The organism is Chthoniobacter flavus Ellin428, assembly GCF_000173075.1.
Taxonomy (GTDB): domain Bacteria; phylum Verrucomicrobiota; class Verrucomicrobiia; order Chthoniobacterales; family Chthoniobacteraceae; genus Chthoniobacter; species Chthoniobacter flavus.
Genome location: NZ_ABVL01000001.1, coordinates 169562 through 400247, shown reverse-complemented (window position 1 = coordinate 400247; position 230686 = coordinate 169562). Strand labels below are relative to the sequence as shown.

Sequence of the window (230686 nt, the reverse complement as noted above, 5' to 3'; positions counted from 1 at the left end):
TCACGTCGCCCACCACCACGAAGAACATATTGTTCGGCACGTAGCGGCTCTTGTAATAGGCCATCACCTCGTCGCGCTGCAGGGCATTGAAGACATCGAGGTAGCCGATGATCGGATGCCGGCAGGGATGCTCGTAGAAGGCCGTGGCGAAGAGCGCCTGGCTGCTCATGCGGTCGGGATCGTCCATCCCCATGGCGAATTCGCGCCGGATGACTTCCTGCTCCTTGATGTATTCTTCCACGGGCAGGGTGGAATTCATCACCGCATCGGACAGCAGATCGAGCGCGACCGGAACGCCTTTGGCCGGGATATCGATCCAGTAGACGGTCCGCTCAAACGAGGTGTAGGCATTGATGTAACCACCCGCATCCTGGATGCTCTGGGCAAAAGCGCTGGCCCCGCGCGTCGGGGTGCCCTTGAAGAGCATGTGCTCGAGCAAATGCGAGAGCCCGGCGCCGAGATGCTGACCTTCATGGATGCTCCCCGTCTCAATCCACGCCTGCACGCTGGCGACCGGCGCGCTGTGGTCTTCCTGGACGATGAGCCCCAGGCCATTCGGCAGGGTCCACGTTCGGGCGTTAACGGCGGGATAGCTGATCGCTTTCGGTGCGGCCGGACCGGTGGCAGGAGATGGTGGCATCATTAGTAGAAGAACCCACCGTCCGCCCTTAATCGGCTGCGATCAATGCAGTTCTTCCGCAATTTCGCTACTCGGACGGCGCGCGGGCGTCTTTTCCGGCAGGAACGGGAGGACAAAGGCCTCGTGGAAGTCGTAACCGTCCCGGAAATGCTCGATGGAATCGGTATCGGTCTTCCCGAAAATGCCTTCGCGAATGAAATTGTAGACCATCTCGCCGAAATCTTCGCAGCGGCGCACGCCCCAATAACTGAGAACGGTCGGCACCATGGGGCCGAATTCCTTCAGGGCGTAGAGACGGATGCCTTCGAGCAATTGCTGACCGGTGACGTGGTCGCCGCTCTCCTTGGCTTTCTTCCGTTGCTTGACTGTGAAGTCCAAAGCGTCGCGGAGGAAGTGATAAGCCTCACGATCGTATCGCGAGTCCTGCTCCACGATCAGGTCGAGTTTTTCTCCGAAGTCGAGTTTCTGCATAGATGGGGTTGAGCCGTCCGGAAGCTTTACAGCCAAATGCGTGCTGGCGCCGGGTAAACCCGCGCTTACACTGCATTCAGTCGGTGAAAAGAATTCACACTTCCAAACTGCGGGCCGAAAGTAAGCATGTTGCCCATAGGCGTCAACTGCTGGTGCTGGCTGGTTTTTTTCTATTGGAAACTGCGCATTTGCACGCAGTTCCGCCGTCCCCTCCCCCACCCGCGACGCCCTTGGGTGATTTGCACGCCGCGCAACTGATGGCGGCAACGCTGATCGCCCGGCAGGCGGGCCCGGAGGAAATGAAAAAGATGGAGCACATCTTCGCGGATCTCGACGCAAAGTATCCGCGCGATGCGGCGATCTGGAATGGGCACGCGGAATTTCTGTGGGAGACAGGCGATCACAATCGCGCGGTGAAGACGTGGCAGGAAGCGGAGAAGATCGATCCGAACAACGGCGTGGTGCTCGATCATCTCGGTGGCAATGCCGTCGCCGTCGGTGAGGTGAAGCAGGCGGCGGAGTATTATGCGCGGGCGATTCACAGCGCGCCGGACAAAGCGGACTACCATTTCAGCTACGCGAATGTCGTGTTCCTCTTCCGTCACGATCTGCACGATGCAGCGCACCCGGATTCCGATTCCCGCATTGCCGAAGCGCTCCAGCACTTCGCCGAAGCGGTGCGTCTGCAACCATTGAACGCGGAATATGCGCGGGCGTTTGCGGAGACATTCTATTCGCTACCGCAGCCGGATTGGCAGGCGGCGTTGAAGGCGTGGCAGCATCTTTGCGAGATCTCGACGCAGAAGGATTTCGCGCTGGTGAATATCGCGCGGGTGCACATGAAGCTGGGGAACAAACCGGAGGCGCGAGCGGCGCTGGCTCAAGTGCAGGATCCGAAATTTGCCCGGATGAAAGGGCGGCTGAGCGAGCGGATCGAGGCAGAATAATTAATTTATAAATCTCGCAGGAACGTCCGCATCCAGAGTAAATGCCTCCTTCTCTGCGTCATTTCGACCCAGTCGACCTCTTTAAAAGAGATATTTCCCTGCATTTTTGCGGCGGATATCGGAACAAATGGGCAAAGATTGCCGTTTTCAGAGAGAGCGGCCCGGCATCCGAAAAATCCCGGAAACCACCATTGACGACGGAGCCTTCCCCTCCTAGTCTGGCAGCCCGCTTACCAAATTTTACTAACCACTAGCCCAAGGGAAACCTACAATGCCTGAAGTCATCGTTCGCAAAGGAGAGCCTATCGACCGCGCTCTCAAACGCCTCAAGAGCAAACTCGACGCCGAGGGAATCATGGACGAAGTCCGTCGCCTCCGCGCCTTTGAAACGCCGACGCAGAAATCCCGCCGCAAGGCGAAGGCCAACGCCAAGCGCGCGAAGGCGAAGTTCCGTTTCCACACGGCCAACTAAGTTGGGTCCGCTGCGAGAGCGCAGCTTTCATTTCAGTTTTCGAAACAGCCAGCCTCACGAGGGCTGGCTGTTTTGCTTTTGCTGCAGTGTGAGGAGTTCCTCTATGCTTCCCATCTGTCCTCTTGGATCGGAGAGGAGAGTTCGGAAATGGACACTCCAGAAACCTACTCCGTGCACTCGCACAACACGCGGAAGCCAACATCATTTGACGAGTAGTCCGGCAGGTTGTGATTGCGAGCGGTGGTGCGCAGGTTGGTCGCCCGCGATTTCCAACTCCCGCCGCGATAGATGCGCTTCGTTCCATTGCTCGGACCGCGCGGGTTCACGCGATCCTTGCCTCGGTAAACTTCAAAATAGTCGAGGCACCACTCGAAGACGTTGCCCGCCATGTCCTCGATGCCAAACGGGCTGGCGCCCCGCGGGAAACTACCCACCGGTGCCGACTCGGGGAAGCCATCGTCGATGTTCGGATCGCGCCAGGCAAAACTGGTTTGCTTGTCGGCGAAGTTGGCGAGGTTGCCGGCGTCGAGCCGCTCTCCCCACGGGAAGGTGCGCCCATCCATGCCGCGCGCCGCGTATTCCCACTCCGGCTCCGTAGGCAGGCGATACTTCCGGCCCTCCTTGGTCGACAGCCATTGGCAGAATTTCTCCGCCTCCCGGCTGTTCACGTAGACGACCGGATGATTGTCGCCCGCGTTGAGCGCCCGCTTCATCTTGTGCGCGGGGTCGAACTTCTCGTACTGCGCGTTCGTGATCGGAAAGCGGGAGAGGAAAAAGCAACTGAGCGTCACCTGCGTTATCGGCTGCTCGTGCGGCGAGGCATCGCGCGCGGTGCTGCCCATGAGCAACACGCCCGACGTCACGAGCAACATCTCGACGCCGGCGTGGTTGGTGAAATTCGGATACTTCTGCCGCTCCTGGGGCGCGGGCCAGCGGAGAGGTATTGACCTCCTTGGCCACCGGTGGCTTCGCCGCGGGCGTCGGCGGATCGGACTTCTTCGGCGGCGGGACGGCCGCATATTTTCCCGAGGCCGCTTTCGCCGGCGGAATCGGCGCCGCGGCGGCAGGAGCCCGAGCCGGAGTCGGCGCCACGGGGGTCACCGGCATTCCGCTCATCTCTTCGAGATATTCGTCGATCAAATCTTCCGCCTGTCCGCCGGTGAGTCCGAGGCTCTCGCCCATGTTGCACATGGCGTCGCGCTGGTCGTCGGTCATCTCCTCGCCATCGAGGCAGAGCCGCGAGAGGCGCAGCATGCGGCGAAACTCGGAAAAAGGATCCTGGCCCTCCAGCCCGGCCGGCATGGCCATGGGAACACCGGCGGCTCGTGTCGGCGCCGCGACGGGAGCCACCATGATGGCCAGGGCGACGCGCTCACCTCCGACCCGCTCGAGTTCGGCGTTGATCGCCGCCATCATATCATCCTTCGTCAGGCCGAGGCCGCGCCCGCGCTCGTAGAGACGATTCTCGTCTTCCTCGCGCAGCTTGTTTTCATGCAGAGCAAACGCGAGCAGCTTCCTAAACTCGCCCATCGCCTCCTGGACGATCTGCGAATGCAATTACTGGTCGAAAACCGACCGCAATTCCGCATCGAGCAGCTTGGTGCGCGCTTCCGCGAGAAAAGCCGGCGCTTCATCGAGTCCGCCACGCAACATCTGCGAGAGCGGGTTGCTCGGCTGGTTTTTCAGCGGCAGCTTTTTCTGCCACCAGACGAGGAGCTGACGGCAGTTTTCCTCGATCTGATCCGGGCTCGGATTGGACTCGTAGGAGAGGCACAACCGCGCATACAGGTCGTCAGAATTGTAGTTCTTCCAACCGTCCCAGCGCAGCGGATTGTCGGGAATCGGGTTCGGTAACGCCACAAGCCGAGAATGAAATTAAATCATCGGCTCAGACAACCTTGATCTGGAGCAAATCTGCGGTGGCGGTTTCGATCTCGCTGTCCGAGAGACCGGTGTTGCGCGCGATCTGCACGCGGTTCTGGCGCCCATAGGCGTCGACAATGACCTCGAGCACCTGGTTCTCGTTGTAGCTATAGGTGAGCTCCACCGGCGAGCCTTTGGGCAGGAAGGGCGGCAACTCGATGTCGCAGATGCCGAGTGGCGTACATTCGCCGGGCACCGTGCTCTCGCCTTCCACCACCCGCACGATCGCGTTCTTCATGTTCGCCTTGGCGGTGCCGAAGGAATTCTTCGTCTCCACCGGGACGGGCGTCATCTTCCGGATCATCGGGAAGACGTATTCCTCGACCTTGCCATCGTCCCACAGCACGACGCCGAGGGTGTGAGTGGTGATGTTCGTGACTTTGATGAGCGAGCCATCCTCGCTGGAAAACTGGTCGCGCACTTCCTGCGGCAACACGCGCTCGCCGAGCTTGTCCTCTTCGCTGAGCAGCGAGAGCACGCCCTGCACGGCCGCACCGATCGCCACCGCTTCGTCGGGGCTCACGTCGTCGGCCACGGGCACATTGGAGATCGCCTTGATCATGTCGCGCACCGAAGGCATGCGCGTCATACCACCCGTGAGCAGAATGCGGTCGATCTGGCTCCACTGCAGACCGGCTTCCTGCATGACGATTTCGCAGATGGTCTTGCACTTCTCCAGCAGGTGACGGCAGCGGTTCTCGTACTCGTCACGCGTGAGGTCGAGCTTCACGCTCTTGCCGTTGTAGCTGTGGACGATCGTGGTGCGCGTGCGGCTGGAAAGCTGGATCTTCGCGGTGAGCGCGCGATTGTAGAGATCCTGGTAGCTCTGCAGATCGAGCAGCGGATTCTCCCCATGGATCTTGTCGAATTCATCGGCCACCCAGTTGACGATAATGTCGTCCCAGTCCTTGCCCCCCAGCCGATGGTCGCCATTGCTTGGCCATCATGCGAATGTGGTGGTTCTCGATCTTCATGATCGTGACGTCGAAGGTGCCGCCGCCAAGGTCGAAGACGAAAACCGTCTGGTCGGAATCGAGCTTGTCGAGACCGTAGGCCAGCGCGGCCGCCGTCGGTTCATTGATGACCTGAAGGACATTCAAGCCGGCCAGCTGGCCCGCGTGCAGGGTGGCCGTGCGTTCCGCATCATTGAAGTAAGCCGGGACTGTGATCACCGCGTCGGTGACTGGTTCGCCGAGATACCTCTCCGCGTCGTTCTTCAGCTTCTTGATGATCAGCGCCGAAAGCTCCTCGGCGGAATAAATCTTCCCGTTGAACTCGCGATGAAACTGCGCCTTGCTCTTGCCCATCTCGCGCTTCACGAAATCCACGATCTTCTCCGGCTCGGCCACGGCATTTTGCTTGGCCAGCGTACCGACGATGGCATTGGTGCCATCGAAGAGAATCACCGAGGGTGTGATGCGCTCGCTTTCGGAATTGGGGATAATCTGGGGCTTCCCGTACGCATCGATGTGGGCGATGGCACAAAAGGTCGTGCCGAGGTCGATGCCCACTGCTTTGCGGGAGGAGGTAGCTTTATCGGGGACGCTCATTTTTGCGGGGTCAAAGTCGGTGTCCGGTAGGGTTTTGCCGCAGGATACGTGCCTTTAGTGGAAAAGCACCTATTTTTGCTGAGGTAAAGGGGTGGCGAGGGCCACAAGAAAACCTTCTTTCCATTTCTTGATGACCACTTCCTCCGCGCGGAGGACGCGATCCTTCCAAAAGAACCCGCGCTTCACCACGCGCACGATGTCGCCGTCGTTGTCGGGATCTTCCGCCATCTCCACCGCCACCGCGCGCTGGGTTTGCTTGTCGAGCTTGCCGCTGCCCACAGGGAGCATCGTCACTTCCAGGCGGGCGAGCACTTCCACGATGAATTCGCAGTTGTGCTCCACATTCGTGTCCATCGTCTTGAGCCGCTCGAACAGCTTGTCTCCCATCTCCGAGGAAAGTTTGGCCGAATCCCCAGCCGCCTCCTGCAGCTGGCGATGGGTCAGGCGCAGGTCATCATACAGCGTGATCAGGTCACGAATGATCGGCTTGTGAACGGACTCCAGCAGGAAGCCGTCCTTGTAGCCCTTCAACTCCTGGTGCAAGGCGTCGAACATCCGCTGATTCAAGCCGCTCTTCTGGTCGACCATCGCCTGCAGTTCGCGGACGAGCGTCGGCAGGCCCCCCTGCGCCGTGGCGGACGCATCGGTGGTCTTGTCCAGCTTCTGCAAAATCGTCGTATTCTCGCCGGTCGCCCGGGTCACGGCCAGAAGCCCCTGCATGAGCGGGCGCAACATGTCCGGCACGGTGACGTAGGATTTGGCCATCCGCTCCTCCACCCGGCGGGTGATCTCCTGCTCCTTGTTTTCTTCTCCCTTGCGGGCAGCGGTCTCCCGTTCCTCGATATTCTGAGTTGCCTCTTGGAATAACCCACGCAGCTGGGTGTCGAAATCGGCGTCCAGGTTTTGTTCTTGTTGAGGCATACGCAGGAATGACCTAGCCAAATTCGGGCCAACCCCTGTAATTTTGAGAATAAACGCCCCTCGGTGGGTGAGAAGATGCAGATTTTACGTTTCTAGTGAGGAATACGTACCCTATAAAGAGGGCCGACGAGACAGGATGGCTTCTGGAATCCACCGCCGAATTCTCGTTTTTGACGCATTAGCTCGGACGCCGCACCAGCCTGTCCTGCAATCGTTGGAATCGGCGGAAACCTCGGATTCGCCCCGACATGTTTCCACCAGGCAGCCACGAGCCATTCCCATGAATCCGCTCGATCCAACCGCTGCGCGATCTAAGCCCCGTAGAATCCGCGGATGGCTTTTACCAAACCGGGGATATCGTACTGGCTGGCTTCCACATCGACCTTCAAGCCGTTGTCTCGCATCGTTTTCGAGGTGATCGGACCGATCGACGCAGCCTTCAGACCAGTCGGCCACGGAAGCTTGAGGGCGAGGAAATTCTCGACGGTCGAAGAGCTGGTGAAGGTGATGAGGTCCGCACCTTCTTCCCGGAAACGCGCCAGCGCGCCACTCACGTCTTCGGTCTCCGGCACGGTCCGGTAGGCGATCGCGACGTCGACGATCGCGCCGAGCTTGGTCAATTCCTTCGGCAGGACGTCGCGCGATTGCTCCGCCCGTGCGAGGAGGATTCTCTGGTTCTCGACCGAGCCGTCTTTTTGGAAAGCGCGCACGACGCCTTCCGCGACGAATTCCTCCGGTTGCAGGTCGACGTGAAGACGGAAATCACGCACGCGCGCGGTCGTGGCCGGTCCGATGGCCGCGATGCGCACCCCGCCGATCTCGCGGGCGTCGTTGAAGATCTTGTAAAACATCTCGAAGAACGCATCCACGCCATTCGGGCTGGTGAAAACAATCCAGTCGTAAGAGTGCGCGTCCTGCACCAGCTGGCCGAACTCGAGGAGTTCCTTCGGCGGCTCGATGCGAATGGTCGGCAGTTCGAAGACATCGGCGCCGAGGCGGCGCAGCGTGCTGCTCAGACCGCCGGCCTGCTTGCGCGTGCGGGTGACGACGATGCGCTTGCCCCACAGCGGGCGGGTCTCAAACCAGTTCAGCGTGTCGCGCAGGTTGACGACGGTGCCAATGACACACACCGCCGGCGCCTTGAAGCCGGTGACTTCCACCTTGCCGGCGATGTCCGCCAATGTGCCACGCAGAGTTTGCTGGCGACCGGTGGTCCCCCAGCGCACCAGCGCGACCGGAGTTTCCGGCGCCGCGCCATTTTCGATCAAGCGCGCGGTGATGACGCCGATCCGCTCCACGCCCATGAGCATGACTTTCGTGCCCGGCGTCGACGCCAGTTGCTTGAAATCCAGCGAGCTTTCGGTCTTGGCCGGGTCTTCGTGTCCGGTGAAAATGGTGAGTTGCGCGGCGTGATCGCGATGGGTCACCGGGATGCCCGCATACGCCGGGGCGGAAATAGCCGAGGTGACCCCGGGAATGATTTCAAAGCGCAGACCCGCCGCAGCGAGCGCTTCCGCTTCTTCACCTCCGCGTCCAAACAAAAACGGATCGCCGCCCTTCAATCGCACCACGCGTTTGCCCGCCTTGGTCTTCTCGACCAGCAGCGCATCGATCTCCTCCTGCTTCAACGTGTGCGCCCCGGCCTTTTTACCGGCATAGATGATTTCCACGCCCGCCGGCGCCCACGAAAGAATCTCCGGATTGCAGAGGTAATCGTAAACGATGACTTCCGCCTCCTGAACGACTTCCTTCACCTTCAGCGTGACGAGTCCAAGATCGCCCGGTCCCGCACCAGCGAGATAACAGATTCCTTCAGCACGGGATGCGGCAGATTTCATAAAAGGGCGGGCAACGTAAAGCGCCCTCGCCCTTCCGCCAAGCGGACTTTTTAGCGACCGCTCTATTGCGTCTTCGCCACCGGGGCCGGCGGCGGCGGGAACATGCCGATCAGGAGGTTCGCCGCGACGGTCGCCTTGTTGGCATCATCCTTCGCCTTTTCGTCGAGGGCCGAGGTGATCACCCCGCGCCAGACGAGCGCATTTCGTCCGCTTTCGATCATATCGAGGATGAGCGTTCCCGGATGGGCCTGATCCAGGATCCGATAGGTCTCCGGATTATTCGGCCAGCCCTGATAGTAGCCGGCGCCCGCCGCGGTCGCCACGTTCAAACTCCAATCGGTGTAGTGATGCGCATCCGGCCTCTCTCCGGTCACATGGTAAGTGACATAGAAGCCCGGCGTCGTTCCGTCTGCTTTTTTGAAACCGTGCGCGGCCAGACCTTTGTCGACGGCCGCACGAATCGCCTGATCCACCGCCGGAGAGGTGGCTTGGGTCTTCGCCGCCACCCAAGCGTAGGTTTTGTATCTCGTAAAATCGGCGTTGCGATCGTAGTCCCGCTTGGTCGTGGTATTCGTCGCAATCGTGGCACAAGCCGCCAACAGGACGACCGGCCCAATCAACAGCAGTCTCTGAAACGTGTTCATACGTAAGAAGTTAATTCCCGACAGTCAGTGCGCGCAAGCCTGCTTCCGGTTTCCCGCTTGGCGTGCGCAGACCGGTGGCCGCAAAAAATGGATGTTGGATGTTGAGCGTTGGATGTTGGATGTTCTGCCTTTCCCTCCCTCTCCCCGTCCCCATGAAACTCGACTCGCACCAACATTTCTGGAGCTACGACGCCAGGCAATACCCGTGGATCGCTCCCGGCTCACCGCTGCAGCGCGACTGGCTGCCGCCGGATCTCGCGCCACTCCTCTCCGCGGCGGGCCTCGAGGGATGCATCGCCGTGCAGGCCCGGCAGACGATCGATGAAAGCCACTGGCTGCTGGAGCTGGCCGAGCATCACTCCATCATCAAGGGGGTGGTCGGCTGGGTGGACCTGCGCTCACCGGATGTGGAACGCGATCTCGCCGCGCTCGCGCCGCATCCCAAATTCTGCGGCGTGCGCCATGTGGTGCAGGATGAGCCCGATGTGAACTTCATGCTCGGCGAAGAGTTCCAGCGCGGCATCGGCAAACTGCGCGCCTTCAAGCTCACCTACGACATCCTCGTTTACCCGCGGCAATTGCCCGCCGCCATTACGCTGGCGAAGCGTTTCCCCGAGCAGCCGTTCGTGCTCGATCACATCGCCAAGCCACCGATCATGGACGGCACGCTCTCCCCGTGGCGGGAGCAGATTCGCGAGCTGGCCAAGGCGCCGAACGTCCTTTGCAAAGTGAGCGGCATGGTTACCGAGGCCGATCTCGCCGCGTGGAAACCGGCTGACTTCAAGCCATTCCTCGATGTCGTCTTCGAAGCCTTCGGCGAAGACCGCGTGATGTACGGCTCCGACTGGCCAGTGTGCCTGCGCGCCGCGAGCTATGCCCAGGTGCACACGCTGGTCGACGATTACACGCGCCAGATGGGCGCCACCGCACGGGAGCAATTCTTCGGCGGCAACGCGACGAAGTTCTACCACGCGAAGTAACTTACTTGATCAACTGCTCCAGCGCGCTGTCGCGCTCGGCGCCGAGCTCGGTCGCACGCTGATAGTACTTGCGGGCGCTTTCCTTGTTCGGCGGCGTCTGCGTGGCGAAGACCACGGCGAGGTTGAAGTTGGCGTCGGCGTAGTTCGGGTCAAGCGCGGTGGCGGTCTCGAGCTCCTTCTGCGCGGCCTCCTGCCAGCCCTTCTGGCTGGCGGTGATGCCGAGGTAATTGTGCGCGGTGGCGTTCTTCGGATCGACGGCGAGAGCCTTGGTCAATTCGTTGACCGCCTCATCATACTTGCCCTCGCTGTAAAAAACGATCCCCAGCGTGCAGTGCGAGAAGCCATCCTCGGGCGCGATCGCGATCGCCTTCTTGAAGGATTCCTCCGCGAGCTTGAACTTGTTCGCGCGGAAAAGCACCACGCCGAGATTGGACAGCGTGTAGAGGTTGTTCGGGGCCTTCGCCAGGATCTTGCGATAGGTCTTCTCGGCATCGAGATAGTTGCCACGCTCGAATTCCTCCTTGCCCTGGCGCGCCAGCGGCAACAGTTCCGCCGGAACGTTCGGCCCGGCGGCAGCCGGTTTGGCTCCGCCATCCGCCGTCGCCGTGGCGAGCGTGCTGTCGCCGGACGAACCTGCGGGCGGCGGCTCGGGAGTCACCGGCGTGGGCACGGCGGACGGGGCCGGAGCGGGAGCGGGAGCCGGGGCCTTTTCCAAAGTATTTGGCAGGCTGCTGAACGGCTTCGACATCGCGAGTTGCGTCGGCTGCTGGCCCTGCTGCAGGGAGAGCGCGGGAGAATCCTGGGCGGGCAGCGCGGGCTGCTCCATCGTCCGGCTCTTGTCGGCCTTCTTCGAGTTGTCGGCTACCTTCGGCGTGTCGCTATTCCTCGACTTTGAAGGCGTCGCCGTGGCCTTGGCCGCCTGCGGGACAGGCGCGGGCGCGGGAATCGGCGTGCTCACCGGAGCAGCGGCAGGCGCTGGTTGTTGCGGAACCGCGGGAGCGGCTTGCGGGGCGGGCACGGTCGGAGCGGCCGGCGCTACGTCGGGCGTAGCTGGCGCGGGAGCGGAAGCAGGAGCCGGAGCCGACGTCGTGTCGGATCCCGTTCCACCAATGGCGATTTCCGATTCGCTGATCTGCAATTCCGGCTTCTTGAAAAGTGAACGCTCCTTCTCGGTGAGCTTCACCACCGGCTGGCTGAGAAAATCAATCTGCTTGAGCAGCGACTTCGAGTGCATCTCGAGATCGGCCAGCTCGCCCAGCACCACCTTGCGGGTCTTGGCGCGGACCGCTTCTTCCTTCTGCTGACGCAGCACGATGCCGCGCAGGATGGTGTTTTCCTCCACCATCTTTTTCTTCTCCGCGGCGTTCGCAGTGTTCTCGGCCTTGGCCTCGGCAAGTTGCTTGCCGGAGTCTTCGAGCTTGGCCTGCAGATCGGCCATCTGCCGCTGGTAATCCGCGCTCTCCTTCTTCGCCGCCGCGAGTTGCTCCTTCACCGAACCCACTTCCTTCTTCAACGAAGCGATCTCCTGGTCCTTCGCCGCGCCGTCGAGCTTGAATTGATTGATCGTCTTCTCCGCCGAGGAGAGCTTGGCCATGAGTGAAGCATTGTCGGCCACGAGTTTGTCCACCTGCTTCTGCGCTTCCTGCAGCTTGGCTACCTGCGCCAGCGCGTCGTCGCGCTCGCTGGTCACCTTGCTGAGTTGCGTCTCGGCCTTCTGCAATTTCGTCGAGAGGTCATCCTTCTCTTTCTTGACCTGGTCGAGCTGCTTTTGAATGGCGTCGATCTTGCCCGGCGTGGCCTTGACCGCGTCGTTGGCCGCATTGCGCTGCTCGGTCAATGAAGCGATCTTCTCGAGCGCCTTCTTGTAGCGGTCGTCGAGCTGCTTGCGGAATTCCGCGTCCGCCTCGGCATCGATGCGCAGGTCGCGCAGCGCCTTCTTGCTCGCGGTCACTTCCGTCTGCAGGCCCTTGATTCTCTCCGAGTCGGTCTTGCCATCGGCTACCGCCTTCATCAGCGCCTGCTCGGCATTGTCGGCGCGCTTCTGCAGAACCGACTGCTTGTCCTCGGAATCCTTGCGGGCTTTCGCGGCGGCATCGAGCTGAACCGCAATCTGCGACTTTTCGTTCTGCAACCGCGCCGCTTCGTCCTTCGCTTTTTGCAGATCGTCCTGCAGTTTCTTCATCCGCGCCTCGGCTTCGGCAAAAAGATCGGTGTCGCTGCTGTGCGCCACGGAGCCCTTGCCGTGCGAACTGGTGCGCGGCGCGGCGCTCACTGGGGCCGTCCGCGGCGCAGGCGCGCTAAACGCGTCCGGCTGAAAATTCAGCGGGCGATCGGTGTTGTCCGCCTCCGGCAATGCAGGCGCCGGCTCGGGAGCGGGCAGCGCCTCGGCTTTGCCGCCGCCGAAGTGGGCGATCTTTTCCTGCACGCGCGTGATGGAGTCCGCGGTGCGGGTCTTGCGATAGTCGACGATTTGCGGCTGCCAGTTCGGGAACTGGCTGGCGATCTGATCCAGCACGTTGGCGGCGGAGCGCAACTTCGTCAGCGCGAGCTTGAAGTTGCCGCTTTGCTCCGCTTTTTCGCCCTGCTGGACGGCCATGTAGGCATTGACGAACAAATCACCTGGGTCAGCGTTCGACGCTGCGCGCATGGGAGCGGTCGAGACGGCGAGGGCCGCGAAGATGATGAGAGCAGATTTGCGCATAGAGAAAAGGCTCGGGGTTCGGGAAAATTGGCCGCGAATCTACTTGATAAATAATGATCGCGCAAAGGATTCTCGCACCTACTTTGAGTCGTCCCACCGCCCGCCCTCACCTGCGTATTTCCTCGAAAGCGTGGCTTTCGGGTGCCCATTTGGCCGCTTTTAACGCCGCCGGGACCAACGCCCACCGTCTCTTTACCAGCCCGGATGGCTGGGTCGAACGCTTCGGCGAGGATGTGCTGATTTCTTATAAATCCGACGCTGCGCGGGAGGAATTGCGCAGTGGTCTGGCTGCTTGGTGCAATGATAATAAGTACCCGCCGCAGCGGGTTTTCGGAAAGTTTCTCCCCCGTCAAAATGCGGAACGAATCTCTCCTGTTTTGCTCGACGGAGACGCCACGCTGCCTCTGACGACGGTCGTGGAGGAAAATAGCATGCGTTTCGGTCTGGACTTCGGCGCGGGCTATTCGGCGGGATTGTTCATCGATCAGCGCGCCAACCGCGCTCTCGTCCATCGCGAAGAACCGAAACGGCTGCTCAATACTTTCGCCTACACGTGCTCCTTCTCCGTCACCGCCGCTCTCGTCGGTGCGGAAACGGTGAGCGTCGATCTCTCCAAAAAATCCCTCGACCGCGGACGCGAGAATTTTGCCCTAAACGGCCTCGACGATTCGAAACACCGCTTTTTCGCCGATGACGTCCTCGATGTGCTGCCGCGACTCGCGCGCAAGAACGAGAAGTTCGATATCATCATTCTCGATCCGCCGACCTTTTCCCGCGGCAACAAGGGGCGGCGCTTCCAGGTTGAGCAGGATCTCGAGGCGCTGCTTCTCGCCGCATTCGAACTTACCGCCCCATGTGCCAGGATCCTCGTCTCCACCAATTGCACCCGCCTCAACCGCCGCGCGCTGGAAAGCATCGCGCGCTTTGCCCTCAAGGCCACGCGTCGCGCCGCGGAGTTTCACGCGGAACCGCCGTTGCCGGACATTCCGCCCGACGCCGCGGCGCAGACGCTGTGGCTGGGGATGAAGAGTTGAGAGTCGGTAGTTGAGAGTTGAGAGCCACGCTTCGACTGCGGGCGCGTTTCCAGAAAGCGCGGCTCTCAACCCTCAACCCTCAACTCTCAACAAATCCTTACTGCACCTTCAGTAGCTCGACTTCGAAGATGAGCGTTTCGTTCGGGCCGATTGGGCCGCCGGGCGTACCGCGCTCACCATAGGCGAGATTCGACGGGATGTAGAGGATCGCCTTACCGCCTTCTTTCAAGAGCTGCAGACCTTCGGTCCAGCCGGGAATCACGCGATTCAGCGGGAAGGAAATCGGCTCGTTGCGCTTGTAGGAGCTGTCGAATTCCGTGCCGTCGAGCAACGTGCCGCGATAGTGCACGAGCACCGTGTCGGCGGCCGCCGGGCTCTTGCCCGTGCCTTCCTTCACGATTTTGTATTCAAGTCCGCTGGGAGTCGTTTTCACGCCTTCCTTGGTCGCGTTCTCCTTGAGAAATGCTTTGCCTTTTTCGAGTGCGGAATCAGCCATGGTGGTAAGAGGCGCGAGGGTAAACGCGGCGCCAAGCGCGATGCAGCCGAGGCTGCGGATGATGGAGGGTTTCATTTGGAGGCCGAAACGCTAGGACGACCCGCCCGAGAATACAAGGCCGGCTAAGAGGGAAAGGCGGTCCGGTTTCTTAATCTTAATCGTAATCATAATCTTACTCTCCTCCGAACGACGGCGAAGAGGATTAAGATTAAGATTAAGAATCCACCACCGTCCCCGGTTCACCGCCGACGATCTTCCCGCCCTCCATCTCCCATCGGTAAACCGGCCCAAGCGATCCCTTGCGCATGGCTTTGAAAAGGTTCGGGGCATCGCGTTTCTGCAGGACAAATTCCGCCACGCCCTCGGCCTGGCAGCTCAAGACCTTCGCATGACCCTTGGCCTCGCGCGGCTCGCCGATGACGCGCGAGAATCCCGCCTCCATGGCCGGCGTCCGCGCCAGCACGAGGAAGCTATAAGGCACGCTGCGCAGGTCGATCCCGATCTCCTTGGCAAATTCCGCCCAGCGGGCGTCCTGGAAAATGGCCGAGGGCGGCCGCGCAAAATGATGGCACCAATGCGCAGCATTCTCCGCGGTGAGCATCCCGCAGCGGGCCGTGTGCGTGCAGGGAGCGACGGGCGTGTAGACATCGCGCAAGCGCTCGCGCACCTCGATCAAGCGCCGGCTATCCACATGCGTGCCGGCTTCGACCCAAATCACCTCTCTCGCTGCGCGTGCCAGTTCGAGCAGACGAGCCAACTCGGCCTCGGGGAGTTCATTGATCACATGACTGACGAGCAAAAGCGTGTCGGACGTCACCGACGGCGCACCCCATGTCACGTCGACCTCGGGAAATTCCCGGCGCGCTTTCTCCGCGGCAAACATCCGCGCATGCGGCGAGCGATCATGCAACGCGAGCATTGGGAATTGCGGCCACGTCGTCAGGACCCGCCGATGCGCGATGCCCGTGCCACAACCCCAATCGAGCACCCGCGTACAGCGCGACTGCCATCCACGCCGACGCAATTCATCCAGCACCGCATCCCATTTCCAGCCGATGCGCTCGGCATAGGTACTATCGTACAGCGCGAGATGCTCAGGCGATTGCCAGTAGTCCGCCGAGCCAGCCGTACCGGCGAGGAAGCGCTCACGAATGGCGCGGAGCGTCCCGAGATCGTGGGGCGAAAAGTGTTTGATCATGCGACGGTCACTCCCGGGCTTCCCACTGCACCGCTCTCCCCCAACAACTTCGCCAGCCGCTGCTCACGTAGCCCGTAGAAATCCATCAGCGCCCGCCACTGCGTGCGCAGAGGCGCCACATCCACCGGTTGCTGACGCCGTTGCGCCGCGATCATCAAGTTCTTGCTCGTCTCCTCCGGCGAGATGAACTCGAAAACGGTCGCGCGATAGCCATGCATCTCGAGCAGCAAGGCGCGCAATCCATCGGTCACGATCTCGGCTTCGCGCTCCGCGAGAATGCCGTGCCGCAACACGTCGCGCAGCACCGCCGGCGGCTGCAATTGCCCGCGCACCTCCTTGTGGCAACACGGCGCAACGAGCACGAACGCCGCCCCGGCGCGCACCGCCTGGGCGAGCGCATCATCCGTCGCCGTGTCGCAGGCGTGCAGGGCAATGAGGATGTCCGGCGGATCGGACGGGGTGAAATCCGCGATTGTCCCCTGCACGAATTTCAAATCGGGAAAGCCATGCTCACGCGCCGCGCGATTAGTCAACTCGACCAGCTCCGCGCGCGCTTCCACGCCGGTGATCTCCGCCTTCACCTCACGCGACCGGAAATATTCCGCGACCGCAAAAGTCAGGTATCCCTTCCCCGCTCCCATATCCACGATCCGCACCGGCGCATGCTCGGGCAGCATCGCCTCCTTGAGCAGATGTCCGAACAACTCCACGAAACGTTGGATCTGCCGCAGCTTTGGCGCCATCCCAGGACGCGCGTCGCCATTGGCATTCGTCACCCCGAGGGCCTGCAACCAACTCGCCTCGGCCACCGCCACCGGCACGACTTTTTCGCGATCGTGTTCCGGCGCGGGCACTTCGACGAAAGCCGGCCGGCTGGCCTTGAGCGTGCCGTGACCGGCTTCATCGCAGCGAAGCTGCCAGTCGCCCGAGGTGGTGAAAAGATGCGCGCGCGCCCATTCACTCCCGAGCGACTTGCCTAGCAGGCCGAGCACTTCGTCGAGCGGCAAATTCTTCGTCACGTCGCGAGTGGCGTAGCGCCAAACCAATGACAATCGCCGCCCCTCGCGCAAATCGACCATGCGTCCATAGACGTTGCGCAGACCGATTTCCGCGCCCAACGGCTGGCTGAGGGTGAGCTTCACCAATGTCTGTGCACGCCACGCTGCTTCGATTTTCTGCAGAAAGCGGGTTCGGGCGTCGTCGGTCATCTGCACAATGAAAAACCTAAACCTGAATCGCTGAAAAGCTTCGTCGCGGATTTGTTAAAGCGGAGGGACGCGTTTGGGAGCGTTCCCCAACCTTCGCGGGCGCAGGCGAAATGAAGAGAGGGACGCGCAGGAGTGCATCCGTCCGTGGTCGTTTCACGCGCCTTCCGCAATGAACGCCCTACCTTTTTCCGTTCGGCGGCGGATCGATCATCAACCACACGATCGCCTCCCAGCCCCACTTGCCGTCCTGCTTCGTGAAGAAAAGCTTCTCCATCGAGACGGACTTCACCGCCTTGCCGTGTTTGACCAGCAAGGCATTGCAATCCGCGACAAACGGTGACCGCAGCAAGCCCTGCTCGACCAGCACCCGAAGCTTCGCGCTGTTTTTGAACTCCCAACGACCGAAGCCCGTTGGCGGCGGATGCTTTTGGAACTCGGGTTGCGCGGACACATAATCCATCACCGCCGCCTGGAATCCTGGACGACGGATCAGATCGCCGAGGAAAATATGGGCGATGGACGTGTTCGGCTGGTGAGAGATCGCCTCGAGAATCGCGCCGAGTTCCTGCGGATCGGTACTCTCCCGCGCCGGCGGCGCGATTACCCACGCATCATAAGCCGACGCCTCGGCTCGCGTGTAATGTTCCAAGCGGTGATCCCAGCGCAGCTCCGCGACACTTTGCGCACGCACCGTGGAGAGCACGCTGCAAAACAGCAACGCAAAGAAACCGGGCAAAAGCGGCTTCATGCGTCGGAAGGTGCGCGACGCGAGATGGTAAACCCGCGATGCTCCGGCTCGGTGCGCGGTTCGAATTCCTTCCACACCAGGCGCAGATGGCGCGCGTCGCGCACCTGCCATGCGGCGCGTTCGGGCTCAGTGGTGCCGGGACGCCCCTTCTCGAATTTCGAGTCACTGATACTCGTCCCCGGCCAGACCAATCGCGAAGCGGTCAGCCCATCGCGCAGCGTCACGTCGGCCTGCAATCGCCCGATCGTCCCCTTCCACGCACCACCCGTTTCGGTAGTGTAGTGGAAGTAGCGCACGCTCGGCATCGTCCAGCCGTTCTCGACGGTATAGAAGCGCTCGACGACCACGTCGCGCCCCACCGGAAATTTCACCTCCAGCGTGTACCAGGCGCTGATGCCGTGCTGATGATGCGCATCCCAAAACGCGAAGTGTCCCCCCTCCTCACCCGGCGCGACCTCCACCACGTGCAGTTGCGATTTCACCGGCCGGCGATTCACCGCCGTGCGCATGCGGATGATCGGCGAGAGCGTCGGATCCATGAGCGGCCAACCGCGCCGGCGAGCGCCATCAATCGCGGCGCCCTCGTCGGGAAAGCCGAGGAGTTGGGTCACCGGCGCGTCGGTCTGGGTGTTGCGAAAATGAAAGGTGCAATGCACCGTGCTGCGCTTCGCCCCAAATTGCACTTCGATGTGCTCGGAAACCATGCGCACCGGGCTCTCGGTTTTCTCCAGCGGTTCCGGCCCGCGCGAGCCATCGTGCATGGCGCCGTCGTTGGCGATGACCGGGAGAGCGGCAAGCAGCACCAGACACGTAATGGGCGGGAAGCGATTCATGGTTTGGGAGAGAATACGGCGGGGGCAGACCCGATCTTGCGGAAATGTGTGTCGGCGGGGATTTTCCTACTCGCTGAAGCGGCACGCCGGATAGGAATGAGAGGAAGAATAGGACTGATGCGAGGGCCACCCAGCCGCCAAAGAAAAACGCCGCCCGCGACTACGCGCGAGCGGCGCTGAATTTCATCCGCAGTGAGCGACCGCGATCTTAGAGACTGTGAAATAAAGCGGCAGCGAGATTATTTGGCCCGCGAATCACACAGATGACGCCAATGAAAAATACGCCCATTTGTGTCATTCGCGTAATTCGCGGGCACTTTTTCACAGTCTCTTAGATCGCCTTGTATTTGCCGATCGTCGGCAACTTGTACGTGCCATCCGCCTCGGGCAGGATGGGCGGCTGTCCATTCAGATCCTGGAACTCCTTGCCAAACGGCACCTCGCTGGCAATCGCTTCATCCCACTTCATCAGTTGTCCACTCCAGCCGGCCATGCGGCCCATGATCGCCGTCATCGTGCTCTTCGCGCCGCGCTCGGCTTCCATATAGGGCTCGTTGTGGGTGATCGCCTTGAACAGGTCATTGTGCTCCTGCTGGTAGGGATCGATGATTGGGTTTTCCTTTTGGTAGTGCCACTCGTTCGGACCCGTAATGTTGAAGATCGTGCGGTCGTTGATGCACTCCAGCGAACCCTTCGTGCCGTGCGCATTTTCCGCGACGTAGTTCCAGCAATCCGGAATCTGCCGGTTCTGGTGAAAGAGCCGCGAGCCGTCGGCGTATTCGAACTCGATGGCGAAGTGATCCATGAGCCAGCCGGCATTCTCGCCGCGACGCACTTCCGCCCCGCACACACCCTTGGCCGTGATGGGATAGGCACCCTTGATCCAGTTAAAGACGTCGATGTTGTGCAAGCCCTGGTCGACGATGATGTCGCCGCACAGCCAGGCGAAGTAGAACTGGTTGTGCAATTGGAACTCGAGTTCGTTCCACTCCGGCTTGCGCTTCACGAAGGCGCGCGCCGCGCCCATGTCCCAGAACGTGCGGCCATACATGACGTCGCCGATCGCGCCATCCTGCACACGCTTCACCGCTTCGAGATAGCCGGGCTTGTGCCGGCGCTGCAGGCCCACGCCCACCTTGAGATTCTTCTTCTTCGCTTCCTCGGCAGCCTTGAGCACGCGACGGATGCCGATGGCATCGACGGCCACCGGCTTTTCGAGGAAGGCGTGTTTGCCCTGGCGGACCGCCTCTTCAAACATCATCGGACGATAGGTCGGCGGCGTGGCAAGGACGACAACGTCGCACGCCGCGATCACCTTCTTGTAAGCATCGAAACCGAGAAAAAGGTGATCGGGCGCCACATCGACTTTCGTCGAGTTCATCGCCGAGAGATTGCTGATCGCCTTGTCCGCGATGTCCTTGAACAACTCGCCGACGGCGACGAGTTGGATGTTTTCCATGGAATGCAGCGCCTGGTTCGTGGCGCCGGTGCCACGGCCACCGCAACCCACCATGCCGAGCTTCAGCGGCCCGCCTTCCGCGGCATGCGCGAAACGTTCAACGGAAAGTGCGCCGAGGGCAGCGGCAGCGCCGGTGGTGGTGCGAAGAAAACTGCGACGATTGATGGAGGAGTTGTCTAGGGGTGAGTTCATGGTGAGAGGCTGTGAAACATCAGAAAAAGCCCGCGCCCGGTCAATGCGGGAGAGAGGACGCATGGCATCGCTTCCACTCTTCCCGGCCCCACCGCGCCAGTGATCTTTGGCGGCTACCGCTAGCTTTCCTCGGGCAATAACTTGAGCTGCCTGGCCACTTCCACCGGCTTCGTCCCTCGCGACCGCTCGGAAAATGTCCGCGCCCACCTCAGCACGCACCGCTCGAGCAGGAACCAACTGGCCGCCCCCGCCAGAATCGACAAGATTGCCGACGCGCCAAGGAATGCCATGAATCCAAGGCGCTGCACCTTCGCGAGCGCGAGGCACTGCTGAATGGGGAACGCGTAAATGTAGATGCCGTAGGAAAAGTCGCCCCACTTTTCCACCCGCTCGAAGGGCAGCCGATGAGCCAGATACAGCACCAGGTACGGCCAGGCGATGGGCCACGCGAAATCGAAACCGCCCACCCAGCAGGTGATGAGCAATGCCGCACCAGCCACAGCCGCCAGCCAGCCCTTCCAGCGGAGAGCCTCCCGAAATTGGTAACAAGCCATCCCGGCGAGGAAGGCGAGAAACACCGAACGATAAAGCGGCTGGTGGAGTCCGAAAATGAAACCGTTTTCCATCACCCGCGCGACTGCGACCCCCGTTTCCGGGCGAATCAGAGCGAGCTGATGGAAACCGTAGAAGAGGAGAAAACAGAGTGGACCGGTGTATTTCCACCGCAGTGTCCCGAAGAAAGTCGCCAGGCCAAGACAAACGTAACAGGTCACCTCCGGTCCCAGTGACCACAGGGAGCCATTGACCGCGCCCGCCAATGGATTGTGCGCAAAGAGATTCGTGATCGGGTACTGCACGATCCGAAAAGCAGCGTTGCGCCACAGGTAGTCCCAGGCCGAATTGGGGCCGACGAGAATGCTTCCCCAGTAATCCAGGAAATGGCCGTATCTCGCGAGCGTGATCGCCGGGGCGAGGACGAAAACGGTCAGCAGTTGCACCGCCCAGAAACCGGGCGCGATGCGCGCGGCGCGATTGAGCGCGAATTGTCGAATCGACGGCTGACGCAAAGCGGACGCGGTGATGAGAAACCCGCTAATGACAAAAAATCCCAGGACCGCCAGCTCACCGATTTGCATTTGACCGTGCGAAAACGCGAGTAACGGGTCGACGCCAAAGCCCCCCAACCCAAAGGAATGGGAAAACAAAACGGCCAGCGCGAACGCAAGCCGAAGAAAGGTGAAGCTATTGCCACGTGGCATCCGCGCGGATTCGTAGCTAAAGCTGTGCCCCTTCCATCGCCCCCGCTGTCACTTCGACGATCGAATACATCAGGAGCCCAGGCTGTGTTTACGCATTGAGGCTTCTAATGCGTCACGCGCAGGCGGACGAATCGCTGGCTCCGACCGCCGTCGGGCAGCGTCGCTTGCACCTGCTGGACCGTGCCATTGTCGGAAAGAATCGTTTCGGAGACGCCGACGCTGCTCCAGCTATTGGACGAGAGCGAATCGCTCCACTCGACAATGAAGCTGATACCATCAGCCATCGCCCCATCGGCGCGCGGGTAGGTGAAGACGAGATTGCTGCCGTTGTGGGTGATATGGCCCGGCGCCGCAGTGGCATGCGTCGGGTCGCTGCCAATGGCAAACTCGAGGAGATTCGGCACGCCATCGCCATCGAAATCCGCAGTATCAGCGGCATTGCCCGTGGCCGAGGTGGTGCCAAACCAGGTCAGGCGCCAATTCTGCAGTTGCGTCAGCCCAGTGCCGGTCAGGCTGATATTGAAAGGATTGTTGCTGGCGGCATTGCTCGCCACATGCAGCGCGGCACTGCGCGGGCCGGCCGCGCCGGGAATGAATTGCACCGCAAAGGTCGCACTCTCGCCAGCGCTGAGGACGGAAGCCGGCGCGTAGGTAACGACAAAGTCAGTCGCATTCAAACCATCGATGGTAATGGCAAGATTGGTGAGATCGGCATTGCCGGTATTGAACACGGTGAAGGTCTGGGCGGCGTTCGCACCGGGAAGAAGCGCACCAAAATCGACCGTGCTGCCACCGGAGGTGAGCACGACGCCCGCGGGTTGCTGCACGCTGATTTGCGGCGCCACCGGATCGGAAAGCGGATAGGAAAAATCCTGCTCGAGAATGCCCGAGCTGCCGCCTTGTTTCCCGCCCCTCGCCCAACCGCGGGCGCGAATCAATCCGCTGGAAGGCAGGCTCAACCCGACGAGTTGCCAGCCGCCGCTGATTCGCACGCCATTCCCAAGCGCGTTCCAAGTTGCCCCGCCGTCGTTGGAGAGATCGAAAGTCACCCCGGCGATCTCCGGCCCTGCACCACTCCGGTTCCACTCGATCTGCGTGAGATCAGGGACGGACAACATCTGTAGAGCAGGATCACTTTCCAACAGCGCCAAACCCTCATGCGCCTCCCCGAACATCGTGTTGAAGGCCCCGCCCGCGAGCACCTCTCCATTGGCTTGGAACGCCACGGAATAGACCATTGCGTTGGCATCCGGATCGAAGGCGGTATCCAGCGTCCCATCGGTATTGAAACGGGCGATGTTATTGCGCCCGGTCGTTCCGACGTTGCTGAAAAAACCGCCGATTACGACTTTGCCGTCTGTCTGGAGGGCGGCAGTGAAAACCCGCCCATCCGTATTGGGGTCGAAATTCGCATCGAGCGTTCCATCGGAAGCCACGCGAGCGGCATGGTTGCGCGTAATGCCGTTCACCGCAGTGAATTGCCCCGTGAGGACGACACTGCCATCTGGCTGCACCACTACGCTGTCGACCGCGTTATTCGTGGTAGCGGTAAAAGTGCTGTCCGTGGTGCCATTGGCATTCAGGCGAGCGATCCCTTTTTGGGCCACACCGTTCACCTTGGAAAAGAAACCGCCAATGACGATCCGGCCGTCGTCTTGAAGGGCGGCACTCTCGACCCAAACATCGACCGAGGGCGCAAAGCTTGTGTCGAGAGAACCATCGCCATTGAGGCGGGCGAGGTATTTCTGGAAGGTCGTTCCCACAGTGGAAAAAAAACCACCGATCAAGATTTTGCCATCGGGCTGGAAGGCGATCGAGCTGACGCTGTCATCCACTGCGACGGCAAAACTGGTATCGAGCGACCCGTCGGGATTGAGCCGCGCAAAATTTTTCACGGCTACGCCGTTCACATGAAAGAAAGAACCGCCGATGAGGATTTTCCCGTCACTCTGCACGGCCACGCAGTTCACGATCGAGTCCGCCGCGGCACTGAAGCTCGTGTCGAAAGAACCGTCCCGATTGAGCCGGGCGATATTGTTGAATGCTTTTCCCTGAACCTGACCAAAAAAGCCACCGACCACGATGCGGCCATCCGGTTGTATGGCCGTAGCCTGGATGGTGGTCACATTGGGATTAAAACTATCGTCGATACTGCCCGGTGGTAGCGTCAGGGCCGTGGTGAAAACGCCATCATTACTCGTCACGGTACCCTGGCTGTTGGTTATAGTGACCTGGTAGTGGTAAGTGGTACCTGGCAAAAGGCCGGTGACCTTGAGTCCTCGAATCTGGGTGAAGCCGCTGCCAATGATAGGTCCGGCAACGGTGGTCCCGTAGTTCGTATCGAGCCCATACTGGAAGGTGACGGATGCGCTGGTATCCATGGCGTCAACGGAGGCCTTCAACACGGCGTAAGTATCCGCGACATCGGGGTGGCCGGTGGCAGCTGTTGGTAGAGTCGGGACGGTTAGGAGGATGGGGTAAGTATTCTGCGTGATCCCGTTTTGAGCAGTAACGACCAGTGGGATGGTCGTATTTCCGGGGGCCACGGCGACCACGGCGCCCGTGGTTCCGCTCGGCAAGGCAATTCCGTTGACGCTGGCCGAGGCATTTGGATCTGAAAGAGTGAAGTTGATCGTCGCCGTCGTCGCATTCGTCGGAAGCACGGCATTGTAGGTCCCGGCTCCCGCGAATTGATTGAAAGGCGGGGTCAGGGAAACGCCGGTGACTCCCAAGGTCGTCAAAGTGGCGTTTTGGTTCAGCGCGATAAAAGTGAGATCATTACCGTAGGTGGTGCCCGTGGAACTCACCGCCACCACACGATAGTGATAGGTAAAATTGGCGATCAGATTGCTGATCGGAGCACTAACCGCCGAGAAATTGCTGCCACTGACGGGGGATGCCGTCGCCGCGACACTGGCGCCGTAGCTGTCGCTGAACCCATACTGGAACGTGACGGTAGTACTGTTCCCCAGCGCATTCACGCTGGCATTGAGCACCGCACCGTCCACAACGGAGGAAGTGGTCCCGCTGGCCGTAAGCTTCGCCGGTAGGGTATTCGCTACTGGCGCTTGGGAAGCACCGCCGAACGGGACCACCTGCTCAATTAGACTGACCGCCCCATCCCCCGCTCCGGTGGTCTCGTATCCTCGAGCGCGGAGATAACCGCTCGCGGGAAGGCTCGGACCGGTCCATTGCCAGCCGCCGCTGATCCGGGAACCACTGCCCAAGGAACTCCAAGTATTGCCGTTGTCGGTGGAGAGTTCGAAAGTCGCGGTCGAGATCTCTCCGCAGGCCCCGCTGCGCATCCACTGAGCGAGAGTGGGATTCGATGTGGTCAGCGAGGCCGTGGCCGTGCTGTTCAACAAACGGACGACCAAATTATCGAAGGAAACTGCAAAGCTGCCGCCCAGGAGAATCTTCCCGTCCCCTTGGAGTGCGATGCTGTAAATGGTCCCACTTACTCCCGCGCTGAAGGCAGCCGCACTTTCCAAGGTGCCGTCACTCCCGAGCCGCACCAGATTGGAGCGCGGCGAACCATTGAAGGTAGAGAAACCGCCACCGCAGAGGATCTTGCCGTCGGTTTGCAGAGCCAGGTTGTTAATGGTGCCACCCGGGCCGGTACCGGGATTGAAGGTGGTGGCGTTCTCCAAGGTGCCATCGCTATTCAGCCGCGCGATTCCGCTGCGCGAAGTTCCATTGATGGTGGCAAATGACCCGCCCAGGAGAATCTTGCCATCCGGTTGCAAGGCGATGCTGACCACGCTGCTATTCGCGCCCGTTCCGGGATTGAATGAACTATCGGAAAGTCCCGTGGACGTGAGCCGGGCGATCCGATTCGTCGGGGCGCCGTTGACGGTCGTAAACAATCCGCCGATGACGATCCTTCCATCTGGCTGCAGCGCGACGCAGTTGATCTGGCCGTTCGCGCCGACCGTGGGCGAAAAGGTTGGGTCGAGCGCTCCATCGGCATTCAAACGGGTGATGTGGGTTTGGCTGGAGCCATTGACGACGCCGAAACCACCGACGGCGATAATCTTGCCATCGGGTTGCAGCGCAATGCCCAGCACCTCACTACCTACAATGCCGGTCGTGAATCCGGAATCGAGACTACCGTCGGCATTGAAGCGACATAAAAAGCTCGCCGCCTGACCATTCATGGTGGTGAAAAGACCACCCGCGAGGATTTTGCCGTCCGGCTGAATGGCGAGACAATCCACGGTGCCATTTGCCCCGGTGCCAGGATTAAAGCCGGCATCCAGGCTGCCGTCGGCATTGAGCCGTGCGATGTTGTTTCGAGTGGTGGTGGGAAAGAAAGTTCCGACAGTGGGTAAATCCACCGGCGACAACGATCTTGCCGTCGGGGCTGGACGACAGCGGCGCGGGACGACGTTCTGCCCGCCCGTCACTGTCGCTCGGAATGTCGTATCCACGCTTCCCGCGGTCTGGGGCGTGGACCTCCAAGGCGAGGACACCGATCAATAAAGCCAAAGCAAGGAACACCTGGCGAGCCACACGGGAGGCCCATTCGATCATCTTCGAAATATCCATCGCGCGGGAAGGGTTAGGACAGCTTGAAAGGAGGGGAACGAGACCGCGTTGTCTCGCACAAAGCTGCCCCTCTGGCAATGGGTAAAACCGCGGCAGATGAGCCGCGGATTTTTAGACTACGGATACGGCCAATCGAGGCCGCCGCCCACCGGCTTACGCCGGAATTTCTGCGTCGAGCGCGGTGAGCAACTCGGTGATGGTCTCGCGGGTCTCGTCGCCCATGTTCGACAGGCGGAAGGTCTTGCCCTTCAGCTTGCCGTAGCCGCCATCAATGATGAAGCCGTGCTTGCTCTTGAGCGCGGCGAGCAGGGCGGGCACGTCGATGTTGCGATTGTTGGCCACGCAGGTCAGCGACTTCGAGCGGTAGCCCTCGGGCGCGAAGAATTCGAAGCCCTTCTTTTTCACCCACTCGTGGACCATGGCATTGAGCTGGGCATGGCGGGCGTGGCGGGCGGCGACGCCCTCGGTAAAGATGTCGTCGAGCTTCGACTGCAGCGCGTAGATGTGCGAAATGCTCGGCGTGCTCGGGGTCATGTCGTCGGCCTGGTTCTTGGCAAACTCGAGGAAGTCAAAATAGTAGCCGCGGCCCTTCACCGTGCCGGCACGCTCCATCGCCTTCTTGCTGGCCGAGAAGAGCGCGAGGCCGGGAGGCAGGGCGAGCGCCTTCTGCGAGCCGGTGAGGAGGACGTCGATGCCGAGTTCATCCATCGGGATCGGCATGGTGCTGAACGACGACACCGTATCGACGATGAGCATCGTTTCCGGAAATTCACGGACGGCCTCGGCGATTTCGCGGATGTCGCTCATCACGCCGGTCGAGGTTTCGTTGTGAATGACGGTCACGGCATCAAAGCCGCCCTGCTTGAGCTGCTCGCGAATCTGCTCGCCGCGAATGGGCTGGCCCCACTCGACCTGCAGCGCCACGGCTTCCTTGCCGCACTTCTTCGAAACGTCGAACCATTTGTCCGAAAATGCGCCGCACATGCAGTTCAGCACCTTGCCGGTGCCGACGAGGTTGCGGAGCGCGCCTTCCATGACGCCCCATGCCGACGACGTGGACAGGAACACCGGCTGCTGCGTGCCGAAGAGCTCCTGCAGGCGCGGATGAATCGAGGCGTAAAGCTTTTTGAAGTCGCCGCTGCGGTGACCGATCATCGGCTGGCAAAAAGCGCGGAACGTTTTCTCAGAAACCTGAACGGGGCCGGGAATGAAAAGCTTGGGCATTTGGAAGTGATGGTGATTGGTGAAGTGCCTCTCCGCAAAGTCGCAGGACGGAAAGGGGCGGTGTTTCTACATCCGAATTTCGAAATTCGAAATCGAAAAGTTCACGTCACTCCCAAATGAACTTTTCCAACCGGAGCTGATTGAGCCGGGCGCGGGCATCCGCGGCGCGGGGGCCTTCGAGCTTTGCCATCTTCTGGTAGATGCCGATGGCGGCCTTCCAATTTTCCTTTTGCTCGAAGAGATGTGCGGCGTCGAAACCCGCCTTGTAGAACCAGAAAAACTCACGCCCCTCGGCCACGGTCTTGTCGAGCACGTCGTAATACGCGGTGAGCGCCTCGGGCTCGCGGTTGAGTTGCACCAAGGTGAGGCCTTTCTTGTAAAGGGCCTGGTTGCGCCACGTCGGCGTGACTCCCGGGAGCGCGGCCAGTTCATCGAAGACGGTCACGGCCGCTTCCAGTTGCGCCGGTTCTTTGCGTCCCATCGCGCGGAGATTGTCGCCCTTGCTGCACATCGCGGCGTAGCGCAATTCCGGGTCCGGCGCCGGTTGGGCGGAAAGAATCAGGTCGTAGATCGTCACGGCTTCACCCTCCTTGCCGAGCCGGCTTTGCACGATGGCCTGCTGTTGCCGGGCGTAGAGCTTGAGCGGGCCGTCGAGTTTCACGACTTCATCAAAGAGGCGCAGGGCGCGATCCACCGCGCCGCTATCCAGCCATTGCGTCGCCGCCTGCCCCGCGAGGTAGAGCGCGGTCTCCGTATACGGGCCGTTGGGATTTTCGCGCGCGATCAAGGTGAATTGCGTCTCCGCATTCGCATGGTCACCGGTGCTGAAATACGTCTGCCCGAGCTTCATTCGCACTTCAGGCAGATAGGCAGAACGCGGAAAGTCGTGCAGGAATTTGCGCGCGCGCTCGATGACTTTCGCCGGGTTTGGCGGCGTTTCGGCATCGGCGAGAAACACCGCGAGGCAGGCTGCCCGCGCCGCAGTGTCGGTGTCAGGTGAAGAGCTGTCAACGACCTGCAAATACCGCCCAGCGCCCAGCTTATCGCCATCCGCGAACGCCAGCTCGGCCAGCGCCACCTGCGCTTCGTTCTGGCGCCGATGCTTTGGAAAATTGTGCAGGTAAAGCTCGATGGTGTCTCCCGCGTGCGGATCACCGGCCCGCGCCTGAGCGAAGCCTTCCTCCAGCAGGAGATCGCTGCGCAGTGCGCTGTTCGGCGCCAGGTTGCTGAGGTCCCGGTAATCCTTGAAAAAGCTCTCGTAATTGCGGCGGTTGAGTGCCGACAACGCGGCGTCGAAGGTGGCATTCACCCGCAGCTTTTCCGAGCCCTGGGCGGCGCGGTGAAAGAAGATTTCCGCGAGCAACGATTCACCCTGGCGATAGTGCACCAGCGCAGTGCGCATCTCGATCTCCGCTCGCTCCGCCTCATTCTGCGCCCGGCGTCCGGCTTCATCGAGCGCGTGCAATGCCGCGGGGAGATTGTCTTTGTCCAGATACAGATCGGCCTGCAAAAGATAGACCGAATTGAGCAGCGGGCTCGTTGGGTTGCCCAGGATGAAACTATCGAGCGTGGAGAGCGCCTTGTCGGTCTTGTGCAGGCGCCGGTACATCCGCGCGAGATAGTATTTCGCCAGGGCCGCGCGGCGCGGCGGCGTCTTTGCCGCCCACTTCCGCAGTTCGGTGTCCGAAGGGCGCTCCTCCTGCGCGTACAATTCGTCGAGCCGGTCAAACGCTTCCTCGAGATACGCGCTGTCGTCATGATGTGCGATGAACCGCTCCAGCACGTTGTCGCCAGCCTCGAAGCCATTCAGCACCGCGCGCGCCTCGGCACTGCCGAGCACCGCGCCGAAGAAGAGGCTCTGCGTGAGTTCCGCGGGATTTTGCTGCAGTTCATCGAAAACCAGCAGGGCAGGCGCTGCCTGATCCTGCGCGAGCAGCAAACGCGCTTCGAGATACTGTTTCCATTTCGCCTCCGTGCCGCTGACCGCCGTCGCGTTCTTCACGATTTCATCCGCCTGCGAGACCTTCTTCAGATCGATCATGAGACTCGCCAGACGGAGACGCGCGCCGACGTTCGCCGGATGCTCCGCGGTAAATTTTTCCAGCATCTTCGCCGCGTCGTTGATCCGCCCGAGCGCCTGCAAGCATTCCACCGCACCGAGTTGCGCGGCCTCGCCGACGTCGGCCGAATCGGCCAGCGACTGGTAAACCGGCAGCGCTTCCGGCCAGCGTCCATCACCCGCGAAAATGTTCGCCTGGAGCAACCGCGCCGCGGGATCGCCTGCGTCCGCCAACGGCTGCACGACGGATTCCGCTTCCTCGAGTTCATCCGCGGCCAGCAGCGCAGCCGCCAATTCGTAATTGGCCGCCCGTTGGGTGTCCGCCGGCAAATCGTTCGACTTCAGCAGCACGCGCAGCTTTTGCACGGCCACTTCGGGGATGGCTTCCGCACGAGCCTGCCGCGCCTCCACGAGCAGCGCCGGGTCGTCGGCGTACAGTGGGGCGGTCGCGAGACAAAAAAGGAAAGGCAACAGGCGGCGCGTCATAGCATCCGCTGCAAATAGCGGCCCGTGTGGCTCTCGACAACCCCGGCAATTTTTTCCGGCGGTCCTTGCGCGACAATCTGTCCGCCGCCCGAGCCCCCTTCCGGGCCCATGTCGAGCACCCAGTCGGCGCACTTTATCACCTCGAGATTGTGCTCGATGATGATGAGCGTATTGCCCGAGTCACGCAGCTTCATCAGCACCTCGAGCAGCTTGTGGATGTCCGCAAAGTGCAGGCCGGTCGTCGGCTCATCCAGGATGTAAACCGTCCGCCCCGTGGCCTTCTTCGCCAGTTCGGTCGCGAGTTTGATGCGTTGGGCCTCACCGCCGCTCAGGGTGGTGCCGCTCTGCCCGAGATGCACGTAGCCGAGCCCCACGTCTTCCAGCGCGAGCAACTTGTCGGAGATTTGCGTGACGTTGCGGAAAAAGCGCGCGGCTTCGTCCACGGTCATGTCGAGAACGTCGGCGATGTTCTTGCCTTTATAGGTGATCTCCAGCGTCTCACGATTGTAGCGGCGCCCGCGGCAGACCTCGCATTCGACATACACATCCGCGAGGAAGTGCATCTCGATCTTCTTCATGCCGTCACCTTCGCAGGCTTCGCAGCGGCCGCCCTTCACGTTGAAGCTGAAGCGCCCGCCATCGTAGCCGCGAATGCGCGAGGCCGGCAGATTGGCGAAGAGTTCGCGAATCGGCCCAAACGCACCGGTGTACGTCGCGGGATTCGAACGCGGGGTGCGGCCGATCGGCGTCTGGTCGATGACGATCGCTTTATCGATCTGCTCCAAGCCGTGCAGCTTGGTGTGTTTTCCGGGACGTTCTTTCGAACGATAGAAATGGCGAAACAACGCGCGCCGCAGGATATCGTCGACCAGCGTCGACTTTCCACTGCCGCTCACCCCCGTGACACACGTGAGGCAGCCCAGCGGAAACGCCGCGGTCACTTCGCGCAGGTTATTCTCCGTCGCGCCGCGCAAGGTCAGCCATCCGGGCGAATCCGGCGTGCGCCATGTCCCTTGCGGCGCCTTGCGATGCCGCGGCACGGGAATGCGCGTCCTGCCGCCGAGATATTGGCCGGTCAGCGAATTCTCAACTGCGAGAATCTGTTCGAGATTGCCCTGCGCCACGATCTGCCCGCCGCGCGCACCAGCGCCGGGCCCAAGATCGAGAATGTGATCCGCCGCGCGAATGGTGTCCTCATCGTGCTCGACGACGATCACCGAGTTCCCCAGATCGCGCAGTCGCCGCAGCGTGCCGATCAATCGGTCATTGTCGCGCTGGTGCAGACCGATGCTCGGCTCATCGAGCACATAAAGACAGCCCGCCAATCCAGAGCCAATCTGCGTTGCCAGCCGAATACGCTGCGCCTCGCCACCGCTGAGCGTGCCGCTCTCGCGATCGAGCGAAAGATAGCCCAGCCCCACCTCGACGAGAAAGGCCAGCCGCGCCGCGATCTCCCGCCGCACTTCACTCGTGATGAAGCGCTGCTGCTCATTCATCGAAAGCTCTTCGATAAATCGTCCCGCATCCGCAATCGTCAGTTGGCAGAAGCCGTGAATATTCCGCTCTCCAAGCAACCCCGCATCCCCCAGCGCATCGCTGCGAATCGTCACCGCGAGGATCTCCGGCTTCAATCGCGCCCCCTGGCACGCCGAGCAGGTCCGCCGGCTCATGTATTGCCGGATGCGTTGCCGCGTGAATTCGCTCTCCGTCGTGTCGTAAAGATTCTGCAACGACGCCACCAACCCGTCGAAAGGCTTCTCCACCTTCGTGCGCTTGCCATTCTCGCCCCAGTTCAGCGTCACCACGCGCTCACCCGTGCCGAAACAGAGCGCCTGCTGAAATTTCTCCGGCAACTCCCGATAAGGCGCCTCCATCGAGACGCGATATTCCTTGGCCAGCGATTCCAGCACGCCGCTGTAGTAGCCCTGCATGCGCTTGCCCGCCTTCGCCCATGGCGCCACCGCACCTTCGGTCAGCGATTTATCCTGATCCGGGATCATCAACTCCGCGTCGCACACCAGTTCCGTGCCCAAACCATGGCACATCGGACACGCTCCAAAGTGGCTGTTGAACGAAAAATGTTTCGGCGTGAGCTGCGGTAACGTGAATCCGGTATTCGGATTGCTGTAATCAATCGAATACTTCAACTCATCCCAGACTTCCGGCAACGCCTCGCCCACCCGGCGCAGCACCGCCAGCCGATTCCCGCCCCACTTCAAAGCCGTATCCACCGAATCCGCCAACCGCGTCCGCACTCCCTCCCGAATTACCAAACGATCCACGACCACCTCGATCCGATGCTTGCTCCCTTTTTCCAGTCGAATGGGCTCCGGGCGCCCCAGTTCGATGATCTCCCCATCGACTCGCACCCGCACAAAGCCCTCCCGCTTCAGCTTCTCAATGACGTCCCGAAACTCCCCGACCTCGTCCTGCACCAGCGGCGCGAGCAGCACGATGCGGCTCTCCGCGGGGTAAGCCACGATCTGATCCACGATCTGCTGGGGCGTCAGCTTGCTGATCGGCGCGCCCGTCGACGGGTCGTGCGGCTGACCGATCGAGGAATAAAGCAGCCGCAGGTAGTCGTAAATCTCGGTGGTCGTCGCAATCGTCGAGCGCGGGTTGCCCCCGCTGCTGCGTTGCTCGATGGCAATCGCCGGCGACAGCCCCTCGATGAAGTCCACGTCCGGCTTCTGCATCTGGTCGAGAAACTGGCGCGCGTAGGCGCTCAGGCTTTCCACGTAACGCCGTTGGCCCTCCGCGTAAAGCGTATCAAAGGCCAGCGACGACTTGCCGGACCCGCTCATACCAGTGATAACGACCAGCTTTTCCCGCGGAATCTCGAGTGTGAGATTCCGGAGATTATGCTGGCGTGCTCCGGTGATTCTGATTACTTCTGCTGGCATTTCCGCCGATGGGTTGAATCGGCAAATCAAGCACAATCACTATCCCGTCTCCAGAGGTAATTGCGATGTCCACCCCTTTTGAAATGACAAGAGAAGAGCTGCAAGCGATCCATGAGAAGTATCGCGAGGTAAAGCACGACATCAACAATACTCTGGCCGTAATCATGGCCCTCTCGGAATTGGCCCAGCGGAATCCCGCGCATTACGAGAAGCTGGCCAAGGCCGTTCTCACCCGCGGCCCCGACGTCGTCCAGAAGCTCCAGGACTTCCAAAACCTCCTCGGCGCCAGGCTCAAAGACGGTGGCGGCGCCCCGCCGACGAGCCATCCGACTTCGGGCGTTTTCTAGGCTGAATCGCGCCAAAGAGGCGCACTGTTCTCAACCAAAACGCGGAAGCAAATCTCCGGGGAGCGCACTCGTCCCGAGTGCTGGTTTCGGCGTCTCGCCGAAACGAACTTGGTGTGATGCCGGATTAAAACGCGGAGTTTCGCTTTTTGAAACTGCACTCCAAAGCCCACAAAGGCGGGAAGCTTTTGCAGCTCTATCACTCGGCCAGCGGTTTTACTAGAAACGGACTGTCCTACTCCTCCGCCTTCGGCTCTTCCGCCGGCGCCGGCTGCTCCGGCACTTCGGCGATCAGTTCAGACAACGTCTCCATCAGTTTCTTCACGCCCTTTTTCTCGTCTGCTCCGACCGGAATCACCGTCAGCTTCCGATAGCGGGTCTTGAAGAACTTCAGCTTCTCCGCCGCATCGGGCAGATCCATCTTGTTCGCCACCACGATCCACGGGCGTTCGCTCAGCTTCGGATCATAGAGATCCAGTTCCTTACGCAGCTTCTGCAAATCCTCCAGCGGCTCGCGCCCTTCGCTCCCCGCCATATCCAGCACGAAGACCAGCAGCTTGCAGCGCACGATGTGCCGCAGGAAATCATGACCGAGGCCCACATTCTCGTGCGCCCCTTCGATCAGCCCCGGAATATCCGCCACTGTCAGCCGCCGGTACCCCGGCAGTTCTACCACGCCAATGTGCGGCGTGAGCGTCGTGAAAGGATACGGCGCCACCTTCGGATGCGCCGCTGAGATTCGCCCCAGCAGCGTCGACTTTCCGGCATTCGGATAACCCACCAAGCCCGCATCGGCGATCTTGCGCAGCTCAAAGTAAAAATACCCCTGTTCCCCCGGCGTCCCCTCGGTGTAGCGCGTCGGCGCCTGGTTCCGCGAACTCTTGAAATGCACATTGCCGATGCCGCCCTTGCCGCCCTTGCAGAGCACGAACTCCTGCCCCGGCTTCGTCAGGTCGGCGATCAACTCCAACTCATTCGGGTCGATCGGCGCCTTGCGATCCCGCTTCGGCCGATCTTCGCCTTCCGGCGTCTTGGTGAAATCGACAAACATCGCCCCGTCGCCGTGGGTCACCATCGGGTCCGGGCCTTCCGGCTCTTCGCTTGGCAGGCGGTAGACCATCGTGCCGATCGGCACCGGCACGATCTTATCCGGCGCACTCTTGCCGAAGCATTGCCGGCTCTGCCCACGCTCCCCGTGCTTCGCCTTGACGATTGGCTCGTAGAAAAAGGGCGTCAGGTTATCCGTGTGCGTATCCGCCCGGAGCACGACCGACCCACCGCGACCGCCATCGCCACCATCCGGGCCGCCCATCGGCACAAACGACTCCCGGCGAAACGTGGCAGCGCCATCCCCGCCGTCCCCGGCTTGGGCAAAAATGCGGATATGGTCGACAAACATGGCGGGTAAAAGAAAAGGGTGAGAGCTGAAAGATGAAGGATGAAGAGCGCGCCAGCAACCCGGCACTGCAGAAAGGAGCGGAGCTAAATTCTCCTCCTTCCCGCCTTCATCCTTCGGATTTTGCGGGCGCGCACTGTGGCAGAGAATCGCCGGAATGCAAATCCCAGCCCATTAAAACCAATCTCGGTGGATCGCGATCTCCGAGCGCGACGACAAAAACAACGCGCGAAGCGCCCGACCCTTCCTGCCTTCTCCCGCAAATTCAGACGCCTCCGGCGTGTTTGCTTTTCCCATGTCGCCCGGAGGTCGACATCCACCTAAGCTCGATTCCACCCGCATTCTCATTCGTTCCCGAAGGATCATTCGTCATTCCCTCTCCCGCTCACCTATATCATCGCGGAGCGATCCAAATTCGCGGCCCAACGGTGGACTCTCAACTCTCAACCCTCAACTCTCAACTTCCCCCGCCCCCATGCCCGACCAGCGCCAACATCGCGGCCCCAACCCACACGACGCCGAAGCCTTCGCTCCCGAAATGCTTCCCCGTCTGCGCGCCGCGTGCGCGGATCTCTGCTGGCTCCTTTCCCGGGGCTACGCCGAAAAATCCGCCGGCACTCTCGTCGGTGATCGCTACGCCCTCACTGAGCGCCAGAGGATCGCCGTCCGCCGTTGCGCCTGCTCCGACGAACAACTCATCGACCGCCAGGGCCGCCAGGTCACCGACCCCTGTCGCACTCACCGGCGCCATCCTCGAAATCGACGGTTACAACGTCCTGACCACTGTCGAAGCCGCCCTCGCCAGCGCCGTCATGCTGATCGGCCGCGATGGCTCTTACCGCGACATGGCCAGCATGCACGGCAACTTCAAGAAAGTCGCCGAAACGCCCAAAGCCATCACCCTGATTGGCCAAACCCTCGCGCGCTATTCTCTGCAATCGGCCCTTTGGTATCTCGACGCCCCCGTCTCCAATAGCGCCCGCCTCAAACAACTCCTCCTCGAAATCGCCGCCGCCCAACATTGGCTCTGGCAAGTCGAACTCGTCCCCGACCCTGACCGCATCCTCGCCGTCTCCCCAGCCATCATCGCCTCCGCCGACAGCGCCATCCTCGACCGCTGCCCGCGCTGGCTCAGCCTCGCTCGCGAAGTCGTGGAAGAGCATCTCCCGCTCGCGACCACGGTGGAATTTCACATCCTCTCGCCAACAAAGCGAGGCTTTGGTAAGCCTACAGCAACCTCAAGGAATCCCCGACAACCTAAGTTCGGGTGAATAACAACGTTGGAGCTTCGCGAGCATGAATGGAATTCCCGAGCCCTGCGTCACTCATTTCAGCTATGAAAAAATTAACTCTCCTTGGATTGGTTTTCGGCACACTTCTCTTCATTCCGACCGGAGCTTTCGCGCGGGATAAACATGATCACAAAGATCGCGATCACCATCATCGTGATCATCATGATTGGTCCCATGATCGCGGTCATTGGTATCGTCGGCATGATGACCGGGATTACTGGCACCACCGCCGCGATATCGAAGACTATTACCGCTACGGAACTCCAGGTTACCAATTCTACTACTACGGACGGTAACCGCTGGTAACGACTGGAAAAATCCTCGATTCTTGGCGACCTGCCTTGGCGGGGTCGCCAACGTTATTCAAGAAAGTCTCCCTTCGTTACCGAAGTGGCAATTCCGTTGCGCGGTTGCGTCCGGCAGCGGCCAGTCGCCGACGCGGAACAAAGCATTCAGCGCGAATTGGCTCAGCAATTAATTAACCGCCTCCAGCCCACAACAAACGCGATGATGAGCGCGCCAATCCAGCCCAGGAACATGCCCAGCGCCACGATCACCACACGCGCCACACAGTCCCGAACTACCTCGAGCCAACCGCTTCCACGTTGCGGTTGGATGGGCTTATTCACCGGCACTGGGGAGGAAATAGCGTCAGCGGAATTCGCGTTCATGGCAGAGCGGCATCAGCGTGAGTATTACGGCGTGCGATACGTTGCGCAATCTCCTCTTTCAAGTCGTCGGCGGAAAATCCAGCATCCCTGACCATCTCGAGAATAGCCGCGGCATCCGGGCCATTCGCCCGTGAGGCCTGGACCAGCGCATAAAGCCGCACCGCGCGGCGTCCCGTCCGACAATAGAGGCAGGCCGGCATGGCTTTCGGCGTCAACGCCTTGTCGAGCGCCTCCACTGCTTCCGGCGGGATGCTTTCGTGAGGCACCGGGATGTAGCGGAAGATGATGTCATAGGCAAAGGCCACCTCTACCATTTCCGAAGAGGATGGTTGATGCGGCGCCTCTCCATCCGGCCGTATATCGACGACGGTTTTGATGTGATATCTCGGCAACCCGGCAATTTGTTTCGGCCTCAATTGCGACGTGAAGTAAACATCCTCCTGTCCGAGTCGCGTGAGCTTGGGGACCCGTCCATACGGGCCGCCATCCCGCGCGAGATAGAGGGCGGTCAGCATCACCGTCATGGTGAGCAATAACGAACCGATGAAGAGCCAGCGTTTCTTGACATGGAGGAAAAACATGAGGCGTGGGCGCGGAATGAATGATCGGGAACAAGCGATGCGTTGCGAAGGATGCTCTTATATCAGTCCCGCGTCCACACGCTGAAATTGACGCCCTTCCCGCGGGACGCGTCTGCGCTATCTTGGGCCTCGTCTCTCATCCGATCCATATATATCTTCTTTGTCGCCTCGCGAATGACTTCCTCTTTTCTCCTGCCTGCCGACTACCGACGGATCAAAGTCGTCCATTATTTCGATGAACTGGTAGCGACGCCCTTTACAGACGGGATGAATGCGCTGTGCTGGCCGCGGGCGCTGGACGGCGATTTTGGCGAAGTCGTGCGGAGACTTGAGGTGGAAAACGGTGAAGGTATCGTGACGCTCGAGGAAGAGCGGCTGCGGAGTCTCGAAGTGAGCGCGGCCGGGCGAATGGCGGTCGGGCAGATGCTCGCCGATCTGCAGCGGCTGCGAGACCTGGATCGGGAGCCGGTGCTCAATTGCATTTACGGTTACCCGCGCGATGAAGAGCCGGGGCCGGTCGCCACGGATGTCTTTTCCTTCCACGCCGACAGCGCGCCGGTGGAAGCGGATACCTGGCTATGCACTTATTACGGACCACCGAGCGAAGGGCTGCGCAACGAAGAGGCGCTTCGGCGGGTGGATATTCCGGAGACGCGTGCGGAGTTACTGCGACTTTTCGGCGGCGAAGAGGACGAGGCCTTTGCCGAGTGGTTGAGTGAGCATTGCTACGACCTCCACTACGCCCCGCTCCCGAATGCGCGACCATTTTCTTTTGGCCATGGCAATCTGTGGCGGATTGCCGTGGATTGGCCCGGCAGTGCGGTGCCGCCCTGCGTGCACCGGGCACCCGCGCATTCTCCGGACGAACCGCCGCGGTTGTTATTGATCAGCTAGCGGTCACGGTTTCTCAATCCGTCTCGACTCCAGGTCGTCCCGCGTGCACTCTCCCGCCCATTCATGAGCCAGACGCGCCGGAGATTCATTCGCACGTCCGTATCGGCTGGGGCCGCGCTTTTTGCCAAAGCGTTGGGTGTTCCGCCGAAACGTCCCGCTTCAACACCCACGCCGGAACCGCCGCGGCAGACGGAGGACGTTCTCTTTCTTCGTCCGGATGATTCCGGCTACGCCGCGGCACGGCAGGTTTACAACGCGGGCATTCTGCTGCGGCCGAATGTCATTGCCTCGTGCGCCACGGAAGCTGGCGTGCAAAAAGCCCTGGAGCGTGCGCGGACAGAAAACTGGCCGGTGGCGGTGAAATCCGGCGGGCATTCTTTCGAAGGCTTCTCGCTGAATGACGACGGACTGGTGGTCAATGTCGCCCCGATGCGCGACCTGCATCTTGACCCGAAAAGCGGATTACTCACTGCCGGCGCGGGCTGCCGCTTGCGCGAGGTGAACCAATATCTGCTCCCAAAGGGACGCTTTCTGCCTTCGGGTTCGTGTGCCACCGTGGGACTCGCCGGGCTCACCCTCGGCGGCGGCTACGGGATGTTTGCCCGCAAATGGGGGCTGACCTGCGATCATCTGCGCAGCTTCCGCATGGTGGATGGCACGGGTGCGATCCGCGATTCGGCCGAGGATCCCGAGTTGCTCTGGGCCGCGCGCGGCGGCGGCAACGGACACTTCGGCGCAGTGACGCAACTCACCCTGCAAACCCGCCCGGTGCCCCGCGCTTTTTCGTCGTGGAAATTCCGCGCCTATCATCTCGACGAAGCACGCGCGACCGCGCTCCTCGCCGCGTGGTTCGAGGCTACAACCGCATTGCCGGACGATGCTTTCTCCGCCTGGATCATGAACGGCAGCCAGGTCACGGTGCTGCTCACCACCATCGGTTCGAGCGAAGACAAAGGGATCGTAGCCTTCCGCCGTGCGCTCACCGCGCAGACGAACAAGGCGACTGCCGCTCCGGTAGTGCCGCTGACGAAATCCATGCCCTGGTATTACGGCGGCCCGGGCCCGGAATATTTCAAGAACACCAGTGCGGGCTTCTATCGCGGCATGGATGATCTTCGCAGTGCGCTGCCGGGCATCTTCTTCGAGGTCTTCACCAAGCCGGGACTCGTCTTCCAGATCAATACCATGGGCGGCGCCATTACCCACGGAGCCGATGGCGCCTATCCGCATCGCGCGTGGTCCTATCTCGGCGAAGCCCAGGCCTATTGGGACAACCCCTTTCACGCCTCCGCTTTGCGCGCGGCCATTGGACGCATTCGCGATCACATCGCCAAGGCGGGCGTCACGAGCCATTACGCAAATTATCCCGACCTCGCTTTCACCGACTGGCCAACGGCTTATTACGGCGCGGAGAATTATCGGCGTCTTCAAGCGCTGAAGAAACGCTACGATCCGGATGACCACATCCGGCATCCACAAAGCGTGCGGTTGCCCAGCTAAGATCCGCCTCAGCGGCGGATATTGATGACCATCCAACATTCCCGCTCTCATGTTCGCTCCCTTTTCTAAAATCGCTCTCCGCAAATCGACGTCCGGTCTCACTCTGGCAGTCCTGATGACCGTGGCTGGCGTGGATATTCCGCGTCCCGCGACCGCGGCGGAAACAGCGGAGACTACGGTGGATAACAAGAGCACGTGGCACGGGTTCGATCGCTATGATTTCGTGATGGATGAAGAGACGCTGGCCATCACACCCTTCAAGGCGCCGCCGGGCGAAGGCGATGGCATCAAGGAACCGGCGAAAGGTCAGCGGCGCTGCGTGCTCGTGGTGCCGAAGGAAGAAGCGCCGGGGCACCCATGGTCATGGCGCGGATGTTACTGGAACCACGAACCGCAGACCGAAATCGAATTGCTGAAGCATGGCTTCTGTATCGCCTATACTTCCGCCAATGCCACGCTCAAGCCGGGCAAGGAATGGGATGCCTGGTATGCATGGCTCACGGAAAAGCGCGGTCTTTCCCCGAAGCCTTGTTTCATCGGCATGAGCCGCGGCGGACAATACTCCTATCTTTGGGCGACCACGCATCCGGACAAAGTCACGTGCATCTATGCGGACAATCCCGCCTGCGACCGGGAGAGCCTCGGGCGACTGGGCGATCTCGCGGCGAATGACGTGCCGCTCTTTCATGTCTGCGGCAGCATCGATCCGCTTTTTCCCGATTGCACGGCGGCGATCGAGAGCATCTATCCCGCGTTCGGCGGACGCATTTCCGTGATGGTGAAGGAAGGCTTCGGCCATCATCCCCACAGCTTGCGCGATCCGAAGCCAATCGTGGATTTCATCCTGGCGAGCGTCGCGGAGAAGAGCGCCCCGGCGCCGAGTTATCTCGGGGACAAAGTTCGTAAGTCCACCTTCTACGGCACCGAGGAAGCTTATGAACATTTCGCGAATGACGAGGCGGATATTACTTATCGCGGACCGTTCTTCACGGGATCATATGATCGCTACCAGTTTGCGGTTGCGGGCATGGATCCGTTTGTCACCGTGCTGGCGCCGCAGAAGGCAGCGCCGGGCATGCCGTGGGTGTATCGCGTCGGCGCGGCGAAGCGGACGGACAAAGTCGATCTCGCCCTGCTGGCGCGCGGCTTTCACATCGTCACCGGCCCCGTTCCGTACAACGCCAATGGCCCGCAACTCGCGCAATGGAACGCGGTCTACAAGCACTTCGTGGAGCACGGCTTTTCGCCAAAGCCCGCGATGGAAGGCAGCGACGCCGCAGCCGGCGAAGCCTACGCCTGGGCCATCGCCAATCCGGACAAAGTTTCCTGTATCTACGCCGAGAACCCGATCCTGCGCAGCCTCATGTCGAATGATCCCCTGCTCGATCACCTCGAACCACTCGCCAAAGCGGGCGTGCCACTATTCCACATTTGCGGCAGCCTCGATCCGTGGCTGAAGGACAACACTCTCGCATTGGAGAAACACTATCGTGAGCTGGGTGGAAAGATCACCGTCGTGCTCGAGGACGGCATCGGACATTCCCCGCTGGTCGTAAAAGATCCGCAGGCCGCCGTGGATTTCATCGTGAGCCACACCGCGAAATGAGATTCTGCCGTGTCAGGTCACACTGAGCGAAGCATTACGCGACAGCGTTTTGGAGTGCGCCTGTCCTCTGGCGCTTTGGGTTCCGGTTCCCGAAAGCGGTAGAGGACTCTAAGCATTACCCACATCTTTGGTCGATTTAGAGACAGTGGGAAATTCGGCAGCGGCTCACTGGGAGGGGCGACTTTCCAGTCGCCCTGCGTCGCGGAGCGACGCCCCAAAAGATGGCGCACCGCGCGTTTGTTTCGGTCGGCGACTGGAAAGTCGCCGCTCCCAAGGCGCTATCTGTATCGACGTCCAAACACCGAGCAAAGATGTGGGTAATGCTTAGAGAGGACTACCGCACTCCAAGAACGCAAGAGCCCTTGGCGCGTCTTCAGATTCTCAAACTCTGCCTAGCTCGCCTTCCAGGTCTTGCTCCAGAGCGTGTAAATCTCATGCATCGCCCGACGCTCGAGCGGCGTCCACTCGGCGATGCGTTCCTCGAGGGTCTTGAATTCGCCAAAGCGTGGGTCGCGTTCGACCGCAAGCTGGTAATTCTCCAGCGCGAGTTTGGTCTGCCCCGTCGCCCAGTAGCCGAGCACCAGGGAATAGTAATCGGAATGCGACGAGTAATTGCTCTCTTTCGCGGAGGTCTCGAAAGCGCGCACCGCCCTCGGTATAGTCGCCGTTGTTGAAATAGGCCCAACCCACGCGGTTCTGCATCGGCGCGTTGTTCTTGAGCGAGATCGCCTTTTTCAGATCCGCGCGCGCGTCATCCTTGCGGCCCAGCAACGCGTAGGTGTAGGCGCGGTTCACATAGGCCTGTGCGTCCTCCGCGTTCATTTCGATCTGCTTGTTGAGTATCTCGAGCTTCGGTGTCGTATCGACCGGTTGCAGCGGCTTCAGCTCCTCACCACGCGCGGCCATCAACGCCATGCTGAGACACACGCAGAAGCGAACAAAGTGCGGGGGAATCTTCATCCGGCCATCATCGCCGAGCCCGTCGCGGAGTGAAGTCTTTTTGAAAATCGTTCGTTCCGTTCCAAAGAGGATCGACCAAAAACGATTTTCTCTTCGTCATCCACACACGGATGACCACAATCCCGCGCCTCCCTTTTTCACTTTCACCCCCTAAAAACACCATGAAAGTCGCTGCTCTCTTCGCACTCGCCTTCCTGCCCGTCGCTCTCCTTCAGGCCGACGACCCCAAGCCACCGGAAGGCTTCCGCGCCATCTTCAATGGCAAAGACCTCACCGGCTGGTACGGCCTGAATCCGCACGCGTCCGCCAAGCTCACTGGCGAAAAAAAGGACGCGAATCTCAAGCAGCAGCGCGAGGAATTTCCCAGCCATTGGCGGGTGGAAAATGGCGAACTCGTCAACGATGGCACCGGCCCGTACGCAACGAGCGACGAGCAATTCGGTGACATGGAGCTGACACTCGAATACAAGACGGTCCCGCATGCCGACAGCGGCGTCTACCTGCGCGGCAATCCGCAGGTGCAGATCTGGGACGACACCCAGGTGTGGGACCCGAAGAACCCCGATCGCAACCCCGACCGCGGTTCCGGCGGGCTCTTCAACAACACGCCCAAAACCCTCGGCCGCGATCCGATTGAGAAAGCGGACAAACCGTTCGGCCAATGGAATACGCTGCGCATTCGCCAGATCGGCGCGCGCACCTGGGTATGGCTGAACACCCGCGCCGTGGTCCAGGGCGCGCCGATGGAGAACTATTGGGACAAAGGCCAGCCCTTTCCCGCCAAAGGCCCGATCATGCTCCAGACGCATGGCGGCGAGATTCGCTGGCGCAACGTTTTCGTTCACCAGATCAACGCCGAGGAAGGAAAGAAATTTCTCGCCGCAAATCCCGAGCTCCCAACCCCCACCGCTTACGACGTCGCCTACGGCCCGCATCGCAAGCAAGTGATGCACTTCTGGAAAGCCGAATCCGACAAGCCGACCCCGCTGCTTTTCTTCATCCACGGCGGTGGCTGGATGGGCGGTGGTCGCCTGAGCGGGCTCAGCGGCATGCTCCCCCAGATGCTCAAGGCCGGAATCTCCGTCGTCTCCGTCGAATACCGCTTTATCCCCGAAGCCACCGCCGACGGCGAAGTGCCTCCGGTGAATGGTCCGCTGCACGACGCCGCACGCGCCCTGCAGTTCGTCCGCAGCAAGGCCGCGGAGTGGAACATTGACAAGGAACGCATCGGTGCGAGCGGTGGTTCAGCCGGCGCCTGCACTTCGCTGTGGCTGGCCTTCCATCCGGATATGGCCGATCCGAAGAGCGCCGACCCCGTGGCCCACGAATCCACCCGCCTCTGGTGCGCCGCGGTGAGCGCGCCGCAGACGACGCTCGATCCGAAGCAGATGAAAGAATGGACGCCGAACAGCACCTACGGCGGGCATGCCTTCTTCTTCGTCGCCGATCCGGCAAAGAAGATCACGCAATTCGACGCCTTCCTCGCCGGCCGGGACACGATCCTGCCGTGGATCCAGGAGTATTCCCCCTACGCGCTGGTCTCGTCGGATGATCCGCCGATTTACATGAACTTCGGCGCGCCACCGGCGCTCGGCCAACCGCAGAAGGACCCGACGCACACCGCCAACTTCGGCGTGAAGCTGCAGGAACATTGCCAGGAATTCGGTGTCCCGTGCGAACTCGTCTACCCCGGCGCACCCGGCGTGAAACACGCCACGATCCAGGACTATCTCATCGACAAACTGAAGGCCCCCTCGGCGAAATAAGCGCCGGATCTTACTTCAGCCCGCTGTATTTCTTCAGCGTGAACTTGTAGGTCAGGCCGTCGACCTTCGTTTCCTCCTGCACATTGCCGACATCCGGCGCCTGCCAGTAGGTACCGCTCAATTTCCCATCATCCGATTTGTAGCTGATCTTCATGCAATCATCGTAGGTCTTGTCTCCAATCTTCAGTGACTCCTTCGCCTCCACCGTGCTGACGATGAGCTGACCAAAGATGTTCGTCTTCCACGTCGCGCCGACACTGAGCGGGATCGCCTCTTCCATGTGCTCCTGCTTGGTCTTGTCCAGCGCGCTGAAGGCGTAAATTCCATTCGCCGCTTTGCGCCGATACATCGTGAATTCCTTCATCTTTTCGATGCCGGTGAAGCTCGTGGTGACGACGAAATAAGTGTGTCCCTCGATCTTATCCGTGCCAGTGATCTCGCGCACCGCAGTCCCCTGGACTTTCTGGCCACCCGGCGTCGTCATCTCCACGTCCACATCCCAGCGCAACCCGACGGCCAGCGGATTATAAAGATCCCGTTCAGCACGCGCCACGATCACGCCGCAAAGCAGGAGTAGGAGAGGAAGGAAGAAACGTCGCATCATAGGGGCGGCGAGACTAGCACGCGTCCGACCTGTTCGAAGCGAATTTTTTCGAAACCGGGCGCGGGCAAAATGAGCGGCTGATCCATCCGCCGCCACGGACCATTCGGTGCATCCGCCACGGCCACGCCGACCCGCTGGTTATTGCGCTGGATGCAATGTGTTAGGCAAATAGCGAAGCGCTGGCCCGAAGCTCTACTTCGACTTCTGCTTTTCCAAGGCGGCGGAGATCGACTTCGTCACCGAGTCAGTGAGCAAGGCCACGCCCGCCGGCTTCCAGTGAAACATATCGCCCGCCGCGAGCGGCAGATTCTTCGCCATCAAGCCGGCGAGATCATCGATCTCCACGCCCGCGGATTTCATCACTTCCAGCGCCATGCGATTGTGCTCTTCGATGGTCGGCTGGATGTCCGGGTTCAACTTATCCGGCTCACCCTTCACGGTCACCGGCGTGATCGTCGCCCAGATGAGCGTGGCTTGCGGGGCATCCTTGCGCAGGTTCTCCACGAGTTGCCGCGTGAGCGGCTCATATTGCCCTTCGGGAATGCGGCCCTTTTGCCAGCCATGCAGGCCGAGATTGAAATGGACGACCGCATACTTCTGCCACGCGAGGATGGCCGCGAGGGTCTTCGGCAGGGACTTGTCGGCCTGCGTGGTCGGCGTAATCCACGCGTCGATATTGGCTTTACCCGCCAGCGCTTTCCGCGTCGGTTCGAGGTAACTATTCGTGATCGAATCGCCAATGAGAAGCACCCGCGGCAGGCTGGGATCGGTGACCGTGGCCTCGCGCAAACTCCAGCTGCCGCCCTTCGGTGGAAGATTGGGATCGGACTCCTTTTGCTGCGGAATCGCCGGAGCCTCAGCATGGAGGCAGGTGCCGGAACCAAGAGCGAGCACGGCGATGGCCAGACAACGGAAAAGAGATCGGGAGAACATAAGGCCGCAGAGCATCGGATGCGACCGCACGAAATGGAAGACTGTCTTGCCGAAACCGCGAGCAGTCTTATTCAAACCGCGCCTCGATGATCGAAAAATCGTCATCGAGTTGCGAGGATCCGCGCAGTTCCCGGGCGCGCTCGAACAAGCCATCCATAATATTCACATCGCGTTGTCCCAACTCAGCCACGTAGGTGACGCACTCAGGCAAGTTCCACACCGTTTTCTTCTCCCGGCGAATTTCAAAAATGCCATCACTGAAAATGAGCAGACGCGCGCCTGCGGGAACGGGGTGCGACGATGCCGGAAACTCGAACCCACGGGCCACGCCCATCACCGTGCCAGTTGCCGGCAGGAGCAGCGGTTCGCCCACACCGGGTAGGAGGACCACCGCAGCCGGATGCCCGCCCGCCGCGTAGGCGAGCTGGCGGGCGGAGACTTGATACACGCCGTACCAGATCGTGAAGAACTTGTACCCATGCTGCGCCCCCTGGAAGGTCTCGTTGAGCTTCGCCAACACCTGCTCAGGTCGTTTCATATCCGCACCACGCAATGAACCGGCGCGAATCACATTGTGCATCGTGACCGAGAGCATCGCCGAGTCGAGGCCATGTCCCGTGACGTCGATGAGATAGAGCGCGAGATGATCCGGATCGAGCCAGTGGAAGCCCAGCGTGTCGCCGCCGAGCGTGGACGACGGGATGTAGCGCCAGTCTACCGAGACCGCTCCCCGCAGCGGCGGAGGAATGCAGCCGAGCACATATTTAACACCTCCCTCCAATTCCGCCCGCATCCGTTCGTTGCCCAACTCCTTGAGCAGCGCCGCGGCGTCGACCATATCAGGCATCTCAAAGCCCTCGGTAAACCCGCTAAAAAGAGCAGTGAGCGCGCGGAAGGCTTCCTCACTGCGGCCCTGCCGCTGACGCAACCGGGCAAGACTCATTCTGGCCCGGAGTTCCCACGCACGACTTCGCTGGGCGCGCGCGATTTCGATGGCCCGGCGGAAACAGCGCTCCGCCGGCGCCTGGTCATCCGCCTCGGCCAGCAGCAATTCGCCCTGCAGCCGATGCAACTCGGCCTCCTGAAAACGCTCGTCATTTTTCTCCACCAACGCAAGGGCCTCCTGCAGCGCCTGCTGCGCTTCCGAAAAGCGACTCGCACGCGTCAACGCCTCGCCGAGAATGCCAAGATAGTAGGAAAGCCCCAGCCCTGCACCGGTGGCGCGGTAAGCGTCGAGACCTTCACGAAATTGACGCAGCCCCACCTCGGTGCGTCCCAGGAGCAGCAGCCCTGCCGCGGAGTAAAGCGTGCCCGAGGCCTGCCAGAAAAGGAAACCCTGCTCGATCGCGATGCGCCGCTGCTCCTCACCGGCATCATGCGTTTTCCCTCCGAGGCGGCAGTGCTGATGCAACCAACCGGTGTGGTGCCAGGCATATTCGACGCTAAAGGGCTGATTCAGCGTGGCCGCGAGATCGCGCGCCTCCCGGTTCATGCGCAACGCCTGCTCCGCCTCGCCGAGATGCCACATGGCGAGCGCCAGGTAGCAGCGATGAATCACGCCGCCATCTTCCCCCGTGAGCGCCGCCCAAAACGCCGTGCGCTCACGATCATCGTACTTATCGAGCGCCTGCGCACAGCAATCCCGCGCCCCGGCAAAATCCCCACGATAGAGCAGGGTGAGCCCGCGCAGAAAAAGCGCCTCCATCAGCAATCCGGGATCGCCGATCCGCTCCGCAAACGCCACCGCATCAGCCGCGAGCTGGGTGCACAGCCGAAAATCGCCCCGCACGAGGTGAAAGGCAAAATGCCCGCGCAGCATGGTAAAAATCTGCGGCGTATCCCCCACCAGCTCGCATAACTCGCGCGCCCGATGAAAGACCGGTCCCACCTCCGGCGCCGCATACCCGCGAGCGGCAATGTAAGCGGTGCCAAGTGGCCCCAGCAGCGCCAGCTCCAGCGCGTCGCGCCGCGGCGCAGGCTCCAGCGTGGCCAGCAGTTCCCGGCCGCGTGTGAAATGCGCGATCGCTTCCACATTGGCAAACTGCTCGCGCGCCCGGAGACCCGCTTTCAGCCAGTAGTTAACCGCCTTCTCCATCAATCCCGCCTCGGTGAAATGCAGCGCGATCAATTCCGGCTGCTCCTCGGCGGATCGCGGAAACTGGCTCTCCATGACCTCGGCCACCTGGCGGTGAAATTGCTGGCGCTTCGTCTCGTCGAGCGCGGAGCGCAGGGCTTCCTCCAGTAGCGCGTGTTTGAATTGATACGCGCAGCGCGGCGGCTGCCCCTTCACGTAGAGAATTTCCGCGCCCGCCAGTTTGTCCAATTCCGCCTGGAGCGTGAGCTCATCCACCGAACTGACCGCGGCGAGCATTTCGTAATGAAACTCCCGGCCCAAGGTCGCCGCCAGTTGGGCGACCTCGCAGTTGCTCGACATCAGATCCAGCCGCCCCATGACGAGCTCCTGCAAAGTCGCGGGCATTTCACGCGCGCCGGCCGCGCCGCGGTTTGTTTTTCCGTCCGGAGATGCCGTCTGCGCAGACTCGCGAATCATGCGGCTGAATTCCTCGACCAACAGCGGCACGCCGCCGGTGCGCTCGTAGACTTGAGTCACCAGCGACTCCGGCACCGGCCGGCCGGCCTCGTTGCGCACCAAAGCCGCTACCTGTCGCCGGGTGAGGCGATTCAGCGCGAGGCTGGTCTGGTGCGCCATCGCCGGCCAGGGCGTCTTGAATTCGGGACGAAACGTCAGCAACGTCAGGATGCGATCATGCAACCCTTCGGCGATGAATTCGCCGAGAAACTCGAGCGTGGAAGCATCGATCCAGTGCAGGTCCTCGATCACAAACAGGATCGGCTGCCGTGCCGCGCAAGCGCGCAGCCAGTGCCGCAAAGCGCGAAACATTTCCTCCCGTTCGCGAATGGCGGGCAAACCTGGGGAGGGATAGCGCTCGTCCGCGGGCAGGAAAAGCAGCTTGGCAAAAAGCGCGACGATTTCCGGACGGACGAGGTCGTACTCCTCGAGATACCGCGCCAGGCGATCAAATCGCGCCGATGTCGATTCATCCCGCGCAAACCCCAGCGCCCGGGCGAAATACTGGGCCGCCGGGTACAAGCCGGTGTTTTGAAAACGTTGCTCGCAACGCCACTCGACGACGCTCGAGGCCGAACTCGCGGCGGCACTTTCCGCCGCTGAACTCCGGGCAATGTCTTCGACGGTGCGCACGAGACGCGACTTACCCAATCCCGCTTCGCCCACCAGGAGCACCACCTGGCCCATCCCCTCCTCGGCCTGTTCCCAGCGGTCGCGCAGCAGGCTCACTTCGGTATCCCGGCCGGTGAGCGGCGTGAGCGCCGGGGGCGGATCGAAGGCGTGCGTGGGACGAGGCTCAAAGGTATCAAGTTCCCTGACCCGTTGCTGCGGGCTGCTCGGTTCGGCGACATCGTCCGATTTCATGGGTTCCGCTGTGCCAGCGTGCACTCTGGATGTGACTTTGCAACATCCATATCCGCGCGAGAGCGTCAGGGGATGCCGCGCGCCTTTGGCGTGACAGTGGCGCTGGCTGGCCGTATGCAGGTGGCGACAACCGCATGACCGAGCCCACCCTGAAAGTCCGCGTCCGCATCATGAATGACGAGCAGATCGCCTTCGGACCTGGCAAAGCGCAGTTACTGGAATCGCTGCTCGCGACCGGCAGCCTTAACCGCACGGCCTCCCTGATGAAGATGTCCTACGTCAAGGCTCTGTCGCTGGCGCGGACCATGAACGAACAATTCGCGCAGCCGCTCGTGGAGCTGGCCCGCGGCGGCAAGCAGGGCGGCGGCACGCACGTCACCGAACTCGGCCGCAAAGTGCTGGCGGAATATCAAGCCATGGCCGACGCAACGGAAAAAGCCGCGCGCCCCTCATGGCTGCGCCTGCGGAAGCTGCTGCGCGCCTAGCGTGGGCGGACGGGAAAAAGTAATCAGTGATCAGTATTTAGTAATCAGTAAGGAAGAAGCCCCGCGCCACTGATTACTGATTACTGATCCCCTTCACACCCTCTTCCTCACCCGGCACGTGAATGGGGTGATACAGCGGAATGCCACCGGGCGCTTTGCGTCCATAATCGAGGAGAAATTTCTGCCCAGGATCACCAGTCAGCCAATCGGCCAGAACTCGCGCTCCAGCGGCGTTCGCCTGCGGGAACTTCTGCGGATTGACCTCGACGACCACATAAGTCCGGCGCATTTCGGGATCGCCCTGCACGAGCACTTCCATCTTGCCCAGCGCCATTTTGCCATAGGTGATCGGAAGGCGCCCGACGACCACGTAGGCCTGCTTCTTTTCCGCAAAGGCCACGATGTTTTCCGGCAAATCACTTTCATCTTTCAGCAGCCAGTCGCCCTCGGGCTTGAGTCCCGCGCGCTGCCAAAGTTTGTGGGTGATCTCCCGGCTGCCCGGCCCGTAGAAATCGACGAACGGTGCATGGGCCGCGGCGATTTTCTTTAACGCGGCCGCGCCATCCTTCATCCCGCGGATTCCGGCCGGATCGCTCGGCGGCCCGACGATCGTGTGTTCGTTGCGCGCCCACGGGCGCAGATTCACGCCATAGCCATCGGCCACCAGATCCGTCGTCTTGTCTGCGCTGTGCATGGTGAGCAGATCGATCTCCCCGCGCTTGAACGGGGCGGAAAGCACATCCTTCGGTCCCGTGATCACGAGCAGCGTTTTCCAGCCCGTGTCCGCTTCAAATTTGGTGGCAAGCTCCTGCCACATCCCGGTCATGGTCATCCCCCCGATCGCCGCCACCCGAATGGGCGGGCGCTCTTCGGCAAACAACAACGGAGTCCATATCGAAGCCGCCGAAGTGAGGAGCACGGAACCGAGAAAAGCGCGTCGAGAAGCAATCATGGGATGTTGTGTTGGATGTTCGTTCTTAATACTGCCCCGCCTGCGCGTCGCTTGCCGTGCCAGTGAGCCAGGAAATATCCGGCCGGTGGGGATCCCCTTTATTGACGCCGATATAGGTCGCGGAATACGCGCTGACGTGGCCATCGAGGAACAGGATGTTGCCTTGGTTGCGATAGGGCGCCTGGCAGCTGTAAGCCCGCTTCGAGGGATAAGTGCTCGCATACTGACCGGGGGTCTCCGCGAGAAAAACGACCAGCGAAGGCTGCGAGACCAGGTTCAGCTTCGTCGCCTGCGTCAAATCCCAAGGCGAGAGATTCATGTTCATCCCGTAACTCAGGAAGGCTGTGCCGCCGGGATCCTTCGCCCCGGGTCGCACGAAGATCGAGTTGTCACCCGCGTGCGGACGCTTCCCGGCGGCGACCAGATCGCCGTAGGCCTGCAGGCCGAGATACGGCGGCAGCGCGTTGAACCAATCCTCCGGCCGGTTGAGCTGCATGACCGGCTGCACGCCCTGCCCACGCCGCGGGATGTAGCCGTCGTTGTCATTCGCGTAGGCGGCGAGCGCCACGCCCCACTGGCGCATATTCGAAGCGCTGCGCGTTTGATCACGCGCGGCGCTCACCGGACCGAGCACACCCATCACGATGCCCGCCAGGATGGCGATGATCGCGATGACAATCAGCAACTCGATCAACGTAAAAGCGGTGATGGCTCGGTTTTGCCAGGCAATCAGCGCGCGGTGCGGCGAAGAGTTTCCATCCGTGCCGGAAAAAAAGCACGGGCCGCCGCCGTTGTTGTTGTCCGGATTCCCTTTCACGATCGAGGCATCCTTGCTCGCCGGCAGGGTGATGACATCCGCCCGGGCAGAGACCGCGCAAACGACGGCCAGGAGGAGCAGCAACTCGAACTTCACGGGTTTCACGGTCTCCCAATGAACTCTCCGGAGTAGCATGCCGAGCGGAATCATGGCCGGCGGCGCGATCGACGTGCAGACACCATTCCAAGCAGGGCAAAGGTCATTAGCGCTCCGGTCGTCGGTTCGGGCACGGTGAAGGTCACTTGCAACGAGGGCAATTCGCCGGACGTGGCGCCTGCTTCCGCTGCTTCGCGAGTGTAAAATGCGTCGAAAGTCGTTCCGTCCTTTTCATCGGCGTTGATGAGTTCCCAGCCGTCGTTCGTCGATGGGGTATCGAGCCAGCCCTGCACGTCGGAGACGAGTTGCGAAGTCGAAAGCCACGTGAAGCTCAGGCCCGGCTGAGCGTTGGTCAACGTCAACGAGGCGCTCGCCGTGCTCACGAAATCGCCGCCGGGGTTCGTCCACGATGTCTGGCCAAAAGCGGATTGGTTCCAAGTCGCATCGCCGTTCGCCGCCGCAGCGCCTTGTCCCGTGCCTCCCATCGAGGTCGCACCGCTCTCCGCGGTTCCTTCTCCCCACGGGCGCGTGATTTCAAAGAGGCCGATGGTTTCCGTGCTCATGCCGCCACTGCCACCCGACCCGGCGATCTGGCCGACGGTCAGCGTCAATTGCACATTGGTAATCGTCGCGCCCGCCGGGATGCTGCTCAGGTCAAACGACATGAGTCCCCGCCGTGGCGAAATCGCTCCATTGGTGCCGGCAAAAATGCCTGGGCCACCGCCCGCGGCGTTGTTCACATTGTTTTGAAAAATCGTAGTGTCATGCGCTGCGCCGATCGTCACGACATCAGCACGCACGGAGGCCGCGCAAAAGGCAACAAGAGCAAGCAAGGGCGTCCATTTCATTCGTTATATCCGATTGGATATAACGCTCAATCGCAAGCACGAAATACCCAGGTTGGCTCCTGGCGGTACATTAAGGACGCGCCGCGACCGCGCGCCGGCGCCGCGCCAGGGCGGTCATCGCACCGATCGCCAGAAAGCCGATGGCTGCCGGCTCCGGCACGGACTGGGCGGTCACCGTCAACACCGGACGGCTGGCGGGCGTCGAAAAGTTTTCGGAGTTCGTGGTATAGGACACGACGGAACCGGATGGCAGGCCGAGCAGACTCACCACATTGCCCGCGGTGGCATCGGCCAAAAATTGGTTCGTCAATCCGAGCGTCCACGTGTTGTTGCCCGTGGTGGCGCCGTTGAAAGAATACGTGCCGAGCGATTCATCCGCCCCGCTGCGAAAACTCGGCAGCGTGCTGTAGGTGATGCCATCCGTCGTCGGCGTGGCCGGCGTACCCGTGCCCTCCTGCCAGGAATCGTTTTGCATCCAATTGAGTGTGAATTGTCCGGCGGCTGCGCTGTTGAAAAGCCCGTTATTCGGGTTGGTGTTAAAAAGCTGGAGCGTGATCGACGAGATCGTCCATTGCCCAGCGCCGAAGGTGACGTCGAAAGAAGACCTGGCACTGGAAAGGTCGAATTGGAGCAACGAATCGAACTCCCCCTTCGGCAATCCGCTGGCGTCGATCAACAGCGCTCCGGCGGCGCCGTAGTTGGACGACGCATTAGCCGAGGAAACGAACGTGTCGTGAATCGGATTTAGCGTCACGGAAGCCGCGGCAGCCACGCGCACCAATGCAGCAACCGATAGGGCGATGCCGGGAAAAGCGCGAAAAGAATTCATGCGTTATATGAGAGCACATATAACGCAGCGTGAAATTTGTCGTCAATGCCAACCGCGGGTGAAAATCAGCGCGCGCGCCGGCTTGCGCTTGCCACGGACGCGACCTAATCAATACGGCGAAGAGCTGCCCCCGGCCGATTCTCATGAACCCGCAGCCAGATCCATTACCCTTCGACGTCCTTGAGCGGAGCCGCGCAGACTGGAACCAGGAATCGCGCGGTAGCACCAGTCGTTGGTGCATGCCAGTTGATCGCGAGACCATCCAACGCGCGCGCTCCGGCGATTGGTCAGTCATCCTCACCCCGAATATCCCGGTACCGCGTGACTGGTTGGGTGAACTGCGCGAGCGTGACGTGCTTTGCCTAGCCTCCGGCGGTGGCCAGCAATCTCCCGTCCTCGCGGCCGCGGGCGCTCGCGTGACGAGCTTCGATCTCTCTGACGAACAGTTGGCCAAAGACCGGATCGTGGCCGAGCGCGATGGCCTGCCAATTACCTGCATTCGCGGCAACATGGCGGACTTATCGCCCCTGATCGACGCCAGCTTCGACCTCATCTTTCATCCCGTGTCGAATGTTTTTGCCGAAGACGTGCGACCGGTGTGGCGCGAATGTTTTCGCGTCCTTCGCCGAGGCGGTGTCCTTCTCGCCGGCTTCATGAACCCGATTTTTCACCTCTTCGACCACGACGAGGCACGAGCCACTGGTCAGTTGGTCGTGAAATACCCGCTGCCCTTTTCCGACCTCACGAATCCTGATCCAATGGCCCGCGAAAGGTGGCTCAAAAGCGGAATGGCCACTGAGTTCAGCCATTCACTCGATGCGCAGATCGGCGGGCAACTGGCCGCCGGTTTTACCCTCACGGGATTCTACGAGGACAAATGGGATGACGACGCCACTCCGCTCAATCGCTATGCGCCGACTTATATCGCCACCCGCGCGCTCAAGCCCGGTCTATAGATTCGCACGGTCAAGCCAGCGGTCCCAGCAACACACAATCAACCAGCGCACCCCTTTTCGCGCCGGTGGTTCCGGGCGCGATTGGCACGAGCGCATTCGCTCCCAGCAATCCGCGCAGATCGCCGGAACTCTGCCAGGCCAGCGGTGTGGCGCGCAACGCGCCGTCCTGCACGCCGACATGCACCGGCCATAATGTCTCGCGCTCGTTGGGCTTGGCGAGCAGGTCGGCCGCCAACTCGATCTTCGCCGATTTCCACGCCGACAGCGCCCCTTCGATTCGCTCCAGGGCCAGGCGAATGGCGCTTTGAAAGGTGACGAAATGCGAGACGGGATTGCCGGGAATGACGAACGCAATCTGCCGTTCACGCGTGGCGAAGATGAGCGGTTTTCCCGGGCGGATATTCATCTGCGGGAAGTGGATGGTGAAGCCAAGTTCTCGCAACGCCCGCGCGCCGAAGTCGTAGTCCCCCACGCTTGCACCACCGGAGATGAGCAGGCAATCCCAACTCTCCGCCGTGTGCTGCCGGATGGCGCCGACGAGATCGTCGAGATCATCGCCGCAACGGTTTTGGGCCATCAATTGTACACCGGCATCGGCCAACAAGGCAGCGATGAGCGTGGAATTGGAATCGCGAATTTGCCCATGGGCAGGCGTCAGCGACGGGTCGACGATCTCGTTACCCGTCGCAAAATGGAGGACCCGCGGTGCGCGACCGACGCGCGGTCGCACCATGCCGAGTTGGGCAAGCAGGGAAAGTTCCCCCGCCTGCAAGCGCGCTCCGGCGGCGAGGAGTAGTTCACCTTTGCGCGCGTCTTCGCCGCGATAGCGAATCCACATTTTCGTGTCCCGTTCGCGCACGGTCATCCATTCGCCATCACGCTCCACGTCTTCCTGCATGATGACTTGTGAGGCACCTTCGGGAATCGGCGCACCGGTAAAAATGCGCGCGCATTCGCCGGGATGAAGACGCCGCGTCGGTACCTGGCCGGCCTGAACTTCCATGACCACGCGAAACTTCGGCGACGCGTCCTTCGCATCGATCGCATAGCCATCCATCGCCGAACGGTCGAAGGCCGGCAGATCATCCGGCGCGAGCGCATCCTCGCGCAGCACCCGGCCACGCGCCGCGGCGAGCGGGACCGCCTGTGGCTCGAGCGGTTGGACGTGTTGCTCGATGATGGAACGGGCTTCGGCGAGAGAGAGCATGGCGGGTGAAAGGACGGGCGGCAGGCTCTTAATCGTAATCTTACTCTTAATCTTAATCCCTCCGCGCAAGGGAAAGAGTAAGATTAAGATTAAGACTGAGAGCGCGCTGGCGCTTGCCGAGAGTTCTCCGTTACATCCCATCCATGCAAGTCAAACTCCTCGCCTTTGCCCAAGCCCGCGACCAACTCGGCTGGCCCGAGCGCATGGTGGATTGCGAGCCGGGAGAAACCCCGCGCGCCATCCTCGCCCGCGTGCTACCCGGTGCACGTCTCGAGACGTGGCGGGTGGCGGTCGATGAGGAATATCATTCGTGGGATGGCCCGATCGGCAACGCCCGGGAGATCGCGCTCATTCCACCGGTCAGCGGAGGTTAGCCATGGAAAAGCAAATCACCTTTACCCACACCCCGATTGTCATCCCCCCGCCCGTCCTGCCCTCGCGGGAGATCGGGGCGTGCGTCGAATTTCAAGGCCTGGTGCGCGAACTCGAGCAAGGCGCGGCGCTGGCCGGTCTCCACTACGAGGCGCATGAATCGATGGCGCGGAAACACCTCGAACGCATCTTCGACCAACTCTGCGCGGCGCACCCTTGTGCCGCGGTGGTGTTCATTCATCGACTCGGCTGGGTGCCAGTCGGCGAGGCGTCGCTCTTCGTTCGGGTGCTTTCCTCTCACCGCGGCGAGGCGTTGCGCTTTCTCGCCGACGCGATCGACCGGATGAAAGCCGACGTGCCGATCTGGAAATGTGCGAAGGGAGTAGCCGCAAAAAGGCGCAAAAGACGCAAAAAAGGGAGTCGCGGAATGGGAACTCTTTTTGTGCCTTTTGCGCCTTTTTGCGGCTACTCCCTCTTTCAGTTACCGGGCAGATCGGCGGGCGCGTTGACGTTGCGGAAGAGTGACCGTTCGTCCTCGGGCAGCGGGTCGACGATCATGAGGTCGAGGTCGACCGCGCGCTGGATGAGACGTTGCATCGAATGATCGCCGCGACGCAGATGTGCGTCGACCAAACTCAAAATTCCGCGCGGGTAGACGGCGGCGAGCGGTTCGAAGTAATCGCCATTTCGTGGGACGATGCCGCGGCCATCCAGCGTGGCTATTTTGACCAGTCGCTCGAGAAACGCTGTCGTCATCCATGGCAGGTCGATCGCCAACACACAGAGCAGCGGTGTTTGCGTCCGCCAGCAGGCGGACTCGAGGCCACTCAGCGGTCCGCAGCCGGGATGCAAATCGGCGATCACCTCGGTTCCGTGATCGATGTAGGGACCATCCGGCCTGCCCGAGATGAAAAGCTCACGCGGTTGCAACGCAGCAAGGGTCGCCAGTTGTCGCTCCCAGAGCGGCCGGCCTTCGAAGATGACGGCGGCCTTGTCGCGCCCCATACGGGTGGATTTGCCGCCGGCCAGCAGCACCGCGCTGAAGGCCGGATTTCCTGTTGGCGACGACGATGAATTGGCAGCATCTTGCAACACAGCACCGAATGACAGACGAGCCCGCCATCACCATCCAGCATCTTTTCATTTCGCCGGGGCACAATTTTTTCGGTCATCACGGCAAGCCGCCGGGGGAAAATCCGATGATCGAAGTGCCGGAAGTGCGCTGCCTCGCCGGACGCGGAATCGAGGGCGACCGGTTTCTCGATTACAAACCCGACTACAAGGGCCAGATCACCTTTTTCCCCGGGGAAATGTATGATGATCTCTGCGCGCGCTTCGGCGTGTGGGACAAGGCGCCGTCGGTTTTTCGCCGCAACGTCATCACGCGCGGTGTCGATTTGTACGCGCTGGTCGGGCGCGAATTCGCCATTCAGGGCGTGCGCTTTTTGGCCACGAGTGAATGTTCGCCGTGCTACTGGCAGGATGGCGCTTTCACCGCGGGCACCGAGGAAGCGTTGCGCGGCCGGGGTGGTTTGCGCGCGAAGATCCTGACCGACGGCGTGCTACGGGTGAGTGGCAGCGGCAAGGCGGCGGCGGTTTCTTAATCGTAATCTTACTCTTCCCTTGGCGTGAGGATTTGGGATTAAGATTATGATTACGATTAAGATTAAGATAAGGAACTCCCGCAGAACCACCTACCCCTCAATGAAACGTTTCTTCCTCCCCCTGCTCGCCCTCGCCGTCACCGCCCAAGCCGCGGAAATCGATCTGCAAGGCGACTTCAAAGGCCCGCTCGGCCTTCAGCTCTACAGCCTGCGCGACACTTTCAAGAAAGACCCGATCGCAGCCTTCGATGAAACCAAGGCGCTCGGGTTCAAATACGCCGAAGTCTACGCGGCCATCCCGCTGCCGCCGGAGAAGGTAAAGGAAGAGCTGGCCTCGCGTGGCATCACGCCGATTGGCATGCACTTCGGCTACGACGACTTGAAGAAGGACCTGCCCGGCGCGGTGAAGAAAGCGCAGGCCCTGGGTTTGAAATACGCGGGCGTCGCGTGGATTCCGCACAAGGAAGCGGAATTCGGCGAGGCCGATGTGAAGCGGGCGGCGGCCGATTTCAATACCTTCGGCGAGGCGTTCAAGGCCGCGGGCATTCAGTTTTTCTATCACACGCACGGGTATGAATTCAAACCGGTGAGCGAAGGTGCGAGCGACACGTTCTTTGACATGCTGGTGAAAGAGACCAAGCCCGACCTCGTGTCTTACGAGATGGACGTGTTCTGGGTTTTCCTGCCGGGCGTCGATCCGGCGAAGTTGCTCGAGAAGTATCCGGGCCGCTGGGCGCTGATGCACCTCAAGGATATGCGCAAAGGAGCGATGCGTGGCGTTTACACCGGCCATGCCCCGCTGACCGACGACGTGCCGATTGGCACGGGCCAGATCGATTGGCCGACGATCCTCAAAGCCGCTGCCAAGGTGGGCGTGAAGTATTATTTCATCGAGGACGAGTCCCCGACCGTGCATGACGCTCTGCCGCAGAGCCTCAAATATCTCGAGACGGTAAAGTGAGCGCCGCTGAGAGTTGGCGGGCAAAGCGCTGCCTATAACCGCTCGCGCCGGGGCGGTTTCGGGCAGTTTCTGCTGTGCCGCGATTAGCGAGAGCGTCGTCTGCCAAAGCAGACTGGAAAGTCCACGGCTTCCTGCATGGCATCGCTCCGCGATGCACCTTATTCGCCAGTTTGAGTGTCGATAAAACCTAGCGGCCCCCGGTCTGCGGGAGGCTCGCGCCGGCGTCGAGTGCGCTAATCGGAGGGAGAGCCGCCGGCGGGCCTTTGGGCCTGGCGGCAGGTTGCGCTACCGGTGCCACAGGCAGCGCACGTTGCACCGGTTGCGCGACCGGCACAGGTGCTTCGGCGACCGGCGGTTCCGCAGCGGGCGGCTCAGCGGCGGGCGCATCCGCGATCGGAGCCTCCGCGGGCGCGTCGAGAACCGGAGCCGGTCCGGTCGTGAGGGGGCTGCCTCCACGGCTCCAACCCTCGCGCTTGGCGAGAAGCTCGGCGAGCTCGATCGGCCATTCGGGATTGGAGAAAAAATTGTCGCTCCCCGCTTCGCGAAGCTGCTTGTAAGTCGAAACGAACATCGCATTCTCGAGCGAATCCTTCAAGGCCAGCGCTGGGTAGCGGCGCATCGCCTCCTGCTGGGCGCTGCGAGTGATCTCCGCCAGCTCCGCATCGTCCGCGCCACCGGCCTTCGCTTTCGCCGCGGCCTTGGGCGCTGCGGGAGCGGACGCCGCGGAAGTCAGCGGATTCGCCGCGGTCGCCGGCACTTCCTTGGCCACGGCTTTCGGGTCGACGACTTCGACCACACTGGAGGGCAGCGACACATTCAGGTCGCGCACGCCAAAGGCCGTCTCGTCACCCTTCGTCCCGACGAACAGAAACCGGTCGCCCGCCTTGATCTCGAACGGCTTGCCGGCAATCACCACCCGCGAATCGCGCAGGACCCGCACCTGTTTGGCGTCCGCCGACGGCTGCGCCAGTGCGAAGGACTGCGTGAGCAACGGCGCCGGCTCATCCACGCGAAACGCCGCCGACGAGCCCGTGGTGCGAACGGAAACGAACGTCTTCGCCGCCGTAAACGCGCTCTCGAGCAGCGGAACCGCCGCACCGATCAGGCAGACCAGGCCCACCGCAAGGAAACCACCATTGCGCTGGCGGAAAACGTGCATGCGGGTGAGAACGAAAAGCGCGGTGAAAGTGAGCAGGCACGTGGCCACCGAAATCATGGCCTTCGAGCCCACGAGGAGAATCGCGACCACGAGCATGACCGACGCGACAATCAGCAGGCCAACACCCCAGAAAAGATTCCGCGGTCCCATGCCGTAGTCACGCAGGGCCGGCGCATGGACGTAGCGAGGAACGATTTTTTCGTCACGCTTCTTCTCTTTCTCGTCGCGGCCCTTCTCGTCGCGGGTCTTGTCCTCACGCGTTTTCTCCTCACGGATTTCCACTGGCTGAGCTTCAGCCGAAGAGACGGGGAAGGCAGAAAGGAAACGGGGGGGCTCAGGGGTTTTCACGGGTGGGAGAATGCCACAGGTTTTTCGCCTGAAAAGGGAAAGGTTGGGGAAAGTGCCGGGGCGCGGGGCGGAAAGTGCTTAGTGCTTAGTGCCAAAAGTGTTTAGTGGCCGGGCTCACGCCAGATTCTGCCGGCACCTGGCACTGAGCACTTTGCCCTCCCCTACCGGAAGTATTCCGTCATCCCGTCGTAGCCGTGGGTCACATACATTTCATGGCCCATCCGTTCGAAGATCTGGCGGGTCAACTGGAGCTTCGTATCCAGGAAAGCGTCGTCGTGCATGGGGTCGTGGTGGGTCACGACCCAGTTCCGGACGCCGGCCAACTTCATGAGGGCACAGGCATTTGAGACCGAGGAGTGCCCCCAGCGGACCTTCTTGGGATACTCCTCACAGGTGTATTGCGCCTCATGAATCACCACATCGGCGTCGGAAAGGAAATCGATCATTCGGCCGTACGGCACCACCAGCGGGTGGTCGCGGGTCAAATCCTCTGGCGACCCAGTATAGCCCTGGAGGAATTCATTATCGGGCACCCAGACGATCTTCTTCCCATCGATCTCGATCTTGTAGCCCACCGTGGCGCCCGGGTGCTGCGCGAACTCCCACGAAATCCGCGCCGATCCAATGGTCATCGGATTCACGGCGAGCTGCCGGAACTGCAGGTAGGACTGCATATCCTCCATCTGCACCGGGAAATACTCCCGGTCGAGCTGGCCGCGAAAGACGGATTTGAGGTCTTTGCCAAAGCCTTCGGCCCCATAGATCGTGATCTCAAATCCAGGCACATAAGCCGGGGCAAAAAATGGGAATCCCTGAATGTGATCCCAGTGCGTGTGCGTAACGAACAGATGCAGCTTGCGCCGCTGGCTCTGGAGCACGTCGAAGCCGAGATCACGAATACCCGAACCCGCGTCGAAGACGAATTGCTCATCCCCCAGCACCACCGACATGCAGGAAGTATTGCCGCCGTGACGCAGAAAGCGCGCCCCCGGCGTGGGGGTGGAACCGCGCGAACCCCAGAGCGTGTAGCCCAGCCGCGTGGTATCGAGCACCGGGGTGAAGGTCGACGTTGGCAAATCTTCCGTGACGATGGGGCTCGGATATTCCGGCACGCCCCGGTCACCACCGCGGCGCGCAAAGAACGCCTCCACCTTTTTCACCAGCACCGCCGGCTCAAATGGCTTGGTGAGATAATCGAAAACGCCGAGCCGTGCGGCTTCGTCGTGCTCGGTTTTGAAATCCTTGGCCGTGCAGACAATCACGCCCGTGCGCGCAGTGCGATGCTCGTCGCGCAAGGTCTTGAGCACTTCGATGCCGTGCATCCGCGGCATCATGATATCCAGCACCACGAGATCGGGCAGCATTTGCCGCGCTTTGTTCAGGCATTCTTCGCCGTCCGCCGCCGTCTCCACGGTGTAACCTGCGACCTGCAGGGCCTGGGTAATTTTAAAGGCGATCACCCGGACATCTTCGGCGACCAGGATGCGGCCTTTTGTCGGTGAGGGAGTGCTCATACTGGGGATTATTAACATCCAACATCCAACGTCCAACACCCAACATGGGGAGAACATCCAACCTCCAACACCCAACCTCCAACATCCAATGGCGCAAGCGAACTGCGAGAGCGTCCGGCGGATCGGCTGTTCTTCATTGGATGTTGGGTGTTGGATGTTGGGCGTTGGATGTTCTACCTTTCCCCCCTTCTTCTTCCGCGAGAAACTCCCGCAACGCCACGGCCAACCGGTCAAACTCCTCCATCAAAGCCTGCGCGTAGCCGGGGATTGATTCGGATTCGTGCCCACGGGCCGCGTCCTCGAGTTCCTTGGCCGCGGCATAGGCCACGCGTGCCCGAAATTCACCGACCAGCCCCTTGATGCCGTGGGCGGCATTTTCAATCGCGGCGATATCGCGAATAGCCAGGCCTTCCCGCAGATCATTCATCAGCCGCGGCGCGTCTGCGTCGAGGCCGAGATGGATCATTTTCACCGCCAGGGCGCGGTTGCCGCTGAGGTTTTTGAGGAAGGCGGCGGAGTCGAAGGGAGCGGTCTCTTCAATAGAGGTTTCTCCAACATTGGAGGCGGCTGGCACAGCCGCCTCTACATCGATGTCCTCGACCGCAGCGGGCACGGGTTCGCTGCCGAGGATGAAACCCGGCACCACCGCCGCGATCTCCTTGATCAACTCATGCCGCCGCATCGGCTTGGCCACATAGCCATCCATCCCGGCGCCCAGGCACTCTTCGCGGGAACCCTTCATCACATTCGCCGTCATCGCGACGATCGGCACATGCGCGCCGCTGCCCGCCTCGCGCCGGCGAATCTCTGCCGTCGCCTCAAATCCTCCCATGCGTGGCATCTGCGAATCCATGAGGATGAGATCGAACGGCTGCGCGGTAAACAACTCGACCGCCTCGCGTCCATTGTGCGCCACGGTCACCGTGTGGCCCCACGATTCCAGATTGACCACGGCCAGGCGCTGGTTCACCGCATTGTCCTCGGCGAGCAGAATGCGCAAGGGACGCTGGCGCGGCACGTCTGTCTCGACCGGCTTTTCCCGGCGGCGCGACGACCGGCCCATCACGGTGACGATGGAATCCATGAGTCGCGATTGTTTGATCGGCTTCACAAGATGCGCCCCGATCCCCATCTGCTGGCAACGCGCCATATCCTCCGGACGATTCGACGACGTGAGCATGATGACCTGCGTATCGCGCAGCAGCGGGCTCGCACGCATCCGCTCCACGAGGCCAAAGCCGTCGACGTCCGGCATCATCATATCCGTCACCACGAGGGCGATTGGTTGACCGTCGCGTCCCGCACGATCCAGCGCCGCCAGCGCCGCCGGCGCGGAATCCGCAATCACCACTTCCATGCGCCAGCTTGTGAAGAGCTCGCGCAGGATGAGGCGGTTCGTCGCGTTGTCATCCACGGCAAGCACGCGCAGGTGTTCGAGTTCCGGCAGGGTAATCGGTGGCCGGTCCGGCTGGCGGTCAAAGGCCGCGGTGAAGGTAAACGTGCTCCCTTGCCCCACCTGGCTTTCCACATTGATCTGGCCACCCATCATGCCCACGAGCTGGCTGGTGATCGCCAGCCCCAGCCCGCTGCCACCAAAGCGCCGCGTGGTCGAGCTATCCGCCTGCGAGAAGGCATTGAAGATGCGCGCCTGCGCTTCGGGCGGAATGCCGATGCCCGTATCGCGCACGACGAAGCGCAACCGAACTTTTTCATCACCGGACGGGTCGTTCTCCACCAGCACGGTCACCTCGCCCCGCTCGGTGAATTTCAGCGCGTTGCCCACGAGATTCACCACCACCTGGCGCAGGCGGTGCGGATCGCCGGTGAGCGCGTCGGGCACATCGGGGCGAATTTGCAGCGCCAGTTCCAGGCCGTGCGCATGCGCCCGCACCCCGAGCGCCTGCATGGTGTCGCCGAGCAAATCGCGCAGGTCGAAATCGATGTGTTCCAGCTCCAGCCGCCCCGCTTCGATCTTGGAGAAATCGAGAATATCGTTCAGCAGCTCGAGCAGCGTCTCCGCCGAACTGCGGACCATCTCCAGATATTCCTGCTGGATGGGTGTGACCCCGGAGTTCAGCGCCAGCTCGGTCATGCCGATGATGCCATTCATCGGCGTGCGGATTTCGTGGCTCATCACCGCGAGAAAGTCACGCTTGGCCCGATTCGCCGCCGTGGCCTCCACGGCGAGGTGCTCCGCTTCGGCGGTCTTGGCCTGGAGCTTTTCATTTGCCGCCAGCATTTCCAGGTTATTCTCCACCAGCTTTTGCCGGCTCTGCCGCTGCGCGATGATCATGCGACGCAAGGCATCGGCCAGCCGCCCGATTTCGTCGCGCCGATGCCGCACTGTCACCGGCGCATCGAGTTCCCCCTCCTCGATCGCTTGCGCGGTGGTCGAGAGCTCACCCAGCGGCTGCGTGATGTCGCGAATGAGCGACCAGCCGAGCGCGGAAACGATGAGCAGCCCGAGCACGCCGATGACCAGGGAGAGAATGACGCGCCGCTGCAAACGATCGATACGCTGATGAAGCAAGTCGACGAGGACGAAGCTCACCTTGTCCGCAAGCTGGTAATCCGCATCGAGCCGTGCCGTCAGGGCCGTAGCCAGCGTCGATGGTTCCAGTCGCCAGGTATTCGAGGAAAGGGCCCGTTCGATCGAATCCGAGACTGGCTTGGGAATTTGCAGATGCCCGGCCGCCTGGGGAGCGGCCGTTTGCGCCTTGGCCAGCGCTTCGCTGGCCTGGGTATGGAGATAGTCGATCACCCCGGTGATGCGGCGCAGATCGTAGCGCGTGGTGGTATCGAGCGGCTGCCCCGGCGCACCGGCGGTGAGACGACTCCAGGCCTGCGAAACCAACTCCGCGTGCTCCGGCAATTTCAGCAGGCCCAGGTCCATGAAGTAGTAGCTGCCGGGTTCGGGATCGAGGGTGAGCTCGGAGTGGTCGGCCACCTCCTGGATCAAACCGAGGCCGCTGCGAGCAATGCGGGCCAGTTCATCCTGCGTGCCCGCGGAAGGCGGGGCCTCGAGGATCTTCCGGCAGCGCTCGGCCAGCGCCGCCCATTTCTGGGAAAGCCGCAGATTGGCACGCAGACGGGCATCGACGGCATCGAGCTGGGCCATGTCGTGCTGCAGATCCGCCCGGTGCCGGGCGCGGTCCCCTTCTGCAGCCGTGGCGTCGGAAGCGCGGAGCAGTTGCACATCGTGCAGCACCGGCAGAAGGGCCCGCGCATATTCGATTCCCTGCAACTCATGCCGAGCCGAAGCCACACCTAGGCTGTGCACGGAGGAAATGAGCGCGTACGTCACCACGACCAGCGGAACCAAAAAGACCGCACCCAGCAGGGCGAGCTTTTGCCAGACGAGCAGGTTCTTCATGGAGGGTTGTTAAACAGGTAACGCCTGTTCTGGCACGAGGCGATGGGAAACGAGAGGGCGTTGACCGCCCCTTTATATTAATCGGTGAAGGTTGGCAGCGTTGACCTCCGAGGAATCGGGCGGGCGTGGGTCCATGGATCGATGACTTCAACGAGGATGCGAGCCAAGCCGACCAATCAGAATCGAAAAGAACCTTGGGTCTTCCTTTGCGTGACGGGGTTCCTCCGAGTATGCTGGTCCCTTGGCAAATTCCATGATCGACATCAAAGAGAAGGAGAAAATGGTGGAGCGCGCGCTCCTCGTGGGCGCTTATACCGACACGAATGGGCGCCCCGAAGCGACGAGTCTGCTCGAGGAACTCGAAGAGCTCGTCAAGACACTCGGCATCCCGATCATGGATCGGCTGCTCGTCTATCATCGCGAGCAGCACGCCCGTCTCTTGATCGGCACCGGCAAGGCGGATGAATCGTCAAACGCGTGAAGGATCAGGGCCTCGACGTCATCATCTTCGACACGAACTGACCCCCAGCCAGCAGCGCAACTGGGAAAATCTCGCCGGCATCACGGTCATCGACCGCCAGGAAGTGATTCTCGATATCTTCGCCCGGCGCGCGCAGACCCGCGAAGCGCGGCTCCAAGTGGAACTGGCCCAGCTCGAATACTCCCTGCCCCGCTTGACCCGGGCTTGGGGACACTTAGTCCGCCAGGGCGGCGGCATCGGCGCCCGTGGTGAAGGTGAAACCCCAGCTTGAACAAGACAAGCGCCGCGTTCGCACCGCCATCGACCGCTGCAAGCGCGAGCTCGAACAGGTGCGCCTGTCCCGCGCCACTCAACGCAAGGACCGCAAACGCGCTCCCGTGCCGAATGCCGCGATCGTGGGCTACACGAATGCCGGCAAATCCTCGCTGCTCCGCCGATTAACCGGCGCGGACGTTCTCATTGAGGATAAACTTTTCGCAACTTTGGATACAACAACTCGCAAAATTGCGCTACCGAACAAGCAGCCACTGCTGCTCACCGACACGGTCGGGTTCGTCCGCAAATTGCCGCATCGGCTCGTTGAGGCTTTCAATGCGACGCTGGAAGAAGCCGCGCTCTCCGACTTCCTGATCCACCTGCTCGACGCCAGCCAGCCGGAAGTGATGGAGTACTATAATACGACGATGAAGGTGCTTGCCGAGTTGGGCGCGGACGCCAAGCGGACCTTAATCGCCTTCAACAAGATCGACAAAGTCGGGGATTCCGCGGCCTTGGCCGGCCTGCGACGCCACTTCCCTGATGCCGTCTTTCTCTCTGTGCATACCGGCGAAGGCATCGAAGAACTGGTCGAACGGATGGCCGAGTTCGTGGCCACCGGGATGGTCACCCGGGAATTCCTGATTCCCCAAAGTGCGGGAAGCCTGCTCGCCCAATTGCACCGCCAGGCGCGGATCCTGGAAACCCATTATGAAGGAGAGTTCGTCCGGATCGTGGCGGTCCTGCCCGGGCGGCTGGCCGAGGCTTGCGAGAACCTACTCAAGGAAGCAGCTGCAAAAAATTTAATCGACCCCACGTTTTTCACAGACAAATTGATTGCAACCGGGTAACAACTTGCCGCGCCTAGGGACTAGAACGTGCTAACATTTTCAAAAACAAAGTCGGCTCATGTCATTCCTCGATCGTTTCAAACGAAAAGCGTCTGAAGAAAAGACGCCGGAGAATGCGACTCAGGCCAGGCCCGAAGCAGTTCCCGAAACCAAAGGGGAGCCAGCACCGTCCCGCAAACCTGATCCCGCAGTCCAGATCGCAGCCACCACGGTGGCGGCTGGCTACAATGCTGATTTGAAAGCGCCGACGAAGAAGGACGCGCCCTCCACGATTTCCGCCGCGGGGCTCGCGGCGGCGCTCGGCCCCCAGTACGAGATCACTCTCGAACTCGGCGATTTTCTCCCGCGCATTCCCGCGCACCTGCTCGGCGATCAAAAGCCAGATCCGGCCACGTCCCTGGCCTTCGAAGTAGGTGATCTGGCGGATCGCATTGCCCGCGGCCAGACGACCGTTCCCGTCTCGGAGATCTATCGGCGCTGCCCGAACATTTTCCGTGGAGAGATTCTCCCTTCCGACAATGTGGAAGTGCGCTTCCCCTGGCAGAAGGTGATGAAGATGCTGCTGGCGCACCGCAATCCGCAGAGCGGTCCGGCGCCCGCCGGCCTCACCGCCGCCGCCGCGGATTCACTGGCGGAGAAACTGCGTTCGCGCCGTGCTGTCCGCAATATTATCCCGGGCAGTCCGGCGGATACCGCGACGCAGGCGCCACCCCAGGCACCGCAAACGCAACTGCAGCCGCAGACGGCCGCACCACCGCCTCCGGTGGCCGGAGCCCCGCTGCCCAGGCCGGCCGAGATTCCGATTCCCACTCCGAATGCCGAGGAAGACGAGAAGATGACGAAGGACGACGCGATCAAGGCGCGCGACGTCATGCGCGGCCTCGTGGCGCGGCTCAAGGGCGAATACGAACGTCAACTCGCGGCGGCCGACCAACAGCGCAAGGCATTGCTCGAAGAACGCGAAAAGGTCATTGTCGAACTCGTTCGCGCGAAAAAGGAGTCGGACGACAAGAACGAGCAGGTCGAATTTGAGAAGAGCGTCGCGGCCAAGAGCGCGGAGAATCTTGCCAAGGTTCAGCAGGAGCGCGATGCGTATAAACTCGAACTTTCCAACGCCAGGGTGGAATTGAGCAAGGCGGCGCAGGGCACCGATCATCGGATCAAGGACCTCATCGCGGAACGCGACGCCCTGGCGCAGCAGCAGGCCAATCTTTCCAAGCAGATCACCGAATTTCAAAAGCGCGGCAAGATCGGTGCGGTCGCCGGCGAGGTGGCTGCAGGAGCGGCGGGTGGCGCGATCGCCGCGGCAGCGGCCCAGAAGCAGGTTGACGAATTGCAACGCCGGATCTCGGTGCTTGAGACCGCCCAGCGCGATAACGCACAGGAACTGGTGCGCGAGCGTGAAGCGAAGGCAAAAGTCGAGCGTCAGCTCGCGGCCGCCGATCGCACCCAACAGGAGAGCGTCGCGAAACTGCAGGAATTGCAAAGTTCGCTCCAGCGCGAACACGAAGGCACCTTGCGCAAGCGTGAGACGGAATCCTCGCGGAATATTAAAGAGCTGCAGGACATGTCGTCGGGGTTGCAGACGGTCAATGCGAAGCTCACCGCGGATCTCGAGGACGCGCGCCGGAAGCTGGCCAATGCCGAGGATCGTTCGGGGGCCGGCGTGGCCGCCATGGCGCAATTCGAGGCGGACATCGAGTCCTACCGCACCCGCATCAAAGCGCTGCTCCAGGAAAAGGAAGCGCTCAAGGGCGAGCAGAAGAAGCTCGCCGCCAAGGTCGCGGAGCACGAAAAATCGCTCGCGGATCAAGGCCCGCAGAAGCAGCTCTCCGCGAAGGTGGAGGCGGACCAAAAACAATCTCAGGAAGAAGTCACCAAGCTTCGTGCGGAGAACGAAAAACTCCAGGGCCAGCTCAAGTCGCTGCAGGCTGAACACGAAGGCCTCGCCGCGAAGGTGACGGCCTTGCAAGGCGTCGAAGCCGAGCACAACAAGGCCAGGGGTGACGCGGCACAGGGCCGGACCGAAAACGAGAAGCTGCAGGCACAACTCAAGTCCGTGCAAGCCGAGCGCGAGGATCTCGCGGCGAAGCTGCAAGCGCTGCAGGGCGTGGAGACCGAGCACAACAAGACGAAGGATGACGTTTCGCAGGTCCGCGCGGAGAACGAGAAGTTGCAGGCGCAGCTCAAGTCTCTCACCACCGAACGCGAAGATCTCACCGCCAGGCTCAATTCGTTGCAGACCCAGGCGGGCGCGGTGCCGAAGATCACCACCCGCGCGCAGAAGCTCGCCGCGGAAAACGAGAGTCTCACCCAGGAACTGGCTTCGGCCCGTACCGAACATGCCCGGGCGATCGAGCAACATCAGGAAGAACTCGCGAAACTGAAGCAGCAGCACACGGCGTCGCTCGCCGAGAAGGATTCTTCGCTGCAACAGCTCAACGCGACGATTCCCACCCAGCAGTCGGAACTCGCCCAGCAGCGCGAGGAGAAGGAACGCCTGACCCGCGAACTCGCGACGGCGACCGCGGCAGTGGCGGCAGCCGCGGTGGCGGCCAAGGCCCACGAAGCACTTTCCAAGGAACACGCCCGCGTCACCGGCGAACTCGAAGCCGCGCGCAAGAGTGGCGACGCCAACGCTTCCAGCCTGCAGGATCAGAACAAAAAGACGCTGGCCGAGCGCGATGCGCTACAGAAGGAGCACGAGACGCTGAAGGCCGAGATCGAGAAAGTCCGGGCGGCGCAGCAGCAGGAAAAGCAGAAGCTCGAAGGCGATCTGGCCGGCTTGCGCGCCGCGCAGGACAAGCTCGCGGCCGAAAAGAAGGCGCTGACCGACGAATTGACCAGGCTGCGCGCTTCGCAGGAAGCGGCTTCCTCCAATGTGGGCGCGGCGAAAGAAGCGCACGACAAGGCGCTTACCGAACTCACGGCGGATCGCGACAAGTTGCGCGACCAACTCGAGACGGTGACGAAGGAACTCGTCGGCCTCCGCAATCAACATCAGGAAGTGAGTGCCGGCCGCGAGACGCAATCCGCGGCGCGCACCGCGCTGGAAAAGACGCTTACCGACGTGACGAAGAATCGCGACGAACTGGTCGCGAAGATCGAGACGATGGCCGGCGAATTGGCCGCCGCCAAGCAGGAGCATGGTCTCGCCTTTGCCGCGCTCGATCGGGATCGCGATTCCCTGCGCGCCTCGAAGGAAGCGCTCTCGACGGAATTTGCCGCCGCACGCGCCACTTACGACAAGACGATCGCGGATCTGCACGCCAATTTCCAAAAGATGGAGGCCATCAAGGTCGCCGTGGAATCGCAGCTGGCCGAAGCGCGCAAGTCGATCGAAGAACTTCAGGCCAGGTTGCGGAGCACGGAGAATGCTCTTTCGGACAGCCGCACGGAACTCACCGCTCGCATGGAAGCAGCCGCCAAACAATTGCCCGAACATCAGGCCGCCATCTCGGCGCTCACCAGCAAGCACGAGCGGGCGCTCAACGCTCTTAAGGCCGAGAAGGATGCGGCGGTGGCGAAGATCGCCGCGGAAAAGCTGCGATCGCCTCCGAGGTGGACGAGCGGATTGCCAGGCTGCAGGAGAGTCACGTGAAAGCGGTGCACAGTCTGCGCGACGAGAAGTCCGATGCCGTCGCCGCGCTCGCCGAGCAGATGAACGCTACGGTGACCGCCTTGACCGCCGAGCGTGACAAGGTGCGCGCCGCGCTGGCCGAAGCCGAACGCAAGTATCCCGCAGAGATTGCGTCGCTGCTCGCCGCACGCGACAGCGCCCAGCATGACAGCGCGAGCGTGGCCGAACGGCTCGCCGCCGTGTCCGTCGAAGCCGAGCAAAAGCATGTCGCTCTCACGCAGGAGCGCGATACGGTGCGGGCCGAAAAAGAAAAGGTCACCGCCGAGCTCGAGCAGGCCCGCGAGACGCACAAGGCGCAAGCCGGGGTTTTTGCCAGCGAGTTCAAGACGGTGGTGAAGCAGCGCGACGACGCGCTCTCCCAGCTCGACGCCGAGCGCGCCAGGCTCGCCGACAAGCTGAACGAATTTGAGAAGGAACGCGCCGCGTTTGCCGTGGCCGACAACGAGACCAAGACGCGCGCCGAGCGTGACCTTGTCCGGTTGCGCCGCGAGCGCGACAGCATCGCCCAGCAGCGTGACGCCTTGCGCGAACGCATCGAGAAGCTCGTAGACGATCAGCGTCAATTGCTCGAGGAGATGGACACCAAGGTGGCGTTCACCGCGATGAAGCACGATGTCTCCGCCGGCACGATGAAACCCGAGCCAGCCGTCGCGGAACCTGAGCCGGAGCCAGTCCCCGTCGCAAAAGCTCGCGAGAAGAAGAAGGAATCCAACGTCATCGACATCACCGCCGCCGAGATTGTCACCCCGGCTTTGCAGGATGAAGAAGGCCGCCTGAAGATTCCGCGGGTTCGTCCGGTGGTCATTCCGCCGCCGCAGGTTCGCGTTCTTTGAGCAAAGCGGCTCGCGGAGCAAGCCCGCGCTGGTGGCGCTGGGTCCTCATCCTCATCCTCATCCTGGCGGTGATCCCCGTCATCGAGGTCGCTGCAGTGCGCTTCGTCGATCCGCCGATCACACCGCTGATGCTGCTACGTCCGGTGGAAGCTCGGTTTGCCGGACATCCTTCGCCTCCGCGTCAATACACCTGGCTGCCCATGGCCCGCGTCCCACATGACTTCCTCAAGTTCGCGCTCATCGCCGAAGACCAGCGCTTCTTTCGTCATCACGGTTTCGACTGGCGGGAAATCCACGCCGCCGAGAAGCACGCGGAGCGCACTGGCCAGGAAGTGCGCGGCGCCTCGACGATCACCATGCAATGCGCCCGGTCACTCTTCCTCTGGCAGGAGCGTTCGTGGATCCGCAAGGGACTCGAAGCGTATTACACCTTTTGGATGGAGGTGCTGCTCTCCAAGCGCCGTATCCTCGAGCTCTACGCCAACGTGATCGAGATGGGCGACGGCGTCTACGGCATCGAAGCCGCGGCCCACGCACACTATGGCGTCAACGCCCACGATCTCAATCGCGATCAATGCCTCGCACTCGCCGCCATCCTGCCCAACCCACGCGGCTGGGATCCGCGCTCCCCCACTCCACGGCTCGCCGCGCGCATCTCACACATCCAGCAACAGGAAAAACAGGTCAACTTCCCGCAGCTGTCGGCGCGTTAACTTCCGAATCGAAGCTGGAGGGAAGCGCGCCGTCGCTTCCTCGCTCACGGCACCGACGGAGCGGTGCCCTCCAGCCGCGCTCTCGTAGGTGAACACGCGGCTCTCAACTCTCAACTCTCAACTCTCAACCCCTCTAAAACGGCCAGTACCAATGCTTCTTCTTCTTCGGTTCCACCGGGGCCGCGCCGCGCGGCACATTGGCGTCGGAAGTCTGCCACTCGATCTTGCCAGTCGAGGCGTTGTAGACGCCGGTCTCGTGATCGGGACGCGGCGGAGGCGGAGGCGGGGCTTGCGGAGCGGGCGCAGTGGCCGTGGCGCCCGCGGGCGCCGGAGTCGGCTTGACCTTCGGCGACGTCGGCGTCCGCGGCTGATCCGTCTGCACCCACTGATTGCGCTGCGGGTCCCAGTAGCGCGTATCGTTGAAACTCTGCGGCGATGGCGTCGCTGTCGCGGCAGCCGTCTTCTTCTGTCGCTTGTCCGGCGGGTATTCCCATTGTCCGGTCTGCGAGTTGTAGACCCGGGAATCATTGCCCGCACCGTGGAACAGATTGGAGATCGGGTTATCGAGCGAATTGCAACCGGCGAGCAGCACTGCCCCAGTGGCGGAAATGAGGATGGAAGAAAGCTTCATGAAATCGGGATTGCGGCGTTGCCGACGGTGAACGCATCCGATACCAAACTGCGCGTCCACAACCTTCAATCTATTTTAATCAATTCCCCAGTTTATGTTTTCCCACGTCGTTATTTTCTGGACGAAGCCTGAAATTCCCGGTGCGACCGACGCGCTGATCGCCGGCGCGGAACAATATCTCCGCCCCATCCCCGGCGTGCGCAGCTTCCACATCGGCCGGATGGCGAAGAGCCATCGCGACGTCGTCGACCAGACCTACCAGGTGGCGCTGTACCTGCAGTTCGAGAACAAGCAGCAGCAGGACGACTACCAGGTGCACCCGCTGCACCTCGAGTTCGTCGAGAAGGCATTCAAGCCGAACTGCGCCCGCGTTGTCATTTACGACTTCGAATAACCGGGCACTTCCGGCATGACGGGCTCGACCACCACTGCCGTGCCGTAGCAGAGCACTTCGGTCACGCCCTGCATGACCTCCGTCGCATCGTAGCGCACGCCGATGATTGCGTTCGCGCCACGCTCCTGCGCGTGCTGGAGCATCAGCAGATAGGCATCGGACCGCGCCTTTTCGCACATCTCGGTGTAGATGGTGATGTTGCCGCCGAGCAGCGTTTGGAACGCCGCGCCGATGTTCCCGACGATGGAGCGCGAACGCACGATGATCCCGCGAACCAGACCGATCGTCTTTACCGTCCGATAGCCCGAAATCTCAAACGTCGTGCTGGTCATGGAGTCGTTCATACGCCCAGTGTTAACGGAGCGTCCGCAAAAGCAAGACCGCAGCAGGCTACGGAGTCACCGCCTACGTCATGGCGAACGGTCCTCATCTGGCTTCTTAATCTTAATCTTAATCGTAATCTTAATCCCCTCCAGGAGCCGAACGTGGACAGAGTAAGAGTAAGAGTAAGAGTAAGATTAAGATTACGATTAAGAACAAGAGCCCCTCAGGACTTCCCCGCGGGAAAAATACGAGCCTCGCGCAGGCTGGCAAAGGCCGTCTCGCCGACCTTCAGACCGAGATGCTGCTCTTCAAGGCGCGGGACTTCCGCTTCGAGTTCTTCGCCCGTGTCGGTGCGTTCGAGTTCCACGCGGGCCGTCGGGCCGGCGGCATAGATGTTCCGCACTTTCACCTCGAGGACCGGCTTGCCGTTCTTCACCCGGGTAAGCTGGATGTTGTGCGGTCGCACATAGGCAATGGCCGCCTGCTGGTTCTGCAGGTCGAGCGGTGCGAGGAGATCGATCGCGCCGACATGCACCCGACCTTCCTCCACACGGGCACTCAGCGAGTTCACGTTGCCGAGGAATTCGTTCACGAATGGCGTCGCCGGATGATCGTAAATCTCCCGCGGCGTGCCGACCTGCTCGATGCGCGCGTTGTTCATCACTACCACGCGATCGGCGACCTCCAGCGCTTCCTCCTGATCGTGAGTGACGAAGACGCTGGTGATGTGCAGTTCCTCGTGCAACTGCCGCAGCCAGCGGCGCAATTCCTTGCGCACCTTGGCATCGAGCGCGCCGAAGGGCTCGTCGAGCAAGAGCACTTTCGGTTCGATGGCGAGGGCACGAGCAAGCGCCACGCGCTGCCGCTGACCACCACTGAGCTGTGTCGGGTAGCGCTTCTCCAGTCCTTCCAATTGGACCAGTTTAAGCAGGTTGAAAACGCGTTCGCGGATCTCGCTCTTCGATGGCCTCGTCCTACGCGAACGGACGTTCAGGCCGAAGGCGACGTTGTCGAACACGTTCATATGCCGGAACAGCGCGTAGTGCTGGAAGACAAAGCCGACCTGCCGCTTGCGCACTGCAACTTCGGTCGCGTCCTGCCCGTGGAGCAACACGCGCCCCGTATCCGAGCTTTCCAAACCCGCGATGATGCGCAGGAGCGTCGTTTTGCCCGAACCAGACGGCCCGAGCAGCGACACCAGTTCGCCTTTCTCAATGCGCAGGTTCACTTGCTCCAGCGCGGTATAGTTACCGAAGCGGCGGCTGATGTTTTGGACTTCAATGCTCATGGGAATAGACGGGTTTGTGCGCGATCACAGCACGCTGGATTCAATCGCGGCGCGGGAAGACTTCGCCTCGACGATGGCCTTGAGCGCTAGCGTCACCAAGGCGAGCAGCGCGAGCAGCGAGGCGCAGGCAAAGGCCGCGACGAAGTTGTATTCGTTGTAAAGAATCTCCACGTGCAGCGGCAGCGTGTTGGTCTCGCCGCGGATGTGCCCGCTCACCACGGACACCGCGCCGAATTCCCCCATCGCCCGGGCGTTGCACAGGATCACTCCATAGAGCAGCGCCCACTTCACATTGGGCAGCGTCACGTGCCAGAAAGTCTGCCAGCCATTCGCGCCGAGGCTGACCGCCGCCTGCTCTTCCTCGCTGCCTTGCGATTGCATGAGCGGAATCAATTCCCGGGCGACGAAAGGAAAGGTCACGAAGACCGTCGCCAGCACGATCCCCGGCACCGCGAAGATGATCTTGATATCGTGCTCGCGCAGCCACGGCCCAAACCAACCCTGTGCGCCGAAGAGCAGCACATAGACGAGACCCGAGATCACCGGCGACACCGCGAACGGCAGATCGATGAACGAGATGAGCAGGCTCTTGCCGGGAAAATTGAACTTGGCGATCGCCCACGATGCCGCCAGGCCGAAGACCATATTGAGCGGCACGGCGAATGCCCGCCGCCGTGAGCGTCAGGCGAATCGCGGAGCGCGCATCCTCATCGTGAAAGGAGGCGAAGAACGCTTCCGAACCCTTGCGAAACGCCTCCACGAAAACCGCGGCCAGCGGCAGGAAAAGGAACAGCACGAGAAACAGCAACGTGCTCCCGATCAATGCCCAATGGAACCAGCGTGGCGAAGCGATGGTTCTCGTGGAAGGAGTTGGCGCCGTAATCGGCGCGCGAAGTGTGACGGTGCCGGCCATAGGATCAAAGGGGAGCGGCGAAGCGCTGCGAGGACAGGCGCTGCAGCAGGTTGATGACGAGCAGCATCGTGAAGGAAATGAGCAGCATCACCACTGCGACCGCCGCCGCCCCGCGGTAATCGAACTGCTCCAACTTCGTGATGATGATCAGCGGCGTGATCTCCGTTTTCATCGGCATGTTGCCGGATATGAAAACCACCGAACCGTATTCCCCGATGGCCCGGGCAAAGGCGAGGGCGAAGCCGGTGAGCAGCGCGGGCCAGATCTCTGGCAAAATGACCCGCCAGAAGGTGGTCAGGCGATTGGCGCCGAGGGTCGCCGCGGCTTGCTCCAATTCCGGATTCAGATCCTCGAGCACCGGTTGCACGGTGCGCACGACAAAGGGCAGGCTGATGAAGGTCAGCGCGATGGTCACGCCGAGCGGAGAGAAGGCGGTCTGGATTCCGTCCTCGGGAATGAACCGCTCCAACCACTGGGCGAACGGCACGGTCGTGAAGGCACTACCCGCATGGGCCAGGATGGCATCGACGATGCCGAGCGGCGCATGGATCAATTGCTTCAGACCATCCGCCGTCAGCCAGCGGCCGATCCAACCCGTCGGCGCATAAATGGTCGTAAGCGCGATACCGGCCACGGCGGTCGGGAGCGCAAACGGCAGATCGACCAATGAATCGACCAGTCGCTTACCCGGAAACCGGTAGCGCACCAACACCCAGGCCACGAGCAATCCCGCCACCGCATTGATCGTCGCCGCGGCCAGCGAAGCACCGATGCTCAGTTTATAGGAAGCCACCACCCGGGGCGCGGAAACCGCGCTCCAAAAGGCCTCCCAACCCATGCCCGACGCCTTGAAGAACAAGGCACTCACCGGAATGAGCACGATCAAACTCAGGTACAGCAGCGTGTATCCGAGCGAGATTCCGAAACCCGGCAAAACGCGTTTGGTCTTTGGCGAAGGGAGTGCAGACATTTTAGAGATTCGCGGCGTAGGAAATCATGCGGCGGTAGTGACGCAGGATCTGCTCGAGCGCCAAAACGAAGGCCTGGCGCTGCAAATCCATCGGCGCGTGATGCGGCGACTCGAGGATGATTTCGAAAGGCGCGGGCGTCGTTCCCGGAGGCGCTGTCAGGATCCCGTCATAGGCGGTGTGAATGATCCCCTCGACCGCGTGAAAGCCGTCGATGATCGCCGCCTGGTTCACCGGCAGCGCCGCCTCTGCTGCCGCCAGGGCAGGTTTCATGAGATGCTGGGTGAGCGTCGCGCCGCGCACGAAACCATAGACGCCATCGCTGGTGTCATCCGAATGCAGCGAGATGATGCCGTGGAATTTATTCAGGAGCAGCTCGCGCTCGATGATCGCCACCTCCGGCTCCAGCGAGCCGCGCCAGAATTCGCGGTTCAGGTCCGCCCCGCTGCGGGAGTGCCGCGTCCCATCCTCGAATCCCGTGGGATTGCACAGCGGATAGATGTGGATGCGATAGGCGCGTCCCATGAATGGGTCAGCCTCCAGCACGCGGAGCAAATCCACGAGCGCGTGCACGCCCGCCGGCTCATCGCCGTGCAAGCCAGCGAAGATGGCCAACCGGATCGTCTCCTCGCCGGTCTCCTGCGCGCCGCGGAAAACCAGGCGCGGCAACCAGTAACGCTCCTCGCCCACATGCCAGAAGCCCGCGGAATCGGCGCGCAACGACTGGGCCGTGGTGCCGACCTGCAGGAAGAGCGGCAACAGCAGTTTCTTGATCGAGTTTCTCTGCGCGAGGGACGGCGTGAAGTCCTCGTTCGTCCTCGAATCAATTTGCTTCATCAGTTCAGGAATCGTCGTGGTGGCCATGATGGAAATTTCTCTCGATCAAACGGTTCGCGGCTACGGCTTGTAGATGCTGTCGAAGACACCGCCGTCATCGAAATGGGTCTTCTGGGCTTTGGCCCAGCCACCAAACTTTTCATCGATGGTGAACAGCTTGATAGGGGCAAAATTCTGCGCCCATTTCGTCGCCGCCTCGGTATTCCGCGGGCGATAATAGTTCTTCCCGGCAATGTCCTGCCCCTCGGGCGAGTAGAGATATTTCAGGTAGGCCTCCGCGACCGCTCGGGTTCCATGCTTGTCTACCACCTTGTCCACTACCGCCACGGGCGGCTCGGCGAGATGCTCACCGACGGATTCACGATCTCAAATTTGTCCGCGCCGAATTCCTTCAACGCGAGATACGCCTCGTTTTCCCAGGACAGCAATACATCACCGACGCGGCGCTGCGCGAAAGTGGTCGTCGAGCCACGCGCCCCGGAGTCCAGCACCGGCACGTGTTTATAGAGATCCGCCACATAGGCCCTGGCTTTGGCATCATCGCCCCCACGCGCCAGCACCTGCCCCCAGGCAGCCAGATACGCCCAACGGGCACCGCCGGAGGTCTTCGGGTTCGGCACGATCACCTTCACGCCGGGCTTGATGAGATCGTCCCAATCCTTGATGCCCTTGGGGTTTCCCTTGCGCACCAGGAAGACGATCGTGGAGGTATAGGGCGCGCTGTTGTCCGGCAGCTTGTTGGCCCAATCTTTACTGAGCAGCCCGGCTTTTGCGGCGATGGCGTCGATATCGTAGGCCAACCCGAGAGTCACCACGTCGGCGTCCAGGCCATCGATCACCGCCCGCGCCTGTTTGCCGGAGCCGCCATGCGATTGTTTCACGTTCACATCCTTGCCGGTCTCCCCCTTGTAGTGTTTCGCAAAGGCGGCGTTGAACTCCTGGTAAAATTCGCGGGTGGGATCGTAGGAGACGTTGAGCAAAGTCACCGTCTCCGCGGACGCGAGCGAAGCCAGGCTGAGGGTGGCGGCGAGGGAAGCGAGAAGCGATTTTAGGATCATGCGGATATCAGGTTCAGGGTTGGCAGTGGCGGTTTCGGTGGTTTTTGCGAGGACGAGAGCATCGCGAAAGCCTTGCCCCGGGGTGGAAAGAGGATTGAGCGGCCTTAGCGCTGGCCCGTGGATTGCGGAATGTCGAACCGGGTGCGCTCCGTCCGTTCGATCTGCACGACCTTGGAATCGTGCACGACGATCTGAACGATGCCGTAGCGCATGGACCTGACCTTTTCGGTGACGACCGCAACCCACGGAGCCGCAACAGCGGTTTCCTCGGCGGATTCGGTCGCGTCACCCGCGGTTTGAGCGGGGCGGCGGGAAGAAGCGGCGGAATTGGACATAGGATGCGGCGGATTAATCTCTAGTTGTATAATAGAGATTGATTTAGTATGTGTTAATTCAGTTGGCAAGAGGTTTTTCCGGAGCGTGTGACATAAACGCGTCGCGAGGGGAGGCCCGGCGCCACCGGCGTGACGCCGGGCCTGATTCCCACGCTGTCGCTCTCGATCTAGAACTTGATGTTCACGTCGAGCTGCACCTCGTTGGCCGCGTTGTAAGGGGCGATGCCCCCCGCGCTGGTGGCGCGTCCGCCGTAGAGATTGTCGTCGAGGTTCCAGGTGATGTAGCCGGTGGCATTCAGGACCACGAAATCGGTGAGCGCATAGGCCAGGCCGATTTTGAAGCCACGCGTGTTCAACGCACTCAACCCAAAGTCCGAGTCGTTCAGATTGGGATCGATGGAAGCGATGCCCACCTCGCGGTAGTTGATGTAGGCCTGCCAGTCGCCCTTCTTCTTGGTCTCACCCAGCTGCAGGCCGACGAGCCAGGACAGTCCGTCGCGCGTCTTGTAGGGACGGCTGCCAAAGTCCTTGAGCTCGTAGACGTTGTCGAAGCGATCGCGGCCGCTCAAGTTATAGGCCACATCCCAGTAGAGCTTCGTCTTGATCCCTCCGAGCTTGAAGGAAATGTCACCCGGCGCGGTGAGAATGTGCAGCGCGCGGGTCTCACCAGTGATGCCCGGCAAGGTGACATTGTTCGTCGTCGAAACGGTCTGCTTCTGCGTGGTCTGAACGCTGGTGGTGGTTTGATTGGCCTTGGACGGATCCGTCGCCAGCCCCGAAGCCTTGCCCGTCAGGGTAATCACTCCTCCATTCCGTCCGGATGCCGCGGTCGAGGTAATCGTCCGCGGTCCGCTGACCGTGGCCGAACCGACAGTCCGGTTGTTCGGGGTGATCGTCGTTTGCGTGGTCGTGGTCGTGGTCAGCGGGGTGATCGTCTTGGTCGGCACACCCTTCGCGTCATAGGAAATCTGCACCTGGTTCGCATTCTGCACGGTGGTCTGCACCGCCGTTGTCCCGCTGCTGATCGCGCCCGCGTCCGTAAACGGAAGCGAATCGAGCGCCCCCGACACATGGCCGGCCGATTCCACGAGGAAACCAGGCGCGAAAGTGACGCTGGTATCCTTGTTGAAATTGTATTTCACGATGAGCTGCTCATCGAAGATCCACGGGTCGCTGCTGAGGTCGCCAGTATTGCTGAACTCGTTGTTGTCGCCGAAAATGAACTGACCGGCGACCAGCGTGGCTTCCCACGGAGAAACATGCGTCGGCACGGAGATGCCGTCCTTGCCATCCGGCCCCGCTGAACCGCCAAAGAGCGGCATCTTGTGTAACGCAATCGTCTCGGTCAGGCCCGCCGGATTGATGTCCGGATCCCAGACCAGATCGGTGGTGTAAAACGGATTGGCCTGTTTGCCCGCAATGATCTTCAGCCAGTCGTTTTGGTAGCCGAGGAAGGCGCGGGAGATGAAGATGGAATCGTTGTTGAAGCCGTTGCTGTAAGTTTGGTTGCCCGAGTCGGCGGCCTGCCCGGTCTGCAACTGCACGCCCGCGAACCAATCATTCCCGAGTTGCCAGTCGGCATTGAGCCGCAACCGATAGCGCCAGCGTGACTGCTGGCTCACATTGTTGCCGTCCGGAATTTGCTGCTGTGAATCATTGTACTGCCAGCGCAGGCGCAGGTCGCCGTAGAGCCGCAATTGCGTGACCGAGTTGCTCAGAGCGATCTTGCCGATCTGGGATTGGGCAGCGTCCTGCTGGATTTCCGTGCGGACTTCATCCGCGTCCTTGCTGCTGAGGATGCCCTTTTGCACGAGCTTGTCGATGAGCGCGCCGGAATCCTGGGCGCGGGAGAGCGAGGCGGTGGCGACCAGAGCAGTCGCGACGATGGCAAGACCGAAACCGGTGGGCAGGTGGCGCAGGCCGGCGCTGCGCTGAGAAATGTTTTGCGTCATGTTTCCTTGGAAGACAAAGACCGCCGCCGGAGGTCCGGTGGCGCGGCCCGAAGTGGGTGCGTAAGGTCAATGCCTCCACGGAAATGGTGGGCAAAACGAAGCCCGCGAAACGCAGGCGTTTTTCTTATCTACTTAGTCGGTATACTTTACAAGCGCTATTTTTTCCCGGGCGCTTTTCCCCTGGCCTTCGGCCGCGCCGGCGGACGCGTTCCCTTGTCCGACTTCGACTCCTCCAGTTCGGCGAGAAATCCGCCGAGCGGAAAGTCATCCACAAAGCCCGGCTCTCCGCTGCGCGGCGTGGAAGGGCCAAGCAGCTTTTCCACGATGAAAGGGATGGGCACGTTGTCGCGGCGCATTTTGCGCAGCGTGATGTCCACCACGTCACCCAACACGTAGCGATCGAGGATGCGGGCGATGGCGTTGCGCACATCGAGCATGAGCATGCGCAGGCCACAGTGCGCTTCATCCGGGCAGCTGCAACGCTCGTAAGCGGTGACGCTGACGCAGGAAATCGGCGCGAGCGGGCCATCGATGAGGCGGATCACCTGCCCGAGGCTGATCTGCTTCGGCGGCTTGGCGAGGAAGTAGCCGCCGGCCTTCCCCCTCTTTGTCTCGATGTAACCGGCACCGCGCAATTGGGTGAGTATCTGCTCGAGAAATTTCACTGGCAGGCGCTCTTTTTCCACCAACTCTCCGATCTTCAACAGGGGCCGGCCGAGCTCGTAAGCAATGCCGAAGTCGATGAGAGCACGCAGGGCATATTCGCCGCGTTTGGAGAGTTTCATAGGTGGAACAATCGCATACTAAGCAAGTTGGAGGGATTATGGAATCTCCCTCTCAACGAAAATCGTTCCCCTCCGACTTGGGTCTTTTAGTCTTCGTTGAGCCAGCCGTCGCCCACTGGCATGGGATCGGCGTGGCTCATTTCACAAATTCCGCCGCGTTCGCCTTGGTGACCAGGGTCACCGGCACTTTGATTTCCTTGTCCACTGGCTTCCCCGCGAGATGGTCGTAGGCGGCCCCGGCGGCGAGGCTCCCGATCTTTTTCGGGAACTGCGCCGAGGTGCTGTGGATACCGCCGTTGAGAATGAACTGCGCCGCCTCGCGCGATCCGTCCACCGTGACCACGAGGACTTTGCCGCTGCGTCCCGCGGCATCGATGGCGGACACGCAGCCGATGGCGCCGGGATCGTTGATCGGAAAGACCGCATCCAAATCGGGAAAACGTCCCAGCAGATCGCGCATCACGGGGCGAGTGGCCTCGCTGGTGCCCTTGACGTCCTGTCGGGCGATGATGGTGGCGCCAGGGAAACTCTTCGCGAGCACGTCGGTGAAGCCGGCCACGCGATCGACGCAGGCTTTGTTCACGCTGTACTGGAGGATGGCGACCTTCGCCTGCGGCCGCGCATCGCCGAGGGCCTGGGCGGCGAGGCGGCCGGCCGCCACGTTGTCGCTCGCCACCTGCGCGAGCACGAGGTCTGCGTCGGGCACCGGCGCGTCCACGACGATGACGGGAATTTTGGCGTTTCGCGCCGCGATGAGTGTCGCCCGCACGCTTTCCCAGTTCACCGGATTGAGAAAGATGGCCGCGGGCTTCTGCTCAATCACGTCGCTCAAATCGTTCTTTTGCTTGAGGCTGCTGAATTGCGCATCGAGCGTGACCAGACGATCTCCGTGCTCGTCGATCACCTGCTTCAGGCCGTCGTTCAAATCGACAAAAAACGGATTGTTCAGCGTCTGGAACGAGACGGCGAAGAACCGGCTCCCCGCCGCTCCGGCAGTGTCCGGCGCGGGCTTCTTTTCGCAGCCCACCAGCACGATGAGGCTACACAGGAGGAGCCGGCGCAAAAATGGAAACGGCGGGCGGCGGGCGGAAGAAAGAAAGGCGGCGGGCTGTCGGTTCATGGCGTGTCAGCTGTTGGAGGGCATTGCGGAATTCATCGAGTCTCCTTGCGCCGCCACACGTCGCTGCCCACGGCGGCGAGAATGACAGCGCCCTTGACCATATACTGAAAAGAAAAATGCACGCCTGCCTGGTTGAGACCCTTGTCGAGAATGCCGATGATAATCGCGCCGAGCAGCGTGCCCAGCATCGTACCGCGTCCGCCCTTGAAACTCGCTCCCCCTACGGCGGCGGCGGCGATGGCATTGAGCTCGAAGCCCTGGCCGCTGGCCGGTTCCGCACTGTAAAGCTGCGCGGTCTGGATCAGCCCCGCGACTCCCGCCAACGCGCCACAGAGCACATAGGCGATGACTTCCACGCGTGCGACGCCGATGCCGGTGAAACGCGCCGCCTCGCGGCTGCCGCCCATCGCGTAGAGATGCTGGCCGTAGCGCGTGCGGTGCAGCAGCCCGCTGCCCAGGACAAAGAGCGCGCCCATGAAAATGGCCGGCAGCGGCACTCCGGCGCAGCGGCTATTACCGAGAGCGAGAAAGGTTTCCTGGGTGAGCGCGATGCTCATCGGGCGGCCCTCGTTGAAGCGTAGCGCGCAACCGCGCGCGACGAGCATGGTGGCCAGCGTCACGATGAACGGTGGAATCCGCGTCCGAGCCGTCACCAGCCCGTTCCCCAGACCGAAGAGCGCGCCCACGCCAATGCCCGCAGCCAGCGCGGCGATGAATCCACCCGCCGGCAGGATCGCGGCGGCGGCCGTCCCGCCCAGCGCCAGCAGGGCACCCACGGAGAGATCGATTCCGCCGGAAAGAATCACCAGCGTCATTCCGAAGGCGAGGATGGCATTCACGGAAATCTGCTGGGCGAGATCGAGCAGATTGCTGCCGCTGAGAAAGGCGGGCGCCAGCGCACGGAAAATCGCCAGCAGGAGCACGGCGGCGCCGAGCAGCGGGAGGATGGCTTTGCAATTTTTCATGCGGTGGCGGTCAGTTCGGCAAGCAGCGTTTCCTGGTCGAAGTCCCGCGCCGCGCCCGTGCGGCGGATGCGCCCCTCGCGATACACCGCGATGCGATGGGAAAAATCCAGCACCTCATCGAGATCGGACGAAATGAGCAGCACGGCCATGCCCTGCTCGACGAGCGCGCGCACGACCCCGAACAAATCGGCCCGCGCACCCACATCCACGCCGCGCGTGGGCTCATCGAGGATGAGCACGCGCGGGCGGCTCTCCAGCCAGCGCCCGACCAGGACTTTTTGTTGGTTGCCGCCGGAGAGCGTGCTGACGGCCGCGTCCGCGTTCGCGCATTTGACCGCGAAGGCAGAGAGCGCGCGCTGGACGATGGCCCGGCGGAGCGCGTGATCCAGCGAGCCCCGGCGCAGCCACCGCGCGGTCCACGGCAAGGCCGCGTTGAAGGCCACGCTCTGGTCCATGATCAAGCCCTCGAGCTCGCGGTCTTCCGGGACGAGCACGAGACCCGCGGCGAGGGCGGCAGCGGGCGACGGATGCGGCAGCGCCCGGCCGCCGATCTCGATCTCGCCGGCCTCCAGCGCATCCACTCCGAAAAGCGCCCGCGCCAGTTCGGTGCGGCCGGCGCCGACCAGCCCGGCGAGCCCAAGCACCTCGCCCTCGCGCAACTCGAAACTCACGTCCCGCACGCGCGCGTTGCGCAGATGCACCGCGCGCAAAACCACGCCGCCCGCCGCCGCCATCGCCGGTCGCTGCGCGACCTCCGCGACTGCACGGCCCGCCATCCACTTCACCAGCGCCGCCGCGTCGAGATGCGCCGCATCCTGCGTGCCGATGCTCCGGCCGTCGCGCAGGACCGTGATGCGATCCGCCAGGCGGCTGATTTCGCCGAGCCGGTGCGAGATGTAAATGATCCCCACGCCCTGGGCGCGCAGCGCCTCCAGTTTGCGGAACAGCGCCGCGGACTCGGCGGCGGTGAGCGAGGTCGTCGGCTCATCGAGCACGAGGATGCGCGCGGCGGCGGACAGCGCACGCGCGATTTCCACGAGCTGCCGCAGCGCCATCGGCAGCGTCTCCACGCGCACGGTAACATCGGCCAGTTCATCAAAACCCAGCGAACGCATCAGCGATGCCGCGGCGCGCTCCATGGCGCGCCGGTCGAGCAGGCCGAGCCGCACCGGTTCGCGGCCAAGAAATAAATTTTCGGCCACGCTCAAGTTCGGCGCAAGCGATAGCTCCTGGTGGATGACGCGGACACCGAGCCGCATCGCATCCGCCGGACTGCTGATCGGCGTGCACCTCCCGTCCATCCAGATTTCTCCCACATCCGGCGTGTGGATGCCGGCCAGCGTCTTGATGAGGGTGGATTTCCCCGCGCCATTCACACCCAGCAGCGCATGAATCTCGCCCGCCCGCAGGTCGAAGCTCACGCCGCTGAGTGCCCATACGCCGCCAAAAGACTTCGCGATATCGCGGAATTCCAGCAGCGTGACCGGGGGGGACGGTTCGGCGTTCATGCGATCACTATATGCAGAGATGGCTTCACGCCGGGAAGTGTTCGCAGCGGCGGGGACATCCAGCGCGAGCGCTTCCGCCCGTGCCTGCTCGAATGAACCGGCGGGAGCCTGCGTGTTCGTAGGCTGTTTTTCGAATTCACTCGATGATGATTTGATCCGCGGGAACCTGCAGACTGATTGCCGCGCCGTAGCCCAGCCCTTCGATCCACGGCAGGATCATTTCCAGAACATCGGGTTCCGGGAAGTGCTTAGGTTTGGTCTCCGGATGCGGATAGTAGATGAGGCCCGCGACCGGCGGCGCATTGTCGCGGAGAAGCCGGCAATCAAAGAATGAAAAGTCTTCCGCCGGATCGGTCGGATGCCATTTCACCTGCCGGAAGGTATGGCGCGCCCGCCCTGTCCGGAAGTGCCGCGGCGCGATTTTGGCATTCACCGTGCCGGGGTGGAAGCAGCCGAGATCCAGGCCGAGCGTGCGGAAGTGCGGCGTCTGCATCCGCAGCGTGCCGCCGGGAAAACACGGGTCGCCGTTCGATCCCGAGGCGAGGCGGAAGCCGGGGACGATGCGCGCGGGGATGGTCTGCCAGGAAGCGGTGTTCATAGGGGTGTGTTCAGCGGTCACGCTGCGGCCACGCCCATCGCATGGCGATGACGAACATGACAGCTTCAATAAAATCTGTCAGAACTACTTTTCACCTGTTACTGACTGCATTTGCGCCATGAATGCCCCCTCGAAACACCAGACCGTCTCCCGCCAACTCGCGAGTGAGATCACCGCGGGCAAGTTCAATCGCTCGGGCCGGCTGCCCAGCGAGGCGCAGCTTGTAAAGCGCTTCGGCGTCTCGCGGCCCACCATCGGGCGCGCGCTCCGCGATCTCCAGGAGCAGTGTCTCATTGAGCGCCGCGCGGGCTCCGGCACCTACCTCCGCTCCGGGCCGGCCCCGGGCAAGGCGGCGCGCCCCACCGCATTGCAGCTCGGCCTCATCGTACCCAGCCTGCGGCGCACGGAAATTTTCGAGTCCATTTGCAGCACCCTCGCCAGCCTTGCCCGGCAGCACGACTGCGGACTCTGGTGGAGCGGCAGCACCCAGCCCGCTGGCGTGGATTCGGATATGAGCGTGGAAGAGGCGGAGGCGCTCTGCGGCCAATTCATCGAACGCGACGTAGCGGGTGTTTTCTTTGCCCCGTTCGAGCACCGCGCCGACCGAGAGGACGCGAACCGCCGCATCATCGACCGCCTGCGCACGGCGGGCATCCCCGTCGTGCTGCTGGACCGCGACATCGGCCCCTTCCCAAACCGCAGCCCGCTCGACCTCGTCGGCATCGACAATTTCGCCGGCGGCTTTCTGCTGGCCGAGCACCTCATCAAGCTGGGTGCGCGTCGCCTGGCCTACATCACGCGACCGCTGAGCGCATCGACGGTGGATGCCCGAATCGCCGGCGCGCGCACCGCGATGCTCGCGCACGGCCTGGAGAATCCGCGGGCCTTCGTTTTTACCGGCGATCCGGCGGACGCCAAATTTGTCCGCACCTTCACGCAGCCGCGCACCTGCGACGCGCTCCTCTGCGCCAGCGACCAGGTCTCCGCGCTATTGCTGCAAACGCTCAGCCGCCTGCGGATTTCCGTGCCAAAAGACGTGCGCCTCGTCGGCTTTGACGACGTGCGATTCGCCAGCCTGCTCACCGTGCCGCTGACCACGATGGAACAACCCTGCCCCGACCTCGCACTCACCGCCTTCCGCGCCATGCTGGAACGAATCGCCGACCCCATGCTTCCCGCGCGCACGCTGCTCCTGACCCCACGCCTGGTGGTCCGCGAATCGTGCGGCGCTTATCAAGGCACACGCGGTAAGTGACGGATACGGGTTTTCGGAAATGACGATGCCCGATGCTACAGATGGAAGCGCGCCTTCGTGGCATCTTCGCTGAACATCTTCACCGTCTCCAGCGAGAGTGCGGCGAGATCCATGCCGCAGAACTTTCGGGCCTTCCCCAGAATGTCATGCGGCGCGGTGACGATGTCGCACCCACACTCCTCCGCTTGAAAAATGTTCAGAACTTCGCGCACGCTGGCCCAGAGCAGTTCCGCCCTGGGGCGGGCTTCCAGAAGCGCGCGACAGGCTCGCATCAGCGGCATCGGATCACGGCCTGTGTCGGCAATCCGCCCGGCAAAAACCGACACTACCGCGGCGATCGCGGCATCCAGGGCGTCCGCCACGTCGCGCACCTGGCCGATGGTCAGGATGGCGGTGACATTCAACTTCACGCCCTCCTTCGACAGTTCGCGGATCAACGGAATCGAGCTCTCCCCGCGCGAATTGCTGACCGGGATCTTGACGTAGACGTTGTCCTGCCAGTCACGAATCCTCAGCGCCTGCCTCCGCATTTCGGGAAACTCGTCGGAGAACACTTCGAATGAAATTGGCTTGGTGCGGATGAACGTCAGGACGTCCTTCGCAAACGCTTCATAGTCGGCGATGCCCGCCTTGACCATCAGCGTTGGATTGGTGGTGAGCCCTTGAATCAGCGGATCATCGTTGAGGGCCAGCATCCCCTCCTTGTCGGCGCCGTCCGCATAGATTTTCACATTGAGGTCGTTCATAGCGCCGATGTTCCCGCGCGCCTCTCATGGCTTGCAACGACGAACATGACAACTGCCACCAAAGCTGACAGCACCACCTGAAACTTGCTACTGACAGAACAAACCCGCGTTGATGGACGCTCGGACGATTCCATTTCCGCCACTCCAACCAGTTTTTTTCCAGCTTCCCGTTTTTTGTGAAGATCGCGAAGGACGCTTGAACCAATAGGAAATCTACGTGAAGAAGGTGACAGGCGGATGATGAAGGGAAATTTTACTTATATCATCCTTGAAAAGCGACCGCCGCTTAAAGCGGGTCACTACTTACTTTCGGGTGCCGGTAAAGGGTCGTTTGTGAGACGCAGAAGAAGTGAGGGTCATAAACTGGCGCGGACGGCTTCTTTTGAAACGTTGTCGATCATCGAGCCTGCGTGTTCGCAGATTCACGCGGCCGCTCCAGATAGACTTTGCTTTGCCTTTCCGATGGGGACAGTGCTTTAGTCGAAGCCGAGTTATGAAAATTTTCGCTCGCACCACGGGTAAGCATATCAGGGTGGGTGGCGACCATCATTCTGGTTGGATTTCCCAACGAAGCCCATCGCCTGCATGAATACGGTACGCAATTTTTTAATCCTGCTACTGGTTGCTGGCGTATCCTTCACCAACGCATCTGAATCCGCGAACCTCTTTACTCGGCTAGGCACATATTCACTAACACCAGACACGGAGTTGCGCCTATTTCTCAACGGGAACGGCGAAGTCTCCTACACCATCAAGACAGCAACGTCCCTAAAAGACGGCTCAAGGTCTATTGCCATCACCTCCTCAACCCGCGCGCAGCGCGACAAGCCATTCGTGTTCTTCTGGCACAATGATTCTCATCATCTTTGGTGGGCCACGTCGGACTATCTCGAGTTCATCGACTGGCGGAATCCGTCTTCCGCCAAGAGTACCATTTGCGACCGCCCTAGCGGACTCCGCCTCACCAGCATCCCTCACGCATTTCGTGAGACGGTCGAGAAAACTTTTCCGCAGGCGATAGAGCGATAGTGACCATGTCAGCACGAAATAGGGTCACAGCACGAAATTGCAAAATAGGGTTCAGGGGAAGGGTCTATGGGCAATCGCCGTTACAGCCATGCCTTGGCCTACCCTCCCGAAAACAACAGAACCCACAACAAACCGAATAGGAAAACGCGGCGATTCACAGCAATTGCCCTTTTAGCGGCCGGGGCGCGGCGTTCGGAAGGTCACGATGGTTTCTACGCCTCGTCGTAGAGCCAAGCGACGCTGACCTTCAATGCCTTTGCGATGTTGGAGCGCGGGAGGGAGACCGGCCAGGAGGAAGAGCTCGGAGCGTGGTGGCGGCACGAGTTGGAGCGCCTGGAGGAGAAGAAAGCGCAGGAATAGAGGCTCGCCACAATACGGCGCTTCGGCTATTGACCGGGCATGAAACGGAGAGTGGCAGAATTCACCTTATGGCTGATCTGGAATGTTTGCGTGATCGCCATCAACCGGTATTTCCATCCTGCTTACTCAGTAGATGAATTCATCAAGGCTCATGCAGTTATAATCCTGCTCTATTTCTCTGCGGGAAATGTTCTTTATTGGGCTACAGGAGGAATCGGGCGCGGATCATTGGCCCACAAATTTCTCTGCTACTTTGCAGTCATGTTCTTCTTCGTCGCTGCTGTTTCAGTGATTAACGAGATGTCCAGTCGGGCAGATCCCAAGAGCCAACACCAAAACTAGGGGTTGCTTTACCGCCGGCGCTGGGAACTCGAATGCGCGAGGAGCACATCCCCCCTGAGTCGCGCTACTGCCTGAGCCTCATTTTGTTCGACCTGATGACACGCTCGCCGCACACCATCGGCGAGGGTGGCGAATGACCCTGAGGAGCTTTTTTACCTGGTCCCGAAGGAGCTCGCCCCGAAATGGTTCGAGACCGCCCGCACCATGGCCATCAACGAAACCCGGCTCGAGTTCGGAGCGAGGTAACCAAAAAGTGGCCTCGAAAAAGCGTATCGGGGCGCGCCCTGTCTCGTTTCAGGATTCTCGATCCGCGCGCACAACAGAGTAATCACAGCGTCATCGCGCGCCATATCACATACCAGTGGCTGGCCGACTAGGAATTGAACCTAGACTAAGGGCTTCAAAGACCCCTGTGCTACCACTACACCATCGGCCAACGAACTGAAGATGCCCGCGCCCGAAGGCGCGGAGCCGGGAAAGCTACGAATTCGCGCGGATTGCGCAATGCCAATTTGAGGGCAAATGCACGAATGGGCGAATGGGTGAAACGGAGAATGGGGGATCAAGTCCTTCTCCCATTCTCCCTCTCCCCCCTTTCTCCCATTCCGATTTCGGCCGCTTACCGGTGCACCAGGCTCTTCCCTGTCATCTCCGCGGGCTGCTGGAGGCCGAGCAGGGCAAGGAGCGAGGGCGCGACATCGGCGAGGATACCGCTGTCGAGCTTGGCCTTTTCCCCCTCTTTGGCGACGTAGATGAATTGCACCAGATTGGTGGTGTGGGCGGTATTGGGCGAGCCGTCCGGATTGCGCATAAGTTCGCAATTACCGTGGTCGGCAGTGAGGAGGAGCTGGCCGTCAAGAGACAGCGTCTTCTCGACCACCTGGCGCACGCAATCGTCGATCGTTTCCACGGCCTTGATGCCCGCCTCGACGACGCCGGTGTGGCCGACCATGTCGGGGTTGGCGAAATTGAGGATGACGAGGTCGTAGTTGGGTAGTGCCTCGAGGACTTTTTCGGTCACTTCCGGCGCGCTCATCTGCGGCTTGTAATCGTAGGTCGGCACGTCCTTGGGCGACGGCACGATGGTGCGGTCTTCGCCGGGGAACGGTTCCTCGACGCCGCCATTGAAGAAGAAGGTCACGTGCGGATATTTCTCCGTCTCGGCGATGCGGAGTTGCTTGAGGCCCGCGGCACTGACGACTTCGCCGAGGATGTTCTTCAACGATTGCGGCGCGAAGACCACGGGCACGCCGTAGGTCTCGTCATACTCGGTGAGCGTGACGTAGTGGACGGCCGGGGTGACTTCGCGGTCGAAGCCGTTGAAGTCCTTTTTCAAAAAGGCCAGGGAGAGCTGCCGCGCGCGGTCGGCGCGGAAGTTGAACCACACGATGACATCGCCATCGCGGATGCGTTGTTCATTGGCATGCGAGAAGATAATCGGCGTGAGGAATTCGTCGCCGCGCGGTTCCTTGGCGTAAGCCTCGGAGACCGCCTCGCTCGGCGTCTTGTCCGATACCGGGCCGCGCCCGAGCACGATTGCGTCCCACGCGAGCTTGTTCCGCTCCCAGCGCTTGTCGCGATCCATCGCGTAATAGCGACCGATCACCGTGGCGATCCTGGCGCCCGACGGTTCGAGGCCTTTCTGCACCTCGGCGAGAAATCCCGCGCCGCCGGTGGGCGAGGTGTCACGGCCATCGGTGATGGCATGCACGAGGATGTCGTCGACGCCGGCGTCGTGCGCCGCTTTGGCCAGGGCGATGAGATGATCCTGATGCGAATGCACCCCGCCATCGCTGACCAATCCGAGAAAATGCAAGCGGTGTCCCTTGGCCTTGGCGAAGGCTTCGATGAGTACCGGATTCTTGGCGAGCTCGCCGTCCTTGATTGCTTTGTTAATGCGCGTGAGATCCTGGTAGACGATGCGGCCCGCCCCGAGGTTGAGATGGCCGACTTCGCTATTACCCATTTGCCCATCGGGCAGGCCCACGTCCATGCCGCTCGCGCTCAGCGTGCTCTGCGGATAGGTGGCGTAAAGATAATCGTGGAAAGGAGTCCTGGCGAGCAACGTGGCGTCACCGTTTTCCTGGGCTTTGGCCCGACCGCCGGGATTGATTCCCCAGCCGTCACGAATAATAAGAACAACAGGCTTTTTCGGCATGGCGGGCGTAGGGAAGCACCGAATGGGCACCCGGCCAAGTACGGAGTTGTTTGTAGTCTCCACTTGTTTTGTCGGCGCCTTGCAGCAACCTCTCAATCCAGCCTAAAAAGACGGCGCGTCCAATTGCCGCGCGAACGTCTCGAGCATGGCGTGCTCGGCGGCTTCGTCGAAGGGGAGACCGTTGATCAATGCAAGGCTGGCACTTCGACGCAGGGCGTGGGCGGCTTCGCGGCGATAGGCGGCGGCGATCGCCGCGTGGAAGGCGACGTCCTTCGCCAGGCCTTCGGCGGCGAGTTGAGCGAAAAGCTCGTGCGCGATTTCTCCGGCCATGCCGGCGAGCGCTGTCGTCGCGGGCTGGTGTTTGTGATCGTAACCGGCGCCGCCATCGACCTGGCACACTTCGCGCGGATCGATCCGGCGGAAAATTTCGCAGAGCTGGCCGATCTCCAGCCCCCATCCGGAACTCATCGGCAATTGCATCGCCAACTCCCGGGTCAACGCCACTTCGCCCGCCAGCGGATAGCGGAAGCTGAGCAGAAAATCGACGAGCGGGAGATGTCCCGCCACACGCACCACGGCGTGGAGCAGCGGCGCGAGAAACAAGCGTGAGACACGACCGTAAAGACGATCTGTAACCCGCGAGTAATACATCTTCGCGAAGCGGTAACCGAGTTGCGGATGCGCCACGGCGTAGCAGAGCCGGGCGAGATCGACGCGCCGGAAGCTGGCTACGTCGCAATCCTGCGTGGCGAAGATCGCGCACTCCCCGGCCCTCGCCAGATACTCGAAAGCCACGCGCACATTGCGGCCTTTGCCCGCGGGCTGATCGGCGCCCGGCTCATTGTGCAGCAGCGTGGTCTTTTGCGGCAACACCGCGAGGCGTTCCGGCAAGGCTTGTAAAGTCGCGGGCGCGACGTCGTTCACGCTGAAGACGATCTCGCGGAGGAACCGGGCGTCGCGCAGTTCCTCGAGCATCCGCCCGAAGACCGGCTGCTCCAGATCGCGGCCATGACACGGCAACACCAGAGCGATCGGCCGCTCGCCAGCCAGTTCGACCAGCTCCGTTTCCACCCGCGCAATGTGCGCGTCATTCAGCCGCTGCAACGTGCAGATGAGACCGGCCTGGGCGAAGTCGCTCACGACCGGCTACGGGCTCTCCAGCGGGTCTTCGTCCTCTACTTCTTCCTCGATCTCCTCCTTCATCTTGCGCGAGAGGAAGGGCCGGAGGAAACCGTAGAGCAGATAGCTGATGAAGATGACCGCCGGCATCCACTGGTAGTAGGCCACGGTCACAGCGAGGACGAAGGCGATAACGATGAATTTCGGCAGACTACGGGTCGTGCGCCAGTTGATCGCCTTGAAGCTGGGATACTTGAATCCGCTGAACATCATCCAGGCGAGGAAGAGCATCAGTGGCGGCAGAACCCATTTGCCCTGGCCGATCTCGCGGCCTCTTTCATCGATCCACAGCAGGAACAGGGTAATGGAGGCGATGACGCCGGCTGCCGCGGGAATCGGGAAGCCGCGGAATTCCTTGTTCGCCGAGGCGGAATCCTCGCTGGCGAGGCAGTTGAAACGGGCCAGACGGAGCGCGCCGCAGATGAGATACACCGACGCGATGAGCCAGCCGACATTTGGGAATTCGTGCAGCACGATGCGATAGACCATCAGCGCCGGCGCCACCCCAAAGGAGACGATATCGGCCAGAGAATCGAATTCCCGGCCAAAAGGGCTCTCGTGCCCGCCTAAACGGGCCAGACGGCCATCCAGCGCATCGAAAATGCACGAAGCCAGAATGCACCAGATGGCGAAGTGAAATTTGTCCGCCGCCGCTTTGTCCGCCGCCGTGATCGCCTCTCCCATCCCCGGAAGCGCACTGGCCTGAATCAAGGCCCCTTCGAGAATCTTGAGCGTGGCGGCAAAGCCGCAGAAAAGATTTCCCGCCGTCATCAGATTCGGCAGGAGATAGATTTTCGGGCCGGTGCTTTCGCTCATGGAAATGTCTTTAGGCCAATCGGGCGATGATGCTCTGGGCGCCGGACACCCGGTCACCGACCTTGACTTCGACGGTCGCGGTCATCGGCAAATATATCTCCGTGCGCGAGCCGAAGCGAATCATTCCAAAGCGGAATCCCTTCTCCACGGTATCGCCCACCTTCGACCACGGGACGATCCGCCGGGCAATGGCCCCGGTGATCTGGCGAATGACCAACGTCGCCTTCGCACCTTCAATCGCCCAGGTCAGCGCCTCGTTTTTCACCGAGCACTCGGGATTGCGGGCGTCGAGATAGAGCCCTGGGTGATGCTGGAGGTAGGTCACCTTGCCGGCAATGGGCGCCTTGTTCACGTGGACATCGAAGACCGAAAGGAAAATGCCCACGCGCCGGCAACGGGTCTTCAGGACTTCGTCTTCTTCGATCTCGACGATATCCGCCACCACGCCATCCGCCGCGGCGACGACCACTTCATCTCCTGCGGGAATTGGACGATCCGGGTCGCGGAAGAAATTGATGCAAAAGAGCAGAAGGAGGACGGAAATGATGTCGAGCCACAGCCAGCCGAGCACGCCACCGATGATGCCGAGAGCGATCACGACCGCGAAAATCCAGCGGCCTTCGAATAGAGTCTGAAAACGCATGAGAGGGCGGGACGGTAACCGGCAGGGCCAGTCCGGTAAAGTGCGCGTTTGTCAGCCGGGCCGGACACCGCTACTTTGTGCCGATATGTCCACCGCCACCACGATTGACCCGCAAATCACCATGCGCGACCTGCTGCAGCTTTACCCGGGCGCGCAGCGGGCGCTTTTCCGCCGCTACCATATCGGTGGATGCGCGAGTTGCGGGTTCCAGCCGGACGAGACGCTGGCGGGGGTGTGTGCGCGGAATGATGCCCTGTCCGTCCCCGAGGTGGTCGAGCACATCCTCACCAGCCACGATCAGGACCAGAAGATGCAAATTTCGGCCACCGAGCTGGCCGAGGCTCTGAAAAACGATCCCGAAGCGAAGCTGGTCGATGTCCGCACTCGTGAGGAATACGACGCCGTGCACGTCGAAGGGGCGATCTTTTTCACCCAGGAGCTCATGCAGGAAATCCTCATGAAAGGCGACCGGCGGGCGCTGCTGGCCGTCATGGATCACCAAGGCACCCGCAGCATGGACGCCGCAGCCTATTTCGTCGGCCATGGCTTCGAGAACGCGAAAAGCGTGCGCGGAGGCATCGATGCCTGGAGCGTGGAAGTTGACAATAACCTGCCCCGCTACGAACTGGAGTAGCCCAAACCCATGAGCGACGACCTTCAACAACGCATCCACGACGCCATCGCCAACCCGAAGAACCTCGGGGAGATGGAGAACGCCGATTCCGTCGGCACGGTCGGCAGTCCCGATTGCGGCGACATGCTCCGGATGTGGGTGAAATTCAAGGAGCAGGACGGCAAGAAGGTCATCGACCGGGCGACGTTCCAGACCTTCGGTTGCGAGACCGCCATCGCCGTGGCCAGCGTGGCCACGGAGCTGATCGCCGGCAAGACCATCGACGAGGCGCTTTCCATGTCCGGCGAGGACCTCTCCGCGCCGCTCGGGGCGCTGCCGCCGATGAAGATTCACTGCGCGCAACTTGTCGAGGGCGCGCTGCGTTCCGCGCTTGCACCGCAGCCCGAAGCTGCCAAACCTGCACCCCCGCCCGCCGAACGGGCCACCACCCTTTTCGATCAACTCAACGCCGCCACCTCGTCCGAGCGCAAGGTGAAGGTCGTTTTGAAAAAGCCCAATTCCTAACCCATGCACGAAAACACTGAGAAAACGCTGCTCCGCGATTGCGCGGCCACCCGCATCCCGAGCGGCGAAACAATCACTTTGGCCAAGGACACGCATGTCTTCATCACCCAGGCCCTTGGCGGCAGCTACACCGTCGCCACGGACCAGGGTCTCGCCCGCATCGCGGACGAAGACGCCGACGCACTCGGCCTCGAACGCGCCGCGAAGAAGGCGGAAGGCGGCGAGAATCCCGACGCCAATGTGCCGGTCGACGAGAAGGCGGTGTGGGATCAACTCCGCACCTGCTACGACCCGGAAATCCCGGTCAATATCGTGGACCTGGGCCTTGTGTATGATTGCGTGATCACGCCGCGCGACAGCAATGGCGCGCGGGTCGACATCAAGATGACGCTGACCGCTCCCGGCTGTGGCATGGGTCCGGTGATCGCCTCCGAAGCAAAGTCGAAAGTGCTCGGCGTGCCGGGCGTCGGCGATGCCGAAGTCGAACTCGTGTGGGACCCACCGTGGAACCAGGCGATGATCAGCGAATCCGGCAAGATGAAGCTTGGGCTGATCTAATCTTGATTTTTAATCCTTAATCCCTCTGCCCTTGGGTGAAGACCGGTGATTAACGATTAAGGAATAAGATTAAGGATTAAGGATTCAGACTGAGCGGTTGGATGGATCCCGTTGCAGACGGCCTTCCCTACCGCTTCGCGCCTTCCGATAGACCGACCAGCACTCCGGCGTAGCCGGTCAGTTCCATGTACCCGTGGCCGTGTACGCTGCGGCTTTCGTGGGAGCCCTGCAGATCGACCAAGCCTTCCCAATAAGCGACCGGATTCAGCACCAGCTCCTGCGCTTCCAATGGCGTTGAGATGGCGCACTGCAGATTCAGCTTGGGAACGGTGAGCTGCCACGCGATCGGGTAGCGGCCTTGCGTCGCCTTGCTCGTCCACCACTTCGTCGGCGTGAGCTGGTAATCCTCGCGGCGCAGATACTGCACCGTGCCGTCGCTCGCGACATAGGAACCGCTGGAATTCGGATCGAGGCCGCCGTCCCGCGTGCGCATCTGGTAGAGCATCAGTTCCGTGTTGTCATCGAATTGCAGGCTGAACCAATTCCAGCCGACTTGATTGGTCGTCAGTTGGTTGCTCGCCCATTCACGATCCAGCCAGCTCTCGCCCTGCACCGTGTGAGCCTCGCCACCGATGTTCAGCGTGCCACCCGTGACCAGACGCGTCGCGGAAAAATAATGAGACGCGTGACCGGGACCGTCGGCCTTTTGGCTCACGCCATTCTCGCCCTGAATGGCGAACGGTTTGGCGCTCTGCAGATGGAGTTGCAGCGTCGTTGGGCCGTTACTGGCGCGGAGGGCGAAAGTGCCATCGGGCGCGAGCTCCAGTGACCAATCGTCGATCCACGCGAGACGGCTGCCATTGCTGAATCCCGCCTCACCAAAAGCGCCACGGCTGAGCTTTTGTTGAAAGTGGAATTGCTGTCCACGAACGTCGCTGATGGCAAAGTGCGCGAACTTCAGGTCATTGACAATGAAGCGCGAAGTCGTGCCACTGGGAGCATCCGGTGGGCGGAGCCCCTGGCGGAAGAAAGTCACCTGATAACCGAAGACGTTTCCTTGGTCATCGGTGAGACGACCGGTGAAATACCACCACTCCGTTTTGAAATCGGGATGAATGTGCTGATCGCGAGGGAACTCGTATCGCCAGCCGGGGAGGGCCAGGCGCCAATCCGCGGCGGAGACCTGCAGCGCACTGAGGAGAACGAGAAGGAAAGAGAGATAACGCATGATCATTCCTCCCGAACAGATGTAGCGATGGCCGCACGGCTCGCGCGCCAGGCCGGGTGCCACGCGGCGAGCAGCGCGGCCGGGATGATCCACAGGGGAGGTGGCGAGCAGGCTGCTCCACGGCAGCCGCAAGTGAATCGTCCAGCCGAAGAAAGCGGGGTTTACCACCCAAGTGAGCACCATGGCCAGCAGCAGGCCTGAGACGAGTCCAAGCGCCGTGGCGATCGCCCCCAGCATGCCAGCCTCGGTCATGAGCAGGCCTTGAACCTGCGCACGCGAAGCGCCGACCGCGCGGAAGGTGCCGATTTCGCGCTCGCGCTCGGCGGCGAGCGTCGTGACAGAAAGAAAGATGCCGGCAATGGCGACGAGAATCGCCACCGTGCGCAGCACATAAGTTACGGCAAAGGTCTGATCGAAAATCGAGAGGATGCGCTGGCGCAGACTGCGATTGGAATAAATCGCGAATTCCCCTTCGGAGCTGAAGCGTTGGCGGAAAGCATCGGTCAGGGCGTCCGCAGACGCTCCCGGTTGGAGATAGATCGCCAGTGATTGCACCGGTGGGTCATTCCACCATTCCTCGAAATTCTTTCGCGCCATGAGCATCTGTCCCTCGTCTCGCGTGTAGTCGGCGTAGACACCGACCACTTCAAAATCCGCCGGACCGCGCGGCGTGGTGAGTTGCAGATGGTCGCCCCCATGCACACCGAACTTGCGCGCAAAGGGTTCGGTTACGGCCACGCAACGATCGTGAAAGACGCGGGCCATTTTGCGTTCGTCGTCACCGCCAACGAAGCTCAGGTTGTGGCGGTATTCGCCTTGCAGCACGGCGAGGCGGGCGGTGTTGGCCTTTCCATCCGGTCGCGCAAATGAGCACTCCAATTCGCGGAAGGTGTCGACGGCGCGGACTTCAGGGCGGGCGCGTAGCCATTCGATGGCCGCTGACGGGACGGCGGCTTCGAGGCCGATGACTTCGTTGGAGGCGGGCGCGATGAAAAGATCAGCGACGATGCCGTGATGGATCCACGCGTCCACGCTGGTGCGGAAGGAGAAGATCATGACCATGAGACCGATGGTCATGGCAATGGCGGCGCCGAGCGCCGCGACGGTGACGGCATTGCGGTGAATGGATTGGCGGAGGTGACCGGCGGCCAATTGCCAGATCACGCCCGCGCGCCGGACTCGCGCTGCCAGCAAGCCGAAGAACCATGTCGTCATTGGGGCGAACAGCGCAAAAGCCGCCAACACGAAAAACGCCGCGGCGAAGCTCCACGCTGGACTTCCTCCGTGCAAGGCCCGCCAGCCTGAGCCGAGGGCGAGCAAAAGAACGCCGAGACCGAACCAGGCATGACGCGGCATGCGGGTCACCGCGCCTTCGGCGTGCGCACCGAGGCTCAAGGCCTGCACAGGATCGACGCGGGCCGCTTCGCCAGCGGGCAGCCACGCGCCGACGATGACGGTGGCCATGCCGAAAAACGCGGCGGTGGCAAACTGCCAGGGATCGAGCCAGGTGCGGTCGATGCTGAGCAGCACGTAGAGCGACGTCACCGTCTTGGCCACCGCACCGGTGAGCACGCGAGCGAGGAGCACGCCGCCAAACATGCCGGCGATCACACCGAGAAAACCAAAGGCTCCCGCTTCACCGAGGAACAAGGCGCGCACCTCCCAACGGGTCGCGCCGATCGAGCGCAGGATGCCGATCTCCACGCGTCGCCGAGCCACGGAAGCCGAGATGGTGTTGTAGACGAGAAAGACGCCAACGAGCAGCGACACCATACTGAGCGCAGTCAGGTTGAGCTGGAAGGCGGAGAGCATGCTTTCGATCTGGTAGCTGCGCTGGCGCGGCGGCGCGGCGTGCAGGCTCGGGGGAAGCAATTGGTTGAGTTGTGCGGCCACCCTCTTGGCCTGACTCGCATCGTCGAGCAGGAATTGCAGGGAAGAGAGATGGCCTTGCCGGCCGAAGAGTTCCTGCGCCCAGCCGATATCCATCACGGCGAAATTGGCCGGCATGGCGGCCGCTTCATCGCGGCTGTTGAGAAAAGCGGCCACGGTCGCGTTCTTGATCTCGCTATTGACCAGCACACGCAGGTGGTCACCGATTCTCAGGCCGTGCCGCCGGGCGAATTCCGTCTGCACCGCGAGCTGGCCCCCTTCGCCCATCCATTGCTCGAGGGGCGGACTGTTGCCCTGCTGGTTGATGTCGAAGGTGCGGAACGGTTCCCCGGTGAGGAGGTCGACGCCGAGCACTTGCAAGTATTCGCCGGGCCAATCGGGAAAGGTGATCTTGCCTTCGACGAGACCGGTCACCGCTTTCACGCCCGGCTGATGGGCAACCAACGGCCAAAGCGTTTCGTCGACGTCACCGCGCACTTCGAGTTGCGCCTTGCCCGCCACGAGATCGATCCCCGCCGCGAAAGAGCGCGACGCGCTGTGGTTGGCGATCTGGATGGCGAGATAGACCGCGACGCCGAGCGCCACGCTGAGCACATTCAACACGGCGAGCAAGCGGTGGCGCTGAAGATGGCGCACAACGTGCCAGAGGAAGATGCGCGGAAATTGGCGAAGCATCGCAGCAGTGAAAAGTGAGAGTGAAAGTGGAAAGTGGCTACGGCGACACTTTTCACTTTCACTCTCACTGCTCCGTCAGACTGTCGAGCCGAGCTGTGAAGCGACCTGCAAGGCCTTTTGCAATTTCGCAATGGCCGTGGCGCTACGCAGTTTGCGGCCTTCGACATCGGTCACGTAGAAGGTGTCGATGGCGGCGCCTTTCTCGGTGGCGATACGCGAAAGGGCGATCTGCACGTTCGTTTCCGCGATGGCCCGCAGCAGACGGTAGAGCAGGCCCAGGCGGTCTGGGGTCTGGATATCGACCAGCGTATAGACGGGGTGCGCGTCGTTATCGATGACGATACGCGTCGGGAAATCGAGCTCCTGCGAAAGTTGGAAGCCACGCTTCTTGCGGGACTTTTCGAGTGCCGCGGTGAAGTCGAAATTCTCGTCCTCCATCGATTGGCGCAGGCGTTTCTCGACGAGGGCAGTTTCGGCTGGATCGGTCACCGCCTCGAAGCTCGTGTTGCAAACGCGGAAGATATCCAGCACGAGGTTGTCCGTGCGGGTGAAGACATCCGCGCTGAGAATGTTCAACTGCGCGATCGAGAGCGAACCGGCGATGCGGGCGAGCAGCGCCTTGCGATCCCAGCCGCAGAAGAGAAATTCGCTGTGCCCCTTGTTCGGATGCGAGATCCATTTCACGGCGGGCGCCAGCGGCGATTGGTCTTCGCGATGGCGGGTCTCGAGGAAGGCGCGGAAAAGCCGGATGTGTTCCGCGATCTCCGGAACCGTGTAGGTCTGGAAATAACGATCCGGCATGTGCTCGAAATGCGCGTCGATCTCGTCGCGGTATTCCGCCGCGAGCTTTTTGCGAACCAAGGCGCGCAGCCCCTCGCGCTCAATGGTGCGCTGGCGATAGAAGGCCTCGCCATCGGCCAGATACAGCGTCGTGCTGCGATAAAGATGCCAGACCAGCGATTCCTTCCAGTCCGACCAATTTTCGTCCCCTGTCCCCTGCCCGTCCGCGAGCGTGAGCAGCATCAGCGCGTCGAGGTTCGCCTGGTCTTTGATCAAGGAAGCGAACTCCGCGATGGTCGCGGGATCCTCCAGATTGCGCCGTTGCGCAGTCATGGAGAGCAGAATGTGATTATCGACGAGCAGGACGAGCGCCTTGCGCTGTTCGGCGGAAAGCTGCAGCCGACGCGCGACCTTTTGCGCAAAGAGCGCGCTGGCCTCGGCGTGCACGCGCGCATTCGCCGCCTTGCCGGTGTCGTGCAGGAGCATCGCCAGATACAGCACCGCGGGATTTTCCAGCTTTTGGAAAAGCTTCCGATACTCGGCGAACTTCGCCTCTTTGGTGTCGACCAGCATGTCCAGCTTCTCCACGCAGACGAGCGTGTGCTCATCCGCCGTGTAGCGATGGAAAAACTCGTGCTGCACGAGGCAGGTGAGCTGGCCGAATTCCGGGATGTAGCGTCCGAGAAAATCGACCTCGTGCATGGCGCGGAAGACTTTCCCGACCTGCCCCTTGCGCGAGCAGATGGCGAGGAACGTCTCGCGGGTATTGCGCGCGTACTGGAACGTGCGATCGACGAGATGCAAGCGGCGGCGCACCAGTTGCGCCAGCTCCGGGCTGAGCTCCAGCCCACGCTGCTGCATGTGCTGGAAGAGGCGCATCATGCGCGACGGCTCCTGGTTGAAGACATTCGAGGAATCGGCGTAGATCAGCCCGTCCTGGCTGTAGAAACCGTCGAATTCCTCGCCCTTCACCGGCTTCGATTTGCGGAGCAAGCCGAAGATACCGTTGCGCTTTTGCGAACGCGTGGTGCTCAGGCAGAGACGCTCGGAAAGCAGCTCGGTGATCGAGTAAATGACCCGCGCCTGCTGGTAATAGTCGCGCATGAAGGCCTCGCTGCGGCGCAGGATATTTTTCTGCGGGTAGTTCAGCTTGTTGGCGATCTGCAACTGCTGGCTCATGATGATGACATCAGTCGAGCGCTTGTTCAGATAGTGCAGTTCGGTGCGGATGCGCAGGAGAAAATCGTAGGCGCGATCGAGCTGGCGGCGTTCGGCCTCGTTGAGCAGCTTCTTTTCCACCAGGCCCGCGGTGGTCTGGACGTGCTCCTTGAAGTAGCTGATCCAGAGCAGATTCTGGTAGTCGCGCAGCCCGCCGCAGCCGTTCTTGATATTCGGCTCCTGGAGATAAACGGTCCGGCCGAATTTCTCGTGGCGCTCCGCCTGGTTCTCGACGCGTTGCTTGATGTATTCGTCGACATACTTGTCGACGCACTTCTCCACGAAGGCGTTCTTGAATTTCGTGAACAGCTCCTCCTGCCCCGCGATGAAGCGCGCCTCCAGCAGCGCGGTCTTGGACAGCATGTCCTCATTCGCGTGCTTGATCGCCCCGGAAATGGAACGTGTGGAGTGGCCCACTTTGAAGCCGACATCCCAGAGCATGTAGAGGATGTGCTGAACGATGTCGTTGAGGCGCGAATCGAGCACCTTCATCGAGTCCTCGTGCAGGAACATGATGTCCACGTCGCTGAAGGGATTCAGTTCGCCACGGCCATAGCCACCGAGAGCGATCAGCGCCAGCTTGGGCAGCGGGGTCTTGCGGTCCGCCTCTTCCACCGCCGCCTCGAGCAAATGCCGCAGGACGATGTCCACGAGGCTGGCCCGCTGCGCGCAGATCTCGCGTCCGCCCCCGCCGCTATAGTGCTTCAGCCGGATGCGATGGTTCTCGATCTTGAGGAACTTCTTGTAGAGGGAGAGCAGGTCCGCCGAATTCAGCTCCCCTTGGGAACGAAGCTGTTGCTCGGCATGCGCGAGGACCTTTTCGCGGTGGCGGAGCGTGGTGGGCAGGGTGGACATCTGAGACAGACAGAAACCCCACAGCATGCGGCGAAAGCCGTTTGGAAACAAGAAGCAATCACTTCAGATTAATCCCGTGGTGCTTCATCTTGTTGTAGAGCGTGGGGCGATGAATACCGAGGATGGCGGCGGCCTTTTTCTTGTTGCCGTGGGCCTGGGTGAGCGCCTGGAGGATGGCCTGCCTTTCCTGGTCCTCGAGATTTAACGAAGCCGCGGCGTTGGCGGCCCGGGCTTCATGCAGGGCGGCGGGGAGCTGGATCTCGCGCGGCAGTTCCTTGACGGTGATGAGTGCCTGATCGGCCAGCACCACGCTGTATTCGATGGCGTTCTGGAGCTCGCGGACGTTGCCCGGCCAGTCGTAGTTGAGCAGCCGATCAAAAGCCTCCGGCGCAATCGTCGGCTCCGGCTTGCCCATCTGCTTGGCAAATCGGGCCAGGAACACCGCGACCAGAGCCGGGATATCCTCGCGGCGCTCACGGAGGGCCGGAATCTCGATCTGGAACGTATTGAGCCGGTAGTAGAGGTCCTGGCGCAGCGTGCCGTTGCGCACGGCTTCGGCGGCGTTGCGGTTTGTCGCGGCGACGAGGCGGAAATTCGCCGGAATGGTCTTCGTGCTGCCGAGCCGGCGGAACTCGCGTTCCTGCAAGACGCGAAGGAAGCGGGTCTGCAACTCCACGGGCATCTCGGCGATCTCGTCGAGGAACAGCGTGCCGCCGGTCGCCTGGGCAATCATGCCCGGGAAATCCGCGACGGCGCCGGTGAAAGCGCCTTTCACGTAACCGAAGAGCTCGCCCTCGATCATGTTCGCCGGAAAGGCGGCGCAATTCAGCTTCACCATCGGGCCATCCGCGCGCCGGCTCAGGCGGTGGACTTGATTCGCCACGACCTCCTTGCCGACGCCGCTCTCGCCGAGCAGCAGCACATTCGCATCCGTGGGCGCAAACCGCTCCACGAGATCGCGCACATTGCGCATGGACCGGCTCTGGGCCACCGGCGCGAGCTGGCGCTCGGCATGGGCCAGTCGGCGGGAGAGTTCCTGCTTTTCCTCGCGCAACGTCTCGGCCTCGCGCTGGAGCTGGCGTTGCTCGATGGCGCGGGTGATGAGGCTGAGCAATTCCTCGACGGCGTAGGGCTTGGAGATGAAGTGAAACGCGCCCTGCTTGATCGACTCCACGGCGTTGCTCAGGGAGTCGTTAGCCGTGAGGATGATCACCGGCAATTGGGGTAACTCCGCCTTCAACTCCTTCAACACGTCGAGACCATCCGCGTCCGGCAGGCCGAGATCGAGCAGCACGAGATCGGGCTTCGACTTCCGCACTATCGCCAGGCCCGCCGTGGCGGTGTGCGCGAGTTGCGGTTCGTAACCGTGGCGCGTCAGCAACGCCTCGAGCGTGAGCAGGACGGGTCGCTCGTCATCGACGACGACTATTTTATAGCGCACCGCGGGAGCACCCATTTTCAGCGAGCGGCCAGCGGCAGCGACAGACGAGTCGTGAGCCGTTCCGCCTTGGGATCGAACGTCGCCATCACGTCGCCGCGATGAGCAGCCAGCACCTGGCGCGCATGGAAAAGGCCCATGCCAAATCCACTGCGGCGCGTGGAATTGAGCGGTTCGACCCCCCAGCCCTCGGGCGCCGAGGGGATGGACGTCTTGCTTTCGATCAAGTCGATCAGCAGATGGCAGGCATCGGCGCCCACGTGGACCTCGATCGGCCGCTGCCCTTCGCGGAAATGGAAGGCGTTCTTGATGAACTCCGTCAGCCCGCGATAGAGCATCTCGATATCCACGGAAATGGATTGGTCGCCGAGCTTCACCGTCCACTGGATCTCGGGCGCCTGCTCCGGCAGGATCTTGCCGAGGCGCATCCTGAAATCCTCGATGAAGACCGCCGCCGAGTAGGTCACAAGATTCGGCTCCGGCAGCCAGAACATGGCGGAAAACGCCTGCAGCATTTTCGCGGCGTCGGTCACCATGCCGCGCAGACGCTTGATCTCCGGCACCGCCTGTGGATCCGTCACGATCTCCTGCAAGAATGCCGCCTGGAGGTCGACGTTGTTCAATCCGTTGCGGACATCATGCGTGAGTTGCCGCACCATCCCCGTGATTCGCGGGAATGGGACGGAAACACTGTCTGTCGAGGTAGTCGTCTGCGTGGATTTCGGCATCAGGCCAGTAGAAATGTATCGGAGCCCGGCGCACCGCCGGACTGCTTCCGAACCCGGGAATCGTTTGCCGCGAGGTGATTGAGCGCATGAAAAACCGCTTCCGGGTCTTCGCTCAAGGCGGTGGCGATCTGGCTGGCCGTCTGCGCGGTAGCCGAAAGCGAGCCGCGGACGCGGGTCAGCGTCTTGAGCACGGTGGCGGCGGCTTTCTTGCCGGCCTCGACGCCGGGCTGATGGTAGGCGTTGATATTGACCAGCGTAGCGTAGAAACCGACAGCGCGGTCGTAGAGCGCGATGAGCGCGCCGACCTGGAACGGCGTGACTTCCGGGATGCTGATGGTGAGCGAATCGCGTCCACCCTCGTAGAGCGCCGCGCGGGTGCCGCGCAAGAAGCCCTGCAGGAAATCGCCCGAGGTGACGCCCGGCTCGACTTCGATGGACTGGCCGGCGCGATCCTTGCGCACCTCGATGAAGGTGACGAAGAAATTGTGCACGCCATCGCGGAGCTGCTGCACATAGGCGTGCTGGTCGGTCGAGCCCTTGTTGCCATAGACGGCGATGCCCTGGTGCACTTCCTTGCCGTCGAGGTCGAGCGCCTTGCCGAGCGATTCCATGACGAGCTGCTGGAGATACTTCGAGTACAACGCGAGCCGATCCTTGTAAGGCAGCACGACCATGTCCTTCGCCCCGCGTCCGTTGCCGGCATAGTGCCACATGAGCGCGAGCAACATCGCAGGATTCTGCAGCGTCTCCGATGTGCGCGTCCATTCGTCCATCGCGGCGGCGCCATCGAGGAGCGATTGCATGTCGAGGCCCTGCAACCAAAGGGGCACGAGGCCCACGGCGCTCATCACCGAAGTGCGGCCGCCCACCCAATCCCACATCGGGAAACGAGCGAGCCAGCCTTCCTTCAGCGCGACCTTGTCGAGCGTGGAGTCGGCGCCGGTCACGGCGACCGCGTTCTTGGCGAAATTGATCCCCGCTTTTTTGTACGCGGCCTGCGCTTCGAGCATGCCATTGCGCGTCTCGGGCGTGCCGCCGGATTTCGAGATGACGACGACGAGGGTGTGCTCCAGCCGATGCTGCAGGCTGGTGAGCGTGCGGTCGATGCCGTCGGGATCGGTGTTGTCGAAGAAATGCAGGCGCAGCTTGTCGTCATCCGTGCCGAGGGCGTCGGCGACGAATTGCGGGCCTAGCGCGGAGCCGCCGATGCCGATGACCAGCACGTCGGTGAAGCGGCCGCTGGCGTAGACTTGCTGCACAAAGTCGCGGATGGATTTGTTGCAGTTCTCGATCTCGGCCTTCAGCTCGGGCTGGGGCGCGAGTTGCGGGGCGCGCAGCCAGTAGTGGCCGACCATGCGTTTTTCGTCCGGGTTGGCGATGGCACCGGCTTCGAGGTCTTTCATGCTCGCGAAGGCCTTTTGAGCGAGCGGTTCCATTTTCGGCAGGAAGTCATCGCCGAAGCGCATGCGGCTGATGTCGATCGAGAAGCCGAGCTTCTCGTTGCGAAGCAGATATTTCTGGTAGCGATCCCAAAGTGAACTCATAGCGAGCGATGCGAACAAATCAGAAGGGGCGTGTCGAGTGACGAGTATCGGACGGAGAATATTCAGCCCGCCGGTTGGGGTTGAGGAAGACGTATGCTCCACCATAGCAAGAGAACCGCCGCGACGGCCACGGCGAGGAGGGTGGCGGTGATGTCGAGACGCAGCGGAATGACCAATCCCCCGAGGGCGACGGTCAGTCCCAGCACGTAGGCGCTGGCCCGCGCCGCCGAGGTGGCAAAGGAACGGTGCAGGAGGACGATGGAGGCGGGGATGGTGGATTGCAGCAGAGCGATGCCGGCGCAGAGCCCGACGATGGATTGCCGGGCAAATTCCAGCAGGAGGCAGGCGACGATGAGCGTGAGGCTCACGTGCCGGACGGTCGGCCAGCGGGAGATCATCCAGCCACCAAGCACCTTGCCGAAGGCGGCGGAAGCCGCGATGGCGAAGAGGAGGTGAGGGTCCGAGGTGCGCGCGACTTGCACCAGATCCCACACCGCGGAGCGCAAGGTGAGCGCAAGCAGGATAAGGAGCATGAGGCCGTCGTGGGCGTCGACGCCGGGCGTGGGGATGGGGTTTCCCATCGCTTCGACCTTCGGCCAGCGATCGCGGAGCGCGAGGCAACCCATTAACAACGCGACCGGAAGCAGCGCGACCCACCCGGCGAGCGGGCCTTGCGTACTGCCCAGCCAACCACCGAGCGTGAGGCCGAGAATTCCCGGTGCGGAAAACCAGCCTATCGCCCGTTCGCCGCGCGGCAGTTGCAAAGCGATCGCTCCACCGGCGACGTGACAGAACGCCGAGGCAACACCCGAGAGGATGATCGCCGTGCCCGGCGAAATCTTCCACGTCGCGGCGGCCCCGATCATCGTCGCCAGCGCGCCGATCAGCCACGGATGCCGCCGCGGCGAGCGATCCATGATCCACGCCACCGGCAATTGCCCGGCAAAAGCCAGCGCCGCATAAATGGCCAGCCACGGCAGTCGATCCCACCCCGTGGCACTCGGCATCCCGCCGCCCAGCATCCAGCCGGCGATGAAATCGTTCACCCCGTGACTCGAGGCGAGCAGAGCGAGAAGGCAAAAGCGCAGGTGGCTTTTCATGACCCGGGCATGAGAAAAAATAACAACGGCGTTCCGAGCAACCAGCTCGTGAAATTCATCGCCAGCGAAATGCCCAGCGCCCGCGGCGGCCGCCAGCGCCAAAACCACGCCAGGATGCCCGCCTCCGCCAAAATAATCACCGCCTCCAGCGCCGGCACCGGCACGGACCACCACGCGAGCACGCCCATCGCCGTGCCCCACGTCGCGCCGTTCATGCAGAGGCAAAGCAATCCGGTCGGACGAAAACCCATCCCAGACAGCCACGCCAGCACCGGCCATTCGAGCAGAACAGTGAGGACGAAAGCGAGGGCCAGCCGTATCATGGCGTAGAGGTTAGGTTTTCCCTGGCGGGCAGCTGTAGCGGCGGTCGATGACCGTCGAGGTGGCAAGGGGAGCCGCGCTTGACTTCAGCGACCGCGCTTTGCGTGCGAACCACAACACGATGATCGCCACGACGGCGAGGGTCACGAATGGCAACACGCCGACCGTCATATAAGGTGACACCGTGCGAGGCGGTGGAGTGGGCGGCGGGACAACGATATCCGCCATGACGGGCAGAGCAGGAGAAGTCGTCATAGGGTGGCGCCAAAAGACACCATGGGAATTCTAGCCGCAGATCGACGGGTGTCGACATTTACAACGCACCGCTCTTGCGAATGGCGTTTGACGCTCGTGACACATTCTTCCATCTTTTCTGTGGTTTTTTCATCGGTATGAAATCCTTTCTTCTCGCCGCGTTCCTCTGCGGCTTCGCCGTCGTCGCCGCTCGTGCGGACATCCCCGTCCCGAAGCCCGACCAACTCATTGTCACCAATCTGGCGGCTTTTTCGAAGACCAGGTTTACGATCGTCGTGGACCGGTCCTCGTCGCAACCGTTGAAGGATAACAAGACCTATGAACTCCACCAGGAAGCGCGGCTTTACGTCCAGGATGCCGACCACAAACCGCGGCTCTGGCTCACCGTTGAACATCGCTTCGTCAAAAGCGAGACCATCCAGGTGCACATCAAGGAAGTGCGACCGGGTAGCAAGGGTTTGGAAGTCAGCTACGACCTGGAGAAAAAGGACCTGGCGCCGCAGCCGCACACCTCCAGCAGAGAGATCCTCCCGCAATTCCTGCTCGCCGGTCTCGGTTGCTGCGGCTTGGTGCTGATCGCCCCGCGCACCCGGCGGAAGCAGCCGTAATCGCCCGACCCAAACTCGGTCGGAGTTAATCGGATACTTCAACACCCACACCCGAAAACCGTCCGCGCCTAGCTTGCGTCATTGGATGTTGGATGTCCTTCGACAAGCTCAGGACCTTGAGCTTGTCGAAACGGTTGGGCGTTCGATGTTGGATGTTCCTCCCCCTCCCCCTCTCACCCCCGCCCCCTTCCGCACCGAAATCGCCGACCCTTCCGCGAGAAACGCCGAAACCGGCGCACGTCCGAGCGCCTGCGCAAACTCCGCTCCATAAAGCGCCGTCATGTCGCCCTCCAGCCGTGGATTCTCCGCCGTCCACGCCCGCCAGCGCGGATGCTCCACCTGGTATTCCGCCGTGCTTCCATCACGCAGCCGTGTGTAGCCCCAATAATGCTCGAAGATGAATTCCTCCGCGCTCCCCTCGCCCAGCAACACCGGTTCGCCGCGAAACTCCGCGCTCAACGAATTCCAGCGCCCGGCGAAATGCCACCCGTACTCGCAAGTCCCCGCCGTGAGATGATGTCGCATCGGACACGCCAAATACGGCTCATTGTAAAGGCCGCGCGCCAGCGAAGCAATCGCCCACCGCGGCACGATCTCCCGCACGAAAATCACCCCACGCCGCCAGCCTTCCGGCGTCTCACGCCGCACATAGAAGCGCAGGTTCACCTCCTCGAAATCGCGATGAAACGGAATCGGCACACCCAACACCCGCGTGTCGAGAAACAGAAACCCGACCATGCTCACCAACGCTTCGCCCTGCCACAGATCCAGCTCCACGCCGCGCGGCACCAACGGACGCAACACCGCCGGATCCATCACGTAATTCACCATGAGCAGCGATCGCCATTCGGCAGTGAGAAAAACGCGAGGTTGGGGCAAAGTCGCAGGCATCAAAACGAGGTTTTTGTCACGGTAGGGCAGCGCGGAATTTGCGCGCGAAAAAAATCCGAAAAATTTGTTGCCGCCTCCAGCCTCGGGCTCTAGTGTGCGCGCCTCCTTCGAGGAGCCTTAGCTCAATTGGTTAGAGCGCCGCCCTGTCACGGCGGAGGTTGCGGGTTCGAGCCCCGTAGGCTCCGCCATCAATAATTCATTGATGGCGAATCACTTATACCTGCAAAATAGATTTGGGGTTTGCCATGAGTGTTCGCCTCGGCAGTCCGGATGAAGAGTTCGTTCACCACCGGCTTCTGCTGCTCCCCCTGTGCTGTCCCTTCGCGAAATCGTCGAAGCGCTCGTAGGGGCATTTCCTTGTGGCTGACGCGCCATGAGCGAGGCGTTGGCAGCGGCGCGCTGGGCCGCGGCGCGAGCGTCACCCCTGGCATCGAAGATAGCGGAGCGGCTCATGGTGGCGTGGCCTGCCCACCCGGCGGCAGCAGGTAGAGCGTGATGGCGAAGACGAGATAAACCATCAACACGAGGACGCCGCCGAACCACGCGGAGCGGCCGCTGTTGGTGACCAGCGAGGCGGTGAGTGCCGCGACCAGCATCATCACCACCGCACCCGGCCAGAATTGCAGGTTCATCGGCGTGGGGCCGATGACGTAGCTGAGCAGCACCAGGACCGGCGCAACGAAAAGCGCGATTTGCGACGCGCTGCCGAGCGCGATGCCAACACTCAAGTCGAGCCGGTTCTTTCGCGCACCGGAAAAGGCAGACGCCATCTCCGCAGCCGCACCGACGAGCGCGACGACGATGAAGCCAACGAAAGCCTGCGTCATGCCGAACGACACCGCCGCTTCCTGCACGGACTCGACGAAGATCTCGCTGACCAGCGCGACCAGCACCGTCACGCCCGCGAGGACCCCGAGCGCGAGGCCGATCGGCCACGGCTCCTCGCCTTCCTCGCCGTGCGATTCACTGCCGAAGAGCTCGCGATGCGTTTTCAGCGAAAACAACATACCGAGTCCGTAGGCCGCGATGAGCAACACGGCGAAACCGACGCTCAGCTTGTTGGTGAATTCGGCATGCGTCCCCGAATCCGCCTCGACAATCGCGGATGGCACGAGGAGGGCGATGGTCGCGAGAAAGAGCATTCCCGCCTGCATCCGCGCACTCACACGGTTGAATTCCTGGGTGTGATGCTTGAGGCCGCCGAGGAGAAACGACGCGCCGAGCATGAAGAGCGTGTTGGTGACGATCGCGCCGGCCACCGATGCCTTGACGAGCATGTATTCGCCCGCTCGCAACGCCGCCAGCGCGATGACCAACTCGGTCAAGTTCCCAAGCGTGGCATTGAGGAGCCCACCGACCGCGTCGCCGGTCTTCGCCGCGACCGACTCCGTGGCGTGGCTCAGCAGCGCCGCCAGCGGCACAATCGCCAGCACCGACAGGACGAAGAGCAGCGTGTGCGCCTCGGGCTTAAACCTGGCCGCGCCGAACACCACGGGCACAAATGCCAGCAGCCAAAGCAGCGGGTTGCCGCGGATTTCTTTCAGCAACGTTTTCATGGAGCGTGGGGCCGGGCGTTCTCGCCCGGTTGCATCGGGAACCGTGCCCTGTTAGACGGCCCACTCCTATCGGACCTTGGTCCTACGGGAAGCAGCATGTACCTGCGGCACAAATCCACCATGCAGACGGCGAATGGTGGGCCGGCATTTCCGCCGGCCAAGTTTTGTGGAGGGAAGCGAAACGGCGCGGTCAGCAAAATTCCTGTAACCTCCGGGCGGGACGGGAGATTATCCCAGTGAGTCCCCCTCATGCAGCTCCCTCCCGCCACCCAAATTCTGGCTGAGCATCGCCGCGCGGTTCTTCTCTATGTCTACGCGTGTTGCCGAGATCTGCCGTTGGCGGAGGACATCGTCCAGGAGACCATGCTGATCGCTCACCGGAAGGAGGATCAATATTTTCCCGAGGCCGATTTCACCTGCTGGCTCTGTTCCATTGCGCGCCACGTTTGGTATCGCGAACGCAAAAAGCAGCAGCGCGAACAGGACCGGCGTCGCGCACTCGAGGAGCAGCTTCCCCTTTTGCTCGATACCGAGCGCCACTCCGAGGCCCGCTTCGAACTGGAGCGGCGGGCGCTCGCCGACTGCATGGAAAAGCTTCCGGATCTGGATCGCGAAGTCATCCGGCAGCATTTCGAAGGCGGACTGAAATATTCCGAGATCGCCTCCGCGCTGCAGCGTTCAGTTGCCTGGGTCAAGGTGCGCATGTTCCGCACCCGAGCCGCTTTGAATCTGTGTCTTCGCCAAAGCCTGCAAAGCCATGAAACCTGACGTCACTACGCAGGATCTGATCGCCTATCTGGATCGCGCCTTATCCGAGGAAGAGAGCGACCACGTCGAGCACGCCCTCGAAGGCGATTCCGATCTCCGCGCCACCTACCTGCAACTGGCTTGGGAACGTCTGCTTCTCCAGGACATCCATGCCTCCGACGGCATTCACGTCGCGCCGATTCCCTTCGATCCTCCGATCCGTTCGTCCCACCGGTTCCTGGCCCTGGCCGCGGTTCTCGCTGTGTTCTGCGGGCTGGTCTGGTGGTGGCCGCACGCGGCTGCGCCGTCCCACGATCCCCTTTTCGTGCACGTCACTTTTTCCGCCGGCCACGGCACCGTACTGCATGGCGGGAAGCGCGCCACCATTCCCTCGGAGGGCGCGGATCTCGAGGCGGGCGACACGTTGTTTTCGGACGAGGGCAGCCGGGCGGAGATCCGCTTCCGGACGGAAAACACCATCCTACAGCTGGCCGGTGATGGGGAACTCTACTTCGCCGCGTTGCAGCCGGCGAAACGCCTCGAGCTGCGGCGCGGCTCGCTCCAGGCCAGCGTGGCGCACCAACCGCCGCACGCTCCGCTGCTGCTCTTCACCCCTCACGCTCAGGCCGAAGTGATCGGAACCCGCTTTACCCTCGGCGCCAGCCCCGACAGCACGCAGCTCCGCGTGGATGAAGGCGCTGTCCTGCTCGGAAAGCGCAGCGAGGCTTCGGGCGTGGTCGTCCAGGCCTTGCACTCCGCAGTGGTCGATGGCCGTGCTTCCGTGGACGTTCAGCCGCTGGCCGTCGCCGAATCCCTCCAGCAGGGATTACTCGGCCACTGGACTTTCGACGAAGGTTCCGGAGCGCAGAGTGTCGATCACGCGGGCGGGATCGGGCCGGCCGAAATCTATCCGCCCGACGCGCTGGCCGGCATTTGGTCGCAAGGCTGGCGGGGCATGGCGCTCCATCTCGAAGGTAGCCGCGCCCGCGTTCGCACCAGCGTCGTCACCCTGCCCGAAAACCTGAGCATCACGGCCTGGATACGGCTTTCCGGCGAGACCTTGCACTTAAATCCGCTCCTGGCGAACAGCGCCGACGGCGTGCATACCGATGGCTTCCGTTTCTTTCTGGATAGCGACCGCGGAGATCTGGTCTTCGAAACCAGTTCGGGCCCGGGCCTCGGCGCGCAGGCGGTCAGCTTCGGCCAGCTCCTCCAGCCCGGCGCGTGGCATCACGTCGCAGCGGTGATCGATGGACGCAATGCGACGGCCCAGCTTTATCTCGATGGACACGATGTGACCGAGCACAGCGGGATTCGCCCCAATTTCAATCGGCACGCGCGGCTCCACATCGGCCTCATGGCGACGGATGGCACGCGGCGCTTCGGCGGCCTCATCGATGAATTGCGCGTCTACGGGCGCTCGCTGGCTCCTGCCGAAGTGCGCGAACTGGCCCGCCCGGCTGCCCCCGGCGGCGGCTGATCGCTCTCCTTTTTCAACCTCTCTGTCCCCTGTGTCCGTCAGTCCTTCGCTGATGTCCGGGCCATTTTGTCCTCACGCTCTTCCACCACCAACCTCACCTCTATGAAACACCGCCTCCCCGTCATCGCCCTCCCGATCCTCGCGGCCCTGCTTCTCGGCACGCATCCGCTCCCCTGCGGCGCCGCCGGCGACCGCCAGATCGATACCAACGTCGTCTATCCCGCTGCCGCCCTCGTGCAGAACGGCGGCCGGATCATCAACCTGCGCACCCCTCCATCGGGCATCACCGCCGCCACCGGCAATGGCACCACCGACGACACGGCCGCTTTCCAGAGCGCCTTCAATTTCATCAAAAACCAATACCTCGCTTCCGCGTCCAACAGCTACATCATCTACATCCCCAACGGCACCTATCGTCTCACCCAATCGATCATCTACACCGGAGCGGTAGTGAGCGGTCTTGACATCAATCACGTGCGCTTCGTCGGCCAAAGCCGCGCGGGAGCGACGCTGAAACTGGATAACAACCTGGCTGCTTTCCAGTCGAAGACATCTCCCACTCCGGTCCTCTGCTACCAGCACCCGTCCACGACTTTCAATAACATCGCCACTTCGAATCTCTGCGAGAATCTGACGGTCAATACCGGTTCGGGCAATCCCGGCGCCGCCGGCATCCATTTCCAGGGCGCCAACTCCGCGCGGATGTCCAATGTGACGATCACCTCCGCGGATGGCGCGGGATGTTACGGCATCTGGTTCAAGACGGGTTCCGTCCAGGCCTATCTCAAAGACATTACGATCAACGGATTTGACGATGCCGTCTACTCCCTGCCGGGCGCAGAAAACGACAGCGCTTTCGAGCACCTCACCTGCACGAATCAAAATGTCGCCGCGATCTCCATCGTGGGCGGAGGTGTAGCCGTTCGCGACTTGCTTTCGAACCAGAGCGCCCACCACGTTCCCGCGGTTAGCTTTTCGAACGCGGCCGGCAGTTGTGTGTTACTGGACAGCCAATTGAATGGCGGTAGTTCCACTTCGCCGGCGGTGGCCATCACCGGCACCCAGCAGGATCTCTTTGCCCGAAACGTGCAGGTTTCCGGTTATACGGTCGCGATCAAAAATCAGACCGTCAACGCCGTCACGGGGCCGTTTATCTCCGAATACTGCGCTTATCCGCCGACCACGCTGTTCACCGGTCAGGACACGCACTCCTTTGCCCTCCCTGTGGAGGACACACCGATCGTCCCGTGGGAGACGAATCTTACGAATTGGGTCAACGTCAATGACTACGGCGCCAACGGTTCCGACAGCGTCGACGACAGCACGGCCATCCAGGCCGCATTCAATGCCGCCGGCACCGGGGGCAAGACGGTCGTCTATTTCCCGGGGAAAAATTACATCCTGAGCAAGACGATCACCATTCCGGCCTCGGTTCAGCGGGTGGACTTCATGTTCTGCAGCATTACCGGCGGCGCCTTCTCGGTGAATGCCGCCTCGTCCAATCCGGTCATCCTGGTCGGCAAATCGGGCTACACGTCCATCAGCATCAACGCCGCGCGGACAGTCGTCGCAGAGCTTAACTCCGGGAACGTCATCAACCAGCAAAGCGCGCCCATCACTACTTTCATCGAGTCTTGCACAAACATGGGGGCCGGCACCTCCTTCTGCACCGCCGGACAGCAAATTTGGGCGCGTTCGATCAACGACGAGAGTCCCAGTTCCGCCGACGAGGTGACCAATGGCGGCATGCTCTGGGTGCTGGGTTACAAGACCGAAAACAAACCGGCATCCTCCATCCTCGCCACCGGCGGCGGCATGGCGGAAATTCTCGGCGGCTACGCCAATGTCACCACCAGCCCAGGCAGCACGCCGATGATTTCGAATACAAACTCCAGCGTCTGCTACACGGGATTCACCAACATGAGCGGGACTTTCACCGTGCCGATCTCGGAGACCAGCGGCACCACCACAGTCACGACTTCCAACACGCAATTCCCTGCTCGCGGGGGCACTTATGCGAGTAACTTCTTCATCCCACTCTATGTCGGCGGGCCCCGGCCATCCGGTCCCCTCGGCATCTTTTCCACGAACGAAGATATCGGCAGTGTTGCGGCGGATGGCGCGGCGATTTGTTACACCAGCGGAACGTATTTCGTGGACGGCTCGGGCTCTGACATTTGGAACACGGCGGACACTTTCCAATTCGTGGACACCTCGTGGAATGGCAATGGCACCCTCGTAGCGCTGGTCAATTCCGTCGACAATACCAATGCCTGGGCCAAGGCGGGCCTGATGTTCCGCGACAGTCACAACGCCAACGGGATGTTTGTCGACATCCTGGTCACACCGGGTCAGGGCATCGCCATGCAGCAACGCACGAGCGTCGGCGGATCAGCGTCCCAAGTCGCGGTCGCCGGCACCTTGCGCGCTCCCTATTGGGTCAAGCTTCAGCGCACCGGCACCACCACGGTGGTTGGAAGTTATTCGGCGGATGGCGTCACCTGGACCCAACTCGGCACGGCGACGGTCAATCTGCCCACCGCGGTCTGCGCCGGCCTTTGCGTGACGGCACACAACAACAACGGAACTCTCTGCCGGACGATCATGAGCAACGTGACGCTGACGCCCTAAAGCACCCTCGCTGGTTCTGCTTTTCAAGCCTGACAGGCTAAACGACGCAGGGTGCAGAATGATGAAATCCTGCACCCTGCACCCTAATACCGCTTTACTTCGCTTACTGCGGGCCTCGTTCCAGTTCCTTGAGCGCAGCACGGTCGCGGTCGAGCTGCTCCTGCAGTTTCACCCGGTCGGGGTGCTCGGCCAGTTCCTTTTCGTCATGCGCGATCTTCTCGCGCAGCTTGCGGATGTCCTTCGCCTCACGTCCCGTCACCGTGCTGGTGGTGGTGGTGGTCGTGGTCGTCTCAGTGGTCGCCGGGCGCGACACGATCACCCGATTGACCAGCATCCGATCGCCCTCGCGGATATAACGAACCCGCACGGGAGTATTCGGTGTGATCACTTCGCGGGTCACAGGATTGCCCGCTTCGTCGACGTATTCAACGGTCTTGGCAAAGCCAAAACGGACGGGATCAGCCACGTCCCTCTCCCGCACAATCATCGTGTCGGGACCCCATTCGGTCACCGTGCCAGTAGCCTCCAGAGGGTCCACGGCGGCGGTGGTCGTTTCGCGCACGACAGTTTGAGCGTGCACCATCGGTGTGAACATCAGCGTCAACGCTGCGACACCGGGAATCAGTAGTTGTTTCATAGCCAAAACGGCCTCCTTTCAGTTCGTTTTTCTTTTGTTGCCGGTTAATGCCGGTTCAAAGAGGTATCGTCCGCGAACCACACCACGGCTGTTTTCGGGGAGTCAGCGGTCCGGGCTCCAACCGGGTGGAGCATGGCGGATGTAGTCGCCCCGCTCCCTCGGATGCGGCGGCGGAGCCTAAGCATTCCCAATACTCTTTTGAAGCTCTCTCCACAGAGAAGAAGGGCCTGCGAATCACGCGGATGACACGAATGACATCCTTCCCCATTCGCGTTATCTGAGTGATTCGCGGGCTTCTCCGCTGTCTTTTCGAGATGTGGGTAATGCTGAGGGCGAGCGCCGCCTCGACGACGCCTCCGCTTTGATCCCGCCTTTCGCGCAGAATGGCTCCGCGGCAGCTAGCGCATCCGCGTGAACACGCTCTATTGAGCCGCCGGGAATATCCCCGGATCGCTGTTGAACAAACGCACCTGATCGTAATCGACGTTGTCGCTGAAGGGCGAAGTCCCGCGCGCCGACATCGTCCAGTTTTGGCCGCTGAAGGCATCGACGGCCGGAATCAACGCAGCGCTTACGTAGAAGGTCATCGAAGCGAGCGGAGTGCTGGCGGTATTGATGGCGCCATTGTTGGCCACGGCAAACAGCCGGGCCGTGACCTGCCCCGAAGCGGCGGTGTTCAGGGTGAACCCGATGTGATAGACCGCTCCCGGAGTGAGCACATAGCCGGGCGTCGTGACCACGGTGTTTAGATTGTAAGTAACCCCATCGGTGCTGAAAGCATTCACGCCCGTCGGTGCGACCAGTTGGAGTTGCAGGCTGTTGCCGGCTCCCGTCAAAATAATGCGCAGTCCTCCGCTGGACCGGTTATCGACGTCGACCGGGCGGAACCAACTCTGATCCCCGGACGGCACGGAATTCGGACGGACAAACAAGTCGAGGCCGCCATTGATATTCACATTGGACCATCCATTGGCCGTCCCCTGGGCCATGGCGGCCCAGGAATTGGCCACCAGCGAGGCCGGCGTAAATTGCGCGATGTTTTGTGCGGCCGTCGAGCTGGTGATCGCGGCTTTCAAGAAAGTGCCAGCGCCCATCGTTGGGCTGCTATTGATGGTCGTCACCAGCGGCGCTTTGTTATTTGGGTTCAATAACATGCTGCCACCCGTGGCCGAGGTGTTGTTGTTGAAGTCTTCCTGGAAGATGGGCGCGGTGGCTGCGATCGTTCCCGACGTATTGTTGAGCTGCATGGTGTTGTCACTTTGCGGGTTCGCCTCGTTAAGGAAGGTGGTGACCAGGCTGTCGTAGCGATTCGTGGAAAGCAGGTTTCCGCTATCCGCGCGCGATAGATTGATGCCGAACTTCAGGTTGGAGAGCTGGTTGCCGTAGATGATCGTGTCGGTGGCGTCTCCCGTGCCCACGCCGTTGGAGGGATTGGAAAAGCCGTAGGAAATGACATAGACCCCGCTGTAGGGTCCCATTTCTCCGGGATAGGTGGTGCCATTCGTGGCGGCATTTCGATCACCGATGATGACATTGTCGATGATCTCCGTCCCGTAAGCCTGGGTGCTGAGATAGCTACCGCCAGAATTCCAGCGTCCGGTATTCAATCCGATGCCGGCGTAATTTCCCCAGCGGGAAAGACCTCTCACCGTATTGTGAGCGATGCGGGTGAAATAGCCCTGTTTATCGACACCGACGGCGGGGTTCGTGCCGGTGCTGCCACTGGTGCAGTGCAGGTAAATGCCGGCGGAATTGATCGAGGTATTCTCCGCGACATAATCGTCGTAGGCGTTGCCGTAGAGCCAGATCCCTTTGGCGCAATTGGCGAAGGTGTTTTGATAGATGGTAAAGTTGCGCAGCGGAGCATACAGCGTCCAGCGGCTGGTGTGGTCCGGGATAATGTCGAAGGGCTTATCTCCCGTGATGGTGAAGGTGTTGGTGGCGGGATTTACGGAGACCTTTCTCAACTGGCCAATCCCGGCCCCCTCGGTAATGAGCACACTCAGGTCGCCGTAGTAAAGATTGACGGGAGCGACGAGAGTGACATCCGGCGAGTTGACGACGAGAGTGGTAGCGGTAGCCGACGTCACCGCTCCGAAGTTGAAATTGGCGTAGCCCGACGCCTCGTTGCAGATCGATTCCCCATCGTTGTAGGTGTTGGCCGGTCCTCCGGTCCCCTCGACGTAGTTATTGGCCACATAGGCATCGGAGCGAGCGAACAGGCCGTGGCTTTCCGCTCCGTATCCGGAATGCGCGATGACGTCGTTATTTTCGTAAAAAGAAAACGTGGAACTGCCGTGGACGTAACCCGAGGAATACTCGAAATGGTTGTTGCGGAGATTGAAGTATTTGGCGACGTAGCTGCTCAGAATCGTGGCCCGCCGACCCACAAAATCGCAACCCTGAACGAGCATCCGCTCCAGGCCGGTGGCCAAAAAGCCGATGCCCCGCTGGCCGCTCGCCCCCTCGGCCGTGTAGTCGTAGTTCAGCTGCACGTTGAGCGCAAACAATCGGTTCCCGACCCTTTGGTCGTTGGGGACACTGAAATCGCCCAGGGAGATGAACACATCCGGCCGCACACTTTGATTGGAAAGCTGAATGCTCAGGTTGGCGAGGCCTTGCAATTCCGGCTTCTGTCCGGCAGCCATCTCATTGGTTCTCTTGGAACGAACGAAGGAAGAACCGCCCGCGCCGATGTAATAGATCTTCGTGCTATCGCCGTCTCCCTTCAAGACGACACCCGGTCCGAGGGTAATGAAGCTGAGGTAGTAATTACCGGCGGGCAGATAGACCACGCCTCCTCCGGCCGCGGAAGCATCGTCGACCGCCTGTTGCACCGCGGCATTGTCGCCCGGGCCGGTGGTATCGGCCGGGTTGATGTTATACGGCGGCTGCGTGACATTTTTTACTGTCGCCCATCGGAAATCCTTCGCCCAGACCACGCCCATGCCCAGCGGATCGGAACCAGCCGGCGGAATAGCAACGATCTGCAACAATTGTCCATTGTCGAGCGTCCCCCAGTCGACGCCGTTGTTATTGGACACATCCACATAGTACTGGGCATTCACCGTGGCCGTCGGCACGGTGAAGGTGAGATGAGCAGGATTGAGACTGCCATTGACGATAGTCGCCGGGATGGTCGTGCCGTTCGTGCTGTTTCTCAAACGGACCAGGGTGGTCGTTGTGCCGCCAAATTCGTGCAAGTCGAAATTGCGGCCCGCGACTTCGATCTGGAAACCGGCATACGCTTGATACTCGGACATGAAGAGCGGCCGCGCTCGGTTCATCGGAAAGGGCTTCGGACTCCAGCCCGACCCGTTGTTTACCCAGACATTGTAGACGCCCGCCGCGAGGGACGGCATGGTGGCCACGACGTAGTGATTTTTTCCGGTCTGATCGTGCTGCGCGATGGACGGACTGCTGTAACCAGCCGGCGGTGTGGCGGGCGCGGCGCCATTGGCCGGCGCGACGGCCACGTAAGCCGCGGTTGTGATTCCATCGCCATTGATGCGGAACGGCTGGCCCGCTGCGACGGCATCGGACGTTCGCAAGATCGCAGGAACCTGCGCGTGGCTCGTCTCGGCGAGAGCGAAGAGGGCGATGACCAAGACAGCCGGAGTCGTGGCGCGACGAAGCACGGAGCGGAGATTACACGGGGGGATCATGTTAGCTCTGAGGTGTTGAATTGAGAACGAGTGGCGAACGCAAATTGGCCGCCACCATCTAAATGAAACCGGGAAAATCCCGGCGCATCACTCCAACTCCAACAAGTAACGAATGAGATCGTTCTGCTGGGTGGTCGTGAGGGTGCGGAACACATCGTGGCCCTTGCCGGCCGGGGCGTTCGTCGTGTTGAAGACGGACGGGAGGTCGGCGGCCTGGCCACGGTGTAGATAGGGATACGTGCCCCAAATGCCGCGCAGGGTCGGCGTATCGATTCCATCGAGCGTGCCGCTGAGACGCTGGCCGGAGCTGGCATTGATGGTGCCCATGTCGTGCCGGATGAACGTGGTGAGCGAGCTGTCGGTGAATTGAGTTCCACTGTGGCAGTTCGCGCAGCCCAGGGTGGTGAAGTCGGCCTGGCCGTTGATCGCCGAGGTCGTGTTGGAGCCGTCGGGGTTTCGGTACGGGCTCTTCGGAATGGTCGTGAGTGAACTGACGAAGGCGGCGAGCGCATCGAGATCGGTGCTGCGACCGGCGTTCGGTGCGCCGAGGGGAGGATTGACCGTCCCGTTAATGAGACCGGCGCCGCCATTCAGGTTGCGGATTTGGTTCTCGAAATCCTGCACCTCGTCGAAGTTGGCGCTCCAGTGCAGCGGCCCCATGCTCATGCCAGCATGGCCGCGTAGATCAATCGTCTTGCGAAGGCCTTCGCCAAACGTGCCCAGGTCCCAGACGCGGCCGTCGCTGTCCCCGTGAAGGTGGCAACTCACGCAGGAGATATAGCCTTCCGCCGCGATCCGCGGGTCCTCGGAATTGTAGAAGATCTTTTTGCCCTGCAGGATGTTGGCCGCCAGCGGTTCGGTGACGACGAGCGGCACCGTACCGAGCAGCGTGGCCGTGGAACCGGTGCCGGCGGTGAGCTGGCTGATGTCGAAGACGCGCACTTTGCGCTCGAGGAAATTGTGCACGAAGAGCTTCGAGCCATCGGGGCTTACGCACAGACCATTCGGTGCATAACCAAACAACTGGCCACTATCGGCGGTGGAGATCGCGGGTTGCGTGGCGCGCGAATTGGCATCGATGACGGCAACCTCTTCGTTGGCGATGATGGAGACGAAGACGAGATCGCCGTGCGGCGAGAAGCACGCCGAGACCGGGAGCCCGGTGTTATCGAGATCGACGCGATTGGCGACGATTTCCGCATTCGGATTCGGGCTCGAGGTGGTGAGGTTGAGCTGGCCGACATAGGCGCGGACGGTGTCATCGTGCGTGAGATCCTGGCCGTCGCGATATTTGCCCCGCAGGATGTTGTCCTTTTTGCCGGGCAGCCAGGCGCGCTGGCCATCCGGGCTGACCACGACTTGTGAGAGATAATTCGGCAAGCCGCGCGCGGAACTCGCGCTGTCCGGAGTCGTGCTATCGAGCGGAAGAGCGAAGGTCCGTGTGAGCGTGAGCCCGGCGGCGGCCAGTTCCCACACCTGGCCCTGGGTATCGGGCGAGCGGAAGCGCGAGACAAAGATGCGCGAGGAATCGGAGGCCACGGCCAGTCCACGCGGGGCGGCGCCGAGATCGACCTCGAGGGTCTTGGTGCGTGCCGTCGGGTCCCATTTCTGGATGCTTTCCGCGCCTTCGCAGGTGACGAACGCGGCGCTGCCATCCGGGGCGAAAGCGACGCCCGTGGGTTCGTAGCCGTGGCCGATGCTCAGCGTGGCCAGCACGGCACCGGCGTTGGCATCGACGACGATGACTTGATCGCTCTGCTTGCACGCCACCCAGACCTCGGCATTACCGGGCCGCAGCGCCAGCGCGACGGGGTCGGTATTCGCCCCGAGAGCGACGTGGTAATCAACCGCGCGCGTGTTCGCATCGAAGCGGACGACGCGGCCGCCCGCGGGCGCGGCACCGTCACCGTCAGGCACGACGCACCACACTTTGTTACGGCTCGTGTCGTAGGCCATCTCCGCGGAAATCGAGGGCGGCAGGCTGGTGGGCGCGTTATACACGATCTGCGTCATCGTCCGCGTGAGTGTATCCGTACCATCGCTGACGAAGACCGTGACCGAATAGCGACCCGGCGTATTGAAAGTGTGAACCGCGGTGTTATTCCCCGTCCAAGCCGTGGTCGTGCCATCGCCGAAATCGAAACGGTAGCTGAGCGCATCGCCGAAGTTCGGATCGGAGGCCGTGGCGGTGAAGGTCAGGCCGGTACCGGTGGTGGCCGCCCTCGCGGAGGAGGCGAGATTGCTCACCGTCGGCGCGGTATCGGGGCTGCCTTCGCCGAGGACGCCGATATCACTCGTCGTGAGCTTCTTCGCGTAAATGCGGAAGTCATCGATCTGGCCATTGAAGTTCGCCGCCGTAGCCATGCGACCGAGGTAGAGCAGCAGGTTCGTCGCGAAGTCGGGACGAATGGTGCTGCTCGACGTTACCAATCGCCGATTGTAATAGATGTCCGCGTGCTGCGCGGTGCGATCGACGACGACCGCGATGTGATTCCATTGGTTGGGCTGGAAAACACCGGTCGCGGTGCCGGCGGCAGCGCTCAGCGTGCCATTGCCGGTTTCGAAGATGATGCGACCGTCACTGGTGTTCCAGGAGTTGATGAAAAAGCGCATCCCGTTGGTGGCGCTCCCGCCGATGGAATTGGCCAGCAACGTCCGCGTGCCCGTAGCTGTGGTGGTGAGCTTGGCCCACAGCGAGACGCTGAATTGATTGCCAACATCGAAGGCGGAAACCTCGGCGTGGTCATCCAAGCCGCTGTCGATGCCATCGAGGGTCATCGATTCGGAACCGCGCACCGCATCGGTGGAGTAACCGGCGCCGTTCATCAGCGTTGCGGTGCGGGCAAATCCGGAGTCGTCCGCGCCCGTGCCGTCAAATCGCCAGTAGCCGAGCAGTTTGCCGATCGCCAGCGTGCCAATCTCGTTATCGCTCAGCCAGCGCGGATACACGCGCAGGTCATCGATGTTACCCGCGAGATAGTTCGAGCTATTCGTCATGGACCCCACGTCCATCGTCCCCGCGGTCTTGAAGTCGGGGCGGATGGTATTGTCCGCGGTCACGTCCTTGCCATTCACGTAAATGAGCGCCGTGCCACGCGCCCGATCGACCCCCACGGCGACGTGCACCCATTGATCGAACGGGAAGGCATTGGCCGCGGTATGGGCGTCGTTGCCGGCGGTGCCGTTGCCGGTCTCGAATTGAATCTTGCCCGGCGTGGCGTTGGTCGAGCCGGTGACGTAGAAATTGAAACCGTTGCCGATGTATCCGCTGGGACCGTTGGCGATGATGGTATTCAAGCCGCTGTTCCCCGACGGAATCCTGACCCAGGCGGCCAGGGTGAAGCTATTGCCCAGTTCGAGACTCGGGGTCGTCGCGAAGCCGGTGCTGCCGTCGAGATTGAGCGACCAACCACCCTCATTGGCTTGCGTGGCGTCGTAAGTATTGCCGGTGGCGCTGAGGGTGACTGGCCGACCGTTCGGCGCGGCATCCGCGGTAGTGTTATTGAAACCCCAATGGCCGATGGGCGAGACACACAGATTGCGCAACTGATCGATATCCGCCGGCACGAGGACGCGCGAGTAGAGCCGGAAATCATCCATGCCGCCGCCGAAGAAGTAGGCCGCGGTGCTCATGCGCCCCAGCGTAAGCGGGGCCGCGGTCGGGAAATCTGTGACCACGCTGCTATCCGCGGTTTGGTCGATGCCATTGACATAGATATGCGCCGCACCGGCCGTGCGATCGACGGTCACCGCAAGGTGCACCCATTGATCGAAGGGCAGCGCACCAATCGCGGTGTTGGCGGCGTTGCCGGTGGTGCCGTCGCCGGTCTCCAGTTGGACACGCCCGGGATAACTCGCGTGCGCCGATCCGTAGACAAAAAGACGGAAGCCCGCGGTGGCAAAACCGCCCGCGGCATTGGCCACGATCGTCTCGAGATTCGAACTTCCGGAAGTCACTCGCACCCACGTGCTGAAGGAAAAAGCGCTCCCGACATCGATGCTCGGGACCGCCACATAACTGGCCACGCCATCGAAGTTCAGCGAACCGGCCCCGACAATGCCCGCCGACCACGGCGATGCCGGGAAATTCGTCAGCGTGCCGTTGTGCGCGCCGAGGGTGTCATCGGCCGTGGTGCCCGTGGTCTCGTCGAGCGGATAGTCGAGAGCGAGGCCGAGCGTGGTGGTGTCGATGCTCGATCCCGTGGAGAAGCGATAGATTTGATCCGCGGCAAAAGCGTTACCCGAATAATCCCGCACGCCGCCGCCTTTGACGACGATTTCATAAGTGGTATTCGCCGCCAGCGGAGTGCTGGGGTCAAAGTTCACGATGCCGCCCATGTTCGAATAAGTGCCGGACAGCGCCGTGCCGCCGACAGGGCGAACGATGATGCTCGAACTGTTGATGGAAGGCGTATTGAGCAGGTCGGTGAAAGAGACACCGATCATACTCGTGGGCGCGACATTGGTCTCGCCGTCCAGCGGACGCACGCCGTTCACCGCCGGCGGCCGGGTGTCGGGCACGGTATCGTGCGGGATGATCCAACCCGCCGGATTGGTGATCGGGGAACCGGGATTGGCGCCGTTGATGCAGCCGACATAGACAAGGTTGCCGATGGGAATGGCGATCTCGGTGTTCGCGTGGCCGCCGCCAGGCGGGATCGGCATGGGAACGTCCGCAACGATTTGTGCCGGGACGGTATCGATGCGGATTTTCTGATAGTGGCCGTTGCCGATATTGCCAAGGTGAATGAACTCATCCTGCAACACCGGGTAACGCGGAGTGCCGCCCAGCGTGGTGACATGATCGACGAGCTTGATGTTCTGGGAATCCGATACGTCGTAGATATACAAGCCCCCGGCCTGGCCGCCGCCGTAGAGGCGATAACCACTGAGATAGGAAGTATAAGTATTGGCCCCGGTGTCACCCCGAAAAACGTTGACCAGCAGCGGGTTCGTCGGATCGCTCAGGTCGAAGGTCGCGACCCCATTGGTCAGGCTGGCCGAGACGACGAGTTGATTGCCGAGGACAAAAACCGACGCACAACGAAATCCCGTGATGGTCGGAAGATCGACGGACCGGACGAGCGTGGGGGTGTTGGGATTGCTAACATCGTAGATATCGAGCCAGCCGCTGGCTGTGCCGTAGCCTTCACCGCAGGTGTAGATGTATTTGCCCGCCCAACAGGAGGAGTGGCTTGACGAATGGCCGCCGGTCGCCGTGCCCAAAGCGGTCGGGGCGGCGGGATTGGTCAGATCGAAGATCGTAACTTTGTTCGTCCGCAGTGCGACCTTCTCCCCGGAGAAACCCATGACATGGCTCTTGTAGATGTTATCATCCACAATCTGGCCGACCAGGCTCGGGTTCACCACATTCGGCGCGGAAGGCTGGGACAGCCGCCAGATGGTGAGCTTTCCATAGCCCGTAGGATCACCTCCCGTGCCGCCCTGGCGTCCGCCCGAGACCACCATATAGCCGTGGTGAATGCCGACTTGGGTGGGCAAAATGCCAATTTCGGAGGTCGTGAAGGTGCGCAACGGCTGATAGAGCTGTGCGGTGGTGTAGGATTGCTGCGGCACAGGGACATCCTGTGCGTGGCTGGAGGTGGACAGTGCGAGGAGTGCGCAGGCGGCCATACGGCACAGCACGACCGCCGGGGGAAGCGAGTGAGGCATAGGTTTGTAAGAAAAAGCCGCTACTCGTCTATCGAGGCAGACCCGAAACCACATAGAATAAATCGCTCCGATTTTTGAACTATTCGCTTATTTTCGCGAGATAGGGCGACCCGGCCTCGATGGAAGCGGTGCGTAAGAAAACGAAGCGCACTTTTTGGAGCGCTTTGGATGAACCCTTCGCCGCAAAAGTCGCGGTAGGGGCACTGGCCTCAGGGCGCCTCGCCAAGGCCTGCGTTACTTCACTTCCTTCAAGTAAGCATCCCACAGGGCCGGAATATTCGCCGACTGGGTGTCACCGGGATGAATGACGACCCGATACTGAAAGTGCAGCTTTTCACCCGGCTTCAAGATGACGCTACCGTCCTGCGACTTGTCCTTGGTGAAGACGCTCAGGCCAAACGGATTCGCGGCGAAGAGGCCATAACCGCGCGAATGCCAATGGGCGCGGCGGGAGTTGCCCGGATTATCGAAGATGGCGATGCCGACTTTCTCGCCATCCACTTCGCCGGCATAGTCGACCCAGTTCGACGTCTTGCCCCACACCGCTTTCTCCCCCGAATCGCCTTCGGCATTGGTCATCTTACCGGTACCGGGAATTTGGTTCGTCACTCCCTTCGCTGCGTTGCCGGGTTCTTCCAAAGCCGGCGCCAGGCGGATGCCGAACGCACCATCTTTGGCATCACCAAATTTCACATCTCCGGCGGCTGGAGTCAGCGTGATATCGACATCGATGATGCGCAGCGTCGGCGTCTTGTGGAAAGTCGTCTTGCGCGTCTCCGACAGCACCTTACCGCCATTCGGATCCTGCCATTCGAGATCGGCCGTAAAACTGCCCGCATCCGGGCCGCTCTGGATGTCGCTGATTTTGTTCACCACGATGCGGCCGCGATTGGTCGACTTGTAATCGGCTTCGTTATTCCAGAAATCGAACCCGTTCACCCGTTCGTGGGCAAACCATAGCCCGCGCTGGTGCGGATGATCCTTTGGCTCACCCTCGACGTTCTCCATGGGAAACTTGCGCGTGACCAGCTTCCCGGTCGCCGAACGCAGCGGATACAAATACGGCTTCATCGCATTGCCGCCGCGCAGGACGAAATCGGTAAACGGCTGGCCATCGATCGCGACATGCACCGCGTCCCCTTCTTGCGAAATCGCCACCTGCGCGTGGGCCGAGACGGCAGTCAGAAACAGCGAGGCCACGCTGGAGGCCAGGAGGGAACGAACAAAAGACATTTTGCGAAGGCTGGAAACGGGGGCGCAGGGGAAGCTCGTCATGGCCGGCTACCTTGCCTGCCTCTTTTTGCATGTAAAGACCGAGCTACGCCAGCAACCCCTTGATCACCTCACCCGAAACATCCGTGAGGCGGAAGTCGCGGCCTTGGAAGCGATAGGTCAGCTTGGTGTGATCGAAGCCGAGCAAATGGAGCAACGTGGCGTGCAGGTCGTGCACGTGCACGGGATCCTTCATCGCGTTGAAGCCAAACTCGTCGCTCTCGCCGTAGACCAAGCCGGGCTTCAAGCCACCCCCGGCCATCCACATGGTAAATGCTTTCGGATGGTGGTCGCGGCCATCGTTGCCGCCTTGCACCATCGGTGTGCGGCCGAATTCCCCACCCCAAATGACGAGCGTATCCTCGAGCAACCCGCGCTGCTTGAGATCCTTCACCAACGCCGCGCTCGCCTGGTCGGTCTTTCCACATTGATCCTTTAAGCCTTTGGTGAGGCCACTGTGGTGATCCCACGCTTCGTGGAAAATCTGCACGAAGCGCACCCCGCGCTCGACCATGCGTCGCGCGAGCAGGCACGCATTCGCATACGAAGACTCGCCGGGTTTCGCGCCGTACATTTCCAGCGTTTCTTTCGACTCCTTCGAGATATCCATCAACTCCGGCGCGCTCGATTGCATCCGGTACGCGAGCTCGAAGGAATTAATGCGTGTGTGAATCTCCGGATCGCCCACGTCGGCGAAATGCATCTCGTTTCAGTCGCCGAATGGAATCGAGCGAATCGCGCTGCACCCGGTCGTCGATCCCCGCCGGGATTCGAGAGATACAGCACCGGGTCCCCCTGCCCGCGGAACGGCACACCCTGAAAGGCCGTGGGCAGAAACCCAGAGCCCCAATTCGCCGCGCCCCCGCTGGTGCCTTTCGTGCCCGTACTGAAGACGACGTAACCCGGCAGATCTTGTGATTCGCTGCCGAGGCCGTAGGTCGTCCATGCACCCATGCTCGGCCGGCCAAACTGCGTCGAGCCCGTGTTCATGAAAATCTGCGCGGGCGCGTGGTTGAACGCGTCGGTCTGCATCGACTTCACGATGGTGATGTCATCCACCACCTTGGAGAGATGCGGCAGAATCTCGGACAACTCCGCACCGCTCTGTCCGTACTTGGCAAACTTGTACTTCGGCGCGAGCAGCGTGGAATTCGGATTGATGAACGCCGCGCGATAGCCCTTCAGCAAATCCGCCGGCGGCAGCGTGCCGTTGAACTTTTCCAACTGCGGCTTGTAGTCGAAGAGATCGAGATGGCTCGGCGCGCCGGCCTGGAAGAGATAAATCACCCGCTTGGCGCGAGCGGGCAGGGGCGGCGCTTTCGGAGCCATCGGCCCCGAGGGCGCGGCGGCAGCATGCGCGGCGGGCGCGAGTTCCTGCTGGAGCAGCGAGCCCAGCGCAATGGAACCCAGACCGACCCCGCATTGTTTGAAAAACCAGCGACGGGTGATCTGCTGCTGATACTCCCGCAGGAAATGTTCGAGTTTGGTCATGGCGATTATTCTTTCGTGATGGCTTCGTCCAAATTCAGCAGGACGCGGGAAACGACGGTGTAAGCGGCCAACTGGGCCGGGGTGGTGCCGGCGGGAACCGCCGGGCGTTCGCGCTGGCCGGTCGCAAGCTCCCACGGATCGATCCAGCCCTCCGCGATGCGCTGCTGCTGCTTGGTGAGGAGGCTCAGGATTTCCTCGCGCTCCGCGGCATTAGGCTCACGGCTCAATGCACGGCGATAGGCATAATCGATGCGCTCCGCATCGCTCTTGCCACCTTCCTCCAGGACGTGCCGGGCAAAGGCGCGCGCCGCCTCGATGGCCACGGTTTCATTCAGTGTGGTGAGCGCCTGCAACGGTGTATTCGAACGCGAACGGCGGGCACAGACCGTGTTGCCATCCGGCGCGTCAAAGGTCTGCAGCATCGGATACGGCGTGGAGCGGCGGCGCCACGTGTAGACCGCACGGCGATAGCGTTCCGGCCCAACGGCTTCGACCCACGGAAATGGTGCATAGCTCGCGGGCGGCTGGAAGAGAAACAACGGCGCCGGCGGCATCGTGGGCATGCCACCCATCTCGGGATTGAGGAGGCCGCTCACCGACAACTGGATGTCACGCACGATCTCCCCGTCCACGCGGAAGCGCGGGCCGCGGGCCAGGAGGCGGTTGTATTGGTCGCGTTGGTAGAGTTCGGGCGTGACCTTGCTGTTCTGCCGATAGGTCGCCGAATTCACGATCAGCCGTTGCAGATACTTGATGCTCCAACCGTGATCCATGAATTCGCAGGCCAGATAGTCGAGCAACTCGGGATGGCTCGGCGCCTCGCCCTGCGTGCCGAAGTCCTCTGGCGTAGCCACGATGCCGATGCCAAAATACGACTGCCAGATGCGATTCACCATGACACGCGCCGTCGTGGGCGCGCGGCGATCGACCAGCCAATGCGCCAGACTCAGGCGCGTCGGCGGCGCATCCGCGGGCAGCGGATTGAGCACCGACAGCACACCAGGCCGCACCGGCTTGCCCGGCTTGAGCCAGTCGCCGCGCTTGAGCAGATGCGTTTCGCGCAACTGCGTGCGCGCATTGAGCACCAGCGTGGTCTTGCCTTCGGGATGTTCCTTCCACAGCGCGGCGATCTGCGCATCGGCCTCCTTCCATTCCGGCACCGTCCTGCGCCAATAGGAAAAGATCTCCGCCGTCTGTGCCTCGGTGCGTTGCGCCCGCGGGATGTCGAGCAACTGCCGCACACGCTTCGGCACGGCGTCGGCTTTCGGCGCCGCAGCGGTGCAGACCGAAATCCGGAACCGGCCGAGGTTGTTGGTCATCAAGTCGTCCGAATTCCAGCCGCCGTGCATCTGTTTGAGATGAATGGTCAGTTCGGTGCCGGCATCGGCGATTGGATTCTCCATTACGAACACCGCCTCGTGCGGCACATTGCGGCGGCCCGGGCCGGCATCCATGCCCCACGCCGTTTCTTCCTTGCCATCGATCGCGTAATCGATCGGTCCCGTCACCCGCGTTTTGCCGGATTTGTCTTCGAAATTCGATTCTACCGGGCTATTCGGCGCATCACCAAAATCGGCAGTCGCCGAGGCGATTTTGAGGAAGGATTTCTTTCCGTCCTTGGGTGCGGTCTCGACCTGAAACTCCGTCAGCGCGCATGTCCCCTTGAAGGAACGGCCCGGCCCATTCGCGGGCAGATTCGTGTCGTTGAGCAACTCCAACCGGAAGGCGGTCACACCGGCCGTCGGCATCGTGCATTTGAAAATCGCGTCGAGCTTCGTCGGCGCATAGCCCTGCGCGAGCAGCGATTTGTCCTTCAGCTCGGTGTAGCGCTGGCTGTTGTCGCCGGCATTGGCGATCTCCACCACCTTCCACTCGGGCTGCGTCTCGGCTTTCAACGCGTCCTCCCACGCGTTCATCCGTTCGCGCCAATCGGGATGCGCCTGTTGCAACCCCATTTCGTCGTCGTGGATTTTGCCCTGCAGTGCCCCGATCTTCTTCCACTGCTCCGTGGTATAGACCGTGCGCGCGCCTTCGTTGTCGTTATTGAGGAAGGCAAAGAGGCGGTAGTATTCCTCCTGCGAAAAGGGGTCGTATTTGTGGTTGTGGCACTGGCAGCAATTCACGCCGAGGCCGAGCACTGCCTTGCCCAGCGTGTCGAGACGGTCGAACATTTCCTCCATCCGGAATTGTTCGGGATCGACGCCGCCCTCTTCATTCAGCAGCGAGTTGCGCAGGAAACCGGTGGCCACGATTTGATCCTGCGTGGGGTGCGGCAATTGATCGCCGGCGATCTGCTCGAGCACGAACTCGTCGTAGGGCATGTCGTGGTTGAAAGCGTTGATTACCCAATCGCGGTAAAACCAGATCCAGCGCGGCTTGTCCTTTTCGTAACCGTCGGAGTCTGCATAACGTGCGACGTCCAGCCAGTGGCGGCCCCAACGCTCGCCGTAGTGCGGCGAGGCGAGCAACCGCTCGACCTGCTTTTGATACGCATCGGGCGAATCGTCGTGGAGAAACGCAGCCAGCTCTTCCGTGGTCGGCGGCAGGCCAGTGAGATCGAGCGCCAGCCGGCGCAGCAGCGTTTCCTTCGACGCCTCGGGCGAGGGCGGGAGTCCTTCGCGTTCCAACCGCGCGAGAACGAAGCGGTCGATGTCGTTGCGCACCCACGCTTTATTTTTCACCGTGGGCAGCGGCGCTTTCACCGGTGGCTTGAAGGCCCAGTGATCGCGATTGTCTTTGATCACCACAGACGCCGCGTCCGGAAAATCCGCGCCCTGATCGATCCACGCGCGCAGCAGGCCAATCTGCTCCGCCGTGAGGCGCGGGCCTTTCTTCGGCATCACGCCTTCTTCACGCAGGCCGCCGACAAATTGCACGAGCAGGCTGTCCGCACTCTTGCCGGGCACGATCGCTGGGCCGAGTTCACCGCCCTTCATCACCGTCGGTTTATGATCGAGGCGAAACTCCGCTTCCTGCTTGCGCGGGCCGTGGCATTCGTAACAGGCGTTCTGGAAGATCGGCTGGATGTCCTTCACGAAATCCACCTGCCGCGTCGCAGCCGGCGGCAGCGAAGCCAGCGCCGCGGTCATCTTCGCGTCGTTCGCGCGCGAGGGTGCGAGCACCACGTCTTTCGGCCACGGCGCGCCGTGATCGATCCAAGCCCGCAGCACGCCGATCTCTTTCGGCGTCAGTGCCTGCTCGGATTTCGGCGGCATGTTCATGTCCTCGACCAACCGCGCCACGTAATGAATGAGCGGACTCTCCACGCTCTTGCCCTCCACCACCGCGATGCTGTCCTCGCCGCCTTTCATCATCTGCTCGCGGGTGTCGATGCGGAACTGCCCCTTGTGCTTGCCCTCCCGGTGGCACTCCACGCACTTGCTTTCGAGCAGCGGTTGCACGTCGTGGGTAAAATCGAACGACTCCGCGGCAGGCGGCAGCTTGGCCGGATCGATATCGGCCAGCGCGGTCCACGAAAAAAGGACCAGTGGCAGCGTCCAGAGGGAACGGAAATGGGTCATTGAGCGGGGGCGGAGATCCATGGAAGAACGCGGAGAATAACCCGCCTCTGCCTCCGGCAACAGGGGCGAAACAACACCAAATCGCGTAAACCAGACGTTAAGTCCATTATTGGAATTCGCTTCCGAATCGGAGCTGGAGGAAAGTGCACCCTCGCTTCCGCGTGAGCGCGTGTCCCCGGCACCGACGGAGGCTCGCCCAAGGACCTGCCACCACTTGTCCCGTACGCCGCCGCCTCGGCGGTGCTCTCCAGCGCTCTCCCTGATTCGGAAACATCATTCCTCAACGGGCGTTACAGGAGCCGTCTCTCGCTGAAGGCGGAGGCGCACGAGCACGGGTGCGTCGAATCCCGACCGGGTGGCTTTGTCGAATTCCTCGGCCAACTGACGAAAGATCTGCTTCGGATCCATGGCGCCGTCGGCCGTCCACCCTCCGCCCCGATACACCGTCTTGTCCCCGAGACGTACGGCCATGTCCCGGCTCCAACCCGCGTGCAAAGGCACGTTGCCGGGCTGCCAGCCAATCGTCACCTGGAATCCGGCGCCGTCTGCGCCGCGTTCGGCGACCAACGTCACGGCGGCCACATCCACGGGCATCTCGTCCTCCAAACGATGCGCGAGTCGATCCAGATCCTTTCCACTCAGTACTTTGCCGCGCAACAACTCCACGCCTGATTTCTCCGCCATTCCGCCCGGGTCCGTCGTAGGGTGCACCTCGCGCACGATGCTTGCCAGGCGCAGGGCGAGAGGGCGCAAGGTCGCGGCGTCGGCGCCGTGTTCCAGACGGGCCCGCACCTGCGGCAAGGCGCGCAGGCCCATCGACTCCACTATTTTAGTCGCAGCGGGTTCACGGTCGGCATCGGCTTTCGCCGCGACATAGGCATCGAGCAATGGCGCGACTTCGGACTCCGGGGCCGCGGGAATCACCGGGGGCGGCGCGGGTGTGGGAAGCGGCGGCATTCCGTGCGCGGAACGCCATATGTCCTGCAGTTTGACAATCTGCGTGTCGCATTCCGCCCCGCTCGCCGACCACTGAAAGGCATATTTTTCCGGCCAACGGTGGGACATCACATAAGCCGCCATGTCGCAGATGCGCGGGTCGGCGAAAGAGACCTTTTCGAGATTTCCCGCCGGACCGAAGAAGCGCTCCTTGTCTTCCAGCGCCGTCGCGAGCAACCGCTCGACGGCCGCTTCCGCTTCGCCTGCCGGCAGCTTCTCCACGTGATCGTAGAGCGACACTTGCGGCCCGCTCCCTCCGCCGTTGAACGTTCCATTCCGAAAGACCTCCACGGCCGCGTAGCGCACTGGAAGCGGGGCTTTTTTCGCCTCGTCGGCCAGCGCGTCGATGGCCCGCGCGTCGCCGCTCCTTGCCAGAAAACTGATGATGTAGCCGGCCTGGGATAATGTGGTGTCGTCATTGGATGGAAGCCGGGGCTGGATCCGGCGCCATGCATCGATGATCGCCGGCACGGCTTCCGGTTGTCCGCGCTTAAAAAGCGCTTTGGCCGCGGAGACCTGCGAATAGACATCGTGATCGGGAGTGAGTTGCGCGCGCAGAAAAGCCACCGGCGTGTCGGCGGGCAGCAAGCCGGCCACCTCGACATATTCACCCCGGTAGCCCGGCTCCGGGGTCGCCTTCAATGCGGCCTCGATCGCCGGCAGGGCATCGTCGGGATATTTCTCCACGAGTCTCCGCGCCGCCTCGAGCCCTTTGCCTCGGCCTGCGGAAGCGGTTTTGATCAGGGTCTGCTTCTCGCCCGTACCATTCACTTCTCTCCACCAGGCTTCGGCCTGGTGCCGTGTCGTCCCGTTGACCAATTGTCCATCTTTGGATTTGAGAGGGTAAAGATTTCGCCCTGAGAGAAATTCGAGAATGTGTCGCGCTACTTCACCCACCCGGATCGTATGCGGTCCTCCCAAACTGTTGAAGCGCGGCTCCATGGAACGCGTGAAGCGGGGATCACCGAGCGCTTCGATCAGTTGCGGCACGGCGGCATTCCCGGAATCCACGAGACGCTGGATCGGCGTCTTCTCGTCCTTCTTCCTCCAATCATCCGACATCGCCGGATAGTGCGGGTCCCGGATCCACATGATATGCGTCTCGTTGCGCAGTTGGTAAATATCCTCCGCCACCTGCTCCGCGGGCGACATTTCGTTGCGCGGTTTGGGATGATGCGCGGCCTCCTCCGCAATCATCTTGCGCAGCAAATCTGCCGACTCCTGCGCGTAGGCCAACCGCTTGTTCGCCGGGTAAGTGACCGGAAACGACTCGTAAATCTTCAGCAAGTCCGTCAGCGGAATGGAGGGATTGCCAAATTTTTCCTCCGTCTCGGTCAATACTGTTTCCCCCATTTCCCGCTGAAGCTTGTCCCGCAATGACGAAGCATCCACTTCGCCGGTCTGTTCGTCAGGAATCTTCGCCACCACGTCGAACAATTCGCCGGCCACCTCATTGAGACCCTTTTGCTGACAGGCCCGGCCGAAGCTGAAGAGTCGAACCCGGTACGGCACCGGCCATCCACCGTGAAAATCAAAAGACGGCCACAAGTCGGGATACTTCCCCTTGAAGGCTTTCTCGCGAGCTTCAAAGTCCTTCGGCCCTGTCTTGAGGTCATGCACCACAGCCATCAAGTCACCGACCACTTTTGGAAAATCGATCACCTCGTAATTCACTCGCAGATGCACTGGCCCATCTGTCTTACGAACGAAATGGATCAGCCTCGGAGGTGGATACGGTTCGAATGGATCAGGACGGCGGTTAAAATCGCCGGTGCTGCACAGGAAGACGGTGAAGCCGTCGACGTCTTCGCCGGTCAGAAACCCCTCTACAAATCGATTCTCAGGAGGCTGATTGCCGCGCTTGATCCAGCGGTCAGTGGCAACGCGCACGTAGGGAGCATCCTTCACATCCGGAAAGCCGAGCGTGTCGTACCAGGAGACGGCGGCGGAGACATCGACCGCCCGGGCGTTGGTTCCGAGGAAAGCCCCCGTGATCAGAAATCCCAGCGAAACGATCGCGAGAGCGATATTCCTCCATGCTCGCCGATTGCCAGAGCGTTTCATGATGTCGCCAGCCATGGCGGGCACGCTACCGCCGGATGACATCCCCAGCAAGGGCCGGGAAAATGGCGCTCTGATCGCAGGGAACTTCTGTAGCGGCGGTTTTTCGACTGCTCCACGGGCGGTCTCCTTTGCAACCCGCCCCTAAACGCGCTCTAATGCCGGGCTTTCATGAAACTTTCCACGATCCAGGCCAGCCTCAATCAACTGGGCATGCAGCCCACCAAGAGCCTCGGCCAGAATTTTCTCCACGACCAAAACCTCGCGGAATGGATCGTCGCGCAGCTCGATATCCAGCCCGAAGAGGCCTGGGTGGAACTCGGACCCGGGCTCGGTGCGCTCACCGAATTTGCCCTCGCCCGCTCGCCGCGCGGACTCGTCATCGAGAAGGATGGCCGTCTTGCCGGCTTCCTGCGCGAGCGTTTTCCGGCACTCGAAATCATCCATGGCGACGCCAGTGAATTCGACGTGCGCGAGCTCTTCGCCCGCGGGCCGATCAAGGTGCTCGGCAATCTCCCCTATTACGTTTCCAGCCAGATCCTTTTCGCCTTCACCGGTGAGCCGAGCCCGGTCAGTGCGCTCATCTTCACCTTGCAAAAGGAACTCGCCGAGCGCCTCTCCGCCGGGCCGTGGACCAAGGAATATGGCGCGCTTACCTTGCTCGTCGGCCGCCGCTGGAAGGTGAAATATCTGCGCACGCTTCCCGGCAGCGTCTTCATGCCCGCGCCGAAGGTCGACTCCGCGATCGTGCTGCTCACCCCGCGTCCCGCCGGCGAAGTGCCCGCGTGCGACGGTGAGCTTTTTACTCGGCTGGTAAAACAAGGCTTCGCCCAGCGCCGCAAGCAGCTCCGCAAGAATCTCGCCGGCCGGAATCTCGACTGGCCCGCACTGTGCCAGCATCTCGGGGTCGAGGAAACCACCCGCGCCGAAGAGCTCTCCCTCGAGCAATGGATCGCGCTGACGAATTTCGTGACCAAAAGCTCCGACCCTGGCCATTCGTCATCCGTCATTCGTCATTCCGCCGCCGCGGATCTCGCCAATGCAGCGCAAGACGTGCACGGCGAAATCTTCGACGTGGTCGATGAGGAAGACCGTGTCACGGGACAGCTCTCGCGACACGAAGTGCACCGGCAAAAGCTCCTGCACCGCGCGGTGCACATCCTGGTCTTCAATTCGCGTGGCGAGCTCTTTCTCCAGCGCCGTTCGCGCTGGAAAGATGTGCATCCCCTGCGTTGGGATTCCAGCGCGGCCGGCCATGTGAATTCCGGCGACACCTACGCCGGCACCGCCCCGCGCGAGATCGTGGAAGAGCTCGGCGTCAGCGCGGAAGTCGAGGAGATCGGCAAGCTGCCGCCCAGCCCGGCCACCGGTTGGGAACACGTGCGCCTTTACCGCGCGCACCACGACGGCCCCTTCAAACTGAATCCCGCCGAACTCGACGGCGGCGGCTTCTTTACCCTCGAACAGATCGACCGCTGGACCACCGCCCGACCGGAGGATTTTGCCACCGGGTTTCTGGAATGCTGGAAGCATTTCCGGGCGCTGGCGCAATAGCGTTCCCGAATTCAAAAGGAACGCGTTGCGAGCGCTTTGGGAACCGGTCTTCGGAACTGGGAAAGACGCTCCCTCCCCGCGGTCATTCTGAGCGGAGTGGAGGGAGTGTAACGACTGGAACGCAGTCGAAGAACCCCGCCGATTTACGAGCGATGCTCGCTGGTTATTCGACGGGTTTGCCCCGCAGTCCCGTAGGCGTCTCGCAGACTCGGCTTTCGACTGCGTGCCCCGCCATGTCGCCTTCGGGTCACTCCGCTCAGAATGACATCCGGGAGAGAGCGGTCTCGTGGGCAAGATATTGAAAAACGTCGGCAATGCCTAGCGCTCTCCGCCGCACCAAAACGCGAGCGTTCCACCACGCTGCAGGTAATGCGCGAGCGCTCGGAGCATCACACGATGCTACTGCTTCGCCCCCGCATTTCGCTCCCACACATACAGCACATCCGGCTGCTTCTCCTCGTTGCCCCGGCCATCGGTCTCGCCTTCCATACGGAAGCCGTATTTCTCGAAGAAATGGCGGCCGCCCCAGTTGCACCGAAATGTCCTGGCGCGCAGAGTGGCTGAGGAAGCCATGGCCACCGAGAGCAGGCTGCTGCCGAGACCATGACGTTGATACTTCGGCACCACATAAAGGTGATCGACCCAGCCGGGACGGAAGGCGATGAAACCCACGCTCACGCCGCCGGGCGCCTCGAGCACCCACAATTCCGAGCTCACATAGACTCCGGTGAGAAAATAATTCAGGTCCTCCGCCGGCGAATGCAGGACGGGCATCTGCGGCATGGCGGTGAAAAAGGCGAGGCGATAAATCTTTGCCACGTCCGGCAGGTCTTCGACCGATGCGCGGCGGGGAAAAGCCAGGATTTCTGTCGTTTCAGGAGCGTGATCGTTCACAGGCGGTTGAATACGGTTATCGCACGAGCGATCCGATCTGAGCTCATCAGCAGGCAGAAATTCGGCCGGTAGCAGAGTTCGACCTTTCCCGCGGCGACGAGAAATTCGTGGCCGCAAATGAAGAATCGCTGGACCTCGACGAAGACCTGACCGAGCCCAGCCACGACGGGGAGGCAACAAAGGATTCTCAGATAAGGCATTCGGTTCGTGGAAATAGGATACGTGGTAGCAAAAGCGAGAACCGAGCCACTTTGCGCGGAACCACGACTTCGCAGAGAAGCTTTTGGTGAAGATGGCTCCGTAATTTCCGAGTACGGGTGCGACCGCCGATCTGATCGGCCAACACCTTGACAGAATGCCACCAAGGCGATAGCGGCCGCGCCCATGATACCCACGAATCGCGTAGCGCGGTAACAGGCCGCGAGGTCTGCGGGGAAGGGCAACATCCAGCGTTGACTTGTAATGGCATCCATTACACAAAGGGCGTGGATCTTTACTTCGCTCAATGGCCTGCTGTGCAGGCCACCGGGGGACCCACCCGCCCGCAAGGGCACGGGGCAAACGGCGCTGCGGCGCCGGGAACACTTGGTGATTCCAGCCCGACAGCTAACCTCGGCAGCGTCACACCAAGGCAGGGATGGCATCGCTTCGCAAGGGGCGATGCGCGCTGCACTCGACAGGGAAACTCGAACGCCGTGTTCCGCAGCACGGCGGTAGCAACACATTCATGATCGCAAGTGATACGAAACGGCCGCGCAACGTCGACTGGAAGAGCGCGGCGGCCATCCTTTATGGTGACTGGGGGACGAGCAAGGCATACGTCGTGGGCCTCGCCTTTGCCGTCGCTGGATACAGCTCGTTCTGGCTCATCGCCGCCATGTGCGTCCTCACGGCGCTGGTCGGGGTCAATTACATGACCATCTGCAAGCACTACCCGGATGGCGGCGGCGTGTATGCCAGCGTGCGGCATCGCTCGGAGATCATTTCCATCGTCGGCGCGTTTCTCCTCATCGCGGATTACATCGTCACCGCGGCGATCAGCGCGCTGTCGGCGTTCCAATACCTTCAGCGGGTCATTCCCATTCCGGCCGCGCTTCTTGGTTACTGCGCCGCGGGGGCCATTGTCGTGATCGGTGTCCTGAATTACCTCGGGCCGAAGCACACGGGCAACCTGGCCTTTCTCGTTTCCGGTGCCCACCGCCGTGGGTCGTGGCTTTGCTCGGCTTTTTCTGTCTGCCGCACGTTCGGCGCTGCGATCCACCATATCAAGCCACTCGAAGGTGGTTTCGGCGCCAATTGGAGCCACTTCGTCGGCATCGTGCTCGCGCTCTCAGGCGTAGAGGCCATCGCCAATGCCACCGGCGTGATGCCGCTCAACCCCGGCTGTGATCCGAGCAAACCGTGTGTTTCCAAAACTTCTACCAAGGCGCTGGTCGTCGTCATGATCGAGGTGTGCGTCTTCACCGCTCTGCTCGGGTTTGGCATGCAGGCCTTGCACGGTCTGCAGGTCATCCCGGTTCCTGGCCAGGACCCCGATGTCAACGCGCCGGATGCACACGGGGTGCGCGACTACATGCTCAACTACATGGCCCAGACTTTCGTGACGGGGTCGTGGGGCGCTACCGCTGGAGCCATTGCCGGTGCTGTCGTCAGCATCGTCTTCGCCGTGCTCCTGCTTTCCGCGGTCAATACCGCGATCGTGGACCTGATCGCCATTTCCTTCCTCATGGCACGGGACAAGGAGCTGCCCGGTCTCTTCAGCAAACTGAACAACTACGGCGTGCCGAATGCGGGCCTCATCGTGGCCACCGTCATTCCCGCCATCCTCGTGGCAGTCGTGAGCGATATGGCCGGCCTGGCGAATCTGTACGCTGTCGGCGTGGTCGGCGCCATCGCCACCAACCTCGGCGCGAGTTCCACCGACAAAAAGCTGGATCTGGTGCGCTGGGAACGCGTCCTGATGTTTTGCACGTTCCTCATCATGCTCGCCATCGAGATTTCGCTCTTCGTCGAAAAGCCCGACGCGCGCTATTTCGCAGGGTCGGTCCTGCTCATCGGGTTGATCATGCGCGGCCTGGCCTCCGAGCATTTGCAGCGCAAGGAGAAGGCCGCGGCCACCGCTTCAGGCGCGGTCACGAGCCCGGAGAAGGCGATCGCGATTCCGAAATTCCAGCACGATATCAATACCGCCCCCGGGGCACCTCTGCTGTGCGCGATTCGGGGCATCGGCCGCACCATGAAATTCGCCATCGAGGAAGCGCGGGAAACGAAGCGCCCGCTCTATCTCCTTTTCGTCCGCCAGCAACCGGCGCTGACCGAACGCGACCGCAAGCGCAAATGGCAGGACGACCCCGAAGCGCTGCAAATCTTCTCCGAAGCCAGCGAACTGGCCGATGGGCACACCATCCTGCCGTGCTACGCGGTGAGTGATTCGCCGGCGGATACCATTGTCGATATCGCCGCGACGGTCGGCGCTTCGCGGGTCATTCTAGGTGGGGCGAAACGGTCCGGGCTCATCAGCGCACTGCGTGGCAACTTGATTCGGCAGGTTTCACAACTGTTGCCAGAGGAGATTCCTCTGTTGGTCTATTCCTAGAAGGGGCGCGGGAACACGATTGACGTTCCTCTCCGCGCCCGGCAAATAGGCCACCCACCTTTTCCAGATATCGCCTTGATTACCGCCGACGCCAATCGTCCCCGCAACGTAGACTGGAAACGCGCAGCCGCGCTTCTTTATGGCGATTGGGGCACGAGCAAGGCGTATGTCATCGGCCTGGCTTTCGGCGTGGCGGCGTATTCCTCGCTGCCGATCATTCTCGCCGTCTGTCTCCTCACCGGGCTCGTCGGGATCAACTACCTCGTCATCTGCCGGCATTTTCCGGATGGCGGCGGCGTGTATTCGGCCGCGCGCGCCCAAGGCCGCCTGCTGGCCGTGGTCGGCGCCCTGCTGCTCATCGCGGATCTCACGGTCACGGCCGCGCTGAGTGGTTACTCCGGACTCGATTATTTCAACCTGCCTTTCTTACACCATCACATCGTGCTCTCGACCATCGGGGCATTGCTCATCATGGGCTGGCTGAACTCTTTCGGGCCCAAGCACAGTGGCGGTCTCGCCGTGCTGCTCAGCGTGCCCGTCGTGGTGATCGTCGTCGTGCTTATCGCAGTGAGCCTCCCGCATCTCACGACCGCGCACCTCACGCCGCCGCATGAGAGTTCGTGGCAACTCTGGAAGCAATTCACCGGGACGATCCTCGCGCTGAGCGGCGTCGAGGCCATCGCCAATATGACCGGCGTCTTGAAGCTCGATCCGGGGTCCACGCCGGAGCATCCCAAGGTAGGACGGGAAGCCTCCAAAGCGATCTGGAGCGTGGCCGTGGAAGTCGTCTTCGGCACCGCGCTGCTGGGCTGGGCCATGCTTTCCATTCCGCGTTCGGAAATCGCCCGGCTCGAGGCCCACAAGCCGGACATGCTGCGCTTTGTCGGCGAGTATTTCGGTTCCCTGACGGTCGCGCCCTGGTTCGGACATGCCCTCGGCTGGGCGACGGGCATCCTCTTTTTCCTGCTGCTCATCAGCGCGGCCAATACCGCGATCATCGCCATGATCGGTGTGTTTTACATGATGGCCCGCGACGGGGAAATGCCGCGGCAATTCACCAAGTTGAACCGCCATGGCGTGCCGATCATCCCGCTCATCTTGTCCGTGGCGCTGCCGTGCGTCGTGCTCTCGCTGGCTCACGACTTCGAAGTCCTGGCCGGGCTGTATGCCATTGGCGTCGTCGGTGCCATCTCCGTCAACCTGGGCTCCTGCACCTTCAACAAGAATCTCGACCTGGCCAAATGGGAGCGAGTGCTTTTCGGCTGCACGTTTGCCGTGCTCTCCGCGGTCGAGCTCACCCTGGCTCACGAAAAGCATGAGGCGCTCTTTTTCGTCGTCTGCGTGCTCGGCATCGGCCTGTCCTTGCGCGTCTACGCACAGAAGCGCTCGGGGCTCACTACCATCACCGTCACCCATGAAGTCGCGCAAATCGTCGCTCCGGAGGCGATCGACCGGTTGCGGCCGACCGTCACCGAAGGCCAGCGCATCATGGTCTCCGCTCGGGGCATTACCCCGGTGCTGCGTTTTGCCCTCGATGAAGCGCGTCTGCGCAAGGCTACGCTCTGCGTGCTCTACGTGAAGGAACTCGCGGTGCATTTGCCGGAAGGCGGCCGCGGGGGAGGAGGACGCGCGCGGTGGCAGGATGACCCGCAGGCCTCGGCCATCATGTCCCTCATGCTCAAGCTCGGGCAGGAAGTGGGCGTGGATGTATTGCCCGTCTACGCGGTGAGCACGAATCCCGCTGGCACCATCCTCGATCTGGCCGCGACGCTCGGGGTGGATTTCCTCATGCTCGGCGCCTCGCACCGCCTCTCGATGTCACGCCTGCTCAAGGGCAACGTCGTCGAGGAGGTCGCCCGTGGATTGCCGGAGGATATCCAGCTGATTATCCATAGCTGAGGATGGAGCGTCAGTATTCAGTATTCAGTGACTCAGCACACTGATTACTGATTACTGATTACTGATTACTGATTACTGATTACTGATCACCGCCCACTACGGCATCGGCGTCACATTCAACCCCGCGCGTCCCATCTGCTTGTCGAAGCATTCCGGGCAAATGCCGTGGCTGAACTGACTGCCAGTGTGGGTGTGGATGTAGGTCTCGACCTGGTCCCAGTAGTTGGTGTCGTCGCGCACCCGCTTGCAATACATGCAGATGGGGATCAGCTCCTTGAGCTGCCGAATCTGCGTGGTGTATTCGAGGATACGCTCGGCCACGCGTAGCCGCATCATGATCGCTTCGCGATCGAGCGGCTTGGCGAGGAAATCGTCGATGCCCGCGTCCATCGCCTTGCGCAGGTTGTCGCGCCCCGTATTGATCGCCGTGAGCAGGATGAAATAGGTGTAGTCCGTCCGGACTCGCTGGCGCACTTTCTGGCAGAGCTGCAGGCCATCCATGCCAGGCATCATCCAGTCGCTGACGATGACGCGCACCGGCTCGTGGTCGAAAGCTTCCCAAGCTTCCGTCCCGTTGGCGGCGGTCACGACCTCATGCCCATAGTGCTGCAGGGTGAACTGCAGAATTTTCACTGACACGGGATCATCTTCAGCGATTAAAATTTTCATACGGCACAGGCAGTTTTTTCATGTTCCAACGCGAGCCTCACGAGCTCAAATTCGTTTTCGATTTCCTTTAGCATTCTGGCGGCGTTGTCGAGATTACCCTCCCGCGAAGTCATCTCCAGCCGTTCGCATGCCGCGCGCATCCGCTCCGCGCCGAAATTGCTGCAACTCCCCTTTAGGGTGTGGGCCGCGCGCTCGAGTTGCGGACACATCTTCGTGGCCAGCGCGGTGCGCGCTTCCTTGATCACCCGCGGCGTATTCTCGATGAAAACGTCGATCAGTTTGCCGAGGATGCTTTCTTCGCCCTCGATCTCCAGTTCGCGGAATCCGGCAATCGTCTTGGTGTCGATGATGCCCGCGACATTGACCTCCGGGCTCCCCTGCTCCGTGCTTCGCAGGCCGGAGAAGCGCCGGATGGCGGCATGCAGCACCTCCGGCTTCACCGGCTTGCTGACATAGTCGTCCATGCCCGCATTCAAGCACTTCTCCCGGTCGCCTTCCAGCGAGTTGGCGGTCATGGCGATGACCCACGTGTGCCGGACGTCGCCTTCGATCGCTCGCAGATCCCGCGTGGCCTCGTAGCCGTCGAGCTCGGGCATCTGGCAATCCATGAAAACGATGTCGTAGCGCGAGCGCGCCAGCGCATCCAGCGCGCGGCGGCCGTTCTCCACCACGTCGGCCATGTAGCCCAGTTTTTGCAACTGGTAGAGCGCGACTTTCTGGTTCACCGGGTTGTCCTCGGCGATGAGGATGCGCAGTTTCTCGATCGGCTCGGAAGGCAGCGACGCCGGTTGCTCGCTCAGCGCGACGAGGCCCGACTTGATCTCGCGCGTCTCCACGTCCTGCGACATCACCAGGCTCAAGCAATCGTAAAGCTGCGACTGCTTCACCGGCTTGGTGAGATACGCATCGACGCCGGTCTCACGCAGCGCTTCGGGATCCTCCTGACGATCGACCGAGGTGAGCATCACGATGCGGGCCGAGGCAAAGCGTGGGTCTTTCTTCATCGCCCGCGCCAGTTCCAGGCCGTCCATCTCCGGCATCTGCATGTCGAGGATCGCCAGGTCGAACATCCGGCCCCGGCCCGCTTCGGCCTGGAGAATCGAGAGTGCTTGTTTGCCGCTGGCCGCTTGCTGTTCGCGCATGCCCCAGTTGCTGAGAAGATGATGCAGGATCGCGCGGTTGGTGTCGTTGTCGTCGACGGTGATCACCCGCACGTCTTTCAATTTCGCCGGACGCGGCGCCGCCATGCCGCCACCGGCCTGCTTCTCGAAACGGGCAGTGAACCAGAACGTCGACCCCTTGCCGGCTTCGCTCGTCACGCCGATTTCGCCGCCCATGCGGGCGACCAGTTGCTTGCAAATCGCGAGCCCCAAGCCGGTGCCACCGAAACGGCGCGTGGTCGAGCCGTCCGCCTGCACAAACGGCTGGAAGAGCCGCTCCTGCGCTTCGGAGCTGATGCCGATACCCGTATCCGTCACCGAAAAGCGGATGGTAGTGTGCGTCTCGGCATTCTCCTGGCAATTCGCCCGCACCACCACTTCGCCCTTGTCGGTGAACTTGACCGCATTGCCGATGAGGTTGGTGAGCACCTGACGCAACCGCCCCGGGTCGCCGCGCAGGTTGGTAGGCACATCGTGATAGACCAGCGAAGCCAGCTCGATCTCCCGGCTGGCGGCGCGGGCGGCCAGCAATTCGACTGAACCCTCCACGACAGTCCCCAGTTGAAAATCGATTTCTTCGAAGGCCAGCATGCCCGCCTCGATTTTCGAGAAATCGAGAATGTCATTGATGATGGTCAGCAGCGCATCGGCACTGCTCGAAATCGTCTGGGTGAAGTCGCGCTGCTTCGGCGAGAGCTCGGTGTCGAGCAGAAGGCCGGTCATGCCGATGATGCCATTCATCGGCGTGCGAATCTCGTGGCTCATGTTCGCCAGGAACTCGGACTTCAGCCGCGCGGATTCCAACGCCGCGTCGCGTGCCTTCTTGATAGCGTCGTCGGTCTCGCGGCGAGCCGTGATATCCTCGACCGTACCTTCGTAGTAGAGCAGCTTGCCATCCTGGTCGCGCACGGCGCGCGCCCGTTCGGAAATCCAGATGATCGATCTATCACGCCGGTAAATCTGCGACTCGAAATCTTTCACCGCGCCTTTTTCCAGCATCATCGCCGTGAACTCCGCGCGCCGCCCCGGCCGCACATAGAGCTGCTTGGCGATGTGCGTGATCTTGCTCGTCAACTCGTCGGGTGACTCGTAGCCGCAGATTTCCGCCAGCGCCGGGTTGACGCTCATGTAACTGCCTTCCGGCGTCGTCTGGAAGATACCTTCGATGGCGTTTTCGAAAATACTCCGATACTTCTCCTCGGCGTCGCGCAGTTCGAGTTCCTTGCGTTTCAGCGCGCTGATGTCCTGCAGTGTGGCGCGCGTGCCGCAGATCTTGCCCGCGGCGTCGGTCATCACTCGCTGACGCATCAACACCGGAACGCGACGCCCGTCCTTGCGGCGGAAGCTGCGCTCGAAGGCCTCGTGGAGCGGATCGCCCACCGCCGGTTGCTGCACGGTGGTGCCGGTGTATTCGCCAATCAGGAATTCCGTGACCGGGCGCCCGACCATTTCCTCGAGCCGGTAGCCGAGCATGTTCAACTCGGTGGCATTCACCCGCGTGATGCGATTTTCCAGATCGAGCTCGTGATAGGCCACCGGGGCATCGTCGAAGAGCTCGCGGAAGTGCCGCTCGCTCTGCTGCAGCGCGCGCTCCGCCCGCCGCTGTTCGCCCACGTCGATCGCGACACCCCCGAGCATTTTGGCGCCATCCGACGTCCCCATGGAGAATTTCATCACGAGCCACTCATGCATCACGCCGTCCGGCGTGGGCACTTCCTCGATGAGCTGCTGCGGCAGGCCCGAGGCCAGCACTTCACGATCCACGGCGGTGAGTCGCGTCGCCTTGTCGTGGGGGAGCCAATCGAAGTCCGTCTTGCCAAAGATATCCTCGAGCTTCATCTGGAAGCGGTGCTCCATCACTTCGTTGATGTAGAGCATGCGGCCGTTCTCGTCCTTGATGAAGGCCAGCACCGGGCTGTGATTCATGAACGCCTGGAAACGCTCCTCGCTCTCGCGCAGAGCCGCTTCCGCTTCTTTGCGCTCGGTCAAATCATGCCACACCGCGAGCTGCACGGTGCGCCCCATCAATTCCACCACGGTGAGCGTGATCTCCACGGTCATTTCGTCACCGCCCTTGCGGCGAAGGTTCCACTCGCAAGTGTGCCGCCCCTTCTCGCGCAAGACGCGACGGATCTCCGCGGCCCGTTCCATGGATTTCGCGCCATCCGGCTGGCTCTCCGGCGAAAGCGAAGACATCGGCACCGTGAGCAGCGCCTCCTTGCTTTCGAAGCCCAGCATGCGCACCGCCGCGACGTTGCAGTCGATGATGGAGTCCTTGCTGAAGAGCAAATGCGCATCGCTGGATTGTTCGAAGATGATGCGGAACTTTTCTTCCGCGGCCCGGCGGTCCGTCACGTCGCGGGAAACCGCGAGCAATTTTTCCGGCTTGCCGGCCGCGTCATTGATCGTCGTGAGCACCACGTCCCAGTGCTTGCGCTCCCCATTTGCCGCGATGCACGAACCCAGGAACTGACCGGTCTGGCTCTCGCGGGCGAGGGTCAACGCCTTCCGAGCTTCCACCTCGCATTCATCCTTCCACAGCGTGAGCCACTCACTGTCGCGGACGGATTCGAAATCTTTCACCCCATGCCACGCAGACCACCGGCGTTGATCGAAAGCACCCGACCTTCGAGGCTTAACACCGTGATATTGTCCCCGCTGCTCTCCAGCACGCGCGTCTTGAATTCTTCGGTGTCGCGCAGGGCGGCCTCCACCCGGCGCCGCTCGGCCATGTCCAGCCGGGTCAGCCAATACACCAATCCCAACCCGCCCACGGTCGCAATGCTGCCGAGGAGGACGGTGAACAGGTTCATCGACGAACTATGCCTGGCCGCGCCGTCCTGATTGTTGAGCACGACCAATTGCTCGCCCTCGATCTCGGTTACGAGGTTGCGAATCGTACCCATGCGCGTTTTGCCTTCGCGCAACACTGGCAGATCGCGCGTGGCATCGTAGCCGCTGGTCCGGCGCAAATCGACCGCCTGCCCGAGAAACTGCAGCTTGTCCTTGGCGAGCTGATCCAATTGCTCCAACCGAGGCTGGACCCGGAGGTCGTCCCGCGTCGCCAGTCGCACCCGTTGCAAATCGGGCTCAATTCGTCCGGTAGCGGCCTTGAACGGCTCCAGAAACGCCTCATCGCCCGTGAGTAGAAAGCCCCGCGCTCCCGTTTCCGCATCGGTCATCGTCGCCAGGATCTGCTTGAGACTGCGCAGCACTTCCTGGGTCCCCACAACCTGTTTGCGGGTCTCGACCAGCCGCTGGTTGTTCAAATAAGTGGCCAGGCTGACCACAATGGAAACAAACAGGGCAAAGCCGAAACCGGCGAAAATCTTCTTTTCGATGGAGGAGGGCTGCCGCTGCATTTATGAGAGGAACTCCTTCAGCAGGATGCGCGCCCACCTCTTTAGAGAGACCCCTTGGGAAAGGGTTTGAGAGACCCTGTATCGCGATTCTTCGGCCTCCTTCAGAGAAAATCGGCTCCTCCATGCGTTGCAGGCACCGCTCCCGCAGTGAGAAACGCGTTTTACCCGTGTGTCTTAATCTTAATCCTAATCTTAATCTTAATCCCTCTGCGGCTCGACGCGAGACGAGCGGTTAAGATTAAGATTACGAGTAAGATTAAGATTAAGACCGGCCTCCGCCTGACCGTCCCTCCGTACGTGAGAAACCCCGTTTTGCACGAGGGCAAAACGGGATTTCTCGGGTTGCGAGGGGGAAATTACTTGAGCTTGGACTTCAAATCCTTGCCCGCGGCGAACTTCACGCTCTTGGAAGCTTTGATTTTGATCTTTTCACCCGTCTTCGGGTTGATGCCCATCCGGGCCTTGCGGTTCGTAACTTTGAAGGTGCCGAAGCCGACGAGTTGCACGGGCTTGCCCTTCTTCAAACCGCTCTTGATGCCTTCAATAACGGCCTCCACGGAGCGTTCCGCCTGGGCCTTGCTCACGTCTTTGCCGAGCGATTTCTGGACTGCCTCAACGAGTTCTGCCTTGTTCATGCTTGTTCTGTTTCCTTGGTTAGATTGTTTTCAGAGAGCTGGGGGTGGGGAACCAGCAAAGTGCGCGAGTGATGACAGTCGGCTAAATTGAAGTCAACCATTTCCTCTAACATTTTTTGGCTGGCCTAAGACCCTGTAAATATCGGCATTCGCGGTTGCTTTCCTGTCTCAACTTCGCACCATTTTCGCATGAATTTGTCTGAGCAATTGCAACGCCACCTGGACGCCACGCCCCGGATTCACTCGACCGCTTTTGTCGCTCCGGGGGCCGATGTGATCGGCGACGTGACGCTCGAGGAGGAGTCCAGCGTATGGTTCCAGAGCGTGCTGCGCGGCGACATCAATCGCATCGTCATCGGCCCGCGCTCCAATATCCAGGACGGTTCGGTCGTTCACCTCGCGGACGATTACGGGACCTACGTGGGCGAACTCGTGACCGTTGGGCACAAGGCGATCCTGCATGCCTGCACCATCGGCGACGAAGTGCTCGTTGGCATGGGCGCGATCGTGCTCGATGGCGCGGAGATCGGCGCACGCTCGATCATCGGCGCCGGCGCGCTCGTGACCGGCGGCAAGAAGATCCCGCCCGGTTCGCTGGTGCTCGGCTCGCCCGCCAAAGTCGTGCGCACGCTCACCCTTGAGGAGCAGGCAGGTATCAAGGTCTGGGCCGAAAAATACGTCGCGCTCTCGAAGCAGTATCGCGAACGCACCCGGGCAGGAATCTCCCCCATTTAAGCGCAGAGGACGCCGAGAACGCAGAGGGCCGCAGAGGAAGAAAAGGATGAAGGCGGAAGGCGGAAGGATGAAAAAGCGCGTTACCCGATAGCGAGTATCGATCTCCAAAAAACGCGTAGCACACTTCACTTCATCCTTCATCCCTCATCCTTTTGTTTCCCCCTCTGCGGCCCTCTGCGTTCTCCGCGTTTAATCTGGCCGCGATGGGCAAGTTATTTAAGAGGCTCTAAAACGCGCTCAAAGCTTGAGCGCGAAATGGTGCGCGATGATGTCCATGCGCTCGCGCAGATAGAAACGGTGAGCACCGAAGCGCTGCACGCCGGAGTCGAGATGAAACTCGGCACAACCCGCGGCGCGCGCTTCGGCTTGCAACCACTGCAGCAGTTCACCGCCAAAGCCGCGGGACCGCGCCGTGGATGCCGTGATCAGATCGTCGACATACAGGTAGCGCCCCCAGCTCAGGCTTTCGCTAAAACGATAGCCCGCGCAGGCCTGCACTTTCCCTCCCTCCTCCAAAAAGGCGAGACGGTAACCCTGGCTCTGCTGCCGCAGGACCTGTTCTACGAACGGCTCAGGCTTGAGATGCGGTCGCAATTCGAAGACCACCTCGTAACAACGGCAGATGTCCTCTCGCGTCTCCGCAAGGCGAATGCGCGCGCTCACGCGGCCACGGCCTCCGCAGCAGCGCGAGCCATGTTTTCGGCGGCGATGTCTTCCATTTCCGCAAGCGAGGCCACGTGCGCGAAGCGGAAACGCAGTTGCTTCGCCTCGGGCATCCCGCGCGAATAGGCCATGAGCCGCGTGCGCATTGATTGCATGGCGTGCAGTTCACTGCCCTCGACTTCCACTTTCCAGCGGCAATGCCGAATGATGAATGCCCACTGCGTCTCGAGCGGCGGCGGAGCCAGAATCTCGCCCGTAGAAACGTAATGTTTGATCTCGCGGAAAATCCACGGCGTGCTCATGGCGGCGCGGCCGATCATGAGACCGCGCACCCCGCATTTCATCGCGCCAACCGCATCGGCCGCGCTGGCGATGTCGCCATTGCCGATCACCGGCAGACTGGTGGCAGCGGCCACTTCGGCAATCACGTCCCAATTCGCCCGGCCGCTATAGCCCTGCTCTTTCGTGCGGCCATGCACGGCGATGGCCTGCACGCCGCAATCTTCCAAAATTCGCGCGGTCGTCGTCGCATTGATCGTCTGCTCGCACCAACCGATGCGAATCTTCGCCGTCACCGGCAGCGGCGCCGCGCCCTTCACCACTGCGCGGGCCACGCGCTCCAGCAACGGACAATCGCGCAACAGCGACGAGCCGCCGTTTTTCGAGACGACCTTGTTCACCGGACAACCGAAATTCAGATCGATAAAATCGGGCTGTTTCCATTCGCCGACCATGCGCGCGGCTTCACCGAGATGTTCCGGATCGCCGCCAAAAAGCTGCACGCCCAGCGGGCGCTCTGCTTCGATGAATTCGAGATATTCCAGCGTCCGTTCGTTGCGCCGGAAAATACCTTCCGCGCTGACGAATTCCGTCACCATCACATCCGCGCCCTGCTCCTTGCAAAGCTGGCGGAAAATGGTGTCCGTTATCCCGGCCATCGGCGCGAGGTAGAGTGGAAACTGGTCTTGGAACCAAGGAAGCATCAGGGGCTTAGGTTATCACGGATGCGCCACTTGCCAAGGAACAGGCGCTGGAGTTCTATCTCGGGCGCTCCGTCCCCGATGTCATCCCGAGCGAGTGTCCCGTTGGCAAAGTGGCGGGACACGTAGTCGAAAGCCGAGTCTTCGAGACGCCTATGGGACTGCGAGGCAAACCCGGCCGAACAACCAGCGAGACGCCCATGGACCTGCGGGCCAAACCCGATCGAACGACCAGGGAGCCTCGCTCGCAAAGCGCCGGGGTTTGCCCCGCAGTCCCGTAGGCGTCTCGCAAGCTCGGCTTTCGACTGCGCGCTCCCCGCTAGCCCACGAGCGCTCCGCTCAGGATGACAGCGAGGAGGAAACGCTCACCGCTCAATCTTCAAAATCCGGTCATTGTAACTGTCGGTGATGTAGAGCGCTCCATCCGGCCCCACCGTCACCCCATGCGGACGGTGCAACTGGCACTGCAACGGATCCCCATCCAGCCCCCCATTGCCCGGCTTGCCCGTCCCGGCGACGCGGGTGATGAGTCCCGTCTTCGGCGAGTAGCGGCGGATGACGTGATTTTCCGCATCGGCGATGAGCACGGAGCCATCCCGGTCCAGCGCGATGTATTTCGGACCATTCATCGTGGCCTGCAAACCAGGACCGGCATCTCCGCTCAGCCCCTTTGCCCCAGTCCCAACCACCGTCTTGATTTTGCCCGCGGCATCCACATAGCGCAACGCATTGCCATTGCGTTCCAGGATGTAGAAGCCGCCTTCCGCATCCGGCCTCACCGCTCGCGGATCGACCAACGGAGCGTCCACCGCCACGGCGCCGTCCGCCGGCACACCGGCCTTCCCGTTGCCCGCCACGGTGGTGATGCTATTCGTCGCCAGGTCGATGCAACGCACCCGGCGATTGCCGATATCCGCGCAGTACAGTTTCGTTCCGGCCGGATTGAGCGCGATCTCGATGAGCGTGGAAAACAACGCGTCCTTCGCCGGGCCGCCATCGCCGGCAAAACCCTTCTTTACCCCTCCCGCCACGGTCGTGATCACCCCGGTCTTCGCATCGATGCGACGCAACAGGTTGTTGAAGCTATCCGCCAGCAACAGGTCGCCATTCCGGAGCACGACGAAATTGTGAATGCCGTTGAAAGTCGCGGCGGTCGCCGGACCGCCATCACCCGTGGCGCCCTTCGCGCCTGTTCCCGCGATGACGTGCAGGATGCCATCCTTGCCGACCTTCAGCACCCGGTTTCCGTGCTCCATTTCGTCGATGACCATATCGCCTTTGGGCGTGAACTCGGTGCAGAACGGTTCGTGCAGCGCGCATTGCGTGGCCGGCGCGTCCTTCTCCGCGGGGCCCGTGCCGGCGACGAGCACGATCTTGTCCGCGTGCGCCAAGGCTGCGGTGCAGGTAAACAAAACGAGGGGGAGAAAACGACGCATCATCCTCCCACCTTGCCGCGAAAGGCCGATCCATCGCAACGCACAAACAAACAACTCGCTCGGCAAGCTCCCGCGCTTCGCGGCATGCTCACGGCCATGCCCCGTTTGCTACACTTCCTCATTACCGGATTCGTCCTCGCCGGCGCGTGTCGCGCCGAAACGATCAGTACCGACCTGCTCATCGTCGGCGGCAATGAGTCCGCCTGCGCAGCCGCGGTGCAGGCGGCGCGACTGGGCGTGCAGCGAGTTCTGCTCGTCAACGATATCGACTGGCTCGGCGGCCAGTTCAGCGCCGAAGGCGTCGGCGTGGTCGATGAATGGACCGCCGTCGACGGGAAGCGCACGGACTTTCCCCGCAGCGGTCTCTTCCGCGAAGTCGCGCAACGCATCGAAGCCGTAAACCAACGTAAATACGGCACGCCCTCGCCGGGCAACAGCTTCTGCGGCCGACTCACCATTGAGCCGGCGGAAGCGGAACACATTTTCGAGGACCTGCTGGCTGCCGAGTCCAGGCACGTGCGCATCGAGCGTGGGTGGGAACCCACCTCGGTCCTGCGCGATGGCAATCGCGTGACCGGCGTGATTTTTACCCGTGGCCCGGAGCGACTCGAAGTGAGCGCCCGTCTCACCATCGATGCCTCCGACTGGGGCGACGTCATTCGCCTCAGCGGCGCCGCGTGGAATGCTGGGCCAGATGCCAAGGCGCGCTTCGACGAACCGAGCGCTCCCGAAGTCATCGACGAGAGCAACCGGCGGGAGATGAACCCCTTGACCTATTGCGTGACCTTGCGCGATGCCGGCCAGGAAAGCCTCTCGCCGGAACCCGCCGGCTACGACGTCCGGCGCTACTACGGTTCGACAAATGCCACCGCGAAACAATTCCAGGCGCTGGGCTGGCCGAAGGGGACGCTGATGGTGAATGTGCCCGCCTTCGCTGACACGACGCACGCCGCCGGCCCCTATTCGCCGCCGGTGAACGTCTACACGCACCGCCGCCTGGTGGATGCCCGGCATTCCGGTCTCGCCCCGGTCATGGAAAAGACCTTCCTCAACTGGCCAACGCAGGACTATCCGCTCGACCGCTGGCCACAAGCCGTCGCCGCCGCGCTCGAGGCCACGGAGGCCGGCGCCGCGCAGGAGAACATCGTCGCGCTCACGCCCGCGCAACGCCGCATCGTCTTCGACGATGCCAAACAGCATGCGCTCGGTTTCTTCCATTATTTGCAAACGATCAGTCCCGAGTTTCGCCGGCTAGAATTGACCGACGAATACGGCACCGCCGATCACCTCCCGCCCAAGCCCTACGTGCGCGAAGGTCTGCGCCTCGAAGCGCTCACCATCTTGCGCGAACAGGACATCCGCACCACGCACGACGAACCGCACTGGGCGAAGCTCATGCCGGAGGATGGGGTCTTCGGCTTTCAGTTCAACATCGACTTTCACCCCACGCGCCGTGTCTTCCTGCACGACGATCCCGCTGGTCCTTGGGCGACCATCCACACCGCCACGCGCAACTGGTCCACACACACCGACCGCGCGATGTTTCCGCTGCGCGGACTCATACCCATCGAGCGCAATGGTCTGCTCGGCGCCTCGAAGAACATCGGCGTGAGCAGCGTCGTGCAATCCGCGCTCCGCCTGCATGGCCAGATGATGCTCTGCGGCCAGGCCAGTGCCACCGTGGCGTGGGAGGCCTTGCGCGTCGGCATCCAACCCCGCGCCGTGGCGAAAGATCCGAAGCGCGTGATGGTCGTGCAACGCGCCCTTGTGAAATCCGGCGTGCTCATCTGGCCTTTTCACGATCTCGATCCTGCTGCCGACTATTTCGAAGCGGTCAACCTCCTCGCCGTCCACGGCATTCTCCTACCGGACGCGGACAGCGTGCGCTTCCAACCCGACAAGATCGCCACACCCGAGGAGATCGCTGGCGTCCTATCGCGGGCAAAACTCTCGGCGCTCCCCGGCGGCAATCCCGCGCAACCGCTCACCCGCGCTCAGCTTGCGAAGGCCGTGTGGACCGCGATCTCGCGCTAGGACAAGAGAAGCTACCGGACGCATGCTGCGGAGACACTGCACACTCGTCATTCGTCATCCCCCGCTCCGCGGGATCATTCCTTAACCCGGTTCGAGCAACGACGAAACCTCCGCCTGCACCTGCTCGATCTGGTCGAGCCGAAGCTGCGGATCGGGAATCACGAAGACCTCGCCGGTTTTCGCGTGCTCGTAGATGCGCGTCAATCCGCCCTCGGCCGATTGCTTCGCCTCCACTTCCTTGAGGATGCGCTTGCGCTCGAGCATCACCGCCAGCAGGTAGCGCGCGGCGGCGTGCTGCGCGGAATTTTCCTGCATATAACGGCGCAGCAAATCCTCGGCAGTCTGCTTGGCCAGCGGTTCGGGCGCCGGCGGCGGCGGAGCTTCGTATTTCGAACGCCAAAACGAATACGGCTGCTGATTGTCGTTGCGCTCCTTCCACGCGGCCTCGCTGATGTCCTCGCGGCGCAAGCCCACACCTTCCTCAAAAAGCAGCGTGTAAAAATAGTCGCCATCCTGAAATTCCACACCGGTGACGGCGCACCGGTTGGTGCGGCCTTGAATGCTCCATTCCTGGTTGATCATCAGCTAAAGAATTTGGGGATCGGAAAATCGCGGTTCGTCGAACGATAATACATCAAAACCAAGCCGATGATACCCAGCCCAATGACCGGCACCCACGGCGAGAAATTCGGATCCATGCGCATGCCCTTGCCGAGCATCACGAAGAACGAGTGCGACATGATCATGAGTACCAGCAGCACCATGGCCGCAGTCACCCCGCCGATCACGCCGCGCCGATTGTAAACGATCCCCAGCGGAGCCGCGAGGAAGACAGCGAGGAGGCACTGGAACGGCAGCGCGTAACGGTCCGCGAGATTGGCGCGATACGGCGCGAGCTGCACCGCTGGGAAGTCGGAGTTGTATTTCAAATATTCGTGCAACTCGTGCACGCTGAGCCCGCCCGGGTTGAGCTCGGTACTGGCCACCCGCCACGGCGTTTCGGGCCAGTCTTTGATAATCCGGAACCCACGCAGGAAAAGATCCTGATCTTCCACGTCCCCATCGGGCTTGAAGGTCACGATCTTGCCCTTCTCCAGCTTCCACTCCTGTTTGGCGGGATCGTAATACACGGAGGAAGCGTACCATTTCTTCAGGATATGGCCGGTTTCGTCCTGCTGCGTCACGTGCACACCCTGCATCCGCTCCTCGCCAGGCTGAAAGATCAGCTTGCGCACGTACCAAGTGCGGTCGTCCCGGCGATCACGGAACAGATGGGCCAGCACCGGCTCCACATCGGTCGCCCTCTTGCCGCGCTTGATCTTCTGCATGGCGTCCTTCTTGATCGATTCGGCGTGCGGCGCATGCTCCCAGTTCAGCCAGAAGCAAAAACCCGTCATCAAGACGCCCACTCCGATCAGCGGCGCGAGTACGCGCACCACGCTGCGACCGGCGGTGAGTTGCGAAATGAGCTCATTCGTCCGCGACATGCGGCTCAGCGAAAAGAGCAGTCCCAGCATCAGCCCCACCGGCAACGACATGAGGATGACCGTCGGGAGCTGGGTCACATAGTATTCCAGAATCGTCCGGAAACGGGCATGCGCTTCGATGAAGTCGTTGAAGTTGTCGCTGACGTCGATGATGAGCCAGATCGCAATGAACCCCGCCAGGCACATTAAAAACGGCTCGATGAAACTGCGTAAAACGTAGCGGTCGAGGATATTCATGAACAGCGGGGTCGGGGATTCAAATGCGGTTCGGGCACTTTGCCAAGTGAAAGCTCACGACCCAGAAGGCGGGCCACCGGCGGTCGGCGGGCGAAAGTGGATCAAAAGCGCAGATTCAAGGCTTGGTCAGAAGTCCGCGCCGCCGGGCAGGCGCACATCCTTCGGCATTTCAGAACAGGACATTTGCGACAAACTGAGCCACATGGTCAGGCGTCTTCCGGTGACGGCGAACCACAACGACCAATTCGCGCACAAAACGCTCCCGCATCGGCAACCGTTGCAGATTTCGCTTTCGGCCATAAAGAGCGAGTGCTCGGATCGGTACAACGCTGACGCCCAGGCCCAGCGCCACGAGATTGATGATCAGGTCAAATCCATCCAACCGCATAGCCGGCTCCACTTTCAGTCCCTGCCGCTTCATCCAGGCATGCAGCTTTTGGCCGGTATTGGTTGTATCGTCGATGAGCAGCCATGGCTGCTTCGCCAACCACGCCGCGCGGGCAACCGGCGACTTGGGGAGGGCCTGGAAGGTAGCGGCGAGCTCCGCGGGCGCGACCAGGGTGAAAGCGTCGTCGAAACGATGCGTTACACGGAGGGTCTGCGGCAGCCGTTTCGGCGGGCTGAGAACGCCCAGGTCGAGTTCATTGGCCTCCAGCGCAGTCAGGATTTCGGCACTTTTCTGATACGAAACCCGGCAGGAGACTTGGGGAAGGTGACGCAGATTGGCGTGAAAAAATCCGGGCAGATACGCCAGGCCGATACTGCGCGAGACGCCCACCCGCACCTCCTTGCGCGCACCGGCAAATTGCTCGCGCAATCGCTGGAACGAAGCTTCGACATCGCCAATCAACCGCGCGGATTCATGAAATAGGAACTCCCCAGCCGGCGTCACCCGCACACTGCGAGTGGTCCGCTCGAGCAGTTCCAATCCAAGGCTGCTTTCCATCCCCTGGATCTGGCGGGTGATGGCGCTTTGCGTGCGACCCGCCAACTGCGCAGCGCGGGTAAAGCTGCGCTGCTGCACCACCAACCGGAAAAGGAAGAGCTCGTAGAGGTCGAACGGAGTAGTAGCGAGAAACTCATTCATACAACGCATTAATGTATACGACTAATGCATTTCACTCAATTTCAAGCTGACCGTAATCTCCGGCCATCGAAATCCAATCCTATCCCTATGGCTGATCCCACTCATACCGCTCCCGAAAATGTCCCCGGCCCCTACTATGTCGACGACACGTGCACCGACTGCGATCTGTGCCGCTCCACCGCCGCCGAATTTTTCACACGCCAAAATGCGGGCGGCTACACCTACGTCCATCGACAACCCCAGACTCCAGAGGAGATTGCACTAGCCGAAGACGCCCGACTCGCCTGCCCAACGGAATCCATTGGCAACGATGGATTCGCAGCGCCTTCCACCTCGTCTGCGAATTAAAGCGGATTGAAAATGCAGAGACGCCGATCTCTTTTCGATTTCCCGAAACTCATTTCCCGGGCACGATGCCGGCCATGGATGCCCAGACGTTGCATTGCCCGAATTGCGGAGCGGCCGCTTCGAGTGACGCCACCCAGTGTGAACATTGTGGGTCGCGACTCGCTACCATTGCCTGCCCTTCCTGCTTCGGGATGATCTTTCTCGGTTCAAAATTCTGCCCCCATTGCGGGGCACGCGTGGGGCGGACGGAAGGGGAGGACGAAACGGTGGCGAAGTCGTGTCCACGCTGCGAGGTCGCTTTGCAAAGCGTGGCGCTTGGGCCGACGGGCACGGTGAAAATCCATGAATGTTCGAAATGCGAGGGCCTGTGGGTGGACGTCGCCACCTTCGACGCCATTTGCACCGACCGCGAGGAGCAGGCCGTCGTCCTTGGCGGTGCCACACCGCCGCCCGGGCGCGCCGTGCTCACGCTGGATGAAGTGCGCTATCTGCACTGCCCGGAATGCCACACCCTCATGAACCGCGTGAACTTTGCCGGCCGCTCGGGAGTCATCATCGACTGCTGCCGCGGACACGGCACCTGGTTCGACCGCAACGAATTGCAACAGATCGTCGAATTCATCCGCGGCGGCGGCCTCGAAGCCGCCCGGGAACGCGACCGCGTCCAACTCGAGGACCAGCAGCGCCACCGTCCTCTCCCCGCCACCATCGAACCCATTGAACCTCGCCGCACGTGGGCAAATCCCTGGTCGAATCCCTGGGTGGATGGCCGCGACCTCATCGACGTCCTGCTCTTCCTCGGTGGAGCGATCGCGCGGTTGTTCACGAAGTAAGCAAGCAAGCCGCGCGCGCCTTGCCTATAAGGTAGCGCAGTCGATCCAGGAGAAGATTCTTCGGACTTTTTCCGGGAATGGATTTACTTCCTCTCCTCCATTCGCCGGGCGCTTCACGAGCTAAATCTCGAATGCGGGCGGCATCCTGGATTTCGTGGCGCGCTTCCTCGAGGCGGGCGTTGAGATAGTTGAAAGGCAGCAGCGAGAAAATGGCCACGCCAAGACCGAAGGCCGTGGCCATGAGCGCTTTCGCGATGCCGCCGGTGATGGCGCTGGGCGCGCCGAGTTGGTTCCCCCCCGAGGAGACTCAAAGAATGGATCATGCCTGAAATCCGTGGTCAAAATCTTACTCCTCCCGCGTCTCGTGCAGTGCTAACCCGAAAAGTGTACGCAGCTTGCGGAAATTTATTAAATCGCGAATGGACGCGAATAAGCACGAGTGGCCCGAGAGCATGCTCCAACAATTCTCTGCGGCCCTCTGCGTTCTCGGCGTCCTCTGCGTTTAAATGGGTAGGCCTTTGGTTGCGGCTCCGCCGCGCTGTGGCCTCCGCGTTTCAACCTATTTCCGACAGGCCAGCCAAGCCCCATCCGGCACGCGGTAGCAACGGTGGGCGCCTTCGAATCCTTTGAGGACGTGTTCGCCGGGGACACTTTCGATGGCGATGAGACCGTCGAGTTTGGTCTGCGCCGAGGCGCTGAGGCAGAACGGCACGCCGAGTTTGCTGGCGAGATCCTCGAGGCGGAAGATGAAGTTCATCTCCGGCCCGAGCATGCTCGGTTCGCCCCAGGCAGACTGCTCGCCGAAAGTGATCATGCCATAGTGCACCGCTACGCGAAAACGGACGGCATTGTTGTCGCGGAGTTGCTGCAGGGCATGCAATGCGGTGACGACGGCGGGAGCGACTCCCTCGCGATCCTCCCAGCAGGCGAGAAAGCCGTCGCCGATGTATTTCGGGATGCGGCCCAGCGCGCTTTCGACGATGCGATGACATTCGCGCAGCCATCGCCCCATGGTGACGGCCAGTTCCTCGACATCCATTTTCACACTCAGCGCGGTGAAGTCCTGGATATCCGCAATGAGCAGCCAAAGGTTTTTGGTCTGCAAATCGAGCACGGTAGCGTCACTGCCCGTCGTGGTGGTGGAAGTGATGACGGTGGTGATTTCGCCCTTGGCGGCCGCGCGCGAGGGTTGCCGAAAAACGAAATTCTGTCCGCCGATAATCAACCGATCGCCGTCGCGCAACTGCGCGGGACGGACGAGGCGCCGGTCATTACGAAAGGTGCCGTTGCGGCTCACCAGATCGACGAGCCAGAACTGTCCTTCATCCTGGGGATGAATGATGGCGTGCTTGCGCGAGGCCTTTGGGGAATCGATGACCACGTCATTTTCCGGTCCCCGACCGAGGTTGCATTTGCTGGTCAGCGGAATGCATTTACCCTCCCCGGCATCAAGCCACGCGCCTTCGGAATCGATGAAGTTTGATTCGGATGGGACAGACATGGCGCGAGCAGTGGGACTCGTGTAAGTGGCCTATTCGTAAGGTGAAACAACCGCCCGACCAAGTGCGAATTTTGCGGCGTGTACGGAAGCGGAAGGGGGAGATTGAAAGCGCCGCAGCCAAACGGTTTTCGATTGAGGAAGAGATGAACCACGGATTTCTCGGATTTCTCGGATTAAAGAATCCGCGGCGACCTCCAGTCCGTGAAATCCGAGAAATCCGTGGTCAAAAAATCGACGCAAGCTGCGTCCATTTTCAGGGCTAGCACTGCAGAGGTCGGATGACGGTGAGACAATCAGATCGACGACCTGAGCTTTTATTCTCATTCTCCGAAAATCCCGTTGTCCCATTGTCCCCCCCCGCTGCGCCTCTGCGTTTTAAAAATCCAACCGTCTACTACCTGCGGAACGGCGTGAGGAGGAAATGGAGGACGGCAATGCTGCCGATGATCATGAGCGCGATGACGGCGATCACGATACCGAAAAGGCCGAGCAGGAAGAGCCAGTCACCAGCCGTAGACGCACGCGATTGACCGGCGTGTTTTTGCAGCAGCTCGTAGTTGCGCGCGTTGGAACGGAAGAAGATCGAGAGCGCGTCGCCGACGACCGGCACGGAGTCGAGCGCGGCATTGATGACGACGTTCGTGGCCATGCGCGCGAGGACGATCTTCGGCACACCCCGCCGGGCGCTGAGTGCGATGAGCACGAGCGACACGCCCGCGGATGCCGTGGCGCCAAAGGCCGGCAACAGACTGATGATCGGGTCGAGGCCGAAGCGAATGCTGGTCCCAGGGATGACGAAGATGTCATCCATCAAACGCGCCATCAGCGCGATGAAAGGATCGACAGTCGAGCCATGGCCGGACTGCGGCGCTTCCTTGCCGAGGACTTCAAATTCGACTTCCTGCGTTTTCATGAAAGTGGACGGAGGGCTCATCAAGAGCGCTCACTCTCACTACGGTGTCAGTGGCAAGTGAAAGTGAAAGTGGAAAGTGAAAAATGAGTTACTCGTTTGCGGGAGAATTCCAACAGTCTCCACGCGGCTCTCAACTCTCAACTATCAACCATCAACTTTCCTCCTCCGGCTCAGCCGGGAATGCCCGCCAGCATCTGCGCGTTCGTCGGGAATTTCTTCACGAAGAAGAGCAGTCGCTCGATGGCTTCGATCGGCTTGTGGCCGGCGAGTCCACGGCGGATGACGGCGATCTTGTGCAAGTCGGTTTCCGAGAGAAGCAATTCCTCGCGGCGCGTGCCGCTCTGGAAGATATCGACGGCCGGGTAGATGCGCTGGTCGCTGATCTTGCGATCGAGAACGAGCTCCATGTTGCCGGTGCCTTTGAACTCCTGGAAGATGCGGTCGTCCATCAAGCTGCCGGTCTCGATGAGCGCGGTGGCGATGATGGTGAGCGAGCCCGCTTCCTCAGTATTGCGCGCGGCGGCGAAAATACGGCGCGGAATTTCCAGCGCACGGTTGTCGAGACCGCCGGAGCCGGTACGCCCGCCGCCGCCGGTGGCGTTGTTGAAGGCGCGGCCGACGCGGGTGATGGAATCCAAAAGAATGAAGACGTCCTTGCCGGATTCGACGAGGCGCTTGGCGCGCTCGATGGCGAGCTGGGCAATGCGCGTGTGGCTCTTGACATCGCTGTCGTTCGAGCTGGCCATGACCTCGGCCGTAGGCAGCGTGCGCTTCATCTCGGTCACTTCCTCGGGACGTTCGTCGACGAGGAGGATGATGAGCTTGATGTCGGGATGATTCTTCACCACGGCCTCGGCGATATGCTGGAGCAGCGTGGTCTTGCCGGTGCGCGGCGGTGCCACGATGAGACCGCGCTGGCCACGGCCGATGGGGCACATGAGATCGACCACGCGCGTGGTGAAACGCTCGGGCACGGTCTCGAGGCGAATGAATTTTTCCGGGCTGATGACGGTGAGCTCATCGAACGACGGAAGGTGGGCCGACTTGTCGGCGTCATCGCCATTGATCGTCTGGATCTTGAAGAGCTGCGGGCCACGGTTGCCCTTGCGGGTCTGGCCTTTCACCCACTGGCCGTCGCGCAGATTGTAAGCGCGGCAAAGCTCGGGCGTGACGAAGACATCCGCGGGATGCTGGGCAAAACCGCGCTTCGGATCACGGAGGAAACCGAAGCCCTTGCCGGATACTTCGACGATACCTTCGGCCTCGCCGATTTCATCTTCGCGCGGCGGCGGCAACTCGGCCTGAGGCTCGGGCTGGGCATACTCCTGGCGGGTATAGTCTTCGCGGGGAGCCTGCTGCTGACGTTCCTGGTGATGACGCTCCTGGCGCGGCGGGCGCTCGGCCTGCGGGCGATACTCCGCCCGTGGGATGTCGAGGCGCGCCGCTTCCTCGGCGGAAACGGCCACGGGAATGGGACCAGCCTCGAGGCCAGCAGCGCGAGCCTGTTCTTCCATCTGCTTCGCAACATGACGCGGAATGTAAACCGGACGCGGCCTGACCGCCGGTTGCGGCGGAACTTCAGCGGAAGCCGGTGTCGGCGCCGCCACCGCGGGCGCGGGCGCGGGCGCAGGTGCAGTTACCGGTGCAGGTGCAGGTGTAGCGCGCCCGGAGGGACGCCATTCTTCCACGCCAGCTGGCAACGGGGCGGGCGCAGGAGCCGCCTTCGGGGTCACAGCGGGAGTGGGAATGGTTTCCAGCGGGAGTTCCGGAGCGACGACATCCGCCGACGCAGCTTTGGACTTGGTCGTCTTTTTCGCCTTCGGCTCCTTGGTCTTGGCCGCCTTGGTCGTGCTGGCGCTGGTCTTCTTGGTCGTGGTCCGCTTCTTGGCGGGTTTCTTGGTCGCGGCGCTCTGCTCTTCGAGCAAAGGCTGTTCTGCTGGCTCTGTCATAAACAAAAGATACGGGTGAAATTCGGCCACTCGCGCTCAGTGCGCGGCGTCAGGAAAATGAGAGGGTTGTTACGGGAAAATTCGCTACGCGGACAATTGGGCCAGGGCCTCCTCGGTCGGTGCGAAATTGGTGTGCACGTGCTGCACATCGTCGCTGTCATCCAGCGCCTCGATGAGCCGCACCACTTGCGTGGCGACCGTGGGATCGGTCACCGTCACTTGCGTTTCGGGCACAAAAGTCAATTTCTGGGAGTCCGCCTGCACGCCTTTGTTTTTCAGCGTCTCGGCCACGGCGTAGAGTTGGTCGGGCGCAGTCGTGATGATGTAATGCTCATCTTCGCGCGCCATCTCTTCGCCGCCGGCTTCAATCACCAAGTCGAACAAGCGCTCCTCCTGTATCGTCGTAGTGGGAACGGTCACGCGTCCCTTCCGATGAAACATGTAGGAAACCGCACCGGGCGAAGCGAGGTTACCATGGTTCTTGGTGAGAATCAACCGCAAGTCCGCGGCAGTGCGATTACGGTTGTCGGTCGCCACTTCCACGATCAGGGCCACGCCGCCCGGGGCATACGCCTCGTAAACGGATTCTTCGATATTCGAAGCCTCCGTCCCCTCGGCGCCCGTCCCACGTTTGATGGCCCGGTCGATATTGTCGTTCGGCATGGATTGCGCCCGCGCCGCGAGGATGGCCGAGCGCAGCCGGGGGTTGCCCCCGGGATCGCCGCCGCCCATCTTGGCTGCGACGGTGATTTCCTTCGCGAGCTTGGAGAAAAGCTGCCCCCGTTTCTGGTCGAGGGGACCTTTAATGTGTTTAACTTTGGACCACTTGCTATGACCCGCCATGGATCAGGGTGTATTGGAAAATAAGTCAGTTCGGGTGCGCTCCTGCGAACTTTCTTGTGAGGGAGAAATTCCTGCCAGAGCTGGTCAGGAATGCCGGGAGCGCGAACTGATGTCGCCGAAATTGGGGGAAAACGCCCGACCCGTCAACAAGGAATTTTCGCCCACACCGGAAGCTGACGAGGGCCGACAATCGTGCTTGGAATCCGCCAAGCACTTTGTTTAGCTCCCCCCGCTTTTCGCAAATTCCCGGACCCATGAAGAACACTTTGCTCACCCGCGCCCCCCTCGCCCTGCTCATCGCCAGCTGCCTCCTTTCTGTAGCGTGCGAGACTACGCCGCCATCGAAGCATGGCCAGCGCGGTCAGCGCCCGCTCAATGCGAAGCAAGCTGCCAAGATCTACGTGCTTTCCGGCAACTGGAGCCCGGTCAATGGCGACGGCAACCAGATCACCTTCGTCCCCGACACTGCTGGACCGGCCACCGGTCGCGTCATCGGCATCTTCTCCGACGCCGGCACTTACACCGCGTCCGAGGTGCAACCCGAGACCGGACGTTTCAGCATGTGGGTCAATGCCGGCCGCATCGATTCCGACGACCCGCTCAGCCGCACCTCTTTCTCCGGCGAATTCAGCGCCGACGGCAAAATGCTTTCCCTCACTCGCCACTGGGGTGGCGGCATGCCCGACGAATCGAAGACCTACCGGCGCTAAAAGGCGGCCCGTATCCCAGCCGGATAAACCGGTTTTTTTTCAGACCGGCTTCTGCGAAGTTCTCGCTGTTTTCCCGCTGCCATGAAACCGGCCTTCTGGGAGCGTCGTGCCTGCGCCTCCTGCCGCTGCCGTCGGGGGCAAAAATTTGGCTCTGCCTCAGAGATCCCGCTCACCTCCTGGTCTTCGACCCGACCGCAAAACTCCGGTTCGTTCACGAGAATTGCCGCGGTAGGGTGAACGTGTAAAATGGGGTCCATGTCCGACCCACGCCTCGCTGAGTACCTCCAGTTTCTTCGTTTCCCGAGCATTTCGACTGATCCGGAACGGAAGGGGGATGTAGCGGCCTGTGCGGCGTGGTTGGAGCGGAAGCTGACGGGGATGGGACTCGAGACGCGCGTGGTGTCGACGGCGGGGCATCCGATTGTGCTGGCGAAGAATGCGCACCAGCCGGGGCGGCGGACGGTGATGATTTACGGGCACTACGATGTGCAGCCGGTGGATCCGGTGGAACTGTGGACTTCGCCGCCGTTTGAGCCGCGGATTGAGAATGACGTCGTTTTCGCGCGCGGGGCGGCGGACAACAAGGGGCAGATTTTTGCCCATGTGCTCGGGTTGGAGGAGACATTGAAGGAAAAGGGCGAACTGCCGGTGAATCTCGTGCTGCTCATCGAGGGCGAGGAGGAAGTGGGAAGCGCGCATCTCGAGGAGTTCCTGCTCGCGCATCGGGAGGATTTACGGTGCGACGTGATCGCGATTTCGGACACGGGGATGATCGCGAAGGGGTATCCGACGTTCACTTACGGGCTGCGCGGTATCGGCGCACTGGAATTGAAGGTGACCGGACCGGGGAGCGATCTGCACTCGGGGATTTATGGCGGCGCGGTGGCGAATCCGGCGACAGCCGTGGCGCGGCTCGTAGCGAGTCTGCACGATGAAAATGGGCATGTCGCGGTGCCGGGATTCTATGACGACGTGGCGCCGCTGCAGGATTGGGAACGCGCGGCTTGGGCGCGGCTGCCTTTTGGCGACGAAGATTTGCTGAAGGTCACGGGCTCTCGGGAGCTTTTCGGGGAAGCGGGCTTTACCAGCCTGGAGCGCACGTGGGCGCGGCCGACGGCCGAGGTGAATGGGATCGGCGGCGGATTCCAGGGTGTGGGCACGAAGACGGTGCTGCCGCAGAAGGCGTTTGCAAAGCTCACCTTCCGATTGGTGCCGAATCAGCAACCCGACGACGTGATGGAAAAGGTGAAGGCACATTTGCGGACGAAATGTCCGCCCGGCGTGCAACTGGAGATCAGCGGCAGCCATGCGGGCGAACCGTATTTTACCGACCCGCAATCCGCCGACGGCCAGGCAGCGCAGCGGGCATTGCAACGGGCTTTCCCCGGCAAGGACCTCGCGCTCATCCGCGAGGGTGGCAGCATCCCGATCGTGAATACTTTCAAGCGTGTGCTCGGTGCGGAGACGCTGTTGCTCGGTCTCGCGTTGCCGGATTGCCGCGCGCATGCGCCGGACGAAAATTTCCCGCTGGCGAATTTCTTCGGCGGCATCGGTCTCAACCGCGCGCTGCTCGAAGAACTCGCGGGGTGAGCGGGAGGAATGCGCTCCTGCGCGTCCCCATTTTCGAGGAGAAGCGACTGGAGGAGTGGGAACGCGCAGGAGCGCATCCCTCCGAGTCTTCTTCGAATCCGCGCTGAATTCATGCTGAACGATGCTATGGTGACGGCGATGAATCGATACCTCGCCCTCGTCGTCGGACTCACCGGCACGGCGTTGATCATGGGCGGTGCGATGGACATGCATGCGGCGACGAAGAAGAAGCCGGCAGCGGAGTCTTCGGATGACGATTCATCCACTCCCGCGCCGAAGCACAATGCCACCTCGCCCTTGAATCTGCCGCTGCCAACCAAAGCCAAGGCAGATGGCACCGGCGATTCGCCATCGGACAAAAACGCCAATGGCACCGGCGCGACGCCGACGCCGAAGAAACACGTCACGGCGGACAAGACCGCGGATAAGACTCCGGCCCCCGATGCCAGGGCGAAACCCGAGCACGCTCCCAATGCCACGGTGGAACCCGAGGAGATCGCGGAATTCGCCGCGCAACCGCCGCGCATCCAGCAATTGATCCGCGACGCGATCGATCTCACCCGGCTCAATCTCACCTACACGTTCGGCAGTTCCGATCCCGATAACGGCGGCATGGATTGCTCGGGCACGATTTATTACCTGCTCCACGCCCATAATTTCGCGGACGTGCCGCGGGACTCGAGCGGACAATACCTGTGGGCGAGGCGCGGCGGTTTCTTTCCGGTGGTGAGCAAGAGTGCCGACAGCCCGGAGTTCAAGGAACTGCAGCCCGGCGATCTCATGTTTTGGACTGGCACCTACGAAAACGGACGCGACATCCCGATCTCGCACGTGATGATGTATCTCGGGCGCGAAAAAGGCACCGGCAAGCGCATCGTGTTTGGCGCGAGTGACGGACGCAGTTACAACGGCATTCAACGCTGGGGGGTTAGCGTCTTCGATTTCAAAATGCCCAAGGCCGATCCCGCGAACGCGGAAAAAGCCAAGGTGGATTTTGTCGGGTATTCCCGCATTCCTGGCTTGCGCGGGCCGGCGCCCGCACCATTGCTGGCCGAGACGGAAGCCGCGGATACTCCAAAGAAGCAGACGGCGGCCTCGACACCCGCGCCGAGCACACCAAAGAAAAGCAGCAGCACGAGCACGAAGAAGAAAAGGAAGCCGACGAGTTCGGACGAAAACTAAGGCCTGTAGGTTGGCGAATTCTACGGCCGCGGTTCGGCGCTACCATACGGCCACGGGCATTATGACGGCCGAATAGCGAATCAGTTGAGATTCCACTTGCTTCGCAATATCACGGCCTGTTATCAACCGCGCCCATGTTGGAGGCACTGAGAAAATGGGTTAATCAAGTGACGTCTGGGTCATCCGGGACGCCTGATTGTGTTGGCAGCTGGAGCTCCTCGATGGATCCGTCTTCCTCCTACAGCAGCAGTTCCTCGGAATCCTCCCACAGCAGTTCCTCGCACAGTTCGCATTCCTCGCACAGCGGCTCGCCGTCGAGCAGTTCAATGCGCCCTTCGAGTTCGATGAGTCCCTCGAGCAGTTCTTCGGAGAGCAGCTCGTCGCACAGTAGTTCTTCCCAGAGCAGCTCATCGCACAGCAGCTCCTCCCAGAGTAGCTCCTCCCACAGCAGCAGCCCTTCGCCAAGCAGCAGCAGTTCTTCCCACGGTTCGTCGAGCAGTTCGATGAGCCCGAGTTCGTCGAGCAGTTCGCACAGCAGCTCTTCGATGAGCAGTTCGTCGCACAGTAGCTCCTCGCAAAGCAGCTCGTCCCACAGCAGTTCTTCGCAAAGCAGTTCCTCCTGCAGCAGCTCGATGAGCCCAAGCTCTTCCTCGAGCAGCAGCTCGACCCTCTTTTAGCGCTGGTTTGTCCGCCACTTTCGGGTTGTCTCCGCGTGCAGCAGTGAATCGCGCCTAGACGACCAATGACTCCAGCCACTCCCCAGGGAAGCACTTCCTCTTCCCGCGCTATCAAATCCTCCGCGCCTGCCGGGCAACCGCGGCCCCGCAAACTCATCCTGCGCAATTTCCAGTCGCCGGGCGACATCGTGATGCTCACCGCCGCGGTGCGCGATCTGCACCGGACTTTCCCGGGGCAATTCATCACCGACGTGCGCACCTCCTGCGCAGAGCTGTGGGAAAACAATCCGCACATCACCCCGCTGCGCGAGGAGGATCCCGAGGTCGAGGTCATCGACTGCCACTATCCGCTCATCCACAAGAGCAATCAGTACCCGTATCATTTCATCCACGGGTTCACCGATGACATCAGCACCAAGATCGGCCAGCGGATCTCCCCCGGGCCGTTCAAGGGCAGCATCTTCCTCACCGCGCAGGAAAAACACTGGATGTCGCAAGTCCAGGAGATCACCCACGAGCCGGTGCCATTCTGGATCGTCGTCGCCGGCGGCAAGGCCGACTACACGATCAAGTGGTGGGACTCCGTGCGTTGGCAGCAGGTGGTGGATCACTTTCGTGGGAAGATCCTCTTTGTGCAGGTGGGCGAGGTGAGGCACTGGCACCCGCCCTTGAAAGGAGTGCTCGACCTGCGCGGCAAGACCGATCTCCGCCAACTCGTGCGGCTGGTCTATCACGCGCAGGGCGTCATCTCTCCGGTGACCATGCTCATGCACCTCGCCGCCGCGGTGGAGGTGAAGGGCGGCCGGCCGTTGAATCGCCCCTGCGTGGTGGTCGCCGGCGGACGTGAACCGTCGCAGTGGGAGGCCTACCCGCATCATCAATACATTCACATGAATGGCGCACTGCTTTGTTGCGACAACGGCGGATGCTGGAAGAGCCGCACCATCCCGCTCGGCGACGGCGACGAAAAGGACGAAAACCTTTGCGTCGACGTCGTCCCGGAAACCGCCCCCGGCCCGCGCAGCCTGCCGTTGCCCCGCTGCATGGACATGATTACAGCGGAGGAAGTGTGCCGCCGCATCGAGCTGTATTTCACCGGCGGAGCGGCGCGCTATCTGGATGAGAACGAAGCGCGGATCGTGGAAAAGTTGATGGAGCGGGAAGTTGAGAGTTGAGAGTTGAGGGTTGAGAGTTGAGAGTCCGCCACTTTTCCGCCGGATAGGCCGCTCCGCGGCTGGGTTTTGTTCGATAGCTGGCGCGGAACGTCACCAGAAAGTGCGCGGCCGGGGGACTCTCAACTCTCAACTCCTCCTTGCCCCCCGGCTCCGAACGGTCTACCACAATCCCCCATGTCGGCACCCCAGACGAAGGTAACGGTTTTCCTGCGCGACAAGCCGCTTCTCACGCAGACTCTTTCCCCAGGCACTTACATCCTCGGTAGTGGCGCGGACGCGGAAATCCGTTTCCGGGCAGAGGGCGTGGCGGACCAGCACGCGCGGTTGAAGCTGGACGATGTGGATTGGGAGATCGAAGACCTGGGCAGTGGAAACGGGACGTTCGTCGATGAGGAGGAGATTCGGAAAGCGACCTCCGTGCAGCCCGATCAAAAAATCCGGCTCGGTGAGGCGCACGTCATTCTCGATTCCATGGGAGACACGAGCACGTCCGACGCGAGCGAGGTAAGGGTGCGGCGCACGTTGAACGCCGAGATGCGCGACGGACGCAATTACAGCGTCGGGCGCACCGTGGCCCACGGCGGCATGGGTGTGATCAAGAGCGCCATCGAGTCAACTTTGCAGCGCGAGGTGGCGATGAAGCTCATCCGCGATGATTCGAAGCCAGCGGCTTTCGATCGCTTTTGCCAGGAGGCGCAGGTCACCGCGCAACTCGAACACCCGAACATCGTCCCTGTGCACGAGCTCGGCGTAAACAAGGACGGCAAACCCTTCTACACGATGAAGCTCGTGCGGGGCATTTCGCTCAAGCGCGTGCTCGAACTACTCGACGCCAGCGATGCGGAGACGATCCGCAATTGGCCCCTCAGCGCGCTGCTCACGGTTTTCCAAAAAATCTGCGACGCGCTCGCTTTCGCGCACTCCAAGGGCGTCATTCATCGCGACCTCAAGCCGGCGAATATCATGCTCGGTGAATACGGTGAGGCGCTGGTCATGGACTGGGGTCTGGCCAAGCTACTGGGCCGGGAGCAACACCGCAGTGGCAAGCACAAGCCCCAACCCGAACCGTTGCCAGAGGAGGAAACGCACCAGCCTCCGACGCGGAAGCCACCACAATCGGCCCGACGATTTCCGGCACGGTGATGGGCACGCCGCAGTACATGCCGCCCGAGCAGGCGAATGGCGAAGTGGAGCTCATGGACGAGCGCACGGATATCTATTCGCTGGGCGCGATCCTCTATTTCGTCATCACGCTGCGGCCGCCATTTCACGGACGCAGCAACGCCGAGGTCATCCAAAATGTGCGATCCGGTAACATCGTGCCTTTCGCCGAGGCTTGCGGGAAAAAGCGCCATGCGCACTGGCCCGGCGGACGCCTGCCAGAATCGCTCGCGGCGGTCGCCTTGAAGGCGATGTCGTTTGAAAAGGCCAACCGGTACCCCACGGTCAAGGCGCTGCAGACCGAGATCCAAGCCTATCAGAACGGCTTCGCCACGAGCGCGGAAAATGCCGGCGCGGTGAAGATCCTGGGGCTTTTCCTGCGCCGCCATCGCACGATCTCCTCCGCAGCCGCGCTGCTGCTGCTCGCCGGGGTCATCTTCTCCGTTTATCTCTATCGCGCACGCGACCGCGCGGAGAAGGCGTCCATTCAGGCGAGCATCGCCCGTGATTTGGCTGACAAGCAACGCGATGTGGCCGAGTCGGAACTCTATCTCTCGGATATGCTGCAGGCTGGCCGCCAGCTCTCCGACGGACGCTCGGAAACCGCGCGCCAGCTTTTGCAGCGGCATCGCCACGAACCCAGCGGCCGGGATCTGCGGGAGTGGGAGTGGTATTACCTCATGGGTCAGGCGAGTCAGGATCGTTTGCGCATCAATGCCCATACCGGCGGCGTTTTCGCCCTGTGCGCCAATGCCGACGGAACGCGCCTGGCCACTGGCGGCGCGGATGGCGAAATCGCGCTCTGGCAAACGCGCGGGCTCGTGCCGCAGTGGCGCGTGCAGGCTCACCCGGGCGGGGTGCTCGCCGTTTCCTGGAGCAGCGACGGGAAATACCTCGCCTCGGGCGGGCAGGACGGTTACGTGCGCATCTGGGACATCAACGCCCACAAGAGCGTGGCCGAGGTGCGGATCGGCATCGGCAATCCAGTACGCACCGTCGCGTGGCGGCCCAACGACGGCGGCACGCCGACGCTCGCCATCGGCAGCCTCGAGAAGGAACTGCTCATCTGGCATCCGCTCGGAAATGGCAATGCCGGTCGCCCCGAAACCTTCGCCACCACCAAACACGGCGCGGCCTCGCTGGACTGGTCCGCGGACGGGGCACGACTCGCCGCGGGTGAGACCGATACGGACAAGACCCTCGAGGTTTTCGATTTCAACTCACGCGCCGCGTTCTCCATCGCGGCGGGCTCTGGGAATGACGTCTTCGCCGTAGCCATCGATCCGACCGGCAAATATGTCGCCGCCGGGTCCAAGCATCTAACCGTATCGGTCTATGAGATCGGCAAGAAAGACCGGCTCTACAATTTCACGACGCATCACGGGTTTATCAGCGCCGTGGCGTGGCGGCCGGAGGGTTCGCAAATCGCCAGCGCCAGCCATGACGGGACGATTCGCATCGACACCCTCAGTTCCTCCAACGTCTCCGAAGTGCTGAACGGCCATTCCGGAGAGGTCAATGTGCTCGCGTGGATCAAGCTGCCCGCGACGGACGGAAGCCCGAGCCCTACGGTGCTCTTCTCGGGCGGGTCGGACGGCACTTTGCGCGCCTGGCTGCCGTCCTCGACGGAAGACACCGCCATCAAAGTCAAGCCAAGCAACTGGATCTCGGCCGCACAATGGGATCCGAACGGCTCGCGGGTGGCGGTCGTTAATTTCCGGGATCGCATCTTTCTCGTCGATCCCGTCTCTGGCCTCTCTCTGCCCGCGCACTCCTCGCACAGCAACCTTTTTGACGTCGCGTGGTCCCCCGACGGCACCCGCATCGCCACCGCTTCGCGCGGTTGGGGTCTGGTCGAAGTCCTCGATACCGCCAGCGGCTGCCCGCTCGGTGTCTACGCCCTACCGCGCGCGGTGCGCGTGGCGTGGAGTCCTTCGGGGCGCTACCTGGCCGGCGCCGGGCTGGATGAAACGCGCATCTGGGACACGCGCAACGGCATGCTGGTCACCACCATTCTGCGCCCCACGAAGAGCCTCGTGTGGTTCCCCGATGAAACGCGCATCGCCCTCGGCGGAACGGATGGCGCGATTCAGGTCTGGGATGCGTTTGCCGGCACCATTCTATCGACCTGGAAGACCGCGTCGCCCGCGCCGTTGGGCAGTGCCGTTTCCGAATATGAACCTCCGCATGCCATCTTCGATATGCGTTGGAGTCCCGGCGGTCACTATCTGGCGTATGGCACGCAGGATGGTCTCGCGGATGTCCTCGATGGCGCCACCGGGCATTTGATTCGCCAGCTTCACGGACACAGCAGCGGCGTCTGGCGGGTGGCGTGGAGCCCCAATGGGCATCGACTGGCCACCGCCGGCCAGGACGGCATCGTCCGCATTTTTGCCACCGACAGCGGCGGCGAAGTCGCGCAGATTTCCCATGGCCTCGGCACCTCGGAATTGGATGCACTCGACTGGAGCCCGGATGGCCAGCAGAACCTCAGCGCCGGCTATGACTCGGCCTTACGCATTCGCGATGCGGAACGTGGTGCGCGCCTCGATGCCATCGACCGACTGATCGAATACAAAAAGGAGCATCCCAAGGACCTCGAGACGCTGCGCAAGCTCGCTCTCACCTATGCCCAGGTCGGCTGGGTGGACGACGCTCGCCTCACCTTCGGGCAGTTGCACAGCCTCGCCCCGGATGATGCCGCTTCCCGTACCGCGGGGGCAAATGCCGAGGCGGCGTTTGCCCGCTCCCTGGATACGCCTTCGCCGGATTGGATGTCGTCCCCCGCCCTGGTCGGCGACAAACGCCGCGCGCTGGAGTTGCTCAACACCGTGCACGACAGTTGGGAAGCCGGACAACCCGAAGCAGCGATCACCGCTTTCCGCGAACTGGCGCATCTTTCCGGTTCAACCGCGCTCCTCCCCTACGCCTATAATTACGTGAGTCGGGCCCGCTGGTCGGTCTCCTGGTTCGCGTCGCGCACCGACCCACTCGGTGACCTCACCGCATGGCGTGCACTGGCCCATGAACCCGAGGCGGTCAACACGACCGGTTCGCGCTCTCATGCTGCCTTACCAGAGCGGCGGGCCGAAGGCTTTGAATTTGAATTCCGAACTCACCGAGCGCGGACCGGGGGCGGATCACTACGGCATGATCGCCACCGCCAAAATCAACCTCCCTGTGGGCAAATGGCGCTTCCACGCGTCCGGTGGCGGCGGCGTTCGCGTGCTGGCCGATGGCCAGACCGTGCTCGAAAACTGGACCGCCGATGCGCCCACTGAAAAATTCGCAGCCTTCGAAACGAAGACCGCGGGCGAAGTGGAACTCACCGTCGAGCACTTCGTCGTCACGCCCATCCCCGGCTTCCAGTTCCTTATCGAACCAGTGGAGAGGTAGCGCCGTAGAGTGCGTCCAAGAATAGCTACGCTAGCGCCGGTGCCCGCTCTTGGACCTGCAACATGGCAGTCCGAAAACCGGCTCTCAACGATCAACCCTCAACTATCAACTTTCCTCCCCCCTACCCCGCCGCTCGCTCGACGGCGGCGCGCAAAGCCCCAAACTTGCTCTTCGCCGCAGCCTCACTCACCGGCGCCTGCAGGATCTGCGTAGCGTCGCGATGGATGATCCACTCCGGTGGGAGTTCCTTGATGAACGAGCTCGGCGTGCACGGCATGGGACTGCCGTACCGGATCCGATGCCGGCACCACGAAAGCGCCAGCGTCCGGCGCGCGCGGGTGATGCCCACATACAACAACCGGCGCTCTTCATCGACCGTGCCTTCCAGCTTCGAACGATCGTGCGGCAGCAACCCTTCCTCGAGGCCGATCAAATACACGTGCGGATACTCCAGCCCTTTGGCGGCGTGGAGCGTGATGAGCGTCACCCCTGTCCCGCGCGCATCGTCATCGTCCTCCTCGCGCTCCTGGCGCAGGCTCATTTCATCCAGGAACCCGCGCAGGCCTTCCGACGAGCGTCCCTGGTAATCCTCAAATGACTTCAGCAAATCCATCAGGTTCGTCTCCCGGCTCAACGCCTCCTGCGGCGTCTTGCAGGTGCGCTTGAGCTCATCGAGATAGCCCGTCTCCTTCATCATTTCGCGCAGCACCGCGGCGTGATCCGACAACGGCGTGTTCAGCTTCGTCTCGAAACGGTCGAGCATTTCCACAAAGCGGTCGAGCGATTCCACCGTCCGCTTCGTCAACGTGCCCCGAAACGCTTCGTTCGTCAGGACGTCGAACACGCTGCACTTCTGCTTCGCGCTGAAGTCCGTCGCCTTCTCCACGGTGTTCGAGCTGATCCCCCGCGCCGGCGTATTGATGATCCGCAGCAGCGACACGTCATCATCCGTGTTCACCAGGCAATTCGCGTAGGCCAGCAGGTCCTTCACCTCACGCCGGTCGAAGAAGCTTTTCCCGCCGATGATCCGATACGGGATATTGAGCTGGCGCAAATTCGTCTCCAGCAGGCGCGACTGCGCGTTCATCCGGAAGAGAATGGCGAACTCTTCGTGCGGGGCGCTCTCCGTCACGCTGCGTTGCGCGATCTCGTTGGCAATGAATTCCGCTTCCTGGCGGTCATCGCTCATGCCCACGATGCGCACCTTGTCGCCGTCACCGGCCGAGCTCCAGAGCTTCTTCGGACGGCGCCGGGGATTGTTCTTAATCAGAAAGTTGGCCGTGTTGAGAATCGCATTTGTCGAGCGGTAGTTCTGCTCGAGCTTCACCACCACTGGATCCGGAAAGTGCGCCTCGAATTCGAGAATGTTGCTCACCTCCGCGCCGCGCCAGCCGTAGATGGATTGATCATCGTCACCTACCACCGCCACGTTCGGCCGCCCGCCCGTGCCCTCGGCGGGCTTGGCCAGCATGGACACCAGTTCGAGCTGCAGCCGGTTCGTGTCCTGGAATTCGTCGACCATCAGGTAACGGAACCGCCGGTGCCAGCGATCGCGCACATCCGCATGCTCCGAGAGCACCTTCACCGCGAGCAGGAGGAGATCGTCGAAATCCACCGCGTTCAGCGTCTTCAGCTCCGCCTGGTAGCGCGCGAAGACCGCACCTGCGAGGGTCTTCTCATCGCCCGGCGATACCTCGCGCCAGCCGTTGTTTTTCGCTTTGGAAATCAGGTTCTTCGCGACGTTGGGATCAAGCTTCTCATCCTTCGCCGCCGTGCGAGTGATGATCTTCTTGATCAAGCCCATCTGGTCGCCCTCGTCGTAGATGGAGAAATTCTTCTTCCAGCCGAGCTTCTCGATGTCCTGCCGCAGGATGCGCACGCAAAGCGCGTGGAAGGTGGACATCGTCACCTTCTTCGCCTGCGAAGGCTCGATCATCTTCGCCAGGCGCTCGCGCATTTCATCCGCCGCCTTGTTGGTAAACGTCACCGCCAGGATGTGCGAAGGGTCGACACCTTGAGAAATGAGAAACGCCACGCGCATGGTGATCACGCGCGTCTTGCCGGTCCCCGCACCCGCCAGGATCAGCAGCGGACCCTCTGTGGTACGCACCGCCTGTTCCTGTTCGGGATTGAGATCGAAAAGCGAGAAGCCGGACATAAAAGCGCGCACAGATTGCCCCCGTCCGCGCCCCGCGCAAGTGCGCTCCCGAAAAAGTTTTCCCGCACGATTTTCCACTTGCGTATCGGGAATTCTCAAGACCGCTAACGCAGCCGAAATGCCACACGCCTCTAGACGGAGGAAAAGGATGAAGAGATTTGTGTCGCCTGGGTAACGAAGGCCGCGTCCTCGAAAATCCGCGCAGCGCACTTCACTTCATCCTTCCGCCTTCATCCTTCATCCTTTTCTTTCCCTCTCCGCCCCTCCGCCTCAGCGCGGAGTGTCTGAAAATTGGATGTTGGGTGTTGGATGTTCCGCCTTTCCTTTCACTCCACCGCCCCGTGCGACACCAGTATCTCCGCCACGTCCTGGTTCCCATATTCACGCGCCAGGCCAAGCGCCGTCTTGCCATCTTTGTTTCGCGCATTCAGGTCCTTCGTCAGTTTTAAGAGCAGCATGAGATTCTCCCCTTTCGTGCCCGTGCGCGCGGCGATCATCAGTGCGGTGTCACCATCCTTGGTCACCACATTTGGATCGGCGCCCCGGTCCAACAGTTCCTGCATGCGCTCCGCAGCCTCCCCGTCATTGCCGTCTTTTCCGTAAAGCGCAAATTCCTGGAGGGCGGTCTTGCTCGTTTTCGCGTTTCTCTGGTCGACGTTCGCGCCGTGTTTGAGCAGGAGATCGACGATGTCCAGGCGCTTGTAATGAGCCGCCCACGCGAGCATCGGCGCACCGACATCATCCGTCACGTCCACCGCCACCCCGTCCTTCAACGCCTCTTCCACCGCGGCGATATCTCCGGCGCGCACCGCATTGAACGCCGCCTCGGTAGCGGACACGGGCAGCGCCTCATCGTCGGCCACCCCTTCCTTCTTCAACACGTCAATCATCGACGGCCAATCCGGGCGCGCTTTCGCGATCTGCATCAACGTTCCTTTCTTCGTCTTCACATCGAGCTTCGCTCCCCGCCAGATGCACCATTTGGCGGTGAAGTTATTGCGCGCGGCCACCGCTTCACTCAGCGGCGTGCGGCCATCCTTCGTTACCGCATTCACGTCGGCGCCAAATTGGATCAGCATCAGGAAGACGCCAGTTCCCTTGATGTCGAAGAACGGCATGGAAGCCATCAACGGTGTCATGCCGTCGTTTTTCGCCCGATTGGGATCGGCGCCATTGTAGAGCAGCAACGAAACCATCTCTGCACGATGCTCTTTCACCGCAATATAAAGAGCGGTAGCGCCATCGGCATCGGCCGTGTCAATGACCGCCCCTTGCTGAATCAAGTCGACGACCAAAGGTATGTCGCCGGCCCGCACCGCGGCCAGAAAGCGTGCGTCGACCTTGTCCGGCCTATTGGAAGTGTCCGGCGATTTTTTTGCGGCCCACGTTTTGGCCTTCTCCAGCAGCGCGATCATTTCCGCATCATTTCTCCGGAGCGCGATTGTCAACGGCTGCTGTTCCGGCGGCACCTCCTTGGGCTCGACCACCGCGCCCTGGCTGATCAAGAACTCCACCGCTGGGCGAAAGCCATTGGCCACGGCAATGGCCAAGGGGGTACTGCCGTTTTCGTCCACGCGATTGATATTCGCTCCGCCAGCCACCAGCACCTGCGCACAGAGCAACCCGTAGGCCCGCTGACGTCCCTCGAGAGCATAGCGCAGCGGCGTGTAACCGGCCTTGTCGACCACATCAATCCGAGCGCCCGCCTCCAGGAGAAGAAACACATCTTCGAACTGCCCATGCATGGCCGACATGTGCAACGCCGTCCTTTGGTCCGCATCGCGCAAGGTGAGAGCCGCCTGCGGTGAGGCCCGCAATTCCTTCCGCAGCTCGTCGTGATGAAATCCCTTTTCCGCCAGACTCAATAAATCCTCCGCACCCGCTAGAGGCCCACAAACACAAAGCATCAACAATAGCGACCACGCTCTCATGGCGGGGTTTTTAGCGCGCCGCCCGGTTCGCGGTCAACCCCGCGGCGGGAGGCCGATGATTTAAAACGCGGAGGAGAGAGAAGTAATCAGTAATCAGTAATCAGTGATCCGTGATCCGTGTTTGATTTGTCCCGTGACGACGCAGTCCGAAAACCGGCTCTCAACTCTCAACCCTCAACCCTCAACTTTTCTTCCCCTACTCCGCTTTCCGCGCGAATTCCCCGATCACTTCCGCATAGAGTTCGTGCTCCGCCACTTGAATCCGCGCATGCAGTTGCTCCGCCGTGTCGCTCGGGAAAACCGGCACGCGGCTCTGCGCGATCACTTCGCCGGTATCCATGCCCGCGTCGACATAATGCACGGTGCAGCCTGTTTCATTAACCCCGGCTGCCAGCGCCTGTTTCCAAGCTTCGAGACCCGGGAACTGCGGCAGCAGCGAGGGATGAATATTGATGATTCGCCGCGGGAACGCTTCGAGCAGTGGCGCCTTGATCATGCGCATCCAGCCCGCCAGCACGACCAACTCCACGCCCGCTTCTTTTAAGAGCGACACGACGCGTTGCTCGGCTTCCGGTTCGAACTTGGTCTTGAATTTCCCCGGCGCGACATATTCCGCGCGCAGATGCCGCTCGCGCGCCAGCGTCAGGATGCCCGCGCTTTCGACATCGCTGATCACGATACGCGTTTCCGCATCGACCGCACCGGCGGCAATCGCATCGGCGATCGCTCGAAAATTCGAGCCTTTGCCCGATCCGAGAATCCCAATTTTCAGCTTTTCCATGTCTCGATGATGTTGGTCGTGGATTTTCCCGGCACCAAGGGGAGGATCTGGATTTCCGCGCCGACGGCTTCCAGCGCGTCGCGTTCCCCGGCGTCCAGGCTGGCCACGGTATAGTCGCCGCCCTTGGCATAGACCTGCGGGCGAATCGCGCGGACGAGATCGGTCACCCGATCGGTGTGAAAAATGGTCAGGTAATCCACGCACCCGAGAGCGCCCAGCACTTCCGCGCGGTCCTGCTCGTTGTTGATCGGCCGGGTCGGCCCCTTCAGTGCGCGCACGCTCACGTCCCCATTGACTGCCACGAGCAGCGCATCGCCCAGCGCCCGGGCGGCTTGCAGATAGCGCACGTGCCCCACGTGGAGCAGATCAAAGCACCCGTTGGTAAACACCAGTCGCCTGCCCGCGGCGGCGTATTCGTCGCGCAAGGCGGCCAGTTGCTCGGGTGTTTTCAGTTTCGGAGACATGCGGGGCGCAACATAGTAGCGGTGCTTTCCCCGTAGCCAGCGCAAATCCGCGTGTGCTAGCGTGTCCCCCTTATGCACGACCCCCGTTTCGACAAATTGGCTCACGGCCTCGTCAATTTTTCCACCAAGCTTGTCAAGGGCGACAAGGTGCTGATCGATGCCTTCGACATCCCGCCGGAGATGTCCATCGCGCTCGTCCGCGCCGCCCGCGAGGTGGGCGCCGTGCCTTTCGTGCAAATCCATTCGTCGCGCGTTTCCCGCGAAATGGCCATCGGCGCCCAGGAGGAGCAGCTCGACGTCGCCTCCCACATCCAGCTCGCGCAGATGAAGAAAATGGAGGCCTACATCGCCGTGCGCGGCGGGGACAACATCACCGAGCTCTCCGACGTCCCGCCCGAGAAGATGAAGCTCCTCTCGAAGAAAATGAAGCCGGTGCTCGATTGGCGCGTGAAGAAGACCCGCTGGTGTGTGCTGCGCTGGCCGTCGCCCAGCATGGCCCAGAGCGCGGGGATGAGCACGGAGGCCTTTGAGAAATTCTTCTTCGACGTTTGCACGCTGAACTACGCGAAGATGCAGCCGGGCATGAAGGCGCTGAAGGCGGCCATGGAATCGACCGATAAGGTCGAAATCAAAGGCCCCGGCACCGACCTACGCTTTTCCATCAAAGGTATCCAGGCCATCCCCTGCGGCGGCACGCATAACATTCCCGACGGTGAAGTCTTCACCGCTCCGGTGCGCAATTCCGTGCAGGGCTACGTGACTTACAATGCACCGTCGATCTACCAGGGCACGGCCTTCGACAACGTGCGACTCGAGTTCAAGGACGGCAAAGTCATCAACGCCACCGCGAACCACACCGAGAAGCTCAACGCCATCCTCGATAGCGATGCCGGCGCGCGTTACATCGGCGAGTTTGCCATCGGCTTTAATCCCCACGTCCTGCACCCGATGCGCGACATCCTCTTCGACGAGAAGATCAATGGCTCGTTCCATTTCACTCCGGGCCAGTGCTACGAGGAGACCGAGAATGGCAACCGTTCGCAGGTCCACTGGGATCTGGTGAACATCCAGCGCCCGGATTACGGCGGCGGCACCATTCACTTTGACGGCAAGCTCATCCGGGAAGACGGCCGTTTCGTGCCCAAGGCGCTCCAGGCCTTGAATCCCGATCGCCTGAAGTAGCCGCCTCGTTCCCCCGATGAACGCACCGCGCTTCGCGTTCGCGATGCTCGCCTTGCTCGTCAGCGTCGCGCCTACGTTGTCGCACGCGGAGAGCGAGCGATCGTGGGTGGCGGAGTTGCTGAATCCCGAGCTGCGCCGCATTGAGAAACAGCGGGCCGCGGACGAACGCGAGCTCGCCCAGCTCGGTGCGCCCGTAGTGGGCGTGACCGCCGAGCAGCTCGGCTATCAGCATCCGCGGCTCGATGCACCGCCGCTCAACCCCGCCTGGGTGCAGGTCGATCTGCGCTCCTCGCAGCCCATCGACTGGATCGCGCTGGTTCCGGCGCAGCTCGATTTCCAGTCCTTCGATCGCACCGCCTACGGCTTTCCGAAGCGCTTCCGCATCGACATCTCCGACGACCGGGAATTCATCACCTTCACCACCGTCGCGAATTTCACCGAGTCCGATTTTCCGGACCCGGGCGTCGCGCCCGTGGCGGTAAAACTCACCGGCCAGCAAGCGCGTTACGTGCGTGTCACCGTGACCAAGTTCGCCCTGGAGAATGGCCAGTATTTCTTCGCCCTCGCCGAACTCATGGTGCTTTCCGGCAATCGCAACATCGCCATCAGCCGACCGGTGAGCGTCTCCGGCCGCTACGAATTGCCGCCCCGCTGGTCGCAGCAATATCTGGTGGATGGCCGGACCCCGCTCGGTCCGCCGATCCGTCGCGACCTGCTCAGCTACGACGGCCTTTTCGCCGACGTCCCGCGCGACAACTCACCGCCCTTCATGGCCGTCGATCTCGGCCGCACCTTTGAGCTGCAGGAAGTGCGGCTGCATCCCGTCCACGCGCGCATCGGCGCGGATGTGCCTGGCTTCGCCTTTCCCAAAGCCTTCCGCATCGAGGCCAGCGCGGATGCGAAATTCACCACGCCCGTCACGCTTTTCGAGAACCTCGACTTTTCCAATCCGGGCAACAACCCCGTGACCATCCCGGTCAGTGGCCAGGCACGCGCCGTGCGGATCGTTTTTCTCGCCTCCTCCAGCAGCGGCCCGCAGCGGCGCTTCGGCCTTTCGGAATTCGAAGTTTACGCCGGCGGGGTGAATGTCGCGCGAAAAGGCACCGTGACCGATTCCCCGGACACGCTGCCCCAGAGCAAGGGCTGGCCGCTCTCGCTGCTCATCGATGGCTACACCAGCTATGGCAAGCTCATGGAGCTGCCCGACTGGCTCGCAATGTGGACGCGTCGTCGCGATTTGCAGCATCAACTCGCCACCCTCGCCGAGCGCAGCGCCGCCCAGGGCCCGCGCACCCTGGAGCGCGGCCTGCGTCTGCTCGGCGTGCTCGCCGCGGCCCTGGCCATCGGCGTCTTCGTGCTTTCCATCCGCTCGCGGCAACGCCGCAAAAACGAGATCGAAGAACTGCGCATGCGCCTCGCCCGGGATTTGCACGACGAGATCGGCAGCAACCTGGCCAGCCTCGCTGTGACCGGTGACATCGCCGCCGAGGAAGCCACCGACGACACGCGCGAGGATTGGCGGGAAGTGCAACGAGTGAGCCGCGAGAGCATGGAAGCGATGCGCGAAGTGCTCTGGGTGCTCGGCGCACGCGAGGAAGCCGGCGTCGACCTCGCCACCCGTCTCCAACGCACCGCCCAGCGCATGCTCGCCCGGCAGGATATCCAATGGCAGGCGCCGCCGGAAAATCCGCCCGCCGATTGGCCCGCCGAATCCCGCCGCGAGGTGTTCCTGTTTTTCAAGGAAACCCTCGCCAATATCGTCCGCCACTCCCGCGCCAAGCAGGTGGAGTTATCCGCGAAAATCGTCGGCCGCGAATTCACCCTTACCATCCACGACGACGGTGTCGGCTTCGACCCCGCGCACGTCCGCGAAGGCATCGGCCTGAAGAACCTGCGCGAACGCGCCCGCGACCTCGACGGCCATTTCACCATCGATTCCTCGCCGGAGAAAGGCACCACCATCACCCTGCGCGCGCCGTTGTAGAGACGTACTTAAAAACTCCCGTGCACCCCGGCCCCGTTGTTCAGAAACCCACCGATCGCATTGGCCGCTTCCATGGCCGGCGACAATTCCCCATCTTCAGCCTTGTTGTGATAGCGGCCCGCATCCCCCACCTGCCGCGCCTTCGCCTGCTCCGTCGTCTCGCAACCCGCTAAAAAACAAGCCGCGCAGAACAAACACAGCAACAAGGCCAGCGGACGCAAATTCAGATTCAAAGGGCGCATATGACGACAGGCGCTTTCTATAAACGCGCTTCCGGCCGCTGTCACCTTCGATGAAAAGAGATGACATTCGTCCTCCGATGCGCGACCAGTAGGAGGAACGCTCGTCACCATCACACATGCCGCACGTCTGGATCGTAGAAGATAATGCCGCCTTTCGCCGCGCTGCCACGCGCGCGCTGTCCTCGCGCAGTACCTTCTGCGGCGTACGGGCCTTCGAGCGTTGCGAAGACGCCCTCGAGGCGTTGCCGACGGCCGATCCGAAACCCGAGGTTATCCTTCTCGATGTCGGTCTGCCCGGCATGGATGGCCTGCAGGGCATCCGCGAATTCAAGGCCGTGCTGCCCGACGCCGCCATGCTCGTCCTCACCGTCTTCGAGGACGACGACAAAATTTTCCGCGCCATCTGCGCCGGCGCCTCCGGTTATCTACTCAAATCCGAGCCGATGAACCGCGTGGCCGAAGCCATCGAGCAGGCGCTCGCCGGCGGTTCGCCGATGAACCCGCGCGTCGCCCGCCGGGTGCTCGAGATGTTTTCCAAGCTCAATCCACAGGGCAAAGATTACGGCCTCACCGAACGCGAGACGGCCGTTCTGGAGCTGATGGTCGAAGGCCTCGGCAAAAAGCAAATCGCCGATCGCCTCGATTTGAATCAGCACACCACCGATTACGTGATGCGCTGCATTTACAAAAAGCTCCACGTCAATGGCATGACCGCCGCGGTCTCGATGGCGCTGAAGGAAGGCATCATCGCGCGGTAGGCGAGCTGGTTGTAGTGCGCGGTCTTTGACCGCCGAAGCGGATAGGAGAAATAGGAAACATAGGAGTTATGGGAGTCCTATCCCTCCTATTATTCCCATTCTTCCTATTCCTCCTATTCGCCGGCAGGTCGCCCCCCGTTACGCACTCTCGTATATTGCGGCATTCCGCCCCGGACACCAGACTTTCGCCCGATGTCCCGCCGTCGTTTCCCCCTCCTTCTCCCCAGCCTGATCTGGCTCGCCACCAACACCTTGGGACATTCCGCCGCACCGGGAACGGTCGACTTCAACCGCGACATCCAGCCCATTCTTTCGGACAACTGCTACCACTGCCATGGCCCGGATGAGCACGCCCGCAAGGCCAAGCTCCGGCTCGATCGCAAGGAAGGCGCCTACGGCAAGAACGAAGACGGCCGCGCGATCGTGGCCCCCGGCAAACCCGACGATAGCGAACTCCTCACGCGCATCCTGAGCACGGACCCCGACGAGGTCATGCCGACGCCGAAGTCGAACCACAAACTCACCGACGTGCAGAAAACCCTGCTCAAGAAATGGGTCGAGCAAGGCGCGCCATGGGCGGAGCACTGGGCCTTTGTCGCGCCGACAAAAGCCGAGGTCCCGAAGCCCGATCCCGCGCTCGGCCAGGTGCGCAATGTCATCGATGCCTTCGTGCTCGAGCAACTTTCCAAGGAAAACCTCAAACAGGCTCCCGAGGCGGACAAAGCGACTCTGCTCCGCCGGGTGACGCTGGACCTCACTGGCCTGCCACCGACCCCACAGGAGCTCGATGCCTTCCTCGCCGACCCGTCGCCCGACGCCTACGAAAAAGTCGTTAACCGCCTGCTGGCCTCACCGCGGTACGGCGAGCGCATGGTCTGGGAATGGCTCGACGCCGCCCGCTACGCCGACACCAACGGCTACCAAGGTGACCCGACGCGCTCCATGTGGTATTGGCGCGATTGGGCGATCAAGGCGCTGAACGACAACATGCCGTTCGATCAATTCACGATCCAACAGCTCGCCGGCGATCTCCTGCCGAATCCGACGCGCGATGAGCTCATCGCCACCGGCTTCCATCGCAATCACATGATCAACGGCGAAGGCGGGCGCATCCCCGAGGAATCGCGCGTGGATTACGTGATGGATCGCGTCGAGACCACCGGCACGGTCTGGATGGGACTCACCCTTCAATGCTGCCGCTGCCACGACCACAAGTTCGACCCGATCAAGCAGCGCGAATACTACCAGCTCAGCGCCTATTTCAATTCGATCGAGGAAAGCGGGGGCAACGATGCCGGCGGCTACGCCAAGCCCGTGATGAGCCTGGCCACGCCCGAGCAGCAGGCGAAGATTGACACCGCGAAGGCCGCTGAAACCGCCGCCAACCAGGAGCGCGACCAACTGCAAAAAGATCTCCGCAAGGAGCAGGCGGCGTGGGAGCAATCGATTCGCAGCGATGGCGCGAAGCTGGCCGAAGTCGAGTGGCACACCCTCGTTCCAAATGAAGCGACCAGTGAAAAAGGCGCCACGCTCACCAAGCAACCCGACGGTTCCATTCTCGTCAGCGGCGCCAATCCGGACACCGACGATTTCATTCTCACCGCCAGCACCGCGCTGCGCGGCCCCACCGCCGTGCGACTCGAGGCGTTACCCGATGACTCGCTGGCCGCGCACGGCCCCGGCCGCGCACCGAACGGGAGCTGGGTGCTCAGCGAATTCAAGATGCTCGGCGAAGGCAAGCCGGTGGAACTGCTCCCCGCCCGCGCCGATTTCGAGCAACCCGGCTGGACGCTGGCCGCGGCGCTCGATGGCAAGGACGATACCGGTTGGGGCACGTGGCCACAGGTCGGCCAGCCGCACGAAGCGGTCTTTGAGCTGAAGACGCCCTTCCGTCCGCGCTCGTCGTTCGACTTCCGCCAGGAGGTGAACATGTCGTTCCGCCTGCAGTTCCGCTCGGCGCACAAGCAGCACGTCATCGGCAAATTCCGTCTCTCGATCACCAATTCACCCGCGGTCCTCCTCCGGCCGATGCCGGAAGAGGTGAAGACAGCCATGGCCATCGATTCCGCGCAGCGCACCGACGCGCAGAAAAAAGCCGTCACCGATTTCTACCTCGCCAGCGATACGCAGCTCATCGCTGCGAAAAAGAAGGCCGATGACGCCAAGGCCGCACGGGAAAAAACGGAACGCGAAGCCCCGCGCACCATGGTCATGCGCGACCGCGCCGAACCGCGCGAAACCTTCGTGCTGGTGAAAGGCGCCTACGACAAACACGCCGAGAAAGTGGAGTGCGGCACGCCCGCCATCCTGCCCCCGCTGCCCGCCGACGCGCCGAAGAATCGCCTCGCGCTGGCCCGCTGGCTCGTCTCGCCCGAGCATCCGCTCACCGCGCGGGTGACGGTGAACCGTTACTGGCAGACGTTCTTCGGCCAGGGACTGGTCAAGACCACCGCCGACTTTGGCCTGCAGGGCGACAAGCCCACCCATCCCGAGTTGCTCGATTGGCTCGCCCGCGATTTCACGGACAGCGGCTGGGATGTGAAACGCATGATGCGCCTTATCGTCACCAGCGCAACTTATCGGCAATCCTCCGTCATTCCCGCTGGCATGGCCGAGCGCGATCCCGAGAACAAACTCCTCGCCCGCGGCCCGCGTTTCCGTATCCCGAGTTGGATGGTGCGCGATCAGGCACTGGCGGCGTCCGGATTGCTCGTCGACAGATTGGGCGGGCCGCCGGTGAAAGTCTATCAGCCGCCGAACATCTGGGAGGACGCCACTTTCGGCCAGATCAAATACCAGCAGGACCATGGCGAAGCGCTCTACCGCCGCAGCCTCTACATCTTCTGGCGGCGCATCGTGGCGCCGACGCTGTTCTTCGACATCGCCAATCGCCAGCAGTGCGCGGTGAAAGTCGGCCGCACCAATACGCCTTTGCATGCGCTGGTTACCTTGAACGACACCACCTACGTCGAAGCCGCGCGCGCATTTGCGGAGCGGATGCTCAGGCAAGGCGGCAGCACGGACGCGGATCGCCTCGCCTACGGCTTCCGCCTTTGCACCGCGCATCAGCCCACGGCCAAGGAAGCAAGCCTCCTGGCCGCGTCGCTCCAGCACTTCCGCAGCGAATACGCGGGAGATGACGCGTCCGCGAAAAAGCTGATCGCCACCGGCGAGTCCAAGCCCGATCCGAACATTCCCGCGGCCGAGCTCGCCGCCCACACCAGCCTCGCCCTGCTGCTGCTCAACCTGGACGAAACCTTGACTAAGGAATAGCCGCCATGAATCCCGATCAACAACGCGCCGCCTATCTCACCCGCCGCCAGTTCTTTTCCAAGACGGCCACCGGCGTCGGCGCCATCGCCCTCGGCGATCTCCTCACGCGCAACGGACTTGGCGCCATGGCCACCGGCGCGAACGCCGCCCATCGCTTCGGCGGACTCGCCGATCTCCCGCATTTTCCGCCGAAGGCGAAGCACGTCATCTACCTGCTGCAAAACGGTGGCCCGCCGCATCTCGACATGTTCGATTACAAGCCGCAGATGGAGCAGTTCCGCGGCCAGGAAATCCCGGCATCCGTTCTCGGTGACAAACGCTTCTCAACGATGACCGCCGGCGTGAAGAAGAAGCTCGTGCTGCCCCATTTCACCGGCTTCAAGCAGTACGGCAAATCGGGCGCGTGGGTCTGCGATTTCCTGCCGCACATCGGCTCAATCGCCGACGACCTTTGCTTCGTCAAATCCATGCACACCGGCGCGGTCAATCACGCGCCGGCCATCTGCTTTTTTCTGACCGGCGCCGAGCAACCCGGCCGCCCGAGCATGGGCGCCTGGACGACCTACGGACTCGGCACCGAAAGCGATGATCTGCCCGGCTTCGTGGTCATGACCTCGCGCGACAAGGAAGCTTCCTGCGGCCAGATCTTCTACGACTTCTATTGGAGCTCGGGCTTTCTGCCGTCGAAATACCAGGGCGTGCAATTCCGCGGCAGCGGCGATCCGGTGCTGTATCTCTCGAACCCCGAGGGCATGTCGCGCGAAGTGCGGCGCGGCCTGCTCGACGATCTCGCGAAGCTCAACGAGGAGCATTATTCGGAATTCGCCGACCCGGAAATCCAAACGCGCATCACGCAATACGAGATGGCCTACAAGATGCAGGCCAGTGTGCCGGATCTCATCGACTTCAAGAAAGAGTCGCCGGAAACGCTGGCGATGTACGGCCCGGACGTCACCCGCCAGGGTAGCTTTGCCTACAATTGCCTCATGGCCCGGCGGCTCGTGGAACGCGGGGTGCGTTTCGTGCAGTGCTTCCACGCCGGGTGGGATCATCACAACAATCTCTCCACGCAATTCCAGATCCAGTGCCGCGACACCGACCAGCCCAGCGCCGCACTGGTCCAGGATCTCAAACAGCGCGGCCTGCTCGAGGATACGCTCGTCATCTGGGGCGGCGAATTTGGCCGCACGCCGTTTATTCAAGGGGACATCACCGACACCAAGCGTTGGGGGCGGGATCATCATCCTTACGCATTCACCACGTGGATGGCCGGCGGCGGCATCAAACCAGGGCTCAGCTATGGGGAGTCAGATGACTTCGCCTTCAACGTGGTGAAGGACCCGGTCGACGTGCATGACTTCCAGGCGACGGTGCTGCACCTGCTCGGCGTCGACCACGAACGCCTGACGTTCCGCTTCCAGGGCCGGCAGTTCCGACTGACGGATGTGCACGGCAATGTCGTGAAACCGCTCCTGAGTTAGGATCTGCTTGCGTTTTAGTGCGGCGCTGCTGCGCCGCTTTGGGAGCTGGGCGTAGAAAAGCCGAAAGCGCTGGAGAAAGAGAAACGCGCTCGGCACAGAGGCGCGAAGCGTTCCCAAAAAACGCTGTTACCCTGGAGCGAAGTGCTCCGGCGGTAAGGAGGGCGGAGCACGTAGTCGAAGGACCTCTGATCTCCACGGGCGAAGGTGGTGGGAAAATGGGCGCGTGGTCACGCGCAAGTGGAGGAAGCTCCGCGCGAAAACCCGCAGAGATCAGAGGTCCTTCGGCTCCGCCCATGATTCCCCGCTCCGTTCAGGATGACGGGCTTTTTTTGGGGGCGCTTCGCGCATCTGTGCCGAGCGCGCTTTTCGTTTCTCGGCGCTGTTGTCTTTTCGATGATCATCTCCCAAAGCGGCGCAGCAGCGCCGCGCTCCAAAACGCAAGCGCTATATCCCGTCCAATCGAGTTCGCTAAATCACTCCCAAGCACACAACGACTCGACGTACGCCGCGGACCCATCCCGCAACCACCCATCGAGCTGTGCCTGATCCTTGAGCTGCTGCCCGCGCCGTCGCGGGACAACCACAAATCGCGAATCGATCTCCAGCAGTGCGCTCATATCGCCCCACAGTTTCTCAAACTGCGTGACGGGGAAAATATCCTCCTGCCCATGTCCCCACCGCTTTTTCACGTCCTTGAGCGTAACGTAGGTCGGCATCTTCGCGGCGAGGTTACGAATGGCCGTGGTGATCTTCTCATCCGCATTGGCCTCCGGCGCGAAATCCTCGCGCGTCAACCCAAACGCTTCGAGCAAACGGTCGAGATCGATCCAGGTGGTCAGCGTGTTGTAGTAAGTCAGCGCAAACTCCGCCTCCTCCCGCGGCATGGCCAGGCCTTCCACCAACCGCGGACGCCCATTCACCCGCGCCAGCCCACCGCCACGATCTTCCAACCGGCGCGTGATGACTTCAAACGTCAGTGTCGCACCGCTCTCGAGATGATGCCCGAGCAGCATCGGATCCACATCCGCTCCGAGGGTGTCGATATTGTGCAAGAGCAGCGTCTTCAATTGCGGACGCTGGGCGAGCAACTGCGCCAGCGTGCCGTTGCGGAACAGATTCGGCACCTCGAACCAATGGCCCACTGGATGCAGGCATTGCAGCGGAAGATTGTCCGTATAATCGCTCGACTCGCCCGCGCCACGCGCCCAGCCAATGAGCGCCGTGCGCAAACTGTCCCGCACCTTCTGCTGCCGCTCATCGAGCATCTGCTGCGGCATTTCTTCCCAGGCAAAACGCAGATCACGCTCCGTGGGCACCATGCGCAGACCGACACTCTTGCCGCGGGAGAGCAACAGCGGGCCTTCGTATCCATAGTCGGCATGTGCCGCGAGAAAGGCCGCGGTCGGCTCGTGGGTGAGATAGCTGGTGGTGAAAATGTGCGGCAGGTTCGCGCCGGCCAACCGCGAGATACGACGGGACTTGGCGAGGTGTGTTTCGAGAAAGGTGCGATGCCGTCCGGCCAGCTTGGCGAAAGGATGCAGGGCCTTCACCACGCCAGCGCCCTGCGTCCAGCGCGAGCCCGCGCCCGCGGCGAGGCTGATGACCGCGGCTTCGCCATTGCGCAACGCCGCCAACCCGCGCGCTTCCAGCCGCGCGCTCCGCGCATGGCCGAGATCGACCACGTCGTCTTCGTGCACATCTTCGATCACCGCATTGGTCGGCAGTCGATTCTGCGCCAGGCCGATGCGACCCTCGCGCAGTTGCAGGCGAATCTGTTCGTGCTGCTTCGCATCGAAACCATTTTCCTGCAAAAGACTCGCCAGCGATTCGCTGGCCGCATCCGCCTTGCCACGCGGAAGCATGGCGTCGAAGAGCGTCTGTACCATGCCGCGCAACTCCGGTCGCGTGCGGCAGGCCGCGCCAAATTTGTCCAGCTCCGCGCGGCGCAACGGCGAGAGTGTACGCTGATCCTGCCGCAGCAATTCCGGCACGGTGAGCGCGTAATAACCCGCGGGCATGAGCGCATTGCCGCCGGCCAGCAGGTCGGCAAAGGTGCCATTTTCGTTGATGGCGAAATCGTAGACCACCGGCTCCATGGCGAAGGGCAGCGCGTGCTGCAACTCGCGCTTCGTCTCGCTCATGATGGCCTGCAATCGCTGCTGCGCCTCGGCCTTGCGTGCCGGCGCGAAGATGAAGCCCATGCCACCACCGCTCATGCCGCCGAGCATCCAGAAGCCCCAAAAGTCGGCGCCGAATTCCGCGCGCACCTGTTCGATGAGCCGTTCGGTGTAATAAGTCGACGCCCACGGAATGATCGTCTGGATCGGGCCTTGGAAATTGCGGGTGGTTACCGCGCCGACTTTGGCGATATCACCGTCGCGCAAGGCGTCGAGCACCTGTGCGAGAATGCCGAGCGCTTCCTGCCGGCCCTGCCATTCGGAAGCGGAACGGAGCAGATATTTTTCCGTCACCATCTCGAGGATGGGGCCGACATTCTGCGCCATGCCGCCGTGCACCAGGACCAGCGAATCCTGCAGCCGCTGACGCGACTCGGCGGGAATCTCCTTCGTATCGAAGACGTGATGCGCCGGCATGAGCCGTCCGCGCGAAATGCCGGACTCCGGATCGCCCGCCGCCGCGACGACGCCCTGGATGAGCTTGATACCCGGCCACACGCCGCCGGAATCCTGCCAACCACCGCCGCTGCCGCCGATCCATTCGCCGAGCAACGCCCGCGCGAGGACCAGTCGCCGCTCGCTCTCGCGCAGCGGACCGGTGAGCGATTCCGCCTGCCCGGTGGCCCGCATGCAAACGCCGATGAGCGCCGCGAGCAGATTGGTCGAGACCGCCAGGCGCGAGCCTTTCGGGATGTCGTTCACCGAGGAGACGAGTTCGAGCCCGCGCCCCGGTCCGAGCATTTCCGCAAGCAGGCCTCCGAGACTTTGTCCCGAGCCTTCGATTCCTGGCGGCACCAGGCCGGAGGCGATCACCGCCGCCTTCAGCAAGCCGAGATAATCCTTCGCAAAATCGAACACCTCCGCGAGCTCCGAAATATCCGCGCGCGCGCCGAGGTCGACGCTGACGAGCCGCAGCACGGGCTGTTCGATGACGCGCAGCCACGCGCTGACCGGCGGTTGCGGCGCGGCGTCGCGGCCGTGCACGCCGAGGTCCACCGACACGTTCAGGACCTTCGCGCCCTCGGGGTAATCCATGCCGAGGAAGAAAATATCGCTCCACGCGGAATGAGTGAGATCCATGCGCACCGGCGTGCGCTCGCGGAGGATCGGATACGAGCCGTCCGCCGCTTTGGTCAGCAACTCGCGCCGGACGCGCAACGGCTGGTCTTTCGGGTGGCCCATGCGGAACATCCACTGATTGCCCCGCACCGTGCGGACGCTGCGCCGCACTTGATCCGCGAGCGTTTGGAAAGCGAGGCGATGGTAGGCCGCGGCCAGCGCGCTGCTCAGGGCGTCACTCGGGCCATCGGTTTTCTGCGCTTCGGAAAATATCTCGATCGCTTCCTCGAAACGCCGCTGGAGCAATTGCTCGTAGCCGTGAAAGGGAATCCGGCCGCCGGTCTTCAGCTCCGCGCGTTCCGGCAGATGAAAGCGGTGGATCGCGTAGAGGAAAAACAGCGCACGGACGCGCTCATAAAGATTCTCGCTTTGCCGGCGAAAGGCATCGAGCGCCGCGCATTCGGCGAGCAGATCGGCGAAGGAAGCCGCGCGGCAGATTTCGTCGAGCGAACGGTTTCGCACCGCGTCGTCACGCGAGGTGATGATTTCGATCAAGCTGGAACTCATCGGGGAAAGTTTTCAGTTTTCAGTTTTAAGATTTAAGTTTTAAGTATTTCGGTTTCGAGCGCGTGACCTCCGTTGCAGGGGGATTTCACTTAAAACTGAACACTTAAAACTTAAAACGGATCAGCTCAGTTCGTCGCCATCAGTTCCACCAGACCGCGGAGCACTTCATCGCGATCGCGGCCGGAAAGCGCGAGGGCGAGTTGCGCGGTGAGCAGGCCATATTTTACACCGAAGTCGTAGCGGCGGCCGGCGAGTTCCGCGGCGAGGTAGCGCTCGTGTTCGGCGAGGTGAGCCAACGCGGTGCGGAAGTTGACCCGGTCATTGTCGGTGAACAGCTCACGGAGGATGCGCTGCACCGCCGGCGTGAGGACGTGCATGCCGAAGAAGCAGAGATAGTAGCCGGCGCGCAGGCCGGGCACGTCGAGCTTTTGCTCGGCCTCGGTGGGCGTGGGTTTTTCGAGCACGGCTTCGACTTGGTAGAGATGCTGGACGGCATTGACGAGCTGGCCACCGACCGCGCCGTAATAGGGCAGCTTGCTTTCATGCGTCGATTGCACCGCCGAGACCGCGCAGTTTTCCGCTCGTGCGATTTCCACGAGCTGCTGGGCGCAGCCTTTCTCGGTATTGCTGAGATAGAGGTGATCGCCCACTAGAAGCAAAAACGGGTCACCATCGCAAAACTCGGCTGCCGAATGAATGGCGTGGGCGTAGCCGCGGGGCTCGGATTGTTCGATGAAAGTCAGCCGGCTGGCGTGCGTTCCGGCGGCTACCCGGTAGGCGGCTTCATCGCCGGGGCTGATCACCACGCCGATTTTCTCGATCCCTGCCGATAGAATCTCCTCGATGATGATGGCGAGGGCGGTCTTCGTCACCCCATCGCGATCGACGAGGGATTGCAGGGGCAGCGTGCGCTGGTTTTTGCCAGCAGCGGTGATGAGGGCCTTGCGAATATCCATGACAGAGGGGCCGAGGATTTCCAAAATCGCCCGTAGCGTCAATCAGGCGCACGCGTTCCGGCAATAAAGTCGGTCGATTTGTTCCTCAGAATGAGCGATCAGTGTGCGGCGAGCCACTTTTCCCAGACGAAAACCATGCCCGGCGGCGTTCCTCCATTTGAAGACTCCCGCTTAATGAATGAAAGCGATCAGCCCCAACCGTGGGAAGCCTGCTACCGCGAGCTCGCACCGAAACTCCTCCTTTTTGCCCGTCAATGGGTTCCGACCTCGACGGACGCGGAGGACGTCGTGCAGACGGCGTTCGTCAAGTTTTGGCAGCGCCGGCCGGATGCGCATCCCGAGCATTATCCCCTGCTCTACGCCGCCGTCCGCACTTGCGCGCTCGATTTCCGGCGCAGCGGCGAGCGCCGGTTGCGGCGCGAAGCCAACCCCGCGGTGGACGTCATGCGGGAGGATGCCACGTTTTTCGACCACGGCGTGGAGCAACGCGAGGATGCCGCGCTGCTCGACACCGCGCTTCGCGAACTGCCCCCTGAGCAACGCGAAGTGGTCGTTCTGCGCGTCTGGGGCGGACTCACTTTTGCCGAAATCGCCACTGCGCTCGAGCAGTCCATCAATACGATCACCTCTCGCTATCGCTACGCCTTGGAAGCGCTCCGGCGCGAACTGAAACCCTACACACATGAACGACTCTGAATTCGAAAATCACCTCCGCGGCTTGCTGCAGCCGGTCGCGCCCTCGGCAGAATTGCGCGAGCGGATCGGTGAAGAACTCGCGTCGATGCCCAAACGGGCGGCGGCTTATTCCGGACGGATCGAGCGCCCGACGAAGAGCGGTTTCATGCATGTGTTGGTCCGGGATTTTGGCTGGGCCTGTGCTGGTGCGGCCGCCGCGGTCGCCATCCTGGCGGCGTGGCCGTCTTTCCACCGGACGCCTTCGAAAGTCGTGGAGACCGCGCAGACGGCGCCGGCGGCAAGCGCTCCGGTTGCATCTACATCGTCGCCCACCTCGACCAATGCTTTCGAACACGACGAGACGACCAATGAACTCGTCTCCACGCAAGGGTCTGATCAACTCGTCGAGACCGACGACGGTCCGGCCCGCGAAGTCCGCTATTCCTATCTCGAACGTCACGAGTGGTCCAATCCGCACACCGGCGCTCGCGTGTATCTCGAGGTGCCTCGCGAAGACATCTATCTCCTTCCCGTTTCACTCCAATAATTCACTGACCGATAAGATGAAGACCTTTCATTCCTTATTCCTGGCTGCCGCCCTCATTTTCGGCGCCTCCCTTTCCGTGGCGCAGGATGCGCAGAAGCCGTCGCCACCGGCTCCGCCGCCGCCCGCACCGGATACCGCGCAGCCGCCTCTACCGCCGGGCGCGCCCAATCCGCCCAACGACTCCAATGCGACACCCCCTGGCGGACCCGGTCACGAAGGTCGTCATCACGAACATCGTGACGGCAGTTCCCGTCCTTCCGAAGACGGCCGTCCCGAAGGCTGGCATCGTCCCGGCTGGCCCATGCCCATGCCGATGCCGACCAAGCCGACGCCTTATATCGGCGTCATCACCGCCCCGCCGACGGCGGCCCTGAGCTCGCAACTCAGTCTCCCGGACGGCTTCGGTCTTGTGGTCAGCGACGTGCTGCCCGACAGCCCGGCGGCCAAGGCCGGTGTGCAGCGTTACGATGTGCTGACCAAGTTCAACGACCAGCAACTGGTCGACTCCGGCCAATTCTCCACCCTCGTCCGCGCGCTGAAAAAAGGCGACGCCGCGAGTGTCACGCTCATCCGCAAGGCGCAGGAGCAAAAGGTCAGCGTGACGATCGATGAACGCATGCTGCCCGAACGGCGTTCCTTCCCCTTCCCGGGCGGCGACATGCGGCACATGCATGGCGAGCTCGATAAACCGGGCGGCCCGGCACAGGAGTGGTCCCATAGTTATGGCGACCGAGTGCGCATGTATCAGAAAAGCTGGCAGGGCAACCAAGGCGACGGCACGGGTGGTCCATCTGCCGACGGCGCACCGCCGATTCCGCCGGAAGATATCCTGCGCGAAGTGCGTCCGGGCGGCGTCGCGAAGATCCGCCTGCTGCGCCCCGATGGTGCGGTAACCTACAACATGGCCAACGCCCGCCTGGTGATGAAAGACGACACCGGCGAAGTGGAACTGACTACGAAGGATGGCAAGCGTTCGCTCGTCGCCAAGAACGCGCAGGGCGAGACGCTCTTCGACGGCCCGATCGATACCGAGGAACAGCGCAAGACGTTGCCGGAAGATGTGCGCAAAAAGCTCGAGATGATCGAGGTCCAGCGCAGGCTCGCCGAGGCGCCGCAATCGCCGGTCGATTCAGCGTTGCTGCCGGATGTGCAGTAACGGGCGCACTCTGGGGTTTTACAACGCAGAGACGCAAAGACGCAGAGGAAAAAACGGAAGGACGAGCTCCCGCGCGTTCCCTAATCAATCGAATAACCCTAAAAGCGGGATTGGGAATGGCCGCAAAAAGGCACAAAGGGCACAAAAGGAAAATGTTCCTCGGCCCAATGGGTGGCGTTCATCGACACCCGGCGGGTGAAACTGGCGTATTCTGCAAAGATCTGCTTTTGCGCTTTTTGTGCCTCTTTGCGGCCATTCATTCCCTTATTTAGGATAACAAGCGACCGAACCGCTTCAACTCACCCGGTCTTTTTGCCCCGGCGTAACAACGCGAGAAACAGGCAAAAGGCGGCGATGCATCCGAGGGCGAGCAGGTTTTCGTGCAAGCTCGGTGGGAAGATGAGAAGGAAGTCGCGGCCTTTCACCAAAGCGGAAAAGCTCGAGACGCAGAAGGGCATGAGGAACAGTCGGAAGATTCCCCAGCCATTGATCCGCAGCGACCCAAGCGCTGCCCGCGTGCTCAGCAGCAACGCGCAACCGATGATCCCGCTCAAGCCGATGGACGTAAGCCACAGCATGAGGCTGGGATCGAAGTAGTGACAGAAGACCACGGCATACCAGATAGCGTAGCACCAGAGAACGATGCGCGGCGCATCCAGTTGACGGAGATAACGAAGCAATGGGCACGGGAGATTTCCAAACATCCTGTCCGAAGAAAGACCAGCTACGAATGCGAAAAAGCGAACCGCGGACGCTTGCGTTTTGGAGTGCTGCGCTGCTACGCAGCTTTTCGATAAGCGCAAAGTGATTCGGGCATCTTGCCCTGTCCCTCAACAGTTCGTGCTCCCCGCGTCAACGCAGTGCCCGCATCGCTCCACGATCTTCCAAAGCGGCGCAGCAGCGCCGCACTCCAAAACGCTGCCGCGGAAGCCTCACCGACTCCTACTTCGCGGCGGGGTCGATCTTCTTGAGGGCAGCGGTGGCGGTGGCGCGCACGGCGTTGTCCTGCTCGGCGATCTCGCGCAGCTTCGGCGCGGCGTCCTTGGCATCGGGGCCGAGGTCGCCGAGGGATTGGCAGGCGAAGGTGCGCACTCGCGTGTCACGCACCGCGAGCATGCTCATCAAGTCGGGCACATTCTTCACGCCGATCGCCTTGAGCGCGCGCATGGCCTCGCCACGCTCGGTCTCTTTTTCCAACATCGAAATCAGCCCCGGCACGGCCGCACTGGCGGCCGGACCATACTTGGCGACGGCATGCGCGGCGGCGCGACGCACTTTGCCCGACTCCGTCGCCTTGGCCAGCGGCGCGATCGTGGCAATAGCCTTGGCATCATCCGTCTCCACAGCGGCGAGCGCGGTGGCGGCGGAAGCCCGCACATCCGGCGCGGAGTCGTGAATCGCGGTGTAGATCATCGGGAGCGCGTCTTTCGCACCTTGTCCGATTCCCGTGAGCACCGGCAAAATAGTCGTTCGTTGGTCACCCTTCTTAGCCAACTCCAGCAGCTTCGGCACGGCCGGCGCAGCCGCCGGGCCGAGGTGGCTGAGCGTCTCGATGATGCTGCCTTGCAACGCGGCATCATCCAGATGCGCAATCAAGGGATTCACCGCTGGCGCGGCTTTCTCGCCGAGTTGTCCCAACGCCTGGACCGCGGCGAGCTGTCCCGCGGCATTGTTGTCCGCGAGCAGATCGAGCAGCCCATCCACACCCAATGTCGCCGCGCCGCCCAGCGCCGCGGTCCCCGCGGCCGCCGCCTTGCGCACGTCGGTGTCTTTATCGTTCAGCGCTTCTTGCAGCAACGGCTTCAGCCGTTCGGAATCCGCATGCACCGCCACCAGCGCGCGAAACGCCGCGGCTTGCACCGCAGGCGTCGAATCCTTGGTCAGCACGAAGAGCGGCGTCGCTGCCGCCGAACCATCGCGGCCCATCTCGCCGATCGCATTCGCGGCCGCCGTGCGCACTTCGGCGCTGTTACTCTTCAACGCCTCACTTAGGACCGGCACGGCCGGTGCGCCAAAGCTGTGAAGAATGTTCAGCACCCACTTACCCTGGCCCCCTTTGCTCTTCTGCAAAATGTCCAGCAATGGCGGGAGCGCCTTCGGGCCGACCTGCGCGAGCGCGTCGGCATAAACAGGCGCGCCATCGGCCGCGCGGGCGGCATCGAGCAACGCTGGGAGCGCGCTGACCGCATCCGATCCCATCCGCCCGAGGGCATGCGCCGCCCGTTCGCGAGTGGCGGTGTTCTGGTCCTTGAGCAATTCCGCCAGCTTCGGTACCGCGGCTTTCCGCACCGTCAGATTGCTGAGCAGTGCGTTCAGCGCCGCATGCCGCAGCGTCTCGTTTCATCGGTCACCGCGGGCAAAATCAGCGCCACACAACGATCCGGAGCCACGCCGGTCTTCGCCATCGCGGCGAACATCGCGCCGCGCGTCACCGGATCGGCCTCCTTCGCTGCAGCTTGCTCGACTTCCTTGCCCACCCCCTCGAAGCGCGGATCCATTTGCGCCAACGCATCGGCCGCACCTGCGCGCCGATGCGCATCGGCATCCTGCAAAGCACTGACCAACGCCGGCCCCGCTTCCGTGCCGATCGCCGCCAGTCCCTGCGCGGTCTCGTCACGCACGGTGTCCTGCGCGTCACCGAGATTCTTGATCAACGCGGGCACGGCGTCCTTCGCCGCCGCACCCATGCCGCCGAGCGCGCGCGCCGCGCCGATTTTCAAAGTCGTGTCGTTCTGGGCCAGCGCATCGATGAGCGGCTGCAGCGCCGGTTTCCCCATGCGCGAGAGCGCGTAAGCCCGTGCGCATCCACGCCCTGGCGCATGTCGCGCTGGCGTCCGCGCCCCCCTCTTTGCGTCCCGTCGAGTTGATCGGAGGAGCACCGGGAATCGCCTCCTGTGCCCTCGGGTCCGAGCGCCGCGATGCCGGCGATGGCCGAAGACCAGACCTGCTTGTCATCATCCTCCAGCGCCTTGATCAGCGCGGGCAGGGCGGGCTTCGCGGCCTTGCCGAGATGCGAAAGCTCATAGGCCGCTTCCCGCCGCGCGGGCAGGTCGCGGGAAGTGAGTTGTTGAACCAGTTTGTCAACCGAGGCCGGCGGGGTATCCTGAGCCAGCACGCACGTGGCGAGCAGGCTCGCGGCGAGCCCGGCGGTGAAAGCCCGGGGGAACGTGCGACCCATTACCCTTCGAGGCCGCGCAGCGGTCCAGTGCTGTCGCCGAACGAATCGACGTTGGCTCCCATGCGATGCAGCATGGCCACGAACAGATTCGCCATCGGCGTCTCCTGATCGTAGGTGATGTGCCGGCCCGGCAGGATGGTGCCGCTGCCACGGCCCGCCATGAGCACCGGCAGGTCGTCGTGGTTGTGCCGGTCACCGTCGCCGAGGCCACCGCCGTAGACGAGCATGGAGTGATCGAGCAGCGTGCCGTCACCTTCCGGGATCGAGCGCAGGCGCCCGAGCAGATACGCGAACTGCTGCATGTGAAAACGATTGATCTCGCGGATCTTCATCTGCTTCGCGTGATCGCCCTGATGATGCGACAGCGTGTGGTGGCCGTCGCTCACGCCGATGTTGCGATAGGCGCGGTTGCTGCCTTCGTTGGCCAGCATGAAGGTGCAGATGCGGGTGGTGTCGGATTGGAAGGCGAGCACCATCATGTCGGCCATGAGGCGCGCGTGCTCCTCGTAGCTCTCCGGAATACCTTCCGGGATCTCGTAATTCTTCGCCACCGAGGTATCGGCGCTGCGCACGGCCTTTTCCGCCTGCACCACGCGCTGTTCGATCTCGCGCACGGCGGAAAGATATTCATCCAGCTTCTGGCGATCGTTGCCGCCGACCTTCTTGCGCAGGGAGTTCGCGTCCTCGAGCACGAAGTCGAGGATGCTCTTCTTGTAAAGCTCACGGCGCTTCTGGCTCTCGCTCACTTCCTTCGGCACGGCGTTGGCGAAGAGACGCTCGAAGACGAGGCGCGGATTGATCTCGCGGGTCATCGGCGTGGATTCGTTGCGCCAGGAGATATTGTTCGAGTAGGCACAGGAATAACCGGTGTCGCACTTGCCGCCCTGGCGGCCGGGCTCGAGGCCGAGCTCCAGCGAACCGAAGCGGGTCTGTTCGCCGATGTGATGCGCCGCCATCTGATCGGCCGAAATGCCCACGCGAATCTGCGAACCCTCGCTCTTCAGCGGCTGCGAGCAGGTCAGCCAGCTTCCCGCCCGAACGGGCATGGTCGCCACCGCCGTCCCCCATTGGAACGGCCCTTGTCCTGGGCAAGACCGGTCATCACCAGCAACTCGCTCTTGTAGGGCGCGAGCGGCTCGAGAATGTAGGGCAGATCGAAGTCGGCGCCATTGGCGGTCGGCGTCCAGGCCGGCATGTGGGCACCGTTCGGGATGAAAAGGAACGCCATGCGCGTGGGGATTTTTGCGGCGGCGCTGCCGGCGGCAGCGGCAGCCGTCGCGCGAGTCGGGATCATGGCGTCGAGCATCGGGAGGGCCATGGCGGCCCCGAGGCCACTCAGGAAAGTGCGGCGGTGAAGAACGGGCTGACTCATAAATTCTGATTATATAACCTCAACGTCGGGGAAAAGTTTGGGCAATGTTCGCGAGAATCGTTCAGTTTTTATCGGTATTCCAAAGGAGAGGTCCGAATTCTCCGTTTTTGGACATTTTCTCTGGAAAATCGGCGATTTGAGGGCGCTCCCGGGGCCGAACACAGAGGTAAGCCCGTAAAGCGCCAAATCCGGTTCATTCGCATCGACGGAGGGACACGGGGAAAACGCTTCTTAGCGACCCGTTATACGCCACCGGATCCAAGTCGGATCCCGGCGACAATCGAGCACCGCTCGGATGCGGATGACATCTCCCTCCAGGCGGTAAAAAATGGCGAATGGAAACCGGCCGGCCAGCATTCGATAGGACCCGAACACTACACGATGAATCCCTGCGTAAAGCAGGAGCGAATCAATGTCGGAATAGATCGAATCGAGAAAATAGGCCCCCAGCCCAGGTGCCTGCCTTTCATAGAAGCGATACCCCTCGACCAATTCGGCCTTGGCGGCTTCGAGAAATTCAATCCTCAAGACACTCCCTACGGATCTCCGCCTTGGCCTGTTCCCAATCGATAAACTGCGCCTTGCCCGCGGCAATCAGCCTTTCCCGCTCCGCCAAGACTTCACCGTGCCAGGCCGGGGATTCGACCGAATCCTCTCTCCGGCTCAAGTCCTGCCATAGCGCTTCCATGAGTTGCAGTTTCTCAGGAACGCTCATCTCTTCCAATCGGAGGGCAGGAGTCATAAAAGAAGAATAACGGATTTTCCGGTTCAACGCGAGGGTTGAGTGGGCTTCACAGCCCACTTGGTTTCGCGTCAATTCTTCGCCACGACTTCCGGGCGGCGCTTCGTGAAGGGCTCGCTGGTGACGATGGCGGTGACCAGGGCTGAGAAACGGTTCTGCTGCGGGGCGATCCTGGCGACAATCGCGTCCACCGAGCACTTGTCGTAACGCTCCAGGCCGCGCCCGAGAGCGTAGGTGAGCATCTTCTGCGTAATGCAGCGGACGAACTTCTTGTCGCCCTTGAGGAGCTCCTTCAACTCGCGCGGGCCGGAGAATTTGGTGCCGTTGACCAGTTGTCCCGACGGATCGATGGGGAATTTGCCATCGTGATCCCGCCATCCACCAGCGGCGTCGAAGTTTTCCAGCGCGAACCCGAGCGGGTCCATCTTGGCATGGCATCCGGCGCATTCCGGACGGCTGCGATGCTGCTCGAGCCGTTGGCGCACGGAGGTGGTCTGGCTGACCGCCTTCTGCTCCTGGAGCGGCGGCACATCCGGCGGCGGTGGTGGCGGCGGCGTGCCGAGGATTTGTTCGAGGATCCATTTGCCGCGAATGACCGGCGAAGTGCGCGTGGGCGTGGAGGTGGAAACGAGCACCGCGCCCTGGGTGAGCACCCCACCCCGCGGCGAATCCTTCGGCAACTCCACCCGGCGGAACTCTTTCCCTTTCACGCCGGCGATACCGTAGTAGTTGGCGAGCTCTTCGTTCAGGAAAGTGAAGTCGGCGTCGATGAGATCGGTCACCGGATGGTCTTCCTTGATGATCGCCTCGAAGAAGCGCTCGGTCTCTTCCTTCATCAGGCCCTTCAAATCGTCCTTCCATCTCGGGAAGGTCTCGGGGTCGATGCCCACTTCCCAGATGTTGCGAATCTGCAGCCACTGGTCACCGAAATTGTCGACCAACGCCCGGGCCTTCCAGTCGTGCAACATGCGGTTCACCTGCTTCTCCAGCACCTCGGGCTTGTGCAGTTCGCCCTTCGCCGCCAGGGCGAAAAGCTCGCTGTCCGGCTTGCTGCTCCAGAGGAAATACGAAAGACGCGAGGCGAGTTCGTAGTCGGTGAGATCGCGGGTGTCGCCCGGCTTGAGATTCGTGGGATCGAGCTCCCAGCGATAGAGGAAATACGGCGAGCAAAGCGCGGCCTGGAAGGCGGTCTGGATGCCTTCAAGGAACGAGCCGCCATTCTTCTGCGCCAGGGTGACAAAACCGACCACGCGTTCGACTTCCGCCGGACTCACCGGCCGGCGATACGCCTCCGGCAAAAAGCGCCCGATGATTTCCATGGCCACCTCGTGCTCCTGTCCGGGCTGCGGCATGCGCGTAATGAGCCGCTTGTGACTCGCGGGCAAGGCCGGCGGCGCACCGAGCGGCGCCTGGATGTCGACGCTTTCCACGAAGACGTTGCGATCGCCGCGCAGCTTCGGATCGGGGTTGTTGGCGTCGTTGTAGTTGTTCAGATACGCGACCGAAATCTGATGCGCCCCCGCCGGGAGCGTGGTCTTGGTCTCGTAGGTCTTCGCCTTGTTCTCGTTGCCGACGTCAAAAATGGTCACGTCCTTGCCGTCCACGCGCAGGGCGAGCTTCGGTAATTCCGGCCCGGCCAGCTCGCCATACGCCTTCACACGGAAGGTGTATTCGCCGGCGCGCGGCGCGGAATACGGGGCCACGCCATCGCCCTCGCGATACAGCCCGAGCACCTTGGTCTCCAGCGGACGAACCGCCCCCGGATCCTTGGACTTGAATTCATCCCCGTGAATCTTCTTCACCTCGGGGTTTCGCCTCGGTGTCGAGGACGATCGGCTTGTGCACCACTTCGTCCGGCCGCGGCGATGTACTTTTCCATGAGCATCGGTGGCAACGAGAGCACGTCGCCGATGTTGTCGAAGCCGTAGCCGACCTCGTCGTTCGGGAAATCTTCCGGATTGAAATCCACGCCCATGAGGTCGCGGATGGTGTTCCGGTATTCCTCGCGGTTCAGCCGGCGGATGGTTACCTTGCCGGGGTTGATGGCCGCGGTTTTGCAATCCGCCTTGGAAAGCTGGCCGTCGATGAACTTGATCATCAAGTCCCGCTGGCCGTCGCTCGGCTGCGGCTTCTTCTCCGGCGGCATGTCCCCGCCTTCGAGCACATCGGCGATCTTTTCCCACACCTTGCGGTTGTCCTCGAGCTTCGGGTTATCGATGACCGACAGCAGGTTGACGTCGCCCTTCTGCTTCTTGTCGTTGTGACAATCGAAGCAGTATTTCTCCATCACCGGCTTGATGTGATCCTTCAAGGTCACCGGTCCGGTCGCCGGCCCCGCGCCCGCACCCGTCTGGGTCTCCGCCTTCAGGGAGGGCGTCAGGAACTGCCCGGCAGCGAGGGCGGCACAGGTAGCGATTAGAAAGGAATGGGGGCGATGCTTCATCGGGAGCCGGCTATAATACACGCGAATCAACCGCTGACTACGGTGGGAATTAGCCCAAGTTCGACAGTCGTTAGGGATAAAAAGCTTTTTCCGTGAGGGGATGTTGGGTTGGCTTCTGGAGAGGCGGTTGGTTGTCAGGGATTGGATGTTGTAGTGGAGACCGCCGCCTTGCTGGAGCAGAGAGGAAAGGGGCAAGCTGGGGCATGTTTTTGCGGCGCAATCGCAGACAGAAGAACGGTCAACAATACGAGTATTGGACTTTGGTGGAGAGTCACCGCACGGAGCGCGGGCCGCGGCAGCGGGTGGTGGCGACGCTAGGCAAACTGCCCGGACTCGACGAAGAGGAACGGGCCGGCTGGGAGGAGATAGCGCGTTTACTGGATGGGGATGGGGCGCCTGCGGAGCCCACGCCGCCGGGAGATCTTTTTGGATCGCCGGCCGCGCCACCGTCCCTACCGCCGCCGCAGTGGGCGCAGGTGGATCTTTCTCGCGTGCGCGTGGAACGGTTGCGGCAGTTTGGCCAGGTCTATTTAGCCTTGGCGCTTTGGCGGCGCTTGGGATTGCACGATTTTTTCTTCGCGCATCTACGGCGCGGGCGCGAGGAAATCGATTGGGCGACGGTGGCCGCCATTCTTTGTATCGGCCGGTTTTGCGCGCAGGCTTCCGAACTGGCGCTGAGCGAGCGATGGTATGGGCAGACCGCTCTCGACGACCTGCTGGGCGTTGGTGTCGAAGCGGTTTATGACAACCGGCTCTACCGCGGCCTCGATGCGCTTCTACCTTTGCGCCAGGCCCTCTTTGGTCATCTCAAGGAGCGCTACGAAAGCCTCTTTGGCCAGCGCTTCGAGTTCCTGTTGTATGACATCACCAGCACTTACTTTGAAGGCCAGTGTGCGGGCAACCCTCAAGCCCAGCGCGGCTACAGCCGCGACCAGCGCGCGGATTGCAAACAGGTCTGTATCGGGCTGGTCGTCACACCCGAGGGGTTGCCGCTGGCTTATGAAGTCTTCGATGGCAATCGGGCCGACGTCACCACCGTCGAGGAGATCGTCGAGTTGATGGAGCAACACTACGGAGTGGCCCAGCGCATTTGGGCCATGGACCGCGGCATGGTCAGCGAGGAGAACCTCGATTATCTGCGCGAAAAGCAAGCCCTCTACATCGTCGGCACACCCAAAGGCCGGCTCAAAGCGTTCGAAAAACAACTGCTCGAAAACCACGACTGGCAGCAGGTCGAAGCAGGCGTGGAAGTCAAGTTGCTGCCGCATCCCGATCAAGAAGGTGGCGAACGCTATGTGCTCTGCCGCAGCCGCGCCCGGAGTGAAAAGGAAAAGGCCATGCTGCGCGGGCAACAAGAGCGGCTGCGCAAGAAGCTCGCGCAGATCGATGCCGCGTTGCGCAAAAAGCCGGCCAAGTCACCCCGGGTGATCGAACGGCGCATCGGCAAATGGCTTGGGCGCAATACCGCCGCCGAAAAGCTCTTCGCAGTCGAAGTGCTCGTGGGAAAAGGCCGCGCGGTCGGACTGCGCGTCAGCGAAGACCCGAGCAAAACCGAATGGGCGCAAGCCGCCCATGGCGCCTATCTGCTGCGCACCAACTGCACCGAAGAAGATCCCGGCAAGCTTTGGCGTTGGTATATCCAACTGACGGAAGTCGAAGACGCCTTTCGGACCAGCAAGAGCGACTTGGGACTGCGCCCAGTCTTTCATCAAAAAGAAGATCGGGGTGCAGGCCCACATCCTGGTCTGCTTCCTGGCGCTGGTCATGTGGCGCACCTTGGAACTCTGGCTCAAAGCCAAGGCCATGGGAGACACCGCTCGGCAAGTGGTGCAGGAACTCGGCACCATTCATTCCATGGACCTCTTGTTCAACGTCCGTGACCGCGGCGAAACCCGGCTGCGCCTAGTCAGCAAACCCGAACCGCTGGCCGCCGATCTGCTGGCTCACTTGGGCCTGAAACTGCCCACGCGTCCGAAAATCATCGAAAATGTAGTGGAGAAAAACCGCCTTTAATCAACGTAAGCCCTTCAAAATCAACCCAACTAACTTCGTAACTGTCGAACTTGGGTTAGGTCTCGGCGGCGCCCTCCAGATCTCATTCGGCGCGTGTTCCGAATACCAAACCATTACCGATGCTTTATCCCTCTGCCACGCGCGCCACGTCGACGCTGACCCCGAGGCTGTGTCCGCTCCCGCCCACGACTATGCCACGCAATGGGCTGACGTCGCTGAAATCACGTCCCCAGGCGACGGTGATATGCCGGTCACCGGGGAGCAGGTTGTTTGTCGGATCGGCGTCGATCCAGCCGTAGTCCGGACACCACACCGAATACCACGCGTGCGAGGCGTCGGCGCCGATGAGTCGGGCTTTGCCCGGCGGCGGCAAGGTTTCGAGGTAACCACTGACATAACGCGCGGGCAACCCAAGCGAGCGCAGGCAGGCGATGGCGAGATGCGCGAAGTCCTGACAAACCCCGCGGCGCTTTTTGAAAACTTCATCCACCGGTGTGGCGACGGTGGTGGCGCGAGGATCGAATTTGAAATCCTGAAAAATGCGGGCGTTGAAATCGACGATCGCTTCGAGCAGCGGCCGGTCCTGCACAAACGAAAGCGCGGCGTAGTCGGCGAAGATGGACCGCCGCGCGATGTTCGGTGATTCGAATCGAAACTCGCCCACCGCGCTATCGGGCGTGAGCACATCGCTCGCGCAACGGTCGCGGACGAGTTGCCACGCGAGGGTATCGGAAGGTGCTGGCGATGCCGGGGCGGCGACGCGCACCCGGCTGCGGGCCGTGACCGTCAGGCAATCGTGCGGACTGCCGATGCTGAAAAAGGTCGTCGTATTACCGTAGTAATCCACGCGCTCGGCGCTCACCGCCGATGTCGGTTCGACGAGGAGCTGGAAATCATCGACTTGCTGCGCCGGCAACTGACGCGGACGCAGATGCGCGAGGTGATGCGACACCGCGACATCGGAGCCGTAGCCGTAAGTCGTGCGATGCGTGATGTCGTAAAGCATGGCCTTAGCTCACTCGCGCGGGCACGTGACTGAAATAGGAGGCGGTGAGCAGATCGGAGAGCTGGCCAGTGGCCTCGTAGAATTCATCGAGCCGCGTGGCCAGGCGCGCGCGGCCGAGGACGCCTTGCGTCGCGAAATCCTGGGCGTCGGTTTCGCGGAGCAGCGCCATGAGGTCTTCGAAATGAATTTGCTCGGGGCGCGTGCCGTCCGCGCCGGGGAGGGCGGCGAGATGATGGCCCAGAATCTCCAGCTGGAAAACGAGCGAGCGCGGGTTCGACACGTCATTGATCAAGAGCGCGAGTGTAGTCGGCATTTCCGGTCGCGCGAGATAGCGCCGGCGATAGGTCATCGTGCTGTCGGTGTATTCGAGCAGCGGCGCGAGCGCTGTGCCGTCGGTATCGGCGGCAAGGACCGCGCGGACATTGGACACGAGATTGATCGCCCGCTCCAGTCGCCGGCCGATATCGAGAAAACGCCAGGCGTGGCCGCGGGTCATGTTTTCCATCTCCATGCCGCTGAAGGCCGCGAGTTGGAAGATGAGCCGGTGCAGCGTGTGCAGAATCGCGCCCGGTGTCGCACGGGACATCGTCGCCGGGAAATCCGTCTGGAGCTGATTGAGAATGCGCCAGGTGTCGCCGGAGAGGCGGTCGCGCACATTGTTGGCGAGGAAGCCGACGCGGCCGAGCAATTCGCGCACAGTGCCGAAGCGATTGCGCTCGAAGACGAGCTCGCGCAATTCGGAGGCGAGCTCCGCCGGGGTGAATTCATCGGCGAAGCGGGCGTCGAGAATTTCCGTGCGGGCGAGCCAGCGGGCGAGAGCGGTCAGTTCCACTTCCTCGGTCGGTCCGCCTTCGCCGGCAAGACGGCCGAGGGCGGTGCGCAGCAGGCGGGTGGTGTCTTCCAGGCGTTCGGCATAGCGGCCGAGCCAGAAAAGGTTTTCGACCACACGGCTGGGCACGTGCGACGCGCTCACTTCCGGGCGCAGCGCCGGCGCCGTGGATTCCACGGCCGCGGCGGATCCCGTTGGCGCGCTCGAACGCACCCAGGTGTCCTTGCTTCCGCCGCCGTAGCGCGAGGAAACGATCGGCGATTCCGCCGAAGGCGACACGCGTGTGAGCGCGCCGGGCATCACCGTGAAGCCATCGACGGTCGCGCAGATGTAGCAGCGCATGATGAGCGGGCGCGGCTCAGGGGCGTTGCCGTGCCAGACCGGCGCGGTGGAGAGCGCGACGCTCTCCTGGGTGACATAGGCGTGCGGGTTCGCGCGGATGTGCGCGGCCAGGTCTTCGAGTTCCCGCGCGCCGAGGCGGCCGCCGAAGCTGGGCTCGCCGTGGCCGCCGACGAAGGCGCGTTTGGTGACGAGTTTGTTCAGCGCGCCGAGCGCGAAATCGCGTTCGCTTTGCTGGCCGCACCACCAGGTGGCGACATTCGGGATGCGCAGTTCTTCATTCAGCAAATGCCGCGAGAGCGCGGGCAGGAAGGCGAGCAGGGCGGTCGTTTCCACCGCGCCGGTGCCGAGGGCGTTGGAGATGGCGACGTTGCCCGCGCGCGCGGCTTCGACGAGGCCGGGCACGCCGAGGAGGGAATCGCCGCGCAGCTCCAGCGGATCGCACCAGGTGTCATCCACGCGGCGGATGATCACGTCGACGCGTTGCAGGCCCTCGAGCGTTTTTAAAAAGACGCATTGATCGCGCACCGTGAGGTCGCTGCCTTCGACCAATTGGTAACCCAGGAAGCGCGCGAGGTAGGCGTGCTCGAAATAAGTCTCGGCATAGGTGCCTGGCGTGAGCAGGACGATATTCGGCGCGCTCGTCCACGGCGCCAGCGCGCGCAGTCCGGCCTTCCGCTGCCGGAAAAAACTGGCGAGCCGTTGCACTTGCGCGGCGCGGAATTCCTCGGGCAGCACGCGCGAAAGGATCGCGCGATTCTCCAGCGCATAACCGACGCCGCTCGGCGCCTGGGTGCGGTCGCTCAGCACCCACCAGCGGCCGTTCGGCGCACGGGTGAGATCAACAGCATGCAACGAGAGAAAGAGGCCGCCCGGTGGACGAATGCCGTGGCAGCAACGCAGGAAACCGGGATTGGCGTGGAGCAGGGCGGGGGGAAGCAAGCCCTCCTGCAGCAGTTGTTGCGGACCGTAGATGTCGGCCAGCACGAGATTGAGGAGCTTCGTGCGCTGGATGAGGCCGGCTTCGAGTTGCGCCCATTCCGCGGCGTCGATGATCTGCGGGAGGACGTCGAGTTCCCAGCGGCGCTCGGCGCTCTCGCCATCGGCGTGCACGTTGTAAGTCACGCCGTGTTCGCGCAGCAGTTGCAGGGCGCTTTCGGCCCGCTCACGCACGCCTTCCCGGCCGAGCCGCTCCAGGCCTTGCACGAGCGGCAGCCAGTGCGGACGCACGGTGCCATCCGCGGCGCGCATCTCGTCGAAAACTTCCGCCCGGGGATGATACGCCGCCCAGACGCCGCTCGGGGAAGGCACGACGCTGGTTACCGGAGGTGAAGTCATTCGGGGGGACGATAGTCGATGACCCACTACCCGCGCAATGCCCGCCCCGCCTCTAAACGCCGAGGCCCCCGCACAGCAGAGCCAAAGAAATTTTTAAACGCAGAGGCCGCAGAGGCGCAGAGAAGAAGTGGTGAGGGGCTCGCGGTTCTTTTTTTTTTGGGCGTTTCGTGGTGGCTCTTTAGTAGCTCTCTGCGTCTCTGCGTCTCTGCGTTTAACCTTTTTGGTTGCGGCTCCGCCGTTGCGCAATCGTGACGGAACGACGGCTCGCATTGCGCGGGACGCGGGGTATGTTGTTCATCCGATGAGCTATCGGCTGACTCTCGACGGAAGGACGCACGTTTTTCCTGATCTCAAGACACTGCTCGCCAAGGCGACGCCACTGCGTTCGGGCGACCAGCTCGCCGGGCTCGCCGCGGCCGGCTCCGAGGAGCGCGTGGCCGCGCAAATGTGTCTCGCCGAAGTGCCGCTCACGCGCTTTCTCGAGGAACCGCTCATTCCGTACGAGCAGGACGAAGTCACCCGGCTGATTCTTGATCGCCAGGACCGCGCGGCGTTCCAGTCGATCAGCGGGTTGAGTGTCGGAGAACTGCGCGACTGGCTGCTTCGCTACGAGACGGATACCGCGACGCTTACCGCGCTCGCACCGGGGCTCACGCCCGAGATGGTCGCCGCGGTGAGCAAGCTGATGAGCAACCAGGACCTCATCCTCGTCGCGGCAAAGGCGCGCGTAGTGACCAAGTTCCGCAACACGCTGGGTCTGCCTGGCACGCTGGCCGTGCGGTTGCAGCCGAATCATCCGACCGACGACCCGCGCGGGATCGCGGCGTCGATTCTCGACGGGCTCATGTACGGCTGTGGTGATGCGGTCATCGGCATCAATCCGGTCACCGATTCACCGGGCGCGTGTGCCACGCTGCTGCGGCTCATCGATCAGCTCATCCGCCGATACGAAATCCCCACGCAATCGTGCGTGCTCGCGCATGTGACGACTTCGCTGCGCTGCATGGAAGCGGGCGCGCCGCTCGATCTCGTCTTCCAATCCATCGCCGGCACCGAGGCCGCGAACCGCAGTTTCGGCATCGATCTCGCGCTCCCTGCGCGAAGCCCGCGAAGCCGCGCTGGCGCTGAATCGCGGGACGATCGGCCGCAACGTGATGTATTTCGAAACCGGCCAGGGCTCATGTCTTTTCCGCGAATGCGCACCACGGCATCGACCAGCAAACACTCGAGGCGCGCGCCTATGCGGTGGCCCGGGAATTCGAACCGTTGCTGGTCAACACGGTCGTCGGTTTCATCGGCCCGGAATATCTTTACGACGGCAAACAGATCGTCCGCGCGGGTCTGGAGGATCATTTCTGCGGGAAGTTGCTCGGCCTGCCGATGGGCTGCGACGTGTGCTACACCAACCACGCCGAGGCCGACCAGGACGACATGGATACGCTTCTCACGCTGCTCGGCGTGGCCGGCTGCAATTACATCATGGGCGTGCCCGGCGCGGACGACATCATGCTCAATTATCAATCGACCAGCTTTCACGATGCGCAGTATCTGCGGCAGGTGTTGAACCTCCGGCCGGCGCCGGAATTTGCCGTGTGGCTGGAGAAGATGCGCATCGCGCGCGATGGGTTGCATCTCGAGGCGGTGGATCATCAACACGCGCTGATTGCGGGGATGAGCCATGAGTGACGAACTCGTTCCGGCCGATCCGTGGAGCCCGCTGCGCGCCTACACCGCAGCGCGGATCGCGCTCGGGCGCAGTGGCGGCAGTCTGCCCACACGGGCCCAGCTCGATTTCCGTCTCGCTCATGCGCGGGCGCGTGACGCGGTACTGGCGGAGTTCGATGCCGAGGCTCTGGCCACGAAGCTGAGAGTGCTCGGTGAGCCAGTGCGGGTGGTCGACAGCGCGGCACCCGATCGCGCCGAATTCCTCCAACACCCGAATCTCGGCCGTCGTCTCGCCGAGGCCTCGCGCGCAACGTTGGCTGGATCTGCCGAGACCACCCCGCGCTGCGACCTGGCAATCATCGTATCGGATGGCCTTTCCACCCTCGCCGCGACCACCCAAACGGAGCCGGGTGCTCGTGGCGCTGCTCCCGCTCCTTCGCGGAGATGGCTGGAACCCTCGCACCGGTGATCGTCGCCCGGCACGCTCGCGTCGCCCTGCAGGATGAGATCGGGCGAAATCCTCCGCGCCCAGATCAGCCTCATGCTCCTCGGCGAACGTCCTGGGTCTCGGCAGCGCCGACAGCCTGGGCGCCTATTTTACCTATGCGCCCGCGCCCGGCCGGACCGATGCCGATCGCAATTGTATTTCCAATATCCGCACCGGCGGCCCTCGCCCCCGCCAAGGCCGCGCGCAAGCTCCACGCCCTCCTCACCCAGGCCCGCCAGCTCCGCGTGAGCGGGGTGGTTTTGAAAGACGAAACGGTGCTCGGCGACAGCGCTCCGGAAAAGCCCGCCCTTGGGAGTGAATAGGCGGCGGCTCCGTTTTCCCCACACGGTACTTGCCCCACTGCCCAACACCAGCTACCGGCTAACCAATGCGCCGGTTCCTCCTCCCCCTGCTCCTGCTGCTGGCCACTGTCCTGCATGCTCAGGAATTCGATATCCTCGTATACGGCGCCACGCCCAGTGGAATCGCGACGGCGATCGCCGCGGCCAGGGATGGCGAGCGTGTGTTGCTCATCGAGCCGTCGCGCCGCATTGGCGGGATGATGACCAACGGCCTTTCGCACACCGATTTCCGCACGCTGGAGGGGCTGAACGGCTCGTTCCTCGATTTCGCCCATCGCGTCGAGGCCTACTACCGCGAGACCTATGGCGCCGATTCCCAGCAGGTGCGCGATTGCTTTCACGGTACGCAATTCGAACCCAAGGTCGCGCTTTCCATCTTTGAAAAGATGATCGCCGAGCAGCCGAAGATCACCCTGCGCACCGAATGGGTCCTCGATGGCGTGAAGAACAGCAGCAACGGCGACGGCGAAGGTCCGGCGACTTCCCGTGCGGTGGAGATCGCGCTCCTCGTCGATGGCGATGCCCAGTATCACTCCGTCGCCGCCTACTATTTCGTCGATGCGACCTATGAAGGCGACCTGATGGCCTGCGCCCGCGCGGCCTATCACGTGGGCCGCGAGGCGGGCAACCAGTATGGCGAGTCGCTCGCCCCGGACGAAGCCGACGATCAGTTGCAGGCCTACAATTTCCGCCTGTGCATGACGCGCGATCCGAAGAACCGCGTGCCGGTCGAGGAACCGCCCGGCTATCTGCGCGCCGGATTCGTCGACCTGCTCGCGTTGCTCCTCGACGGCCGCATTCACGGCGTCTTCAGCACGAAACCGACGGAACTCATCAAGGCCCAGGGCCCATTGCCGAACGGCAAATACGACATCAACGATATGTCGAAGGGGCTCGTTCGGCTTTCCCTGCCCGGTGGAAATGACGACTGGCCGGAGGGCGAATCCGGCTTCGCCGCGCGCGTGGTCCAGCACGGGGCGGTTGCGCCCTTCTCGCGCACCGGCCTGCGGCAATCCCGCGACCGCGTTTTCGACGAGCATCTGCGCTGGGACGTGGGTCTCATTTACTTTTTGCAAAACGACTCCGCGGTGCCGGCGAAGTTCCGTGACGAAGCGCGCGAATGGGGCTTCTGCAAGGATGAGTTCACCGACAGCAATCATCTGCCGATGCAGCTCTACGTGCGCGAAGGGCGCCGCGTGGTGGGCGAATATATCTTCACCGAAAAGGACACCGATTGCGCCCCGAACGACGCCCGCGCCGTGCTGCATACCGACGCCATTGCGATGGGCGATTACGGGCCGAATTGCCACGGCACCTCGCACGAGGGCTCGCGCTTCGGCGGCAAACACGAAGGCGAGTTCTACAAGATGGTCGCCCCGTATCAGATTCCCTACGGCGTGCTGATCGCGAAAGGCTTTGAAAACCTGCTCGTGACGAATGCGGTCAGTGCTTCGCACGTGGGCTTTTGCGCGCTCCGCCTGGAGCCGATCTGGATGTCGCTCGGCGAAGCGGCTGGCCACGCCGCGCATCTCGCGCGGCGCAAGCATGGCATCCTGCAGACAGTCTCGGTGCCGAAGTTGCAGGACCTGCTCCACGCGGAAGGCGGATCGACGATTTATGTGAGCGACGTGCTGCCGGGAAATTCGGATTTTACTGCGGTCCAATGGTGGGGAACGGCCGGCGGATTGCACGGACTCGCGCCCACGCCGGCGACTCTGGGGGAACGCGGGAAGAATATCTTCAGCCAATATTACGAAGCCTTCCCCGGCCACGCCGCGGAACTCAGCAAACCGCTCGATCCCGCGCTGGCGGAACGCTGGGAAAAGCTGGCCAGCTCGCTGAATATCGACGTCGCCGGCTTGCCGAAGGCGGATGGCAAGACCACCCGCGGGGCCTGGCTGCGCGCGGCCTGGGCGGCGCGGCCGAGCTGAGTTCCCTGGGAGGGGCGACTTTCTAGAAAAGACCCTGCGCCGCGTAACGGTGCTTAAAAACTGACCTTTATACACATCTTTTCCTGCAAGGGGCGATGAACCACGAGAGCGCTGGGAGGGGCGACTTCCTAGAAAAAACCCTACACCGCGGAGCGGTGTCCTTCAGTGAGAGCGCTTCGCGCCGAGGGCTTTTCTATCGGCGACTAGGAAGTCGCCGCTTCCAGTGCCATCCGTAGCGGCGTCCCTCTATTGCGGAGACTTGTGTATAAAGATCAGCCTAAAAAAGGGCGCTACGCGCAATGGACTTTTCGGTCAGCGACTGGAAAGTCGCCGCTCCCAGGAATGTCCTTCCATATCGGGGCTGGCGCTGTGAATTGGGTCAACTCACGTCGCGTAGGGACACGCGCCCTACACCTGCTACAGCGCCCGTATGATTTTTGTGTATAGTCCCGACCCGCTTTTTGCCGATGCCTGCCATTCACTATCCACCTGAACTCCCGATCAGCGCCCGGCGCGAGGAGATCCTCGCGGCCTTGCGCGGGCATCAGGTCGTAGTCGTGGCCGGCGAGACCGGCTCGGGCAAGACGACGCAATTGCCCAAGATGTGTCTCGACGCGGGGCTGGGCGAGCGGGGCCGGATTGGCTGCACGCAGCCACGCCGGGTCGCGGCGATGAGCGTCTCGCGGCGCGTGGCCGAGGAGCTCGGCGTCGCTTGGGGCCGCGAGGTCGGTTGCAAGATGCGTTTCAACGACGACACCAGTCGCGACACGCGGGTGAAGTTCATGACCGACGGCATCCTCCTCGCCGAGATCCAGTCGGACCCGATGCTGCGCGCCTATTCCGCGCTGATCCTCGATGAAGCGCACGAGCGCTCGCTGAATATCGATTTTCTCCTCGGCTATCTGCAGGGCCTGTTGCGCAAGCGCGGCGATCTCAAGCTCATCATCACTTCCGCGACGATCGATACCGAAGCCTTCTCGAAAGCCTTCGGCGGCGCGCCGATCATCGAAGTCTCCGGTCGCCTGTATCCGGTGGAAATCCGTTACGCGCCGATCGAGAGCCACGCGCGCCCCGGCGAGCAGGCCGATGAACTCAGCCACATCGAGGCGGCGGTGCGGGCCACGGGAAGATGCGCTCATCGAAACGGACACCGACGATGTGCTCATCTTCATGCCCACCGAGCGTGACATCCGCGATACCCGCGAATTGCTGGAAGGCAGTCTCGGCTCGAGCTTCGAAGTGATCAGCCTTTTCGGACGCATGCCCGCGGCGGAACAGCAGCGGATCTTCGCCCCGAGTCCGCGCCGGCGGGTGATCGTGGCCACGAATATCGCCGAGACTTCACTCACGTTGCCGCGCATTCGCTACGTCGTCGACGCCGGTCTCTCGCGCATGAGTCGCTACAATCCGCGCACGCGCACCAAGCGCCTGCCGGTGGAAGACGTCTCGCAAAGCAGCGCCAACCAGCGCGCCGGCCGCGCGGGCCGTGTGCAGGATGGCACCTGTATCCGGCTCTATGCCGAGGACGATTTCTCTGCGCGTCCGCGTTTCACCCAGCCGGAAATCCAGCGAGCGAATCTGGCCGAAGTCATCCTGCGGATGAAGGCCTTTCGCCTCGGCGACATCGAGACGTTCCCGTTCATCAACCCGCCGGTCAGCGCGGCCATCCGCGCGGGGTATCAATTACTGCACGAACTCGGCGCGCTCAACGACTCGAACGAACTCACGTCGCTCGGCCGCGAGCTTGCCCGGCTGCCGATCGATCCCACGCTCGGCCGCATGCTCCTTCAGGCCCGCGAGGAAAAGGTGCTGCCGGAAATGCTCATCATCGCCGCTGGGCTCAGCGTGCCCGATCCGCGCGAGCGCCCGGAGGAGGCGAAGGAAGCGGCCGCCACGGCGCACAAAGCGTTCGCCGATCCCGATTCCGATTTCCTTTCGCTGCTCAATATCTGGCGCGCGGCGCCGGATGCCGAGGGGCGCGGCAGTGGCAATGCGTTGCGCCGTTTCTGCAAAGCGAGTTTTCTCTCGCTGAGTCGCATGCGCGAATGGCGTGACATCCATCGCCAGCTCGCGGATGCGATGGATGAAGACGCGCCCGCGCGCGGTGGAAATCGGCAGCCCGAGGAAAATGCCTATCCGCCCATTCATCGTGCGATCCTCGCGGGTCTGCTCGGCCACATCGCTTTTCGCCAGGAGCGCAATGTCTACAAGGCCTCCGGCGAGCGCCTGGTCACGCTCTTCCCGGGTTCGAATCTCTACGAGCGGCGCGACAAGCCGAAGAAGAACGCCGCTCCGGCGAAACCCGCGGACAAGAGCCGCCAGCCGCAGTGGATCGTGGCCGGCGAGATCGTGGAGACATCGCTGCTTTTTGCGCGCATGGTTGCGGGGATCAATCCCGAGTGGATCATCGATCTCGGCGGGCACCTTTGCACTTTCCGCTATACCGAGCCGTACTGGAGCGCGAAAGCCGGGCGCGTGCTCGTGCTCGAGCGCGTGTTGATCAGCGGGCTGGAGATCACGCGGCGGCACGTCGATTTCGGACGCATCGAACCGGAAAAGGCGACGGAGCTTTTCATCCGCGGCGCGCTCGTCGCCGAGGAGGCGAAACTACCGCACCGGTTCTTCAGCGAGAATCACCAGGTACGCGAAAAGATCGAGACCGCGCTCACCCGGGTGCGCAGCCGGCGGGCGCACGATCTCGATGAGGCGATGTATCAGTTTTACGCCGAGCGCATCACCAATGTGTCTTCGGTGCACGATCTCAATCGCTTCGTGCGCGACCGTATTGCGCGTGAGCCCGATTTCCTCTGCGCCACCGAGACTGATCTCGTCGGGGAGGACGACACCACCTACGACCGCCAGCTTTTCCCCGATCAGGTCTCGCTCGGGAACACCGCGTTGCCCGTGACCTACGCCTACACGCCCGGCCAGGATGCCGATGGCGTGACTGTGCGTGTGCCGTTGCCCGTCGCCAGCCAGCTGACCACCGGACAAATCCAATGGATGGTCCCCGGCCTGCGGGAGGAACAAATTGGCGTGCTGCTCCGGGCGCTTCCGAAGACCGTACGCAAGACGCTCATGCCCTTGGAGCCGAAAGTCCGCGAAATCGTGGCGGAGTTTCAGCCGGGCCGGGGCGACTTTCTCACTGCGCTGGCGGACTTTCTTTCCCGCAAATATCGCGTCATGGTGCGGGCCGAAGATTGGCCGCCGCAGAGCCTGCCGACCCATTTGCAGCCGCGCGTGGAGGTCATCGATCGCGGTAACAAAACCGTGGCTGCGGGTCGCGATCTCGAAGCCATCCAGGCGCAGGTCCAGAAACACGACGTGCGGACCGATGCTTGGGACAAGGCGGTGCGGAAATGGGAACGGCGTGGACTGACGACCTGGTCGATCGGCGATCTGCCGGAGTCGGTCGTCGTTGAGGAAGTGGGCGGGGCGCCGTTGCTCGCGTATCCGGGCCTGGCATTGAGGGAAGGGGAGGTCGATGTGCGTCTTTTCCGGCAACGTGAGGAAGCGGAGAAGGCTTCGCGACAAGGCGTGCGGCGGCTGGCCGAGCTCATCCTCGCGCGGGATCTCACCCGTGTGTGGAAAGAGCTCGCCGGCCTCGCGAAGCATCTGCCGACGCATGCGCCCAGGCAGGCGGCCAATTTCCATTCCGCGCTTCAGCAGATGAGCGCCAAGCTGCAACCCGCCGCGCCGTTTGTCACACCGGAGGCGCTGCAGAAATCCGCTTATCAGCACCTGCTCGATCATGTGTTGCAACTCACGCCGGTCTTCCCGCTGACCGAGGCGCGCTTCCTCGCCATGGCGGAAACTGCGCGCCGCGAATTGCCTGGGCTCACGTATCAAATCGGCGATCGCGTCCGGCAGCTTTTCGATCTGCGGGAAAAGCTCCTCGCTTCGCCGAAGCGCTATCCCGGTTTCGATCAGGACCTCCAGCGATTGGTCCCCGGCGATTTCCTCGCCCGCACGCCGCATGCGCAATTGCCGCATCTCCATCGCTACTTGCGGGCGATGCAAGTCCGTGCGGAACGCGCGGTGTTGAATCCCGCGAAGGACGCCGAGAAGGCGAAGCAGCTGGAGCCTTTTGCCAGGTGGGAAAGTCGTGTCCCCGAAGCCCAGCAGGAGACTTTTCGCTGGATGCTCGAGGAATTCCGCGTCTCGCTTTTTGCGCAGGAGCTCGGCACCGCGCAACCGGCCTCCGCCCAACGGTTGAAGGCGTTGGGGGATTTCTAGGTATCGTGCGGCGATCGCTTGTGGTCAAAATTACTTGCGATCCGGGCCTACTGCGCGTATCGGCAGCGTCCCAATGAGAGCCGCATTTCGTGCGCATAGTGAAAACGCCCCTGACCCGGCGGAGCTGATCGAGTTTGTCCCGCAAGATTATTTCGCCCGGGCGGAGATGAGTGACCTGTTTCCGCGTCCCGCCCCGCTGGAGCTTGATCTCGGCTGCGGCGAAGGCGGCTTCCTCGTCGCCATGGCGGCGAAACATCCCGATCACAATTTCCTCGGCGTCGAGCGGCTGCTCGGGCGGGTGCGCAAAGTGTGCCGCATGGTCGTGCATCACCAACTCGAGAACGCCCGCCTCCTGCGCCTCGAGACCGCCCACACTCTGCGCTACGTGTTGCCGAAGGAAAGCGTGAGTGTGGCGCACGTGCTGTTTCCCGATCCGTGGCCGAAGCGACATCACCAGCGGCACCGCCTGATCCAGGACGGCTTCATGGAAGCGCTCCACGGGATCCTCGTGCCGGGGGGCGAACTGCGAATCAAGACCGACGACGAGCCCTATTTCATGTGGATGGAGAAAGTGCTCGCGCGGGCCAAGGGCTACGAGCGGCTCGACTGGCCGGAGGATCCGGAATATCCGCAGACGAATTTCGAGCGGCGCTTTGTCGCCCAGGGATTGCCGATTTATCGGGCGCGGCTGCGGAAGGTCTGACCGCCGAGAAACGCCCGGGCTTCGTAGCCCTCCTCGCGGATGTCGATGTGCACCGCGCCTGCTTTGTCCTGCCGGAAAACGGTGATGCCTTGCGCTGTGGCGTCTGCTTCCCAAGCGTCGAGTGTGGAGACCGGTTGCCCGTAGCCGAGGGCGCCGCAGACAATCATCTTCGGCGCCACGCGCGCGAGGAAGTTGGGCGTGCCGGAGAGATCTTTGGAATGCTGGCCTTTGATGAGGATGTCGCTGCGCAGGTCGGGTTCGTTTTCGAGCAACCACTGCTCGGTGGAAAAACCGGAGGCGGACATGAGCAAGGCGCGGGTGTGACCGGTCTCGAGTTGCAGGACGAGGGCCATGTCCCCCGCGGCGGTGCGCTTGAGTCCGGCGGGCGGATAGAGGACGCGCATCCGGACGTCGTCGCCGAGACGGATGATATCGCCGCGCAGGTAGAGCCCTTTGCCGCGGCGTTGTTGCACGAGCCATTGATGCAGCTTGCGCCGCGTGGAAGAGCGGTCGCTGAGCGTCGATTCGGCGAGGAGCGCGGGGTGAAAATCGCCGATGGTGGTGACGGCCGCGCCGATGTGCCGCGCGCTGCCGTGGGTGAAGAGCAGGCCGTCCAGGCAATTGATGCCGCGGCTGCGCAGATACGGCAGGACGGTGTGGTTGTAGTGCGAGTCGTCACCGCAATCGAGCAACCAATCGATCCGCCCCGCGCGCACGTGTGCGGCGCCGCCTTCGCCGAGGTCGAGGATGGTCAGCTCGCATTTCGGAGGATGGAGCGTGTGTGGATTCTCGACGTAGATGTAGCCGTTCGGGAGGTTCGCGGAGTGGTGCAGGACAGACAGCATCATCTGGGCGACGAACCAATTCGCGTTGTTGAAGAGCGCGGTGATCTTCAGCGAGACGAGCGCGGTCAGCACCGAGCAAAGGCCGAGGGACAGCACGGCGAAGGCGACGGGCACGGCGAGGAAATTGGCGACGATCGATCCCGGCGAAAAGAGATGGAAATAGCCGGCCACGAAAAGCAGCGAGCCGATCCACGAAGCGAGGATGACCCCGAGCGCGACGGAGAATTTGTGCCAGCACCAGGCACGGCATTTCACCGGCAGGCTCCAGAGCAGGCGGGGAAGAAACGGATCGGGCTGGGCGAATTGGTCGAACCAGCGCTGCAGGGGCGCGGCGAGGACGATGATGATGAAGACGAGCGTGAACGAAAACTGGAAGCCGGGCGCGAAGAGTTGATTCGTGTCGCAGACGAGGATGAGCAACGCGGCGGCGGCGAGGCTGTTGACGGAAAGTGCGCGGCGATCGAAGAGCGTGGCGCTGAGCAGCAGCGTGGCCATGATCGTTGCGCGCAGGCTGCTTGTGCGCAGACCGGTAATGAGCGTGTAAGCTACGAGGACGAGGATCACCGTCACCACGTTGAACCCGCGCGGCAGGCCGAATGGCTTGAGGAGGTAGAAGACGAGCCCGGAGAGCATGGGCGATGTTCAGCCTCGCTGACGACGAAGAGATGAATCGTGCCGGTGCGCTGGAGCAGCGTCTTCAGATCCTCCGGGCTTTCGCCGCGCAGGCCGAGGACGACGCCATCGATCACGGGCATGACCTCCGGAGAATCGTTCAGATCGACCTCGAGGCGCTGCTGCACCCAGTGCCGGGCTTGCAGGGCAAAGGCCAGGATTGGATTGCCGTGGCCGTGCGATTCGACCTGGCAATCGATGGCGAAACGCGTGCGGATTTCCGAGTAGATGCCGAGGCGCTGTTGGTAAGCGGTGGAGTCGAATTCGCCCGGATTGCGACTGGGCGGGAGATTGAGCGCGCTACCGACCAGCGTGATGCGATCGCCATAGGCCGGTTGCACGCCGACCCAGCTCACGTTGATGAGCGAATGGGTGGGGATCGATTGTCCGCCGATGCTGAGGGATTCGAGCTTGGCGACGAAGCGCGAGGTCACATTGCCCGACCAGGCGGCCGGCTTTTCCGGTTCGCTCCAGACGATGGCGGTGGCGTGGGCCACGCGCGGCCCCTGTCCGAAAATTTCCGCCAGCCAGCGCGCGTCGTTGCCCGCGCGCTGGCCGGCGTGGAGTTCGAAAAAGGCGGTCGCGCAAAACAGCCAGCAGGTGAGGCGACCGGGGCGCAGCAGGAGGGCGAGCAAGCCGAGTGGCGCCATGACGAAGATCCACGGCAGCGGCCACAGGCAACGATCCGCGGCGAAGGTGCCGAGCATGGCGGCAACGGCGAGGCCGAGGAATGGTAGCCGCGGTTGCGGTGCCCAGAGCTTCATGCCCCGGGAGCTTCCAGCCGAATGGGGAAAGTGCCAAGCGCCAAGCGTGGGCGGCGCCTACTTCGTCCCCGAGACATCCTGCTGTTGCAGGAAGCGGCCGGTTTTGTATTCGGGGTAGCGGCTCTTGAGCTTGTTCAGCGTCTTGTCGGCCTCGGCGGGTTTGCCGGCGGCGCGCCAGGCGACCACGGCCTTTTCCAAGGCGCGCGGGGTGATTTCCGGATCGTCGAGAATCACCGCGACGCTTTCGTAAACCTTCGCCGCTTCGTCGAAATTCTTGCGGGCCATCTGGATGTCGCCGGCCACGATGCGCGCATTGCCGCTCCATTCGCCCTCGGGTTGCAGCGTGAGCGCTTCGTCCACGGTCTTCTGTGCTTCGTCGAGCGCAGTGAGACCCATCTGCGCCTGGGCGAGCAGGAGCAATCCTTTGCAGCGGGGCACGGGCAGCTTGGTCGACTTGAGATAAGTGTGCAGGGAATCCGCGGCCTGCTGGTTTTGCGGAATTTCCAACTCGGCTTGCGCGAGGAGCAGGAAATCGTCGGGCATGACCTCTTCGCGCTGGGTCAGCATTTGCAAATACTTCTCCGCGTTCTTCAGGTCGAGCAGGCGATCCGCGTTGTCCTGCGTGGCGTGGCCCGCCTCGTAAAATTTCGTGCCCAGCCAGCGGAGGATTTCCGGCGGCACCTTGGTCTTGCCTTCCTTGGCGTAGCGATCGACTTCGCGCGCGGTGGCGACGCGGTCCTCCAGATAGTACGGGCAGAGCAGGAGGCGGATGCCGGCTTTCTCGCCCCATTGCTCTTTGTCGAGCTTGCGCGCCTCTTCCAGCGCGGGGATGGCTTCCTTGTAATTTTTTACCTCAAAGGCCGCCCAGCCGATCCAATAGTTCGCCTGCGCGCGCGCGGCAGTCTCGGGGAATTCCTTCAGCAGTTGCTTGAAGCTGAGCGCCATGGCGGAGTTGTTGCCCTGCTGGCCCTCGATGAGCGCCTTCTGCTGGAGCGCGAGCTCGCGCTGCGGCGCCTTCGGGAAGCTCTTGATGATCTGCTCGTAATCCTTGAGCGCGCCGGTGAGGTTTTTCAGCGACTGCTCGGCGAGACCGCGCTGGAGCAGCGCATACGGCACGAGCTTGTGCGTCGGGTAGGCGGTGGCGAACGATGTGAAGGTCTTGATGGCGGCCTCCGTGTTCTTGGCCTGCAACTGGCACCAGCCGAGGCGGAAGAGCGCTTCCGCCTTGCGATTGCCGGTGAGCTGATGCGAGAGCTCGAGCGTGGAGTAGATGGCCATGGCGCCTTCCCAATCCTCTTTCTTGAAGAGGATCTCCGCTTTCATGAGCAGCGCTTCGTCGCGCTTGTCGGCGTCGGGATTGGCCGCCAGATATTTGTCGATCTCCCCGACGAGCGAGGCGTCATTGGCCGCGTAGAGCGTGCGCAGCCGTTCGTACTGGGCTTCCTTGTCGTAAACGCTGCCCGGAAATTCCCTGGAAACTTCGCCGAAGAGATTCAACGCCTCGGCCATCTTGTTCAACTGCCGTGAAGCGTTGGCCGCGAGCAGGAGGAGCTGGGGTTTGACGTCGGGCGAGACGTCCTTGTCCATCTTGTTGTAGGCGTCGAGCACCTGCTGGGCTTTGCCGGCGTCGGAAAGAATGCGGACCTGGCCGAGCTGCGCGAGTTCCTTCCACGAGCTCTTGCCGGGGAGGGCGAGCGCGGCCTTGAAATCCGCCTCGGCTTGCGCGGTCTGTGGCGGCTCGAGTTCCAGCGACCACAGGCCGGATTGTACGGTGGCCTGGAGTTTCAACTCCGGGTTGGTGGTCTGCTTGGCGAGCGCCTGCATCTGCTTGATCGCCTCCGGATTGCGGCCGCTCTCCTTGAGCAACAGGCCGAGCGAGAGGCGGCTGGCGTCGTAAAAGGGATTGTCTTTCTCCGAGGAAACGAGGTCCTCGTAGGTGCCGCGCGCTTCCATCTTCTGCCCGAGTGCCTCGAGGCAGCGGCCGGTAAAGAATTTCGCCGCGTTCGCCACGGCCGGCTCCCGCAACCGCACCGAGGCCTTGCGGTAGAGCGTCAGGGCATCGCGATACTGCTTGTCGGCGTAATAGAGATCGGCGAGCCGATAGGACGCCGGGCCGATGAATTCCCCGCTGGCAAATTGCGCGAGCAGCGTCTCGTAGGCGTTCTTCGCGGAATTGACGTTGCCGATATGGCGGTAGCATTCGCCGAGGCGGAAGAGAGCGGTCGCGGTATCCGGAGCGTTTTTGTAGAGGCCGAGATACTTTTCGTACTCTGGCGCCGCCATCTCATACTGCTTCTTCTCGTAATAGTTGTCGGCGAGACTGAGCTGCAGGGCGTCGGGCGTGCCCTTGGCCTGCGGGGCGATGGTGATGTCGCCCGGCTCGGGCGCGGCCATCGGCTTGGGCGCCGGCACGCTCTCCGGCGCCGGTGTGGCCGTGGGTCTCTGCACGGGGATGGCCCGCGGAATGGGCTTCACCGGAATGGCGCGGGGAATCGGCTTGTCGTCTTCGTTCAGCCGGAAAGGCTTGCGCACGTCTGGCGTGTCTTGTTGGGCAGCGAGGGGAAGTTGCGCCAGGCCGAGCGCGACGAGCATCCAACCCGCGATAGGGCGACGTTTCATTCCGCTTTGGAAGAAGTGGCGAAGGCGACGTTCCAGATATTGGCCGCGCGGCAGGTATCGAGCACGCCCGAGATAAAGCGATAGGGCACACGCTCATCGCCGCGAATGATGATCGCGTAGTCCGGATAAATATCCGCCAGTTCCTTGAGCCGCTTGGTGAGCTCGGGCAGCGGGACGGTTTTCTGGTTCCATACCACCGCGCCATCCGCCCGCACATTGATGACCGTCTGGTTCAGGACAGGATTGGTTTCCTTGGCGTGTTCCGCCGCGGGCACCTTCACATCCAGCTCATTCTCCTTCCGCGCAAAGCTCCACGTGACGATGAAAAAGCAGAGCAGCACGAGGAGGATGTCCACCATCGGTGCGATCTGGAAGCCGAGAACATTGGGCTCGGCGCGTCGGCGGAGTTTCATGGGAAAAGGGGCCTAGAATTCCTCGTCGACGGCGACGCGGGACTGTTCGCGCTTCTTGTTAAAATTCAGCGCGATCAAGCCGAGGATGTGGGCGGAGGCGATCTCGAGATCGGAGATGAGGCTCTGCACGCGATTGCGGAAGAGCGAGTAGAAGAACATCGCGGTGATGCCGAGCACGAGGCCCGAGGCGGTGGCGACGAGTGCCTGGGAGACGCCGCCGGCGAGGAGCATGTCGCGCGATTGGCTGGCGTCCTTGTGCGCGAGATCACCGAAAGAGCTGATGATGCCGATGACGGTGCCGAGAAGGCCGATCATCGGGGCGAGCATGCCGATATCCGCGAGGTAAACCGTGCGGTGCTGGAGCGAGGCCGCCTGGCTGGCCGCCTCGGTCTCGGCGATTTCGCGGACGACCTCATAAGAAGCCGTTGGGTTCTTCGTGGCAAAATCCAGGGTCCGCTGCACCACGCGGGCGACGGCTTCGCCATGGCGGCTCGAGATGGCCAGCAGGCCGAGGTAGTCCCGCTTCTTCAGCAGGACATCCGCCGTATTCATATAGTGCGGGGTGAGGATGGCTCCCCGGCGCAGCGTAAAGAGATAGGTGAAAACGAGCATGACCGTGACCACGGAAAGGAAGCCGATGGCCACCATGACCCAGCCACCTGATTCAATGAGCTTCCACAGGGTGACGGGATTGAAGCCGCCGGAAGTGGGCGGAACGAGATAGTTACCGCCGGAGCGTCCGCCCGAGCCGGACGAGGAATCACCCGAGGAATTCGAGGCCGCGGCGGGAGCCTTGTCCCGGGCGCCGTGATCGTTGATCGAGGTGATCGCGTTCTCTTTGCCAGCGGGCGAGGTTTGCGCCAAAAGGACGCCGTTTTCCACGGGAGCAGGGGAAACGGCTTCCTGGCCGAACAGGGTGGCGGCGCCGAACATCAGGGCCAGGAAAGGTGCGGTGAAGTTCATGAAATTAGTCAGCCATTCTAGCGGGTAGGGAGGAGGATGCAACCTCCAGCCCAATGCCAGAGTAAATTCTTAGGTGTTTTTGCCCAGACGTCGAAGGGCTTTTGGCCCGCCCGGCACCCTAGTGATACCGGTGGGACCACTGTTTATTCGAACGGGAGGTGGGATTTGCGGGCCAAAGGGCTTCGTGTGACATATTGCCGAGTTGCCGTTAGATACTGTTCGCCGATGCCCGTTCAACCCACGAAGGCCGATTTTAAGGCCAAAATGCACGATGTGCCCCACAAACCGGGGGTCTACCTGATGCGCGACCGCTTCCACCGGGTGATCTATGTGGGCAAGGCGCGCAACCTCCGCAAACGGGTCGGCCAGTATTTCACCCCCAGCCGCGCGATGCGTGCGGACCTGAAGACCCGGGCGCTCCTCGACGCGATCTGGGATTTCGAATGGCACCTCGTGGGCAGCGAACCGGAGGCGCTGTTACTCGAAGGCCGGCTCATCAAGGAATTCCGGCCGCGCTACAATATCAGCTTCCGCGACGACAAACGCTTCCTGCTGGTGAAGGTCGACATGCGCGAGGAGTGGCCGCGCTTCCGGCTCACCCGGATGAAGAACGATGAGAGCGCCAAGTACTTCGGCCCCTTTGCCCATGCCGGGGCGCTGCGGCAGACGCTGGCGTTCATGCGGAAAAAGTTCGGCGTGCTGACGTTTGGCCGCGGCAACCCGAGCGAGCGTGAGTTGAAGTCATCGACGTATCAGGTGCCGATGAAGCTGGCGGACACGACGATGGAGCAGTATCGCGAGCGGGTGGATCGGGCCTGCGAATTCCTCGCCGGGCAATCGAAGGAACTCCTCGAAGCACTGGAACAGGAGATGAAGAAAGCGGCCGCGGCGCTGGATTTTGAAAAAGCCGCCGAGCTGCGCAACATGCTCGATGACCTGCGCAAGACGACCAAGCCGATGGCCCGCTACACGCGGGACATGCGGCATCGCCTCGGCGTGACCAGCACCGTCGATCCCGTGGCCGATCTCGCCGCGCTGGGCGATGCGCTTGGCCTCGGTGGGCCGCCGCGCCGGATGGAGTGTTTCGATATTTCCAACATCAGCACCACGCACATCGTCGCCAGCATGGTGTGTTTCGTCGATGGCCGGCCGGCGAACTATCTCTACCGGCGGTTCCGCATCAAGACGGTGGAGGGGCAGGACGACTTTGCCAGCATGGGCGAGGTGGTGCGGCGGCGTTACACGCGCGTGTTGCACGAGGCCGCGGTCGGCGCCTCGCGCGCGCCGTCGTCGAAAGCGGAGAGCGAAGAGCACATCGATTACGCTCCGCAATTTTCGCAGGAAAAGTTGCGCGACGCCGTGGCGCGGGTGGGCGATGAGCCGGAGACGCCCGGGGTACCGCGGCTGCCGAGTCTCATCATTGTCGACGGCGGCAAAGGCCAGCTCAGCGCGGCCTGCCGTGAACTACAACGGCTGCGCCTCGAGGAAGTGCCGATCATCGGCCTGGCCAAGGAATTCGAGGAGATCTATCGCCCCGGCCGCCCGCAGCCTTTGCAACTGCCGCACGACAGCGGCGCGCTGCAACTCCTGCAGCGCATCCGCGATGAAGCCGCACCGCTTTGCCAATGGCTATCACCAGTGCTCATGAAGCGCCGCATTGCCGAGAGCATCCTCGATGATTGCCCCGGAGTTTCGCAGCATCGCAAACAATTGCTGCTGCAAAAGTTCGGCAGCGTCGCGCGCTTGCGGCGTGCGACCGCCGAGCAGATCGCCGGAAACCGAAGGTATCGGCCGCAAGCTCGCCGAGCAGGTGGTGCAATTTCTCGCCGAGCGATCGTAGCTCCTTCTACTTCTTCTCCTTCGTCTTCAGCCACTTCGAGAGATGCTGGCAGAGTGCCGGCTTGTCCGCGAAATGCACCGGCTTCGTATGCGGCTCCAGAAATCCGAAGCCTCCGCCGTACGCCGCGCCATTCATCACACACGCATCGGTGTGACTCTCCGTCAGCTGGCGAATTGCTGCGGCCAGCACATCGGCCCGGCTGCCCACGAGCTCGTATTTCCAGCCGACGATACGGCTCTTCGGAAACAGCTCGCGGAGTTTGTGAATGAGCTTCAGGTAAGGCGCGAGCGTGATCGTGAGCTCGCCGGCGCGGCTGGGAATTTTCGAGGCCGCCACCGCGTTGCCAGCGGCGGTGTGCACGCTCTTCACCCGGTAATCCACCAACGCCGCCGCATGAAAAACGGCGCCGACGGTTTCACGCTCGGGCAAGACCTCGAGCTCGGATTGCAAATGGTGATTGGTGCCAAACGGCACCACGCGGGCACCCGTGACCCGCTCCACGGTCGTGGCGCCGACACCGCGATAGCACACCACTTCGCAACCGGATTTCGCCAGGTGATTCGCCAAAAGCGTCCCCAGCTCTCCGGTGGAAAAATTGGTGATCCTCCGCACCTCATCGATTGGCTCGTAACTGGGCCCGCACGTAACTACAACTCGCATAAACTTCGCACTGATTTCACGTGCTCCTAGGCTTGCGCTCCGCGGATGGAACCGCAACCTTTTCTTCATGGATCGTGCAGAAGCCATCACCCAAATTCGCGCCGCGTGCCTGCAAATCGCCAGCGGCGTGACGAATATTCACCCGCTGCTTCCCGCGCTCGCCGATGAACCGACGAAAGCGGAGATCGTGAAAGCGCTCTTCGAGCTTACGAAAAATGTGGAGGTTGTGAAAAAGCAGGTGATGCGCTTGGAAAAGCGCGATGACAGTTCTCTCACGTAAGTAGTTCTCTGCAGATGTTTCCGAATCGGAGTTAGAAGTTATCGCTCTGTCGATGTCGGGAACACGCGTCGACATGAAAGCGACAGCGCGCCTCTCTCCGAGGTCAGGTCTCGGAGGTCGCCCGGTGAAGTCCAGCCGGCGTGTCGCTTTCTGACTCACCCACGCGCAATGCCGCGACTCGCCCCAATGCGCCGACGGTCCAGATCTGTGGATAAAGGCGTTCGTAGTACCAGAGCTTGGCGAAATAGAAACCGATCGGCGCAGGTTCGCGCCACGTGTCGGCTTCGATTTGTTCGGTCAACCACGCCGCGCCGCGATCGGTGGCGCTGACGTGCCCGGTGCCGGCGAGTGCTTCCACCGCGAGCGCCGTTTCTTCGACGGAGACGGGACCATTCTTTGCACCGCTCCAGCCGCCGGAGATGTCCTGTCGTTCCACGAGCCAGCACAACGCACGCTCGAGCATGCCATTCGGGAGCGTGAAATCGCGGTTTAATAATTCGCGCAACGCGATCACCACCTTGGCCGTGCCGTAGAGTGGGTTTTCATCATCGGGCGCGTGTTCGTTGCCAAACCACAGCGGCAGCCACGAGCCGTCGGTACGCTGATGGGTGGCGAGGAAATGAATCGCTTTCGTGACGGCTCGAAGGGTGCGCCGCTTCAGCGATTCATCGAGCTGTGGCAGCCACGCTGTCCACGCGCGCAGGGTGTGCGCGGTGAGATCGGGTGAACTGCGATCGAAAGGCAGTGCGCCCCAGCCGCGGCAGAAAGTGGGAATGCCGCCGTCGCGATTTTGCAGGTCGAGCAGCCAGCGCACGCCTATCTGACCGGCCTGGCGAGTGGGCGCATCGACGACGCCGAGATGCAACAGCGCGAGGAGCGCCCCGGGCGTGTCATCCGCGTCGGGCACGCCGCCAGGAAGATCGGTCCAGGCCCAACCGCCGGGCGCGGCGTGGGTGTAAGGATGCTCCACGACGTACTGCTGGCCGAGGAGCCATTCGCGGAGGGTCAAAGCGCGTTCCGGCGAGAGCGCGCCCGGCTGATGCGCGAGGGCCTTGATCGAAAGTGTCGTGACCCACGTGGCGAGGTTCGTGTCGATCGCCCAACTGCCATCGCGCTGCACGCTCGCTTGTAGAAAACTCACCCCGCGACGAGCGACAGGATGTTGGGCCTCACCCGCGGAAGCGAGCGCCATGGTGACGAAGCTGGTCAGCGGCGTCGCTTCGAGGAAACCGCCGTTCTGTGGCTGGATCGATTCGAGCACCTCCAGCGTGCGGGCCCGCGCACTTTTGCGGAGCCCGTTCAAGAGCGGATTCGTCGGCGGCGCGTGGTGATGGATGGCCTGTCCGATCGCGATGAGCGCAGGCAGTGCGTAGCTCACCACCGGCAGTTGCAATGCACCGAAAAGCTGATGCGGCAGCGCCGCCAGTTCGAAAGGCAGCGCCGGAATTTGTGACCAACTCACCCGACCACAGATCGCCAGATGCATGAGGATCGGCACGGAGAACGTGCGGTCTTTGCCGTAGCGAGCCTCGATGGCCGGCACGAGTTGCGCCATCGATCCCGCCGCTCGCGTGAGCCACGCCTCGGCCTTCGCCGCGCTCTCCGCATGCTCCGTCGAAGTGCTCACCGCCGCCCAGCAAAGCGCCGTCGTGCTAATATTGCTGCGGCTCTTCACTGTGTCGCCCCAGCCTCCGTCGGCGTTCTGATGCTGCGCCAGCCAGCGCATGCCACCGGCGATCAACTCGCGCTGCTGCTCCCGATCGACGGCACCCAGCGCGACGATCGCTGTCGCCGTGGAAAGCGCGCTGCTGGAAAGTTCACCGCTCCAATGACCGGCGGGATTGAGCTCCGTGAGGAGCGCCTGCGTGGCCTTGGCCAGCGCCGCTTCGAGCCGGGAGCGGGAAAGTGTTTCCAAACGACTAAGCCAGCTTGTCCTGTTCGCGTTTCTTTGCCGGCAGAATGGCGCAGGCGTCCTTGCAGCCAAAGATGCGGCTGAGGAGGAGACGATTCCGGCTCACCCACTGGTAGACGATTTCCGCGATGAGAATCACCCCGGGAATCCACAGAAACAGCGCCACCGGCACGAGCAACGGCAACCGCATGCCGACAAAACGAATCGCCCGCGCGCCACGATAAATACGGCCCTGCGGGGTGACGCAATGAATGGCCTCCAGCAAATCCTCGCGCGTGAGTTGCGGCGCCACTTCCTGCGCCCGCGGATCACTGAGCGGCACCAGCGCGAGCACGCCAAACCAATCCAGCCAGCTCAGCATCTTCATCTGGAACACGCACATCGGACAATCGCCGTCGTAGAGGATGATGTGCTGGGTCATACCAACAGCTTAGACGCTGAGATGCCCGAGCGCCAGCAGGCCGTAGAAGGTGTATTCGGCGTCGAGATGGTCGTCGGCCCAGTGGCCGTGGAAGCCGCCTTCGGCGTCCCAGAGGGTGTCGATGAAATCGAGGCAGCGTTCGCGGACGGCCGGTGGCACTTCGCGTTCGAGACAGGAGAGCGCGTGCAGGGTGGTGGCCGTGGAGAGGAGGTCGGGCATCGGCGCGTTCGGCATGGCGAGGAAACCACCTTCGGGGTGGAGTTGTGCGAGCAGCCAGTCGCCGACGCTTTGGTTTACCGGGATGCGGAGTTGATGGAGCAACGTGACCGCGGCGGCGGTGGCGTTTGTGGAGCCGATTTTTAGACCGCGTGCGTTGGCCCAGGCGCCGTCCGGCGTTTCGAGGAACTTGAGGCACTGCACCATGCGCAACGGGTCGGGCAATTCGCGGCCCAGATCTTGATACGCGCCAAGGGCGACGAAACAGCCGTAGGCGTTGCCGTGTTCAGCGCTGATGTCCGCTTCGTAACCACCATCGCGGGAGCGATGCTTTTCAATGCGGGCGAGCACGGCATCGGCGAGGCCGTGGGGCGCGTGGTCGAGACCGATCGCCGCCCAGCAACGGGCCAGCGCACTGAGGTGGACGAAATCGAGATCGGCGCCATCGCCGAAGCTGCGCAGCCAATGGCAGATGGCAGATTGCCGATGGTCGATTTGCTCTTCCGCCTGCATGGCCTGCAGACCGGCGAGAGCAAAGATCGTGTAATAGAGATCGGGCTTTCCCCCGCGATCCATCGCGCCCCCCTCCGGTGAAAATTGTTTCGCCAGAAACGGCCGCACCAAATCGGCCGATTCTCCGAGCACCTTCGGCGCGACGCGCGCGATTTGCAGCATTTGCAGACGGAGGCTCACGGGCGGATTGGTCGCTTGCTGCGAAAGCTATTCCAGAAGGCCGCTCCCGGTAGGAAATGCCGCACGGAAAATTTCGGCCAGCGCTTCCTTGCCACATCGCCTTTCGGCGATTTCGATCATGACTCGATACAACTCCTCCCACTCGTAGAGCGCCACCAAGTTGTTGCGCTCGAGGAAAGCAAGGGCCGCAGCCAGGCCGGTGCGTTTGTTTCCATCCAGAAAGGCCTGCGCTTGGGCAATGTGAAATGCGTACGCCGCGGCGACGTCGAAAAGATCGCCGCCACCGTAGTAGAATGTGTTCTTGGGCTGCTCGACCGCGGATTCGACTCCACCTTGATCGCGAATACCGTGCAGGCCGCCATACCGTTGCAGGGACAACACGTGCAACGTTTGCACTTCCGCAAACGAAAGAAAAATCGGCTCGCTCACTCAGCCAGTTTCCGAAAGAGTGGGTCGTAACGATCAAAAATACGCGAGGCGATCGATTCGATCGGTTCGGAAGCGTTTCTTTGAGCGGTGCGCGGTGGTTGGGCGTCTACGTGCGTATGCACAAAGCGGGACACTTCGCGCTGCTCTTCCGGCGGCAGGGCCTTGATCTGCTCGATGATTTCGGCGGCGGACATTGGCTAGACACTACTCGCGAAGCGGCTTCACAGCAAGCTTCCGTGGGCCCCGGCTTACGCCGAGGCCAGGGCCACGCCACCGAGGTTCTTTTGCTCGAATTCCTTGCACCAGCCTTTGATTTCCGCGTCGTTGAAGATCTTGCCAATGACGCGGCGGAGCAGGCCTTTCAGGTTGGCGTTCTCGACGTCGCGCAGGGAGCGGATGGCTTCTTCCTTATAGCTCTCGAGCAGGGTACGGCAGCGCTCGTCGGCGCGGAGCTCGAAGTAGAGCGCTTCGATTTCCGCCGGGGTGGCCGTGGAAAGGCGGCGCCAGTGGGCTTCGAGGGCAAGCTTCTGTTCGGCGCGCTTTTCGGCGAGCGATTTGTCGGCGCCGCTGGCCTCGAGATTCGCGCGCTCGAAGGCGACGGCGAGGAGGAGGCTGGGGCGCAGACCGGCGATGTCGTTCGTCTCGCCGCTGGCGCCGAGATCGCTGAGGTCGTCACGGATCTGATAGGCGATACCCAGCGCTTCGCTGTAGGCCTGGAGCACTTCCTCGTGTTCCTCGAGCTGGCCCGCGTAGACGGTACCGAGCTGCAGCGCCACGCCGAAGGCGGGCGCGGTCTTTTTGCGGAAAATATCGAGTACCTCGGTCGAGGTGAGCGGCTGCGGCTGGCGGGCCCAGACGAGTTCGGCGCCCTGGCCGCGGCAGAGTTCGCGCTGACCCTCGGCGGCGATGCGCAGCATGGCGACCTTTTGCTCGGGACTGGCGTTGCACGCTGCGAGCAGGCGGTAGCCTTCGCCGATGAGCAGGTCGCCGACATTGAGCGCCACGGCGATGCCGTGTTCCTCATGTAGCGTCGGCTCGCCGTAACGCTGCGCGTCGTTGTCCTCGATATCATCGTGGATGAGCGAGGCCTTGTGGAAGCATTCGACCGCCACGGCGACCTTGCGCAGGTCATCGGGAATCGGCGCGCCGGGCGTGGTCCGCAGCGCCTGATACGCGGCCACGGTGAGGAACGGCCGCCAGCGTTTGCCGGCGCGGCCGAGCCACTGGCGCGAGATCTTCTCCGTCTCGCCCTCGGCGGGACCCATGATGGAGTCGAGATTGAGCGGGGTGAACCAGAAATCGATGTCGTCGCGGAGCTGGCTCAGGTCGAGACGGCGCGTCTGGTCGTCGCTGGTCAGGTGGATGTAATCCCACACCCAATCAAGGTCGACATTGGTATCGATGCAATCGTCCTGCAGCAGCGGGACAGCGACGCCAGGGATGGCCGCCGCTTCCATATAAGGAAACGCGCGCTCCAGCACGCTGAGGCAGCTCACGCCAACGATGGCCTCAATCTTGCCCGTCTGGATGAGCGACATGACGATCGCACTGCCCTCGGCCACCAGCACTGCGTAGCCGAGCCGCTCGGCCTCGGACTGCAAATCCTGAATGGTGCACAGCCCGCACTGCTTGCAAAGGAGGCCAAATTCATCAAAAGGCGCCGGGCAACGGTCCTCCACACGGAGGCATTTCGGTAAAAGCAGCAGACGACGCTCGAAAGGGACGGCGGCGAGCTGCTCCCGCCACATCTCGTTGTTCAGCAGGACGCCGATGTAATCGCGGTAAATCGGGTCGCACTGGAATTGCGCTACCAGCTTGTCCGCATGGACCTTGATATCATCCGCCGGCAACGGCGGAACTGGCTTTTGCTCAGCTACATACGCACGGACCTGCTCCAGGATGTACTGCCGCTGGATGGGGGTCTGCGGAATGTTTTTCTTGGGGGAACGAATCTTTTGCTGCGGCACCGGACGCGGAAGCGTAAAGGCAACAGGGGGGGCGGCGGGCACGTTGGACGACATCGGGCGG

181 protein-coding genes, 2 tRNA genes, 10 pseudogenes and 1 riboswitch (1 of these 194 only partly in view) are annotated in these 230686 nt (G+C 62.0%); of the genes and pseudogenes, 71 read left to right on the top strand and 122 right to left on the bottom strand.

Annotated elements, in window-relative coordinates; genetic code table 11:
• Positions 1-643, bottom strand: the 5' portion of a protein-coding gene (locus tag CFE428DRAFT_RS01640; RefSeq protein WP_006977675.1) for a M16 family metallopeptidase. It extends 1925 nt beyond the left edge of the window; 643 of the gene's 2568 nt are visible here — the first part of the coding sequence; it begins with the start codon at positions 641-643; the stop codon falls past the left edge of the window.
• Positions 644-682: 39 nt separating this feature from the next.
• Positions 683-1111: a Minf_1886 family protein gene (locus CFE428DRAFT_RS01635; RefSeq protein ID WP_006977674.1), complete on the bottom strand. Its 429-nt coding sequence runs from the start codon at positions 1109-1111 to the stop codon at positions 683-685.
• A 230-nt stretch (positions 1112-1341) separates the two neighbouring features.
• Here CFE428DRAFT_RS01635 and CFE428DRAFT_RS01630 point away from each other — a divergent pair, with 230 nt between their 5' ends.
• Positions 1342-2058 carry a tetratricopeptide repeat protein gene (locus tag CFE428DRAFT_RS01630; protein ID WP_042724197.1) on the top strand — a complete coding sequence of 239 codons (717 nt, stop codon included), beginning with the start codon at positions 1342-1344 and terminating at the stop codon, positions 2056-2058.
• A gap of 271 nt (positions 2059-2329) precedes the next feature.
• Positions 2330-2530 (top strand): 30S ribosomal protein S21, encoded by a 201-nt coding sequence (gene rpsU / locus CFE428DRAFT_RS01625; protein WP_006977672.1) that lies wholly within the window; start codon positions 2330-2332, stop codon positions 2528-2530.
• A gap of 164 nt (positions 2531-2694) precedes the next feature.
• Here the strand turns inward: rpsU and CFE428DRAFT_RS32775 are convergent, their stop codons facing one another.
• The 7 genes from CFE428DRAFT_RS32775 to CFE428DRAFT_RS01590 form a co-directional block, all read right to left on the bottom strand.
• A complete protein-coding gene (locus CFE428DRAFT_RS32775; protein ID WP_006977671.1) occupies positions 2695-3402 on the bottom strand; it encodes a formylglycine-generating enzyme family protein in 708 nt (235 codons plus the stop codon).
• A 685-nt stretch (positions 3403-4087) separates the two neighbouring features.
• Positions 4088-4390 carry a hypothetical protein gene (locus CFE428DRAFT_RS01610; RefSeq protein ID WP_006977670.1) on the bottom strand — a complete coding sequence of 101 codons (303 nt, stop codon included), beginning with the start codon at positions 4388-4390 and terminating at the stop codon, positions 4088-4090.
• A gap of 28 nt (positions 4391-4418) precedes the next feature.
• Positions 4419-5333, bottom strand: a complete 915-nt coding sequence (locus tag CFE428DRAFT_RS40260) for an Hsp70 family protein (protein ID WP_006977669.1) — start codon at positions 5331-5333, stop codon at positions 4419-4421.
• Positions 5323-6003, bottom strand: a complete 681-nt coding sequence (locus CFE428DRAFT_RS40255; RefSeq protein WP_006977668.1) for an Hsp70 family protein — start codon at positions 6001-6003, stop codon at positions 5323-5325. Before CFE428DRAFT_RS40255 ends, CFE428DRAFT_RS40260 begins: the two co-directional genes overlap by 11 nt.
• Before the next feature lie 69 nt (positions 6004-6072).
• A complete protein-coding gene (gene grpE / locus CFE428DRAFT_RS01600) occupies positions 6073-6924 on the bottom strand; it encodes a nucleotide exchange factor GrpE (protein WP_006977667.1) in 852 nt (283 codons plus the stop codon).
• Positions 6925-7235: 311 nt separating this feature from the next.
• On the bottom strand, positions 7236-8762 hold the full coding sequence (cobA, locus tag CFE428DRAFT_RS01595; protein WP_006977666.1) for a uroporphyrinogen-III C-methyltransferase: 1527 nt from the start codon (positions 8760-8762) through the stop codon (positions 7236-7238).
• A gap of 62 nt (positions 8763-8824) precedes the next feature.
• Entirely contained in the window at positions 8825-9406 is a 582-nt protein-coding gene (locus CFE428DRAFT_RS01590; RefSeq protein WP_006977665.1) for a DUF4136 domain-containing protein, read from the bottom strand.
• Positions 9407-9558: 152 nt separating this feature from the next.
• Between CFE428DRAFT_RS01590 and CFE428DRAFT_RS01585 the strand changes: the two genes are divergently transcribed.
• Positions 9559-10386 carry an amidohydrolase family protein gene (locus tag CFE428DRAFT_RS01585; protein ID WP_042724195.1) on the top strand — a complete coding sequence of 276 codons (828 nt, stop codon included), beginning with the start codon at positions 9559-9561 and terminating at the stop codon, positions 10384-10386.
• Position 10387: 1 nt separating this feature from the next.
• Here the strand turns inward: CFE428DRAFT_RS01585 and CFE428DRAFT_RS01580 are convergent, their stop codons facing one another.
• The gene (locus tag CFE428DRAFT_RS01580; RefSeq protein WP_006977663.1) at positions 10388-13087 is read right to left on the bottom strand and encodes a tetratricopeptide repeat protein; all 2700 of its coding nucleotides are present in this window, start codon (positions 13085-13087) and stop codon (positions 10388-10390) included.
• A gap of 83 nt (positions 13088-13170) precedes the next feature.
• On the opposite strand from CFE428DRAFT_RS01580, the gene CFE428DRAFT_RS01575 reads away from it, so the two are divergent.
• The gene (locus CFE428DRAFT_RS01575; RefSeq protein ID WP_157447402.1) at positions 13171-14121 is read left to right on the top strand and encodes a class I SAM-dependent methyltransferase; all 951 of its coding nucleotides are present in this window, start codon (positions 13171-13173) and stop codon (positions 14119-14121) included.
• Positions 14122-14218: 97 nt separating this feature from the next.
• Here the strand turns inward: CFE428DRAFT_RS01575 and CFE428DRAFT_RS01570 are convergent.
• The 11 genes and pseudogenes from CFE428DRAFT_RS01570 to uvrA all read right to left on the bottom strand — a co-directional run.
• Positions 14219-14614, bottom strand: a pseudogene (locus CFE428DRAFT_RS01570) (FKBP-type peptidyl-prolyl cis-trans isomerase); the annotation flags it as partial.
• Positions 14615-14831: 217 nt separating this feature from the next.
• On the bottom strand, positions 14832-15815 hold the full coding sequence (locus tag CFE428DRAFT_RS01565) for a small ribosomal subunit Rsm22 family protein (RefSeq protein ID WP_006977660.1): 984 nt from the start codon (positions 15813-15815) through the stop codon (positions 14832-14834).
• A complete protein-coding gene (locus tag CFE428DRAFT_RS01560) occupies positions 15812-17023 on the bottom strand; it encodes a class I SAM-dependent methyltransferase (RefSeq protein ID WP_006977659.1) in 1212 nt (403 codons plus the stop codon). Before CFE428DRAFT_RS01560 ends, CFE428DRAFT_RS01565 begins: the two co-directional genes overlap by 4 nt.
• Before the next feature lie 178 nt (positions 17024-17201).
• On the bottom strand, positions 17202-17771 hold the full coding sequence (locus CFE428DRAFT_RS01555) for a hypothetical protein (RefSeq protein WP_006977658.1): 570 nt from the start codon (positions 17769-17771) through the stop codon (positions 17202-17204).
• Positions 17768-18604, bottom strand: coding sequence for a hypothetical protein (locus CFE428DRAFT_RS01550; protein WP_006977657.1), 837 nt, complete (start codon positions 18602-18604; stop codon positions 17768-17770). Before CFE428DRAFT_RS01550 ends, CFE428DRAFT_RS01555 begins: the two co-directional genes overlap by 4 nt.
• 331 nt (positions 18605-18935) lie before the next feature.
• The gene (locus tag CFE428DRAFT_RS01545) at positions 18936-20255 is read right to left on the bottom strand and encodes a Gfo/Idh/MocA family protein (protein ID WP_006977656.1); all 1320 of its coding nucleotides are present in this window, start codon (positions 20253-20255) and stop codon (positions 18936-18938) included.
• A 119-nt stretch (positions 20256-20374) separates the two neighbouring features.
• Positions 20375-21514 (bottom strand): acyltransferase family protein, encoded by a 1140-nt coding sequence (locus CFE428DRAFT_RS01540; RefSeq protein WP_006977655.1) that lies wholly within the window; start codon positions 21512-21514, stop codon positions 20375-20377.
• 104 nt (positions 21515-21618) lie between these two features.
• Positions 21619-25851, bottom strand: coding sequence for a beta strand repeat-containing protein (locus CFE428DRAFT_RS01535; RefSeq protein ID WP_006977654.1), 4233 nt, complete (start codon positions 25849-25851; stop codon positions 21619-21621).
• A 364-nt stretch (positions 25852-26215) separates the two neighbouring features.
• Positions 26216-27286, bottom strand: coding sequence for a pyridoxal-phosphate-dependent aminotransferase family protein (locus tag CFE428DRAFT_RS01530; RefSeq protein ID WP_006977653.1), 1071 nt, complete (start codon positions 27284-27286; stop codon positions 26216-26218).
• Between the two features lie 106 nt (positions 27287-27392).
• On the bottom strand, positions 27393-29816 hold the full coding sequence (locus CFE428DRAFT_RS01525) for a tetratricopeptide repeat protein (protein ID WP_237705416.1): 2424 nt from the start codon (positions 29814-29816) through the stop codon (positions 27393-27395).
• 11 nt (positions 29817-29827) lie between these two features.
• Complete coding sequence (gene uvrA, locus CFE428DRAFT_RS01520) at positions 29828-32734, bottom strand: excinuclease ABC subunit UvrA (protein WP_006977651.1); 2907 nt, start codon at positions 32732-32734, stop codon at positions 29828-29830.
• A gap of 65 nt (positions 32735-32799) precedes the next feature.
• Here uvrA and CFE428DRAFT_RS01515 point away from each other — a divergent pair, with 65 nt between their 5' ends.
• Positions 32800-33081, top strand: a complete 282-nt coding sequence (locus CFE428DRAFT_RS01515) for a hypothetical protein (protein ID WP_006977650.1) — start codon at positions 32800-32802, stop codon at positions 33079-33081.
• 232 nt (positions 33082-33313) lie between these two features.
• On the opposite strand, the gene obgE is transcribed toward CFE428DRAFT_RS01515, so the two are convergent.
• Positions 33314-34477 (bottom strand): GTPase ObgE, encoded by a 1164-nt coding sequence (gene obgE / locus CFE428DRAFT_RS01510; protein ID WP_006977649.1) that lies wholly within the window; start codon positions 34475-34477, stop codon positions 33314-33316.
• Positions 34478-34769: 292 nt separating this feature from the next.
• On the opposite strand from obgE, the pseudogene CFE428DRAFT_RS40860 reads away from it, so the two are divergent.
• From CFE428DRAFT_RS40860 to CFE428DRAFT_RS01495, 3 genes and pseudogenes are all read left to right on the top strand, one after another.
• A pseudogene (locus CFE428DRAFT_RS40860) lies at positions 34770-35120 on the top strand (DUF434 domain-containing protein); the annotation flags it as partial.
• The gene (locus CFE428DRAFT_RS38205; RefSeq protein WP_162145217.1) at positions 35101-35745 is read left to right on the top strand and encodes a DUF434 domain-containing protein; all 645 of its coding nucleotides are present in this window, start codon (positions 35101-35103) and stop codon (positions 35743-35745) included. The pseudogene CFE428DRAFT_RS40860 and the gene CFE428DRAFT_RS38205, both read left to right, overlap by 20 nt.
• A 65-nt stretch (positions 35746-35810) precedes the next feature.
• A complete protein-coding gene (locus CFE428DRAFT_RS01495) occupies positions 35811-36062 on the top strand; it encodes a hypothetical protein (RefSeq protein ID WP_131989182.1) in 252 nt (83 codons plus the stop codon).
• 371 nt (positions 36063-36433) lie between these two features.
• Here CFE428DRAFT_RS01495 and CFE428DRAFT_RS01490 read toward each other — a convergent pair whose 3' ends face one another.
• Positions 36434-37018, bottom strand: a complete 585-nt coding sequence (locus CFE428DRAFT_RS01490) for a protein tyrosine phosphatase family protein (RefSeq protein ID WP_006977644.1) — start codon at positions 37016-37018, stop codon at positions 36434-36436.
• Between the two features lie 174 nt (positions 37019-37192).
• Here CFE428DRAFT_RS01490 and CFE428DRAFT_RS01485 point away from each other — a divergent pair, with 174 nt between their 5' ends.
• The 3 genes from CFE428DRAFT_RS01485 to CFE428DRAFT_RS01475 all read left to right on the top strand — a co-directional run bounded on the left by CFE428DRAFT_RS01485 (position 37193) and on the right by CFE428DRAFT_RS01475 (position 41018).
• Positions 37193-37912: a DUF1826 domain-containing protein gene (locus CFE428DRAFT_RS01485; RefSeq protein ID WP_042724190.1), complete on the top strand. Its 720-nt coding sequence runs from the start codon at positions 37193-37195 to the stop codon at positions 37910-37912.
• A 63-nt stretch (positions 37913-37975) separates the two neighbouring features.
• Entirely contained in the window at positions 37976-39412 is a 1437-nt protein-coding gene (locus CFE428DRAFT_RS01480; protein ID WP_006977642.1) for an FAD-binding oxidoreductase, read from the top strand.
• A 49-nt stretch (positions 39413-39461) separates the two neighbouring features.
• On the top strand, positions 39462-41018 hold the full coding sequence (locus CFE428DRAFT_RS01475; RefSeq protein ID WP_006977641.1) for an alpha/beta fold hydrolase: 1557 nt from the start codon (positions 39462-39464) through the stop codon (positions 41016-41018).
• A 392-nt stretch (positions 41019-41410) separates the two neighbouring features.
• Here CFE428DRAFT_RS01475 and CFE428DRAFT_RS39435 read toward each other — a convergent pair whose 3' ends face one another.
• Positions 41411-41665 (bottom strand): hypothetical protein, encoded by a 255-nt coding sequence (locus tag CFE428DRAFT_RS39435; protein ID WP_006977640.1) that lies wholly within the window; start codon positions 41663-41665, stop codon positions 41411-41413.
• Between the two features lie 73 nt (positions 41666-41738).
• A pseudogene (locus CFE428DRAFT_RS40855) lies at positions 41739-41840 on the bottom strand (tetratricopeptide repeat protein); the annotation flags it as partial.
• A 299-nt stretch (positions 41841-42139) separates the two neighbouring features.
• Here CFE428DRAFT_RS40855 and CFE428DRAFT_RS01465 point away from each other — a divergent pair.
• Positions 42140-43744 carry a 3-keto-alpha-glucoside-1,2-lyase-like domain-containing protein gene (locus tag CFE428DRAFT_RS01465; protein ID WP_006977639.1) on the top strand — a complete coding sequence of 535 codons (1605 nt, stop codon included), beginning with the start codon at positions 42140-42142 and terminating at the stop codon, positions 43742-43744.
• A 10-nt stretch (positions 43745-43754) separates the two neighbouring features.
• Here CFE428DRAFT_RS01465 and CFE428DRAFT_RS01460 read toward each other — a convergent pair whose 3' ends face one another.
• The 3 genes from CFE428DRAFT_RS01460 to CFE428DRAFT_RS01450 all read right to left on the bottom strand — a co-directional run bounded on the left by CFE428DRAFT_RS01460 (position 43755) and on the right by CFE428DRAFT_RS01450 (position 48735).
• Positions 43755-44348 (bottom strand): hypothetical protein, encoded by a 594-nt coding sequence (locus tag CFE428DRAFT_RS01460; RefSeq protein ID WP_006977638.1) that lies wholly within the window; start codon positions 44346-44348, stop codon positions 43755-43757.
• Positions 44349-44540: 192 nt separating this feature from the next.
• Entirely contained in the window at positions 44541-45281 is a 741-nt protein-coding gene (locus CFE428DRAFT_RS32760) for an SGNH/GDSL hydrolase family protein (protein WP_049975508.1), read from the bottom strand.
• 67 nt (positions 45282-45348) lie between these two features.
• Positions 45349-48735: a SpoIIE family protein phosphatase gene (locus CFE428DRAFT_RS01450; RefSeq protein WP_006977636.1), complete on the bottom strand. Its 3387-nt coding sequence runs from the start codon at positions 48733-48735 to the stop codon at positions 45349-45351.
• A gap of 134 nt (positions 48736-48869) precedes the next feature.
• Between CFE428DRAFT_RS01450 and CFE428DRAFT_RS01445 the strand changes: the two genes are divergently transcribed.
• Positions 48870-49220 carry a winged helix-turn-helix domain-containing protein gene (locus CFE428DRAFT_RS01445; RefSeq protein WP_006977635.1) on the top strand — a complete coding sequence of 117 codons (351 nt, stop codon included), beginning with the start codon at positions 48870-48872 and terminating at the stop codon, positions 49218-49220.
• 73 nt (positions 49221-49293) lie between these two features.
• Here the strand turns inward: CFE428DRAFT_RS01445 and CFE428DRAFT_RS01440 are convergent, their stop codons facing one another.
• The 4 genes from CFE428DRAFT_RS01440 to CFE428DRAFT_RS32750 form a co-directional block, all read right to left on the bottom strand.
• Complete coding sequence (locus CFE428DRAFT_RS01440) at positions 49294-50172, bottom strand: ABC transporter substrate-binding protein (RefSeq protein ID WP_006977634.1); 879 nt, start codon at positions 50170-50172, stop codon at positions 49294-49296.
• Positions 50173-50197: 25 nt separating this feature from the next.
• Positions 50198-51085, bottom strand: coding sequence for a prepilin-type N-terminal cleavage/methylation domain-containing protein (locus CFE428DRAFT_RS32755; protein WP_237705415.1), 888 nt, complete (start codon positions 51083-51085; stop codon positions 50198-50200).
• Positions 51086-51135: 50 nt separating this feature from the next.
• On the bottom strand, positions 51136-51933 hold the full coding sequence (locus CFE428DRAFT_RS01430) for a DNRLRE domain-containing protein (RefSeq protein ID WP_006977632.1): 798 nt from the start codon (positions 51931-51933) through the stop codon (positions 51136-51138).
• Between the two features lie 70 nt (positions 51934-52003).
• Positions 52004-52762 (bottom strand): CBM96 family carbohydrate-binding protein, encoded by a 759-nt coding sequence (locus tag CFE428DRAFT_RS32750; RefSeq protein ID WP_006977631.1) that lies wholly within the window; start codon positions 52760-52762, stop codon positions 52004-52006.
• 239 nt (positions 52763-53001) lie between these two features.
• Here CFE428DRAFT_RS32750 and CFE428DRAFT_RS01420 point away from each other — a divergent pair, with 239 nt between their 5' ends.
• Positions 53002-53718: a class I SAM-dependent methyltransferase gene (locus CFE428DRAFT_RS01420; protein ID WP_006977630.1), complete on the top strand. Its 717-nt coding sequence runs from the start codon at positions 53002-53004 to the stop codon at positions 53716-53718.
• Positions 53719-53728: 10 nt separating this feature from the next.
• Here CFE428DRAFT_RS01420 and CFE428DRAFT_RS01415 read toward each other — a convergent pair whose 3' ends face one another.
• Positions 53729-54925 carry a molybdopterin molybdotransferase MoeA gene (locus tag CFE428DRAFT_RS01415; RefSeq protein ID WP_049975507.1) on the bottom strand — a complete coding sequence of 399 codons (1197 nt, stop codon included), beginning with the start codon at positions 54923-54925 and terminating at the stop codon, positions 53729-53731.
• Positions 54926-55068: 143 nt separating this feature from the next.
• On the opposite strand from CFE428DRAFT_RS01415, the gene CFE428DRAFT_RS01410 reads away from it, so the two are divergent.
• Together CFE428DRAFT_RS01410 and CFE428DRAFT_RS40850 are read left to right on the top strand one after the other, a co-directional pair.
• Positions 55069-55299 carry a MoaD/ThiS family protein gene (locus tag CFE428DRAFT_RS01410; protein WP_006977628.1) on the top strand — a complete coding sequence of 77 codons (231 nt, stop codon included), beginning with the start codon at positions 55069-55071 and terminating at the stop codon, positions 55297-55299.
• Between the two features lie 2 nt (positions 55300-55301).
• Positions 55302-55589, top strand: a pseudogene (locus CFE428DRAFT_RS40850) (molybdenum cofactor biosynthesis protein MoaE); the annotation flags it as partial.
• A gap of 185 nt (positions 55590-55774) precedes the next feature.
• On the opposite strand, the gene mobA reads toward CFE428DRAFT_RS40850, so the two are convergent.
• On the bottom strand, positions 55775-56392 hold the full coding sequence (gene mobA, locus CFE428DRAFT_RS01400; RefSeq protein WP_042724187.1) for a molybdenum cofactor guanylyltransferase: 618 nt from the start codon (positions 56390-56392) through the stop codon (positions 55775-55777).
• A gap of 8 nt (positions 56393-56400) precedes the next feature.
• Between mobA and CFE428DRAFT_RS01395 the strand changes: the two genes are divergently transcribed.
• On the top strand, positions 56401-56901 hold the full coding sequence (locus tag CFE428DRAFT_RS01395; RefSeq protein WP_006977625.1) for an MOSC domain-containing protein: 501 nt from the start codon (positions 56401-56403) through the stop codon (positions 56899-56901).
• 100 nt (positions 56902-57001) lie between these two features.
• Complete coding sequence (locus CFE428DRAFT_RS01390; protein ID WP_006977624.1) at positions 57002-57862, top strand: sugar phosphate isomerase/epimerase family protein; 861 nt, start codon at positions 57002-57004, stop codon at positions 57860-57862.
• 187 nt (positions 57863-58049) lie between these two features.
• Here the strand turns inward: CFE428DRAFT_RS01390 and CFE428DRAFT_RS01385 are convergent, their stop codons facing one another.
• The 3 genes from CFE428DRAFT_RS01385 to CFE428DRAFT_RS32745 all read right to left on the bottom strand — a co-directional run bounded on the left by CFE428DRAFT_RS01385 (position 58050) and on the right by CFE428DRAFT_RS32745 (position 64256).
• Positions 58050-59303, bottom strand: a complete 1254-nt coding sequence (locus tag CFE428DRAFT_RS01385; RefSeq protein ID WP_006977623.1) for a hypothetical protein — start codon at positions 59301-59303, stop codon at positions 58050-58052.
• A gap of 227 nt (positions 59304-59530) precedes the next feature.
• Positions 59531-60883 (bottom strand): response regulator, encoded by a 1353-nt coding sequence (locus tag CFE428DRAFT_RS01380; RefSeq protein ID WP_006977622.1) that lies wholly within the window; start codon positions 60881-60883, stop codon positions 59531-59533.
• 133 nt (positions 60884-61016) lie between these two features.
• Positions 61017-64256 (bottom strand): hybrid sensor histidine kinase/response regulator, encoded by a 3240-nt coding sequence (locus CFE428DRAFT_RS32745; RefSeq protein ID WP_006977621.1) that lies wholly within the window; start codon positions 64254-64256, stop codon positions 61017-61019.
• Positions 64257-64509: 253 nt separating this feature from the next.
• On the opposite strand from CFE428DRAFT_RS32745, the gene CFE428DRAFT_RS40250 reads away from it, so the two are divergent.
• The 6 genes from CFE428DRAFT_RS40250 to mtgA are packed head-to-tail and all read left to right on the top strand — an operon-like array spanning position 64510 to position 71029.
• Positions 64510-64737 (top strand): HflX-like GTP-binding protein, encoded by a 228-nt coding sequence (locus tag CFE428DRAFT_RS40250; protein WP_006977620.1) that lies wholly within the window; start codon positions 64510-64512, stop codon positions 64735-64737.
• Positions 64718-65008 (top strand): HflX-like GTP-binding protein, encoded by a 291-nt coding sequence (locus CFE428DRAFT_RS40245; protein ID WP_006977619.1) that lies wholly within the window; start codon positions 64718-64720, stop codon positions 65006-65008. The genes CFE428DRAFT_RS40250 and CFE428DRAFT_RS40245 overlap by 20 nt, the downstream gene beginning before the upstream one ends.
• Entirely contained in the window at positions 64986-65843 is an 858-nt protein-coding gene (hflX, locus tag CFE428DRAFT_RS36570; protein ID WP_157447400.1) for a GTPase HflX, read from the top strand. The genes CFE428DRAFT_RS40245 and hflX overlap by 23 nt, the downstream gene beginning before the upstream one ends.
• Before the next feature lie 58 nt (positions 65844-65901).
• The gene (locus tag CFE428DRAFT_RS01365; RefSeq protein ID WP_006977617.1) at positions 65902-69444 is read left to right on the top strand and encodes a coiled-coil domain-containing protein; all 3543 of its coding nucleotides are present in this window, start codon (positions 65902-65904) and stop codon (positions 69442-69444) included.
• A complete protein-coding gene (locus CFE428DRAFT_RS01360; RefSeq protein ID WP_006977616.1) occupies positions 69405-70316 on the top strand; it encodes a coiled-coil domain-containing protein in 912 nt (303 codons plus the stop codon). The genes CFE428DRAFT_RS01365 and CFE428DRAFT_RS01360 overlap by 40 nt, the downstream gene beginning before the upstream one ends.
• Positions 70313-71029, top strand: coding sequence for a monofunctional biosynthetic peptidoglycan transglycosylase (gene mtgA / locus CFE428DRAFT_RS01355; RefSeq protein ID WP_006977615.1), 717 nt, complete (start codon positions 70313-70315; stop codon positions 71027-71029). Before CFE428DRAFT_RS01360 ends, mtgA begins: the two co-directional genes overlap by 4 nt.
• 133 nt (positions 71030-71162) lie before the next feature.
• Here the strand turns inward: mtgA and CFE428DRAFT_RS01350 are convergent, their stop codons facing one another.
• A complete protein-coding gene (locus CFE428DRAFT_RS01350) occupies positions 71163-71660 on the bottom strand; it encodes a hypothetical protein (protein WP_006977614.1) in 498 nt (165 codons plus the stop codon).
• Positions 71661-71754: 94 nt separating this feature from the next.
• Here CFE428DRAFT_RS01350 and CFE428DRAFT_RS01345 point away from each other — a divergent pair, with 94 nt between their 5' ends.
• The gene (locus CFE428DRAFT_RS01345) at positions 71755-72054 is read left to right on the top strand and encodes a Dabb family protein (protein ID WP_006977613.1); all 300 of its coding nucleotides are present in this window, start codon (positions 71755-71757) and stop codon (positions 72052-72054) included.
• On the opposite strand, the gene CFE428DRAFT_RS01340 is transcribed toward CFE428DRAFT_RS01345, so the two are convergent.
• The 13 genes and pseudogenes from CFE428DRAFT_RS01340 to CFE428DRAFT_RS01280 all read right to left on the bottom strand — a co-directional run bounded on the left by CFE428DRAFT_RS01340 (position 72039) and on the right by CFE428DRAFT_RS01280 (position 84705).
• Positions 72039-72398 carry a YbjQ family protein gene (locus CFE428DRAFT_RS01340; protein ID WP_006977612.1) on the bottom strand — a complete coding sequence of 120 codons (360 nt, stop codon included), beginning with the start codon at positions 72396-72398 and terminating at the stop codon, positions 72039-72041. The two genes, CFE428DRAFT_RS01345 and CFE428DRAFT_RS01340, sit on opposite strands and share 16 nt — an antisense overlap.
• Positions 72399-72601: 203 nt before the next feature.
• Entirely contained in the window at positions 72602-73666 is a 1065-nt protein-coding gene (locus tag CFE428DRAFT_RS01335) for a sulfate/molybdate ABC transporter ATP-binding protein (RefSeq protein ID WP_006977611.1), read from the bottom strand.
• Between the two features lie 24 nt (positions 73667-73690).
• A pseudogene (gene cysW / locus CFE428DRAFT_RS01330) lies at positions 73691-74579 on the bottom strand (sulfate ABC transporter permease subunit CysW).
• Between the two features lie 4 nt (positions 74580-74583).
• Positions 74584-75558 carry an ABC transporter permease gene (locus tag CFE428DRAFT_RS01325; RefSeq protein ID WP_165920075.1) on the bottom strand — a complete coding sequence of 325 codons (975 nt, stop codon included), beginning with the start codon at positions 75556-75558 and terminating at the stop codon, positions 74584-74586.
• Positions 75551-76411, bottom strand: a complete 861-nt coding sequence (locus CFE428DRAFT_RS01320; protein ID WP_006977608.1) for a M14 family metallopeptidase — start codon at positions 76409-76411, stop codon at positions 75551-75553. The genes CFE428DRAFT_RS01325 and CFE428DRAFT_RS01320 overlap by 8 nt, the downstream gene beginning before the upstream one ends.
• 33 nt (positions 76412-76444) lie before the next feature.
• A pseudogene (locus CFE428DRAFT_RS01315) lies at positions 76445-77442 on the bottom strand (sulfate ABC transporter substrate-binding protein).
• Positions 77443-77546: 104 nt separating this feature from the next.
• A complete protein-coding gene (locus CFE428DRAFT_RS01310; protein ID WP_006977605.1) occupies positions 77547-77777 on the bottom strand; it encodes a YezD family protein in 231 nt (76 codons plus the stop codon).
• A 167-nt stretch (positions 77778-77944) separates the two neighbouring features.
• Complete coding sequence (locus tag CFE428DRAFT_RS01305; RefSeq protein WP_006977604.1) at positions 77945-79729, bottom strand: putative porin; 1785 nt, start codon at positions 79727-79729, stop codon at positions 77945-77947.
• 155 nt (positions 79730-79884) lie between these two features.
• Entirely contained in the window at positions 79885-80514 is a 630-nt protein-coding gene (locus CFE428DRAFT_RS01300) for an RrF2 family transcriptional regulator (protein WP_006977603.1), read from the bottom strand.
• Positions 80515-80650: 136 nt separating this feature from the next.
• Positions 80651-81634 (bottom strand): sugar ABC transporter substrate-binding protein, encoded by a 984-nt coding sequence (locus tag CFE428DRAFT_RS01295; RefSeq protein WP_006977602.1) that lies wholly within the window; start codon positions 81632-81634, stop codon positions 80651-80653.
• 32 nt (positions 81635-81666) lie between these two features.
• Positions 81667-82599 (bottom strand): ABC transporter permease, encoded by a 933-nt coding sequence (locus CFE428DRAFT_RS01290; protein WP_006977601.1) that lies wholly within the window; start codon positions 82597-82599, stop codon positions 81667-81669.
• Positions 82596-84107, bottom strand: coding sequence for a sugar ABC transporter ATP-binding protein (locus CFE428DRAFT_RS01285; protein ID WP_006977600.1), 1512 nt, complete (start codon positions 84105-84107; stop codon positions 82596-82598). Before CFE428DRAFT_RS01285 ends, CFE428DRAFT_RS01290 begins: the two co-directional genes overlap by 4 nt.
• Positions 84108-84243: 136 nt before the next feature.
• On the bottom strand, positions 84244-84705 hold the full coding sequence (locus CFE428DRAFT_RS01280) for a hypothetical protein (protein WP_006977599.1): 462 nt from the start codon (positions 84703-84705) through the stop codon (positions 84244-84246).
• 118 nt (positions 84706-84823) lie between these two features.
• Here CFE428DRAFT_RS01280 and CFE428DRAFT_RS01275 point away from each other — a divergent pair, with 118 nt between their 5' ends.
• Entirely contained in the window at positions 84824-85960 is a 1137-nt protein-coding gene (locus CFE428DRAFT_RS01275; protein ID WP_006977598.1) for a substrate-binding domain-containing protein, read from the top strand.
• Between the two features lie 35 nt (positions 85961-85995).
• Here the strand turns inward: CFE428DRAFT_RS01275 and CFE428DRAFT_RS01270 are convergent, their stop codons facing one another.
• Positions 85996-86706 carry a transaldolase gene (locus CFE428DRAFT_RS01270; protein ID WP_006977597.1) on the bottom strand — a complete coding sequence of 237 codons (711 nt, stop codon included), beginning with the start codon at positions 86704-86706 and terminating at the stop codon, positions 85996-85998.
• Between the two features lie 585 nt (positions 86707-87291).
• Here CFE428DRAFT_RS01270 and CFE428DRAFT_RS01265 point away from each other — a divergent pair.
• Together CFE428DRAFT_RS01265 and CFE428DRAFT_RS01260 are read left to right on the top strand one after the other, a co-directional pair.
• A complete protein-coding gene (locus CFE428DRAFT_RS01265) occupies positions 87292-87735 on the top strand; it encodes a hypothetical protein (RefSeq protein ID WP_006977596.1) in 444 nt (147 codons plus the stop codon).
• 411 nt (positions 87736-88146) lie between these two features.
• Positions 88147-88437 carry a hypothetical protein gene (locus CFE428DRAFT_RS01260; RefSeq protein ID WP_131989190.1) on the top strand — a complete coding sequence of 97 codons (291 nt, stop codon included), beginning with the start codon at positions 88147-88149 and terminating at the stop codon, positions 88435-88437.
• Between the two features lie 362 nt (positions 88438-88799).
• Here the strand turns inward: CFE428DRAFT_RS01260 and CFE428DRAFT_RS01255 are convergent.
• The 5 genes from CFE428DRAFT_RS01255 to CFE428DRAFT_RS01235 form a co-directional block, all read right to left on the bottom strand.
• Positions 88800-88873 (bottom strand) — tRNA-Gln (locus tag CFE428DRAFT_RS01255).
• Between the two features lie 183 nt (positions 88874-89056).
• A complete protein-coding gene (gene gpmI, locus CFE428DRAFT_RS01250; RefSeq protein ID WP_006977592.1) occupies positions 89057-90595 on the bottom strand; it encodes a 2,3-bisphosphoglycerate-independent phosphoglycerate mutase in 1539 nt (512 codons plus the stop codon).
• 102 nt (positions 90596-90697) lie between these two features.
• Positions 90698-91735, bottom strand: coding sequence for a glycosyltransferase family protein (locus CFE428DRAFT_RS01245; protein ID WP_006977591.1), 1038 nt, complete (start codon positions 91733-91735; stop codon positions 90698-90700).
• A gap of 6 nt (positions 91736-91741) precedes the next feature.
• The gene (gene pssA / locus CFE428DRAFT_RS01240; RefSeq protein WP_006977590.1) at positions 91742-92590 is read right to left on the bottom strand and encodes a CDP-diacylglycerol--serine O-phosphatidyltransferase; all 849 of its coding nucleotides are present in this window, start codon (positions 92588-92590) and stop codon (positions 91742-91744) included.
• 10 nt (positions 92591-92600) lie between these two features.
• Entirely contained in the window at positions 92601-93233 is a 633-nt protein-coding gene (locus CFE428DRAFT_RS01235; protein ID WP_006977589.1) for a phosphatidylserine decarboxylase family protein, read from the bottom strand.
• An 85-nt stretch (positions 93234-93318) separates the two neighbouring features.
• Between CFE428DRAFT_RS01235 and CFE428DRAFT_RS01230 the strand changes: the two genes are divergently transcribed.
• The 3 genes from CFE428DRAFT_RS01230 to sufT are packed head-to-tail and all read left to right on the top strand — an operon-like array spanning position 93319 to position 94929.
• Entirely contained in the window at positions 93319-93867 is a 549-nt protein-coding gene (locus CFE428DRAFT_RS01230; protein WP_006977588.1) for a rhodanese-like domain-containing protein, read from the top strand.
• Positions 93868-93876: 9 nt separating this feature from the next.
• Positions 93877-94371, top strand: a complete 495-nt coding sequence (locus CFE428DRAFT_RS01225) for an iron-sulfur cluster assembly scaffold protein (RefSeq protein ID WP_006977587.1) — start codon at positions 93877-93879, stop codon at positions 94369-94371.
• Positions 94372-94374: 3 nt separating this feature from the next.
• The gene (gene sufT, locus CFE428DRAFT_RS01220; protein WP_006977586.1) at positions 94375-94929 is read left to right on the top strand and encodes a putative Fe-S cluster assembly protein SufT; all 555 of its coding nucleotides are present in this window, start codon (positions 94375-94377) and stop codon (positions 94927-94929) included.
• Between the two features lie 127 nt (positions 94930-95056).
• Here sufT and CFE428DRAFT_RS01215 read toward each other — a convergent pair whose 3' ends face one another.
• From CFE428DRAFT_RS01215 to CFE428DRAFT_RS36870, 8 genes are all read right to left on the bottom strand, one after another.
• On the bottom strand, positions 95057-98722 hold the full coding sequence (locus tag CFE428DRAFT_RS01215; protein WP_006977585.1) for a lipocalin-like domain-containing protein: 3666 nt from the start codon (positions 98720-98722) through the stop codon (positions 95057-95059).
• A 75-nt stretch (positions 98723-98797) separates the two neighbouring features.
• A complete protein-coding gene (glnD, locus tag CFE428DRAFT_RS01210) occupies positions 98798-101575 on the bottom strand; it encodes a [protein-PII] uridylyltransferase (RefSeq protein WP_049975506.1) in 2778 nt (925 codons plus the stop codon).
• A 58-nt stretch (positions 101576-101633) separates the two neighbouring features.
• Positions 101634-103016: a sigma-54-dependent transcriptional regulator gene (locus CFE428DRAFT_RS01205; protein WP_049975520.1), complete on the bottom strand. Its 1383-nt coding sequence runs from the start codon at positions 103014-103016 to the stop codon at positions 101634-101636.
• A 17-nt stretch (positions 103017-103033) separates the two neighbouring features.
• Positions 103034-103741: a histidine kinase gene (locus tag CFE428DRAFT_RS01200; RefSeq protein ID WP_006977582.1), complete on the bottom strand. Its 708-nt coding sequence runs from the start codon at positions 103739-103741 to the stop codon at positions 103034-103036.
• On the bottom strand, positions 103741-105285 hold the full coding sequence (locus CFE428DRAFT_RS01195; protein ID WP_006977581.1) for a glucose-6-phosphate isomerase: 1545 nt from the start codon (positions 105283-105285) through the stop codon (positions 103741-103743). Before CFE428DRAFT_RS01195 ends, CFE428DRAFT_RS01200 begins: the two co-directional genes overlap by 1 nt.
• A 62-nt stretch (positions 105286-105347) precedes the next feature.
• A complete protein-coding gene (locus tag CFE428DRAFT_RS01190; RefSeq protein ID WP_006977580.1) occupies positions 105348-106385 on the bottom strand; it encodes an MFS transporter in 1038 nt (345 codons plus the stop codon).
• Complete coding sequence (locus CFE428DRAFT_RS01185) at positions 106382-106708, bottom strand: hypothetical protein (protein ID WP_006977579.1); 327 nt, start codon at positions 106706-106708, stop codon at positions 106382-106384. Before CFE428DRAFT_RS01185 ends, CFE428DRAFT_RS01190 begins: the two co-directional genes overlap by 4 nt.
• A 10-nt stretch (positions 106709-106718) precedes the next feature.
• Positions 106719-106961, bottom strand: a complete 243-nt coding sequence (locus CFE428DRAFT_RS36870; RefSeq protein ID WP_131989193.1) for a hypothetical protein — start codon at positions 106959-106961, stop codon at positions 106719-106721.
• Positions 106962-107098: 137 nt separating this feature from the next.
• On the opposite strand from CFE428DRAFT_RS36870, the gene CFE428DRAFT_RS01180 reads away from it, so the two are divergent.
• A complete protein-coding gene (locus tag CFE428DRAFT_RS01180) occupies positions 107099-107569 on the top strand; it encodes a hypothetical protein (protein ID WP_006977577.1) in 471 nt (156 codons plus the stop codon).
• A gap of 108 nt (positions 107570-107677) precedes the next feature.
• Here the strand turns inward: CFE428DRAFT_RS01180 and CFE428DRAFT_RS01175 are convergent, their stop codons facing one another.
• On the bottom strand, positions 107678-108460 hold the full coding sequence (locus CFE428DRAFT_RS01175; protein ID WP_042724272.1) for a YqjF family protein: 783 nt from the start codon (positions 108458-108460) through the stop codon (positions 107678-107680).
• A gap of 111 nt (positions 108461-108571) precedes the next feature.
• On the opposite strand from CFE428DRAFT_RS01175, the gene CFE428DRAFT_RS01170 reads away from it, so the two are divergent.
• A tRNA-Asp gene (locus CFE428DRAFT_RS01170) sits at positions 108572-108648 on the top strand.
• Between the two features lie 261 nt (positions 108649-108909).
• Here the strand turns inward: CFE428DRAFT_RS01170 and cax are convergent.
• A complete protein-coding gene (cax, locus tag CFE428DRAFT_RS01165; protein WP_006977575.1) occupies positions 108910-110016 on the bottom strand; it encodes a calcium/proton exchanger in 1107 nt (368 codons plus the stop codon).
• Positions 110017-110265: 249 nt separating this feature from the next.
• Between cax and CFE428DRAFT_RS01160 the strand changes: the two genes are divergently transcribed.
• The 3 genes from CFE428DRAFT_RS01160 to CFE428DRAFT_RS01150 all read left to right on the top strand — a co-directional run bounded on the left by CFE428DRAFT_RS01160 (position 110266) and on the right by CFE428DRAFT_RS01150 (position 114874).
• Positions 110266-110784 carry an RNA polymerase sigma factor gene (locus CFE428DRAFT_RS01160; RefSeq protein ID WP_006977574.1) on the top strand — a complete coding sequence of 173 codons (519 nt, stop codon included), beginning with the start codon at positions 110266-110268 and terminating at the stop codon, positions 110782-110784.
• Positions 110774-112243 (top strand): LamG-like jellyroll fold domain-containing protein, encoded by a 1470-nt coding sequence (locus CFE428DRAFT_RS01155; RefSeq protein WP_006977573.1) that lies wholly within the window; start codon positions 110774-110776, stop codon positions 112241-112243. The genes CFE428DRAFT_RS01160 and CFE428DRAFT_RS01155 overlap by 11 nt, the downstream gene beginning before the upstream one ends.
• A gap of 102 nt (positions 112244-112345) precedes the next feature.
• Entirely contained in the window at positions 112346-114874 is a 2529-nt protein-coding gene (locus CFE428DRAFT_RS01150; protein WP_006977572.1) for a glycosyl hydrolase family 28-related protein, read from the top strand.
• A gap of 103 nt (positions 114875-114977) precedes the next feature.
• Here CFE428DRAFT_RS01150 and CFE428DRAFT_RS01145 read toward each other — a convergent pair whose 3' ends face one another.
• The 7 genes and pseudogenes from CFE428DRAFT_RS01145 to CFE428DRAFT_RS01115 form a co-directional block, all read right to left on the bottom strand.
• Entirely contained in the window at positions 114978-115511 is a 534-nt protein-coding gene (locus CFE428DRAFT_RS01145; RefSeq protein ID WP_006977571.1) for a hypothetical protein, read from the bottom strand.
• 422 nt (positions 115512-115933) lie between these two features.
• Complete coding sequence (locus CFE428DRAFT_RS01140) at positions 115934-119149, bottom strand: hypothetical protein (RefSeq protein WP_157447399.1); 3216 nt, start codon at positions 119147-119149, stop codon at positions 115934-115936.
• 114 nt (positions 119150-119263) lie between these two features.
• Positions 119264-124849 carry a LamG-like jellyroll fold domain-containing protein gene (locus CFE428DRAFT_RS32740; protein ID WP_131989194.1) on the bottom strand — a complete coding sequence of 1862 codons (5586 nt, stop codon included), beginning with the start codon at positions 124847-124849 and terminating at the stop codon, positions 119264-119266.
• A 234-nt stretch (positions 124850-125083) separates the two neighbouring features.
• The gene (locus tag CFE428DRAFT_RS01130; RefSeq protein WP_083804916.1) at positions 125084-126082 is read right to left on the bottom strand and encodes a DUF6807 domain-containing protein; all 999 of its coding nucleotides are present in this window, start codon (positions 126080-126082) and stop codon (positions 125084-125086) included.
• 85 nt (positions 126083-126167) lie between these two features.
• Positions 126168-127612, bottom strand: a pseudogene (locus CFE428DRAFT_RS40845) (DUF1501 domain-containing protein).
• Positions 127613-127617: 5 nt separating this feature from the next.
• Positions 127618-131133: a PSD1 and planctomycete cytochrome C domain-containing protein gene (locus CFE428DRAFT_RS01120; RefSeq protein ID WP_006977565.1), complete on the bottom strand. Its 3516-nt coding sequence runs from the start codon at positions 131131-131133 to the stop codon at positions 127618-127620.
• 273 nt (positions 131134-131406) lie between these two features.
• Positions 131407-134193: a HEAT repeat domain-containing protein gene (locus tag CFE428DRAFT_RS01115; protein ID WP_131989197.1), complete on the bottom strand. Its 2787-nt coding sequence runs from the start codon at positions 134191-134193 to the stop codon at positions 131407-131409.
• A gap of 168 nt (positions 134194-134361) precedes the next feature.
• Between CFE428DRAFT_RS01115 and rsmA the strand changes: the two genes are divergently transcribed.
• Positions 134362-135744, top strand: a complete 1383-nt coding sequence (gene rsmA, locus CFE428DRAFT_RS01110; RefSeq protein ID WP_006977563.1) for a 16S rRNA (adenine(1518)-N(6)/adenine(1519)-N(6))-dimethyltransferase RsmA — start codon at positions 134362-134364, stop codon at positions 135742-135744.
• A 399-nt stretch (positions 135745-136143) separates the two neighbouring features.
• Here the strand turns inward: rsmA and CFE428DRAFT_RS01105 are convergent, their stop codons facing one another.
• Together CFE428DRAFT_RS01105 and CFE428DRAFT_RS01100 are read right to left on the bottom strand one after the other, a co-directional pair.
• Entirely contained in the window at positions 136144-136638 is a 495-nt protein-coding gene (locus tag CFE428DRAFT_RS01105) for a GNAT family N-acetyltransferase (RefSeq protein ID WP_006977562.1), read from the bottom strand.
• Positions 136635-136838: a hypothetical protein gene (locus CFE428DRAFT_RS01100; protein WP_042724178.1), complete on the bottom strand. Its 204-nt coding sequence runs from the start codon at positions 136836-136838 to the stop codon at positions 136635-136637. The genes CFE428DRAFT_RS01105 and CFE428DRAFT_RS01100 overlap by 4 nt, the downstream gene beginning before the upstream one ends.
• Before the next feature lie 289 nt (positions 136839-137127).
• A riboswitch (cyclic di-AMP (ydaO/yuaA leader) is annotated at positions 137128-137274 on the top strand.
• A gap of 91 nt (positions 137275-137365) precedes the next feature.
• Between CFE428DRAFT_RS01100 and CFE428DRAFT_RS01095 the strand changes: the two genes are divergently transcribed.
• On the top strand, positions 137366-139234 hold the full coding sequence (locus CFE428DRAFT_RS01095; protein WP_006977560.1) for a universal stress protein: 1869 nt from the start codon (positions 137366-137368) through the stop codon (positions 139232-139234).
• Between the two features lie 75 nt (positions 139235-139309).
• On the top strand, positions 139310-141133 hold the full coding sequence (locus tag CFE428DRAFT_RS01090; RefSeq protein ID WP_006977559.1) for an amino acid permease: 1824 nt from the start codon (positions 139310-139312) through the stop codon (positions 141131-141133).
• A gap of 96 nt (positions 141134-141229) precedes the next feature.
• On the opposite strand, the gene CFE428DRAFT_RS01085 is transcribed toward CFE428DRAFT_RS01090, so the two are convergent.
• The 4 genes from CFE428DRAFT_RS01085 to CFE428DRAFT_RS01070 all read right to left on the bottom strand — a co-directional run bounded on the left by CFE428DRAFT_RS01085 (position 141230) and on the right by CFE428DRAFT_RS01070 (position 146959).
• Positions 141230-141802, bottom strand: coding sequence for a response regulator (locus tag CFE428DRAFT_RS01085; RefSeq protein WP_006977558.1), 573 nt, complete (start codon positions 141800-141802; stop codon positions 141230-141232).
• On the bottom strand, positions 141799-145545 hold the full coding sequence (locus CFE428DRAFT_RS32735) for a PAS domain S-box protein (RefSeq protein ID WP_006977557.1): 3747 nt from the start codon (positions 145543-145545) through the stop codon (positions 141799-141801). Before CFE428DRAFT_RS32735 ends, CFE428DRAFT_RS01085 begins: the two co-directional genes overlap by 4 nt.
• On the bottom strand, positions 145542-146324 hold the full coding sequence (locus CFE428DRAFT_RS01075; RefSeq protein WP_006977556.1) for a CHASE3 domain-containing protein: 783 nt from the start codon (positions 146322-146324) through the stop codon (positions 145542-145544). Before CFE428DRAFT_RS01075 ends, CFE428DRAFT_RS32735 begins: the two co-directional genes overlap by 4 nt.
• Positions 146325-146680: 356 nt before the next feature.
• Positions 146681-146959: an HU family DNA-binding protein gene (locus CFE428DRAFT_RS01070; protein WP_006977555.1), complete on the bottom strand. Its 279-nt coding sequence runs from the start codon at positions 146957-146959 to the stop codon at positions 146681-146683.
• Positions 146960-147148: 189 nt separating this feature from the next.
• Here CFE428DRAFT_RS01070 and CFE428DRAFT_RS01065 point away from each other — a divergent pair, with 189 nt between their 5' ends.
• Positions 147149-147694, top strand: a complete 546-nt coding sequence (locus CFE428DRAFT_RS01065) for a gamma carbonic anhydrase family protein (RefSeq protein WP_006977553.1) — start codon at positions 147149-147151, stop codon at positions 147692-147694.
• Between the two features lie 237 nt (positions 147695-147931).
• Here CFE428DRAFT_RS01065 and CFE428DRAFT_RS01060 read toward each other — a convergent pair whose 3' ends face one another.
• From CFE428DRAFT_RS01060 to CFE428DRAFT_RS01050, 3 genes are all read right to left on the bottom strand, one after another.
• Positions 147932-148357, bottom strand: coding sequence for a GNAT family N-acetyltransferase (locus tag CFE428DRAFT_RS01060; protein WP_006977552.1), 426 nt, complete (start codon positions 148355-148357; stop codon positions 147932-147934).
• Positions 148354-149340, bottom strand: a complete 987-nt coding sequence (gene dusB, locus CFE428DRAFT_RS01055) for a tRNA dihydrouridine synthase DusB (RefSeq protein WP_006977551.1) — start codon at positions 149338-149340, stop codon at positions 148354-148356. Before dusB ends, CFE428DRAFT_RS01060 begins: the two co-directional genes overlap by 4 nt.
• A 362-nt stretch (positions 149341-149702) precedes the next feature.
• On the bottom strand, positions 149703-150749 hold the full coding sequence (locus CFE428DRAFT_RS01050; RefSeq protein WP_202797331.1) for an NHL repeat-containing protein: 1047 nt from the start codon (positions 150747-150749) through the stop codon (positions 149703-149705).
• 120 nt (positions 150750-150869) lie between these two features.
• On the opposite strand from CFE428DRAFT_RS01050, the gene CFE428DRAFT_RS01045 reads away from it, so the two are divergent.
• Complete coding sequence (locus CFE428DRAFT_RS01045) at positions 150870-152807, top strand: FAD-dependent oxidoreductase (RefSeq protein WP_202797330.1); 1938 nt, start codon at positions 150870-150872, stop codon at positions 152805-152807.
• Between the two features lie 81 nt (positions 152808-152888).
• Here CFE428DRAFT_RS01045 and CFE428DRAFT_RS01040 read toward each other — a convergent pair whose 3' ends face one another.
• From CFE428DRAFT_RS01040 to CFE428DRAFT_RS01030, 3 genes are all read right to left on the bottom strand, one after another.
• The gene (locus CFE428DRAFT_RS01040) at positions 152889-153389 is read right to left on the bottom strand and encodes a hypothetical protein (RefSeq protein ID WP_006977548.1); all 501 of its coding nucleotides are present in this window, start codon (positions 153387-153389) and stop codon (positions 152889-152891) included.
• Positions 153389-154531, bottom strand: coding sequence for an LptF/LptG family permease (locus CFE428DRAFT_RS01035; RefSeq protein ID WP_006977547.1), 1143 nt, complete (start codon positions 154529-154531; stop codon positions 153389-153391). Before CFE428DRAFT_RS01035 ends, CFE428DRAFT_RS01040 begins: the two co-directional genes overlap by 1 nt.
• A 169-nt stretch (positions 154532-154700) precedes the next feature.
• Positions 154701-155618: a LysR family transcriptional regulator gene (locus CFE428DRAFT_RS01030; protein WP_006977546.1), complete on the bottom strand. Its 918-nt coding sequence runs from the start codon at positions 155616-155618 to the stop codon at positions 154701-154703.
• Between the two features lie 87 nt (positions 155619-155705).
• On the opposite strand from CFE428DRAFT_RS01030, the gene CFE428DRAFT_RS01025 reads away from it, so the two are divergent.
• Both CFE428DRAFT_RS01025 and CFE428DRAFT_RS32730 read left to right on the top strand, forming a co-directional pair.
• Positions 155706-155966 (top strand): ferredoxin, encoded by a 261-nt coding sequence (locus CFE428DRAFT_RS01025; protein WP_006977545.1) that lies wholly within the window; start codon positions 155706-155708, stop codon positions 155964-155966.
• Between the two features lie 65 nt (positions 155967-156031).
• Entirely contained in the window at positions 156032-156799 is a 768-nt protein-coding gene (locus CFE428DRAFT_RS32730) for a zf-TFIIB domain-containing protein (RefSeq protein WP_083804914.1), read from the top strand.
• Here the strand turns inward: CFE428DRAFT_RS32730 and CFE428DRAFT_RS01015 are convergent.
• The 5 genes from CFE428DRAFT_RS01015 to CFE428DRAFT_RS00995 all read right to left on the bottom strand — a co-directional run bounded on the left by CFE428DRAFT_RS01015 (position 156789) and on the right by CFE428DRAFT_RS00995 (position 162005).
• A complete protein-coding gene (locus CFE428DRAFT_RS01015; protein ID WP_272941090.1) occupies positions 156789-157067 on the bottom strand; it encodes a MotA/TolQ/ExbB proton channel family protein in 279 nt (92 codons plus the stop codon). The genes CFE428DRAFT_RS32730 and CFE428DRAFT_RS01015 overlap by 11 nt on opposite strands.
• Before the next feature lie 291 nt (positions 157068-157358).
• Positions 157359-158300, bottom strand: a complete 942-nt coding sequence (locus CFE428DRAFT_RS01010; protein WP_006977542.1) for an adenylate/guanylate cyclase domain-containing protein — start codon at positions 158298-158300, stop codon at positions 157359-157361.
• Positions 158301-158694: 394 nt separating this feature from the next.
• Entirely contained in the window at positions 158695-159213 is a 519-nt protein-coding gene (locus CFE428DRAFT_RS01005; RefSeq protein ID WP_006977541.1) for a DUF4112 domain-containing protein, read from the bottom strand.
• 170 nt (positions 159214-159383) lie between these two features.
• Positions 159384-161162, bottom strand: a complete 1779-nt coding sequence (gene rho, locus CFE428DRAFT_RS35215; protein WP_006977540.1) for a transcription termination factor Rho — start codon at positions 161160-161162, stop codon at positions 159384-159386.
• 84 nt (positions 161163-161246) lie between these two features.
• On the bottom strand, positions 161247-162005 hold the full coding sequence (locus tag CFE428DRAFT_RS00995) for a YebC/PmpR family DNA-binding transcriptional regulator (RefSeq protein ID WP_006977539.1): 759 nt from the start codon (positions 162003-162005) through the stop codon (positions 161247-161249).
• 254 nt (positions 162006-162259) lie between these two features.
• Here CFE428DRAFT_RS00995 and CFE428DRAFT_RS00990 point away from each other — a divergent pair, with 254 nt between their 5' ends.
• The 8 genes from CFE428DRAFT_RS00990 (at position 162260) to CFE428DRAFT_RS38200 (ending at position 171896) form a co-directional block, all read left to right on the top strand.
• Complete coding sequence (locus CFE428DRAFT_RS00990) at positions 162260-162715, top strand: hypothetical protein (protein WP_006977538.1); 456 nt, start codon at positions 162260-162262, stop codon at positions 162713-162715.
• A 255-nt stretch (positions 162716-162970) separates the two neighbouring features.
• Positions 162971-164305 carry a dipeptidase gene (locus tag CFE428DRAFT_RS00985; protein WP_131989200.1) on the top strand — a complete coding sequence of 445 codons (1335 nt, stop codon included), beginning with the start codon at positions 162971-162973 and terminating at the stop codon, positions 164303-164305.
• A 111-nt stretch (positions 164306-164416) separates the two neighbouring features.
• A complete protein-coding gene (locus tag CFE428DRAFT_RS00980; RefSeq protein ID WP_006977536.1) occupies positions 164417-165487 on the top strand; it encodes a C40 family peptidase in 1071 nt (356 codons plus the stop codon).
• A 196-nt stretch (positions 165488-165683) separates the two neighbouring features.
• A complete protein-coding gene (locus CFE428DRAFT_RS36865) occupies positions 165684-165878 on the top strand; it encodes a hypothetical protein (RefSeq protein WP_042724177.1) in 195 nt (64 codons plus the stop codon).
• Positions 165879-166229: 351 nt separating this feature from the next.
• Positions 166230-167339, top strand: coding sequence for a glycosyltransferase family 9 protein (locus CFE428DRAFT_RS00970; RefSeq protein WP_006977534.1), 1110 nt, complete (start codon positions 166230-166232; stop codon positions 167337-167339).
• Between the two features lie 174 nt (positions 167340-167513).
• Positions 167514-168482 carry an FHA domain-containing serine/threonine-protein kinase gene (locus tag CFE428DRAFT_RS00965; protein ID WP_006977533.1) on the top strand — a complete coding sequence of 323 codons (969 nt, stop codon included), beginning with the start codon at positions 167514-167516 and terminating at the stop codon, positions 168480-168482.
• Positions 168482-171781, top strand: coding sequence for a WD40 domain-containing protein (locus CFE428DRAFT_RS00960; RefSeq protein WP_006977532.1), 3300 nt, complete (start codon positions 168482-168484; stop codon positions 171779-171781). Before CFE428DRAFT_RS00965 ends, CFE428DRAFT_RS00960 begins: the two co-directional genes overlap by 1 nt.
• The gene (locus CFE428DRAFT_RS38200; RefSeq protein WP_162145215.1) at positions 171747-171896 is read left to right on the top strand and encodes a hypothetical protein; all 150 of its coding nucleotides are present in this window, start codon (positions 171747-171749) and stop codon (positions 171894-171896) included. The genes CFE428DRAFT_RS00960 and CFE428DRAFT_RS38200 overlap by 35 nt, the downstream gene beginning before the upstream one ends.
• Positions 171897-172017: 121 nt before the next feature.
• Here CFE428DRAFT_RS38200 and CFE428DRAFT_RS00955 read toward each other — a convergent pair whose 3' ends face one another.
• The 4 genes from CFE428DRAFT_RS00955 to CFE428DRAFT_RS00940 all read right to left on the bottom strand — a co-directional run bounded on the left by CFE428DRAFT_RS00955 (position 172018) and on the right by CFE428DRAFT_RS00940 (position 177230).
• Positions 172018-174054, bottom strand: coding sequence for an ATP-dependent helicase (locus CFE428DRAFT_RS00955; protein WP_006977531.1), 2037 nt, complete (start codon positions 174052-174054; stop codon positions 172018-172020).
• Between the two features lie 326 nt (positions 174055-174380).
• Positions 174381-175919, bottom strand: a complete 1539-nt coding sequence (locus tag CFE428DRAFT_RS00950; protein WP_042724176.1) for an ankyrin repeat domain-containing protein — start codon at positions 175917-175919, stop codon at positions 174381-174383.
• Between the two features lie 262 nt (positions 175920-176181).
• A complete protein-coding gene (gene purN, locus CFE428DRAFT_RS00945; protein ID WP_006977529.1) occupies positions 176182-176766 on the bottom strand; it encodes a phosphoribosylglycinamide formyltransferase in 585 nt (194 codons plus the stop codon).
• Positions 176754-177230 carry an adenylyltransferase/cytidyltransferase family protein gene (locus CFE428DRAFT_RS00940; protein WP_006977528.1) on the bottom strand — a complete coding sequence of 159 codons (477 nt, stop codon included), beginning with the start codon at positions 177228-177230 and terminating at the stop codon, positions 176754-176756. Before CFE428DRAFT_RS00940 ends, purN begins: the two co-directional genes overlap by 13 nt.
• Before the next feature lie 72 nt (positions 177231-177302).
• Here CFE428DRAFT_RS00940 and CFE428DRAFT_RS00935 point away from each other — a divergent pair, with 72 nt between their 5' ends.
• Complete coding sequence (locus CFE428DRAFT_RS00935) at positions 177303-178412, top strand: aminopeptidase (protein WP_006977527.1); 1110 nt, start codon at positions 177303-177305, stop codon at positions 178410-178412.
• 16 nt (positions 178413-178428) lie between these two features.
• Positions 178429-180396 (top strand): discoidin domain-containing protein, encoded by a 1968-nt coding sequence (locus CFE428DRAFT_RS00930; RefSeq protein WP_006977526.1) that lies wholly within the window; start codon positions 178429-178431, stop codon positions 180394-180396.
• Between the two features lie 8 nt (positions 180397-180404).
• Here the strand turns inward: CFE428DRAFT_RS00930 and CFE428DRAFT_RS00925 are convergent, their stop codons facing one another.
• A complete protein-coding gene (locus CFE428DRAFT_RS00925) occupies positions 180405-180629 on the bottom strand; it encodes a hypothetical protein (RefSeq protein ID WP_131989202.1) in 225 nt (74 codons plus the stop codon).
• A gap of 125 nt (positions 180630-180754) precedes the next feature.
• Here CFE428DRAFT_RS00925 and CFE428DRAFT_RS00920 point away from each other — a divergent pair, with 125 nt between their 5' ends.
• The 3 genes from CFE428DRAFT_RS00920 to CFE428DRAFT_RS00910 all read left to right on the top strand — a co-directional run bounded on the left by CFE428DRAFT_RS00920 (position 180755) and on the right by CFE428DRAFT_RS00910 (position 186150).
• Positions 180755-181396: a response regulator transcription factor gene (locus CFE428DRAFT_RS00920; RefSeq protein WP_006977524.1), complete on the top strand. Its 642-nt coding sequence runs from the start codon at positions 180755-180757 to the stop codon at positions 181394-181396.
• 192 nt (positions 181397-181588) lie between these two features.
• Positions 181589-184669, top strand: a complete 3081-nt coding sequence (locus tag CFE428DRAFT_RS00915; RefSeq protein WP_006977523.1) for a PSD1 and planctomycete cytochrome C domain-containing protein — start codon at positions 181589-181591, stop codon at positions 184667-184669.
• Positions 184670-184674: 5 nt separating this feature from the next.
• Positions 184675-186150, top strand: a complete 1476-nt coding sequence (locus CFE428DRAFT_RS00910; protein ID WP_006977522.1) for a DUF1501 domain-containing protein — start codon at positions 184675-184677, stop codon at positions 186148-186150.
• A gap of 473 nt (positions 186151-186623) precedes the next feature.
• On the opposite strand, the gene CFE428DRAFT_RS00905 is transcribed toward CFE428DRAFT_RS00910, so the two are convergent.
• Together CFE428DRAFT_RS00905 and CFE428DRAFT_RS00900 are read right to left on the bottom strand one after the other, a co-directional pair.
• Entirely contained in the window at positions 186624-189953 is a 3330-nt protein-coding gene (locus tag CFE428DRAFT_RS00905; protein WP_006977521.1) for a UTP--glucose-1-phosphate uridylyltransferase, read from the bottom strand.
• Between the two features lie 125 nt (positions 189954-190078).
• Positions 190079-190909, bottom strand: coding sequence for a sugar phosphate nucleotidyltransferase (locus CFE428DRAFT_RS00900; protein ID WP_006977520.1), 831 nt, complete (start codon positions 190907-190909; stop codon positions 190079-190081).
• A 174-nt stretch (positions 190910-191083) separates the two neighbouring features.
• On the opposite strand from CFE428DRAFT_RS00900, the gene CFE428DRAFT_RS00895 reads away from it, so the two are divergent.
• Genes CFE428DRAFT_RS00895 through CFE428DRAFT_RS00885 form a run of 3 tightly spaced genes read left to right on the top strand, consistent with a single transcriptional unit; the run spans position 191084 to position 193287 of the window.
• On the top strand, positions 191084-191605 hold the full coding sequence (locus tag CFE428DRAFT_RS00895; RefSeq protein WP_042724175.1) for an RNA polymerase sigma factor: 522 nt from the start codon (positions 191084-191086) through the stop codon (positions 191603-191605).
• A complete protein-coding gene (locus tag CFE428DRAFT_RS36855) occupies positions 191592-192131 on the top strand; it encodes a hypothetical protein (RefSeq protein ID WP_006977518.1) in 540 nt (179 codons plus the stop codon). Before CFE428DRAFT_RS00895 ends, CFE428DRAFT_RS36855 begins: the two co-directional genes overlap by 14 nt.
• 16 nt (positions 192132-192147) lie before the next feature.
• Positions 192148-193287 carry a S1C family serine protease gene (locus CFE428DRAFT_RS00885; protein WP_006977517.1) on the top strand — a complete coding sequence of 380 codons (1140 nt, stop codon included), beginning with the start codon at positions 192148-192150 and terminating at the stop codon, positions 193285-193287.
• A 98-nt stretch (positions 193288-193385) separates the two neighbouring features.
• Here the strand turns inward: CFE428DRAFT_RS00885 and CFE428DRAFT_RS36850 are convergent, their stop codons facing one another.
• The 10 genes from CFE428DRAFT_RS36850 to CFE428DRAFT_RS00845 all read right to left on the bottom strand — a co-directional run bounded on the left by CFE428DRAFT_RS36850 (position 193386) and on the right by CFE428DRAFT_RS00845 (position 201022).
• Positions 193386-193547, bottom strand: coding sequence for a hypothetical protein (locus CFE428DRAFT_RS36850; protein ID WP_006977516.1), 162 nt, complete (start codon positions 193545-193547; stop codon positions 193386-193388).
• Positions 193548-193586: 39 nt separating this feature from the next.
• On the bottom strand, positions 193587-193967 hold the full coding sequence (locus CFE428DRAFT_RS00880; RefSeq protein WP_193352231.1) for a hypothetical protein: 381 nt from the start codon (positions 193965-193967) through the stop codon (positions 193587-193589).
• Between the two features lie 262 nt (positions 193968-194229).
• Complete coding sequence (locus CFE428DRAFT_RS00875) at positions 194230-195576, bottom strand: HEAT repeat domain-containing protein (RefSeq protein ID WP_006977514.1); 1347 nt, start codon at positions 195574-195576, stop codon at positions 194230-194232.
• A 23-nt stretch (positions 195577-195599) separates the two neighbouring features.
• Positions 195600-196064 (bottom strand): HEAT repeat domain-containing protein, encoded by a 465-nt coding sequence (locus tag CFE428DRAFT_RS32725; RefSeq protein WP_006977513.1) that lies wholly within the window; start codon positions 196062-196064, stop codon positions 195600-195602.
• Positions 196004-196465 carry a HEAT repeat domain-containing protein gene (locus CFE428DRAFT_RS32720; RefSeq protein WP_006977512.1) on the bottom strand — a complete coding sequence of 154 codons (462 nt, stop codon included), beginning with the start codon at positions 196463-196465 and terminating at the stop codon, positions 196004-196006. Before CFE428DRAFT_RS32720 ends, CFE428DRAFT_RS32725 begins: the two co-directional genes overlap by 61 nt.
• Entirely contained in the window at positions 196465-197511 is a 1047-nt protein-coding gene (locus CFE428DRAFT_RS00865; protein WP_006977511.1) for a DUF1552 domain-containing protein, read from the bottom strand. Before CFE428DRAFT_RS00865 ends, CFE428DRAFT_RS32720 begins: the two co-directional genes overlap by 1 nt.
• Positions 197484-197837, bottom strand: a complete 354-nt coding sequence (locus CFE428DRAFT_RS40225; protein ID WP_006977510.1) for a DUF1552 domain-containing protein — start codon at positions 197835-197837, stop codon at positions 197484-197486. Before CFE428DRAFT_RS40225 ends, CFE428DRAFT_RS00865 begins: the two co-directional genes overlap by 28 nt.
• 517 nt (positions 197838-198354) lie before the next feature.
• A complete protein-coding gene (locus tag CFE428DRAFT_RS00855) occupies positions 198355-198609 on the bottom strand; it encodes an addiction module protein (protein ID WP_237705412.1) in 255 nt (84 codons plus the stop codon).
• Positions 198610-198650: 41 nt separating this feature from the next.
• Positions 198651-200381 (bottom strand): DUF1592 domain-containing protein, encoded by a 1731-nt coding sequence (locus tag CFE428DRAFT_RS00850; protein ID WP_006977508.1) that lies wholly within the window; start codon positions 200379-200381, stop codon positions 198651-198653.
• A complete protein-coding gene (locus CFE428DRAFT_RS00845; protein ID WP_006977507.1) occupies positions 200378-201022 on the bottom strand; it encodes a DUF1587 domain-containing protein in 645 nt (214 codons plus the stop codon). Before CFE428DRAFT_RS00845 ends, CFE428DRAFT_RS00850 begins: the two co-directional genes overlap by 4 nt.
• Positions 201023-201225: 203 nt before the next feature.
• Here CFE428DRAFT_RS00845 and CFE428DRAFT_RS36845 point away from each other — a divergent pair, with 203 nt between their 5' ends.
• Together CFE428DRAFT_RS36845 and CFE428DRAFT_RS36840 are read left to right on the top strand one after the other, a co-directional pair.
• Positions 201226-202902 carry an IS1634 family transposase gene (locus tag CFE428DRAFT_RS36845; protein WP_006977506.1) on the top strand — a complete coding sequence of 559 codons (1677 nt, stop codon included), beginning with the start codon at positions 201226-201228 and terminating at the stop codon, positions 202900-202902.
• Complete coding sequence (locus CFE428DRAFT_RS36840) at positions 202877-203035, top strand: hypothetical protein (RefSeq protein WP_162145214.1); 159 nt, start codon at positions 202877-202879, stop codon at positions 203033-203035. The genes CFE428DRAFT_RS36845 and CFE428DRAFT_RS36840 overlap by 26 nt, the downstream gene beginning before the upstream one ends.
• 124 nt (positions 203036-203159) lie before the next feature.
• Here CFE428DRAFT_RS36840 and CFE428DRAFT_RS00835 read toward each other — a convergent pair whose 3' ends face one another.
• Both CFE428DRAFT_RS00835 and CFE428DRAFT_RS00830 read right to left on the bottom strand, forming a co-directional pair.
• On the bottom strand, positions 203160-204041 hold the full coding sequence (locus CFE428DRAFT_RS00835) for a transglutaminase family protein (protein ID WP_006977505.1): 882 nt from the start codon (positions 204039-204041) through the stop codon (positions 203160-203162).
• 4 nt (positions 204042-204045) lie between these two features.
• The gene (locus CFE428DRAFT_RS00830; RefSeq protein WP_006977504.1) at positions 204046-206547 is read right to left on the bottom strand and encodes a circularly permuted type 2 ATP-grasp protein; all 2502 of its coding nucleotides are present in this window, start codon (positions 206545-206547) and stop codon (positions 204046-204048) included.
• Between the two features lie 301 nt (positions 206548-206848).
• On the opposite strand from CFE428DRAFT_RS00830, the pseudogene CFE428DRAFT_RS40840 reads away from it, so the two are divergent.
• From CFE428DRAFT_RS40840 to trmB, 8 genes and pseudogenes are all read left to right on the top strand, one after another.
• Positions 206849-208233 (top strand): annotated as a pseudogene (locus tag CFE428DRAFT_RS40840) (ethanolamine ammonia-lyase subunit EutB).
• Positions 208226-208681 (top strand): ethanolamine ammonia-lyase light chain EutC, encoded by a 456-nt coding sequence (locus CFE428DRAFT_RS38605; RefSeq protein WP_006977501.1) that lies wholly within the window; start codon positions 208226-208228, stop codon positions 208679-208681. The pseudogene CFE428DRAFT_RS40840 and the gene CFE428DRAFT_RS38605 overlap by 8 nt, the downstream one beginning before the upstream one ends.
• Before the next feature lie 91 nt (positions 208682-208772).
• Positions 208773-208841 (top strand): annotated as a pseudogene (locus CFE428DRAFT_RS40835) (hypothetical protein); the annotation flags it as partial.
• Positions 208840-209022, top strand: coding sequence for a hypothetical protein (locus CFE428DRAFT_RS38600; RefSeq protein ID WP_006977500.1), 183 nt, complete (start codon positions 208840-208842; stop codon positions 209020-209022). The pseudogene CFE428DRAFT_RS40835 and the gene CFE428DRAFT_RS38600, both read left to right, overlap by 2 nt.
• Positions 209023-209087: 65 nt before the next feature.
• Entirely contained in the window at positions 209088-210992 is a 1905-nt protein-coding gene (locus CFE428DRAFT_RS00815) for an FAD-dependent oxidoreductase (protein ID WP_006977499.1), read from the top strand.
• Positions 210993-211459: 467 nt separating this feature from the next.
• Positions 211460-212179, top strand: coding sequence for a DEAD/DEAH box helicase (locus CFE428DRAFT_RS00810; RefSeq protein WP_006977498.1), 720 nt, complete (start codon positions 211460-211462; stop codon positions 212177-212179).
• Complete coding sequence (gene hrpA, locus CFE428DRAFT_RS00805; protein ID WP_006977497.1) at positions 212163-215228, top strand: ATP-dependent RNA helicase HrpA; 3066 nt, start codon at positions 212163-212165, stop codon at positions 215226-215228. The genes CFE428DRAFT_RS00810 and hrpA overlap by 17 nt, the downstream gene beginning before the upstream one ends.
• Before the next feature lie 73 nt (positions 215229-215301).
• The gene (gene trmB, locus CFE428DRAFT_RS00800) at positions 215302-215931 is read left to right on the top strand and encodes a tRNA (guanosine(46)-N7)-methyltransferase TrmB (RefSeq protein ID WP_006977496.1); all 630 of its coding nucleotides are present in this window, start codon (positions 215302-215304) and stop codon (positions 215929-215931) included.
• Here the strand turns inward: trmB and CFE428DRAFT_RS00795 are convergent.
• Genes CFE428DRAFT_RS00795 through CFE428DRAFT_RS00775 form a run of 5 tightly spaced genes read right to left on the bottom strand, consistent with a single transcriptional unit; the run spans position 215904 to position 222207 of the window.
• Positions 215904-217409 carry a ComEC/Rec2 family competence protein gene (locus tag CFE428DRAFT_RS00795; RefSeq protein WP_042724172.1) on the bottom strand — a complete coding sequence of 502 codons (1506 nt, stop codon included), beginning with the start codon at positions 217407-217409 and terminating at the stop codon, positions 215904-215906. The genes trmB and CFE428DRAFT_RS00795 overlap by 28 nt on opposite strands.
• Complete coding sequence (locus CFE428DRAFT_RS00790) at positions 217343-218212, bottom strand: DUF4131 domain-containing protein (RefSeq protein ID WP_006977494.1); 870 nt, start codon at positions 218210-218212, stop codon at positions 217343-217345. Before CFE428DRAFT_RS00790 ends, CFE428DRAFT_RS00795 begins: the two co-directional genes overlap by 67 nt.
• A 57-nt stretch (positions 218213-218269) precedes the next feature.
• On the bottom strand, positions 218270-220831 hold the full coding sequence (locus tag CFE428DRAFT_RS00785) for a tetratricopeptide repeat protein (RefSeq protein ID WP_042724171.1): 2562 nt from the start codon (positions 220829-220831) through the stop codon (positions 218270-218272).
• The gene (locus CFE428DRAFT_RS00780) at positions 220828-221244 is read right to left on the bottom strand and encodes an ExbD/TolR family protein (RefSeq protein WP_006977492.1); all 417 of its coding nucleotides are present in this window, start codon (positions 221242-221244) and stop codon (positions 220828-220830) included. Before CFE428DRAFT_RS00780 ends, CFE428DRAFT_RS00785 begins: the two co-directional genes overlap by 4 nt.
• A 12-nt stretch (positions 221245-221256) precedes the next feature.
• Positions 221257-222207 carry a MotA/TolQ/ExbB proton channel family protein gene (locus CFE428DRAFT_RS00775; RefSeq protein WP_006977491.1) on the bottom strand — a complete coding sequence of 317 codons (951 nt, stop codon included), beginning with the start codon at positions 222205-222207 and terminating at the stop codon, positions 221257-221259.
• A 225-nt stretch (positions 222208-222432) separates the two neighbouring features.
• On the opposite strand from CFE428DRAFT_RS00775, the gene CFE428DRAFT_RS00770 reads away from it, so the two are divergent.
• Positions 222433-224316, top strand: a complete 1884-nt coding sequence (locus CFE428DRAFT_RS00770) for a UvrB/UvrC motif-containing protein (protein WP_006977490.1) — start codon at positions 222433-222435, stop codon at positions 224314-224316.
• On the opposite strand, the pseudogene CFE428DRAFT_RS40830 reads toward CFE428DRAFT_RS00770, so the two are convergent.
• Positions 224210-224707 (bottom strand): annotated as a pseudogene (locus CFE428DRAFT_RS40830) (phosphopantothenoylcysteine decarboxylase domain-containing protein); the annotation flags it as partial. The gene CFE428DRAFT_RS00770 and the pseudogene CFE428DRAFT_RS40830 overlap by 107 nt on opposite strands.
• 67 nt (positions 224708-224774) lie before the next feature.
• On the opposite strand from CFE428DRAFT_RS40830, the gene CFE428DRAFT_RS36835 reads away from it, so the two are divergent.
• The gene (locus CFE428DRAFT_RS36835; RefSeq protein ID WP_006977488.1) at positions 224775-224987 is read left to right on the top strand and encodes a hypothetical protein; all 213 of its coding nucleotides are present in this window, start codon (positions 224775-224777) and stop codon (positions 224985-224987) included.
• A 103-nt stretch (positions 224988-225090) separates the two neighbouring features.
• Here CFE428DRAFT_RS36835 and CFE428DRAFT_RS00755 read toward each other — a convergent pair whose 3' ends face one another.
• The 6 genes from CFE428DRAFT_RS00755 to CFE428DRAFT_RS00730 are packed head-to-tail and all read right to left on the bottom strand — an operon-like array spanning position 225091 to position 230679.
• Positions 225091-226902, bottom strand: coding sequence for a prenyltransferase/squalene oxidase repeat-containing protein (locus tag CFE428DRAFT_RS00755; protein ID WP_006977487.1), 1812 nt, complete (start codon positions 226900-226902; stop codon positions 225091-225093).
• A 4-nt stretch (positions 226903-226906) separates the two neighbouring features.
• Positions 226907-227320 carry a thiol-disulfide oxidoreductase DCC family protein gene (locus CFE428DRAFT_RS00750; protein WP_006977486.1) on the bottom strand — a complete coding sequence of 138 codons (414 nt, stop codon included), beginning with the start codon at positions 227318-227320 and terminating at the stop codon, positions 226907-226909.
• A 9-nt stretch (positions 227321-227329) separates the two neighbouring features.
• Positions 227330-228229 carry a prenyltransferase/squalene oxidase repeat-containing protein gene (locus CFE428DRAFT_RS00745; protein WP_042724169.1) on the bottom strand — a complete coding sequence of 300 codons (900 nt, stop codon included), beginning with the start codon at positions 228227-228229 and terminating at the stop codon, positions 227330-227332.
• Between the two features lie 27 nt (positions 228230-228256).
• Entirely contained in the window at positions 228257-228658 is a 402-nt protein-coding gene (locus CFE428DRAFT_RS00740) for a type II toxin-antitoxin system death-on-curing family toxin (protein ID WP_006977484.1), read from the bottom strand.
• Positions 228655-228852: a hypothetical protein gene (locus tag CFE428DRAFT_RS00735; protein WP_006977483.1), complete on the bottom strand. Its 198-nt coding sequence runs from the start codon at positions 228850-228852 to the stop codon at positions 228655-228657. Before CFE428DRAFT_RS00735 ends, CFE428DRAFT_RS00740 begins: the two co-directional genes overlap by 4 nt.
• A 54-nt stretch (positions 228853-228906) precedes the next feature.
• Positions 228907-230679, bottom strand: a complete 1773-nt coding sequence (locus CFE428DRAFT_RS00730; RefSeq protein ID WP_006977482.1) for a polyprenyl synthetase family protein — start codon at positions 230677-230679, stop codon at positions 228907-228909.
• Between the last annotated feature and the right edge of the window lie 7 nt (positions 230680-230686).

Bases quoted from the DNA above. Each gene is read 5' to 3' on its own strand.
- CFE428DRAFT_RS01475 (WP_006977641.1), top strand. From the start codon at position 39,462: ATGTTCGCTCCCTTTTCTAAAATCGCTCTCCGCAAATCGACGTCCGGT.
- CFE428DRAFT_RS01285 (WP_006977600.1), bottom strand. From the start codon at position 84,107: ATGAACGCCGAACCGTCCCCCCCGGTCACGCTGCTGGAATTCCGCGAT.
- CFE428DRAFT_RS40245 (WP_006977619.1), top strand. From the start codon at position 64,718: ATGAATCGTCAAACGCGTGAAGGATCAGGGCCTCGACGTCATCATCTT.
- CFE428DRAFT_RS01635 (WP_006977674.1), bottom strand. From the start codon at position 1,111: ATGCAGAAACTCGACTTCGGAGAAAAACTCGACCTGATCGTGGAGCAG.
- CFE428DRAFT_RS32750 (WP_006977631.1), bottom strand. From the start codon at position 52,762: ATGAATTCTTTTCGCGCTTTTCCCGGCATCGCCCTATCGGTTGCTGCA.
- CFE428DRAFT_RS01350 (WP_006977614.1), bottom strand. From the start codon at position 71,660: ATGAAGCTTTCTTCCATCCTCATTTCCGCCACTGGGGCAGTGCTGCTC.
- CFE428DRAFT_RS01195 (WP_006977581.1), bottom strand. From the start codon at position 105,285: ATGAGTTCACTTTGGGATCGCTACCAGAAATATCTGCTTCGCAACGAG.
- CFE428DRAFT_RS32745 (WP_006977621.1), bottom strand. From the start codon at position 64,256: ATGAAGAACCTGCTCGTCTGGCAAAAGCTCGCCCTGCTGGGTGCGGTC.
- CFE428DRAFT_RS32720 (WP_006977512.1), bottom strand. From the start codon at position 196,465: ATGGGTCGCACGTTCCCCCGGGCTTTCACCGCCGGGCTCGCCGCGAGC.
- CFE428DRAFT_RS00915 (WP_006977523.1), top strand. From the start codon at position 181,589: ATGTCCCGCCGTCGTTTCCCCCTCCTTCTCCCCAGCCTGATCTGGCTC.
- CFE428DRAFT_RS01005 (WP_006977541.1), bottom strand. From the start codon at position 159,213: ATGAAAACGCAGGAAGTCGAATTTGAAGTCCTCGGCAAGGAAGCGCCG.
- CFE428DRAFT_RS40250 (WP_006977620.1), top strand. From the start codon at position 64,510: ATGATCGACATCAAAGAGAAGGAGAAAATGGTGGAGCGCGCGCTCCTC.
- CFE428DRAFT_RS01270 (WP_006977597.1), bottom strand. From the start codon at position 86,706: ATGAACGACCTCAATGTGAAAATCTATGCGGACGGCGCCGACAAGGAG.
- CFE428DRAFT_RS36870 (WP_131989193.1), bottom strand. From the start codon at position 106,961: ATGACGACTTCTCCTGCTCTGCCCGTCATGGCGGATATCGTTGTCCCG.
- CFE428DRAFT_RS00970 (WP_006977534.1), top strand. From the start codon at position 166,230: ATGACTCCAGCCACTCCCCAGGGAAGCACTTCCTCTTCCCGCGCTATC.
- CFE428DRAFT_RS00955 (WP_006977531.1), bottom strand. From the start codon at position 174,054: ATGTCCGGCTTCTCGCTTTTCGATCTCAATCCCGAACAGGAACAGGCG.
- rpsU (WP_006977672.1), top strand. From the start codon at position 2,330: ATGCCTGAAGTCATCGTTCGCAAAGGAGAGCCTATCGACCGCGCTCTC.
- CFE428DRAFT_RS01230 (WP_006977588.1), top strand. From the start codon at position 93,319: ATGTCCACCGCCACCACGATTGACCCGCAAATCACCATGCGCGACCTG.
- CFE428DRAFT_RS01430 (WP_006977632.1), bottom strand. From the start codon at position 51,933: ATGAAATGGACGCCCTTGCTTGCTCTTGTTGCCTTTTGCGCGGCCTCC.
- CFE428DRAFT_RS38605 (WP_006977501.1), top strand. From the start codon at position 208,226: ATGAGTGACGAACTCGTTCCGGCCGATCCGTGGAGCCCGCTGCGCGCC.
- CFE428DRAFT_RS01365 (WP_006977617.1), top strand. From the start codon at position 65,902: ATGTCATTCCTCGATCGTTTCAAACGAAAAGCGTCTGAAGAAAAGACG.
- CFE428DRAFT_RS36845 (WP_006977506.1), top strand. From the start codon at position 201,226: ATGTTTTTGCGGCGCAATCGCAGACAGAAGAACGGTCAACAATACGAG.
- CFE428DRAFT_RS01310 (WP_006977605.1), bottom strand. From the start codon at position 77,777: ATGTCCAATTCCGCCGCTTCTTCCCGCCGCCCCGCTCAAACCGCGGGT.
- CFE428DRAFT_RS01420 (WP_006977630.1), top strand. From the start codon at position 53,002: ATGCCAGTTGATCGCGAGACCATCCAACGCGCGCGCTCCGGCGATTGG.
- CFE428DRAFT_RS00940 (WP_006977528.1), bottom strand. From the start codon at position 177,230: ATGTCTCCGAAACTGAAAACACCCGAGCAACTGGCCGCCTTGCGCGAC.
- CFE428DRAFT_RS01395 (WP_006977625.1), top strand. From the start codon at position 56,401: ATGACAGACGAGCCCGCCATCACCATCCAGCATCTTTTCATTTCGCCG.
- CFE428DRAFT_RS00775 (WP_006977491.1), bottom strand. From the start codon at position 222,207: ATGAACTTCACCGCACCTTTCCTGGCCCTGATGTTCGGCGCCGCCACC.
- CFE428DRAFT_RS01145 (WP_006977571.1), bottom strand. From the start codon at position 115,511: ATGAAACAACTACTGATTCCCGGTGTCGCAGCGTTGACGCTGATGTTC.
- CFE428DRAFT_RS01025 (WP_006977545.1), top strand. From the start codon at position 155,706: ATGGCTGATCCCACTCATACCGCTCCCGAAAATGTCCCCGGCCCCTAC.
- CFE428DRAFT_RS01550 (WP_006977657.1), bottom strand. From the start codon at position 18,604: ATGAATCGCTTCCCGCCCATTACGTGTCTGGTGCTGCTTGCCGCTCTC.
- glnD (WP_049975506.1), bottom strand. From the start codon at position 101,575: ATGTCCACCCTGCCCACCACGCTCCGCCACCGCGAAAAGGTCCTCGCG.
- CFE428DRAFT_RS01065 (WP_006977553.1), top strand. From the start codon at position 147,149: ATGAATTTGTCTGAGCAATTGCAACGCCACCTGGACGCCACGCCCCGG.
- CFE428DRAFT_RS01130 (WP_083804916.1), bottom strand. From the start codon at position 126,082: ATGTCTTTTGTTCGTTCCCTCCTGGCCTCCAGCGTGGCCTCGCTGTTT.
- CFE428DRAFT_RS00735 (WP_006977483.1), bottom strand. From the start codon at position 228,852: ATGTCCGCCGCCGAAATCATCGAGCAGATCAAGGCCCTGCCGCCGGAA.
- CFE428DRAFT_RS01290 (WP_006977601.1), bottom strand. From the start codon at position 82,599: ATGAAAAATTGCAAAGCCATCCTCCCGCTGCTCGGCGCCGCCGTGCTC.
- uvrA (WP_006977651.1), bottom strand. From the start codon at position 32,734: ATGCCAGCAGAAGTAATCAGAATCACCGGAGCACGCCAGCATAATCTC.
- CFE428DRAFT_RS00895 (WP_042724175.1), top strand. From the start codon at position 191,084: ATGAATGAAAGCGATCAGCCCCAACCGTGGGAAGCCTGCTACCGCGAG.
- CFE428DRAFT_RS01580 (WP_006977663.1), bottom strand. From the start codon at position 13,087: ATGCGCAAATCTGCTCTCATCATCTTCGCGGCCCTCGCCGTCTCGACC.
- CFE428DRAFT_RS36840 (WP_162145214.1), top strand. From the start codon at position 202,877: ATGGACCTCTTGTTCAACGTCCGTGACCGCGGCGAAACCCGGCTGCGC.
- CFE428DRAFT_RS01115 (WP_131989197.1), bottom strand. From the start codon at position 134,193: ATGAAACGCTCTGGCAATCGGCGAGCATGGAGGAATATCGCTCTCGCG.
- CFE428DRAFT_RS01450 (WP_006977636.1), bottom strand. From the start codon at position 48,735: ATGAAATCGGACGATGTCGCCGAACCGAGCAGCCCGCAGCAACGGGTC.
- gpmI (WP_006977592.1), bottom strand. From the start codon at position 90,595: ATGCCGAAAAAGCCTGTTGTTCTTATTATTCGTGACGGCTGGGGAATC.
- CFE428DRAFT_RS38600 (WP_006977500.1), top strand. From the start codon at position 208,840: ATGCCGATCGCAATTGTATTTCCAATATCCGCACCGGCGGCCCTCGCC.
- CFE428DRAFT_RS01305 (WP_006977604.1), bottom strand. From the start codon at position 79,729: ATGACGCAAAACATTTCTCAGCGCAGCGCCGGCCTGCGCCACCTGCCC.
- CFE428DRAFT_RS01215 (WP_006977585.1), bottom strand. From the start codon at position 98,722: ATGCTTCGCCAATTTCCGCGCATCTTCCTCTGGCACGTTGTGCGCCAT.
- hrpA (WP_006977497.1), top strand. From the start codon at position 212,163: ATGCCCACCGAGCGTGACATCCGCGATACCCGCGAATTGCTGGAAGGC.
- CFE428DRAFT_RS01150 (WP_006977572.1), top strand. From the start codon at position 112,346: ATGAAACACCGCCTCCCCGTCATCGCCCTCCCGATCCTCGCGGCCCTG.
- CFE428DRAFT_RS00795 (WP_042724172.1), bottom strand. From the start codon at position 217,409: ATGCTCTCCGGGCTCGTCTTCTACCTCCTCAAGCCATTCGGCCTGCCG.
- CFE428DRAFT_RS32730 (WP_083804914.1), top strand. From the start codon at position 156,032: ATGCCGGCCATGGATGCCCAGACGTTGCATTGCCCGAATTGCGGAGCG.
- cobA (WP_006977666.1), bottom strand. From the start codon at position 8,762: ATGAAATCTGCCGCATCCCGTGCTGAAGGAATCTGTTATCTCGCTGGT.
- CFE428DRAFT_RS01085 (WP_006977558.1), bottom strand. From the start codon at position 141,802: ATGAAAATTTTAATCGCTGAAGATGATCCCGTGTCAGTGAAAATTCTG.
- CFE428DRAFT_RS36835 (WP_006977488.1), top strand. From the start codon at position 224,775: ATGGATCGTGCAGAAGCCATCACCCAAATTCGCGCCGCGTGCCTGCAA.
- CFE428DRAFT_RS01445 (WP_006977635.1), top strand. From the start codon at position 48,870: ATGACCGAGCCCACCCTGAAAGTCCGCGTCCGCATCATGAATGACGAG.
- CFE428DRAFT_RS01440 (WP_006977634.1), bottom strand. From the start codon at position 50,172: ATGATTGCTTCTCGACGCGCTTTTCTCGGTTCCGTGCTCCTCACTTCG.
- rsmA (WP_006977563.1), top strand. From the start codon at position 134,362: ATGAAACTTTCCACGATCCAGGCCAGCCTCAATCAACTGGGCATGCAG.
- CFE428DRAFT_RS00900 (WP_006977520.1), bottom strand. From the start codon at position 190,909: ATGGATATTCGCAAGGCCCTCATCACCGCTGCTGGCAAAAACCAGCGC.
- CFE428DRAFT_RS00910 (WP_006977522.1), top strand. From the start codon at position 184,675: ATGAATCCCGATCAACAACGCGCCGCCTATCTCACCCGCCGCCAGTTC.
- CFE428DRAFT_RS40225 (WP_006977510.1), bottom strand. From the start codon at position 197,837: ATGAGTCAGCCCGTTCTTCACCGCCGCACTTTCCTGAGTGGCCTCGGG.
- obgE (WP_006977649.1), bottom strand. From the start codon at position 34,477: ATGTTTGTCGACCATATCCGCATTTTTGCCCAAGCCGGGGACGGCGGG.
- CFE428DRAFT_RS01155 (WP_006977573.1), top strand. From the start codon at position 110,774: ATGAAACCTGACGTCACTACGCAGGATCTGATCGCCTATCTGGATCGC.
- CFE428DRAFT_RS00990 (WP_006977538.1), top strand. From the start codon at position 162,260: ATGAAGAACACTTTGCTCACCCGCGCCCCCCTCGCCCTGCTCATCGCC.
- rho (WP_006977540.1), bottom strand. From the start codon at position 161,162: ATGACAGAGCCAGCAGAACAGCCTTTGCTCGAAGAGCAGAGCGCCGCG.
- CFE428DRAFT_RS01010 (WP_006977542.1), bottom strand. From the start codon at position 158,300: ATGTCTGTCCCATCCGAATCAAACTTCATCGATTCCGAAGGCGCGTGG.
- CFE428DRAFT_RS01035 (WP_006977547.1), bottom strand. From the start codon at position 154,531: ATGAATATCCTCGACCGCTACGTTTTACGCAGTTTCATCGAGCCGTTT.
- CFE428DRAFT_RS00995 (WP_006977539.1), bottom strand. From the start codon at position 162,005: ATGGCGGGTCATAGCAAGTGGTCCAAAGTTAAACACATTAAAGGTCCC.
- CFE428DRAFT_RS01335 (WP_006977611.1), bottom strand. From the start codon at position 73,666: ATGAGCATTGAAGTCCAAAACATCAGCCGCCGCTTCGGTAACTATACC.
- CFE428DRAFT_RS01075 (WP_006977556.1), bottom strand. From the start codon at position 146,324: ATGCAGCGGCAGCCCTCCTCCATCGAAAAGAAGATTTTCGCCGGTTTC.
- CFE428DRAFT_RS00845 (WP_006977507.1), bottom strand. From the start codon at position 201,022: ATGAAGCATCGCCCCCATTCCTTTCTAATCGCTACCTGTGCCGCCCTC.
- CFE428DRAFT_RS01030 (WP_006977546.1), bottom strand. From the start codon at position 155,618: ATGAATGAGTTTCTCGCTACTACTCCGTTCGACCTCTACGAGCTCTTC.
- CFE428DRAFT_RS01180 (WP_006977577.1), top strand. From the start codon at position 107,099: ATGAAATCCTTTCTTCTCGCCGCGTTCCTCTGCGGCTTCGCCGTCGTC.
- CFE428DRAFT_RS01200 (WP_006977582.1), bottom strand. From the start codon at position 103,741: ATGCCGAAATCCACGCAGACGACTACCTCGACAGACAGTGTTTCCGTC.
- trmB (WP_006977496.1), top strand. From the start codon at position 215,302: ATGAGAGCCGCATTTCGTGCGCATAGTGAAAACGCCCCTGACCCGGCG.
- CFE428DRAFT_RS00730 (WP_006977482.1), bottom strand. From the start codon at position 230,679: ATGTCGTCCAACGTGCCCGCCGCCCCCCCTGTTGCCTTTACGCTTCCG.
- CFE428DRAFT_RS00790 (WP_006977494.1), bottom strand. From the start codon at position 218,212: ATGAAGCTCTGGGCACCGCAACCGCGGCTACCATTCCTCGGCCTCGCC.
- CFE428DRAFT_RS01495 (WP_131989182.1), top strand. From the start codon at position 35,811: ATGAAAAAATTAACTCTCCTTGGATTGGTTTTCGGCACACTTCTCTTC.
- CFE428DRAFT_RS01045 (WP_202797330.1), top strand. From the start codon at position 150,870: ATGCCCCGTTTGCTACACTTCCTCATTACCGGATTCGTCCTCGCCGGC.
- CFE428DRAFT_RS00750 (WP_006977486.1), bottom strand. From the start codon at position 227,320: ATGACCCAGCACATCATCCTCTACGACGGCGATTGTCCGATGTGCGTG.
- CFE428DRAFT_RS01515 (WP_006977650.1), top strand. From the start codon at position 32,800: ATGTCCACCCCTTTTGAAATGACAAGAGAAGAGCTGCAAGCGATCCAT.
- CFE428DRAFT_RS32760 (WP_049975508.1), bottom strand. From the start codon at position 45,281: ATGTTCTCCCGATCTCTTTTCCGTTGTCTGGCCATCGCCGTGCTCGCT.
- dusB (WP_006977551.1), bottom strand. From the start codon at position 149,340: ATGCTTCCTTGGTTCCAAGACCAGTTTCCACTCTACCTCGCGCCGATG.
- CFE428DRAFT_RS00920 (WP_006977524.1), top strand. From the start codon at position 180,755: ATGCCGCACGTCTGGATCGTAGAAGATAATGCCGCCTTTCGCCGCGCT.
- CFE428DRAFT_RS01040 (WP_006977548.1), bottom strand. From the start codon at position 153,389: ATGATCAACCAGGAATGGAGCATTCAAGGCCGCACCAACCGGTGCGCC.
- CFE428DRAFT_RS00885 (WP_006977517.1), top strand. From the start codon at position 192,148: ATGAAGACCTTTCATTCCTTATTCCTGGCTGCCGCCCTCATTTTCGGC.
- CFE428DRAFT_RS00935 (WP_006977527.1), top strand. From the start codon at position 177,303: ATGCACGACCCCCGTTTCGACAAATTGGCTCACGGCCTCGTCAATTTT.
- CFE428DRAFT_RS01320 (WP_006977608.1), bottom strand. From the start codon at position 76,411: ATGGCCACCACGACGATTCCTGAACTGATGAAGCAAATTGATTCGAGG.
- CFE428DRAFT_RS01160 (WP_006977574.1), top strand. From the start codon at position 110,266: ATGCAGCTCCCTCCCGCCACCCAAATTCTGGCTGAGCATCGCCGCGCG.
- pssA (WP_006977590.1), bottom strand. From the start codon at position 92,590: ATGAGCGAAAGCACCGGCCCGAAAATCTATCTCCTGCCGAATCTGATG.
- CFE428DRAFT_RS01465 (WP_006977639.1), top strand. From the start codon at position 42,140: ATGAAAGTCGCTGCTCTCTTCGCACTCGCCTTCCTGCCCGTCGCTCTC.
- CFE428DRAFT_RS00815 (WP_006977499.1), top strand. From the start codon at position 209,088: ATGCGCCGGTTCCTCCTCCCCCTGCTCCTGCTGCTGGCCACTGTCCTG.
- CFE428DRAFT_RS01235 (WP_006977589.1), bottom strand. From the start codon at position 93,233: ATGCGTTTTCAGACTCTATTCGAAGGCCGCTGGATTTTCGCGGTCGTG.
- CFE428DRAFT_RS01190 (WP_006977580.1), bottom strand. From the start codon at position 106,385: ATGAAAAGCCACCTGCGCTTTTGCCTTCTCGCTCTGCTCGCCTCGAGT.
- CFE428DRAFT_RS01280 (WP_006977599.1), bottom strand. From the start codon at position 84,705: ATGAACACCGCTTCCTGGCAGACCATCCCCGCGCGCATCGTCCCCGGC.
- CFE428DRAFT_RS00980 (WP_006977536.1), top strand. From the start codon at position 164,417: ATGCTGAACGATGCTATGGTGACGGCGATGAATCGATACCTCGCCCTC.
- CFE428DRAFT_RS00780 (WP_006977492.1), bottom strand. From the start codon at position 221,244: ATGAAACTCCGCCGACGCGCCGAGCCCAATGTTCTCGGCTTCCAGATC.
- CFE428DRAFT_RS01480 (WP_006977642.1), top strand. From the start codon at position 37,976: ATGAGCCAGACGCGCCGGAGATTCATTCGCACGTCCGTATCGGCTGGG.
- CFE428DRAFT_RS01485 (WP_042724190.1), top strand. From the start codon at position 37,193: ATGACTTCCTCTTTTCTCCTGCCTGCCGACTACCGACGGATCAAAGTC.
- CFE428DRAFT_RS01555 (WP_006977658.1), bottom strand. From the start codon at position 17,771: ATGAAGCCGCTTTTGCCCGGTTTCTTTGCGTTGCTGTTTTGCAGCGTG.
- CFE428DRAFT_RS01340 (WP_006977612.1), bottom strand. From the start codon at position 72,398: ATGAACGACTCCATGACCAGCACGACGTTTGAGATTTCGGGCTATCGG.
- CFE428DRAFT_RS00770 (WP_006977490.1), top strand. From the start codon at position 222,433: ATGCCCGTTCAACCCACGAAGGCCGATTTTAAGGCCAAAATGCACGAT.
- CFE428DRAFT_RS01295 (WP_006977602.1), bottom strand. From the start codon at position 81,634: ATGAACCGACAGCCCGCCGCCTTTCTTTCTTCCGCCCGCCGCCCGCCG.
- CFE428DRAFT_RS01530 (WP_006977653.1), bottom strand. From the start codon at position 27,286: ATGCCCAAGCTTTTCATTCCCGGCCCCGTTCAGGTTTCTGAGAAAACG.
- CFE428DRAFT_RS00960 (WP_006977532.1), top strand. From the start codon at position 168,482: ATGGGCACGCCGCAGTACATGCCGCCCGAGCAGGCGAATGGCGAAGTG.
- CFE428DRAFT_RS01120 (WP_006977565.1), bottom strand. From the start codon at position 131,133: ATGACCCATTTCCGTTCCCTCTGGACGCTGCCACTGGTCCTTTTTTCG.
- CFE428DRAFT_RS01545 (WP_006977656.1), bottom strand. From the start codon at position 20,255: ATGAACTCACCCCTAGACAACTCCTCCATCAATCGTCGCAGTTTTCTT.
- CFE428DRAFT_RS01560 (WP_006977659.1), bottom strand. From the start codon at position 17,023: ATGACCGACGACGCCCGAACCCGCTTTCTGCAGAAAATCGAAGCAGCG.
- CFE428DRAFT_RS01070 (WP_006977555.1), bottom strand. From the start codon at position 146,959: ATGAACAAGGCAGAACTCGTTGAGGCAGTCCAGAAATCGCTCGGCAAA.
- CFE428DRAFT_RS01590 (WP_006977665.1), bottom strand. From the start codon at position 9,406: ATGAACACGTTTCAGAGACTGCTGTTGATTGGGCCGGTCGTCCTGTTG.
- CFE428DRAFT_RS00865 (WP_006977511.1), bottom strand. From the start codon at position 197,511: ATGCCCGTTCGGGCGGGAAGCTGGCTGACCTGCTCGCAGCCGCTGAAG.
- CFE428DRAFT_RS01540 (WP_006977655.1), bottom strand. From the start codon at position 21,514: ATGCCACGTGGCAATAGCTTCACCTTTCTTCGGCTTGCGTTCGCGCTG.
- CFE428DRAFT_RS01490 (WP_006977644.1), bottom strand. From the start codon at position 37,018: ATGTTTTTCCTCCATGTCAAGAAACGCTGGCTCTTCATCGGTTCGTTA.
- sufT (WP_006977586.1), top strand. From the start codon at position 94,375: ATGCACGAAAACACTGAGAAAACGCTGCTCCGCGATTGCGCGGCCACC.
- CFE428DRAFT_RS00930 (WP_006977526.1), top strand. From the start codon at position 178,429: ATGAACGCACCGCGCTTCGCGTTCGCGATGCTCGCCTTGCTCGTCAGC.
- CFE428DRAFT_RS36850 (WP_006977516.1), bottom strand. From the start codon at position 193,547: ATGAATGGCCGCAAAGAGGCACAAAAAGCGCAAAAGCAGATCTTTGCA.
- CFE428DRAFT_RS40255 (WP_006977668.1), bottom strand. From the start codon at position 6,003: ATGAGCGTCCCCGATAAAGCTACCTCCTCCCGCAAAGCAGTGGGCATC.
- purN (WP_006977529.1), bottom strand. From the start codon at position 176,766: ATGGAAAAGCTGAAAATTGGGATTCTCGGATCGGGCAAAGGCTCGAAT.
- CFE428DRAFT_RS32740 (WP_131989194.1), bottom strand. From the start codon at position 124,849: ATGCCTCACTCGCTTCCCCCGGCGGTCGTGCTGTGCCGTATGGCCGCC.
- CFE428DRAFT_RS01225 (WP_006977587.1), top strand. From the start codon at position 93,877: ATGAGCGACGACCTTCAACAACGCATCCACGACGCCATCGCCAACCCG.
- CFE428DRAFT_RS00985 (WP_131989200.1), top strand. From the start codon at position 162,971: ATGTCCGACCCACGCCTCGCTGAGTACCTCCAGTTTCTTCGTTTCCCG.
- CFE428DRAFT_RS00835 (WP_006977505.1), bottom strand. From the start codon at position 204,041: ATGCTTTACGACATCACGCATCGCACGACTTACGGCTACGGCTCCGAT.
- CFE428DRAFT_RS01100 (WP_042724178.1), bottom strand. From the start codon at position 136,838: ATGCCTTATCTGAGAATCCTTTGTTGCCTCCCCGTCGTGGCTGGGCTC.
- CFE428DRAFT_RS01095 (WP_006977560.1), top strand. From the start codon at position 137,366: ATGATCGCAAGTGATACGAAACGGCCGCGCAACGTCGACTGGAAGAGC.
- CFE428DRAFT_RS00965 (WP_006977533.1), top strand. From the start codon at position 167,514: ATGTCGGCACCCCAGACGAAGGTAACGGTTTTCCTGCGCGACAAGCCG.
- grpE (WP_006977667.1), bottom strand. From the start codon at position 6,924: ATGCCTCAACAAGAACAAAACCTGGACGCCGATTTCGACACCCAGCTG.
- CFE428DRAFT_RS32725 (WP_006977513.1), bottom strand. From the start codon at position 196,064: ATGGGGAAACCGGCGCTGCAGCCGCTCATCGATGCGCTGGCCCAGAAC.
- CFE428DRAFT_RS00905 (WP_006977521.1), bottom strand. From the start codon at position 189,953: ATGAGTTCCAGCTTGATCGAAATCATCACCTCGCGTGACGACGCGGTG.
- CFE428DRAFT_RS01265 (WP_006977596.1), top strand. From the start codon at position 87,292: ATGAATACGGTACGCAATTTTTTAATCCTGCTACTGGTTGCTGGCGTA.
- CFE428DRAFT_RS01460 (WP_006977638.1), bottom strand. From the start codon at position 44,348: ATGATGCGACGTTTCTTCCTTCCTCTCCTACTCCTGCTTTGCGGCGTG.
- CFE428DRAFT_RS00830 (WP_006977504.1), bottom strand. From the start codon at position 206,547: ATGACTTCACCTCCGGTAACCAGCGTCGTGCCTTCCCCGAGCGGCGTC.
- CFE428DRAFT_RS01415 (WP_049975507.1), bottom strand. From the start codon at position 54,925: ATGCTCTCTCTCGCCGAAGCCCGTTCCATCATCGAGCAACACGTCCAA.
- cax (WP_006977575.1), bottom strand. From the start codon at position 110,016: ATGAAAACGTTGCTGAAAGAAATCCGCGGCAACCCGCTGCTTTGGCTG.
- CFE428DRAFT_RS01300 (WP_006977603.1), bottom strand. From the start codon at position 80,514: ATGAAACTCTCCAAACGCGGCGAATATGCCCTGCGTGCTCTCATCGAC.
- CFE428DRAFT_RS01185 (WP_006977579.1), bottom strand. From the start codon at position 106,708: ATGATACGGCTGGCCCTCGCTTTCGTCCTCACTGTTCTGCTCGAATGG.
- CFE428DRAFT_RS00785 (WP_042724171.1), bottom strand. From the start codon at position 220,831: ATGAAACGTCGCCCTATCGCGGGTTGGATGCTCGTCGCGCTCGGCCTG.
- CFE428DRAFT_RS01585 (WP_042724195.1), top strand. From the start codon at position 9,559: ATGAAACTCGACTCGCACCAACATTTCTGGAGCTACGACGCCAGGCAA.
- CFE428DRAFT_RS01390 (WP_006977624.1), top strand. From the start codon at position 57,002: ATGAAACGTTTCTTCCTCCCCCTGCTCGCCCTCGCCGTCACCGCCCAA.
- CFE428DRAFT_RS32775 (WP_006977671.1), bottom strand. From the start codon at position 3,402: ATGTTGCTCGTGACGTCGGGCGTGTTGCTCATGGGCAGCACCGCGCGC.
- CFE428DRAFT_RS01345 (WP_006977613.1), top strand. From the start codon at position 71,755: ATGTTTTCCCACGTCGTTATTTTCTGGACGAAGCCTGAAATTCCCGGT.
- CFE428DRAFT_RS36855 (WP_006977518.1), top strand. From the start codon at position 191,592: ATGAACGACTCTGAATTCGAAAATCACCTCCGCGGCTTGCTGCAGCCG.
- CFE428DRAFT_RS01565 (WP_006977660.1), bottom strand. From the start codon at position 15,815: ATGATCAAACACTTTTCGCCCCACGATCTCGGGACGCTCCGCGCCATT.
- CFE428DRAFT_RS00810 (WP_006977498.1), top strand. From the start codon at position 211,460: ATGCCTGCCATTCACTATCCACCTGAACTCCCGATCAGCGCCCGGCGC.
- CFE428DRAFT_RS01175 (WP_042724272.1), bottom strand. From the start codon at position 108,460: ATGCCTGCGACTTTGCCCCAACCTCGCGTTTTTCTCACTGCCGAATGG.
- CFE428DRAFT_RS01380 (WP_006977622.1), bottom strand. From the start codon at position 60,883: ATGAGCACTCCCTCACCGACAAAAGGCCGCATCCTGGTCGCCGAAGAT.
- CFE428DRAFT_RS01275 (WP_006977598.1), top strand. From the start codon at position 84,824: ATGAATGCCCCCTCGAAACACCAGACCGTCTCCCGCCAACTCGCGAGT.
- CFE428DRAFT_RS01410 (WP_006977628.1), top strand. From the start codon at position 55,069: ATGCAAGTCAAACTCCTCGCCTTTGCCCAAGCCCGCGACCAACTCGGC.